Genomic DNA, 228,109 nt, shown 5'->3' with positions numbered 1-228,109 from the left:
GCTCGTCGTCGCGCATGGCCGACCGCCAGAACTCGACGAGGATCCGCCGGGTGCTCTCCGAGTTGTGCAAGCTGCGGTCCACCAGCCCGACCAGCCGTCGCCACGGATCGGTCTCGACGTCGGACACCGCCCGCAGGGCGGCCACCTCCCGGTCGGTGTAGACCTGCATCGCCTCGATGATCATGTCTTCCCGCGAGCCGAAGTAGGTCTGCAGCGTGCTGATGGCAACGCCCCCGGCTGCCGCGACGTCGGTGAAGCGGGTGTTCTCGTAGCCGCGCGAGGCGAGTACGTCGGCCACCGCGTCGAGGACCGCGGTCCGCCTCTCCCCACCCGCGCGTCTCCTGCGAGTCGTCGGCATGGTTATACGGTACGGCCATACCGGCGACGCAGCCATGCTGCACGGGCATGCGTGAGAGGGAACACCCGAACACGGGCCGGCTCGCGGCCGTCGAGCCGGAAAACAGCGGCCAGAAACAGATCTTGGACAGTTTCCGTTCTGTCCGAACGGAAACTGTCCAAGATCTGAACAGGCCAGGAGCGACGCAGCTACTCGCTGCTGGTGGCGGCCTTGCGCGGGGCGGCCTTCTTCGCCGGGGCCTTCTTCGCCGCGGTGGTGGCCTTCGCCGTGGTGGTCTTCTTCGCGGCAGTGGACTTGCTGGCAGCGGCCGTCTTCTTGGTGGCCGTGGCCTTCTTCGCGGGCGCCTTCTTCGCCGCCGCCTTCTTCCGCGGCGCCGGACCCTTCGCCCGCTTCTCGGCCAGCATCTCGGACGCCTCCTCGAGGCTCAACGCCTCCGGCGTCTGCCCGCGCCGCAGCGACGCGTTGACCTCCCCGTCGGTCACGTACGGGCCGAACCGGCCGTCCTTGATCACCAGCGGCTTCTCGGTCAGCGGGTCGACGCCCATCTCGCGCAGCGGCGGTGCCGCGGCGCGCCGGCCCCGGGTCTTCGGGGCGGCCAGCAGAGCCAGCGCCTCGTCCAGACCGACGGTGAACATCTGGTCCTCGGACTCCAGCGAGCGGAACTCCTCGCCCCGCTTCACGTATGGGCCATAGCGACCGTTGTTCGCGAAGACCTCGACGCCGTCCGGCGCGACACCGACCAGCCGGGGCAGGCTGAGCAGCTTGAGCGCCTCCTCCAGCGTCAGCCCGTCGGGGGTCTGCGTACGCAGCAGCGACGACTTCCGCTCCCCGCTGGACACGTACGGGCCGAACCGGCCGGACTTGAGCACGATCGGCTCGCCGGTGGCGGGGTCGTCGCCGAGCTTGCGCTCGCCGCTGCCGCCGAGGAACAGCTCGTGCACCTTCTCCGGGGTCAGCTCGTCCGGGGCCAGGCCCTCGGGGATCGGTGCCCGGTCACCCTGGGCACCGGCCTCCTCGCCCTCGGCAGGTGCCGCCGGGGCCTCGCCGGGCACCGCACGCTGGAGGTACGGCCCGTAGCGGCCGACCCGCACCACGACCTCGCGACCGTCGTCGTCGGTGAAGAGCGGGATGGAGTTGACGCTGCGGGCGTCGATGTCGCTGAGGTTCTCGGTGACCAGCTTCTTGAGCCCGCCGGAACGGGCGATGTCCTGGTCGCCGGCGCCGTTGGAGCTGCCGAAGTAGAACGCGGTGAGGAAGTCGACGGCGGCGTGGTCACCACCGGCGATCTCGTCCAGCTCGTTCTCCATGGTGGCGGTGAAGTCGTAGTCGATCAGGCGGGGGTAGTGCCGCTCCATCAGCCCGATCACCGCGAAGGCCAGGAAGGTCGGGATCATCGCCTGGCCACGCTTGGTGACGTACCCCCGGTCCTGGATCGTCTGCATGATCGACGCGTAGGTGGACGGGCGGCCGATGCCCAGCTCTTCCAGGGCCTTGACCAGCGACGCTTCGGTGTAGCGCGACGGCGGCTGGGTGTGGTGGCCCTGCGCGGCCAGCTCGTCGGCGGTCAGCGGCTGGTCCTTGGCCAGGGTGGGCAGCCGGCGCTCGGCGTCCTCGGCCTCGGCGTTCTCGTCGTCACTGGACTCGACGTACGCGCGCAGGAAGCCCGGGTCGGTGATGGTCTTGCCGGTCGCGCCGAAGTCGGCTTCCTCCTGCGCGGTGGAGACCGCCCGGATCCGCACCGACACGCTGGAGCCGACCGCGTCGGTCATCTGCGAGGCGATGGTGCGCCGCCAGATCAGCTCGTAGAGCTTGAACTCCTCGGCGGACAGCTCCTTGGCCACCTCGCCCGGGGTACGGAAGTTGTCCCCCGCCGGGCGGATCGCCTCGTGCGCCTCCTGCGCGTTCTTCACCTTGCCGGTGTAGCGGCGCGGCTCCGGCGGAACGCTGCGCTCGCCGTACAGCTCGACGATCTGTCGACGGGCCGCCGAGATGGCGGTCTCCGACAGGTTGACCGAGTCGGTACGCATATAGGTGATGTAGCCGTTCTCGTACAGGCGCTGCGCGGTGCGCATCGTCTGCTGCGAGGACAGGCGCAGCTTGCGGGCCGCCTCCTGCTGGAGGGTCGAGGTGATGAACGGCGCGTACGGACGACGACGGTAGGGCTTCTCCTCGACCCGGGTGACGGTGAACGGCCGCCCGTCGAGGCGGGCCGCGAGACCCCGGGCACCGCTCTCGTCGAGGTGCACGACCCCGGCGCCGGCCCGGACCCGACCGGTGGTCGGCTCGAAGTCCTTACCGGTGGCGATCCGGTCGCCGTTCAGGGCGATCAGGGTGGCGTTGAAGCTACGCGGACCCTCGCCGGCGTTGGCCACCGCCAGGGTGGCCAGGATGTCCCAGTATTCGGCGGTGCGGAAGGCCATCCGCTGGCGTTCCCGCTCGACCACGATGCGGGTGGCCACCGACTGCACCCGGCCCGCCGAGAGCCGCGGCATGACCTTCTTCCACAGCACCGGGGAGACCTCGTAGCCGTACAGACGGTCGAGGATCCGGCGCGCCTCCTGGGCGTCCACCAGATCGCGGTCGATCTCCCGGGGGTTGGCCACCGCCGCCTGGATCGCCGGCTTGGTGATCTCGTGGAAGACCATCCGCTTGACCGGCACCTTGGGCTTGAGCGTCTCCACCAGGTGCCAGGCGATCGCCTCGCCCTCGCGGTCCTCATCCGTGGCCAGGAGGATCTCGTCGACCTCCTTGGCCAGCTTCACCAGCTTGCTGATCTGCTGCTTGCGGTCGGCGGAGACGACGTAGAGCGCGTGGAAGCCGTTGTCGACGTCCACCCCGAGGCGGGCCCAGGGCTCCTTCTTGTATTTGGCCGGCACGTCGGCGGCGTTGCGCGGCAGGTCGCGGACGTGACCGAAGCTGGCCTCCACGACGTACCCCGGGCCGAGGTAGCCCGAGATCGTCTTGGCCTTCGCCGGTGACTCGACGATGACCAGACGGGTGGTTCCAGCGTTGCTCGGCACGTCTCTCCCCGACCTCACTCCTGCTCGTGGCCTGCCGGCGCCCGGACAGCGACCGCTTTCGACCCCGCCGTAGCACCGGCGGTCCGGATGTCCAACGTAACGCGTTGCCCGCGATTCGGGTTTCGCGGGCCGCAAACCGCTTCGACGCGGCGGTCGACACCGCCCCGCCGCGCTCGGCACTGCCGGACGGCGCCACCGTACACCGTGAGTAGGGCTCGAAGCGGGTCACTGTGACGATGGCGGACTCACGACCGAGGTCCGACCCGCCCGTTTTCTGCCTGGATCGACCCGCCGGCTGTCCGGCACCGGACAGCCGGACGCCGCCGCTGACCTGGGCGAAATGACCGCTTCACTGCCGAGTTGGCCAGGCGTCCGCCGGTGCCGCGGGCGGCGGTCCGCCGACCAGCTCGGCGAGTCGGGCCAACCGACGGCGTCCGGTGATCCGGTAGGCCGGGCCACCCTCCGCCGGGCCGAGCAGCGTCCCGGCCAGCCCGGCCGCCGCGAGCGCGACACCGATCGGCTCCCAACACTCCTGATCGTCGGGGCCCAGCCGCAACAGGTAGCAGTCGGGAGGCTCCGGCGTCCCGGCGGCGGCGAGCCACAGCCGCAACCGCCGGCCGGTCAGATGGAAGGCCGCCGGCGGGCGTTTCGTCGGACCGTGCAGCCAGGCGGCCGCGAGCGGCTTCAAGACCCGGGTGTACGACGTCCGCACGGCGTGTCGCTCGCCCTCGATCGGCTCCCAGCTGGCCGCCAGCCCGCGCGACGCCAGTTCGGCGACGAGCACGTGCACCCGCCACGCCGCGTCCACCCGCACCGAGAGCCGGGCGGTTCCGCCCATCCGGACCACCTCAGCCGGCCCGGCGAGCAACCCGGCGAGGTCGGCGACGGCCGGTTCGGCAGCGTCCGCGCCGAAGAAGACAAGTTGCCGGCCCGCGTCGTCACCCGGGGCCGGGCCGTTCAGTGGGGAGCCGTGTTGCGACGGGCCGTTCCTCGGCGCGCCGCCACGGCGTCGCCCGGGGGTGGGCGTGTCGGACTCGGGCGCGGGGAACAGCGCCGGAGGCGGCTGCGCCTTCCCGGTGTCACCGAGCCCGCTCAGCGACACTCCGGCACCTCGTCGAATGCCTGTTTCAACTCCTCGGAGTTGAGTTTGCTGGTGTCCAGCGCGCTGGCGTCGTACTCCTTGTTGAGCGTCTCCACCGCGGCCCGCACACCGTCGTAGAAGACGGTCGGCTCGCCGGTGCCCAGGCCGTCGATGGTGTCCCGGGCACGGCCGTACGCGTCCCGCATCTTCCCCAGCGAACTGCGGAAACCCACGGAGATGGCCTCGCCGTTGTCGGTGTCCGGGATGCCCGCCTTCTCCACCTTGCGGCGCGCGGCCTCGCTGGCCTGCTCCGCCCCGTCGAAGAGCCGCACCAGGTTCTCCTTGGCCTGCGCCGGCGTGGTCTGCGCGGTCATCTGCTCATCGGTGCTGCTGGTCAGCTTGTTGATCTCCAAGCGCCACGGGGTGAGCGCGCCGCAGACCGAGGCCGCCCAGGCCCGTGGGCTGGGGCCGCCACCGCAGCCGGCCAGGACGACGATCGTGGCCAGGACCACCGTGAGCTTTCCGGCGGCAGACGCCCGGCACGTACGCATGCGTTGCAGCGTACGGCCTTTGGCCAGGTGTGGCACCGGGCCGTTCCTGGGTCAGGCGTTCACCGTCTCCGGACGGTGATCGGTGCTGCCCGCGCCGGTGTTGCCATCGGCGTCCGAGTCGGACATCGCGATGCCCTTGCGCTTGCTGAACACCACCGACGCCACGATGATCAGCGTCGCTACCAGCGCGATGCTGACGCGCAGGCCGACATTGCGGTCGTCGCCGACGCTCCACGCCACCACGGCGGGTGCGATCAGCAGCGAGACCAGGTTCATCACCTTGATCAGCGGGTTGATCGCCGGGCCGGCGGTGTCCTTGAACGGGTCACCGACGGTGTCGCCGATGACCGTGGCGGCGTGCGCCTCGGAGCCCTTGCCGCCGTACGCGCCGTCCTCGACCAACTTCTTGGCGTTGTCCCAGGCCCCACCGGAGTTGGACAGGAACACCGCCATCAGGGTGCCGGCACCGATCGCACCGGCCAGGTACGCGGCGAGCGCGCCGGGCCCGAGGCCGAAACCGACAGCGATCGGCGCCAGGATGGCCAGCAGACCGGGGGTCATCAGCTCGCGCTGCGCGTCCCGGGTGCAGATGTCGACGACCTTGCCGTACTCCGGACGCTGGGTGCCGTCCATGATGCCGGGCAGCTCACGGAACTGCCGGCGGACCTCCATCACCACGGCACCGGCCGAGCGGGACACCGCGTTGATGGCCAGACCGGAGAAGAGGAAGACCACCGCCGCGCCGATGATCAGGCCGACCAGGTTGCGCGGGTTCGCCACGTTCAGCGAGTTGAGGATCTCCGTACCGACATCACCCACACCGGCGTCCGCGTACGCGCTGCGCAGCGTGTCGGTGTACGAGCCGAACAGCGCGGTCGCGGCGAGGACCGCCGTGGCGATGGCGATCCCCTTGGTGATCGCCTTGGTGGTGTTGCCCACCGCGTCCAGCTCGGTGAGCGTGCGCGCGCCGTGCTCGTCGATGTCGCCGGACATCTCGGCGACGCCCTGGGCGTTGTCGGAGATCGGTCCGAAGGTGTCCATCGCGACGATCACGCCGACGGTGGTGAGCAGGCCGGTGCCGGCCAGCGCCACGGCGAACAGCGACAGCGTGATGGAGCTGCCGCCGAGCAGGAACGCGCCGAACACACCGGCGCCGATCAGCACCGCCGAGTAGACAGCCGACTCCAGACCGACGCTGATGCCGGCCAGGATCACCGTCGCCGCACCGGTCTGCGAGCTCTTGCCGATGTCCTGCACCGGACGCTTGTTGGTCTCGGTGAAGTAGCCGGTCAGCGCCTGGATCGCGCCGGCCAGCACGATGCCGATCACGACAGCGCCGATGGCCACCAGCCGCGGGTTGCCCGGAGCGTCGGTGAGGCCACTGTCGAACTCGCCGAAGGTCGCCGGCAGGTACGCGTACGCGGCGATCGCCACCAGCACGGCGGAGAGCGCCGCCGACAGGTAGAAGGCCCGGTTGATGGCGGTCAGGCCGTTGCGGTCGGACGCGCGCAGCCGGGTGATGAAGACGCCGACGATCGCGATCAGCACGCCGATGGTGGAGATGATCAGCGGGAAGACGAGGCCTTCCTCACCGAACGCGGCGCGGCCGAGGATCAGCGCGGCGACCAGCGTCACCGCGTACGACTCGAACAGGTCGGCGGCCATGCCGGCGCAGTCACCGACGTTGTCGCCCACGTTGTCGGCGATGGTGGCCGCGTTGCGCGGGTCATCCTCGGGGATGCCCTGCTCGACCTTGCCGACCAGGTCGGCGCCGACGTCGGCGGCCTTGGTGAAGATGCCACCGCCGACCCGCATGAACATCGCGAGCAGCGCGGCACCGAAGCCGAAGCCCTCCAGCACGGTGGGCGCGTCACCCCGGTAGACGATGACGACCAGCGCCGCACCGAAGAGGCCGAGGCCGACGGTGAGGAAGCCGACGACGCCACCGGTGCGGAAGGCGATCTTCATGGCCGCCTCGCGGCCGCCTACTCGCTCTCTCGCGGCGGCGGCCACGCGCAGGTTGGCTCGGGTGGCCAGCCACATGCCCGCCCCGCCGATGAACGCGCTGAAGAGAGCGCCCACCACGAAGAAGAGGGAACGGCCGATCTTCACCGCCAGCTCGCTGCCATCGGTGTCGTGCACCGGGAGCAGGAAGAGCAGGACGACGGCGACGACAACGAAGATCGCCAGGGTGCGGAATTGACGGAGCAGGTAGGCCGAGGCGCCCTCCTGGACCGCCCCCGAGATCTCCTGCATTTTCTCGGTGCCCTTACCAGCGGCCAGCACCGTTTTCGTCAGGGCGGCAGCGAAACCGAGCGCCACCAGCGCGACGACCGCGGCGATGACGACGTAGGTGACATTGCTTCCGGTAAGGGAAAGCCCGCCGCCGTCGGCGGCCAAGGTCTCGGACATCTGTGTCCTCCTGTTACCGAACAATCGCGCCGGTGAGTGGAGACGCACTGACCGACGCCTGGATGCGGACTCGCAAGCGCGCGCCAACCCACCAGCGGACCAGCGATGACCACCCATACCCGCTGGCTGCGGGATGGGTCACTTGCTGACAACCCGGGTACTGTAGCCCTCCTCAGTGTTGGAGGTCACACCCAGGTGGCACCGTGTCGCGATGATCTTCGTCGCTGTGTTATGAAACGGAATCTGATATAGGGCCCGATCCATGCAAAGAAGGCCGCATCCCCAGTTGGGGACGCGACCTACGCAGCGGAACCGTTCAGCGGCCGACCGGCCACACCATCCGTACCTCGGTGCCGATGCCCTCGTCGACCGGGCGCACCTGCAGGTCCTCGACGAAACCGGCGAGCAGCGCGAAGCCCACACCGGTGGTCAGCGCCTCGTCGGTCAGCGACTCGTTGGCCAGTTCGTCCGGCGGCAGCGCGGTCAGACCGATGCCCGCCTCGATCGGCGCCCGGTCCACCACCCGCACCGCGTACGAGCCACCGTCGGACATCTCCACCAGCACCGGATCGGCCAGGCCGTACTGCCGGTGCAGGGCCACCGCGCGGGTGCACGCCTCACCGATGGCCAGGCGCACCTCGTCCAGCAGGTCCTCGCGGACCCCGGCCCGCCGGGCGACGGCGACGCCGACCAGACGGGCGGTGCGCACGTGCACCGGCGCGGGTGAGAACGAGAGCTTGACTGTCGCCATCACGCGTCGGCGCCCGCCGAGTCGGCGCTGACCGCCGCATCGACAGTCGGGTGCAACGGAAACACCTGGTCCAGTGCGGTGATCCGGAAGATCTTGAGCAGCGGCTCCTTGTCGCAGACCAGCGCGAACGAACCACCGGCGGAACGGAGCCGCTTGAGCGCGCCGACCAGCACACCCAGCCCGGTGGAGTCGAGGAAGTCCACCCGACCGAGGTCGACCACCACGTGACGCGCCCCACCGTCGATCAGCTCGAGGAGCCGTTCACGGAGCCGGGGTGCGGTGTAGACGTCCACCTCACCACCGACCTCGAGCACCGTGTGCTCACCCACGGTGCGGGTCGCCAGTGACAGCTCCATCGGTCCTCCTCGCCAGAGCCGTAAACTCTCGTGGGCATCTAACCACTACCGCCAGGGCGGCCTGCGGACGCCAGCGGAGGCTACCCCTTACCCCGGTGTCCGACTTTTCATCTCCGAACACCAGTGCGAGAGTGCAGGGCGTGACCTCCAACGACTTCAGCTCCGCGCGCGGCACGCCGCGCCACGACCTGGAGTCGTCGTCCGCGGCCACCGTATCCGCTGGTCCCGGGCCAGCGCCGGCCGACCTGCTGCGCCGGCTGCGCGCCCGGGGCGCCGCCGACCCGGTCACCCACGTCGAGCGGGTACCGGCCCGCGCCGGGGTGCCCGCGCCCTGGCCGTCGTGGGCACCGGCGCAACTGCGCACGGCGTTCACCGGGCGCGGCGTGGTCGCGCCCTGGCAGCACCAGGCCGAGGCGGCCACCCTGGCGTACGAGGGCCAGCACGTGGTCGTGGCCACCGGCACCGCGTCCGGCAAGTCCCTGGCGTACCAACTGCCGGCCCTGGCCACGCTGCTGGCCGACCCCCGGGCCACAGTGCTCTACCTGGCACCGACCAAGGCGCTCGCCGCGGACCAGTTGCGCGCCGTCGCCGCACTGGAACTGGAGGGGGTACGCCCCGCCTGCTACGACGGCGACACTCCGCGCACCGAGCGGGAGTGGATCCGCCGGCACTCCCGGTTCGTGCTGACCAACCCCGACATGCTGCACCACGGCATCCTGCCCGGGCACGCCCAGTGGTCCGGCTTCCTGCGCCGACTCGCGTACGTGGTGATCGACGAGTGCCACACCTACCGGGGCGTGTTCGGCTCGCACGTCGCGCACGTGCTGCGTCGGCTACGCCGGCAGTGCGCCCGGTTCGGGGCCACCCCGGTGTTCGTGCTCGCCTCGGCGACGTCCGGGGACCCGGCGACGGCGGCCGGGCGGTTGACCGGCCTGCCGGTGACGGCGGTCACCGAGGACGCCTCCCCCCGGGGCGGGGTGACCTTCGCGCTCTGGGAGCCGCCGCTGCTGCCACCCGACGCGGGCTCGTCCTCGCCGATGCCACCAGCCTCGTCGTCCCCGGTGCCGCCGCAGGCGACCGGCGACGACCCCTCCCGGTCGGTGCCGCCGCAGGGGAACGGTGACCACGACGACCTCAGGCAGGTCCGCCGGTCGGCGCTGCGCGAGACCGCGGACCTGCTCGCCGACACCGTCGCCGAAGGGGTACGTACCCTCGCGTTCGTCCGGTCCCGCAAGGGCGCCGAGGTGGTGGCCGCCAGCGCCCGTCGCGCGCTGGACGACGCGGTGCCAGGGCTCGGCGACCGGGTGGCCGCCTACCGGGGCGGCTACCTGCGGGAGGAGCGGCGCGAGCTGGAACGCGCGCTGCTGCACGGCGACCTGCTCGGCCTGGCCTCGACCAACGCGTTGGAGCTGGGCGTGGACCTGGTCGGGCTCGACGCGGTGCTGATCTGCGGCTACCCGGGCACTCGGGCGTCGCTGTGGCAGCAGGCGGGCCGGGCCGGGCGTTCCGGGCAGGAGGCCCTGGCGGTGCTGGTGGCGCGGGACGACCCGCTGGACACCTACCTGGTGCACCACCCGGAGGCGATCTTCGGGGCACCGGTGGAGGCGACGGTGCTCGACCCGGCCAACCCGTACGTGCTGGCCCCGCAGCTCGCCTGCGCGGCGGCGGAGGCACCGCTCACCCCGGCCGACCTGGCGCTCTTCGGCGACGGGGCGAAGGAGGCGATCGACGAGTTGGTCGCGGCGGGGGCACTGCGGCAACGGCCCACCGGTTGGTACTGGCGGCACCGGGAGCGGCCCGAGGTGGACCTGCGCGGCGAGGGCGGCGCCCCGGTCGCCGTGGTGGAGTCGTCGACCGGCCGGCTGCTCGGCACCGTCGACGGCGGCTCCTCGCACTTCCTGCTGCACCCCGGCGCGGTCTACCTGCACCAGGGCGTCTCGTACGTGGTCGACCAGCTCGACCTCGTCGACGGGTGCGCGCTGGTGCACGCCGAGGAGCCGGACTGGTCCACCCACGCCCGTGACGTCACCGACCTGTCGGTGGTGTCGGTGCGTTCCTACGTGGACGCCGGGCCGGTCGGCATGTTCCTCGGCGAGGTGGACGTGACCAGCCAGGTGGTGTCGTACCAGCGGCGGCGCATCGCCACCGGCGAGGTGATCGACACCCGGCCGCTCGACCTGCCGACCCGGGAGCTGCGCACCGTGGCGGTCTGGTTCACCCTGTCGCCGCAGTCGTTGACCCACGCCGGGGTCCAGCCGGCCGATGTGCCGGGTGCGTTGCACGCCGCCGAACACGCCGCGATCGGCCTGCTGCCGCTGATGGCCACCTGCGACCGCTGGGACATCGGCGGGCTCTCCACCGCACTGCACCCGGACACCGAAGCGCCGACCGTCTTCGTCTACGACGGGCACCCGGGTGGCGCCGGGTTCGCCGAGCGGGCGTACGGGACGGCGGCGGCGTGGCTGCGGGCCACCCGGGACGCGATCGCGGAGTGCGGCTGCGAGACCGGATGCCCATCCTGCGTGCAGTCACCGAAATGCGGCAATGGCAACAACCCCCTCTCCAAACCGGACGCGATCCGGGTGCTCGACGTGGTGCTGGCCAACCTGCCGCGCTGAGCAGCTTGCATGAACCGGCATGGCACGGGGCACAATGATGTGGGAGCGCTTCCATCGATGCCTTTGTTGCTGATCGCCCCCCGTGCCCGAGGAGAAGCTGTGGCCGACACCATCGCCGAGACCGTCGACCTGCTCTACACCATCGACCAGGACAATCTCACCCTCGACCAGCAGATCGCGCTGGGGTCGGCACTGGCCGCCCTGGCGCAGGCGGAACGGCTGGAACAGATCAACGAGCGGCTGCGCGGCATCCACCAGGTGCTCAACACCTGGGCGCTGCGGGCCGCGACCTCCGTCGACAGTCGCTGAGGTCTGCCGGGGTGATCCTGCAAGGGCACCAGTGATCACTCCGGGCTGGGTAGTCGTCCGACGGGCTCGACGACTACCCAGCAGCAACTGGTCATGGACCGCAGGGGGCGCGACGGTTGTCGGGCTGTGCGAGACTCCGGCGCACCAACCCCCAGAGGAGTTCAGATGCAGCTCGACAACTTGCAGGGCCAGCACCAGTTCCACATTCGCCAGCGCCTGCGCATGATGGTCAACCAGTACGAGGTCCGGGCGGTCTCCCCGGACGGCAGCGAGGGTGAGCTGTTGGCGTTCGCGCAGCAGAAGCGGCTCGCCTTCAAGGAGCAGGTGACCATCTACACGGATGACTCCAAGCAGCAGCCGCTGCTCGGCTTCAAGGCCCGCCAGCGCATCGACCTCGGTGCCACGTACGACGTCACCGACGCGGCCGGCAACCCGATCGGCCTGTTTCGCAAGGACTTCGCCCAGTCGCTGCTGCGCTCCACCTGGCACGTCGAGCAGGCCGGCCTGCCGCAGGTGACCGGCCAGGAGCGGAGCCTGCCGGTCGCGTTGCTGCGTCGATTCGTCGACTCGCTGTCCTGGCTGCCGTACCACTTCGACTTCACCGCAGGCGGCCAGCCGGTCTTCTCCGTGATCAAGAAGTGGGGCCTGCGCGACAAGTACGTCGTCGAGGTGCAGCACCCGCAGATCGACCGTCGCCTGGTCATCGCGATGGCCGTCGCCCTCGACGCGCTCCAGTCCCGCTGACGCACCCGGCCCGGACGAGGGCGGTGCGATGACCCTCAGCGGTCGCCGTCGCGGCCACCCAATCCTCGGCTGCCGGCCGGGAGCTGGACCTCGACCAGTCCCGGCCGGCAGGCCGCCGGACCGCACTCCCGGGATGGCAGGCCGTTCGACGGCACTCGCCCCAGACTTCGGGCCGCTCCACCCGCACTCGCCCCGGACAGCGGGCCGCTCGACCGCACTCGCGCCGGAGAGGGTGGGCCGCTGGTGATTGGGCCCTGACTGGTCCGGTCGCCCCCTTTGGAGCTGATGTCGTAACCGCATCGGCCTTGATGTCGTAACCGATTCAGCTCCAAAGCACCCGCCAATCCGACGCAGGCCCTTGGTTCCTTCGACCACGCGCCAGCCCGTACTTCCGCTTGACGCTGCTAAGCGGGCCAAGCCCCTCCCTCCAAAGACCGCGCCCTCGACAGACCGCGCCCTCCGCAGCCGCGCCCCGTGCTGGCCGCGCCCCGTGCTGGTCCCGCCCTCTGCTGGCCACGCCCCGTGCTGGTCCCCCTCTGCTGGCCACGCCCCGTGCTGGTCTGTGCTGGTCCCGCCCTGTGCTGGCCGCGGCGCGCGGTTAGTAGAGACGCCACCGTGAGGGTCAGCCCCGCACTGGCCCGGCACGGGCGCTCGCCGCTGCCACGCGGGTCAGGCCTGGTAGCGGCGTGAACGCCACCTCGACTGTCACCAGCACGTCCAGCCCATCGAGGTGACAGCTGACCAGCCGGCCGTCGTTGCGGCTGGCGAGATCGGACGCGGACGCGCAGGCCACCACGTCGCCGTCGAGCGCCCGGGCGGCACCGGCCAGCGCGCCGAGGTCGGCTGCCACCGCCGCCCGCTGGCTCGCCATGCCGGCGGCGACGATCGCTGCGCCGAACGTCCCGAACACCACGAAGACGAGCCCGATCGCCAGCAGCAGGATCGTCGCGCCACCTCGCGCCGGGTCCGGCCGACCAGCGACGAACCCCCGGGCGGCCGGGGCGTGACCGGAGGCGAGCGACGGACCGCGAGTTCGTCGCACTACCAACTCTCCTCGTCCGCACCCGGTTCGACGGCCGCGACGGCGGTGGCGACCACGGTGATGCGGGGTAGCCGCCCGCCCAACGTCCGGACGGGTGCCCGTACCGTCGCGTGCGCCCGGTCGCCTTCGACTGACACCGACACCGCCGCCCCCGGCGGCGCCGCACGGCCACCCTCCGCGTCGCCGTCCGCGCCCCGGGCGGCGGCGAGCGCCGCCTCCCGGGCCGCGTGCAGGCAGCCCGCCTGCGCGCTGACGGCGTTGACCGTGGTCAGACCGGCAAGCAGGAGCAGAAGCAGCGCCGGCAGGCCGGCCGCCAGTTCGGCGGTGAAGGACCCCCGGTCCCCACCAGCGGCCCCTACGAGGAGGCGACCTCTGCGCCCGTCGCCTGCCGCCAGCCCGGGAACGCTCGATCCTGAAGGATGGCCGGCCCGCCGGCGCCTGATCACTTCAGTGCCTGGTCGATGACAGCGGTCAGCGCCGACTGGACGTTGCCGGAGGTCAGCACCTTCAGCAGGATCCCGGCGAAGGCAACCGCGGCGAGGGTGCCCACGGCGTACTCGGCCGTGTTCATTCCGGCATCGCCGCGCAGGCGAGCGATGAGTTTGCGCATGACTGTTTTCCCTTCTCGATGGGTCAGAGCACGTCGCCGAGAACGGCGACGATCACCGGCACAAGTCCGGCGAGAATGAACGCCGGCAGGAAGCAGAGCCCCAGCGGCAGGACGATGAGCACGCCCGCCCGGCGGGCCGATGCCTCGGCGGCGGTGGCCCGGTCGGCGCGCAGGTCGTCGGCGAGCCGGGTCAGTGCGCCGGCCAGGGCGGCACCACTGTTGGCCGAGCGCAACGCCGCCGAGGTCAGCCGATCCGCGCCGGGCACTCCGTCCAGGGCGGACCACGCCTCCGCTGGACCACCGCCGAGCAGCAGCGTGCGGCCCACCCGGGCCAACCGGCCGGCGAGCGGCCCGTCCAACGCCTCGGCGACGGCCAGCACCGAGCGGTCCACCGGGGCGCCCGCCCGCATCGCTGCGGCCAGGAGGTCGGCGGCGAGTGGCAGGTCGGCGGCCTCCTGCTGCCGCCGTCTGCGCGCAGCGGGCGACTCGATCCGCCGCAGCAGGACATCGAGCAGGAACGCGGCCGGGACGGCACCGAGCAGCCCGAACCAGCCCCCGACGACGATGGCCACGGCGAGCCCACCGAGCGCCGCCACGAGCCGGATCGCGTCCGGCCGCCGTCGACGGGATGAGCTGGGCTGGCCCGTTCCGCTGGGCTGGCCCGCTGCATCAGGCTGGCCCGTTGGGCTGGGCTGGCTCGCTGCACTGGGCTGGACCGCTGAGACCTGCTGGCCCGTTGCTCTGCGTTGGTCCGCCGGGCCGGCCTGGCCAGCACGGCGCCGGGCCGTCATCCGGCCCGCCCCGGGGTCGCGCCCAGCCGTTCCGCCCAGAGGAGACCCACCGCCTGAAGGGCGACCGCGACAACGGCGCAGGCTCCACCGACTGTGCTGTGCAGGAGCACCGCCATGGGGTCGACACCAATGCCGTAGCCCAGGCCGATCCCGCCGACCGGCAGCGCCGCCAGTAGCCAGGCGGTGGCCCGCGCACCGGCCGCCTGGGCTGCCGCTGCGGCCAGGCCCCGATCGGTCGCCCGGGCGTCCGCCTCGATCCGTTCGACGAGCTCCGCCAGCGGCGCGCCGGTCCGGTCGGCCAACCGCACCGCCGCCGAGGTCAGCTGGCGGAGGCGGCCGGCGCCGTCACGCTCCACGGTCGCGACGGCGAGCGCACGTGCGACGGGCAGCCCGGCCCGCAGGTCCGCCGCGAGGCCGCAGAGCTGGTCCAGTTCACGTCGTCGGGTCCGCTCGGCGCTCCGGTTCAGTCGCCAACGCAGCACGGCGCGCACTGCCAGCGTGCCGTACCCGGCCAGCGCCACCGCCGCCACCGGACCCCCGATCAGGGCGCCCACAGCGCCGCCGAGGAGGCCGACCAGTGGCAGCACCCGGCTCGTCGATCGGGAGGAACGCGCCGACAGGGGCGTACCGGGCGTTCTGCCGGTCGGGCCGACGCGCAGGTCGTCGTGGCGATCGGCGATCGCCCATCCGCCGGCCACCGCCGCACCGGACACGTCGCCCCGACAACCCGCATCCAGGTCGCCGTGCCCGTCGGCGGTTGCCGGGCCGGGGACGCCGATCGGACCGTCCACGTCCCCGCCACCGACACCGATCGTGACCGTGGCCGCCGCAGGCAGTTGTTCCGCGTCGAGCATGGTGCTGGCCTGCTCCGGCCGGGCGGTGCCGATCGGACGTCGGGGATCTCGACGGGCCGGCGGACGCGTCGGGCCCTCCGGACGGGTGAAGCCGCCTTTCGCGCCCGGCCATCTCGGGCTGCGGGTGACGTCCCGGTCGGGCCAGCCGAGCGCCGTCCGCCTTCCGTTGGCACCGAAAGCGGTACCCGGCTCATCGGTGATCCGGACCGGATGACCCGAGGTCGGCGCAGCGCCGATGCCGTCGACCAGCAAGTCCGGAGTGCTACCGAGTTCCCTGATCCACTGCACCAGGGCGTCATCCGGATCGAGACCGCCGACCCTCCGCCCCGGCGTCAGCACCTGACGTCGACGGGCCCGCACGCTTCGTACGGGCCATGCCACCAGTGCGGCGGCGACCAGGAGCAGCGCCGCCACCAGCATCGTCCGGGCGGTCATGCCGGACCCGCCGATCCGGGCCACGGCTCGCTGAGGATGGGCGGCACCGCCACTCCACGCTCCCGCAGCAGCGCCCCGAGAGCACGGGCGGCGAGCCCGAGCCCGCCGCCGCGCACCCAGGCGGGCACCACTGTCACCATCCGTTCGGGCCCCTCGGGCAGCAGCAGGCAGACCGACTCCAGGACCCGGCCCTGATCGCCGCGTCGCACCTGGAACAGCACCTGCAACGCGGCTGCCACCTGGGCGTGCAGTGCGGCGCGGGGCAGCCCGCCCAACATGCCCAGGGCCTCCAACCGGGCCGGCACGTCGGACGGTGTGTTGGCGTGCAGCGTGCCGGCACCCCCGTCGTGGCCGGTGTTGAGCGCGGCCAGCAGGTCGACCACCTCACCGCCCCGGCACTCCCCGACCACCAGCCGGTCCGGGCGCATCCGCAACGCCTGCCGCACCAGGTCCGCGAGACTGACCACGCCCGTGCCCTCCACATTGGCCGTACGCGCCTGCAGTCCCACCACGTGCGGATGCCCCGGACGCAGCTCGGCGGCGTCCTCCACCAGCACGATCCGTTCGGTGGCCGGCACCATCCCGAGCAGCGTGTTGAGCAGCGTCGTCTTGCCCGACCCGGTGCCCCCGGTCACCAGGTACGCCAGCCGCGCCGCGACGACGGCGGCGAGCAGTGGTGCCAGCGGTCGCGGCACCGTCCCCTGGCGCACCAACTCGTCGAGGGTGAACGGCCGGTGCCGGAAGGTCCGCAGGGACAGGTACGGACCTTCGGTGGCCACCGGCGGCAGCACGGCGTGCAGTCGGGTGCCGTCGGGAAGGCGCGCGTCCGCGTACGGGGAGCCGTCGTCGAGTCGCCGCCCGGCGCTGGCGATCAGCCGCTGCGCCAACCGGCGGACGTCGTCCACCGAGCCCAAGGGAACGGCGACCTGATGCAGTCCTGACCCACGGTCCACCCAGACCCGAACGCCGTTGACGAGGACGTCGGTGACTTCCGGGTCGGCAAGCAACGGCGCCAGCGGCCCAGCGCCGACGAGGTCGTCGCGCACCCGGTCGGCGATGCGCAGCATGGCCGTGTCGCCGAGCACCGCGGCGGTTGGCTCGGCCCGTACCGCGGAGACGATCGCCGCCGCGGTGACCGGGGTGGTGGCGGCGGCGATCCTTTGCCGCACCCGGGCGGCGAGCGTGCCGTCCTCCGGCCGGCCGGTCATGCCGCACCAGTGGCCGGCACGCCGGTCAGGTCGGTGACGATCCGTTGGCAGAGTGCGGCCAGAGGGCCCTTTCCTCCGGCGGCCGGCGCCTCACCCCGCTCCAGCCCGCGGCAGAGCCCCGGCTCGGGGCGCAGCGTGCCGGCCAGCGGAAGGCCCAAGGCGCGTGCCACCTCCGCCGCCCGCAGCCGCCCCGGGGCGGGCCCACGCACCACCACCGAGAGCGCAGCGCAGTGCGGGGCGGCTGCGGCCACCACCCGAGTGGCCGCCGCGGTGGCGCGCAACTCGGCCGGCACGACGACGAACGCCTGATCGGCGGCCTGCAACGCCACCACTGCCGCGTCGTCGAGCTGTCGGGGCAGGTCGATCACCACGAAGTCACGCCCACGCCGGGCGGCGTCGACAGTCGCCGCCATCGCCGTCGCCGGCAACGCCAGCATCTCGCCGCGATCCCACGAGAGCACCACGAGATCACCCCGGCTGGGCAGGGCCCGCACCAACGCTGGCGCGTCCACCCGTCCGTCGGCGCTGGTCAACGACGGCCAGCGCAGGCCTTCCAACTGCTCCCAGCCGAGCACGAGGTCGAGACCACCACCGAGCGGATCGGCGTCGACGAGGAGAGTGCGCAGCCGGGCCCGGGCGGCGGTCACCGCGAGGCCACCGGCGAGCACGCTCGCGCCCGCACCGCCCCGACCACCGAGGACAGCGACGACCCGGGCGCCGACGCCGGCCGGACGGTCCGGATCATGTTCGGCGAACCGATCCACCAGCCACGGCTCCGCGGCCGGCAGCGTGGCGACGTGCTCGGCCCCGATCAGCTCCGCCACCTGCCAGCCGGGGTCGAGCTGACCGGCTCGGCCGACCAGCACCAGCCGGGGCCGCTGCGGCAACCGGGCCCGCAGACACGCCTGCGCCTGGTCGGCGCCGAGCAGCACCAGAGGTGCGGGAAGCCAACGGGTACGGGCAGCCGCCGCGTCACGGGCGAGCTCCACCTCCGTCCCGCCGACGGCGGCGAGCCGGAGCACATCATCGAGCAGATCGTCGTCGCCGGTGACGACCAGCGGAAGCCGGCGGATCGGCGGAACCGTGGTACGGGGTGGCATCGCGGCCTCCAGCGGTCGGGCTCTGGTATACCGCCGACCCTGCTCGGAATCCGCCCCGCGAGCCGCCCCGATGCCGTCGCCTGTGGACAACCTGGTGGCCTGTGGAAAACCGCCGCTGAGACAGTTGATCTGCTACGAGCGCGGGCAACGGCGCAGCTACCGCCGCTGCGGTGATGACAGCGGGGCCGCTCCCGAACGGAGCGGCCCCGCGAGTCGGTGGTCAGCCGGGCTGATTCGTCCAGGCGGCATCGAGGATCACCTGGTACGAGCTGATCCGCATGGGCGACAGCGTCAACAGCTCATGGGCGAGCAATTCGCCCGTCTTCGGATCGAAGATCAGAAGAGATTGCTGATCGTGTTCGCGGTCGTCGAAGGTGACGGCGACTCCTTCGCGGCCGGCACGGTCCGTGACCTGCCCCCGCCAGCGGAAGCCCGGCACGTCGGCGAGGACCCGCAGGACCGCCGCTCGGGTCGCACGCGGCACGACGTACCGCCCGTAGAGCTCGCTGACCCACTTGCTCGCCGACCCCGCGCCGTACTCGACCTTCAGCCGCTCCCGAAGTTCGGACGGGTCGGCCGACAGCGGCCTGAGCGCCTCGGGCGGCAGCGGCCTGACGCTCGGTGCGGGGGTGCCGGTGGCTGCTGGTCGCCCAATGCTCTCGCGCTGCCAGTAGTCCCGAGACTCCTGGTCGGGGTACTGCGGCTCCAGTTGGGTCCTGATTTGGTTACCGGTCCCGTCGACGGCCTGCCAGAGCTTCGTCTCGCTGGCGAAGGCCACGTGGTGGCGGCCGTCGGCCGAGGTCATCACCGGTTCGCCCCACACCTTCGTGTGGTGGTACATGTAGCGGCCGCTCTGGTGGTCGTAGGCCGCGTCTTTGATCTTGTCGGCCAGCATGCGCAGCTGCGGACCGGCGGCCGGCGGATCCGCGTCGAACTGGTACGCGACCGGCACGAGCACCAACCCCGCTGCCGCCGGTTCGCCCGGAGTGTCCGGTGCGCCCCCGCCGAGCGGCTGGAGCACCGCCACGGCACCGGCCGCGACAGCCAGCGTCCCGGCCGCCAGGACCAGCCGGCGGGTCGGGCGTACGCGACGGTGCCCGGCGGCCGTGTCGGTAGCGCCGGCGCGGTCGATCAGCTCGCGCGCCGAGACCAGTGGTGGCTCGACGGCGGCGGTTCGGGCCGGGTCGGCCGGGCCGAGAAGAGTACGGGTGCGCTCTGCTCCGAACATCACAGATCCTCTCGAATGGTCACCAACACCGGGCTACGCCGGGTTGGCGTGGGCCGGTCCGACATTGCTTCGGCAAGACGGCGACGGGCGCGGTGCAGGCGCACCGCGGCGGTCGTCCTGGTACAGCCGAGAACCTTGGCCGCCTCGGAGACCGTCAGCTCCTCCCAGCCGACCAGCCGGAGGATTTCCTGGTCGAGGTCGTTGAGGTGGGCCAGAGCAGTCCAGATGTCGGCGACCCCGACGCTCGTGTCGGCGCCCGACGATCCGGCCAGTCGCTCAAGGTCGACATCGGTGATCGAGAGGGGGTCCGGGGCGCCACGTCGTGACCGCCACTGGTTCGCCAATAGGCGCCGGGCCACCCCGTACAGCCAGGGCAGGCTATGCTCCGGCACCTCGGCGCGGCGACGCCAGGCGACGACGAAGACCTCCTGGGCAAGCTCCGTCGACGCATCCCGATCAGCGAGCCGGCGCAGGCCGTATCGGACGATGTGCTCGTACTCGGCGGCGTAGAGACTGGTGAACCAGCCCTCGTCCCGCTTCTTCGGTGGACCCACCCGAACCCCCATTGCCTCGGCGACTCTCACAGTGGTTTGTGTCGCCGAGGGCCTCGGGATTACCGCGCGGCCGAGGACGGGTGCCCGACCGGGAAGCGAACGCTGTGGTCAGTCGTCGATCGCCTGATAGACGGTGGTCCAGAAGTCGTGCCACATGGGCAGCCGCTGGTCGCCCGCGTGCGCCCGCTGCATGAACACCATCGCCGTCAGGTCTTCGGCGGGATCGTTGTACCAGACGGTGCCATAGAAGCCGGGCCATCCGTAGCTGCCGACCGAGGGCCCGAGGTGCGTACGGCGGGTGCGGACCGACATTCCGAGACCCCAGCTGATGGCGTCGAAGTATCCCGGCCAGAACCCGGAGTTGGCCTTCTGCTCCGAGGTCAAGTGGTCGCTGGTCATCAGCGTCACCGCCGGCCGGGACAGCATCCGCTCACCGCGATGGGTGCCGCCTGCGAGCAGAGCCGACGCGAAGGCGAGGTAGTCCTGAGCGGTGGACACGAGCCCGCCGCCCCCGGACTCGAACAATCGCGGTCGGCTGAACCGTCCGTCAGGAGCGTCCTCGACAACCGGTTCGCCGGTGGCGGCGTTATCGCGCTCGTACGCCGTCGCGAACCGGCCGATGCTGTCGCTACCCACGTGGAAGGCGGTGTCGGTCATGCCCAGTGGCTTGCAGACCCGCTCGCGGATGGCATCCCCGAGGGACATGCCGGTGGCCCGGGCGATGAGCACACCGGCCACGTTGGCGGCGGTGTCGTACATCCAACGCTCACCCGGCTGGTGGACGAGGGGAAGATCGCCGAGCTGGCGGATCCACTCGTCCGGCGACGGATAAACGAGGGCGTCCAGCGCGTCGGCGATGGGTACCGTTCCCGGCTCGGCGGGGACCATGCCCGTGCCGAGGGTGCCGTCCAGGACGTCCCGCAGCGTTATCGGCCGAGCCGCCGGGACGGTGTCGTCCAGTGGGCCGTGCGGATCGGCGAGCACTGTCATGTCCGCCAACTCCGGCAGGAGATCGTCGACCGGGTCATCGAGGCGGAGGGTGCAGTCCTCGACGAGGGTCATCGCACACACGGCGACGATGGGCTTCGTCATCGAGCCCAGGCGACAGATCGTGTCGGCCGCCATCGGCGTCTGCGACCCGGCCCCCTCGAAGGCGAGGCGACCCGTCGCCTCGATGTGCACCTCACCGTGCCGGGCGAGGACGACCACCGCGCCCGGGACGAAGCCGGACTCGACGTGGTGCTCCAGCAGCCCCCGAACCCGAGCCAGCCGTTTCGACGAGAAGCCACCAGCAGCCACCTGTTACCTCCTCAGCTCGTCCCGTTCGGCAAATTACCCGCCACGCGGCGATCGCACTGTCCGCGACGAGGTGGGCCATCGCCGAATCCGACCCGCCCAGGTTGACGGACCTCGTCGCCAAGGCCACCGACGGACGGACGCCTGGGTGGCCAGGTGTACGCCTAGAGCGGATCCAGGCGCAGCGCGCCGTTTGCGGAGTAGAAGTACCGGCGTACGTGCGTGGCCCAGTCTTCGATCGTGGGGTCCGCCCCCTGCGACAGCCACTCAGACAGATGCGCGTGCTCGTCGGTGTAGCCGTTGTCCAGGAGCCACTGGAGCGTTTCGCCGGTGCCCGCTCCGAAGATCGCCTGCGCATCGAAGCCGATGCCCAGGTCCATGTCACCGGTGCGGAACTTCGCCCCGTACAGGCGGGGCGAGTCCGCCGGATCGCCGATCAGGAACAGCAGGAACGCCGCCAGATAGATCTGCTCGTACTCGTCGTTCTCGCCCGGGTCCGGACCTTCACGCCACGCTCTTTCGAGGTCGAAGATCTCACGGAGCATCGCGTGCTGGGGGCCTGGATCGTCCACGTCAACCATCCGAAGCGCTTCCCGACGCGCGGCCGGACTGGAGAGGTCCAACGGCGTGGCCATGGGGGCAGGCTAGTCGGCGTGCGGCTCATCAGCATGAGCTGCGGTGGCACGCTCCCAGGAGAAAGGGACGACCCCCGTCGGGGGGAGACGGGGGTCGTCGGAGGTTCGGCTCCGGGGGGGTCGAGCCGAACCACTCAGCGGTCACGGGGGGTGCAACCGCTGAGGGTCTGCCTGTTTCGAGGATGTGAAAGCTCGTCGTACGACAAGTCTGCCTGAGCGGGCCCGTCACGTCGAGTGGTGCCGACTCCACTCAGTGCGAAAATCTCCTCGCGGAGTGTGAGCGTGATCACGCGGAGCGGAGATGGTGTTGCAAGCCCGCAGGTCTGAGGGGTGGCATGACCCCGGGCACCCGCCGACGATAGACCATCCGGCTAGACTTTCGCGCCGTGGGCCGAAGTGCCGCTTTCTTCGATCTGGACAAGACCGTCATCGCCAAGTCGAGCGCCCTGGCGTTCGGTCGGCCGTTCTACCGGGACGGGCTGATCACTCGGCGTGACGTGGTCAAGTCGGCGTACGCGCAGCTGATGTTCCGGCTGGGCGGCACCGACGAGCAGACCATGGCCCGAACACGGGACTACCTGGCTGCGCTCTGCAAGGGCTGGCAGGTGGAGCAGGTCCGTCAGATCGTCGCGGAGACGCTGCACGAGCTGATCAACCCTTACGTGTACGCCGAAGCCGCCGCTCTGATCGAGGAGCACCAGGCGGCTGGGCGGGACGTGGTGCTGGTGTCGGCGTCCGGCGAGGAGATGGTCCGGCCGATCGGCGAGCTGCTCGGGGTGACCGACGTGATCGCCACCCGGATGACGGTGCGCGACGGCCGGTACAGCGGCGAGGTCGAGTTCTACGCGGCGGGCCCGAGCAAGGTGGAGGCCGTCAGCGAGTTGGCCGCCGCCCGGGGTTACGACCTGGCTGATTCGTACGCCTATTCCGACTCGTACAGCGATCGTCCGCTCCTGGAGTGCGTCGGCCACCCGAGCGTGGTCAACCCGGACCGGCAGTTGCGCAAGCTGGCGTCGGAGAACGCGTGGCCGGTGCTGGAGTTCCGGCACCCGATCCCGCTGGGCCGGCGCTGGCGGGAACGGCCTGCGGTTCCGGTGGCCGCGGCGGCGCTGGGGGTCGGGGTGGGTGTGGCCATCGGCATCGCCTGGTACGGGCGGCACCGTCGCACCCGGGCCGCCACCACCGCCTGACCGTCCTCGCCCACCTGCCCGGGTCTTCGGGTCGCGGGACGGGCCGTTCTGGGGCGCCGGGACTGATCAGGTGGCGGCGAGGATCTCGTCTCCGATGGTGGTGAGCTGATCGGCGCCGACCTCGACGGCCGCCATGTAGTGGCGTAGCCAGGAGCGCAGCCCGTCGGGGGTGCCGGTGGCGAAGGCACCGGCCGCGCCGACGTACTCGGGTTCCCGCTCGCGGTGCCCGACGTCGACGGCGAGCAGGCCACGTGGGTCGAGGCCGGTGGCCAGCAGGACCAGCCGGGCGGCTCCGCGCGCCACCACGCCGGACGGCCCGGCGAACGGACGCAGGTTCAAAAGCTCCCCGTGTACGACAGCGGCGAGCACCAACGGGGAGACCTTCGTGCCACCGGCGATGAGGCCGGCGAGCCCGTCCAGCCGGGTGGCGACGACGGGGTCGGCCACCGGGCGGCCCAGCTCGGCTTCCGGCACCAGGTCCCGGGCGGCGAGCACGTGCAGCTTCGCGAGGGCCTGGCGGGGCGCCTTCGGCCACAGCTCGCTCAGGCCCGGCAACGCCCCGGCGACCCGCAGCGCACCCTGGAGCACCGGGTCGGTGACGGTACCGGCCCGGACCGCCTCGCGCTCGTGGTCAGCCCCTTCGAGAGCTGCGCTGGCCACCGCGGAGCGCAGGCTGACCTCGGCGGCGACCTGTCCGCCGTGCCGGCGCAGCGCCCGGTGCCCGAGCGCCTGGTCGAACCGTTGGCGGGCCTGCTCGACGGCGGCGGCGATGTCGGCGAGCGCGAGCAACGGGGCGAGCGGGTCGGTGGTCACCCCGCCACGCTAACGACCCGACCCGACCCGGCGGGCCGCACCCGCCCGCAACGCGACCCGGACCACCCGACCCGACCCGACCATCACGGCCCGGACCACCCGGCCCGGCGGCGCGACCCGGCCACTGTCCGGGCCTTGATCAACACGGGGTTGCTGAAATCGGGGGGGTCCCAGCGAGCCGGACACCCCGATTCCATGAAACCCGTGTTGATCAAGCGGCCCGGACGGCGTGACGGCCCGGACGCGGGTGGGACAGGGCCGTCGGGCGCGCGGCGGGGGCCACTCGGCGCGACGGAGTGGGCAGCCGTGGCCGGCCGAGGGCCCCGCGACTACCCTCGTGCCATCGAGACCCAGGTCACCCCGAGGATGAGGAGTCACGGCATGAGCGAGGCATTGGCCAATCTGCTGAACGAGACGCGCCAGTTCCCCCCGCCGGCCGAACTCGCCGCGCACGCCAACGTCACCATCGACGCGTATGCCGAGGCCGAGGCCGACCGGCTGGCCTTCTGGGCGAAGCAGGCCGACCGGCTGGCCTGGTCGAAGAAGTGGGATGAGGTGCTCGACTGGTCGAACCCGCCGTTCGCGAAGTGGTTCGTGGGTGGGCAGCTCAACGTCGCGTACAACTGCCTGGACCGGCACGTGGAGGCGGGCCTGGGCGACAAGGTGGCGATCCACTGGGAGGGCGAGCCGGGCGACACCCGCACCATCACGTACGCGGACCTGCACGCGCTGACCTGCCGGGCGGCGAACGCGCTCACCGACCTGGGGGTGACCGCCGGCGACCGGGTGGCGATCTACCTGCCGATGATCCCGGAGGCGGCGGTGGCCATGCTGGCCTGCGCCCGGATCGGCGCCGCACACAGCGTGGTCTTCGGTGGTTTCTCCGCCGACTCGTTGAGCAACCGGATCCAGGACGCCAGCGCCAAGGTGGTGATCACCGCGGACGGCGGTTACCGGCGGGGCAAGCCGTCGGCGCTGAAGCCCACTGTGGACGAGGCGGTGGCGAATTCCCCGTCGGTGGAGCACGTCCTCGTGGTTCGCCGCACCGGCGAGGACGTGGCGTGGTCGGAGAAGGACCACTGGTGGCACGAGACGGTGGAGACCGCGTCGGCCGAGCACACCGCGCAGCCGTTCGACGCCGAGCACCCCCTGTTCATCCTGTACACCAGCGGCACCACGGCCCGCCCGAAGGGCATCCTGCACACCACCGGCGGCTACCTCACCCAGGCGTCGTACACGACGCACGCGGTGTTCGACCTGAAGCCGGAGACCGACGTCTACTGGTGCACCGCCGACATCGGCTGGGTCACCGGGCACTCCTACATCGTGTACGGCCCGCTCTCCAACGGCGCCACCCAGGTGATGTACGAGGGCACCCCGGACACGCCGCACAAGGGCCGGTTCTGGGAGATCATCGACAGGTACGGGGTGACCACCCTGTACACCGCACCCACCCTGATCCGGACGATGATGAAGTGGGGCGACGACATCCCGGCCGGCTTCGACCTGTCCTCCCTGCGCCTGCTGGGCAGCGTCGGCGAGCCGATCAACCCGGAGGCGTGGATGTGGTACCGCCAGCACGTCGGCCGGGGCGAGCTGCCGGTCGTGGACACCTGGTGGCAGACCGAGACGGGTTCCATCATGATCTCGCCGTTGCCGGGGGTCACCGCGGCCAAGCCGGGTTCGGCGATGACGCCGCTGCCGGGCATCGTGGCCGACGTGGTGGACGACCAGGGTCAGTCGGTGCCGAACGGTGGTGGCGGCTACCTGGTGCTGCGTGAGCCGTGGCCGTCGATGCTGCGCACCATCTGGGGTGACGACGACCGGTTCATCGACACGTACTGGTCGCGTTTCCCGGGGATGTACTTCGCCGGCGACGGCGCGAAGAAGGACGACGACGGACACATCTGGCTGCTCGGCCGGGTGGACGACGTGATGTTGGTGTCCGGGCACAACATCTCGACGACCGAGGTGGAGTCGGCGTTGGTGTCGCACCCGTCGGTGGCCGAGGCTGCGGTCGTCGGCGCCACCGACCCGACCACCGGTCAGGCGATCGTCGCGTTCGCCATCCCGCGGGGCAGCACCGACATCAGTGGTGACGCGGGCGAGCAACTCATCGCCGAACTGCGCAACCACGTGTCGAAGACGCTCGGCCCGATCGCCAAGCCGCGCCAGATCATGCTGGTGCCTGAGCTGCCGAAGACCCGCTCCGGCAAGATCATGCGTCGGTTGCTGCGGGACGTGGCGGAGAACCGGTCGCTTGGCGACGTGACCACGTTGCAGGACTCCTCGGTGATGGACCTGATCTCCTCGGGAATGGGCGGCGCGAAGTCCGACGAGGACTGACGATAGTCGTACCCAAACGGTGGGTGGCGGTCCGGACGGGCCGTCACCCACCGTTGTCTGTTGTGGAGGCACGCCCGTCGCACATATGTGACACGGGAGTTAAACAGATAACGCATCGATCACGATCCCGCCGTACGGGTTGTTTGTCATTTAGTTTCACGCTCGTCGGACGGCCCGGTGAGCCTATGCCACCGGATCCGGCCGACGTCCTTTGCCCGAGAAACGGAGTGGCATGAACAGAAACTCCCGTCCGGGGTCGCGCCGACGACTACTCGTCGCGCTACCCGTCATCGCCCTCGCGGCCACGTCACTGACCGTGAGTGGCAGCGCGGCCGCCAAGCCTTCGTCCGACACCCCGCGGGCGGTGATCGGGGCGGACGAGTACTACATCAACTACGCCGAGCCCGAGGTGCAGCCGGACACCGCCGGCCGTGAGGTCAAGGGCAAGGGTGGCGTCTACACCCCTGCCGTGGAGTCCGCGCGCGAGTTCGACCAGAAGCACGCCCGGGGCAACCCGGTGGCCGCGCGGCAGCTGGCGAAGGACGAGGCCAAGTCGCTGAAGACGGGCCAGAACCCGCGCAAGTTCAAGAAGGCGCCGACCACCCAGACGGCGAAGTTGCTGACGCTGCTTGTCGAGTTCAACGACAAGGCCAACGACGACTTCACCGACGTGATGGTCCCCAAGACGGTGTTCGAGGACCGCACCTGCGTGCCCGGCACGGTCCAGAACGGCCCGAAGCACAACAAGATCCCGGACCCGGCGCGCCTGCCCCACGAGGACAACAACTCGATGTGGGTGCCGGACTTCTCGCCGCAGCACTACAACAAGATGCTGTACAGCAAGAAGGGCATCACCGAGCGGGTCCGCACGGACCTGAAGGGCCCGGACGGCAAGAAGGGCATCGACCTGTCCGGCCGCACCATGCACAACATGTACCTGGAGATGTCCAAGAACGCGTACACGGTGGACGGGCAGGCCAGCCCGTGGATCACCGTGCCGCACTCGGAGGGCTGGTACGCGGCCAACCGCTGCTTCCAGGACGAGACCGGCGCCTGGGTTCCCGGCCGTGAGCAGTCGATGAATGGCCACCCGGACAACCCGGCCGGTGCGGGCCGCCTGGCGACCGACGCGATCGACGCGCTCGTCGCGAAGGACCCGAACTTCCCCTGGGCCGACTACGACATCGAGGACCAGGCCGACCGCGACGGTGACGGCAACGTCTACGAGCCGGACGGCGTGATCGACCACCTCGTGCTGGTGCACGCCGGTCAGGGCAAGTCCCGTGGCGGCGGCGCCGAGGGCGTGTACGCCGTGTGGGCGCACTCCTCCACGATCGCCGGTGGCTACACCATCCCGGGCACCAACCTCAAGGCGTCGAACTACATCGTGCAGCCGGAGGACGCCGGTGTCGGCGTCTTCGCTCACGAGTTCGGCCACGACCTGGGCCTGCCGGACCTCTACGACACGTCCGGCAACGCCGACTCCGACGTGGACTTCTGGGACCTGATGGCCTCGGGCTCGCACTCGGGTGAGATCTTCCAGGCGCTGCCGACGCACATGGGCATCTGGGACAAGTGGGTGCTCGGTTGGGCCGACCCGCTGACCATCCGCCCCGGGTCGAACCCCCGTGAGGTGAAGCTCGGCCAGACGTCGCGTACCCCGATCGACTCCGAGGACGGCATCAAGGTCGACCTGCCGGACAAGGTGACGACGCTGGCGACCCCGCACAGCGGCACCAAGATGTGGCACAGCAACAACGACCAGGAGTGGGCCGACGTCAAGCTCAGCCGCTCGGTCGACGTGCCGGCGGCCGCCGACTCGAAGTTCTGGATGTGGAACAACTACATCATCGAGGAGGACTGGGACTACGGCTTCGTCGAGCTCTCCACCGACGGCGGCACGACCTGGACCGAGCAGAAGTTGTACGACGAGGGTGGCACTGTCGTCACCACGCCGGACGGCTACCCGGACCCGAACGGCCGGATGAACGACTTCGGCGGCAAGAAGTACGGCCTGACCGGCAGCACCGACGGCTGGCGGCACGACTACGTCGACCTGTCGGCGTACGCGGGGACGACCGTGCAGCTGCGGCTGCGCCTCGCCACCGACGAGGCGTTCGAGGAGCGCAACTGGTTCGTCGACGACTTCTCGGTCACCGGCGGCGGCGCCACCACCTGGAGTGACGACGTCGAGGGCGGCGACAACGGCTGGACCGCCACCGGCGGCACCTTCGTCGACACCACCGGCGCGGGCTGGAAGGTCTCCAGCGGCACCGAGGTCCACGCCCAGTACTACCTGGCGGAGTGGCGCAACTTCGACGGCTTCGACAAGGGCCTTCAGTACACCTACGACACCATCTACTCCCACGAGGCGTGGAAGGTCGACCGGATCAAGTACAACGCGCCGGGCATGCTGGTCTGGTACCGGGACACCGCGCTCGGCGACGTCAACCACGTCACCGGGCAGATGACCGCGCTGCCCAGCTACGGCGCGAAGGGCGGCCTGCTCATCGTCGACTCGCACTTCGACCCGTACCGGCGTACGGGTGAGGCGGCGGAGAAGGACCCGTCGGTGACGGACAACCTGCCCAGCCGTCCGCAGTCGTCCAACGCGGCCTTCTCGTTGCAGCGGACCTACCCGTTCACCGAGTGCCTGGAGGCGGCGGACGAGCCGTACAGCTCGTACTGCACGAAGTTCAAGGGCCAGGCGCCGGTCAAGGCGTTCACCGACGCCAAGGGCTGGTACCCGGGCATCGAGATGCGCGATGGCGCGGCGTACGCCCGGGACAACGACGCGTCGGTGGTCGTGCCGTCGCGTGACAACGCGCCGTACACCACCCGGGTCACCAACCCGGACGGCAGCCCGGCGCCGGAGTTCTACGGCGTGACCCTGGGCGGTGGCGCGATCGTGCTGGGCACCGGCAACCCCGGTGACCAGGGTGTGAACTACGGCGTCTCGCTCACCATCAAGAAGGCGGCTGCGGACAACTCGTCCGCCACGATCTACGTGACGCCGGCCAGGAAGTAACGGTTTCGCAGATCGACAACTGAAACGGTGGGGCCGGTGGCGGAGACGCTGCCGGCCCCACTGTCGTATGTGCGATCAATTTGATCGAGAGATGTCGTTGTATACGTTCACGTCCGGGTCTGCACTGCTCAGCACGGCTGATGAACCGGTGGGGTGTGACGGTGAAAAGCATTCCCAACAAAATCTTGCAACAAATCGACGCGTCCGTCTTCCCACCCGTCCCGCCAGTAACTATGTTCACCAATGGTCCCACTAGTGGGATCGATCTCCCACCGGCCCGTACCCCCGTTGGGCCGGTTCCCTCACACCGGAGGTACCACGTGCGCAAAGTCGCAGTGGGTCTGCTCGGGCTTTCACTGACGGCGACAGGCCTGGCGTTCGGCCCGTCCGCCTCGGCCGCCCCGCAGCCCAAACTGCCGGCAGCGGCACCGGCCGCTGCCGAACCACAGGCGCTGAAGGATGAGCTCCCCGACAAGCTCGAGGACAAGCGCCGCGAGCTGCGTGAGCAGGGCCTCGCCGACGTGCTGAGCGGGCGCAGCAAGCCGATCGAGCGCAACGGCAGCACTGTCGTCAAGGTCGGCCAGGTCGGCAAGACGGGCACCAACGCCAAGGCGCGCTCCGCCGCCGGCGGCGGCCAGGAGACCAGGGATCAGTACGTCGAGCTCAAGCGTGAGCGGACCGACAAGATCTTCGTGATCCTGGCCGAGTTCGGCGACGAGCGCCACCCGTCCTACCCGGACAAGGACATGAACCCGGACATCGCCGGACCGGCGACGTTCGACGGTCCGTTGCACAACAAGATCCCCGAGCCCAACCGGGCCGTGGACAACTCCACCATCTGGCAGCCGGATTTCAGCCCGGAGCACTTCCGCCAGCTCTACTTCGGCACCAACCCGGGCGACGAGTCACTCAAGCAGTACTACGAGGCTCAGTCCTCCGGTCGCTACACCGTCGAGGGTGAGGTGACCGACTGGGTCAAGGTCCGGTACAACGAGGCCCGTTACGGTCGTTCCGACGACCCGAAGGCCGACGACGACCCGACCGGCGACCCCGCCGTCTGCGGCGACAACGTCTGCTCGAACACCTGGAACCTGATCCGCGACGCCGCCAACCAGTGGGTCGCCGACCAGAAGGCCAAGGGCCGGACGGACGAGCAGATCGCCGCCGAGATGAAGTCCTTCGACCAGTGGGACCGTTTCGACTACGACGGTGACGGCGACTTCAACGAGTCGGACGGCTACATCGACCACTTCCAGATCGTCCACTCCGGCGGCGACCAGGCCGACGGTGACCCGCAGCAGGGTGAGGACGCGATCTGGAGCCACCGTTGGTCGGCGTTCAACAGCTCGCCCGTGGGCCCGCCGAACTTCCCGATCGGCGGCACCCAGATCGGCAACACCGGCGTCTGGATCCGCGACTACACGATCCAGCCGGAAAACGGTGGCCGCAGCGTCTTCTACCACGAGTACGGCCACGACCTGGGCCTGCCGGACGACTACGGCCCGGCCGACAACAGCAACGAGCACTGGACCCTGATGGCCCAGAGCCGGCTCGGCGCGAAGAACGACGCCGGCATCGGCGACCGTGGCGGCGACCTCGGCGCGTGGAACAAGTTCCAGCTCGGCTGGCTCGACTACGAGGTGGTCGTGGCGGGGCAGAAGCAGACGCTGAAGCTCGGCCCACAGGAGTACAACTCGAAGGAAGCACAGGCCGTCGTGGTCGTGCTGCCCCAGAGGGAATACACCTTCAACTACGGTCCGCCGTTCGAGGGCTCCAAGCAGTACTTCTCCGGTAACGAGGACAACCTCGACAGCAAGATGACGAGGACGTTCGACCTCACCGGCAAGTCCTCGGCGGCGCTGTCGCTCAAGGGCAAGTACAGCATCGAGGAGAACTACGACTACCTCTACTTCGAGGCGTCGACGGACGGCGGTCAGACCTGGACCGACCTGGACGGCACCGTCAACGGCGAGCCGATCGGCGTGGACGGCGCCGGCCGCCCGGCCCTCGACGGCACCAGCAACGGCGCCTGGGCGGACATCAACATCCCGCTGACCTCGCTCGCCGGGAAGGTGGCGCAGGTCCGCCTGCACTACGTCACCGACGGTGGTGTCTCCGAGGGCGGCTTCTTCGGTGACGCGATCACCGTGACCGCCGACGGCCAGACCGTGTTCAGCGACGGCGCCGAGACCGACGCCGGTTGGGCCCTGGAGAAGTTCGAGGTGGTCGGGGCGACCTACACCCGACTGTTCGACAACTTCTACATCGCCGGCAACCGGTCGTACGTCTCGTACGACAAGTACCTGAAGACCGGCCCGTACTTCTTCGGCTACGCGAACACCCGCCCGGACTGGGTGGACCACTACGCGTACCAGGAGGGCCTGCTCATCTCGTACTGGAACACCCGCTGGTCGGACAACAACACCGCCCCGGCCTCCCCGACCAACCCGGGTGGTCACCCCGGTGAGGGTCGCAACCTGTACATCGACGCGCACCCGCGCCCGATCTACAACCTGACCGGGGCACCGTGGCGGGCCCGCGTCCAGATCTACGACGCACCGTTCAGCCTGAACAAGGCCGACTCGTTCACCCTGCACCTCAACAGCCAGCCGCAGTACATCCGTGGCCAGGCCGCTGAGCCGCTGTTCGACGACACCAAGAAGTACTTCTACGAGGAGCTGCCGAACCACGGCGTCAAGCTCCCCGCGACCGGTGTCAAGATCAAGGTTCTGGAGCAGGACGGCACCTCGATGAAGATCCGGATCAGCTGACCACTGATCCCGCATCAACCAGCGACGCCCGGGCAGGTCAACTGCCCGGGCGTCGCCCGTTGTACGACACCCGGAGACAACGCGGACCGGCTTCCCCCACTGACGATCGAGCCCGCTCCCCTGGCCCCGGTCCGGGACAACCCGGGGCTTTCCCCTGTTCAACGCGACCACCGGGGCCGCCTGCGGCAACCGGGTCCTAGGCTGTCTGCCATGACCGACCAGCGCGACGGAGCCGTCGACGAGTCCTGTGTCCTCACCGAGGGGCCGTGGACGCACCGTTTCGTCGGCGCCAACGGCAGCCGTTTCCACGTGGTCGAGGCCGGCACCGGGCCGATGGTGCTCTTCCTGCACGGCTTCCCCGAGCACTGGTGGGCCTGGCACCAGATGCTGCCGGCGATCGCCGACGCCGGCTTCCGGGCGGTCGCCGTCGACCTGCGCGGCTACGGTGCCAGCGACAAGCCACCCCGGGGGTACGACGGCTACACCCTCGCCGCCGACATCGCCGGGCTGATCCGCGCGCTCGGCGAACGATCCGCGACCATCGTCGGCAGCGGACTCGGTGGCATGGTGGCCTGGACAGTGGCCTCGTTCCACCCGTCCCTGGTCCGCCGGCTCGTGGTGCTGGCGGCACCGCACCCGTTGCGGCTGCGCGCCGCCATCTTCGCCGACCCGCGCGGGCAGTTCACCGCCTCCACGCCGGCGTTGAAGTTCCAGCTACCCCGCTACGAGCACGTGCTGACCCGCGACGGCGCCGCGGCGGTTGGCGAGATCATGCGCCGATGGGGCGGCCCACAGTGGGTGGCCGGGCAAGACTTCGAGGCGTACGCCGAGCGGTGCCGGGAGGCGATGTGCATCCCGCAGGCCGCGTTCTGCGCGCTGGAGGGTTACCGCTGGGCGTTCCGCTCCCTGCTGCGGCTGCACGGCTACCGGTTCGTCCGGCTGATGCAGAAGCCGCTGTCCACCCCGACCCTGCAACTGCACGGCGCCCTGGACGCCGCCTCCCTGCCCCGGACCGCACTGGGCTCCGGCCGGTACGTCGTCGCCCCGTACGAGTGGCGACTGCTCGACGGGGTGGGGCACTTCCCGCACCTGGAGGCACCGGAGCTGGTGCTCGGTGAGATCCTGCGGTGGGCGAAGACCTGACGGTCAGACCCGCTGCTCCCGCAGGTCGGTGACCTCTGCGGCCGGCGCCCAACCCTGGTAGACGCCGAAGTCGAAGACCTCCAGCCGCATCGCCTCGGCCACCGGCCAGCGACCACCGGTGTACTCCACCCGCAGCCACGCGTCGTGCTCGCCGAGCACGATGAACGGCTGGCCCTGCCAGGTGCAGGTGGTCCGCACGTACGCCAGATCCTCGATCTCGCTCGCCGGCAGCACCCGGACGTAACGGCCCGCCCGGACCTCCTCGAAGCCCTCACCGGGCTCGGGCTGGTAGAGGCGGATGTCGTCGCCGTCCGGGCTGGCCTGGTATTCCCGGCCCTGCCACCGGGCCACGTAACCGTCGCGCATCACGCCTCCCCGACCCGTCGCCAGGTGACCGAGTCGGTGTCCAGCTCCGCGACCACCCGCTCGGTGCCGTCCGCGCCGATCCGCCAGAGTTGGGCGCCGTGCGGCAGGCGCGCGCTGTCCACTTTGAACTCCGCCACCACGTCGCTGCTCTCGCCCGGCGCGAAGCCGTTGCCCCGGAACGGCGGGCGTTCGATGACCCAGCCCTCCATGGCCCGCATCGCCGACTCGTTCTGACCGCCGTAGGGGATGCGGTAGAGACTCGGCCGGTGCGCCGGCCAGCGCAGCACGTAGATCTCGTCGGCGTCCGGGGCGAACGGCGAGCCGGGGTAGCTGAGGCCGAGCGCCTCGTGCAGCTGAGCCGGTGTGGTCAGGTGGGACAGTTCACCGGCCCGGTGCACGAACCCGGACACCCGGTCGTACCCACGGTCCAGGTAGTACGCGAGCTGGCTCGGTGCGATCGCCTTCTGCATGACCGTCGGGCGGGTCGGGTCGACAGCCGCTGGGGCGTAGCGGGGGCGGGCGGCCGGCTCGGCCGCGGCCGGCGCTTCCACCTGGTCGACTTCCAGGTCGTCGCCGAGCCCCACCTCGGCGGCCCAGTTGGCCAACGCGACGATCTGCTCGCCGGGCAACTTCGCACCGACCGGCGTGCCCGGGTTGACGGCGAAGGACCAGTCCTCGTCGGGCCAGCGCCGGATCAGTTGGGCGAACTTCACCCGGACCGTGTCGACGTCCTCGTCTACATGGTCGGCGAGGCGCTCCGGCGACGTGTAGACCACCACGTACGTCTCGCCGTCGAGTTGCCCGGTACGCCAGACGAAGCCGGTATCTCCCGGGCGGCTTCCCGGCGCCGAGTCCGGTGCCGCCGGAAGCAGCACCCGGGCCAGCAGCAGGGTGGACAGGAAGGTGTCGGTGCTGCCGGAGCTGGCGGCGCTGAGCAGGTCCTCCTCGACCGTGTTGGCCGGCTCGAACTCGACCGACGCCGGCTCGTCGGCCGGAGGGTGCGGACCGTCGCCGCCGAACGCACTCTCGCCGCCGGTCTGCTCCGAGCCGGTCAGGCCGGCCGCCGGAGCACCGCCGTCGGCAGGGTCGGCACTGGGCGGGGTGTCGACACGGCCGTCGGAACCCGGATCACCGCCGGCAGCGCCGGCCTCCGTCGGAGTCGCGGGGTGCGGGACGGGCGGGCTCGCAACCGTTTGACCGAGGTTGAACGACGCGGGCGCGGAGGGGCCGGGGGGCGACGGATCGAACAGGCCGGGACCGGGGGGCGACGAACTGAACGGTGGTGGGGCGGCCTCGGCGGAGCTGGGGCCGGGAGACGAGGAAACGAACAGGCCGGGACCGGGGGGCGGCGAACCGAACGGTGGCGGGGCGGCCTCTGCGGGGCTGGGCCGGTGGGCGGTCTCTGCCGGCGTGCCGTTCTCGACCGGGTCGGTGAGGTCGCGGGACTCGATGATGGTGCCCTCGATGACGATGGGCGTGAAGCCGCGGCGCGGCGCGGGTGGCCCGGAGACCGGTTCCGCGACCGACGCCGGCAGGTCCTCCGCCGGTCCGAACCGGCCCGGTCGGTCCTGCGGGATGGCCTGCGTCGCCTCCGCCGAGGGGTCCGGCCGCCCAGGCGCACCGGTCAGGGGAGGTTCACCGGTCACCCGGAACGCGCGGGTGGGCTCCTCGGCAAGCGGGTTGTGCCGACGCGGCGGCAGCGGCTGGGTGATCTCCTCACCGGATGCCGCTGCGTCCACCCTCCGGGACGTGCCGAGGCCACCCTCCGGCCGACGGATCGGCTGGGTGACTGCCGGGTCCGCTGCCACCTGGAAGGCCCGGGTCGCCGTCTCGTCGGCCGGCGCATCGGCTGGGCGACGGCGGGGAAAGGGCTGGCTGCCTCGCCCGAACCGGGTCGGCGGGACCGCCCGGTCACCCTGACGACCCCCGCTCGGGGCCGGATCGCGGGCGGGGCTGGGATCGAAGAAGGAGCGCCGGGGCGCCGCCTGGGGGCCGCTGTTGCCGTTACCCACTGCGGGGCCGTCGTCGCCCGGCCGGGTCGCCGCCGGCCAGCCCACACTCGGCCCCTCGGTGGTGGGGACGGCTGACGCCAACGGGGTGAACCGGGACGGCCGGCCGGTGCGGGGCAGGGCTCCGGTGCCGGGTGCGGGCCGGGGCGGCTCGCTCGGGTGCCGCTGGCCGGCGGCGGGCAGGTCCTCCTGGCCGGCGCGGCGCGGCGGCTCGGCGGGAACGGGTGGCCGGGGTGCCGGGCCGGGCACCGACGGCGTACCGACCCGGGGCAGTCCACCCCGGCTGGGCCTTCTGGGCGAGATCGGAGCACTCTCGGGCCCGGACGAGGCCGCCCCGGTCGCCGGGGACGGCCCGGCGGCGGGCGCGGCGTCGCGAGGTGGCATGCCGGGCCGGGTGCGGGCCAACGTCTCGGCCCGCTCCAGCCGAGCGCGGGCGCCCATGGTCCGGCCGGGCAGTCGCACGTCGCCCCGGGACAGCTGCGACACGAACCAGGCCGGCAGGTAACCCTCGACCGGCAGGCCCGGATTGACGGCGAGCCACCACTCGTGGTTGGGCCAATTGGCCGCGAGATCGGCGAAGGGGATGCGCCGGTTGCTGCCGGCGTTGTCGCCCAGGCAGGCCCGCAGTGCGGCGGCGGAGGTGAAGGCCAGGACGTGGGTCCGGCCGCCGGTGGTCCAGGTGCCCCATCCGGCGGGCGGCTGGCCGGGCCGCGTCGGCGCGGAGACCGGCAGCAGCACATCGGTGCGGGACAGGAGCCGGAAGTAGAGCTCCTGGTCGTTGGCGCGCAGCGCGTCGCGCATCGCCACCTCGGCCTCCGTGGCCGGCTCCCATGCGGTCACGGCCACCTCCCCTTCCGAGAACAGGCCACAGGTATCGCGTACAACCTACAAGGTGGCACCAAGATCACAATGGCTGGCCGGCGGCGGCCGGCCAGGGTGTCGGGGAGGCGATAACATCCCGTTCCGGAGCCGACACGATACGGAGGGCGTCGATGTCCCGGTCGATCACGCGCCCGGTCCTCGCAGGTCTGGCCGCCAGCCTGTTGACCGTACCGGCCCTTCCGACCGTCGTCGCCGCCGCCGGGTTCCAAGCGGTGCCGGCCTGCGCGACAGCACTCGCTCCCGTCCGGCCGGTCGCTGCCACGCCCTGGCCACAGCAACGGTACGACCCCGCCCGGCTCGCCCCGCTGGCCACCGGCGCCGGGGTGACCGTCGCGGTGGTCGACTCCGGGGTGGACCGGGTGCACCCGCAGTTGGCCGGGCGGGTGCTGGCCGGCGCCGACCTGCTCGACTCCGGCGGGGACGGCCGTCGGGACTGCGCCGGGCACGGCACCGGTGTGGCGAGCATCATCGCGGCGGCGCCCCGCCCCGACGTCGCCTTCCGCGGGCTGGCGCCGGGCGCCCGGATCCTGCCGGTGCGGGTGAGTGAGCAACAGGTGGTGCAGGGGCGGGAGTCGGGGCGTACGGTCAGCGCCGACGAGTTCGCCCGGGCCATCCGGTGGGCCGTCGACCACGACGCCGACGTGGTGAACCTGTCCGTGGTGCTGTACGCGGACGACCCGGAGGTCCGTGCGGCGGTCCGGTACGCGGTCGACCGGAACGTGGTGCTGGTGGCCGCCGCCGGGAACCTGCACGACAGCGGGGACCCCCGACCGTTCCCCGCCGGTTACGACGGGGTGCTCGGCGTGGGCGCGATCGGGGCGGACGGCGGGCGGGCGACCTTCTCGCAGACCGGCCCGTACGTCGACCTGGTGGCACCCGGCAGCGAGGTGCTGACCGCCGCCCCCGGCGCTGGCCACCAGCGGGTCGAAGGCACCAGTTACGCGGCGCCCTTCGTGGCCGCCACGGCAGCTCTGCTGCGGGAGTACCGGCCGGAGCTGACCGCCGCCCAGGTTGCGGAGCGGATCATCGCCACCGCCGATCCAGCTCCGGGCGCGGGCCACGGCGGCGGGTACGGCGCCGGGGTGTTGAACCCGTACCGGGCGGTCACCGAGACCAGCGGCGGCCGGCCGGCGGGTGCACTGCCGATCGCCGCGCTCGCCGACGATCGGGCCGACCCGGCGCAACTCGCCCGCCAGACCCGCCGGGCCGCCGCTCGGGACCGGGCCCTGTTGGTCGGCGCGGTGGTCGGCATGACGGCGGTCACCGTGGCGCTGCTGGCAGTGGTGGTGCCACGGGGCACCCGTCGGCGCTGGCGCCCGGCCGGCCCGGCCTGATCCCACGCATTCGCGGCCCGGACCTGGGACCGGCCGCGGGCGGGGCGCTGACCCGGACACGGTCAGCGCTCCCGGCCCACATCGCTCACTGGAACAGCCCGGTGTTCTTCTTCTCGGTGTCCAGGTAGTCGGTGGCGGAGTCGTTCACCGCCAGCCTGATGTCACGCAGCATCGCCTGAAGGTCCTGTGAGGCCGAGCGCCACCGCGCCTGGCGCTGCTCGTAGGCCTGCCGCGCCTCGCCCGTCCAGCTCGCCACCAGCGGGGCGGCGTCCCGTTCGAGTTGACCGAGTTGCGCGTCGAGGGTGTTCAACGCCTTCTGGATGTCAGCGCCGGCCTGCTGCAGCGCGGCGAAGTTGACGACCAGCACACCATGGTCCATCGGATTCCCTCCCCAGCGGGATCAGAGCGGCAGCTGGATGCCGCCGCGGTTGGTGCCGGCCACCCGGCTGGCCACCTCGTCGTCGGACACGTCGTACTGCCGGCCGGCGGTGCGGATCGCACCGGCGGTCTCCCGCAGGGCGCGGTGCAGCGCGGCCTGGTCCTGTGACCACTGCTGCTTGACCTGCTCGAACGACCGGCCGCCAGCGCCACGCCAGGCCTGCTGCAACACCTCCAGCTCGGCCAACAAGCCGGTCAGCATGGACTGCAACGACTGGTCCACCTGCTCGAACTTCGCGGCGGTCTGCTGCATGACTGCGGCTTCTGCCTTGGTTTGGGACATCCGGACGTCACCTCGTCTCTCGGATCGCACCTGGCCGTCGACGCGCCCACGGTGGGCGACGCGTCGTCGCTTGGCCCGGTCGTCGAGCACTGAGACACGGGTCAGCGAAGGACTTCGTGGCTGACGGTAGCGACCTCGTAGCGGTTCTGCTACCCCACGGGCTTCCCCTGTGGACAACCGAGGTAGCCATCGGTCGCTTACGATGTGCCGCAGCCACGTCGCGGCGCGTGACGGGCCGTCAGCGACGGCCGGCCGCCCGACCCGGTCCCCACTGGTCGAGGAGGCACGGTGCCGGCGATCACCACCGGAGGGCCGCACCCACCGACCCCTGTCGACTCCGGGGCAGCGGCCCGCGCACCGGCGACCGGGCCGGGCCGACCCACCGGCAATGGCCCGGGGACGGCCGATCAGCGCGCGCCCGGACGTGGGTCGATCGTGGGCCGCTGGGTGGCGGTCGGCCATCGCGCGGGCGGCCGAGCGCGAGCCGGCCAACTGGTCACCGCGCAGGTCGCGGCAGCGCTCGTCCTCGTCGCCCTGGGCCGGCCCGCACCGGTCGTCGCGGTGGCCGCCCTGGTGGCCGTGCTGCTGGTGGCGGCCGCCTGGGTGCCGCTTCGGGGGCGGTGGCTCTTCGAGTGGCTGGGCACCGCCGTCGGGCACCTCACCCGTCGCCGGGCGCTGACCGGGCCGGCCGGAGCGGCCGAACTGCTCGACCTGGTCGCCCCGGGCACCGTCGTCCGCTCGACCGAGCTGACCGGGGGGCCGGCGGCCGTCCTGGAGGACACCACGGGAATGGTCGCGCTCCTGGAGTTGGGAGACCCGGGCGACCTGCTGGGCGACGCGTCCCAGGCGATCCCCTCCCCAGCCGCGTTGCTCCCACCGGCCGGGCCGGACCTGCCCCCACTGCTGGTCCAACTGCTGCTCGCGGGCGTACCGGCACCGGTGCCGAGCGCCGGCGGCACGGTCGGCACCTCGTACCGGCAGCTCACCGACGGGCGGCTCGCCGGGCGCGAACGGGCGGTGGTGGCCGTCCGGGTGCTGCGCGTCGACGGTTGGTCCGAGGAGGACCTGCGCCGGGTGCTCGCCGGCACGGTCCGGCGGATCGTCCGGCGTCTCGGGCCGGTGGCCGCGCGACCGCTCGGGGTGCCCGCGGCGCTGCGCGTCCTGGGCGAGTTGGCCCACCAGGACGGCGCACCGGTCCGGGAGTCCTGGCCGGTGATCCGGTCGGGCACCCTGGTCCAGGCCACCTTCCTGCTGACCCAGTGGCCCGATCCGGGCGGTACGGGTGGACGCCGGCTGGTGCCCCGCCTGCTCGCGCTGCCGGCGACGGCCACGACGGTGTCCATGTGCTCGGGTCCGGCACCGACGATGACACCGTTCTCGCATCCACCGGCGACCACCGCAGTGCCGACCGAGCTGACGGTGCGTCTGGCGGCCGGGACGGCGGCCGAGTTGGCGGCGGCCACCGAGGCGCTGATCCGACTGGTGACCGACCTGGGCGGGAAGCTGCGGCGCCTCGACGGTGCCCACCTGAGCGGGCTGGCCGCCACGCTGCCGCTGGCGTTGCCGGCGTCCGGAACGCCACCTCGCCCACCGGGACCCGGGGCGCAGCCCGGCGCAGCGGTGACCGACTGGGAGCTCTCGGTGGGCGACGCAGGGCTGATGGTCGGCACCAACCGGCACGGCCGGGCCGTCACCGTACGACTGTTCCGGCCGGAGAGCACCCGGGTGCTGCTGGTCGGCGGGGTGCGCGCCGCCCAACTGGTGGGCCTGCGCGCGCTGGCGCTCGGCGCCCTGGTGGTGGTGCAGACCGTCCGGCCGCGCGCCTGGGAGCCGTTCGTCCGGGGGGTTGGTGCACCGGGCGGCACGATCCCGTTGCTGCCGCCGGGTCGGGCCGTCGCCGACGGGGTGGGTACGGCGCTGCGCCCGTTGCTGTTGATCGTCGACGCCGGGCCGGTGGCGGCCGAGGCCACGCCGGGCCCGCCGTGGCGGGCCACACTGGTGGTACGCGACGAGCTGACACCGGCGGATGTGGACACGCTGAGCCGGGCCGACCTGGCGTTGCTCCAGCCGTTGACCTCCGCCGAGGCCACCCTGGCCGGAGCCGCGCTGGGGCTGGGCGGCTCGGCCGAGTGGTTGACCCGGATCCGGGAGGACATGGTGGCGGTGGTCAACCGCCGGGCGCTGCGCTGGGCGCTGCTCTCCCCCACACCGATCGAGGCGCAGCTGATCGGGCCGCCGAGACGCGGCTGACCAGTCGGGCCGCCGAGGCGCGCTGATCACCAGGATGGCCAGCTGTCGGGTTACGCCGGTGCGTGGTCCGTGGCACGATCCCCGCCATGGGTTTTCTGAAAGGTCTGCTGATTCGGCTGGCCAGCACAGCTCTGGCTTTCTGGCTGGCCACGCTCCTCATTCCGGGCATCTCCCTGGATTCGAACTCGGCCACCGAGACGGTGACCACGCTGCTGCTGGTGGCGGTGATCTTCGGTGTGGTCAACGCGGTCCTCCAGCCGGTCATCAAGACCGTCGGCTGCGGCTTCTACCTGCTGACCCTGGGTCTCATCGCCCTGGTGGTGAACGGTCTGCTGTTCCTGCTCACCAGCTGGATCGCCGACCAGGCCGGACTGCCGTTCACAGTGGACGGCTTCTGGCCGGCGGCGGTGCTCGGCGCTCTCTTCGTGAGCATCGTGACCTGGATCCTCGGCGCCGTCCTCGACCGGGACTGACCGGGCGACCAGCCAGCACCGACCCGGCTTGCCGGGGCCCTCGACCTGGTCCGGGGCCCCGGCGGGCCGCTGACCAGAGTTCGGGAATTGGCCGGCCCGGGTGCCCATGTCGACGATTAGCGTCGCGGCATGTTCTCACTGACCTACACCGACGGCCACCTGCTCAGCACCGATCCGGCGCGGATCGACCTGGACCTGGTGCACCACTGGTTGTCCACCGACGCGTACTGGGCGCTCGGGCGGGACCGGGAGACCACCGAGCGGGCGTTCGCCGGCTCACTGCCGTTCGGTATCTACCGCCCGGAGGATGGCCGCCAGGTGGCGGTGGCCCGGGTCGTCACGGACCGTGCCACCTTCGCCTGGCTCTGCGACGTGTACGTCGACCGGGCCGCCCGGGGGCGGGGGCTGGGCGGGTGGCTGGCCGGCGGGGTCCGCGACCACCTGGCCGAGCTGGGCGTACGCCGGATCCTGCTCTGCACCAACGACGCGCACCAGGTGTACGCGGGGGTTGGCTTCACGCCGCTGGACAACCCGCAGCGGTGGATGCAGCTCGACCGGCGACCGCCGGTGACCCCGATCACCGGAAAGGAACAAAGCAGCACTACGCCCCTTACGGTGGAAGCGTGACACCACTCCGCCTGGGATACCTCTACGGCCTCGGCGCGTACCTGCTCTGGGGTTTCTTTCCGCTCTACCTGAAGCTGCTGCGACCCGCCGGCCCGCTGGAGATCCTGGCCCACCGGATCGTCTGGTCGGTGCTCTTCGTGGCCCTGCTGCTGGCGGCGCTGCGCAACGTCGGCTTCCTGCGGGCGCTGCTGCGCCGCCCCTGGGCGATGGCGGGAATCGTGGCCGCCGCCGCGCTGATCGCTGTCAACTGGGGCACCTACATCTACGGGGTGAATTCCGACCGGGTGGTGGAGACCGCGCTCGGTTACTTCATCAACCCGCTGGTCGTGGTGCTGCTCGGGGTGACGGTGCTGCGGGAGCGGCTACGCCCGGCGCAGTGGGTGGCGCTCGGGATCGGCGCGTCGGCGGTCGCGGTGCTCACCGTCGACTACGGCCGGCTGCCCTGGCTCGCGCTGACCCTGGCGTTCAGCTTCGCCGGCTACGGCCTGGTCAAGAAGCGGCTGGGGCTGCCGGCGGCCGAAGGGCTCTTCGTCGAGTCGGCGGTGCTGGCGTTGCCGGCGCTGGGCTACCTGGGGTGGCTGACGGCGAAGGCCGATCTGACCTTCGGGCACGTCTCCGCCGGGCACACCGCGCTGCTGGTGCTGGCCGGCGCGGCCACGGCGATTCCGTTGCTCATGTTCGCCGGGGCGGCCAACCGGCTGCCCCTGAGCGGCCTCGGCATGATCCAGTACCTGGCGCCGATCCTTCAGCTCGGCTGCGGCGTGCTGATCTTCCACGAGCCGATGCCGCCGGCCCGTCTGGCCGGCTTCGCACTGGTCTGGCTGGCCCTGATCGTCTTCACCGCCGACGCCGTCCGCACCTCCCGCAGGACCCGACTCCGCCGACCCGAACCCGCGACCGACCCGGGAGCCGTGGTACCCGCCCGCCCATAGGCCGCACCCGGCGCCCACGCGCCCCGCGCCCTCACGCCCCGCGCCCTCACGCCCGGCGCCCACGCGCCCCGCGCCCAAGATCCGCACAACTACAGGGATGCTGCTGCCTCGAACGCGCGGGAGACAGCAACATCCCTGAAACTGCGCGGATCTTGGCGGGGCGGGTGACGGGACGGGCCCAGGGCAGGGGTGGCGGGGCGGGGCGGGGCGGGTCAGGGGACGGCGTAGGTGAGTATCGGCGTGCCGTCGGCCCTCTGCAGCTCCACGCTCACCAGCTCGGCGTCGGTGAACCTGGTGGCACCCGTGAAGCTGAGATCGTCACCGGGGGCCGCCAGCCACGAGCCGATCTGCTCGGTGGCACCGTTCGGGCCGCGCGCTACGAGCCGGAACGGGTACGCCTTGCCGTAGCTCGTCCGCGCGTCGTACCCGCAGCGCATCGTCACCTCGGTACCCCACTTGGTGCCGGTGAGGCCGAGGTCGGCATGCACCGGCCCGGCGGCGGCCACCGGTCGCATGGCCACCATCGACACCTGCGGGGCCGGGGTGCCCTGCGCCCCGGGCGGCCCGGGAGGGCCGGCCGGTCGAGGCAGCGCCACCGCGGTGCCCACGCCGACCAGCAGCGCCAGCCCGGCGGCGGCCAGTGTGGTCAGCGCGTACCGTCGCCGGTCCGCGGAGCGTTCCCGACGGCGGCGCTGGCGGGCCTCGGCGAGCAGCGCGGGCACCCGGGGCGGTGCCGGCGGCGGCAGGATCTGCTCCAGCCCTGCCGGGTCGAGGCGTCCGAGCAACCCGGGCAGCACGGCGATCTCGGCGACCGCCTCCCGACACGAGGCGCAGCCGCCGAGGTGCCGCTCGTAGGCCGCCCGCTCGGCAGGGGCCAGGGCACCCAGCACGTACGCGCCGTCGTCGTACGCGAACTCGCACCGGGTCATCCCGTCACCCCCATCTCGGCAAGGACCAACCGTAGAGACCGCAGCGCGTAGTGGGTGCGGGATTTCACGGTCCCCGGCGGCACGCCCAGGCGGGACGCCGCCTCGGCCACCGACCGCCCCTGATAGAAGCACTCGACCAGCACTTCCCGGTGGGTCGGGCTGAGCCGGTTCAGCGCCTCGGCGACGGTCCACGCCTCCACCGCCCGTTCGGCCTCGTCGATCACCTCGGGCGGTTCCGGCAGGTCGTCGGTGAACACCTCGCCGACCCTGGTGGATCGCCGCCGCCAGGCGTCGATGGCCAGGTTACGGGCGGTGGTGAACAGCCAGGACCGTACCGATCCGCGTCTCGGGTCGAGTGACTCCGGATGTCGCCAGGCCCGCAGCAGCGTCTCCTGGACCAGGTCCTCGGCCCGCTGCCGGTCCCCGTTGACCAGCCGCAGGGCGTGGGCGTACAGCGCCTCCGCGTGCTCGTCGTGCAGCGCGCGCAGCAGTTGGGCGTCGTGGTCGCTGATGGCGGTCTCCTCGCTTCCGGCGCGCGTCCGGCGGTGGCGTCCGCCTGGGAATACGTGCGGTCACGCCGATCGGTTCAGCCCGAGGTCAGGCCGGTTGCGGGGTGGTTGCCGCCCTCCGAAGGTGTTCATGCCCGGTTCACACCGTGGCCGACGTGCGCTCACCACGTCCTCCTAGCGTCCGGCGGGTACGCCGCCTGTCGTGCCACCGACTCCTCTGGAGGCCTCCCCCATGAGCGACCGCCCCCGGCTGCTCCCCCTGTTGACCGGCACCCGCCATGGCACCCGTGACGCCATGACCTGTCTGTACCGGTGCGGAAACGCCTGCGACCACCCGGTACCGAACACCTCCGACAACGCGTACTTCGGCGACGTGGTGAACACCGAGATGTCCCGGCGTGGCGTGGTCCGGGCCGGCGCGGTGGGCGCGCTGGTGCTCGGTTTCGGTGGCGCGGCGGCCGGTGCGCTCGCCGGCGCTGCCCCGGCGGTGGCCGCACCGGCCACCACCCCGGACGTCCCGGAGGCCTTCGGTTTCGGCCGCCCGAGCACCGGAGTCGGCAGCGGAGCGCTGACCTTCAAGCCGATCCCACCGAACAAGTTGGACACCCTCGTCGTACCGAACGGCTACGACCACGCCGTGGTGATCAAGTGGGGTGACCCGGTGCTGCCGGGCGCACCGGAGTTCAACCTGCACCACCAGACCGCCGCCGCGCAGTCCAAGCAGTTCGGTTACAACAACGACTTCGTGGGTGTGCTGCCGCTGGACAAGCAGGGCCGGCGGGCGCTGCTCGTGGTCAACCACGAGTACACCAACGAGGACCTGATGTTCCCGGGCTTCCCCGGCCTGGACGGGCTCTCCGTGGAGCAGCTGCGCACCGCCATGGCCGCGCACGGCATGTCAGTGGTGGAACTCGAACGGGTCGCCGGAACCGGGCAGTGGCAGCCGGTCAGCAAGGGCCCCCGGCCGTACAACCGGCGGGTCACCGCGCTGAGCACCAAGTTCGACATCACCGGCCCGGCCGCCGGCTCGGCCTGGCTGAAGACCGCCGCCGACCCGAAGGGTCGTACCGTCGTCGGCACGTTGAACAACTGCGCCGGTGGGGTGACCCCGTGGGGCACCGTGCTTTCCGGCGAGGAGAACTTCAACCAGTACTTCGTGGGTGCCGACGCGGCCCCGGCCGAGTTGAAGCCGAAGCTGGACCGCTACGGCATCGGCACCGCCAGCCGCTACCCCAGCGGCAGCCGCAAGTGGGAGCGCGCGGACGAGCGCTTCGACCTGGCGAAGCACCCCAACGAGGCACACCGCTTCGGCTGGGTCGTCGAGATCGACCCGTTCGACCCGGAGAGCCGCCCGCGCAAGCACACCGCGCTGGGCCGCTTCAAGCACGAGGGCGCCAACGTGATCGTCGCGAAGGACGGCCACGTGGTCGCGTACATGGGCGACGACGAGCGGTTCGACTACCTCTACAAGTTCGTCTCGGACAAGAAGTTCATGAAGGGCAACTCCTGGGCTGCCCGCAAGCACAACCTGACCCTGCTGGAGTCCGGCACGCTCTATGTGGCGAAGCTCGACCAGAGCAGCGCCGCCGAGATCGACGGCTCGGGCAAGCTCCCCACCGACGGCGCCTTCAACGGCCGGGGTCGCTGGATCAAGTTGGTCAGCGGCAACCGGTCGTTCGTCGACGGGATGACCGCTGCGGACGTGCTCACCTTCACCCGGCTCGCCGGTGACAAGGTCGGCGCGACCAAGATGGACCGCCCCGAGGACGTCGAGCCGAGCCTGCTCACCGGCAAGGTGTACGTGGCGCTGACCAACAACACCAACCGCGGCGTCGGCAGCAACCCGAAGGCGGACGAGGCGAACCCGCGCACCGCCAACAAGCACGGGCAGATCCTGGAGCTGATCGAGGACCGCAACGACAACGCCGCGGAAACCTTCGCCTGGTCGCTGCCGATCGTCTGCGGCGACCCGACCGACCCGTCGACCTTCTTCGCCGGGTACGACAAGGCCCAGGTGTCCCCGATCTCCTGCCCGGACAACGTCGCCTTCGACGCCACCGGCAACCTCTGGATCTCCACCGACGGCAACGCGCTGGGCAGCAACGACGGCCTGTTCGCCACCGCCGTGGAGGGTCCGCAGCGGGGTCACCTCAAGCAGTTCCTGACCGTGCCGCTCGGCGCGGAGACCTGCGGCCCGTTCATCACCGGCGACAACCGTTCGCTCTTCGTCGCGGTGCAGCACCCGGGCGAGATCAGCGGAGCCTCGGTGGAGAACCCGGCCTCGAACTGGCCGGACGGTGACTACGCCAAGCCGGGCGTGGTGGTCACCTGGCGCCTCGACGGCGGCCCGGTGGGCAGCTGAGGTCGTAACCGCGGCCGAGAGGCCGGTGACGTTGTTCCCGGCGGTCCGGCGCTGGACCGCCCCGAGAGGCCCTCTCCCAACCGGGGAGAGGGCCTCTCGGCGGTCAGTTGTCGGAGGCGATGCCGTCGGCCACGCTGCGGGCCACGGTGAGCAGCTTGGCGCGTACCACCCGGGCGGAGGTCATCATCTCGCTGGCCGGCAACGCGCAGGCCAGCACGACGCGGCGCTCCATGTCCTTGTCCGGCGCGACGAGCACCGCGGCGCAGGCCACCCCCTGCCGGAACTGCCCCATCTCCAGCTGCATGCCGCGCCGGTCACCGGCGGCCAGGTCGGCCTCGAAACTCTCGGGGGTGGTCAGCGTGGCGGTGGTGAACGGACGCATGCCGTACTCACGCAGATAGCGGTAGCGCTGGTCGCTCGTGAGGGTGGCGAGCAACGACTTGCCGAGAGCTGTGGCGTGCGCCCCCTCGTCGAAGCCGGGGACGAGGTCCTCCAGGTGGGGTGAGCGGTGCCCCTCGGCGACCGCGGTCAGGGCCACCTGACCGCCGACGAACCGGCCGAGGTAGTGGCTGTAGCCGGTGTCCAGCGCGGCCCTCCGCAGCGTCTCACCGACCGCCGGGGGGCCCCGGAACGCGGTGACGAGCTCCCGGTACCGGTCGGCCACCTCCAACCCCACGATGTACGTGCCGTCCTCGCGGCGGATCACGTAGCCCTCGTAGGCAAGGGTGCGGACCAGGTGGTAGGTGGTGGCCACGGTCAGCTCACAGCGCCGGGCGATCTGCTTGACGGTCAGGCCCTTCGGGGCGCGACCGACCGACTCCAGCACCCGTAGCGCTCGGGACACGCTGCGAATCAGGTCCGAAGGTTCTGCCAAGGGGTCGCGCACAACCACCTCCGCCGCCGGGGACTTACACCATATGAAAAACAGGCCCGGTGCGAAATGCCTGTTCGGGTCGAGGATGCCAGATCACCATCCACAGCTAGTGCCCCGCCGGTCACCAGGAGTGCGCTGAGCGGGGCTCACGTAGGTTTGCCCAACGATGACCAACACCGCCAACACCCCCGATCCGGCGCTCGCCCGGCCCCATCCGGTCCGGGCCAGCGCCGGTGCAGTCGCCACCACCGTGGCCTGCGTACTCCCTGTCTTCCTGCTCGGCGGTCTCGCCGTGCAGATGGGCACCGACCTCGGCTTCTCGCCGGCAGGCCTGGGCCTGGCCGTCTCCGTCTACTTCGGGGTCAGCGCACTGGCCTCGGTGCCCTCCGGCCGCCTGGTCGAACGGTACGGACCGGCAGTGGTGGCCCGCAGCGGCATCCTGCTGGCCGCCGGGTCGATGCTGGCCATGGCCGCCTTCGCCCGGTCGTACCCGGTGCTGGTCGGCCTGCTGGCGCTCAGCGCCGCCGCCAACGCTCTCGGCCAACTGGCCAGCAACACCGCGCTCGCCCAGCACGTGCCGGCACGACGGCAGGGGCTGTCGTTCGGGGTCAAGCAGGCCGCCATCCCGGTCTCCACCCTGCTGGCCGGGGCGGCGGTACCCACCATCGCGCTCACCGCCGGCTGGCGCTGGGCGTTCGTGGCCGCCACCGTGGCCGCGCTGACGACGCTTGCCGCCGTACCCCGGCAGTTGCCCGGCCCGGCCCGGCGAGCCGGCACCCGGCGCGCTGGGCGGGCGACGGCGGCGCTGGTGGTGGTCGGCGCGGCGGCGACGCTGGCGTCGGGCGCGGCCAACGCGCTGGGCACCTTCCTCGTCGACTCCGCCGCCGCCCGGGGTCTGTCGCCGGGCCTCGCCGGCCTCACCCTGACCCTGGGCAGCGCGGTCTGCGTGGCGGCCCGGGTGGGCGCCGGCTGGTTGGCCGACCGCCGCGACACCGGCCACGTCGCCCTCATCGCCGCGATGCTGCTGGTCGGCGCGGTCGGGCTGGGCCTGCTCGCGGTGACCGGCTCGGTGCCGCTGGTCGTCGGTGTGGTGCTCGGCTTCGGCCTGGGCTGGGCCTGGCCCGGCCTGATGAACTTCGCGGTGGTCCGGCTGCACCCGCAGTCACCGGCCGCCGCCACCTCGATCACCCAGACCGGGGTGTACGCGGGCGGCTGTCTCGGCCCGTTGAGCCTCGGCCCCCTCGCCGCGCACCTCGGCTACCCGGCGATGTGGACCACCGCGGCCGTGGCGATGCTCCTCGCCGCCGCTCTCATGCTCGCCGGCAGCCGACTGTTGACCCGCGTCGCCGCCGCAGCGGGGCGGGAAGCGGATCAGCTGGTGCGGTCGGCGATGTAGTCGCAGAGCGACTCGAGCGCGCTGCGGGACGGGCCGTGCGGCAGCGGGGCAAGCTGCGCGCGGGCCTCCTCGGCGTAGCTGCGCACCGTCTCCCGGGCCCGCTTGAGCGCCGGGCTCTCCCGCAGCAGCCCCAACGCCTCGGCGTGCAACGCGTCGTCAGTCAACGGGCCGGTCGCCAGGATCTCCCGCAGCCGCACCGACGACGCGTCGGAGTCGTCCGCCTCACGGGCGTAGAGCACCGGCAGCGTCGGGACACCCTCGCGCAGGTCCGTGCCGGGGGTCTTGCCCGACTGCACCGACTCGGAGGCGATGTCCAGCAGGTCGTCGGAGAGCTGGAAGGCGACGCCGATCGTCTCGCCGTACCCGGCGAGGGCCTCCACGTGCTCAGGGGCGGCGCCACCGAACATGCCGCCGAACCGGGCCGACGTGGCGATCAGCGAGCCGGTCTTCTCCGCGATCACGTGCAGGTAGTGGCTCACCGGGTCGTCATCGGGGCGTGGCCCCACGGTCTCCGCGATCTGACCGTGCACCAGCCGGGCGAAGGTGCGCGCCTGCAACCGGACCGCCTCGGGGCCCAGATCGGCGGCGATGTCCGCCGCGCGGGCGAAGAGGTAGTCACCGACCAGGATGGCGACCGAGTTGGTCCACCGGGAGTTCGCGCTCGGCGCGCCCCGACGGACGGCGGCCTCGTCCATCACATCGTCGTGGTAGAGGGTGGCGAGGTGAGTGAGCTCCATCACCACGGCAGCCGGGACCACCTGCGCACCGGTCGGGTCACCGAACTGCGCGCCGAGCGCCACCAGCAACGGCCGGAAACGCTTCCCACCGGCCTCCACGAGGTGCCGGGCAGCCTCCGTGACGAACGGGTCGGCGCTGGACACGCTGGCCCGCAACTCGACCTCGACCGTGTCGAGCAGGCCCACCACGGACGCCTCGACACGGGGATCGGCGAGATTGAGACCAAGCGCGCCGAACTGACTCGTGCTCGCCCGACCCCGCCGACCGCCGGAGCCGGAGGCACCTGAACGCTCGCCCGCCGGATTCACCACGCCATCAACCATGCCACACCCGTACGACCTGCTCCGGGCCGGGGATACGCACCGGGGGCCGGCACGTGAACACGCGCCGACCCCCGGTGATCGATCCTTCGGCTATCGAACGAATTCGGCAGCTCCGGTCGCCAGATCGAGCAGCGGCGCCGGGGCGACACCCAACACCAGGGTCGCCAGCACACCGATCATCAACGCGGCGGCGGTGAGCCCCCCGGGCACGGTGACGGTCGGGGTGGACTCGCCCGGCTCGGAGAGCCACATCATCACCACGACCCGCAGGTACGGGAACGCGAGGACCATGCTGGTCAGCACACCGGCGATCACCAGCCAGGCCTGGCCACCCTCCAGCGCCGGCCCGAAGATGGCGAACTTGCTGGTGAAACCGCTGGTCAGCGGAATACCGGCGAAGGCCAGCAGGATGAACGTGAAGAGCGCGGCGAAGAACGGCGACCGCCGGCCCAGCCCGGCCCAGCGGGACAGGTGGGTGGCTTCGCCGTCGTCGTCGCGGACCAGCGTCACCACGGCGAACGCCGCCAACACCGAGAAGCCGTACGCGACCAGGTAGAACATCGTGCCGGCGAGCCCGTCACGGCTCGGCGCCAACACACCGACCAGCAGGTAACCGGCGTTGGCGATCGAGGAGTACGCGAGCAGCCGCTTGATGTCGGTCTGGGTGACCGCGAGCACCGCACCGACCAGCATGGTCAGCACCGCCACCGCGCCGAGGACCGGGGTGAAGTCCCAGTTGGCGTCGGCGAACGCGACCTGGAAGACGCGCAGCAGCGCACCGAACGCGGCGACCTTGGTGCAGGCCGCCATGAACCCGGTGACCGGGGTCGGAGCGCCCTGGTAGACGTCCGGGGTCCAGACGTGGAAGGGGGCCGCCGCCGCCTTGAAGAGCAGACCGATGGCGAGCAGCGCCATGCCGGCGAAGAGCAGCACCGGGCTGGCCGGCGACTCGCTCACCGCCGCGTGGATGGTCGCGAAGTCGACGCCGGCCGAGCGGCCCGGGATGCCGGCGGTGAAGCCGTAGATCAGCGCCACGCCGAACAGGAAGAACGCGGAGGCGTACGCGCCGAGCAGGAAGTACTTCATCGCCGCCTCCTGGCTCAGCAGGCGCCGGCGACGGGCCAGCGCGCAGAGCAGGTAGAGCGGCAGAGAGAAGACCTCCAGCGCGATGAACATGGTCAGCAGGTCGTTCGCCGCCACGAAGATCAGCATGCCGCCGATCGCGAACGTGGTGAGCGGGTAGACCTCGGTGAGACCGTTGCGCCCCTCGGCCTGCCGCCGGTCGTCGGCCGACTCGGCGGTCACCGCGGCCTGGGCGACGAACGCCCCGCCCCGCTCGACCGAGCGGTCACCGATCAGCAGCAGCGCCATCGCGGCCAGCACCAGGATCGCGCCCTGGAGGAAGAGCGTCGGCCCGTCGATGGCGAGGGCCTGGCCGACGGTGATGATCCGCTCGTCGGCGCTGAGGACCACCATGGTCAGTGCCGCGAGCACCGCGAGCAGCGCCAGCGTCAACTGGACCAGGTGCCGCCAGCGCCGTGGCACCAGGGCCTCGACCAGCACACCGAACAGCGCGGCGCCCAGCATGATCAGGATCGGAGCGATCGCCGCGTAGTCGATCGACGGCAGTTTCAACTCGGTCACGGTGCCGACCTTTCGTTCGCGACTGCGGTGCTCCGCTTCGCTGCACTCCTCGCGCTCACCGGCGCGCCTCCTGGACGGTGCCGCCCACGGACGGCGCCGGGTCGGTTCTGCCGATGTCGTCCATGGTCGCCTGGACGGCCGGGTTGATCACATCGGTGACCGGCTTGGGGAAGAAGCCGAGCAGCACGATCAGCGCGATCAGCGGGGCGACCACGACCTTCTCGCGCAGGTTGAGGTCCTTGCGCATCCCGTCGACCTCGGTCAGCGCCGGATTCAACGTGCCCTGGGTGGTGCGCTGCACCATCCACAGCACGTACGCGGCGGCCAGGATGATGCCGAGCGTCGCGATCACCGCAACCGGCTTGTTCACAGTGAACGTGCCGATCAGCACCAGGAACTCGGAGATGAACGGCGCGGTGCCGGGCAGCGCCAGCGAGGCGAGACCGGCGAAGAAGAGCACCCCGGCGAGCACCGGGACCAGCTTGCCCGCCCCACCGAAGTCGCTGATCAGCGCCGAACCACGACGGGCGATCAGCATGCCCACCACCAGGAAGAGCAGGCCGGTGGCCAACCCGTGGTTGAGCATGTAGAGCACCGCGCCGGTGCCGGCCTGCGTGGTGAAGGCGAAGATGCCCACCCCGATGAAGCCGAAGTGCGCGATCGAGGTGTACGACACCAGCCGCTTGAGGTCGTTCTGGCCGACCGCCAGCAGCGCGGCGTAGACGATGCCGATCACGCCCAGGGCCAGCGCCCACGGGGCGAACCACTTCGACGCCTCGGGGAAGAGCGGCAGGCAGTAGCGCAGGATGCCGAAGGTGCCGACCTTGTCCAGCACCCCGACGAGCAGCGCCGCCGCGCCCGCCGGGGCGGCCCCACCGGCGTCGGGGAGCCAGGTGTGGAACGGGAAGAACGGTGCCTTGATGGCGAACGCGAGGAAGAAGCCGAGGAACAGCCACCGCTCGGTGCCGGTGCTGATGTCGACCTGCGAGAGCGCCTGCCAGTCGAAGGTCTTCCCGCCGACCACCCAGAGGCCGATCACCGCGGCCAGCATGAACAGACCGCCGACCAGCGAGTAGAGGAAGAACTTCACCGCCGCGTACTGCCGCTGGTGGCCGCCGTAGCTGCCGATGAGGAAGTACATCGGCACCAGCATGACCTCGAAGAACACGTAGAACAGGAAGACGTCGGCGGCCGCGAAGACGCCGATCATCGTGCACTCGAGGACCAGCAGCAGCGCGAAGTAGACGGGCACCGACCGCTTCGACGACTCGGCGTCGTGCCAGGACGCCAGGATCACCAGCGGCACCAGCACCGCGATCAGCATCAGCATCACCAACGCGATGCCGTCGGCGGCGAAGGTGAAGCTGACCCCCCAGTTCGGAATCCACGAGTATGACTCGCGGAACTGGAACCGGTCACCGCCGGCGTTGAAGCTGACCCACATCACCACCGAGAGCACCAGCACGAGCAGCGACCAAGCGAACGCCACCTGCTTGGCCAGCTCCGGGCGGTGGCGCGGCAGGAAGGCCACCACCAGGGCGCCCACCAGCGGCGCCACGGTGAGCACCGAGAGGAACGGGAAGTTGGACATTATGCGGCCTTACCTCCGTCGTCACTGCGTGGTCCGCCGGCGGGGGCGGCCGGAAAGAGGTCGATCACGCCAACCACCCCGCCTGCACCGCCAGGAACGCCGCCATCACCAGCAGCGCACCGGCCAGGATCGAGGTGGCGTACGAGCGGACAAAGCCGGTCTGCATCCGGCGGAGGCGACCCGAGCCACCGCCGACCGCGGCGGCGAGCCCGTTGACGAGCCCGTCGACGCCCCGGTTGTCGAGGTACACCAGCGCCCGGGTGAGGAAGATGCCCGGCTTCTCGAAGACCGCCTCGTTAACGGCGTCGGTGTAGAGGTTGCGCCGGGCGGCGGTGACCAGCACCCCGGCCGGCTGCGGCGCGGTGGCCGTACCGGCCCGGAAGAGGAACCAGGCGAGCCCGGCGCCGAGCACGGTGACCAGCAGAGACAGCGTGGTGATCACGGCGTGCGAGAGGACCGCCTCGTGCTCGGCGTGCTCGCCGCCCAACCCGGCGGTCTGGGTCAGCCAGTCCGGAACGGACGTGGAGAGCAGGAAGCCGGCGCCGACCGAGCCGACCGCCAGCAGGATCAGCGGAATGGTCATCAGCTTCGGCGACTCGTGCGGGTGCTCGATGTCCTCGGTCCACCGCTGCGGGCCGTGGAAGGTGAGCACGAACAGCCGGGTCATGTAGAACGCGGTCAGCCCGGCGCCGAGCAGCGCCGCCCCACCGAAGAGCCAGGCGGTCCAGTCGTCCCGCTCGAAGGCGGCCACGATGATCGGCTCCTTGGAGAAGAAGCCGGAGAACGGGAACATGCCGATGATGGCCAGCCAACCCATCATGAAGGTCAGCCAGGTGATCTTCATGTGCTTCGACAGCCCACCGAAGCGGCGGATGTCGACCTGGTCCTTCATCCCGTGCATGACCGAGCCGGCACCCAGGAACATGTTGGCCTTGAAGAAGCCGTGCGCCAGCAGGTGCACGATGGCCAACGCGTACGCCGCGCCGCCGAGACCGACACCGAGGAACATGTAGCCGATCTGGCTCACCGTCGACCAGGCCAGCACCCGCTTGATGTCGTCCTTGGCCGCGCCGATGATGCAGCCGATCAGCAGGGTGAGCGCGCCGACGCTGACCACCACGAGTTGCAGCGTCGAGTTGGCGGAGAAGATCGGGTTGGACCGGGCGATCAGGTAGACACCAGCGGTGACCATGGTGGCGGCGTGGATGAGCGCCGACACCGGGGTCGGGCCCTCCATCGCGTCCGGCAACCACGCCTGGAGCGGGAACTGACCGGACTTACCGGCCGCGCCGAGCAGCAGCAACAGGCCGAGGACCAGCACGGTGGTGCCGGTCAGCGCGCCCACGCCGTTGAACACCTCGTCGTACTGCGTCGTGCCCAGGGTGGCGAACATGATGAAGATGCCGATGGCCAGGCCGGCGTCGCCGACCCGGTTCATCAGGAACGCCTTCTTGCCGGCGGTGGCCGCGCTCGGCCGCTCGGTCCAGAAGGAGATCAGCAGGTACGACGCCAGACCGACGCCCTCCCAGCCGAAGTAGAGCATCACGTAGTTGTTGCCGAGCACCAGCAGCAGCATCGCCGCGACGAACAGGTTGAAGTACGCGAAGAACCGACGACGGCCCGCGTCGTGCGACATGTACTCCACCGCGTACAGGTGGATCAGGAAACCCACCCCGGTGATCAGCAGTACGAAGACCGCGGCCAGCGGGTCGAACAGCAGGCCGAAGTCGACGCGCAGATCACCGACCGCGATGAAGTCCCAGAGGCTCAGCTCGACCGACTTGTTCTCCAGGCCACGCAGCTGAAAGAAGAAGCTCAGGCCGAGCACGAACGCGGCGCCGATGGCGGCGACGCCCAACCAGTGCCCCCAGCGGTCGGCCCGGCGGCCGAGCAGCAGCAGGATGGCCGCGCTGACCAGCGGGATCGCCACCAGCAGCCAGACGCCCCCGAGCAGCCCCGTGGCCTGGGCGTATTCCACAGTCTCTTCCACCGGTGGACCCCTCTAGTACTTCAGCAGGTTGGCGTCGTCGACGCTCGCCGAGCGTCGCGTCCGGAAGATGGACATGATGATCGCGAGCCCGACCACGACCTCGGCCGCCGCCACCACCATCACGAAGAACGCCATGATCTGACCGTTGAGGTCACCGTTGATCCGGCTGAAGGTGACCAGCGTCAGGTTGGCCGCGTTGAGCATCAGCTCCACGCACATGAACAGCACGAGCGCGTTGCGCCGGACGAGCACCCCGGCGGCACCGATGGTGAACAGCACCGCCGCGAGGACCAGGTAGTAGTCAGGCGTCATAGCTGGACTCGCTTTCGTTCGCGACTGCGGGGCTCCGCTTCGCTGCACTCCTCGCGCTCACCGTTGGTCCGTCCCCTTCAGCGTGGTCTCCTGCGCCGTCAGCTCCCGCACCGGCAGGATTTCCGGCGTGCTCCGCTCCGAGAGGCGGCCGTCCGGCAGCCGGGCCGGGGTGGCCACCGAGGACGAGGTCGCGAAGACGCCGGGGCCAGGCTTGGGGCCGGGGTAGTTGCCCGGCGCGAACCGGGCCCGCATCGTCGACACCTGGTCGACCTTGTCCTGCTTGCGGCGCTCGATGTGCGCGAGCACCATGGCGCCGACCGCCGCGGTGATCAGCAGCGCCGAGGTCAGCTCGAACGCAAAGACGTACTTGGTGAAGAGCAGTCGGGCGATGCCCTGCACGTTGCCCTCGGCGTTGGCCTGCTCCAGGCCGACCGCCGTGGTGCCCTCCAGCGCCCGGTAGAGGGCGCCGCCGACCAGACCGGCGAAGCCCAGCCCCAGCACGATCGCGGCGACCCGCTGGCCGCGCAACGTCTCGATCAGCGAGTCGGTGGAATCCCGGCCGACAAGCATCAGCACGAAGAGGAAGAGCATCATGATCGCGCCGGTGTAGACGATGATCTGCACCATGCCGATGAACGGCCCGGCCTGGAGCACGTAGAACACGCCCAGGCAGAGCATGGTGAGCACCAGCCAGAGCGCGGAGTGCACCGCGTTGCGGGCCGCCACCATCCCGATCGCGCCGATCAGTGCGAGCGGCGCGAGGATCCAGAAGGTGACCTCCTCGCCACCGGACACCGCACCCGCCGCGGCCAGCACCGTAGACGTGGTCATGCGTTCTCTCCCTTGCCGGCCGCGACCCGCTGGGCGGCCTGCTCGGCGCCCGGGAACGTCACGCCGGGATGCTCCTCGACCTGGTAGCGGCCGGGGCCCATCGGTGACGTCTCCGCACCGGCGGAGGTGCCCGGGTTGTCCAGCGCGCCGACGTAGTAGTCCTTCTCGCTGTCACCCAGCCGCATCGGGTGCGGCGGCTGCTCCATGCCATCCAGCAACGGCGCGAGCAACTGCTCCTTGGTGAAGATCAGGTCCTGCCGGTTGTCCCGGGCCAGCTCGTACTCGTTGCTCATGGTCAGCGACCGGGTCGGGCAGGCCTCGATGCACAACCCGCAGAAGATGCACCGGGCGTAGTTGATCTGGTAGATGCTGGCGTACCGCTCACCCGGCGAGAAGCGCTGCTCGTCGGTGTTGTCGCCACCCTCGACGTAGATCGCGTCCGCCGGGCAGGCCCAGGCGCACAGCTCACAGCCGATGCACTTCTCCAGGCCGTCCGGGTGCCGGTTGAGGATGTGCCGCCCGTGGTAGCGCGGCGCCGACACCGGCGGCTTGAACGGGTAGTCGGTGGTGACGACCTTCCTGAACATGTGCGAGAAGGTGACACCGAATCCCTTGAACGTTCCGGTGATCGCGCCCACGTCACACCTCCCTGGAGTCCGAGCCGGCAACGATGTTGGCCGGCTCCCGCTCGGCGACCACGCGCGTGATACGCGGGCTCGGTGGTACCTGAAGATCCATCGGTGGCAGCGGGAAGCTCCCGTGCGGCCGGTTGTCGACCTGTTCCTGCGTCGTCGGCTTCGGCTTCGGCCGCCGGCTGGGCCAGAAGATCGTGGCGATCAGCAGGATGCCGGCCGGAATGCCGACGGCGATCATCTTGCCGCGGGTGTCCCAGTCCTCGATGGAGCGCAGGCCCGACAGGACCAGGATCCAGACCAGGTTGATCGGCAGCAGCACCTTCCAGCCGAGCCGCATGAACTGGTCGTAGCGCAGCCGGGGCAGCGTGCCCCGCAGCCACACGAAGACGAAGACCAGCGCGATCACCTTGCCGAAGAACCAGAGCATCGGCCACCAATCGGAGTTGGCGCCCTCCCAGATGGTGATCGGCCAGGGCGCCCGCCAACCGCCCAGGAACAGCGTCGTGGTGACGGCTGACATGGTCACCATCGCGACGTACTCGCTGAGCATGAAGAGCGCGAACTTCAGCGAGCTGTACTCGGTCATGAAGCCGGCGACCAGCTCGGACTCGGCCTCGGGAAGGTCGAACGGTGCCCGGTTGGTCTCACCCACTGTGGCGATGAAGAAGATGATGAAGCTCGGCAGCAGCAGGATCGCGTACCAGCCCGGGGCCGGGACCGTCTGGCCGAAGATGGTCAGCTCGGTGCCGTCCCCCTGAGCGGCGACGATCCCGCTGGTGCTCATCGTGCCGGCGGTCATGAAGACCGCCACGATGCTCAGCCCCATGGCGACCTCGTAGGAGATCATCTGGGCGCTCGACCGGAGACCACCGAGCAGCGGGTACGTCGAGCCGGACGCCCAACCACCCAGGACGACGCCGTAGACGCCCATCGAGGAGCAGGCGAGCAGCAGCAGCACCGCCACCGGCACGTCGGTGACCTGCAACGGGGTGTGATGGCCGAAGATGCTCACCATCGGGCCGAACGGGATCACCGACAGGGCGGTGACCGCGCAGATCACCGAGATGGTCGGCGCGAAGAAGTAGACGACCTTGTCGGCCGCCTTCGGCAGGATGTCCTCCTTGAAGGCCATCTTCAGACCGTCGGCGAGGGTCTGCAGCAGGCCGAACGGGCCGACCTGGTTGGGGCCGGGCCGCACCTGCATGTAACCCACGACGCGCCGTTCGAACCAGACACCGAGCAGGGTGGCCAGCAGCCCGAAGGCGAACGCGAAGACAATCTTGCCGAGAACCAGCCACCACGGATCCCGACCGAAGTCGGCAAGCGTCGGGTCCTGGGCGAGGACTATCGAGTTCACTGGTTACCCCCAGAACTGAGGATGGTCTCGTCGGCTGCCACGCGCCCGGCCGGAATGGCCGTACCCGGTGCGGGGACGGAGATCCGGACGACCGCGCCGGACGTCGCCCCGAGGCTGCGCCGCACTGTCGATCCGGGTGAGTTGGTCGGCAGCCAGACCACGCCGTCCGGCATCTCGGTGAGTTCCGCCGGCAGGGTCAGCGCCCCCCGGTCGGTGCCGACCGTGACGGCGTCACCGTCGACCACACCGAGTGCCTCGGCGGTGCCCTTACCCAGCCGGACCACCGGCGGACGGGCGGTGCCGGCGAGGTTCTCGTCGCCCTCGGTCAGCGTGCCGAGGTCCACCAGTTGGTGCCAGGTGGCCAGCACGGCCTCCCCGGCGTTCGGCTGCGGCACCCGGCCCGGCGCGACCGACGGCGCGGCCGGCCGCGACATCCGCGTCGCCGGCAGCGTGCCCAACTCGCGGCGCACGCTCAGCACGTCGGCGGTGCCGAGGCGCACGTCGAGCAGTGCGGCCAGCGCGTCGAGCACCCGGCCGTCGGTCATCGCGGTGGTGTTCAGGACCGCCTCGAACGGGCGCAGCCGGCCCTCCCAGTCCAGGAAGCTGCCGGCCTTCTCGGCCACCGGGGCGACCGGCAGCACCACGTTCGCCCGCCGGGTCACCGCGCTGGCGCGCAGCTCAAGGCTGACCAGGAACGGCACCGCGTCCAGGGCGGACTCGGCCAGTCGCGGGTCGGCCAGGTCGGCCGGGTCGACACCGCCGACGACCAGCGCGCCGAGCTGCCCGTTGGCCGCCGCGCTCAGGATGGCGTCGGTGTCGCGGCCGGCCTGGCTCGGGATCACCCCGGCCGGGATGTCCCACGCCTCACCCAGCTCGGCCCGAGCGGCCGGTTCGGTCACCAGGCGTCCACCGGGCAGCAGGTTCGGCAGGCAGCCCGCGTCGACAGCGCCGCGGTCACCGGCGCGCCGCGGCACCCAGGCCAGCTTCGCGCCGGTACGCCGGGCCACGTCGGCCGCGGCGGAGAGCCCACCGGGAACGGTGGCCAACCGCTCGCCGACGATCAGGATCGCGCCCGGAGCGCTCAGCGCCTCGCTGACCGTGGCGTGCTCGGCGAGCACGCTGGCCTCCTCGCCCGGCACCACCCGGGCCAGCTTGGCACCGAGCTTCTCCAGGCCGCGGGTGGCGAAGGGCGCCAGCGCGTACACCGTCAGGGTCTTCTTCAGGTACGCCTTGCGCAGCCGCAGGAAGAGGATCGGGCACTCCTCCTCGGGCTCCAGGCCGACCAGCACCACCGCCGGCGCGTTCTCCACGTCGGTGTACGTGACGTCGGTGACCCCGGCGACCGAGCTGGCCAGGAAGTCGGCCTCCTCGCGGGAGACCGGTCGGGCCCGGAAGTCGATGTCGTTGGTGTTCAACGCGACCCGGGCGAACTTGGCGTACGCGTACGCGTCCTCGACGGTCAGCCGACCGCCGGTGAGCACCGCGGTGCCCTGCCCGCTCTCCCGAGCCGTGTGCAGCCCTTCGGCGGCGACGGTGAGCGCCTCACTCCAGGACGCCTCACGCAGCTCACCGGTCTGCTCGTCGCGGACCAGCGGCGTGGTCAGCCGGTCGGCGGCCCGGGTGTACTGGAAGCCCCACCGGCCCTTGTCGCAGTTCCACTCCTCGTTGACCTCCGGCTCGTCGCCGGCCAGCCGGCGCAGCACCTTGCCGCGCCGCCAGTCGGTACGCTGCCCGCAGCCGGCCGAGCAGTGCTCGCAGACGCTCGGGCTGGAAACCAGGTCGAACGGGCGGGCGCGGAACCGGTACTGGGCACCGGTCAGCGCGCCCACCGGGCAGATCTGCACGGTGTTGCCGGAGAAGTAGGAGTTGAACGGGACGTCCCCGCTGTCCTCCCCGGACTCCGCGCCGTACGCGTCGTCCCGGTAGATGTTGATTTCCTCGGCGGACGACCGGCCCATCAGGTCGATGAACTTGTCGCCGGCGATCTCCTCGGAGAACCGGGTGCACCGCTGGCAGAGCACACACCGCTCGCGGTCCAGCAGCACCTGGCTGCTGATCGCCATCGGCTTCTCGTACTCCCGCTTGTGCTCGTGGAAACGCGAGTCGGTGCGGCCGGTGGACATGGCCTGGTTCTGCAGCGGGCACTCACCACCCTTGTCGCACATCGGGCAGTCCAGCGGGTGGTTGAGCAGCAACAGCTCCATCACCCCCTCCTGCGCCTTCTTGGCCACCGGGGAGGTGATCTGGGTGCGGACCACCATGCCGTCGGCGACGGTCTGGGTGCAGGAGGCGACCGGCTTGCGCTGCCCCTCCACCTCCACCAGGCACTGCCGGCACGCGCCGGCCGGGGCCAGCAGCGGGTGGTCGCAGAACCGGGGGATCTCGGTGCCCATCTGCTCGGCGACCCGGATCAGCAGCGCCCCCTTGGGGGCGGTGACCTGGACGCCGTCGATGGTGAGGGTGACCGTGTCGGTCTGCTTGGCTACGTCCGTCATCAGTGCGCCCCTACCAGGGTCTTCTCCGACAGCATGGGAGCTTTACGTCCCTCGATGTAGTCGAGGTAGTCCTGCTTGAAGTACTTCAGCGAGGACGTCACCGGGCTGGTCGCGCCGTCACCAAGGCCGCAGAACGAGCGGCCGAGGATGTTGTCGCAGGTGTCCAGCAGGGTGTCCAGGTCTTCGTGGGTGCCCTGACCGGCGAGGATCCGCCGGTAGACCCGGACCATCCAGTAGTTGCCCTCGCGGCACGGGGTGCACTTGCCACACGACTCGTGGTGGTAGAACTCCAGCCACCGGTACGTCGCGTAGACCGGGCAGTCCTGGTCCGAGAAGATCTGCGTGGCGGTGGTGCCGAGGATCGAGCCGGCAGCCGCCACCCCCTCGAAGTCGAGTGGCACGTCCAGGTGCTCGGCGGCGAGCAGCGGGGTGGACGAGCCGCCCGGGGTCCAGAAGCGCAGGTTGTGGCCGGGCTGCATGCCACCGGCCAGCTCCAGCAGCTCGCGCAGCGTGATACCCATCGAGCACTCGTACTGGCCCGGGTTGGCGACCCGCCCGGAGAGCGAGTAGATCATCGGCCCGGAGGACTTCTCGGTGCCCATGCTCTTCCACCAGTCGGCCCCACCGAGCACGATCGGCGGCACGCTGGCGATGGTGCCGACGTTGTTCACCACCGTCGGGCTCGCGTACAGGCCGTGGGTGGCCGGGAACGGCGGGCGCAGCCGGGGCTGACCCCGGAACCCCTCCAGCGAGTCCAGCAGCGCCGTCTCCTCGCCGCAGATGTACGCGCCCGCGCCGGAGTGCACCACCAGCTCCAGGTCGTAGCCGCTGCGCAGGATGTTCCGGCCCAGGTAACCCTTGTCGTACGCCTCCTGGACCGCGTTGCGCAGCCGACGCGCGGCGTGCACCGCCTCGCCCCGGATGTAGATGTAGGCGCGGGCGGCCCGGATCGCGTACGACGCGATGATCACGCCCTCGACCAGCGCGTGCGGGTCGTGGGTCATCAGCGGCAGGTCCTTGCAGGTGCCCGGCTCGCCCTCGTCGGCGTTCACCACCAGGTAGTGCGGCTTACCGTCGCCCTGCGGAATGAAGCCCCACTTGAGGCCGGTAGGGAAGCCGGCGCCACCCCGGCCGCGCAGCCCGGAGTCCTTGATCAGCTGGATCAGGTCGTCCGGGTGGGCCTTGAGCGCCTTGCGCAGCGCGGCGTAGCCGTCCAACTGCTCGTACGTGCCGATGCGCCAGGCGTCCGGCGACAGCCAGCGCTTGGTCAGCACCGGCGTCAGCTTGGCCAGCGTCTCCGGGCGGGGAGTGGTCACTTCTGGGCCCCCGTTTCGCTCGCGTCAGCCGATCCGGCGCCGTCGGCGTCCGTGTCGGCCTTCGCTTCGGTGAGGTTGCGCTCCTGCGCCCCGGCCTCGTCGCCGGCGGGCTTGCCGTCGCCGGCAGGAGCGTTGGCCGCCACGCCGGCCGCCTCGGCCGAGCGCGCGTCGCCGGCCTGTGGCGCGGTGCCGCTGCTGTCTGCCGGGGCCTTCGTGCCGGGCGCGTCCGGCACCGCGGTGTCCGCGTCCGGCTGCCGGGTCTCGGCGGTACGCACCTGCGGCGACTTGTCGTCCGGTGCCTTCACGTCCCGGGTGGTGCTGCTGGCGGCGGCCGCCGGCTCGGCGACCCCGGTCGGGGCGGACGCCCCGTCGCCACCCTTGACCGGAGCGGCACTCGCCTCGACGGGCGCCGGCTTGGCGGCCTCCGCCTTCGCCTTCGCCTCGGCGGCGGCCTTGTCGGCCTCGGCCTTGCTGCGGATCGGGGTGTTCGGGTCGAAGCCCGGCACCGAGACGCCGTGCTGCTGGGCCAGCCGCAGCCCGCGCAGGGTCGGCTCGCCCGGCCCGCCGTCGGCGACGGCACCGTCGCGTTCGTCGGCGAAACCGGCGAGCTGAACCGCCATCTCCTTGAGGGTGCAGAGCCGGGCACCCCGGGTCGGCATCGGCCGGCCGCCGGCCCGCAGCTCGTCGACCACACCGACCGCGGTGGAGGGGTCCACGCCGTCGAAGAAGTCGTAGTTGACGGTCATCACCGGGCCGTAGTCGCACGCCGCCAGGCACTCGGCGTGCTCCAGCGTGATCGTGCCGTCCGCGGTGGTCTCGTCGTGTCCGACGCCCAGGTGCTCGGAGAGGGTGTCGTAGACCTCCTGGCCACCGAGCACGTTGCACATCGTGTTGGTGCAGACGCTGACCAGGAAGTCACCGGTCGGCTTGCGCTTGTACATCGTGTAGAAGGTCGCCACCGCGCCGACCTGGGCCTTGTTCAGCCCCAGCACCTCGGCGCAGAACGCCACCCCGGCCGGGGAGACGTACCCCTCCTCGGCCTGCACCAGGTGCAGCAGCGGCAGCAACGCCGAGCGGGACCGGTCCGCCGGGTAACGGGCGATGATCTCGCGCGCCCGCTCCCGAGTCGTGTCAGTGAAAGTCGTCATCGGTCACAACCACCCATCACGGGGTCCAACGAGGCTCCGCCGGCGATCACGTCGGCGATCAGACCGCCCTCGGCCATCGCCGGGAGGGCCTGCAGGTTGACGAAGCTCGGCTCCCGGTAGTGCACCCGGTAGGGCCGGGTGCCACCGTCGGAGACCGCGTGGACGCCCAGCTCGCCGCGGGGCGCCTCGATGGCGACGTACACCTGGCCGGGCGGGACCCGGAAGCCCTCGGTCACCAGCTTGAAGTGGTGGATCAGCGACTCCATCGACTGACCCATGATCTTCGCGACGTGCTCCAGCGAGTTGCCCATGCCGTCCACGCCGATGGCCAGCTGTGCCGGCCAGGCGATCTTGCGGTCGGCGACCATCACCGGTCCCGGGCGGAGCCGGTCCAGCGCCTGCTCGACAAGCTTCAGCGACTCCCGCATCTCGGCGAGCCGGACCTGGTAGCGACCCCAGACGTCACCGTCGGGGTGGGTCGGCACGTCGAACTCGTACGTCTCGTAGCCGCAGTACGGCATGGTCTTGCGGAGGTCCCAGGCGAGGCCGGCGGAGCGCAGCACCGGGCCGGTGATGCCGAGCGCCACGCAGCCGGTGACGTCCAGCACCGCGACGTTCTTCGTCCGCTCGGTCCAGATCGGCTGGCCGGAAAGGAGGTCCTCGTACTCCTTGAGCTTCTTCGGCATCATCTTGAGGAACTCGCGGATCTTGCGGATCGCGTCGTCCGGCACGTCCTGCGCCACACCGCCGGGCCGCACGTACGCGTGGTTCATCCGCAGACCGGTGATGGTCTCGAAGATGTCGAGGATGTACTCGCGCTCGCGGAAGCCGTACAGCATGATCGAGATCGCGCCCAGCTCCATGCCGGTGGTGGCCAGCCAGACCAGGTGCGACGAGATCCGGTTGAGCTCCATCATCAGCACACGGATGGTGGTGGCCCGCTCGGTGATGTCGTCGGTGATGCCGAGCAGCTTCTCGACGGCGAGGGCGTACGCCGTCTCGTTGAAGATCGGGGCGAGGTAGTCCATCCGGGTCACGAACGTCGATCCCTGGACCCAGTTGCGGTATTCGAGGTTCTTCTCGATGCCGGTGTGCAGGTAGCCGACGACCGAACGGGCCTCCCGGACCGTCTCGCCCTCCAGCTCCAGGATCAGCCGCAGCACCCCGTGCGTGGACGGGTGCTGCGGACCCATGTTGACCACGATGCGCTCGTCGTTGATCGGGTCGGTGCCCGAGACGATCGTGTCCCAGTCTCCACCGGTGACGGTGAAGACCCGACCCTCGTCGGTCTCGCGCTCGCTGGCGTAGTTCGACGTCGTCACTGGTACGACCTCCGCGTGTCCGGCGGCGCGATCTCGGCGCCCTTGTACTCGACGGGGATGCCGCCGAGCGGGTAGTCCTTGCGCTGCGGGTGCCCCTCCCAGTCGTCCGGCATGAGGATCCGGGTCAGGCTGGGGTGGCCGTCGAAGACGATGCCGAACATGTCGTACGCCTCCCGCTCCTGCCAGTCAGCGGTCGGGTAGACGGCGGTCACGCTGGGCAGGTGCGGGGCCTCGACGGAGACGGCGGCCTCCAGCCGGACCCGCCGCCGGTACGTCATCGAGGTGAGCAGGTAGACCACGTGCAGGCGACGCTCGTCGGCGCCCAGGTAGTCCACGCCGGACACCGAGGAACACAGCTCGAACCGCAGCGCCAGGTCGTCGCGCATCACCTGGCAGACCTCGGCGATCCGCTCCGGGCGTACGTGCAGGGTCAGCTCACCCCGGTCGACCACGACCTTCTCGATGGCGTCGTTGAAGGCCGGGTACGCCTCCTCCAGCGCGTCGCGGACCTCGTCGAAGTAGCCCCCGTAAGGCCGGGACGCCTCCTCGATGGGCTGGCGCTGGCGGACCAGGCCGCCGTAACCGGACACGTCGCCGGTGCCCTGGTTGCCGAACATCCCGCGACCGGCCGGGCTGGCCGGCGGGAACTCGGCGGGGGCACCACTGGTGGCACCGGCCGGCACCACCGGCAGCGGTACGCCGCCGTCGTTTGGCTTGTCCGTGGGTGACGTCATTTCGGGCCTGCCTGCGGGTGGAGGTGGTTCTGAGCATTCATCCAGTTCTCGATACGCAGCTGCTCCTCGCGGCCCTCGCGGACCGCCCGGGTCCACTCGGCGCGCCGGGCCTTGTCGTTGCGGTACGAGGACGGCATCGAGCCGTAGGGCACCACCGGAACGTCGCCGCGCTCCTGGCGGGCGGCGAGCATCTTGCGACCGTTCGGGCCCAGCGGCTCGTACATGATCTTTTCGCGGAGCTTGAGGATCGCGTCGATGAGCATCTCCGGCCGGGGCGGGCAGCCGGGGAGGTACATGTCGACCGGCACCACGTGGTCGACGCCCTGCACGATCGCGTAGTTGTTGAACATGCCGCCGCTGCTGGCGCAGACGCCCATCGAGAGCACCCAGCGCGGCTCGGCCATCTGGTCGTAGATCTGGCGCAGCACCGGGGCCATCTTCTGGCTCACCCGGCCTGCCACGATCATCAGGTCGGCCTGTCGGGGCGACGCCCGGAAGACCTCCATGCCCCAGCGGCCCATGTCGTAGTGCGGACCACCGGCGGCCATCATCTCGATGGCGCAGCAGGCCAGGCCGAAGGTGGCGCCCCACACGGACGACTTCCGAGACCAGTTGACCAGCTTCTCCACCGAGGTGAGCAGGACGCCGGCGGGAAGCTTCTCCTCGATGCCCATCTGACGTTCCTTCCTCAGTCCCAGTCCAGGCCGCCGCGCCGCCACACGTAGGCGTACGCAACGAAGACCGCGACGATGAACAGGACCATCTCCACGAAGCCGAAGATCGGCAGAGCGTCGAACGAGACCGCCCAGGGGTAGAGGAAGATGATCTCGATGTCGAAGACGATGAAGAGCATCGCCGTCAGGTAGAACTTGATCGGGAACCGCCCGCCGCCGACCGGCTGCGGGCTGGGCTCGATGCCGCACTCGTAAGCCTCGAGTTTGGCCTTGTTGTAGCGCCGGGGACCGGCGAAGCGGGCGGCGCCGACGGAAAACAGCGAGAACGCCGCGGCGAGGGCGAACAGCCCGATGATCGGTGCGTAAGGCGAGAGCGACATCGTTTTCTCCTGCTCGTCCTTCCCTGCCCTCGGTGCTTGACGAAAATCACACTATTCACGTCCCTCGCAGCGGCAGTCGGCGGGGGTCGATCTTTGTCGGCGTCGGGGCCGTGACCAGCGCCGATGCCGTCCTACGTATACGGTTCCCGCGGTCATCGATGACCACTGGGCCCGCAAGGCCACCCCTCGCGCTACACGGCGGGAGCAGCTTTCGTCATCGCGTTGATGACCCGGTCCATCGCGTCCCCGCCGCGCGGGTCGGTCAGGTTGGCCAACAACTTGAGCACGAAACGCATCAGCGTCGGATGCGGCATGCCGTGTTTGGTGGCGATCCGCATGATCTCGGGGCGGCCGATCAGTTTCACGAAGATGCCGCCCAACCGGTAGTAGCCGCCGAGTCGGGCCTTCAGCTCGTTCGGGTACGCCAGCAGCGCGCGCTCCCGCTCCGGGCCGGCCGGCCGGGCGAGGGCCTGGACCACGACCTCCGCGGCCAGTTCGCCGGACTCCATGGCGTACGCGATGCCCTCACCGTTGAACGGGTTGACCATGCCGCCCGAGTCGCCGACCAGCAGCACGCCCCGCGTGTAGTGCGGCACCCGGTTGAAGCCCATCGGCAGCGCCGCGCCGAGGATCGGGCCGTCGGCGTTGGCCTCGTCGGTCATCCCCCAGTCCTCCGGGGTGTTGGCGAGCCAGTCGGTGAGCAGCCGGCGGTAGTTGGTCTTGCCGAACGCCGAGGACGAGTTGAGCACGCCGAGGCCGACGTTGACCCGCCCGTCACCGAGGCCGAAGATCCAGCCGTACCCGGGCAGCAGGTTGTCGCCGCTGTCCTTGCTGCGCAGCTCGAGCCAGGACTCCAGGTAGTTGTCCTCGTGCTTGGCCGGGGAACGGTAGTAGCGGCGGACGGCCACACCGATCGGCCGGTCCTCCCGCTTGGCCAGCCCGAGCGCGAGCGGGAACCGGCCGGAGACACCGTCGGCCGCGACGACCAGCGGGGCGTGGAAGGTGGTGGGTTCCTTGCCCGGCCCGACCTCCGCCTCGACGCCGGTGACGCGACCATCGTCGTCGAGCACGGGGCCCAACACGTTGACGCTGGTCCGCAGCTTCGCGCCGGCCGCCACCGCCCGCTGGGCGAGCAGGTCGTCGAAGTCCAGTCGCGTGCGCACCAGACCGTAGTTGGGGAAGCTGGCCAGCTCCGGCCAGTCCAGTTCCAGGCGCACCCCGCCGCCGATGACCCGCAGGCCGCGGTTGTGCAGCCAGCCCGCCTCGGGCGAGGTGTCCACACCCATCCGGATGAGTTGGCGCACCGCACGCGGGGTCAACCCGTCGCCGCAGACCTTCTCCCGGGGGAACTCGGTCTTCTCCAACAACAGCACCCGTACGCCGTGCCGGGCCAGGTGGTACGCAGTCGCTGATCCACCGGGACCGGCGCCCACGACAATGACGTCGGCGTCGTGTTCCACCGCGGTCATTCGCGCCTCCTCCCGCATGCTCGTGAAATGCTTCACAAGCCAGACGGGACGAGTGTATGACCGGCGTCATACCTGCGCAGGATCAGGGGTACCTAACTCGCCGATGTGACACCCCATCACCGTCCACAGCGGTCAGGTGTCAGGCCGGGCTGGAGGCGTCCAGGCCCGCGTCGACCCGGATCGTCTCCGGCAGATGCTCGCGGAGCGCCCCGCCCGCCGCACGGTCCAGCGCGGCCAGCACCTCGGCGACCACCTGCCGGACCTCAACCGGGTCGGCCCCGGCCAGCTCGCGCAACTGGGCGATGAGTTCGGCCGCGTCGTCGTCGGTGGCGGCCACCGGGTCCGCCGGGTCTGCTCCGGTCATACGGTCGAGCGTACGGGGCAAAGTGGACTAAAGCCTGATATTGGCGGAACCTGAATAATGTCCGCGCCCGCCGAAGGGGTCCGCCGCTACTCGCGGATCCCCCGGTGCAGGGCCACCACGCCACCGGTCAGGTTGCGCCACGCCACCCGCCCCCACCCGGCCGCGGCCACCCGCCCGGCCAGCGCGGACTGCGCCGGCCAGGCCCGGACCGACTCGGCGAGATAGACGTACGCCTCGGGGTTGCTCGACACCGTACGGGCCACCGCCGGCAACGACCGCATCAGGTACGACAGGTAGACCGTCCGGAAGACCGGGTTGACCGGGGTGCTGAACTCGCAGACCACCAACCGGCCACCCGGCCGGGTCACCCGGGCCAGCTCACGCAGGGCCGCATCGGTGTCGTTGACGTTGCGCAGCGCGAAGGAGATCGTCACCGCGTCGAAGCTGGCATCGGCGAACGGCAGGCGCAGTGCGTCCCCCGCCAGCAGCGGCACCTCGGGCCGGGCCCGCTTGCCGGTGTGCAGCATGCCCAGCGACAGGTCCACCCCGACCGCGTACGCCCCGGACTGGGCCAGCTCACGCGTCGAGACGCCGGTGCCCGCGCCCACGTCCAGCACCCGCTCGCCCGGCCGCAACCCGAGCGCCGCCCGGGTGGCCCGACGCCAGGAGCGGTCCTGCCCCAGCGAGATCACGGTGTTGGTCAGGTCGTAACGCTCTGCCACGCCGTCGAACATCGCGGCGACCTCGTGCGGCTGCTTGTCCAGACTGGCGCGCTGGCCCTGCGGGGTACGGCTCACCCCTCCACTCTGCCAGCCGCCCGCCGACCGACACGCGCTGGGTGGCGTGGCGCGCCCCACTGATGCGCGAGGGCGGGGTGGTCGCCCACCCCGCCCTCGCGTCGTGCCTGCGCCCCTGACGCCACAGTCAGGACGCGTACCGCCGTCGCTGTCGCGCCTCGTCCGCGCGCCGTCGCCAGCGGCCCGGTGTCAGTCGGGTCTGGTGTCAGTCGGTCGACTTCTCGTCGGCCGGCGAGACCACCACCACCTTGCGGCGGCGGGTGAGCACCAGCAGCGCCCCACCCACGAGCAGGATGATCGCGCCGATGCCGCCGATCAGGCCGACCTGCACACCGGTCACCGGCAGGCCACCACCGCCCGAGCCGCCACCGGTGGAGCCGCCACCGGCACCCGGCGAGACGGTCGCGCCCGGCGTCGTCGTACCGCTCGGACCCGGCGTCGGGGTGACCGTCGGCGTGTCAGTCGGGGTCGGGGTCGTCGTCTCCGTCGGCGTCGGCGTCTCGGTCGGGGTGACCGACGGCGTCGGGGTCGGCGTCTCCGTCGGCGTCGGCGTCTCCGTCGGCGTCGGCGTCTCCGTCGGCGTCGGCGTCTCCGTCGGCGTCGGCGTCGGCGTCGGCGTCGGGGTCACCGTCGGGGTCGGCGTCTCCGTCGGCGTCGGGGTCTCCGTCGGCGTCGGCGTTTCCGTCGGGGTCGGGGTCTCCGTCGGCGTCGGCGTCTCCGTCGGCGTGACGGTCGGTGTCGGGGTCGGCGACCCGGTCGGGGTGACCGTCGGCGTCGGAGTGGGCGACTCCGTCGGGGTGACAGTGGGCGTGGGCGTCGGCGTCGGGTCCCCGGCCACGTCGACGAAGACGTCGAAGACCGCCTGGTTGTCGCCCTCGTCGACCTCGGCGAAGGTCTTCCGCTGTGCGGCGCTGGCCCGCCGCGGCTGCTCCTCTGGCCTCCCGGCGGCCACGTCCAGACCGTGCGCCACCAGCTCGCCGACCCGCAGCACCGGCTCGGTGACGTCCTTACCGACGGTCACCTTGATGTCCGCCGTGTAGTAGTCACCGGGCCGGATCACCGCGCCGTCGTCCTGACAGAGCGCCTGAGCGACACCGAACGTCTGCATGGTGCAGGTGTCCGGCAGCGTGTCGAAGGTGACGCCCGCCGGGAGGGTGAGCACGTAGGCGAGGCCGGTGGCCTTGCGGCTGCCGTCGTTGTAGACCGCCCAATCGACCGGAACCGTCTCGCCCGGCCGCACCGGACGAAGGTCGGGGTCGTCGCCGTTGACACCGTTCACCACGACGTTCGCGTTGACATCCTGCACCCAACTGGTCAGGTCGTACCCGGGCTCGGTGACGGTGATGTCGTGCCTGACCCTGTTGTCTTCCTTGTTCGGGTCGTCGGTGGCCGAGCGGATGTTGACCACCAGAGCGCCGGCGGCGCCCAGCCCGCCGATGGAGAAGACCGGGATGCCGAAGTCCTCGCTGGTGCCGGCGGCGAGGTCGCCGAGGCGGCAGGTGAACTTCTCGCCGTTCACCTTGCAGCCGTCGGGCACCACGACCCGGACCTTGCCGGTGTCGAGCTTGCTGGTGTCCACGGTGTAGCTGACACCCTTGGCGTCTTCCTTGCTCCGGGTGTTGTCGACGGTGAACTTGAACGGCTTGCTCTTGGCCTCCGTGACGCCCTTGGCCAGGTTGTAGCTGAGCGGCACCAGGGCCAGATCGGCCTCCTCGGCCGCCAGCACCGGTGCGGCCACGGCGGCGATGCCACCGGCCGCGATCAGCGCCACGACACTGGCGCGCACCAGCGTCGAGCGGTGGAACGCTGTCATCAGTCCCCCGGGGGTAGGGAAGAAAGAATGGTTGCGGAACGAGCGGACGCTATCGGAGGCCGATCTCCCACGCCAGCAGGCGGACCCGATTTCATCCGTCCGGCCCGAGCTGGGCAGACAGTACGGGCGGGATGGTCACCCATCCCGCCCGTACTGCCGTGCGTTATATGAACGACCCGCAGCGGGCCGATGGAGGACAGCCCCGTACGTCGACGGTGGTGCCAGATATGAGCCGGGACGCTAGCCGCCGACGATCATCTCCACCAGACCCGGACCGGACAGGCTGACGCTGCGGCGGCGGGGACCACCCGTACCGCCGGGGCGATCCGGCGGGAGCATGAGCGTCGATCAGCCGAACGGTCACCTGCCGACCGTCAGCTGACGTCCACCAGAGGTAGGGACCTCCCCGCGCCACCGCCGGGCAGCGCGATCGAGGAGAAGTGCGAGACCACCCGCTCGTCGGTCGGGTCGTCGGCCGGCGTGTGGTGCACAGCGAGCCGGTTGTAGAGGGTGTCGCGCTGTGCGGGGATCCGGTCCGCCGAGCGGATCATGCCGATCAGCTCGTGCAGGTTTGAGCGGTGCCGCGCACCGGCGGAGGAGATCACGTTCTCCTCCAGCATGATCGACCCGAGGTCGTCCACGCCCATGTGCAGGGAGAGCTGCCCGACGTCCTTGCCGGTGGTCAGCCAGGACGCCTGCAGGTGCGGGACGGTCTCGAAGAACAGTCGGGCCACCGCGACGAGGCGCAGGTATTCCACGGTGGTCGCCTGGGTGCGGCCCTTGAGGTGGTTGTTCTCCGGCTGGTACGTCCACGGGATGAAGGACCGGAAACCGCGGGTGCGGTCCTGCACGTCCCGGATCATGCGCAGGTGCTCGATCCGCTCGGCGTGCGTCTCGCCGGTGCCCATCATCATGGTGGCGGTCGACTCGATGCCCTGCCGGTGGGCCAGCTCCATGACCTCCAGCCAGCGCTCGCCCGACTCCTTGAGGGGGGCGATGGCCTTGCGGGGCCGCTCGGGCAGCATCTCCGCGCCAGCGCCGGCGATCGAGTCCAGACCGGCGGTCTTGATCCGGGCGATGGCCTCGTCCAGGCTCACCCCGGAGACCTTGGCCATGTGCAGGATCTCGCTGGGGCCGATCGAGTGGATGACCAGGTTCGGGTACGCCTGCTTGACCGAGGAGAACAACTCCTCGTAGTACTCCACGCCGTAGTCGGGGTGGTGCCCGCCCTGGAGCATCACCTGGGTCGCGCCCAGCTCGACCGCCTCGCCGCACCGGCGCAGGATCTCCTCGGTCGGGTGGGTCCACCCTTCCTGGTGCTTGGGCGCGCGGTAGAAGGCGCAGAACTTGCACGCCGTCACGCAGACGTTCGTGTAGTTGATGTTGCGATCGATCAGGTACGTGACGACGTTGTCCGGGTAGCGCCGCCGACGCACCGCGTCCGCCGCCTCGCCCAACGCGTGGAAGGGCGCCTCGGTGTAGAGCAGCAGGGCCTCCTCGGGCGTGATCCGCCCGCCGTCCGCGCCGCGCTGCAGGATGTCGTCGATCTCCCGGCTCACCGTCACACCCCGAGCCTACGTCGGCCCACCCGACCCGACCGCCGGACCCCGCCGGGTGCGGCACGTCCCACAGCCGTCATCAGCCTTCGCGTACCTCGACGTGGACGCCGTAGGTGCCGTGCAGCTCCGCCGCGCACTCCGGCCCCGCCCACGCCGGCACGTACGCCTCCCACCACTGCCGCTCGGAGCGCCCCGGCATCGGCTGCTCGGAGAGCACCGCGCGGAACCGCTCGTCCGCCGCCTCGACCCGCTCCCGGACCCATCCCATCTGCGGAAAGCCGGACAGCCGTTCGTCGGTCAGCACCCGCTCGATGCCGTCCCGGACGCTGAGGTCGAACCAGTACTCGTCGAGGTTGTCGTGATAGCCCTCCTCGCAGAGTTCGACGAACCGCTCCCATGCCTCCACGTAGCCGGTCGGACGCCGTCCCCCGGTGACCTCGGCGAACCGCTCGACGAACTCCCGGTCGTCCGGCGGCCTCATGCGTCGTAGTCGACAGTGAGCTTGTCGGTGGTTGGGCTCGACTGGCAGGTCAGCACGTAGCCGGCGGCCAGTTCGTCGGGCTCCAGCGCGTAGTTGCGGGCCATCGTGACCGCGCCGTCGACAACCTTCGCCTTGCAGGTGGAGCAGACGCCACCCTTGCACGCGTACGGCAGCTCGCCGCGCACCTTCAGCGCGGCGTCCAGCACCCGTTCCTCGCGACCCATCGTGAAGCTCGACGACCGGCCGTCCAGCACGATGGTCACCTCGGCCCCGGCGCCCGCCTGGTCGACGGGCCGGCGCACCGGCTCCGGCGGCGCGTCGACGTGGAACAGCTCGGTGTGCACCGCCGACTCGGGCAGCCCGCGTGCGGTCAGCACGTCCCGGACGTCGACCACCATGCCGTACGGGCCGCAGAGGAACCACTCCTCGATGAGGTCACCCGGCACGATGGTGTCCAGCAACCGGCCCAGCCGCTCGGCGTCGATGCGACCGGACAGCAGCGGCGACTCGCCCTGCTCCCGGGAGAGGACGTGCACCAGGTGCAGCCGGGTCGGGTGGCGATCCTTCAGGTCGGCCAGCTCCTCGGCGAACATCACGGTGTTCGCCGTGCGGTTGCCGTACACCAGTGTGAAGGTGCTGGCCGGCTCGACGGCCAGGGCGGTCGCGACCAGCGCGAGCACCGGGGTGATGCCGGAGCCGGCGACGACCGCGCCGTAGTGCCGGGCGCGGTCCGGTGCGAACGCCGTGGTGAAGGTGCCCAGCGGCGGCAGCACCTCGACGGTGTCGCCACCGCGCAGCGCTCCGCAGGCGAACGCCGAGAAGGCGCCGCCCGGGATCTCCCGCACCCCGATCCGCAATCGGCCGCGCCGGGCCAGGTCGTCGGGGGTGGAACAGATCGAGTACGACCGGCGCACGTCAGCGCCGTCCGGCGCGGCCTGGCCCGGAAGACGCACGGTGAGATGCTGGCCCGCGCGGAACGCGAATGTCTCCCGCAGTTCCTCGGGTACGGCGAAGGTCACCGCCACGGAGTCGTCGGTGAGCCGGTCGACGGCGGCGACGGACAACGGGTGGAAGACCGGCCGGCGGCGAACCGGGCGGGTGATGGTGACAGTCACAGCGCCTTCAGGTGGTCGAAGGGTTCGGAGCAGGAGCGGCACCGCCACAGTGCCTTGCACGCGGTGGAGCCGAACCTGCTGACCTGCTCGGTCTCCGGCGAGCCGCACCGCGGGCAGCGGACCGCGAGGGTCAGCGACACGACGCCGGCGGCGGGCACCGGGGCGGGCGGGGCGATCCCGGCGGCGGCGAGCTTGGCCCGCCCGCCCTCGGAGATCCAGTCGGTGCTCCACGGTGGGCTGTAGACGGTCCGGACCTCGGCGTCCGGGTGGCCGGCGACGGCGAGCGCGCGGCGGATGTCGGCCCGGATCACGTCCATCGCCGGGCAGCCGGTGTAGGTAGGGGTGATGGTGACGGTGACCCGGCCACTGGCCGGATCCTCCTCAACCGCGCGCAGGATGCCCAGCTCGTCGATGGTGATGACCCGGATCTCCGGGTCCACCACCGACGCGGCCGCGTCCCTCGCGGTCACCACTTCGCTCCCGGGTGGGCGCGGTGCAGCACCTGCATCTCGGCGAGCAGGTAGGCCAGGTGCTCGGTGTGCACACCGGCCCGCCCGCCGGCCGGGGCCCAGGCGCTGCCCGGCCGGGTGAGCGTCGCCTCGGCCAGCACCGGGCCGACGACCTCGTCGAACGCCGGCCGCAGGGTGGCCGGATCGACCGGCGCCGCCGGGTCCGCCGTGAACAGCTCATGGGTGTACGGCCACACGTGGTCGACGGCCGCCTGCATCCGACGGTGCGACTCCTCGGTGCCGTCACCGAGCCGCTTCACCCACAGCGCGCCGTGGTCCAGGTGGTACGCCGACTCCTTGCGCGCCTTCGCGCCGATCGCCGCCAACCGCTCGTCCGCACAGCCGGCCAGCGCCGTGTACAGCGGCAGTTGGTACGCCGCCAGGAAGAACAGCTTCGCCATCGTCACCGCGAAGTCGCCGTTGGGCAGCTCGACCAGGAGCACATTGCGGAACTGGCGGTCGTCGCGCAGGTACGCCAGCGCGTCCTCGTCGCGCCCGGCGCCCTCCAGCTCGCCCGCGTACGACAGCAGCAGGCGCGCCGCGCCGAGCTGGTCGAGGGCGATGTTGGCCAGCGCGATGTCCTCTTCCATCTCCGGGGCACGGGTGGTCCACTCGGCCAGCCGCTGGGCCGCGATCAACGCGTCGTCGGCGAGGGCGAGGGTGAAGTCGAAGGGCCCGTTCACGCCGTCACCTCACTGAGCTGACTGGTTCGCTCGCTCCGCGCAACCACCTCGCTTCGCTCGGCGGTGGCGCGAAGCGCCCCGCTGCTGAGCAGGCTGGTTCGCTCGCTCCGCTCGCTCACAGGTGGGCCACCCCGTCCGGCACCTCGTAGAAGGTGGGGTGGCGGTAGACCTTGTCGGCGGCCGGGTCGAAGAAGGCGTCCTTCTCGTCCGGGCTGGACGCGGTGATCGCGCCGGCCGGCACCACCCAGATCGACACGCCCTCCTGACGGCGGGTGTAGAGATCGCGGGCGTTGCGCAGGGCAAGCTCGGCGTCGGGGGCGTGCAGGCTGCCGACGTGGGTGTGCGACAGCCCGCGCCGGGCCCGCACGAAGACCTCCCACAGAGGCGAGTGTTCGGTGCTCACGCGGCGACCTTCTCCTTCTGTTGCGCCCGCTTGGCGGCGTACGCCGCGGCGGCCTCGCGTACCCAGCTGCCGTCGGCGTGCGCGGCACGGCGGTGGGCCATCCGCTCGCGGTTGCACGGCCCGTCGCCGGAGATCACCCGCATCAGCTCGTCATAGTCCGGCTGGGTGTAGTCGTACGCCTGCCGCTCGTCGTTCCAGCGCAGGTCGTCGTCGGGGATGCGGACCCCGAGGATCTCGGCCTGCTGGACGCACACGTCGACGAAGCGTTGACGCAGGTCGTCGTTCGAGAAGCGCTTGATCTTCCAGGCCATCGACTGGGTGGAGTGGGTGGAGTCGCCATCCGGCGGGCCGAACATGGCCAGCGACGGGTACCACCACCGGTCCACCGCGTCCTGGGCCATGGCGTGCTGCTCGGGGGTGCCGTGCGCCAGGGTGTGCAGGATCTCGTAACCCTGCCGCTGGTGGAACGACTCCTCCTTGCAGACCCGGATCATCGCGCGGGCGTACGGGCCGTAGGAGCAGCGGCACAGCGGCACCTGGTTGACGATCGCCGCACCGTCCACCAGCCACCCGATGGCACCGACGTCGGCCCAGCTGAGGGTGGGGTAGTTGAAGATCGAGCTGTACTTCTGGCGGCCGTCGAGCAGCAGCTGGACCAGCTCGTCGCGGCTGATGCCGAGGGTCTCGGCGGCGGCGTAGAGGTAGAGGCCGTGACCCGCCTCGTCCTGCACCTTGGCCAGCAGGATCGCCTTGCGCTTGAGCGATGGCGCCCGACTGATCCAGTTGCCCTCCGGCTGCATGCCGATGATCTCGGAATGGGCGTGCTGGGCGATCTGCCGGATCAGGGTCCGCCGGTACGCGTCGGGCATCCAGTCGCGGGGTTCGATCTTCTGCTCGGCGTCGACGACCTCGGCGAAGTACGCCGCCAGGTCCTCGTCCGGCGCGGGCCCGCCCCGCCGCCCGCGCGCCGCCGCAGCCCGCAGCTCCGCCTCGGCGGCCTCGACCTCGCCCAGCAGACCGCCGGGCGCCTCGTCCGGGCCGCTGTTCGGGGCGGAGAAGTCGTTGCCATACATGAGGCTAAGTGTTACAGCTTGCGCCTCGCTGCACCAGGGGGTGTAACAGGAATCCGCGCATCCCATCCGTAGTCGAATGACTGCTTTGTGCGACCTGGGCGGCATTGGATCGCCGTGACTTGGGCCACGAAACAAAGGTGAACCCCTGCAAAAACCTCATACCGGCCCCATATCCCGCCTTTATCGCAGGTTGCCTAGTGTCGAAACCTGGCGGCCGGCCGGTCCGGACGTAGACTTCTGCCGGACAACCGATCGGCTGCCGCGCATCGACATCTCCACCGAGGCCACCTCCCCCGGCCTCGGCGATCGCACCCGATTCGTCCCGACGACAAGCCGGTCCCCCCGGCCCTGACACCTGGAGTTCACCCACTCATGCGATCTCGCGTGATCCTGGTGCTCGCCATCACGGCAGTCGTGCTCGGCGGCGTCCTGCTGGTCCCCACCGCGTACGCCCGACTCGCCAGCGACGACAGCGGCGGAGGCGGCGGTGGCGGCACGTCGAGCGTCGCCGCGCCCGCACCCACGCCACCGCCGCCACCCACCCTGGCGGCCGGCCCGGTGTCGGTGAGCTTCAAGGGTGACTTCTTCTCGTGGGCCCTGATGGACCGCAAGACGGGCAAGATCTCCGGGTCGCCGAACATGGCCGCGACCAGCTCCACCGAATCGATGATCAAGGCGTGGATCGTCTCCGACTACCTGCGACAGCTCGGTGACAGGGAGCCGACCGCATCGTTGAAGGAGGCGGCTCGACTCGCCATCATCGACAGCAACGACGAGGCCGCCAACGCGGTCCACAAGGCTGCCGGCGGGTCCTACAAGGCCTCGTCGAGCAGCGTTCCGGACGCGGTGATCCAGCGGGCCATCAAGATCTGCGGGCTGACCGACACCAAGCGCGGCAACACCAAGCCGTACACCGGCTTCTGGAGCTACACCCGGATGTCCCCCCGCGACGCGGTCCGACTCGGCGACTGCATCGCCGACGGCAAGGCCGCCGGCCCCAAGTGGACGAAGTGGGTGCTGGACCAGATGAGCAAGGTCAGGGGCACCACAGCAGCCAAGGACCAGAAGCCCGAGTCCGGTGGCGGCCGCTGGGGGATCATCGACGGTCTGCCCAAGTCGATCACCTCGCAGGGCCCGGTCAGCATCAAGAACGGTTGGACCCCGATCTACGGCGACGGCAACTGGCACGTCAACTGCCTCGCCGTCACCAGCAAGTGGAGCCTCGCGGTGATGCTGCGCTACCCGATCAGGACCGGCCTGGACTACGGCGCGAAGGTCTGTGCCAGCGTGGCCACCCAACTGGTCACCCCGCAGCCGGGTGCCGCGCTCAAGGTGCCGCAGCAGCCGGTCGGGAAGCTCTGATGGCCGGCACCCGTCGGGGAGACCGGCGCGGCGACGGCGACGCCTCCCCGATGCGGCTGATCGCCATCGCGGTCATCCTCATCGGCCTGGTGCTGGTGTCACTGCGGCTGCTGCCCGGGTCGCCGTTCGAGTCGTCCGCCGCCGCCAAGTGGGGCGACGCCGGCACCAGCGACCGGCCCACCGGCTCCGGCACCGACCGCAGCGCCCGCCAGCCGTCCGCGCCGTCACCGAGCCCCAGCCCATCGTTGGAGCCGCTGCCCTTCGCGGCCAAGAATCTCGACCTCGACATCGAGGGCTGGTACGCCTGGAGCGTCCTGGACCGCCGAACCGGAAAGATCATCGGTTCGAAGAACATGGACGAGACCAGCACCACCGCCTCCATGATCAAGGCTTGGATCGTGGCGGACTACCTGCGCCGCGCGGCCGACGCCGGCCAGACCCCGAGCGACGCGAAGCTCGCCGACGCGACCCGGATCATCCGGGACAGCGACAACACCCGGGCCGAGCAGTTCTACAACCTGGTCGGCCGGGACGCCTCGATCAAGCGTCTGATCTCCATGTGCGACCTGACCGACAGCAGCGTCGCCCCCGACAAGGGCTGGAGCCGCACGGCGCTCTCGCCCCGGGACACCGCCCGGCTGGGCAACTGCATCGCCACCGGCACCGCCGCCGGGTCGAAGTGGACCAAGTGGCTGCTCAACGAGATGAAGCTGGTTCGCGGAGCCGGCGACTTCGGTATCCGCAAGGCCTTCCCGGCCGCCGAACAGAAGAAGATCGCCATCAAGAACGGGTGGATCGACCGGACCAGGGAGCAGGAGATGCACATCAACTGCCTGGCCATCGGCGACACCTGGACGATGGGCGTGATGGTCAAGTACCCGATCAACATGGGCTACGACTACGGCATGAAGAACTGCGAGAAGATCACCGAGGCGCTGCTCCGCACCGGCACCTGAGCCGTCCACGCTGACGCCGGCCCGGGCCGCTGCCGACCCGGGCCGCTGGTGCGCCGTCGGCAGCGGTCAGCCGGCGAAGAACTCCGGACCGCCGTCCGGCAGCGCCGGGGCCTCACCGATCGCGGCGGCCCGTCGGGCCCACTCGCGCAGCCCGGCGACCTGCCGATCGCCGAGGGAGAAGTCGAGGGTCCGGAAGTACGTGGCGAGCGTCTGCGCGTCGAACGTCTCCCAGCGCGCCGCCGCCTCGGCCACCTGGTCCAGCTCCGCCAGGCAGAGGTCCCGCGAGCGCAGGAAAGCCTCGTGCACCTCCTTCACCAGGCCCGGGTGGGCGGCGGCGAAGTCACGGCGGACCGCCCAGACGGCGAAGACCATCGGCAGCCCGGTCCAGTCCCGCCACGCCTGCCCGAGGTCGGTGACCGTGAGGCCCTTCTGCGGCGCCTCGTAGTACGCCCGCAGCGCCACGTCCCCGATCAGCACCGCGGCGTCGGCCTCCAGCAGCATCTGGGTCAGGTCCGGCGGGCACCGGAAGTACTCGGGTCGCACGTTGTACTGCTCGGCGAGCAGCAACTGAGCCAGCATGACGCCGGTCCGCGAGGTCGAGCCGAGCGCCACCCGGGCGCCGTCCAACTCGTCGAGGGGCCGGGTGGAGACCATGTTGACCGACAGCACCGGACCGTCGCTGCCGACCGCCAGGTCCGGGAGGAGCAGCAGCTCGTCGGCGTGCTTCAGGTACTCCAGCAGCGTGATCGGGCCGATGTCGAGGTCACCGGCGACAAGCGCCGCACTCAACCGGTCCGGCGAGTCCTTGTGCAGGTCCACGTCGAGCAGGGCACCGGAGCGCATCAGACCCCAGTAGATCGGCAGGCAGTTCAGGAACTGGATGTGCCCGACTCGCGGGCGTGCGATGCGCTCAGCCATGGCCCGACCGTAGCCCCGGCGGCGGGCGCCGGCTCGGCGGGCCGGCCCGAAGTGGCCAACCCCGCACTTGACCGGGGAGCTCCGCGGTCGGCTCGACCGTCTGCCGGCGCGTCGGCCGCTTGTCGACCGGCTACCCGGGCGTCGGCCAGCGACGACCGTCGTACCGCCCGGGCCACGACCGGCACGAAGCCCAGCACCACCAGCAACCCGACCACCCCGGCGCCGGCGATCAGCGGCCGGGGCGGAACGACTGCGAGCAACGCCCCGCCGATCAGGAAGCCCGCCATCGAGCCACCCTGCACCGCCGCGCCGTAGCTGGCGTACGCCCGGGCGCGCATCGCCTCCGGCACCCGCCGAGCGGTGAGCAGGTTGGCGAAGACGTTGTCGCCGCCGTTGGCCGCGCCTCCCACCAGCCAGAGCGGCACCAACACACCCGCCGCCGGCACCGTCGCCGCGAGCAACACCATCAGGCTGCACACGGCCAGAGTGGCCAGCACCCCGCGTACCAACGCGCCGTCGTCGTCGAGCCGCCTGGCAAGTCGTACGGCGAGCCAGGTCCCCGGCAGCATGCCGGCCATCCATGCGGCGCTGACCAGGCCGTACGTGGTCGGCGAGCCTTGCAACGTCTCCCGGATGAAGAAGACCTCGATCACGTTGATGCCGCCGATCGCCGCGATCACGACGGCGGTGCTCACCACCATGACGAGCATCAGCGGGTCGCGGCGCAGCCGCCAGTTGATCTCCGTACCCCCCGGGGTTGTCACGCCGCCCGAGGTGGCCTGGCTTCCCGAGGCGGCCTGGCTTCCCGAGGCGGCCTGGCTGCCCCCAGCGGCGGCCTCGCTGCTCGCGGCGGCGGTGTGGCTGGCGGCGGACCGCCGGCCGCCGCGTCGGGTCCGCAGCAGCAGGCCCGCGACCACCAGCGCGAGGTAGGTCGCGGCATCGAGAAGCAGCGGTACGCGGGTGCCGAACTGTCCCACCAGCAGGCCGGCCAGCACCGGGCCGCCGAGCGCACCGAGCGAGACGGCGGTCTGGCTGATCGCGCTGGCGCGCGGCAGGTCGGCTGGGCGGACCATCGCCGGCAGCAGCGCCGCCAGGCAGGGTTGCGTCACCGCGAGCCCACAGGCCAGCAGGGCGACGAGCCCGACCACCAGGACCGGCTGTTCGACGACGGCAAGGAGCGCGCAGATTGCGGCCTGCCCGAACCCGATGGTCACCAGCAGGGTACGGCTGTCCGTCCGATCGGCGAGTCGCCCCGCGAGCGGAGCGAGCACCACCAGCGGCAGGGTGGCGGCCAGCAGCAGCCCCGACACGGCCAGCCCACCGGCACCAGCACCCTGAAGTGCCAGCGCCAGCGCGGTCGCCGCGAGGAAGTCACCGCAGATCGTGGTGCCCCGAGCCGTGGCGGCGAGCCAGACGTCCGACCAGCGCGACTCGTCAGTTGTGAAGGACATACTTCGAAAATAATCCTTCACAACTGATCCATGCAACCCCGCCTATGCCAGCGGCACCGTCCGGTACTGCACAGCGACAGTGCGCGCCCCCGGCGGCGGCTCACCCTGTCGCCGCCGCGGGTGGTACGGCCGGAGCAGTGCCAGCACCGCCTCGTTCAACTCGGCCAACTCCTCGGCGGTTAGCAGCACCAGCGTGTCGGTGAACAGGGCCGTGTCGTACCACTCGGCCGGCTCGTCCCCGGCACGCCGCAACCAGTCCCGAGTCCGCTCCATGGCGCGGACCGCATGCGCCTCCACCAGCGCCTGCTCGGCGGCACGCGCCTCAGGCCCGGCATCACGACCTGCCTCGACCAGCACACTCACGCTCGGCACCCGCCACAACCGCTCACGCGCGTCGCCCCGGCTCGGCGCCTGCTCAACCAGGCCGAACTTCGCCAGCGCCCGCAGGTGGTAACTGGTGGCGCTCGGCGACAACCCGACGATCCCGGCACACTCGGTGGCAGTCCCACCACTCTCGCGACTGTTCAGGTACTCCATGATCGCAATCCGGGCCGGATGGGCCATCGCCCGCATCACCTGGGGGTCGCTGATCGTCATCCGGCGCGAATCGGAGCGGGCCTCGGTCATAGGCCCATGATCCCGGCAGCCACCCCAACCTGCCATCACCCCCGCGTCCCGCCCGGGCCACCGCGCGTCGGCCACACCGTTACCTCCGGCAGCGAGCAGGCGGATTCGACGGGCGGACGCGGCTCGACGAGGCGGCCTGGATGGCGAGCGCGGCCTGGCGTCTCAGCGACGCGGTCCAGCGGCGCGGCGAGTGCGGCATCGCGGCGCGGCATCGCGGCGCGGCATCGCGGCGCGGCATCGCGGCGCGCAAGCCAGCGGGGGAAATCGGGACACGACCAAGCGGGCATCTCCCGATGCTCGACGATGCCCAGATCCACCCATTGGTCAAGATGACTCCAGAAGTGTCGAACACCAGTTCCATTCTGGTTCCATGTTGGAGGTGTTGGCGCAGGTGAGCGGGGCAGTTGACGACTGCGCCGAAACCGCCCTCTGGGCGCTCTCCGATGACGAGTTGCTTGCCTCTCTCGATGCGACCCAGGTGTTGGGGCAGCGGTTGGCCGCCGTCCAGCTCGGTCTGGTCCGCGAGTTGGACGTTCGCGGGGTGGCGGTCGCTCAGGGCGCCTCGTCCACTGCCGTGTGGCTCCGGGAGCGGCTGCGGCTCTCGGGGCGCAGCGCCCGCCAACTGGTCCAGCTCGCCGCCACCATCGACGCCGCTCCGACAGCGGTGCGCGACGCCCTGCTCGGCGGTGCCACAACGGTTGAGCAGGGTCGGGTGGTGGCCGAGACGATCGCCGCCCTCCCGGTCGAAGCAGGCCCCGAGGCGGCGGACAAGGCCACCCAGCTACTGGTCGCCTGGGCCGACCGCTTCGATCCGACAAGCCTGAGCCGGCTCGGCGAGCGCGTCCTCGTGCACGTCGCCCCGGAGTTGGCCGACCAGGCTGAGTTGAAGGCTCTGGAGCGGGCCACCGAGCGGGCCGAGGCCCGCCGGCACGTCACGCTCTCCGAGCAACAGACCGGGCAGGTACGCCTCAGCGGCAACCTCGACACCCAAACCGCGAGCCTGCTCCGCGAGGCGATCGATCCGCTCTGCGCACCGGCCGGCGAGCAGGATGACCGCAGTCCTGGTCAGTGCCGCGCTGATGCTGGCTGGACCCACACTGCGTCCCCCGCGTCGCAACCTCTACCACCTGCGCTGCTGAGGCTGGCCGAGCAGGCCCCACGCCGCCCAAGACCACGACCAGCAACCGGCGGCCGGCGGCCGGCGGCCGGCGGCCGGCGGCCGGCGGCCACGACAATCCGCTAGTCCCCGCCGCCCAAGACCGCGTCTTCCGGTGATCGACTCGACTTCCTGCAAATCGGGGCGTCGCGCCGGCCTGGACACCGCGACTTTATGAAAACCGAGTCGATCACAGCGCCCACGGCTGTCCCCGTGTGAGAGAGCGAGGCGCGAGGCGTGCGGCGCGCACTCGTCACACGCCAGTGCGGCGACTTCCGGCGCGGCGACACGCCGTCTCAGACGGGTGGTCGGGTCGGTAATTCGCTGGCTGCGGCGGGCTGGGGGGCGTAGGGTTGCAGGCCGCTTGACGGCCGAGGTGAGCTGCACCGGAACGGACGTCTTCGCGCCGGGCGGCCGGCCATCCGCCCCCGGACACGCGAGCGCGCAGCAGATGTGAACGATGGGACGTCAGCATGCCCGCACTTGACCTCGGCACCCAGCTCGACACCGACACCGACACCGACCTCGACGCGGACCTTGCCGCCGAACGCGCACATCTCAGCACCTCGCGGGCGGCGTTGGCTCGGATGCGGGCGAGGGCAGAGTCTCTCTTCGCCACCGGTGACCAGGTGGCCGGCGACGCGTACGCGGCCGAGACCCTCGGCCGCACCCTGGCCCGCCGGGTCGCCGAGCTTGCCGACGACCCGACCACACCGCTCTTCTTCGGCCGCCTCGACTTCGCCGGCGCCCCGGACAACAGCACCGTCGACAACAGGGCAACGGACAACAGCACCACGGACAGCAGCACCGCCACGGGCAGCGCCACGGACAGCGGAATTACTGACAGCAGGACCGACGCCAGGGCCACAGCCGGCAGGCCCGCCAGCGAGCCGACCGCGCCTGACGCCAGCGGCGATCATCACGGGCGGCGGTATCACGTGGGACGGCGGCACGTCACCGACGAGCGCGGCGAGCCGTTGGTGCTGGACTGGCGGGCACCGGTCTCCCGCTCGTTCTACCGGGCCAGCGTGCGGGATCCGCAGGGGGTGGCGCTCCGGCGACGGTTCGGGTTCAGCAACGGCGTCCTGACCAGCTTCGAGGATGAGCGGCTGGATCGGGGCGAGGAGCTCGGTACGACCAGTCGGATCCTGACCGCCGAGATCGAGCGTCCGCGCGTCGGGCCGATGCGGGACATCGTGGCCACGATCCAGCCGGAGCAGGACGAGCTGGTGCGGGCCGACCTCGCCGACTCGATCTGTGTGCAGGGCGCGCCGGGCACCGGAAAGACGGCGGTGGGCCTGCACCGGGCCGCGTACCTGCTCTATCTGCACCGGGAGCGGTTGCGGCGGGCGGGTGTGTTGATCGTCGGGCCGAACCGGGCGTTCCTGTCGTACATCGCGGCGGTACTGCCGGCGCTCGGTGAGGTCGAGGTCGAGCAGGCCACGGTGGAGGAGTTGATCTCCCGGGTGCCGGTCCGGGCGGTCGAGGCGCCGGCGATTGCCGCGCTCAAACACGACGTACGGATGGCCGACGTGCTGCGGCGCGCGGTGCAGGCGCAGATCGGCACCCCGACCGAGTCGATCACCGTGTCGGACGGTTCGTTCCGCTGGCGGATCGGACTGGAGCCGCTGCACCGGATCGTCGAGGAGACCCGCCGGGAGGGGCTGCCGTACGGCACTGGTCGGGAACGCGTTCAGGCGCGGGTGGTGAGCCTGCTGCAACGGCAGGCCGAGGCGCGACGGGCGGAGTCGCCCAGCGATGCCTGGCTGCGCCGGATGAGCCGCTGCCGGCCGGTGCTCGACTTCCTGGACGCGGTCTGGCCGGCGCTCACCCCGGAAGGGCTGGTGCACGGCCTGTTCGCCGACCCGGCGCGGCTCGCCGCCGCGGCGGACGGGCTACTCAGCGACGCCGAGCAGGCGCAGCTCGTCTGGGCCAGGCCGGCCCGCACCCCGAAGGCGACCCGCTGGACCGCCGCCGACGCGGTGTTGATCGACGAGGCGACCGGGTTACTGGAACGGCTCCCCGGGTTCGGGCACGTGGTGGTGGACGAGGCGCAGGACCTCTCCCCGATGCAGTGCCGGGCCATCGCCCGGCGCAGCGAGCACGGCTCGGTCACGCTCCTGGGTGACCTCGCCCAGGGCACCGCGCCGTGGGCGGCGACGGACTGGCGGGAGTCCCTTGCCCATCTGGGCAAGCCGGACGCGGTGGTGGTGCCGTTGACAGTCGGTTTCCGGGTGCCCGCGGCGGTGGTCGCGTTCGCGAACCTGCTGCTCCCGGCGCTCGCTGTGGACGTACCGCCGGCCGAGTCGCTGCGCCGCGACGGCGGCCTGGACGTGCGTACGGTGACCGACCTGACGTCGGCGACGGTGGCCGAGGTGCGGGCGGCGCTCGCGCACGACGGCTCGGTCGGTGTGATCGCCGCGGACGACGCGGTCGACGGGCTGCGCGCGGCGCTGGCCGAGGCCGGGGTCGAAACCGCGACCGCCGACGACGTGGCGGCCGCGGAGCGCGTCACGGTGGTGCCGGCGACGCTGGTCAAGGGCCTTGAGTACGACCACGTGGTAGTGGTCGAGCCGGCGGCGATCGTCGCGGCCGAGCCACGCGGCCTGCACCGGTTGTACGTGGTGCTCACCCGGGCGGTGTCCCGGCTGGCGGTGCTGCACGTCGCGCCGCTGCCCGGCCCCCTCGTCGGCGGGTCAGCCGGCTGACAGGGCCGCCGCGATCTCCCGCAGCGGGCGGCCGGAGTCGGCCATCGGCACGTGGAACGACAGCCACGACCCGTCGGCGAAGTCGAGCCGCAGCCGCTTCCAGTTCAACCGGTACCTGCCGAACCGGGCGGTGACGGAGGTGCGCGGCACCGAGCCGAGCAGTTCGATGTCGGCCTGCGCCCGTTCGTCCGCCGACGAGCTGGAGAGCAGGCCGACGGGTGCTGTCGCACCGAGCAGCAGCCGCTGGTCGGTGACCCCCAGCACGAGGTAACGGATGCTGGCGCCCTTCGTCGCCACGGTCAGGGCGTGGTGCAGTGTGGATGCCCGGGAGTCGGGTGCGCCGCGACCGCCGACACCGAAGACGAGCCAGTCGACGGCGCTGTCCGCCCGGCCGAAGGTGATGTTCGGTGAGAGCACGGTGAGCAGGACGCCCAGCAGGCTCAGCCCACCCGTGGCGGGTGGCGCCGACGGCTGCGAGGGCGGGGCCGGGATCAGCCCTCCGCCGGCTCGGACCTTGGCCACCGCGTGCACCCGCTCGTCGGCCGGTAGCAGGCGGGTGAAGCCCTCGACGTACCGCGCCTGACTCTCGTCGACAGTCATCAGTGGTCGGCGGGCCGGTGCGGGCCGGCGGCCGGCCCTCCGATGACCTCGCCGACCAACCCCGGGACCGGGGTTGCCTGCTGCACGGCGGCGGTGCTGAACACGGACCCTCCCCTGTGGCCGGTGCGACGGATCAGCCGGTCGCCGCGACTCCCCACCATAGGCACTGCTCGCCGCGACCGAAGGCCCCACCTGTCGTGATGGGGACACCCGGGCTCGACTTTGTGCCGTAAAGTAGTTTGCGTGAACCCCGACGACGATTCACCGCCCACCGACGCAGCGGCCGCGCTCCGGCTGATCCAGGACCAACGGCGGGCGACGGCGCGCCGACTCGACCCCGACGCCCGCCTGCTCTACTGGCCGTGGGGTGTCGCCTGGCTGGTCGGGTTCGGGCTCTTCTTCCTCCGGTTCACCCCGGGCGAGCGGGCGCTGGTCCACCTGCCGAGCTGGCTGCCGCTGACCGTCCTCTTCGTGCTGCTCGCGGCCGCCGGATCGGTCCAGGCGGTGGCCAGCATGCGGGCCTACGGCCAGGTGAGCGGCGACTCCGCTCGACGTGGGCAGTGGTACGGCTACGCCTGGGCCCTCGGTTCGGTGAGCATCTACGCGGGGCTCGGCCGGGTCTCCGAGCACCTGCCGCACGACCTGGCGGCGCTGGTCTGGTCGGCGACCGCCGTCGGGTTGACCGGCGCGCTGCACATGGCCGGCGGGGCCGTCTGGCTGGACCGGGACCTGTTCCGGCTGGGCGTCTGGATCAGCGTGATCAACCTGATCGGGGCGATCGCCGGGCCGGGTTGGCACGCGCTGGTCGTGGCGGTGGCCGGCGGCGGCGGGATCCTGGTGGCCGGAGCGCTCGCCCACCAACGACAGCAGCGGCGACAGCAACCGTGACCGAACTGGACCCGGTCATCCACGCGCAGGCCCGGCTGCGGGTGGTGGCCAGTCTCTCCGCCCTCAACGTCGGCGACAAGATCGCGTTCCCCCGCCTGCAGGAGCTACTCGAGATGACCGCCGGCAACCTCTCGGTGCACCTGCGCAAGCTCGAGGACGCCGGCTACGTGGAGATCAGCAAGACCCACCGTGGACGCACCCCGGCGACCCTGGTCGGGCTCAGCCGGCGAGGCCGGCTGGCGTTCGAGGAGTACACCGAAGCGATCCGCGCCCTGCTCGACCCCACCCCGTCGAAGGAGCAGCCATGACCCTCGCCCGCGCCGACCAGGCCAGCCGCCGGTACGGCGACGTCCTCGCCCTCGATCGCGTCGACCTGGAAGTCCGGGCCGGTGAGCTGGTCGGCCTGCTCGGGCCGAACGGCGCCGGCAAGAGCACCCTGATGAACCTGCTGGTGGGCCTGCGCCGCCCCAGCTCGGGACGAGTCGAACTGAACGGCCGCGACCCCCGCGACCCGGCCAGCCGACGGCAGATCGGAGTCACCCCACAGGAGACCGGTCTGCCCGGCACGCTGCGCGTCGGCGAGGTCGTCGACTTCGTCTCCGCGCACTACCCCGACCCGGTGCCCCGTGGTGAACTGCTCGACCAGTTCGGTCTGGGCGACCTCGCCCGACGACAGACCGGCGGGCTCTCCGGCGGGCAGCGCCGTCGGTTGGCGGTGGCGTTGGCGTTCGTCGGCCGGCCCCGGTTGGTGCTGCTCGACGAGCCGACCACCGGCCTGGACGTGGCCGCCCGGCACACCCTGTGGGACGCGATCCGGGCCTTCCACGCCGACGGTGGCACGGTGCTGTTGAGCAGCCACTACCTGGAGGAGGTGGAGGCGCTCGCGCACCGGGTGGTGGTCATGGGGCAGGGCCGGGTGCTCGCCGACGACACGGTGGACGCGGTGCGCGGCATCGTGGGCGTACGCCGGGTCAGCCTGGTCGCCGACGACCTGCCCGACCTGCCCGGGGTGGTTCGCACCGAACGGGTCGACGGTCGACTGCACCTGCTCACCACCGACGCCGACGAGCTGGTCCGGGCGCTGGTCACGGCCCGGACCCCGTTCACCGACCTGGAGGTACGACCGACGTCACTGGAGGAGGCGTTCCTCGCCATCACCAGCGGGGACGCGCCCGCCGGCACCGGCCGACCCACCACCGCCGCTGCCGGCGGCCGACCCACCACCGTCTGAGGAGGCGACAGTGCAGCTCGCCCTGGTCCACGCCCGCTACCAGCTCCTGGAGATCATCCGGATCCCGGTGGCCGTCTTCGGCAGCGCCTTCTTCCCGGCCGCCGCCATGATCTTCTTCGTGGTGCCCTTCGCCGGGGACGATGCGGTCGGCGCCACCTACGCCACCGCGTCGATGGTCACCTTCTCGGTGATGAGCGCCAACATCTTCCAGTACGGCGTCGGCGTCGCCGAGGACCGCGACCAGCCCTGGAATCCGTACACCCGGACCCTGCCGACCGGGCCGGCGCCACGGTTCGCCGGCCGGGTGCTGGCCGGCCTGGCGCTCACCTACCTCTCGCTGATCCCGGTCGTGGTGATCGGCGCGACGCTGACCGCGGCCCAGCTCACCCCGGCGGGGTTCCTGCTTGCTCTCGGCACCGTGGCCGTGATCTCGGTGCCGTTCACGCTGATGGGGCTCGCCATCGGCTACTCGCTCCCCAGCAAGGCGGCGATCGTGGTGGCGCAGGTGGTTTTCCTGCCGCTGGCCTTCGGCGGCGGCCTGCTCTCCGCGCCGGGCGACGCGCCCGGGTTCATCGAGACGATCGCGCCCTACCTGCCCACCCGGGGCGCTGCCGAGTTGATGTGGGCGGCGGTCGGCGACTACAGCGTGGAACCACTGGCGCTGATCATGCTGGGGGTCTGGGTGGTGCTGCTCGCCTCGCTCGCCGGTTGGGCGTACCGGCGGGACGAGGGTCGCCGGTTCAGCTGACGATTCGTCCGTTTCCGCCCCGGGGCGCGGCGGGACGGTGCCAGGATTCCGGCAGGGGGCCGTTGTGGCCGCCCCGGCCGAGAGGGGTCTTGACGTGAGCACCGTCCCGCCGGGTACGCCCTGCTGGGCCGACCTGGCCACCCCGGACCTGACCGACGCCCGGCGGTTCTACCCGGAGCTGTTCGGTTGGACCGGCCAGGTCACCCCGGAGCCCGAGGCGGGCGGCTACACGGTCTTCCTGCTCAACGGCAAACCGGTGGCCGGCGCCGGCCCGCCCGCGATCCCGGACCAGGTTCCGATCTGGTCGACGTACCTCGCCACCGACGACGCGGAGCTGGTCGCCGGCCGGGTCGAACGGGCCGGCGGGCAGGTCGTCGTCCCACCGTTCGAGGTCTTCGACAGGGGCTGGATGGCGGTCTTCGCCGACCCGGCCGGTGCCACGTTCAGCGTCTGGCAGCCGCTGGCCATGGCCGGTGCCGAGGTGTTCAACGTGCCGGGCGCGATGAGCTGGAACGAGCTGGTCACCCCCGACCCCGAGGGCGCGAAGGTCTTCTACGAGCTGGTGTTCGGTTGGCAGCCGGACGACCAGGCGGTGGGCGACATGACGTACACCGGGTGGCGGCTCGGGACGCAGATCGTCGCCGGGATGATGCCGCCGCTGGCCGACGACTTCCCGGCCGACCTGCCCGCGTACTGGACGGTGTACTTCGCGGTGGCCGACGCGGACGCCGCCGCGGCCCGCGCCGCCGAACTGGGCGGAACGATCCTGGTCCCGCCCCGGGACATCCCGGCGGGTCGGTTCGCCGCTCTGCGCGACCCCCAGGGCGCCCTCTTCTCCGTCATCGACCTGGGCCCCTGACCCCGCGCCCGCTTGATCAGCGGCGGGTGGGGCGGACGGGCACCACCAGGGGGCCGTGCGCACCGGGCACCACCCGGACGCTGGCCCGGTAGTGGGCGGCGAGCAGTTCCTCGGTCAGCACCTCGGACGGGGTCCCGGCGGCCACCACCCGACCGCCGGCGAGCATCACCATCCGGTCGGCGTACTCACCGGCCAGGGAGAGGTCGTGCATCGTGGCCAGGACGGTCAGGCCATGCTCGCGGCGCAGCTGGTCGACGACTTCGAGCACGTCCTGCTGGTGCCCGATGTCGAGCGCGCTGGTCGGCTCGTCGAGCAGCAGCAGCGTCGCGCCCTGGGCGAGCGCCCGGGCGAGGAACACCCGCTGCCGTTCGCCGCCGGAGAGGGTGGCCAGTTCACGGTGGTGGAAGCCGGTGAGGTCCAACGTCCCCAGCACCTCGTGCACGGCGGCGACGTCGGCGGCGGACTCCCGGCCCAGGGTCGGGATGTACGGGGTGCGACCGAGCAGCACGTAGTCCAGCACCGACATGCCCGACGGCACCACCGGGGACTGGGCCACCGTGGCCACCACCCGGGCCCGGTCCCGACGACGCAGCGCGGCACTCGGCGTACCGAAGAGGGTGATCGCCTCCGGCGCGGAGAGCAGGCCGCCGACGGCGCGCAACAGTGTCGACTTGCCGGCGCCGTTCGGGCCGATCACGGTGACCCACTCGCCGGCGGCGACGGTCAGGTCGACGCCGGTCAGGATCGGCGTGCCACCGAGGTCGACGTGCAGCCCGCGCACCTCGACGGCGGGCGCACCGGCGGTGGCTTCGCGGCTCACGTGAGCACCCGCCGGGCGGTCCGCAGCACGAGGACGAAGAACGGGCCGCCCAGCAGGGCGGTCACCACACCGATCGGTACCTCGGACGGAGCGGCGGCGGTCCGGGCCACCACGTCGGTCAGGGCAAGGAACGCGCCGCCGAACAGCAGTGACATCGGCAGGATCACCCGGTAGCTGGACCCGGCGAGCAGTCGGACGGTGTGCGGCACGATGATGCCGACGAAGCCGATCAACCCGGTCGCGGAGACCGCCGCCGCGGTGCCCAGCGAGGCGGCGGCGATCAACAGGTAGCGGGTGCGCTGCGGGTGCAGCCCGAGGCTGCGCGCCTCGTCGTCGCCGACCGCGAGGACGTCCAGCTCGCGACGGTGCAGCAGCACCACCACCGTGGTCAGCGCGGCGTACGGCAGCACCAGCAGCACGTCGTGCCAGCCGGCGGTGGCCAGCCGGCCGAGCAGCCAGGAGTAGACCGGCTGGATGCTGTCCGCGTTTCGTTGCAGCAGGTACGTCTGCCCGGCGGAGAGGAACGCGGAGACCGCCACCCCGGCCAGGATCAGCATCGCCGGTGAGCCGCGTCGTCCGCCGGCCGCACCGAGCACGTAGGTCATCGTGACGGCGAGCAGGGAACCGGCGAACGCGGCCAACGGAATGGTCAGCGGCAGCCCGGAGAGCGTGCCCTGCCGGCCGCCGCCGCCGAGGGCGATCGCCGCGGTGACCGCGAGGCCCGCGCCGGCGGCCACCCCGAGCAGGTACGGGTCGGCCAGCGGGTTGCGGAACACGCCCTGGTAGCAACCACCGGCGAGGGCGAGCAGGCCGCCGACGAGCAGACCCAGCACCACCCGGGGCAGGCGCAGCTCGGTGACGATGGCGATCTCCCGCTCGGTCAGCCCGCTGTCGAGGTGCACCCCGGGAACGAGGTTGAGCAGCTCGGCGGCGACGCTGCCCGGGGGCAGGCTCACCGGGCCGAGCGACACCCCGGCGACGAGCGCGATGAGCACCGCGAACAACCCCGCGACCAGCCAACGCTTGCGCAGCCCCGCCGGCCGGGCGACGGGCGGCGGTCCGGTGGGCCGGGCCACGGGGAGCGGCCCGGCCGGCCGGGGCGTGGGCAGTGGCCCGGTCACCGACTGACGACTGTCACGCGGGCACCTTGGCGACGGCGTCGATGATGACCCGGAGCAGGTCCACGACCCGCGGGCCCCACCGGGAGGCGATGTCGTCGTCCAGGGCCACCACCTGGTTGTTCTTCACCGCGGTGAGGCCGGCCCAGCCGCTGCGCGCCTTGACCGTGTCGGCGTTCTGCTGGCAGCACTTGGCGTCGGCCAGGAAGACGAAGTCCGGGTCGGCCTTGACGACGAACTCCTGGGACAGCTGCGGGTAGCCGAAGTTCTTGCCGTCCGCGTCGGCCGGGTCGGCGATGTTGGTCAGGCCGGCCTGGCTGTAGAGCGAGCCGATGAAGGTCTTGCTGGTGGCGCTGTACAGCTCCGGGCCCAGCTCGTGGAAGTAGGTGAGCTTCTCGGCGCGCTGCGGCAGGCCGGTGACCAGCTTGGTGATGTCGTCCTTCATCCGGGTCACCACGTCGGTGGCCTGGTCGGCGTGCCCGGTCAGCGTGCCCAGCTCGGTGATCTGCCGGTACGAGTCGTCGAGCGTGGTCGCCGCCGGGGTCTGGTACACGGGGATCTTCAGCTTGCCGAGCTGGTCGACGATCTTGTTGCGGTCGTCGGAGAGCACCACCAGGTCGGGGTTCTTACCGGCGATCGCCTCGGCGTTCGGCTGGAACGCGGAGAGGTCGGTCTTGGGCGCGTCGGCCGGGTAGTTCGACTGGTCGTCGACGGCGGTCACCTGCGGGCCGGCACCGATCGCGAAGAGCATCTCGGTGGCGGTGGGCGACAGCACGACGATCTTCTCGGGCCGCTTGTCGAGGGTGAGCGCGCCGACCGTCACCGGGTAGGCGGCGGCCGCGGTGCCGGTGCTCGGTGTGTCGTCGGCCTTCTCGGCGCAGGCGCCGAGGGCGAGCGCGGCGACCGCGAGGGTCGCCGCGAAGAGCCGAGGGGTACGTCTGAACATGGGGGCCTCCTGTCGGTCGAGGAGTGTGGTGCTTCGCCGACAGGGACTTTCGTGCGCCCGCCCACGAGGCGCCCTTCCTCGAGAGCGCGTATCGCGACCGGTCCGCAGGCGACCTGGCTCGTCCCCACCGGCCGGTGGGGCATCACAGTTGCGGGACAGCGCCGGGTTTCGCACCGGCTTCGCTGCGGGCTGGTCGGTAAGACGGTAGCGCACCGCCGGGACGTGCCGGATCGATCAAGGATCGATCGGCGCGCGACGATCGGTTGGACCGGCGCGCAGTGAGGGATATGTCCCGGATCAGGGGGCTCGGGAGTGGGTGGTGGGGCCCCGCCGGGGGGCGGGACGGGGCCCCACCCGATCAGGAGGACGTGATGGTGACGTTGTCCACAGCCGCCTCGACCAGACTCGCTCCGGAGGCGTCAGCCGCTTCGACGAGGATGCGGACCGACTGGCCGGCGTACGGGGTGAGGTTGAGGTTCGCGACCGCCCAACTGCCGTTGCGGTTGCTGGCCGCGCCGGCCTGGGTGAGCAGCGCAGTGGTGCCGCCGTTGTGCACCACGCTCACCCGCAGGTAGTCCGCCGACGAGGCGTTCGAGCCGTGCGCCAGGTACCAGGCGAGCGAGAGGGTCAGCGTGCCGGACGACGGCAGGGCCACCGCCGGCGACCGGGCGCTGGTCACGCCGCCGTCGACGTCGTAGTCACCGGCCGCCGAGCCGGCCAGCCGACCGGTGACCAGGTCGTTGGAGCCGGCGTACGGGGTGAGCTGCTTGGCCCCGGAGGACGTGGTCGCCTGGGCGGCGCCCCGCTCGAACGCACCGAGGGTGGCGGTGTCGGTGCCGGACGGGTTGATGGTCCAGCCGGTGGCCGTCTCGAAGGTGTCCGACCAGACCGTGGTGCCGCCACCGCCACCGCAGTACTGCGCCTGCTTGCCGATGGCCCGGTACGGGCAGTCGGCGTACTCGCTGAGGATGAGCACCGCCTCCCGGTTGCGCGAGGTCTGTGCGGGGATCACCTCGTCGGGCGGGTAGAAGCCGCCGCCGCTGGCCGAGCCCGGGTACATCTCGAAGGTGTACGCCCAGATGTTGTGGGTGGCCCACATCCAGTCGATACTGTCGCCGTCGGTGATGTAGAGGTCGCTGGACTGTTCCGGGGTGTAGTTGTTGGTGGCCGCCATCTGCTGGCCGATGGTGGCGAAGGTGTTGTACTGGTCCGCGTTCATCCCGGTCGCGGTGTTCGCGGTGGTGTAGCCGTACGGCCAGAGCACCAGCTGCGAGTACGTGTGGAAGTCGATGTTGGCCTTGATCTGCTGCACGCCGCCGACCACCCGGCTGTTGACGAAGTTGCGCAGCGCCTGCGTCTCGGGTGCGGAGAACGCCGACGGTCCCCGGTAGGTCTCCGACGAGGTGGAGCCGGACGAGCCGCCGCAGCAACCCCAGTTGTAGCCCCAGTTGCGGTTCAGGTCGGTGCCGACGTTGGACGAGCCACTGTTGGGCTGGCGGTTCTTACGCCAGGACCGGTACGACCCGGTGGCGATGTCGTACTCGCTGCCGTCCGGGTTGACGGTGGGCACGATCCAGATCTCCCGGCCGTTGACGATGTTGGTGATCCGGGAGTCGCTGCCGTAGCTGTCGGTGAAGAGGTTGAGCAGGTAGATCGCCATCTCGACGGTCAGGTGCTCACGGGCGTGCTGCTGGGAGTTGAACAGGATCTCCGGCTCGTTCTCATCGGTGCCGACGTTGTCGGAGATCTTCACCGCCATCAGGTCGCGGCCCTCGTACGACGAACCGATGCTGATCTTGCGAGCGATCGCCGGATGGTCGGCGACCACCTGGTTCACGACGGCGGTCAGCTCCGCGTAGTCGTGGTAGTTGGAGTCGGCCGGCGGGAAGGCCAGGGTGCCGATCTCGCCGGCGCCGCGCTCCGCGTTGGGCGGCGGGGCGAGCGGTTCGAGTCGGAAGCCGAGCTTGCCGATCGCGGCGGCCTCGGCGGCGGTGGCCGAGATGTGCAGCACGCCGTGTTCGGAGTAGTCGATGGCGGCTCCGGTGCGGGCCACCGCGTTGCGGTCGGCGAGGGTTCGGGGCCCGAGGACCCGGTAGCTGGCGGCGACCGACTCTGCGGTGCGGTCCGGTGCCGGTCGGGCGGCGACCGGACCGGCGGCGACGGTGACGATGCCCAGTCCGGTGACGACAGCGAGCACCAGGACACGGCGGAAGGGGATGGGCGGGCGGAGGGCCATGGACTACCTCCTCGAAGGGCGGGAGATCCCGCTGGGTGAAGGACACTTCACCACCTGTCACATGGTCATATCAATATTGATCGCTGCCTTATGCATCCCAGGAGGATCATCACGGCGGCAATGATTTTCCACGTATCAACATCTGGCGAAACTTCCCTCCAAGCGGAAAACTGACCAGCGACGATGCCCCCTCGACACCGCGGAGCACCCATGGCCAGATCCCGCCTACGCGCGGCCGCCCTCGCCGGCGTCACCACGCTCACCCTGCTCACCACCACCGCGCCCGCGATGGCGGCACACCCGCCCGCCCTCGCCCACGACGAGCAGATCACCTACCAGGACTGGTCCGGGCCCGCCGACTGGCGCCGGGGCAGCCAGGCCGGCACCCGCGTCGTGCCCGGTGCCCGAGCGGGCGTCACCCTGGCCCGCCCCGCCGGCACCATCGAGTACGCGGACCCGCACACCGGCACCACCCGCACCTGGGAGTACGGCACCTGGACCTCACCGGTGACCCGGATCGGGTTCGACGCCACCGAACTGATCGCCTCCTGGAACGCGGAAACCCCGGCCGGCACCTGGATCCAGGTGGAGATGCAGGGCAGCTACACCAGCGGCGACCAGACCCCGTGGTACGTCCTGGGTCGCTGGGCGTCCGGCGACACCGACATCAAGCGGACCAGCGTCAACCGACAGGGCGACCCCTGGTCGACGATCTGGACCGACACGTTCAGCATCGACGACGCCGCGGCCGGGGTGCTGCTGCGGTCGTACCAGCTGCGGTTGACTCTTTACCGCGCGCCGGGGCAGAGCGCCGCGCCGGTGGTCCGGATGCTGGGCGCGATGAGCTCCACGGTGCCGGACCGGTTCACAGTGCCGCCGAGCGCCGGGCACATCGCCTGGGGCGTGGAGCTGCCGGTGCCGCGCTATTCGCAGAACGTGCACAGCGGGCACTACCCCGAGTACGACGGCGGCGGCGAGGCGTGGTGCTCGCCCACCTCGACCGAGATGGTGGTCGAGTACTGGGGCCGCGGGCCGTCGGCGGCCGACACCTCCTGGGTGGACCCGACCTACCCCGACCCGACGGTCAACCACGCCGCCCGGATGACCTACGACTACGCGTACGACGGCGCGGGCAACTGGCCCTTCAACACCGCGTACGCGGCCAGCTTCCCGGGGCTGGAGGGTCGGGTGACCCGGCTGCACTCGCTCGACGAGGTGGAGCGGTTCATCGCCGCCGGCATCCCCGTGGTGACCAGCCAGTCCTTCCTCGCCAGTGAGCTGGACGGCGCCAACTACGGCACCTCCGGGCACCTGTTCGTGGTGGTCGGCTTCACCGCCGACGGCGACGTCATCGTCAACGACCCCGCCTCGTCGAGCAACGAGGTGGTGCGCAACGTCTACAAGCGGGCGCAGTTCGAGCAGATCTGGCTGCGGACCAAGCGCACCAACGCCAGCGGCGGCGTCTCCGGCGGCTCCGGCGGCATCGCCTACCTGATCAAGCCCACCTCAAAGCCCTGGCCCAAGGTCCAAGGCTCCACCAACTGGTAACCCACGCACCCCACCCATCCGGCGCGGTTGATCATGAAGTTATTGCCCGACCACTCGGCGTGTCGTGGCAATAACTTCATGATCAACGCTGGGAGTCGGGGTCCTGGGTGGGGTTGGGGTTCGGGTCCTGGGGGTTTTCGCCGGCCAGCGCGGAGCGGAGGCGTTCCTTCTCCACCTTGCGGCGCTCGGCCGCTTCGGCGATCTCCCCGGCCATCTCGTCCCGCCAACCGCGCAGCAGGAAGAAGGAGAGCGCGGCGGAGAACACCAACGCCAGCATCAGCTTCAGGAACACGTTCATGTCGATCAGCCAGAGGCCCGCCAGCACGGCGACGAACAGCCCGATCCGGCCCAGCGTGTACTTGAGCGCGGCGCTCACCTGCACCACTCCGTTCTCTCCGTCGCCCGCCACTGCCGGCGGAAGGTTCGAGCCGCCCGGTGGGCGGTCGCTGTCAGCCGGTCCGACGGGCCAGCCAGCGGACGCCCGGAAACCAGACGATCGCGTACGCCACTGTGAACGCGGCCGCCCCCAACGCGCCGGAGAGCAGCGGCGGCAGTCCGGAGCCCAGACCGGCGACCAGGAGCCCGGCGAACACCCCGACGGCAGCGGCGACCACCGCCGCCGCCACCCGGGCAGCGCCGAACTCCCAGGCCCGGAAGTCGTCCCAGAACAACCAGGCCGGCAGGATCACCGCCAGCCAGCCGTTCGTGTGCCCGAACTCGCCACTGCCGAGCGACGCGAAGCCCCACTCGAACAGCACCAACGCGAGCACGCCGATGACCAGGCCGGCCAGGCACACCCCGAGCAGGTCGCCCAGGGTACGGATGCGGCCCTGGTCGTCCCGGCGGGGAAAGCCGCTCTGCTGCTCAGGTCCTCGTTGCTCGGTCATCGACTGCGAGGGTACGTGGCGACTCAGGCCCAGACCTGCTGCGGCTCGGCGCGCCGCTGCGCCAGCGACGGGGCCTTGTCGTACTCCCGGACCACGTTGTAGCGGGTGTCCCGCTCGACCGGCTGGAAGCCGGCGTCCCAGATCAGGTTCAGCAGGTCGTCGCGGTGCATGGTGTTCGGGGTGCCGTACGAGTCGGCATCGTGAGTGATCTTGTATTCGACGACGGAACCGTCCAGGTCGTCCACGCCGAAGTTCAACGAGAGCTGCGCCACCGACAGCCCGTGCATCACCCAGAAGTTCTTCAGGTGCGGCACGTTGTCGAACAGCAACCGGGAGACCGCGAACGTCTTCAGCGACTCGGCCGGCGAGGCCATCGTGGTGCGGGCCTGGATCCGGTTACGGATCTTGCCGTCCGCCGAGTCGACGAAGTCGTGCTGGTAGCGCAGCGGGATGAAGACCGCGAACCCGCCGGTCTCGTCCTGCAACTCGCGCAGCCGCAGCACGTGGTCGACGCGGTGCCGGGGCTCCTCGATGTGGCCGTACAGCATCGTCGCCGGGGTCTTCATGCCCTTGCTGTGCGCCAGGGCGTGGATCCGCGACCAGTCTTCCCAGTGGCAGGCGTGGTCGACGATGTGCTGCCGGACCTCCCAGTCGAAGATCTCCGCGCCACCACCGGTCAGCGACTCAAGGCCGGCGTCCATCAGCTCGTCGAGGATCTCGTCGGCGCTCAGGCCGCTGATCTTCTCGAACCACTGCACCTCGGTCGCCGTGAAGCACTTGAGCTTGACGGTCGGCAGCGCCGCCTTCAGCTCACGCAGCACCTTCGGGTAGTAACGCCAGGGCAGCGTGGGGTGCAGACCGTTGACGATGTGCAGCTCGGTGAGCTGCTCGTCCTCCATCTCCTTGGCCTTACGGACCGCCTCGTCGATGCGCATCGTGTACGCGTCCTTCTCGCCCGGCTTGCGCTGGAACGAGCAGTACGCACACGACGCCGAACAGACGTTGGTCAGGTTGAGGTGCCGGTTGACGTTGAACATCACCCGGTCGCCGTTCAGCTCGGTGCGCTTGTGGTGCGCCAGCCGCCCCAGCCAGGTCAGGTCGTCGCTCTCGTAGAGGGCGACCCCGTCCTCCCGGGTCAGCCGCTCACCGGCGTACACCTTCGCTTCGAGCTCACGCTTGAGTCCGGCGTCCATGGCACGTCCCTTCCACCTGCGGTCCGGATCGAGCGTACGTCGCGGCGCGGACGGGCCCGGCGGCACGGTCGCCGGCAGCGACCCACTTCACCAGACTCTCAGCCTCCCGTAACCCGGCAACGCATCGACATGAGTGGCGAGGTGCGGTAGTAACAAGGTGGGGCGGAACACACACACTGGTACCGTCCCGGCGGTCGCGCCCACCGAGCGCGGCGACGAGCGGTTGGACGGGGAGCGGCATGGTCTACAGCGGGCGCGGGCGACGGCAGCGACGACGGAGCCCGGTGATCTCGCCGGTCCTGCGTCCGAAGCTCTGGGCCGCCCTGCTCGGTGCGATCGCCGCAGCGGTGCTCGCCACCCCCGCGTACGCGGAGCCCGGCGTGCCGACCACCGTGCCGGACACCGGCTCCCGCCCGGCGGTCACCGGTTCGCTTCAGCTGCCCGGCGGCGCACCGGTCGCCGGCGTGCCCGTCCCACCGGTGGTCAACATCGGCAGCGGCCCGCTGGCCACCGCGATCGCCGCCGGCGAGGTTCAGGTCGGGACACTCGGCGAGGCGTTACTGGTCAGCCGACAGAAACGCGTCGACGCGCAGGCGCAGCTCGACGCGGCCGGCAAGGCGCTGGCGACCGCACAGGACGCCCTGCTACGGGCCCAGCAGACCGCTGACACCGCCGCCGCCGAGGCCATCAAGCAGGCCGCCGCGCTGCCGCCGGGCGACCTCGCCCAGGACATCCGTGGGCTGAGCCGCCTGCAGGCGATCACCCGTGGCGAGAAGGTCGACGGCGGCACCACCGGGGTGGCCGGGGAGCTGTCCCGGGCCCGCGCCGGTGAGCAGGCCGCGTACCAGAAGCACAGCGAGGCCAAGGATCTGCTCGCCGCCGCCGAGGTGGAGTTCACCACTGGCGAGACGGCGCTGCGCGCCGCCGAGGCGAGCCTGCTGAAGCTGCGCAAGGACAACGCCGCCGCACTGATCGAGATCGAACGTCAGCAGGAAGCCACCGAGCAGCAGATCGGCGCCGGCTACGTCTCCAATCAGAGCATCAGCGGCATGGCCGCGCACCCCCGGGCACTGGCTGCGGTCCGGTACGCGCTCGCCCAGCTCGGCGACCCGTACAAGTGGTCCGAGGAGGGGCCGGACCAGTTCGACTGCTCCGGCCTGATGTGGGCGGCGTACCGCTCCCCCGGCGCCGACTACTTCGACCTGCCCCGGGTCTCCCGCGACCAGTACGCGGCCACCCGGGGACGCACGGTTCCGCAGAGCGCGCTGCTCCCCGGCGACCTGCTCTTCTTCGCCTCGGGCAGCAGCTGGACGACGATCCACCACGTCGGCATGTACATCGGCAACGGCAAGATGGTGCAGGCGCCCACCACCGGCGACGTCGTCAAGATCTCGGTCGTCCGCTGGTCCCGGCTGTACGCCGCCACCCGGGTGATCGGCGCGGTGCCGGCACCGGTCGTGACCAACCCGACTCCGCCCGTGTCGACCCCGACGCCAAAGCCCACGCCGACGCCGACACCGACGAAGCCCACCAAGCCGACGCCCACCCCCACGCCCACGAAGACCACCACGCCGACGCCGACCCCGACGCCGACCTTGACGACCACCCCGACGCCCACACCGACCGGCAGCACCACGCCGAAGCCGTCGAACACCCCGAGCAACACTCCGTCGACCCTGCCCCCGGCACCGCCCAGCGCGCCGAACAGCGCGTCTCCGACGACCACGCCGACGACCACACCGAAGGCCAGCACAAGCGCGACCGGCACCCGCAGCGCGACGGCCACCCCCAGCGACGCGGGCTGATCCGCCACGAGCCGCTCCGGCTGTCCGCTCGGGGAGATCTGTGGCACCGTGACAACCAGGCACATCCGACCCGACGTCACGGGTCCGGGTGCGAGCATGGCGCGGAGGGCGGAAATGGCCGAGCAGAAAGATCCGGCGGAGACTGTCGACCCCGTGGTCGACCAGGCCGACCCACCAGGGCCGGGCACCGCCGACCCGGTGACCGCCGCCAGCCCGGCAGGCACCAGCCCGGCCGACAGCGACGCCAGCCTGACCGGCACCGGCTCCGCTGACGGCGACGCCAGCCCGCCCGACACCGTCGACCCGGTGACCGCTGCCAGCCCGGCCGACGGCGGCCCCGCCGACAGCGACGCCAGTTCAGCCGCCAGTGACGCCGAGGTTGCCGACCGCAGCACGGCACCGGTCGTCGCGGACGCCTCGACCGACGCCGATGACGATGCGCCTGCCGCCGAGGTGCCCGCCGGTGCCGCCCCCGTCGGAACGGACGCCGCCGCGGACAGCGGCGAAACCGACGCCGCCGCGGACAGCGGCGAAACCGACGCCGGGGAGCCGGCAGTGGTCGACGCGCCCCCGGGTCAGGCCACCGCGCCGGTACGCGCCCGCGCCAGCGTCGTGACCGCCACGGCGAGCCGGGCCGACCTCCCGGCCAGTGCTCCGGGCACGGCGACCACCTACCGGGCGACCGGTTCGGCCAGCCCGGCCGACGTGTCGTTGCCCGGTCAGCGGCACGGCTCCCCCGCGCCGGCCCGGGCCAGCGCCACGGTTCCGAGCGGCAGCCGGGGCACGGCCGGCACCCTGGGCAGTCCGGATCCTCGGGAGAGCACGCCCGGCGTCTACCGGTCCGCGCCGGTGGGCACCGAGCCGGAGCCGGCCCCGACGCCCTCGACTCCGGAGCCGGAGCCCGCCCCACCCGGCCCCGGGCCGACGCAGCCGCCGCCACCGGAACCGGAGCCCGCGCCGGCCCCGGGTCCGTATCCGCCCGGGCCGACGCCGACGCCGAACCCCCGACCCACGCCGCCGCCCGGTCCGGTTCCGCCCGTTCCGGGCCCGCCCGTCCCGCCGCCCTCGCCGGTGCCGCCCATTCCCGGCCCGCCGTCGCCGCCCGTCCCGAGCCCGCCGCTGCCGCCACCCGGTCCGCCGGTGCCGGCACCGCCAGCCCCGCCAGGTCCGATGCCGGCACCGCCGTTTCCGCCGCCACCGGCGATGACCGACACGCCCGGCGTACGGGCCACCGCATCGGTCTCCGCACCGCCGTCCGGGTGGTCACCCACCGGTGGGGCGACCCGCCCGACGTCCGCCGGCGGATGGACCCCGGCAGCCGCGTCCACACCGCCGGTGGTGCCCGCGCCGGCCGCGTCCACACCGCCGGTGGTGCCCGCACCGGCACTGCCGAGCTGGCCACCGTCGACCGCCGGGGCTCCGTCGTCGACCCGGAACAGCACCGGGAACTCCCGGATGGCCGCGCCGCCGAGCAGCCCTCCGGCTGGTTCCGCCGGACGGGTGACGGCCGGCGCCCGTGGTAGGCGGCACGACGGCGGCACCGACCTGGCCGGCACCGTCTACGGCAACGGCGAGGGGGCCGGATTCACCACGGTCGCCATACCCGCCAACGCGGTGGAGACCTCCGGCTCATTGACCGGGCACATCCTGGCCCAGGGCTGGTCCGACACGCCGACCGAACGGTCCAGCAACGCCCGGGTGATGATCGTCTTGGCTGCCGCTCTGGGGCTGCTGGTGGCGATCAGCGTCGCGGTCGTCCTGCTCGCCGGAGACGCCCTGGACGGGCTGGTGGGCAGCGTGCTCAACGGGTAAGCCAGCGAGCGCCAGCGATGGTGAGTCCGCCCACTACGGTCGGACAACCGGCTGGCGGCTTCGCCGGACCGCCGTACACTGGGTGAGATCACTGACCCGGCGCGCGTGGTGTGCGCCCCTGGGCGATCTTGCGGGCGATCCGGCGGCACAGCCGCGGCAGGCCATCGCGAAGATGCGCCCCGCTCGAAAGGTTTTTGTTGACCACCTCTGCTGACCCCAGCACCGTTACGTCCGTTTTCAACTCAGTCCCGGCGACCGACATCGCACGGGAGCAGCTCGACGTCGCTCCAGGCGAGGCCGCCACCCCACAGGCCGAGCCCGTGTCGACGGAGACCGCCGAGCCGATCAGCTTCGCTGCTCTCGGCCTGCCCGAGCCGGTGGTCCGCGCGCTGGCACAGCAGGGCATCACCAGCCCGTTCGAGATCCAGCGGGCCACCCTTCCGGACGCGCTCGCCGGCCGCGACGTGCTGGGTCGGGGGCAGACCGGTTCCGGTAAGACGCTCGCCTTCGGCCTGCCGGTTATCGCTCGGCTGGCCGACCGCAACCGGGCCCGGCCGATGCGTCCGCGCGCCCTGATCCTGGTGCCCACCCGCGAGCTGGCCATGCAGGTCAACGATGCTCTGGTGCCGCTGGGCAAGGCCGTCGGAATCTTCCTCAAGACCGCCGTCGGCGGCGTCCCGTACGACCGTCAGATCGACGCGCTGCGCCGCGGTGTGGAGATCATCGTGGCCACCCCGGGGCGGCTCGGCGATCTCATCGAGCGGGGCATCTGTCAGCTCGACGACGTCGAGATCACGGTGCTCGACGAGGCCGACCAGATGGCCGACATGGGCTTCCTGCCCGAGGTGACCGAACTGCTGGCGAAGACGCCGGCGAACGGTCAGCGGTTGCTCTTCTCGGCCACCCTGGACGGTGACGTCGACGCGTTGGTCAGGCGGTTCATGACCGACCCGGTCACCCACTCCACCGCGCCGTCCACCGCCTCGGTGTCCACCATGGACCATCACATGCTGTTGATCCCGCCGCACGAGAAGTTCCCGGTGGCGGCCTCGATCGCCGCCCGGGACGGCCGGACGATGGTCTTCGCCCGTACCCAGCTCGGGGTGGACCGGCTGGTCGAGCAGCTCGCGGCCGTCGGCGTACGCGCCGGTGGGCTGCACGGCGGCAAGACCCAGCGGATGCGCACCAAGACGCTGGCCGAGTTCCGTGAGGGCCGGATGAACGTGCTGGTCGCCACGGACGTGGCGGCCCGGGGCATCCACGTCGACGGAGTCACCCTGGTGCTGCACGTCGACCCGCCGAAGGACCCGAAGGACTACCTGCACCGTGCGGGTCGTACCGCCCGGGCCGGCGAGTCGGGCGCGGTCGCCACGTTGGTGCTGCCCAAGCAGCGCCGTACCACCCTGGCGATGATGGAGAAGGCCGGCGTCGCGCCGGCCGAGACCCGGGTCCGGGTCGGTGACGCGGCGTTGGCCGAGCTGGTCGGCGCCCGCGAGCCCAGTGGCGTCCCGGTCCGCGTCGAGGCGGAGCCCCGGGGCTACGGCGACCGCTCCGGCGGCCCGCGCCGGTTCGACGACCGGGCCGGCGGCCCGCGTCGGTTCGGTGACCGCTCGGGCGGCGAGCGTCGCTACGGCGACCGCCCGCAGGGCGACCGGCGCTACGGCGACCGGCCCACCGGCGAGCGCCGCTTCGGCGACCGGGGCCAGGGCGACCGCCCGCACGGCGACCGGAGCTACGGCGACCGGCCGCAGGGCGACCGGGGCTACGGCGACCGCCCGCAAGGCGACCGCCGCTACGGCGACCGGCCCACCGGCGAGCGCCGCTTCGGCGACCGGGGCCAGGGTGACCGCCCGCACGGCGACCGGAGCTACGGCGACCGGCCGCAGGGCGAGCGGCGTTACGTCGATCGGGACACCCGGGGGTACGGCGACCGGCCGCAGGGCGAGCGTCGGTTCGATGACCGGCCGCAGTTCGGTGACCGGGACGGTCGGGGCGATCGGCCCACCGGCGAGCGGCGCTTCGGCGACCGGCCGCAGGGCGAGCGGCGCTTCGGTGATCGGGACGCTCGGGGTGGTTTCCGCCCAGAGAGCCGGGTCCGCGACGACCGACCCCGCGACGACCGGCAGCGCGATGACCGGCCGCGCGATGACCGGCGCGGTTTCGGCGGGCGACCGCCAGCGCGTACCCACTGATTGATCCACCGAACGCCGTCGCGAAGCCCGGGCTTCGCGGCGGCGTTCGCGCATGCCCTGCCGATGCCGACTGGGTCGCGTAACGTCCGGCTCATGCCGACCATGCCGAAGTCAATCTTCTGGTCCCGGACGGACACCGCCGGCAGCGAGCAGGTCCTGCTCGACGACGGCCACGGGTTGGCGGCCCGGGGCACCCTGCTCGCCGTGGACCCGATCCCGTGGACCGCCCGCTACCAGCTGACCACCACGCCGGACTGGGCCACCGCCCGGGTCGAGGTCGAGGCCGAGGGGCTCGGCTGGCTGCGCCGGGTGACGCTGGAACGGGCCGTGGGCCGGTGGCGGGTCACCACCGCCGAGCAGGGCGACCTGGACGCGGCCCTCGTCGCGGCCGGTCATCCCCGGGCCGGGCTGGCGGGCACCGACGACCCGGACCGGCTGGCCGACGCGCTCGACGTCGACCTGAGCGGCTCGCCGCTGTTCAACGCCCTGCCGTTTCACCGGCTCAGGATGGCGACCGAGCCCGCCGACGTGGCACACCGGATCACCGTCGCCTGGGTGCTGCTGCCCGGCCTGGAGGTGGTGCCGGCCGAGCAGATCTACACCGGGCTCGGGCCGGGGCGGGTGCGCTTCGCCAGCGGCACCTTCACCGCCGACATCGATCTGGACGACAGCGGCTACGTGGTGCGCTATCCCGGGCTGGCCGAGCGGATCGATCCACGCTGACCGACACCGAGCCGGGCCAGGGCCCGCTCGGCGGTTCAGCCGTGCCAGGGCCCGCTTCGCGGTTCAGCCGGGCCAGACGCCGGTGGCCAGGAAGCGGTCGATCGTGGCCAGGTGCGGGGTCAGGTCGAGGCCCTGGGCGCTCACCCAGTCGTCGGCGTAGTACGTGTCGGCGTACCGGTCGCCCGGGTCGCAGATCAGGGTGACCACCGAACCGGTCCGACCCTCGGCGAGCATCGCGGCGATCAGGCCGAACGCGCCCCAGAGGTTGGTGCCGGTGGAGCCGCCCACCCGGCGGCCCAGCAACGCCGATCCGGCGCGCATGGCGGCCAGCGACGCCGCGTCCGGCACCTGGACCATCCGGTCCACCACCGAGGGCAGGAACGACGCCTCCACGGTGGGCCGGCCGATCCCCTCGATGCGGGAGCCCTTCCCGGTGCGTACCGACCAGTCGGCGGCCAGCCAGGCCGGGTAGAACGCTGAGTTCTCCGGGTCGACCACGCAGAGCTTGGTGGCGAGCCGGCGGTACCGGGCGTACCGGCCGATTGTCGCGCTGGTGCCCCCGGTGCCGGCACCCACCACCACCCAGGCGGGGATCGGGTGCCGCTCCAGCTCCAGCTGCGCGTAGATCGACTCGGCGATGTTGTTGTTGCCCCGCCAGTCGGTCGCCCGCTCGGCGTAGGTGAACTGGTCCATGAAGTGCCCGCCGGAGTCCTCGGCGAGCCACCGGGCCTCGACCACCACGCTCGCCGGGTCGTCCACCAGGTGGCACCGGCCGCCCTGGAACTCGATCTGCGCGATCTTCTCCGGTGAGGTGGAGGCCGGCATCACCGCGATGAACGGCAGGCCCAGCATCCGGGCGAAGTACGCCTCGGAGACCGCCGTGGAACCCGACGACGCTTCGACGATCGTGGTGCGCGGCCCGATCCAGCCGTTGCAGAGCCCGTACAGGAACAGCGAGCGGGCCAGCCGGTGTTTCAGGGAGCCGGTGGGGTGTGACGACTCGTCCTTGAGATAGAGGTCGATCCCCCATTCGCGGGGCAGCGGGAACGGCAGCAGGTGGGTGTCGGCCGAGCGGTTCGCGTCCGCCTCGACGGTGGCGATCGCCTCGGTCACCCAGGTCCGGCTGGATTCGTCGCACCTGTCGAGATGAGTCACGCTCGGAAACGTAGCAAGCTGACCAGGGGTGGTCAGCGCCGGTCCGGCGATGCTGACCGGCGGCGTTGACGGCGCTGACCTGCGCGGCCCGCGGCGCGGACCAGTGGGGTCAGTGTGACGGCCAACCGGGGCAGCGCGTCCAACAGGCGCACCTGCGCTCCCCGCCAGCGGGGCAGGCTGACCACCGGGCGTGGCCGGCGGGCCAGCCGGACCACCCGGGCCGCCACCCGCTGCGCGGTCAGCATCGACCCGGTGAACGAGGCCACCGCCCCCGGATCGTCCAGCCGGTCGTGCAGCATCGGTGTCCAGATGCCGTCCGGGCAGAGGCAGGAGACGTGCACCCGCCGGTAGCCGGCCATCCGCAGGTCGGACAGTGTGCCGAGGCTGAACGCCAGCAGTGCGTGCTTGCTGGCCGCGTACACCGTCTCGCCGGGCGCGGCGATCAGCCCGGCCAGCGAGACGACGTTGAGCACGTGCCCGTGGCCCTGCGCGCGCATCACGGTCAACGCGGCGAGTGTGCCGTTCATGGCGCCGTGGGCGTTCACGTCGAGCACCCGACGGCGGGTCGGAGCGTCGTGCTCCCACGACGCCCCGGTGACCAGGATTCCGGCGTTGTTCACCCAGAGGGCGAGGTCACCCCGGCTCGCCGCGGTCGCGGCGATGGCGCGGCAGGCGTCCTCGTCCCGGACGTCCAGGGCGGCCGACCAGCCGTCGAGCGGCGCCGCGGCGGCCCGGACCGCCGCCGGGTCGAGGTCGGTGAGCAGCACCGACCAGCCGTCGGCGTGCAGCGCGGTGGCGATGGCGCGGCCCAGGCCCCCGGCGGCGCCGGTCACCACCGCCACGGGACGCGCCGGAGGGGTCATCGGCGCACGCTACCGCCGGCCGACCGGGCGACACCAGGGGTACGGGATGGTCAGGTTGCGGCCGGGCCGACGGGCTGCGGGCGGTTCTCCCACTTGGTGGAGAGCGCGATGGCGGTACGGGTGGAGGCGACCCCCGGTGTCCGGTTCAACCGCACGATCAACTGCTCCAGTTCGGCGATCGTGCCGACCCGCGCCTTGAGCAGGAACGACTCCACGCCGGCCATGAAGTAGCAGGACTCGATCTCGGGCAGCACCCGCAGCGACTCGAGCATGTCGTCGGTGTCGGCGCCGGAGTCCTCGACGATGCCGATCAGCGCGGTGACACCCAGCCCGATCGACTCCGGGGCCACGTCCGCGCGGTAGCCCCGAACCACCCCGCTGCTCTCCAGCTTGCCGACCCGTTCGTGCACGGCCGGGGCGGAGAGGCCCACCTGTCGGGCCAGCTCGGCGTACGAGAGGCGCGCGTTGCCGCGCAGCAGGTCGACGAGGCTCAGGTCGATGGCATCCACAGAGAGTGACCCTAACCGTAGCCACGTAACGTGCGGCCTTCGGCACCCGTTGGACTGAGCGGTGAGTCACTGTTCAAAAACCGGCGGTCAGGGCAGAGGTAGCACCAGTAACATTACTAACTCCCCACTCAGTGCATTTTTCGCGTTTGGGCGGACAGGCCATGTCCCTGGTGCTGTAATTGCCATACGTCCCTCATGACGGCTCTGGGCTACGCACCAGCCGGGGGCAGTGTGTTCAGCCGGGGGCTTCGTCGACGCGAGGAGGGGGCTGTGGACACTGGAGATCGCCTGCTGACACCGGGTGAGGTCGCCGCGCTGTTTCGGGTAGACCCGAAAACTGTGACGAGATGGGCGGCGGCCGGCCGGATAGGAAGCATCCGGACTCCAGGCGGGCATCGCCGGTTTCGGGAATCCGAGGTGCGGGCCCTGCTTGAGGGGGAGGGCATGCTGGACGAGGTGGATGAGGTCGGAAAGCCACGCAATGTGGGGCCGGCCGCTTCCACGGGGCCGGGTCCGGCCAACGCCGGCATGTACTGAACTGGTGCGGACAACGCCACGCGGACCGGACGCCAGTCCGGTCCGCGTCCCACTTCGGCCGACCGCCGTGCGGCAGGACTGCTCGTCCTGAGCAGCACCGCTCGTCCTGAGCACCGTTCGGCACGAGCGGCGGCTCAGCTTCGCGCTGCGCCGAGCTGGCCGGGCTCAGCTTCGCGCTGCGCCCAGCTGGCCGGGCTCAGCTTCGCGCTGCGCCCAGCTGGCCGGACCACCGCCGGAACAGGGTGTGGGGGACGCCGAGCGCGTCCAGCACCTTGCCGGCCACGAAGTCGACCAGTTGCTGCGCGCTGGCCGCCGCGCCGGCACCGTAGAAGCCGGGGCTGGCCGGCAGCACCACCGCGCCCGCGTCGTGCAGCGCGATGAGGTGTTCCAGGTGACTGCGGGTCACCGGTGTCTCCCGGGGCACCAGCACCACGGGTCGGCGTTCCTTGAGGTTGACCTCGGCGGCGCGCTGCAACAGGTCCTTGGAGAGCCCAATCGCGACGCCCGCGCAGGCCGCCGTGCTGGCCGGGACGACGGCCATCCCGCGGGCCCGGTAGGAGCCGCTGCTCGGCCCGGCGGCCAGGTCACCGGCCGGCCAGTGCCGGACATCCGCGGAGGTCAGGTCCCGGCCGAGCCAGGCGGCGAGGTCCTCGGCCCAGTGCCCGTCACGGAACGGCCGGCCGGTCTCGTCGAGCACTGTGAGTCGTGCCGCTCGGGACACGATCAGGTCCACCGGCTCGCCCGCGTCGAGCAGCCCACCGATGACGGCCGCCGCGTACGGCGTACCGGAGGCACCGGAGACCCCGACCACCCATGGTTCCCGCATACCCCCAGCCTGCCTGGTCCGACTGATCCGTCGGTGGGCACCCCCGGGTTGTACGGTCCGACATGTCGGGCGGGGCACCTGCATATCCCGCCGACCTGACATGCTGCGGCTGGCGATTCGCACCGGAACCATCTCGCAGAGGAGGCATCGGTGACGACCGGCGAGATCCTCCGGGCGCTGCGTGCCGAATGTCCGATCCCATCCCAGTTGCCCGCACACGCCGACCGGGTGCACTGCTGGCTGCTCGATCTGCTGCCCGAGCTTGGCCTGCCACTGGACGACGCCGCGCTGCGCCGGCTGTCCCGGGGGGCCTTCGCCCGGTACGCGGGGCGGCTCTACCCCGGCGCGACCGAAGCCGACCTGCGGGTGCTGACCGCGCTGTTCACCTGGTTCTTCCTGGTCGACGACGCCTGCGACGGGCCGACCCGGTTGACTCCGGAGCAGATCCGGGCGTTGCGCAACGGCACCCTGGCACTGCTGCACGACGGCACCCGGCTGCGGCAGACCGGGCTGACCGGGCCGCTGCGGCGACTGCTGGTGCTGGCGTGGCGGGAGCCGCGCCGCCGGATGCCGGCCCGGTGGCGGCTGCGCTTCGCCGACGCGGTGGCCCGACACCTCGACGGCACCTGGCAGGAGGCGGTCAACAAGGAGACCGGCCGCCGCCCGAGCGTCGACGAGTACGTCGAACTGCGTCGGTCGACGTCGGCGGCGGAGGTGTCGTACCCGCTCGTGGAGTTCGTCAGCGGGCGACCGTTGCCCGATCCGGTCTACCACCACCCGCTGCTGCGTCAGATCGCCCGCACCGGCAACGACCTGCTCTCCTGGTACAACGACCTGGCCTCGCTGGACCGGGACCGGACGACCGCCGGCGGGCACAACCTGGTCCTCGCCCTGCAGGCCGAGCTTGGCCTGCCGGAGGCGGAGGCGGTCGAACGCGCGGCCGAGCACTGGCGGGAGGCGATGCGACGCTTCGTCGCGCTGCGCGCCACGGTGCCGTCGTTCGGTCCGGCGTTGGACAGGGCGGTCGCCGACCATCTCGACGGGGTCGCGTACGCCGTGCGCGGGACCATCGACTGGACCTTCGAGAGCGCCCGCTACCCCGTCAGCACCGCGCCACCAGCCCCAGGGCCGTAGGCCGGGCCGGATGACCCGGCCCGAGGGCCGCAGGCCGGGCCGGATGACCCGGCCTCACGGCCGTAGGCCGAGCCGGATCACCAGGTCGAGCAGGGCGAAGAGGAACAGCGCGATGCCGACGAACCCGTTGGCGGTGAAGAACGCCCGGTTGACCTTGCTGAGGTCGGTCGGGGTGACCACCAGGTGCTGGTAGCCGAACGCCACAGCGGTCAACGCCAACCCGATCCACCAGAGCCAGCCGAGACCGGTCAACGCGCCGAACCAGATGAACAGCGCGAACGTCACCACGTGCGCGACAGTGGAGGCGTGCAGCGCGAAACGCCGACCGTACCGGGCGGGCACGCTGTGCACGCCGATCTCCCGGTCGATTTCGGAGTCCTGGCAGGCGTAGATCAGGTCGAAGCCGCCGATCCACAGGCCCACGGCCGCGCCGAGCAGCCAGGCCGGCCCGGAGCCGTCCAGGGTGCCGGTGACCGCCAGCCAGGCGCCGACCGGGCCGACCGCCTGGGCGATCCCGAGGATGGCGTGCGGCCAGTTGGTGAACCGCTTGGCGTACGGGTAGACGACCAGCGGCACCACGGCGAGCGGCGCGAGCACCAGGCAGAGCGGGTTGAGCAGGGCGGCAGCGACGAGGAAGACCACCAGCGCGACGGCCGCGCCGGTCCAGGCCGTCCGCACGCTCACCGCTCCGGTGACCAGTTCCCGTCCGGCGGTACGCGGGTTCCGCGCGTCGATCTCGCGGTCCAGGATCCGGTTGGCGGCCATCGCGAACGTCCGCGCCCCGACCATCGCCACGGTGATCAGCAGCAGGTCGAGCCAGCGCACCCGCCCGCCGTCGATCTGCATGGCGGCCAGCGCGGAGAGGAACGCGAACGGCAGCGCGAACACGGAGTGCTCGACGGCGACGAGCTTCAGGAAGGACTTGGTCCGGCCCGGCTTCGCCGCCGGTGCGTCGAGGACGGCCATCAGATCCCGTACTCCTTCCAGCGCTTGTCGACCAGGGCCGTGACCTCGGGGGCCATGCTCATCTCCTCCGGCCAACCTCGGGTGTAGCCCTCGGTGGGCAGTTTGCGGGTCGCGTCGACGCCAGCCTTGCCGCCCCAGAACTGCTGGTACGACGAGTGGTCGAGGTGGTCCACCGGCCCCTCGGTGAGCAGCAGGTCGCGGGCGTAGTCGACGTTGCCGAAGGCCCGGAAGGCGACCTCGTTGTAGTCGTGCACGTCGCAGTCCTCGTCGACGATCACGATCAGCTTGGTCAACGACATCAGGTGCGCGCCCCAGATCGCGTTCATCACCTTCTGCGCGTGCTTCGGGTAGCGCTTGCGGATGGAGACGATCGCGCAGTTGTGGAAGACGCCGGCGGCCGGCAGGTCGTAGTCGACGATGTCCGGGATCATCAGCTTGAGCAGCGGCTGGAAGATCCGCTCGGTGGCCTTGCCGAGGCCGTGGTCCTCCTGCGGCGGCTTCGAGGTGACGATCGAGTGGTAGACCGGCTTACGCTGCATGGTCATCGCCTCGATGTGCAGCACGGGGAACGGCTCGACCGGGGTGTAGAAGCCGGTGTGGTCGCCGAACGGCCCCTCGGGCAGTCGCTCACCGGGCTCCAGGTAGCCCTCCAGCACGATCTGCGCGTGCGCGGGCACCTGCAACGGCACGGTGAGGCAGTCGACCATCTCCACCCGCTCGCCGCGCAGGAACCCGGCGAACAGGTACTCGTCGATGTCGCTGGGCAGGGGTGCGCTGGCCGCGTACGAGACGACCGGGTCGCAGCCGATCGCGACAGCGACCGGCAGGCGCTGGCCGAGCCGCTCGGCGACCGCGTGATGGGCGGTCGAGTCCTTGTGGATCTGCCAGTGCATGCCCAGGGTGTTGCGGCCGTGCTGCTGGAGCCGGTACAGGCCCAGGTTGCGCTTGCCGGTCTCCGGGTGCTTGGTGTGGGTCAGCCCGTAGTTGTGGAAGATCCCGCCGTCGCCGGGCCAGACCTGCAACCCGGGCAGCCGGTTCAGGTCGACGTCCTCACCCCGGTAGACGACCTCCTGGCAGGGCGCGGTCTTCACCTTGCGCGGTGGCAACGACTTGAGCTGCATGACCTTGCCCAGGCCCTCGCGGATGCCGGACCAGCCGACCGGCAACTCCGGCTTGATCATCGCGCCGATCCGGGCACCGATCTCATCCAGCGAGTCGACGCCGAGCGCCATCGCCATCCGCTTCTCGGTGCCGAACAGGTTGATCGCCACCGGCATCTCGCCCCGGGTCGGACGCTCGAAGAGCAGCGCCGGGCCGCCGGCCCGCACCGTGCGGGTGACCACCTCGCTGATCTCCAGGGTCGGATCGACCGGGACGTCGACCCGTCGCAACTCCCCCGCGCGCTCCAGCGCCGCGATGAAGTCCTTGAGGTCGGTGTACGGGAAGCCACGAGCCGCCATGTCGCCCAGTCTCCCGCACCGGCCCCCGCACGGCCCAAGCCGGGTGCTGTGACGCTCGCGATCACCGGCCACCAGCGAGCGGGCGACGGGCGACGGGCGGGCGGCGGGCCGCGGACGGGCGGCGGGTCTAGATCGACTCGGTTTGCAGGAAGTCGGGGTGTCCTGCGCCTAGGGATAGGTCGATTTCCTGAAAACCGAGTCGATCAACGGCAGGGAGCCGGACATTGCGGGCATGGCGGGTGGCTGAGCGGGTAGCCGGGCAGGCGGCGCGCGGGCGGACCGAACGGCGCGCGGGCGGAAGGACGTGCCGGCGGGCGGAAGGACGTGCCGGCGGGCCAACGACGTGCGGGCGGAGGAACGACGCGCGGGTGGAACGGCGGACGGAGGCGGCGAATGGACGGGGAGCGGGTCCCGGCGGGGTTCACCGAGCAGCGGGCTCGGGCCGGCCAGATCACCATGAACTACGTCCGTGGGGGTGCCGGCCCGCCACTGGTGCTGCTGCACGGGTATCCGCAGTGCTGGTACATGTGGCGGCACCTGCTGCCCGAGTTGGGGAGCTCCTTCGACGTGGTCGCGCCCGACCTGCGCGGCTTCGGGGGCAGCGACGCCCCGGACGGCGGATACGACAAGAAGACGGTCGCCGCCGACCTGCACGGACTACTCGATCAACTCGGCCTGGCCGGTGACCTCCGGCTGGTCGGGCACGACCTGGGGACCATGGTGGCGTACGCGTACGCCGCCGCCCATCCGCAGCGGGTGAGTCGGCTGGTGCTCAGCGAGGCGCCGATCCCCGACGAGAGCATCTACACGTTCCCCGCGCTCACCTCGGCTGGGCCCGGGGTGTGGAACTTCGGCTACTTCTCCCTGGACAACGGGCTTCCGGAGGCGCTGGTCAACGGGCGGGAGTCGCTCTGGGTGGACAAGTTCACCGATGCGCTGATGGTGCGCAAGGGCAGCATCGCCGAGCCCGACATCGAGGAGTTCGCCAGCCACCTGCGCGACCCCGCGCAGGTGCGGGCCAGCTTCGCCTACTTCCGGGCGTTCGAGCAGGACATCGCGGACAACGCGGCGTACCGGGGCACGAAGCTGACCATGCCGGTGCTGGCCGTCGGGGCGGCGGCAAGCCTCGGCGGGCAGGTCGCCGAGCAGGTTCGCCGGTACGCCGACACGGTTCGCGGCGAGGTGATCGAGGACTGCGGGCACTGGCTGTACGAGGAGCGCCCCGACGAGATGCTCGCCCTGCTGCGGGACTTCCTTCAGGCGGCCTGAGCAGGGGCCCGCAGGTGTCCTCGGTCAGGCAGCGGGCATCCAGGCCTGGGCGGCCAGTGGCGGGTCGAGCGGTGCGCGGGTGAGCCGGTTGGCGAAGGTGGAGATGGTGTACGCGCCGACGCCGAGCACCACGTCCAGCGCGTGCCGGGGCTGGTAGCCGGCGGCCAGGAAGTCGTCCAGCTCGTCGTCCGGCACTGCGCCCCGGTGGTCGAGCACGGCCAGCGTGAAGCGGCGCAGCGCCTCCAGCCGCGGGTCGGGCAGCGCCGAGCCGGACCGCAGTGCGGTGATCAGCTCGGTGGACGCTCCGAGCTGTGTGAGCGTGCCGGTGTGCAGGGCGACGCAGACGTGGCACTCGTTGGTGGTGGCGACGGCGAAGACGACCACCTCCCGCTCCAGCGGGGCGAGGTCGGTCTGCTCGAAGCCGGCACTGGCGGTGAGGAAGCCGGTGAGCAACTGCGGCGAATCGGCCATCAACGCCACCGGGGTGGGCAGCCAACCGAACCGGCCACGTACTCCCTCGATGGACCGACGGGCGGCGGCGGGTGCGGTCTCAGCGGTGTGGGCGGTAAAGACGGACATGGTTACCTGCTTTCCAGAACTCGGATCGGGGAACGTAAGATAGTCAACGTGGTTGACGAGATAGTAAACGTGGTTGTCGAACATGGCAACCGCTGACCCCCCGCGCCCCGGATTCGCGCTGCCGCTGCTGCTCCTCGCCGGCTTCCGGACGCTGATCGACGACCTGCACGCCGAACTGGCCCGGGAGGGGCATCCGGAGCTGCGACCGCTGCACGGATTCGTGCTCCAGGCCGTCGGCGCGGACGGCACCACCGCCACCGAGCTGGGCCAGCGGCTGGGCATCTCCAAGCAGGCCGCGGGCAAGACGGTCGACCGGCTGGTCGCCGTGGGATACCTGGAGCGGGTCGACGACCCCTCCGACGCCCGACGCCGGCTGGTGCGGGTGACAGCGCGCGGCGCCGACGGGCTACGCCGCTCGGCCGAGATCTTCGACCAGCTGCGCGCACAGTGGGCCGACACCCTCGGCCCGGAACGGGTCACCGCGATGGAGGACGACCTCACCACGTTGGCCGCGGCCAACTGGTTCCGGCTCGACGTACCCGGCTGGTTCGGCGGCTGATCGCGTACGACAGCGCGGGACGCCAGCGGGCACCGGGACGACCACGGCTCGACGCTGGCCACCGGCCCGACGACCACCCCGCGCAGGCATCAGACCGTGTCCTGTTTCGACGGAGATCACGACCCGCTCGGCCGATCAGAAACTGTCACAGGCGATCCCTAAGATCATGGATGCCGGTCGGGTCCGGGGTGGTGCAGACCTGACGTCTTCCGATCGGCTCACCCCTCAGCAAGGAGATCAATGAGATCTGTGCACGTTGCCCGTGGTCGGCTTCTGCGTGGCGTGACAGCGCTGCTCGTCGGCACCGCAGCAGTCGGTGTGGCAGCCAGCCCGGCCGCGGCCGAGGACGACCCCGGCTGGGTCAGCGGATGGCTTGATGACGTCACCGTCGGCGGCCCCGGCGCTCCCGGCCGCACGATGCCGCTGACCCTGACCAGCACCGGGGCCAGCCAGCCCCGGGTGACCATCGACCTGACCGGCCTGGCAGGCGTGGCCACCGCCACCTTCCCGGACTTCTGCGTCACCCAGGGCACCTCGGTGACCTGCCCGATGCCGCCGACCGCCGTCGACGAGTTCGGCACGCTCACCGGCACCGTGCCGGTGGTGTTCCGGCCCGTGCCCGGCGTCCTCGACGGCGCGAGCGGCACCCTCGACTACACGCCGCTCGGCGAGCAGACCGAGGCGTACACCCAGCAGGCGACCGTCACCGTGCGATCCGGGCCCAACCTGCTCGACATGGTCGACGAGACCGTGACCGGCGCGCAGGTGGGCGACACCCTTCCCGTCCCGGTGGCCGTGGTCAACGCCGGCGACCAGCCGTCCGTGGACCTGCGGCTCACCATGCGCTTCCCGGTGGGCCTGGTGCCGGCCAGCTACCGCAACTGCCGGTACGGCACCGATCGGGTGCTCGCCACCGTGGTCGTCTGCACCGTGCGGGGCACGTTCGCGCCCGGCCAGCGGCACGAGCTGCGGGATGGGTTCGCCACCACGGTCGGCCCAGCGACCCTCGGCAGTAAGCGGATCACCCAGGCCGCGCAGCCGCTGGCCAGCGCCGGCCCACTCCCCAGTGGGGTGAAGCTCAGGAGCCGCGACGCCGACCAGGCGCTCCGGCTACGGGCGGTGGGCGCACCGCTCGACGTGCTGCCGGCCGAGGCGACCCGGGCCGAAGGCCAGACCTACCTGCGGGGCGTGCACGGCGCCTTCGACATCGTCGCGAAGGGCGCGGCCGTCACCGGAGCCGTCGGTGACACCGTGCGGGTCACCGTGGGCCTGCGCAACAAGGGTCCGGGCGTGCCGGACGGCAGCCTCTCCGGCGAGGGCGTCGGGGCCTTCCTCTTCGTCCCGCCCGCCGGGGTCACCGTGCTGGCCGCCCCGTCCGATTGCTGGCTGAACGGCGACGAGGAGGAGCCCGAGACCGTCCCGGCCACCTGGTACTGCAACGGACCGGGGTCGGTCTTCCCGGCCGGCACGGCTCACAAGTTCGGGTTCGACCTGCGGATCGACAGCCTTGCCGGGGTCCCCGGCAAGGTCGAGCTGTTCCAGCGCTACCCCCGGGCGGACGACAACCCGGACAACGACGTCGCCCCGGTGACGGTGAGCTGAGCACGCGGGCCGGTCACGGATGATCCGTGACCGGCCCGCATCGCGTAGCCAGGTCAGTGCGGACCCGGCGGACGGTCAGTCGGTGCCAGGGGGTTGACGGTTGGCACCGCAAGATCCACTCGGGCTTCAGGACAGTGCGGTGTCCCAGGCGGCAGGACGCCCCGACTTCGTGAAAGCCGAGTGGATCAACGGCGATCGGCGTGTGCCGCCGCCATCTCACCGACCACTGCCGGGTCAAGCCCGGCGGACACATCTCACCGTGCCTGGCCGGACGGCCGGACGCGGGAGCAGAGTGGATCCATGTCGGATGCGTACGTCGTCGGCGACCCGGACGGGTTGTCGCCCCTACAGGTCGAGCTTCGCGACGCCATCGCCCGGGAGCTGCACGCCCAACTGGCGTTGCGCGGCGAGCGGATCGAGCTGGCCGACCTACCCGAGGTGTCCTACCAGGTGACGATCCAGGTCGAGCGGGCCATTCGGGCCCGGCTGCCCACCCGGTAGACGCGCGGCCCCGATAAGGTCCAGCGCCATCCCCGGGTGGACGACGATTCGAGCAGCGACATGGCCCCGGTGACCGTGAGCGGGGCCGGTGGAACGACGCGGGCCGGTCACTGATGCTCCGTGACCGGCCCGCACCGCGTTGCCGCTGTCAGTCAAGCCCGCCGTAGGAGTGCAGGCCGGTGAAGAAGATGTTCACGCCGAACAGGTTCATCAGCACGGTGAGGAAGCCGAGCACCGCGATCCAGGTGGCGACGTTGCGCTTGACGCTGGGCGTGGCGCGGGCGTGCAGGTAGCCGGCATACACCACCCAGGAGATGAACGCCCAGGTCTCCTTCGGGTCCCAACCCCACGGCCGGCCCCAGGCCGCCTCGGCCCAGATTGCCCCGGCGATCACCGCGAAGGTGAAGATCGGGAACGCGAAGGCGTGCAGCGTGAAGGTCAGCCGCTCCAGGCCGGCCGCGCCGGGCAACCGCTTGGCCAGGGTGTACGGGAAGCTCCGCTTGCCCTGCTCGTACCCGCTGCGCATCAGGAAACCGACCGCCGGCACCACACCGAACAGGAAGATGCCGGACGCGAAGACGATCGTCGAGACGTGGATGATGAACCAGTACGAGTTCAGCGCAGGCACCAGCGGCACGATCGGCACGTACAGCACCAGCTCGGCGGTGGCCACCAGCAGCACCATCACCAGGGTGAGGAAGAGCCCGAGCTTGCGCAGCGACGGTCGCTTCCAGAGCACCACCAGCCAGGCGGCGACCCCGATGAACGTCACGGTGAGCACGAACTCGTACATGTTGCCCCAGGGCATCCGGTCGGCGGCGAGCCCTCGGGTGACCAGCGCGGCCAGGTGCAGCGCGGCGGCGACAGCGGTGGCGCCCACCCCGACCAGGCCCGCGAGTCGGGCCTGCCGGGCGGAACGGTCGGCCGGGGGCGGCGACGGGACCGGCGCGGGCGGCGTCGGGACGACACCACCGCCGGCACCGACCAACTCGCGCACCGGAGCCGCCGTGGCGACCCGGGTACGGGCGTTGCCCAGCGCGTACTCGACGGCATGGCCGATCATCGCGACCAGGTAGGCCAGGATCGCGAAGGTCACCAGATTGTCGGAGAGTGCGGACATCACTCGGCTCCTTCTCGCACGCCGGCCCGTTCGGCCGCTGGGTCAGCATCACCCTTGACCGCAGCGATGAGCTGGGTGAACTCGTCGGCGAACCCCGGATAGTCGGTACGCGGCAACCCGCCGACCTCCACCAAGCTACTACCGCTCGTCGGAGATCCTTCCCCGGGGTCGGCCGGCACCACCCGGAAGAACACCCGGCGGCGCTTGCCGAACAGCGAACCCATCAACCCGACCAGCAGGACACCGCAGCTGACCAGCAGCATCGTCGAACCGGGGTCGTGCCGGATGGAGAGGGTGACGTACCGTTCAGTGCCCAGGAACTCGACGGTCGTGCCGTCGTCAAGCGTCCACTTCTCGCCCTTGCGGAGCAGTTTGGTGCCGACCTCCTTGACCTTCCCGGTCCGCACCTGCCGCTGGTCGAGTTCGTAGACCGAGCCGGGGATGCCGGCGTCCAGGCCGAGGTTGCCCCGGTAGGCGACCAGGTTCAGCGCCGGGTTGCGCTCGGTCGGGTACTGCGAGCGGACGAACGGCGCCTGCTCGGGTGCCGTGGGCAGGTAGATGCCGGTGAACGCCATCTGCTGGTCCGGTGCCCGCTGGCCGGTCGCCGGGTCGACGTTGGCGTCCGGGAACGCGGCCAACCCTTCGCTGGTGAGGCCCATGTCGCCGGTGGTCAGGAACGGCTCGTCACTGATCTGGCTGTTGCCGAACCGGTCGGTGTAGCGGATCACCGGGGCGTACCCGTGGCCGAGCAGGTAGACGTTCGCGTCGTTCAACCGCAGCGGCGAGTTCACCGAGAAGTCGGCGCTGCGGGTCGGCTCGTCCGGGCCGTCAACTGTCACCGTGGCGTTGAAGAACTCCGGCTGACCGCTGTCCAGGAAGCGGGCCTGGAAGTCGTCCAGCCGCAGACAGAAGCGGGGCAGGTCGGCGCTGTCCACCCGAGGGCCGAGCTTCGCCTCGGCGTACTGCTGGCGGGTGTTGCAGAACGCGTTGTCCGCGCCGGCCACCAGCAGCCGGTTGCCGCTCCAGCCGTACCAGGAGCCCAGCGCCACGCCGATCAGCACCGCGATCAGCGAGGTGTGGAACAGCAGGTTGCCGGTCTCCTTGAGGTAGCCCTTCTCGGCGGAGACCTCGTCGCCGCGCACCTCGACGCGCCAGCGGCGCTTGCGCAGCACCTCGGCGATCGCCGCCGTGCCACCGGGAGGGGCGGGCAGCACGGTGTGCTGCGGCAGCCGGGCCATCCGCTTCGGTGCGGCCGGCGGCCGGGACCGCAGAGCGCGGATGTGGTCCCGCAGGCGGGGCGTGATGCAGCCGATCAGGGAGGTGAACAGCAGCAGGTAGATCGCGGAGAACCAGACCGAGCCGAAGACCTCGAACGCGCCGATCCGGTTCAGCCGGGGAGCCCAGTCGGGGTGGTCGACGAAGTACTGGTTGACCTTCTCCGGGCTGATCCCGCGCTGCGGCAGCACCGAGCCGGGGATGGCGGCGATCGCGAGCAGGAAGAGCAGGATCAGCGCCGTACGCATGCTGGTCAGCTGCCGCCAAGAGTTGCGCAGCAGGGCCAGCAACCGGTTCGGCCGGCGGCGCGGCGCGGGCGCCACGGTCTCCGGTCGGTCGTCGACGACCGTCATCAGATGCTCACCTCGCCCACCCCGACGGTGGTCTGCAACCAGATCACGAAGCTCTGCCATCCGCCGGTGACCAGGGCCAGGCCGATCAGGATGAGCAGGGCGCCGCCGACCCGGGTGACCCAGCGGCTGTTGCGCCGGACGGCGCGGAAGACCCCGAGCAGACGTTCGAAGCCCAGCCCGAAGACGATGAACGGTATCCCCAACCCGAGGCAGTACGCCACGGCGAGCACCACCGCGCGGTCGCTCTGCCCGCTGGTGGCGGCCATGCCCATCACCGCGCCGAGGGTGGGGCCGGTGCAGGGCACCCAGCTCAGCGCGAAGACCGCACCGAAGACCGGTGCGCCGAGCAGGCCGGCCGACGGCAGCCGGGAGATCCGGAACTCGCGTTGCAGCGCCGGGATCATCCCGAGGTAGCCCAGGCCGAGCACGATGATCAGCGCGCCGACGACGATCTCCAGCTGCCGCTCGTACTCGAAGAAGACCCGGCCGATGCCGGCGAACAGGATCGCGGTGGCGACGAAGACGACGGTGAAGCCGGCGATGAACAGCAGCGTCCCGGCGAGCACCCGGCCCTTGACCGCGCCGACCCGCGCGACCCGCTCCTTGACGGCGACACCCCCGCCGGTCGGCGCCGGGTCCGCCGCCGGTCGGCGGCCCTCCAGGTCGGCACCGGCCAGGCCGGTCACGTACGACAGGTAGCCGGGGACGAGCGGAAGCACACACGGGGACAGAAAGCTGACCAGGCCGGCGAGCGCCGCCGCGGCCATGGCGAGCAGCAGCGGCCCATCCAGCGCGAGCTGCCGGAACGTGTCGCCCATCAGTTCGGCGCCGGCTTCTCGGCGGCGATCCGTTCGACGATCGGTTGCAGGCCCTCCTGCTTGACGGCGGCCCGGATCACCGCGGCGATCCGGCCGTCCCGGTCGAGCACCACCGTCGCCGGGACGGTGTTCGGCGGGATGTCCAGGTCGAGCGCCAATCGGCTGGACGGGTCGAAGAGGCTCGGGTAGGTGACCCGCCCCTTCTCGAACGCCTTGGCCTTGTCCCGCGAATCCTGGACGTTGACGCCGAGGAAGTCCACCCCGGAACCCTTGGTGGCCTGGTAGACGGCTTCCAGGTCGTCCGCCTCGGCGCGGCACGGCGCGCACCAGGAACCCCAGAAGTTGACCACCACCACCTGACCGCGAGCGTCGCTGACGTCATAGCTGCCGCCGAGAAGCAGCTCACCGGCGAGCTTCGGGGGCGCGGAGCGCTGGTCCGGTGCGCACTCGAAGATCCCGTCGGTGGTGGTCGTGCAGGTTTTCTCCTGCGCCTTCGACGACGTGCAGCCGACAAGCGCCACCGCGGCGACGCTGGCGAGCAGACCCGCGGTCCACCTCCGGGCGTTCATCAGGCCCCCTTGGCCGTCCGGGCGGTCGCGGAGAGAGCGATCAGGTGCGCGGCCGGCTCGCTGTAGCCGATGCCCACCACCTTCGCGCCGTCGAAGTGGAACGAGGTGAGACTCGCCAGCCCGCACTGCCGCTTACGCGGGTCGTGCCAGAGCCGCTTGCGCTCGACGTAACGGCGCAGCGTCCAGATCGGGAGCTGGTGCGACACCAGCACCGCCTCGCGGCCCTCGGCGGCGACCCGGGCGGCGTGCACGGCGGCGAACATCCGCTCGGCGATCACCCGGTACGCCTCACCCCAGGACGGGGTCACCGGGTCGCGCAGCACCCACCAGTTACGCGGGTCGCGGAACGACCCGTCACCCGGGGAGACCTTCTTGCCCTCGAACCAGTTGGCGCTCTCGATCAGCCGCTCGTCCACCCCGACCGGCAGCCCGAACTGGGCGGCGATCGGCTCGGCGGTCTGCTGGGCGCGTTCCAGCGGGCTGGCCACCACGTGCACGATCTCCCGCTCGGCCAGGCCCTGCGCAGCGGCCTTGGCCATCTGCACGCCCAGCTCGGACAGGCGGAAACCGGGCAGCCGGCCGTAGAGGATCTGGTCGGGGTTGTGCACCTCGCCGTGCCGGAGCACGTGAACCACCGTCTTACTCACCGTTGACTACCCCCCGTGACCGGCCGCTGCCGCCGCGTTCGCCGCCGCCGGTAGCGCGTCGGCGATGTGCTCCAGAGCGGCGTCGTCGATCGCCGCCGACACGAACCACGATTCGAACGCGCTGGGCGGCAGGTAGACCCCGGCGGCCAGCATCGCGTGGAAGAACGCCTTGAACGCCGGCACCTGCTGGGTGCGCGCGCTGTCGTAGTCGACCACGTCGGCGTCGGTGAAGAAGATCGAGAACATGCTGCCCGCGTACGACAAGCGGTGCGGGACCCCAGCGGCGGCCAACGCGTCGGACGCCAGCTTGCCCACGACGGTCGCCGTCTCGTCGAGGCGCTGGTACAGCGCGTCGTCGGCGAGCCGCAGGGTGGCCAGACCGGCGGCGCAGGCCAACGGGTTACCGGACAGGGTGCCGGCCTGGTAGACCGGGCCGGCCGGCGCGAGCCGCGCCATGATGTCCGCCCGCCCGCCGAAGGCCGCGGCCGGCAGGCCACCACCCATGACCTTGCCGTACGTCCACAGGTCGGCGTCGGACGCGTCGAGGCCGTGCCAGCCGGCGCGGGAGACCCGGAACCCGGTCATCACCTCGTCCACCACGAGCAGGGCGCCGTGGGCGTGCGCGATCCGGGCGAGCTGCTGGTTGAAGCCGTCGCGGGGGGCCACCACGCCCATGTTGCCGGCGGCGGCCTCGGTGATCACCGCGGCGATGTGCTGGCCCTCGGCGGCGAACGCCTCCTCGACGGCCCGGATGTCGTTGTACGGCAGAACGATCGTCTCGCTGGCCGCCGCGCCGGTCACGCCGGGCGAGTCGGGCAGGCCCAGCGTGGCCACGCCGGAGCCGGCGGCGGCGAGCAGGGCGTCGACGTGGCCGTGGTAGCAGCCCGCGAACTTGACGATCTTCGAGCGGCCGGTGAAGCCGCGCGCCAGCCGGATCGCCGACATGGTCGCCTCGGTGCCGGAGTTGACCAGGCGAACCTGCTCGACCGGGGTGCGGGCGACGATCTCGGCCGCCAACTCCACCTCACCGGGAGTGGGCGTGCCGAAGCTGGTGCCCCGGGCCGCGGCGGCCTGGACGGCTTCCACCACCTCCGGGTGGGCGTGCCCGAGGATCAGCGGACCCCACGAGCAGACCAGGTCGACGTAGCGGCGACCGTCGGCGTCGTACAGCCACGGGCCCTCACCACGGACCATGAAGCGCGGGGTGCCGCCAACCGCCTGGAAGGCACGCACAGGGGAGTTGACCCCGCCCGGCACAATGGCGCGGGCGCGGTCGAACAGGGCCTCGGAGGCCGGCGCGTCGGCCGGGTAGCGGCCTGGTCCGGCGGGAAAGATGTCGGTCACGATGCCGCCATTGTGACAGCGCCAGACGGCCCACCAGCAGCCACCCCGTGGTCGGGTTACCCGGCTCACCCGTGACCCGCGCCCGTCGGCAGCGCCGAGAACGGGACCCTCGTGGCCTCGACGACCATGCTCATGGCCTCGACAGGCCAGGTCGGTCGGATCGCGCTAGGCTGATCGGGTGGATCGTGCCGAACTGTCCATCACGCTACACCGGACGGGCGACGAAGCAGTGCTGCGCCTGGCCGGTGAGATCGACATGCTCACGGCGGCGCAGCTCTCCACCGTCGTCAACGAGGTGCTGGCCGACCCACCCCCGCGGATCGTGCTCGATCTCGGCGGTGTCACCTTCTGCGACTCGCAGGGCCTGGGCACCCTCGTCGTGCTCAGCCGCAAGGCCAGCCACGCGCAGAGCCTGCTGATGTTGACGCACGTGGGCGACTTCCTGATCCGCGTGCTGGACATCACCGGCCTGCGCAGCGCCCTGATGATCCGCAACGACCAGCCCACCGGCTGAGCCGCCGGCCGCCTCAGGCGGTGTTGCCCCAGCGGGCCTGTTCGAGCAGCCGTACCGCCCGGTCGCGGACCTCCGGGTCGTCCGAGCGGAGCAGGGCCGTGGCCTCGTCGACAGCGTCGGTGAGCCGCCGCCACTGCGTGTCGCGCTCCCGGACCAGGTCCGACTGGGTGGCCAGCTGCCGGGTCTTCACCCACAGCTCGACGAAGACCGAGACCTTGGCCCGCAGCACCCATGGGTCGAACGGCTTGGTGAGATAGTCCACCGCGCCCACCTGGTAACCCCGCAGAGCGAGCTGGGCGTCCCGGTCGGCGGCGGTGAGGAAGATGATCGGCACGTGTCGGGTCCGTTCGCGGCGCTTGATGTGGCTCGCCGTCTCGAAACCGTCCATGTCCGGCATCTGCGCGTCCAACAGGATGACCGCGAAGTCGTCCACCAACAGCTGCTTCAGCGCCGCCTCGCCGCTCTCCACTGCCACGGACTGGACCGGCAGCCCCTGGAGGATCGCCTCCAGGGCCGTCAGATTCTGCCGCCGGTCGTCCACGAGCAGCGCTTTGGCCATCTGGGTCACGAAGTCTCCTCGGTGCGGCTGCCGTTGATCCAGGACGACATCAACTCGATCAGGTCGTCCAGGTCGACCGGCTTGGTGATGTAGTCGCTGCCCCCGGCAGCGAGCGCCGACTCACGGTCGCCCGGCATCGCCTTCGCGGTCAGGAAGACCACCGGAAGGTCGGCGAACCGGTGGTTGCGGCGAATCTGACGGGTGGTCTCGTAGCCGTCCTGGTCCGGCATCATGGCGTCCATCAGCACGATGTCCACCTCCGGATGCTCGGCCAGCAGGCGGACACCGTCCGCCCCGTTGTCCGAGTACAGCACGGTCATCCCGTGCAGCTCCAACGCGCTGGTCAGGGCGAAGACGTTGCGGACGTCGTCGTCCACGATCAGCACGGTCGCGCCGTCCAGTTGGCGGGTGGCCGGCGCCTCGGGTCGCTCCGGCAGCAGCTCCAACGGCGGCATCAGCAACGACGACGGCAGGCCGGCCCGCTGCGGGGACGGGGTCTGCGGCGCGACCACGGCGTCCGGGGCCAGCACCTGCGGCACGAACAGGGTGAACGTCGACCCCTGACCGGGCGCGGACGAGACGGTGATGGTGCCGCCGATCAGTCGGGCCAGATCGCGGCTGATCGACAGACCCAGGCCGGTGCCGCCGTACCGGCGACTTGTCGTGCCGTCGGCCTGCTGGAACGCCTCGAAAATGATCGACAACTTGTCGTCGGAGATGCCGATCCCCGTGTCGATCACGGTGAACGCGATCACCTGCTGGGCGTTCGTCAGCGCCGGCACGTCGAAGACCGCGTTCTCCGCGGCCGGGGCGATCCGCAGCGTCACCGCACCGTTGTCGGTGAACTTCACCGCGTTGGAGAGCAGGTTGCGCAGGATCTGCTGCAACCGCTGCGGGTCGGTCACCAACGCCGGCGGCAGGTCCTTGCTCACCCGTACCTGGAAGTCCAGGTTCTTCTCCTCGGCCTGCGGCGCGAACGCCTGCTCGACGTAGCCGCGCAGCTCGGTGAAGCGGATCTCGGTCGGCTCGACGTCCATCCGACCCGCCTCGATCTTCGACAGGTCGAGGATGTCGTCGATCAGACGCAGCAGGTCCGAGCCGGACCCGTGGATGGTCCGGGCGAACTCGATCTGCTTCGGGCTGAGGTTCTGCTCCGAGTTCTCGGCCAGCAGACGGGCCAGCAGCAGCAACGAGTTCAGCGGGGTCCGCAGCTCGTGGCTCATGTTGGCCAGGAACTCCGACTTGTACGCCGACGCCCGGGTCAGCTGCTGCGCCTTCTCCTCCAGGCCCAGCCGGGCCAGCTCGATCTCCCGGTTCTTCGTCTCGATGTTGCCCTTCTGCTCGGACAGCAGCGTGGCCTTCTCCTCCAGCTCGGCGTTGGTGCGCTGCAACTCCGCCGACTGCTCCTGCATCTCGTGCGCCAGCCGCTGCGACTGGGCCAGCAGCTCCTCCGTACGCCGGTTGGCCTGGATGGTGTTGACAGCGATGCCGATGGTGAGCACCAGCCGCTCCAGGAACGACAGGTGCAGCTCGGAGAAGGCCGACACGCTGGCGAACTCGATCACCCCGAGCAGCTCGCCCTCGAAGAGGACGGGCAGCACCACCAGGTCGGACGGGGGTGTCTCGGCCAGACCGGAGCGCAGGGTGAGCCGGCTGTTCGGGGAGGCGCTGACCCGGATGGTGCGACGGGAGAGCGCCGTCTGACCGACCAGCCCCTCACCCGGCCCGAAGGTGACGTCGTGCCCGCGCGCCACGTACCCGTACGAGGAGGTCAACTTCAGCCGCATGCTGCCGTCGGCGTCGTCGGCCAGGAAGAAGGCACCGAGCTGGGCGTCGACCAGCGGGGTCACCTCCGTCATGATCATGCGGCAGACCTCGCCGAGGTCGCGCTGGCCCTGCAACAGTCCGCCGATCCGGGCGAGGTTGGAGTCCAGCCAGCCCTGCTCGGCGTTCTTCTTGGTCGTCTCCCGGAGGGTGACGATCATCTGGTTGATGTTGTCCTTCAGCTCGGCGACCTCGCCCTGCGCCTTGACCGCGATCCGCTGGGTCAGGTCGCCGCGGGTCACCGACGTGGACACCTGGGCGATGGCGCGCAACTGCGTGGTCAGCGTCGAGGCGAGCTGGTTGACGTTCTCGGTGAGGTCCCGCCAGGTGCCGGAGACGCCCTTCACCTGCGCCTGACCACCGAGCTTGCCCTCGATACCGACCTCGCGGGCCACCCGGGTCACCTCGTCGGCGAACGACGAGAGCTGGTCCACCATCGTGTTGACAGTGGACTTCAGCTCCAGGATCTCGCCCTGGGCGTCCACGGTGATCTTCTGCGACAGGTCACCCTTCGCCACCGCCGTGGTCACCGAGGCGATGTTGCGGACCTGGCTGGTCAGGTTCGACGCCATCGAGTTGACGTTGTCGGTCAGGTCCCGCCAGGTGCCGGAGACGCCCTTCACCTGCGCCTGACCACCGAGCTTGCCCTCGGTGCCCACCTCACGCGCGACCCGGGTCACCTCGTCGGCGAACGACGACAACTGGTCCACCATCGTGTTGACGGTCGACTTCAGCTCCAGGATCTCGCCCCGCGCGTCCACCGTGATCTTCTGCGACAGGTCACCCTTCGCCACCGCCGTGGAGACCTGCGCGATGTTACGGACCTGGGCGGTCAGGTTGGAGGCCATCGAGTTCACGTTGTCGGTCAGGTCCCGCCAGGTGCCCGCGACCCCGCGCACCTGCGCCTGACCACCGAGCTTGCCCTCGGTGCCCACCTCACGGGCCACCCGGGTCACCTCGTCGGCGAACGACGACAACTGGTCCACCATCGTGTTGACCGTCGACTTCAGCTCCAGGATCTCGCCCCGCGCGTCCACCGTGATCTTCTGCGACAGGTCACCCTTCGCCACCGCCGTGGTCACCGAGGCGATGTTGCGGACCTGGCTGGTCAGGTTCGACGCCATCGAGTTCACGTTGTCGGTCAGGTCCCGCCAGGTGCCGGAGACGCCCTTCACCTGCGCCTGACCACCCAGGTTGCCCTCGGTGCCCACCTCACGGGCCACCCGGGTCACCTCGTCGGCGAACGACGACAACTGGTCCACCATCGTGTTGACGGTGTTCTTCAGCTCCAGGATCTCGCCCTGGGCGTCCACGGTGATCTTCTGCGACAGGTCACCCTTCGCCACGGCCGTGGAGACCTGGGAGATGTTGCGGACCTGGCTGGTCAGGTTGCCGGCCAGCTGGTTGACGTTCTCGGTGAGGTCCCGCCAGGTGCCGGAGACGCCGCGTACCTGGGCCTGGCCGCCCAGCTTGCCCTCGATGCCCACCTCACGCGCGACCCGGGTCACCTCGTCGGCGAACGACGACAACTGGTCCACCATCGTGTTGACGGTGTCCTTCAACTCCAGGATCTCGCCCTGCGCCGCCACGGTGATCTTCTGCGACAGGTCGCCGCGCGCCACCGCCGTGGAGACCTGCGCGATGTTGCGCACCTGGGCGGTCAGGTTCGACGCCATCGAGTTGACGCTGTCGGTCAGGTCCTTCCAGGTGCCCGCCACGTTCGGCACCTCGGCCTGACCGCCGAGCTTGCCCTCGGTGCCCACCTCACGGGCCACCCGGGTCACCTGCTCGGCGAAGAGCCGCAGCGTGTCAGTGAGGTAGTTGATGGTGTGCGCCAACTCGGCGACCTCACCCTTGGCCGACACGGTGATCTTCTGGGAGAGGTCGCCCTTCGCCACCGCCGTCGACACCTGCGAGATCGACCGGACCTGGTAGGTCAGGTTCGACGCCATGGTGTTCACCGAGTCGGTGAGGTCCTTCCAGGTGCCGGCGACACCCCGCACGTCCGCCTGGCCGCCCAGCTTGCCCTCGGTGCCCACCTCACGGGCCACCCGGGTCACCTCGTCGGCGAACGACGACAACTGGTCCACCATCGTGTTGACGGTGCGCCCGATGCGCAGGTACTCACCGCGCAGCGGCCTACCGTCGATCTCCAACGCCATGTGCTGGGACAGGTCACCGTCGGCCACCGCCACGATCACCCGGGCGATCTCGGTGGTTGGTCGACCCAGATCGTCGATCAGCGAGTTGATCGCCCGCTGCCCCTCCGCCCAGGAGCCGTCCAACCCCTCGTCGTCGAGCCGCTCGGTGAGCCGGCCGTCGCGGCCGACGATCCGACTGATCCGCCGCAGGTCCAGGTACTGCCGTTCCTGAAGCGAGACCACCTCGTTGAAAGCGTCCGCCACCTCGCCCGCCTTGCCGGCGCGGCGGGGAAGCCGGACCTTCAGGTCGCCGCGACCGATCCGTCGCAGGGCCTCGGTCAACTCGCCGAGGAGCGCCTCGTGGTCGGGCGCGGACGGATCCGCGAACGACTGCTTCGCCGTGGTCATCATTCCTCGCTCAACTTGGGGGCGCCGGTCCGTGCGGACACGTCGGCACCCCATATTGTGCCCGCGCACGCCGTGGTGCCAGGGTGCGCGACCCGCCAGATCGCATCGATCGCCCCACCGACCCGCCCGATCGGCGCCGAGCCGGCACGGCGCGCCCCAAACCTCGCCCGGCACCCGCACCGGGCCTTTCGACGCGTCAGCGGCGTGCCCCGCCGCAGGTGGGACTGACCGACGCGACAGCCCCGATTGATGATCCGCTTGGCACCCGGCAGGGGGACGGTGGAGGATACGGGGGTGTCAGCCGAGGCGGGGCCCGCGACGGCCGGGGCCCGGGACGGGGCCGTCCGGCGTGTCCGGCTGCCCGCCGACCGCCGTACGCCGGCCGCGGCCCGCGCCGTGGTCCGCTCGGTGTTGACCGAGTCACACCTGGACGAGTTGGCCAACGAGGCGCTGCTGCTCACCACCGAGCTGACCACCAACGCCGTCGAACACGCCCGCACCGAATTGGACATCGAGGTCGTCGCCGACGAGGTCGGGCTGACCGTCACCGTCTCCGACTTCGCCCCCGGCTCCGGTGACGAGCTGACAGTCGGCGACCGCAACGACGCGACCGAGATCAACGAGGTCTCCGTGCGGGGCCGGGGTCTGCTGCTCGTCGACCACTTCGCCAGCCGCTGGGGCACCACGTACCTGCCCACCGGGAAGGGCGTCTGGTTCCGGCTGGACCGCCCCGGCGTCGATCCGTCCGCCGCGGGCACCGTCGGCGAGTCGACACCGGCCAGCTCCGGCCCCCCGACAGGCGCCGACCCGTCCGCGCCGAGCGCCAGCGCGATGAGCGAACTGATGCAGACCGCCCCCGACCTGTACGCGGACGACCCGCTGCCCGACTTCGCCACCAGCCTGTTGAGCCGGGTCGCGGAGATGGTGGGCGCGGCCGGCGGCACGATCCGGCTGGACCGGGGCGACGGGCAGGGCCGTCAGGTGCTGGCCCGCTTCGGTCGGCCGCCCCGCCCCGGCAGTGAGCTGCTCCGGGTGCCGCTGACGGTGCACCGCCCGTACGCCGGCGAGTTGGAGCTGGACGCCGCGCCGTCGGCGTACGCCCAACCGTTGGCGGTGCTCACCGCCGAGCGGCTGTCGCTGCACCTGGAGAACGACCGGCTGCGCCGGGCCGACATCCGCCGGCAGGTGTGGCTGACGTTCCTGGCCGAGGCGAGCGAACTGCTGGCCCAGTCGTTGGACGTCGACCTGACCATGGCGCTGGTGCCGCAGTTGGTGGTGCCGCGACTCGGTCAGTGGTGCGCGGTGCACACCACCGACGAGTGGGGCCGGCTGCGGTTGGCGGCGGCCAGCCACGCCGACGAGTCGATGCTGCCGCAGTTGCACAAGGTGCTGGCCGAGACCGGACCGGACTCAGTGCAGGCCCGCCTGCGCGAGGCGTCCCGCAGCGCGGCGCAGATCCCGCTGGGCGGGCCGATGGAGGGTTTCGCGGTCCCGCTGATCGCGCGCGGGCAACGGCTCGGCACCCTGGCGGTGGGGCGGCACCAGCGGCACCGGCACGACCCGGACGAGGTGGCCGTGTTGGAGGACGTGGCCCGGCGGGCCGCGCTGGCCATCGAGAACGCCCGGATCCACGCCGAGCGCCGACGCGTGGCGCAGACGCTGCAGCAGTCGCTGCTGCCCCCGGTGCTGCCGGTGGTGGACGGGATCGGGTTCGCCGCCGAGTACGTCCCGACCGGCGACGACGCCGAGGTGGGGGGCGACTTCTACGACGTGGTGCCGCTGCCGGACGGACGCTGGCTGGTGGTGATCGGTGACGTCTCGGGCAAGGGTGTCCAGGCCGCCGCGGTGACCGGGCTGGTCCGCGACGTGATCAGGGTGCTGGTCGGCGACGGCAAGCCGTTGCCGGAGGCGCTGGCCCGGCTCAACGAGACGCTTGTCGAGCGCGGTGGCGGCCGTTACTGCACGTTGGCGCTGGCGGCGGTCGGGCTGGGCCAGGGCGACCAGTTGGCGGTGTCGCTGCACCTCGCCGGGCACGACCGGCCGGTGCTGCTGGCCGGGACGGGCGGCGCTGAGTTCGTCGGCACCGGCGGCACCGCGCTCGGCCTGCTCGACACGATCACCTCGCCGACGGCGGAGATCACGCTCGCCCCGGGCGATTCACTGATCTTCTACACCGACGGGGTCACCGAGCGGCGGCACGGCCGGGAACTGTTCGGCACCGACCGGCTGCGGGACGCCGCCGCGCCGCTGGCCGGTTACTCGGCGGACGTGGTGGCCGCCCGGCTGCGCGCCGCAGCGATCAACTTCTCGGTCGAGCCGCCCCGGGACGACATCGCCGTCCTGGTGCTGCGCAACGACGCGACCTGACCGTCGCGCGTCTCCGGGTCTCGGGTCGCAGTTCCGGTTGGGGCACGTTGTCGGAACGCGGGCACCTCCCATCGAGCGGCCCAATTCTCGCGCGTCCTCGGTAGATTGACGGCCATGTCGAGTGCCGTGCAGGTCACGCCGTACTCCCGGCCGTTTGTCCGTGCCCTGGTCGTCGCGCAGCTCGCGACCATCGGTGCGTTCCTCGCCGTGCTTCTGCTGTACCTGGGCCGGATGGCCGCCGCCGGCGTCGGCCCGGCCGAGATGCTGACCGGCGCGTACGACCCGAAGGACGTGATTCCGTTCGGGATGGGTGGGCTGAACCCGTTCCTCTGGCTCTATGGCGTGGTCGGGATGCTCTATGTGGCGGGTGCGGTGCTCGGGCTGCCGTTGGCGATCGTCGCTGGAGCACTGGCCGCCCGGGAGCGCGCGACCCTGCCCCGGGCGACGAGGACGCTACTGCTGGCCGGCGCGGTTGGTGGCCTGCTGGTGCTGGTGGCCCGTTTCACTCCGCCGCTGCTGGACATGCACCGGTGGTGGCTGGACTGACCCCGGGCCGGGTCACCTGGAGCGGCCCGACTCACAGGCCCCCGGGGAGCCGGCCGGGCGCGAGCCGGTGCTCCGGATCCAGGTGGCGCTTCGCGGCGCGCAACTGGGCCAGGCCGGCCAGCTCACCCCAGAGGTCGACCGCCTGGCGGACCGCCGCCGGAGCGGAGATCACCACGCAGCGACCCTGCCGGGCCAGCAGCACCCCGCGGACGGCGGCCAGGATGGACGCCACCCGGTCGGGTGCCAGCGCCCCGGGCAGCGCCGCGTGCACCATGCCCAGCCCGGCGGACCCGCGCACCGGGACGGGCGTGCCGGCCGCGTCGCGGAGCGCGTACACGGCGGCGTGCAGATCGCCGATCGGCACCTCCAGGCGCAGCGCCGTGTCACCGGGCGCGAACGGATAGCGGCGCCACCACGTCGGCGCCGAGTGGGCGATGGTGGCCTCGCCGTGCAACAGGCCGACCAACCGCTCGGCCCGCTCGGTGACGTCGGCGGGGCCGCCCTCCAGCAGCACCACCAGGCTGCCGGCCCGTGACGGGGCACCAGCCCGGCCGGACATCGACGGGTGGCGCTCCCGGGCGGTGGCCGCCGGGTGACCGGGCGGGTACGGCGTACGCGGGCGGGGGGTGCCCCCGGGCAGATCCAGCTCGATGGCCGACGGCTCCAGTCGGGCGGCGAGGATCGTCCGGACCAGGTCGTGCACCTCCAACGGCGTCCACACCGGGCGGGACACCCAGAGCCTGGTGGCCGGCAGCGGTTGCACCCGCAGGCTCGCCGAGACCAGCACACCGAGCGCGCCCTGGGAGCCGCAGAGCAGTTGGGCCATGTCGAGGCCGGGCGCGCCGCCGCCGATGCTGATCAGCTCGCCGTCGGCGGCGAGATAGCGCACACCGAGCAGTTGGTCGCAAGGGCTGCCGTGGCGGTGCCGGAGCGGACCGGCCTCTCCGGCGGCGAGCACGCCACCCAGAGTCGCGCCGGGTGAGGGCGCGTCCATCGCGAGCCGCTGCCCGGTGCGCTCCAGGGTGGCCTGCACCGCCCGCAGTGGAGTGCCGGCCCCCACGTCGGTGACCAGCGACTCGACGGGCTCGTGACCGATGCCGGCGAGCCGGCCGGTGTCGAGCAGGATGTCGACCTGAACGGGAGTGGCACCCCAGTCGATCTTCGTGCCCGCGCCTCGGGGCACCACCGTCAGATCGTGCCGGGCGGCCAGCCGCAGCACCTCGGCGGCGGCGTGCGGGCCGCCGGGAACGGCCACCCAGCGCGCCGGTCGCCCCGCCACCTCGTCGGCGGGCCCGGCCAGCCGGGAGAAGGGCGGGCCGCAGATCGCCGCCAACCGCCGGGTGATCTCAAGGGCTCCGGACCGGCCGAGGGAACTCGCTGCTGCCGCCATGCCGGCTATCGTACATGTGTTCGAATGCAGTGGTAGCGGGTATCGGGATGCCGCTGGTCCGGCGGACTGCGGCTGCCGGCCGGTAACGTGGCCGCCGTGACCACCGAGACTGCCCCGCCCGCGGCGAAGCGGGTGCCCAGCGAGCGCACCCACCACGGCGACACCGTCATCGACGAGTACGCCTGGCTCGCCGCCAAGGACAACCCGGAGACGATCGCCTACCTGACCGCCGAGAACGAGTACACCGACGCGCGGACGGCACACCTGGCCGACCTGCGCGCCGACCTGTTCGAGGAGACTCGCCGACGCACCCAGGAGACCGACCTGTCCGTGCCGACCCGCAAGGGCGGGCACTGGTATTACACCCGGACGGTCGAGGGACAGCAGTACGGAGTGCAGTGCCGGCGGCCGGTCCGCGACGGCGAGACCAAACCGCCGGTCAGCGCAGACGGCGCCCCACTCGACGGCGAGGAGGTGCTGCTCGACGGCAACCTGCTGGCCGAGGGGCACGACTTCTTTTCGCTCGGCGCGTTCGACGTCAGCCCGGACGGCCGCTGGCTGGCCTACTCCACCGACTTCTCCGGCGACGAGCGGTTCACCCTGCGGGTGAAGGACCTCACCACCGGTGAGCTGCTGCCCGACGAGGTGCCGGACACGTTCTACGGCACCGCCTGGTCGACCGACGCCTCGGTGCTGTTCTACGTGACGGTGGACGACGCCTGGCGACCGAACCGGGTCTGGCGGCACACCATCGGCTCCCCCGCCGCCGACGACGTGGTGGTCCACCAGGAGGACGACGAGCGGTTCTGGGTGGGCGTGGAGCTCACCCGGTCGGAGAAGTTCATCCTCATCGACGTGCACAGCAAGATCACCAGCGAGGTGCTGGTGATCCCCGCCGGCAACGCGACCGGCGCGCCCGCCGTGATCGCGCCCCGCCGGCAGGGCGTCGAATACACGGTGGAGCACCACGGGCACCGCTTCCTGATCCTGCACAACGACAACGCGGAGGACTTCGCGCTGGCGTTCACGTCTGCGGACGTACCGGGCGACTGGGTGCCGCTGATCGAGCACACCCCCGGCACCCGGCTGGAGGCCGTGGACGCCTTCGCCAACCACCTGGTGGTGTCGCTGCGCACCGACGGGCTCACCGGGCTGCGGGTGCTGCCGGTGGGCAGCGACGACGCGTACGACATCGACTTCCCCGAGCCGCTGTACAGCGTCGGGTTGGACGCCAACCCCGAGTACCGCACCGGTCAGGTCCGGCTGCGCTACTCCTCACTGATCACCCCCGACTCCGTGTACGACTACGACCTGGTCACCCGGCAGATGGTGCTGCTCAAGCAGAAGCCGGTGCTGCCCGGGCCGGACGGCCGACCGTACGACCCGGCCGAGTACGAGCAGCACCGCGACTGGGCGCTCGCCGACGACGGCACCCGGGTGCCGATCTCGCTGGTCTGCCGGGTCGGCACCCCCCGGGACGGCTCGGCGCCCTGCGAGCTGTACGGCTACGGCTCGTACGAGGCCAGCATGGACCCGTGGTTCTCGGTGGCCCGGCTGTCCCTGTTGGACCGAGGCGTGGTCTTCGCGGTGGCGCACATCCGGGGCGGCGGTGAGCTGGGCCGACGGTGGTACGACCAGGGCAAGCTGTTGGCCAAGAAGAACACCTTCACCGACTTCGTGGCGTGCGCCCGGCACCTGGTCAAGGCCGGCTGGACGGCCAGCGACCGACTGGTCGCCCGGGGCGCGTCGGCCGGCGGCCTGCTGATGGGGGCGGTGGCCAACCTCGCGCCCGACGCGTTCACCGGGATCGTGGCGCAGGTGCCGTTCGTGGACGCACTCACCTCGATCCTCGACCCGTCGCTGCCGCTCACCGTCACCGAGTGGGAGGAGTGGGGCAACCCCCTCGACGACCCCGAGGTGTACGCGTACATGAAGTCCTACACGCCGTACGAGAACGTGGCCGCCGTGGACTATCCCGCGATCCTCGCGGTGACCAGCCTCAACGACACCCGGGTGCTCTACTCCGAGCCGGCGAAGTGGATCGCCCGGCTGCGGGCGGTCGCCCCGGACGGCGACTACCTGCTGAAGACCGAGATGGGTGCCGGGCACGGCGGCCCGAGCGGTCGCTACGACTCCTGGCGTGAGGAGGCGTTCATCAACGCCTGGATCCTGGACCGCCTCGGCCGCGCCTGACGACGGGGCGGCGGCGATGGCCGACGAGGACGAGCCGGGGTCGACGCCCCGGCGCGCCTCCGCGTGGATGATCCTCGCCGTGGTCGCCGCCGCCCTGCTCGTCTGCTGCTGCTCCGCCGCCGTGGGCCTGCTGATCTCCTGGTCGGCCGGGCTCTTCCACACCCCGACCTGACCGCCGGCACGGCTTCAGCCGCGGCCGGCACCGACCAGCGCCGCCGCCACCAGCGGTGTTACATCGACTCAGGCCGTCCGCAGCTCGTCCAACGCCGTGCTGGTGCGCAGGAAGAGCAGACCGACACCGACCGTCACCAGCACCGCGCCCAGCGCGCCGGCACCGAGCCAGGCCAGGTGCTCCAGGGGTACGGCGGGAACCCGCTCGATGTCGGGGGTCCCGATGACCGCGAGGTACCGTTCGCGGGTGGCCGGGTCGGCGCAGAGCTCCGCCGTGGCGGTGCAGACCTGCGTCGACGATTCGCCCCGCACCGCTTTCGGGAAGAGCCCCCGGCCGAGCAGCGTGCCCACGGTGAGCGCGAGCAGGATGGCCGGCACCGCCGGGGTCAGCGCCTGCCAGGCCACCGAACGGCTCAGCGCGCCGCGCGGCACCCCGGTGGCGACCAGAGCCGCGTACGCGCGTCGGCGGGCCACGATCCCCTCGACGAGCGCGACGATCAACCCGCCCGCCGCGATCAGGATGGCCACCGCGACGGCGGCGTCGACAAGGTCCATCGTGGACAGGTAGAACGGGTCGGCGCCGCCGTCCGCCCCGGCGAGCTGGCTCTGCTGCCGGTCGAGCTGGTCCTGGGTGACGAAGTAGGAGCGCAGCGCGGCCGCGCCGGCACCGAAGATCACCGCGGTCAGCAGCGCCGCGAACGTGCGGCTGCCCGCCCACGGGTCGGCCATCAACCGGCCCGCCGCGAGCAGGGCCGGTGCCGTGCGGGCATGCCGACGCAACAACCGCCCGCACTGGTACGAGATCCAGCCGGTGCCGATCACCACCCCGATCATCGCCGCGAACCCACCCACCGCGATCAGCAGCGGCACCAGCCAGGTCAGTACCCCCTCGTTGTCGTCGAACCGTTCCTCCACCGGCTGGACCGCCGCGAACGACACCACGCCGAGCCCGATCAGGAAACCGGCCCACGGCCGCGGGCCGCGCTCGCGCGCCGCCCTACGGCTCACCCCGAGCGGGCTGGTGGTCACCGTACGCAGCATCACCGTGGTGGCCAGCGCCGCGACGACCGGCAGACCGAGCACCACGCCGACCAGCGCGCCGGATGACGGCAACACGTCAGTGGGCAGGGCCAGTTGACCTCGCGCGTCCGGGCGGTGCAGAAGATCGCGGCCCACCAGGTAGACACCCAGCCCGACGAGCGTGCCGAGCAGAGCGGCCACGCCGGTCTCCAGCACCACCAACCGGGTGACCTGCCCGGGAGTGGCGCCGGCCAACCGGAGCGCGGCCAACCGGCGGTCCCGCGCCGGCGCGCCGAGCCGGGCGCACTGACCGGCCAGCGCCAGCACCGGGAGCATCAGCATCAGCAGCGCGAACGCCGTGCCGCCGCGCAACCCGGGCTCGACCAGCAGCGCGTTGTGGTACTGCTCCGACCACCTGTTCGGGTTCTCCTCCGTCGCGGTGGGCGTGGGGATGGCCAACACGGTGAGCGCCGCGAGCCCGGCCAGTGTCGCCAGCAGGGCACTGAGCGCCGTGAGCACCACCCGGGCGGTGTCGGTGCGGGTGCCGGCGAGCGCGAGCCGGACCAGCGTCGCCGGTCTCACCGCGCGCCGCCGGCCAGCGGCACGTCGAGCCCCAGGCCGGTGTGGTCCACCAGGCCGTCGCGCAGCACGATCTCCCGATCGGCGTACGCGGCGATCCGCGGCTCGTGGGTGACCAGCACGACGGAGGTGTGCTGCTCACGGGCGAGCCGGACCAGTTGGGTGAGGACCTGTTCACCGGTGAGCGTGTCCAGCGCTCCGGTCGGCTCGTCGGCGAAGAGCACCCGCGGCTCGGTCACCAACGCCCGCGCCGTGGCGCACCGCTGTTGCTGACCGCCGGACATCTCCCCCGGCCGGACGTCGGCCACCTCGGCCACCCCGAACCGTTCCAGCCAGGTGAGCGCCGCCGTCCGTGCCTCTCGCCGCCCCGTGCCGGCGAGAAGCAGCGGCAGGGAGACGTTCTCCACCGCGGTCAGTTCGGCCACCAGCTGGCCGAACTGGAACAGCACCCCGAACTCGGTACGCCGTAACCGGGACCGGGCCGCCTCCGACCAGGTGTCGATGCGGTGCCCGCGCCAGCTGACCTCACCGGCGTCCGGTCGGAGGATCCCCGCCAGGCAGTGCAGCAGGGTCGACTTGCCGCAGCCACTCGGCCCGGTTACGGCGACGATCTCGCCCTCGGCCACGTCGAGCGTCACGCCGCGCAGCGCGGGCGTCGGACCGTACGCCCGAACCACGCCGCGAGCCTGGAGTTGCGTCACGGATGCACCTCCCGGTGCCAGTCGGCGACCCGGCCCAGGGTGGCGTGCAACCACCCCAGATCCGCGTCGAGGTGGGCGATCGCGAAATCGGCCGCGATCACATCGCTGAGGGTGGCGGTCGGGTCGGTCTTGACCACTGTCAGTTCCCGCAGCCGTGCGGTGTGCGCGGCCCGCTGGGCGACCAGGTAGGACCTGGCCCGGTCGACGTCGGCGACCAGCAGCGCCACCACGACCTTGGCGAAGAGCGTGCTGGCCACGTACGGCATCGGCGGTTCGACTGTGGACAGCCACTGGTCCAGCGTGTCCCGCCCCTGGTCGGTCAACGCGTACGCGGTGCGATCCGGCCCGGCCACGCGGTCCTGCCCGGCGGCGGCCACCAGCCCGTCGCGTTCCAGCCGGCCGAGAGTGGCGTAGACCTGCCCGAAGGCCAGCGGCCGGGCGCGCGGCAGCCGCTCGTCGTGCGCACGCTTCAGCTCATACCCGTGCCGACTGCCCCCAGCGAGCAACCCGAGCAGGACATGTGGCGTCGACACCCCGCCCACTATTCACCCAGCGAATACCCAAGTCAACAACCCCACCCCCCCACCCCCACCCACCCCCTCTCCGGGTGGACCCAGCCCGTTGATCATGAAGTTATTGCCCGGACACGCCGAGGCGGACGGCAATAACTTCATGATCAACGCAGGGGAGCGGGGTGGGGTTAGGGGGTTTGGGGCCAGGTGGGAGTTCGGCCGGTCTGGGTCAGGAGGTGGGCCAGGTCGGAGGTGGGTGTCCCGGCGGGGGTGACGGGCAGGACCGGGTCGGCGAAGACCCCCATCTTGCGGGCGGTGGGGCCCAACTGCTCCACCAGCGCGTGCAGCTCGGCCACCACCTCCGGGGCCGGGTGGTACGGCTGGCCGGTGGCGACAGCGAGGTCCCAGCCGTGCACGGTCAGGTCCAGCAGCGCCATGCCGCCGACGACGGCCTGCGGCATGCCCATGCCCGGTGACACACCCTCCACTGTGGATGGCTCCGACCATGCGCCAATCAGTCGGCCGGTCTCGACCTCGAAGCGGTCCCGCCAGCCGTCGCCCAGGTGGTCGGGCTTCTCGACCCACTCCACCTGTCGCTTCTCGGCCAGGTCCTGAAAGTTGACCACCACCTGGAAGAGGTGGTTGAGCAGATCACGGACCAGATAGTCCTGGCAGGGCGTGGGCAGGTCGAGCTGATCGTCGGTGATGCCGCGTACCACGCCGATGGTTCCCGGCGCGGCAGCGGCCAGCAGATCGCTAGTCTGAGTGGACATAGGGCCAGCGTATGAGGGTGGTCTTGAACAAATGCGACAGCGACCGCGGGCCGACAGCCGGGGAATCCTCAACCCGGGACGGATGCTGCGCGAGGTGCGCTTCCGGCGGCACCTGCCGACGGAGTCGCTGCGCCAGTGGGTCGAGCACTACTGGTTGATCGACTGGTCGTTGAGCACACCGTTCGAGCAGCGGATCGTGCCACACCCGGCGGTGAACGTGGTGTTCCGCAGTGACGACGGCGACCACGACCACGACCACGGTGACCGCCACAGGCGCGGCGACGGACACCAGCCTGAGGCCGGCGAGGTGGCCGGAGTGGGCCGCGACCTGTTCCGGATCACGCTCAGCGGCAGCGGCCGGGTGTCCGGGGTGCAGTTCCGTCCCGGCGGGTTCCACCCGTTCTGGCGTCGCCCGATCAGTGAGCTGACCGGCCGTAGGGTGCCGCTGCCCGCCGGCCGGCTGACCCACCCGGATTTTTCGATGTTCACGCTCTCGGGGCCAGGCACCCGCACAGCCAACGACGATGAACGCTGCCGGGCACTGGACACCCTCCTCACCGACTGGCAGCCCGAGCCGGACCCGATGGCCGACGAGGCCGTCCGGCTGGCCGAGGCGATCCGCACCGACCGGACCGTGCTGCGCGTCGACGACCTCGCCGCCCGGCACGACGTTCCGGTCCGCCGGTTGCAACGGCTCTTCCTGGAGTACGTGGGGGTCGGGCCGAAGTGGGTGATCCGCCGCTACCGGCTCCAGGAGGCCGTCGAACGGGCCGCCAGCGCTCAGCTGAGCTGGGCCGACCTCGCCGCCGACCTCGGCTACAGCGACCAGGCCCACCTGGTCCGCGACTTCACCGCAGTGGCCGGGGTGTCCCCCGCCGCGTACGCCCGCTCGGTGCGCTGAGGAAACCGGACATCAGCGGCGACGCAGAACGACCACGGCGACGTCGTCCTGGATCTCCGGCGGGGCCAGTTCCACCAGCAGTCGAGCGCAGAACTGGTCCAGGTCACCGTCGACGGTCGCGGCGACCCCGGCCAGCGCGGCCAGCCCCTCGTCGATGGTGGCGTCCCGTCGTTCGATCAGCCCGTCGGTGTAGAACACCAGCGTGGCCCCGGCCGGCACCACGAACTCCAGGTCGGCCGGGCGGGGGGCGCGAACGCCGAGCAACGGCGCCGAATGCTGCACGAACTCGACCTTGCCGTCCATGACCAGCAGCGGCGGAAGGTGCCCGGCGCTGGCCAGCCGGACCCGCCCGGTCGGCGGGTGCAGCAGCAGTACGCAGAGCGTCGCCAGCTCGTTCGGCAGCAGTGTCCGCATCAGCTCGTTGACCCGGTGCAGGATCTCGCCGGGCTGGTGGCCCTCGACCGCGTACGCCCGCACCGCGTGCCGCAGCTCGGCCATGACCGTCGCCGCGTGCAGCGAGTGGCCGGCGACGTCCCCGATCGCCAGCAGCAGGTGCCCGTCGAGCATCACCAGCTCGTAGAAGTCGCCACCCACCTCGGTCTGCGCGCTGGCCGGCTCGTAGCGCACCGCGAGGTCCAACCCGGCCACGGTGGGCAGCCCACGCGGGAGCAGGCTGCGTTGGAGGGTGACGGCGATCCGGTGCTCCTCGTCGAACGAGCGCTGCGCCTCCACGGCCGCCGCCACCGCCTGAGCCAACTGCACCAGCACCGGGGTCCGCGCGGTCTGGGTGCCGGTCGGGACCACCACGTACAGCGGGGCCCGGTCCTCGCGGAGCTTGGCGGCGGCGACGGTCACCGTGTCGTCCGCCGGCCAGTCGACAAGCCCCCAGTTCTCGGGGGCCTCCACCCGGACCGTGGCGCCGGTCGGCACCCCGGTGTCGTCGACGACCCACGGCACCACGGCGGCCGCCGCGCCGGGCCCGGCGCAGACGCCCGCGATGCAGTCACCGTCGAAGGTCTCGGCGATCACCGCCGCCGGGCTCTTGAAGATCTGGGCGGCGCCCTCGGCGGCAGCCTCCAGCAGGCGCGCGAAGGTCGGCGCGGCGTGCACAGCGACGGTCGTGTCGGCCAACCCGAGCAACCGTTCGGCGAGCAGTTCGGCCCGCTGCCGGGCCTGGTAGTAGCGCAGCACCGCCCGGGTGGTGGCGATCAGCTCCTCCGGCTCGATCGGCTCGGTCAGGTACGCGTCCGCGCCCCGGGTCAGCCCCTGCGCGCGGTCGGCCACGTCCACGGCGTGCGCCGACACGTGGATCACGGGCATCGCCGGGTGCCGCGCCTTGATCTGTTCGCAGACCTCGTAGCCGCTCAGGTCGGGCAACCGGACGTCGAGAACCACCAGGTCGACCCGGTCCACCTCGACCCGAGCCAACGCCTCGGCGCCGTTCTCGGCCTCCAGCACCGTGAACCCGGCCCGGGTCAGCCAGCTGACCAGCAGGTAGCGCTTGGTACGACTGTCGTCGACCACCAGGACGGTTGTCGGCACGCCGTCCATGTCGTCACGCCCCGCCGGTGGGCAGGGAGACGGTGAACGTGCTGCCTTCACCCGGCGCGCTGGTCAGCTCCAGCGTCCCGCCCAGCAGCGTCACCAGCCGCCGGGCGTACGGCAGGCCGAGGCCGGTGCCGCCGACCCGGGTGGCTCCGGGCACCTGGTAGAACTCCTCGAAGATCCGGTCGTGCAGCTCGGGAGCGATGCCCGGCCCGGTGTCGGTGACCTCGAACTGCCAGCGGTCGCCGTGTTGGCTGGCCCGCAGCCGCACCTCGCCGCGCTCGGTGAACTTCAACCCGTTGTGCAGGAGGTTGCGCAGCACCTGGCCGAGCAGCACCTCGTCGGTGCGCAGCACTGCCGGCCCGCTCGGCTCCTCCACCACCAACTCCACCTCCGGACGGGTGGCCACGGCGCGCAGGGTGCCGCGCAGTTGACCGAAGACCGGGCGCAGGTCGACCTCGGTCACGTCCGGCTCGATCCGACCGGATTCCGCCTTGGCCAGGTCGAGGAGTTCGTTGACCAGGTTGAGCAGGTCCGCCGCCGACGAGCGGATCAGCTCGACCTGGCGGCCCTGCTCGTCGGTGAGCGGGTCGGAGGCGGAGTCGGTGAGCAGCCGCCCCAGGCCGATGATCGCGGTAACCGGCGCACGCAGTTCGTGGCTCACGTTGGCCAGGAACCGGCTCTTCGACTCACTCGCCGCGCGGAGCTGGGCCGACTTCTCGTCCAGCTCGGCGTAGAGGGCGACGACGCCGCGATTGGTCTCCTCCAGCTCCTCGGTGAGCTGGTTGTAGAGGGCCAGCACGCCACGGTTGGTCTCGGCCAGTTCCTCGTTCAGCACTGCCAACTCGTCGCGCTGACTGCGCACCTCGTCGAGTGCGGCGATGAGCTGACCATTCTGGGTGGTGAGCTCGTCCAGCGCGCTGGCCGGCGCGGTACGGCCGAGTTCGGCGCGGAACTCGGCGAGCCGCTCCGGGGTCGGCGTCGGCGCGCTGGCCGGGACTCGTCGGGACATCCTCACGACCGTAACCCCCTCGACGGTCGACACGCTCAGTGTGTCAACCAGTCGGGACACCGCACCGGACTGCGGTTGGTAGCGGCCGTCCGGCAACGGGGACACCGGGGCCAGGTCGGCGCGCAGGTGGAACCGGCCGTCGGCGCCCGCGTCGACGTGGAAGGAGACGTCCGCTCCCGCTGTCGTCCGCAGCAGGTCCCGGGCGACCTCGCTCAGCGCGGTGGCGACCCGGACCTGGTCCTGGTGTTCCAGGCCGACCACCATGGCCACCTCGCGGCCCCGCTGGCGGATCACGAAGATGTCCTGTTCGACCCGCAGCGCCATCTGGAGCAGCGGCGGCGCGGCCGACTCCCCGGTCATGCCCACGACCTCGCTACCAGTACGCAGGCGTCGTCGCGGCGCACCCCGGCGTCCCGTAGCAGGGTGGCCGCCATGACCAGCGGGGATCTCTCCGCCAGGCCCGGGTAGTCGGACATCCGCCACCGGTCGACCACCCCGTCGCTGTGCATCACCAGCCGGGCACCGGGGCCGAACGGGTAGTCGTACTCCCGGATGGCCGGTCGTTGATGGCCGGCGATGCCGGGCAGCGACACCAGCCCCCGGCGCTGGCCGCCACCCTCGACGATCACGCCGGCGATGTTGCCCAGGCCGGCGTAGTGCAGCACACCGGCTGTCGGCACCAGTTCCGCGACCGCGAGCGCCGCGCCGCGGGTGTGCGACATGCTCCGGTGCAGGTGACCGACCACCACCGCCGGCGGGCCGGCGGGGGCGTCGCGGAACGCGGCCAGCGCTGCCTCGGTGGCGGCACCGGCCAGCGGGCCGTGCCCCAGCCCGTCGCTGACCAGCACCTGGTGGCGCCCGTCGGCGACCCGGACGGCGTAGCCGTCACCGCTGACCGTCTCGCCGGTCAGCGGTCGGGTGAGCGCACCGGCCCAGGACTGTCGGGCCGCCTCGGCCGGCCAGACCTGCACGGCGAGGACGGTGCCCCGGCCGGACAGCGAGTATCCGTCGAACCAGCTGGCCTGCCGGACGATGGCGCCCAGACCGATGCCGAGCGTGCCGGTGGTGGAGTGCCCGTCCCGCGACGAGACGGTCAGGTCGGCCATGCCGGGCCCCGAGTCGATGGCCACCAACTCCACCCCGGCCTGCCCGGCGCGGCGCACCGGCCGCAGCAGCAGGACACCCTCGTCGGCGTGCTTGACCAGGTTGCTGGTCAGCTCGGCCGCAACGATGGCCAGGTCGGCGATACGCGCCGCACCCATCTCCACCTGCGCGCCGAGGCGCTCGGCGGCGCGTCGGACGGCGCTCGCCGCGCTACTGGCCTCCACCCGGAACCAGATGCCACTGTCGGTGACCGCGTCGGCGTTCACCTGGACCACTTGGTGACCGTGATCCGCGTGCCGGTTTCCGCCGACGTCTCGATCTGGAACTCGTCGACGAGGCGGCGCGAGCCACTGAGCCCGAGGCCGAGTCCGCCGCCGCTGGTGTAACCGTCGGTCATGGCCAGGTCGAGGTCGGCGATGCCCGGCCCGGAGTCGGCGAACACGATCTGCACACCCTTGCGTCGGCCGTTGTCCACGATCGTCACCTCGACCGAACCGCCGCCGCCGTACACCAGGGTGTTGCGGGCCAGCTCGCTCGCCGCGGTGACCAGCTTGGTCTGGTCGACGAGGGACAGCTTGCTGGCCACCGCCACGGCGCGGACCAGTTGCCGGACGCGCACCACGTCCTCATCGCTGCGAACCGACTGCGCCTGTGGTTGGCCCAGGTCGATGCCCGCGGTCACGGCGTGGCCGTCTCGGCGTCCGGTTCGTCGTCGAGCTGGTGGTCGAGCTCTTCGGCGTGGGCCGCCGCGATCAGCTCCATGCCGCGCTCGACGTTCAGGGCGGTACGGATGCCGTTCAGCGACAGCCCCAGTTCGACGAGGGTGATGGCGACGGCGGGGCGCATCCCGACCACCACCGTCTCCGCGTCGAGCACCTTGGAGATCGACGCGATGGTGGAGAGCATCCGCCCGACGAAGGAGTCGACGATGTCCAGCGCGGTGATGTCGATGATGACGCCGTGGCAGCCGGTGGCGACGATCCGCTCGGCGAGGTCCTCCTGAAGCTGGACCGCCGTCTGGTCGGACATGTCGAGCTGGATGGAGACCAGCAGGATGTCCCCGATCTTGAGGATCGGCACCCTTTCCATCAGGCGTCCCTGCGTGGCTGGCGGCGGGTGGTTTCCACCCCGTTGAGCCGCAGCACGTGGCGCAGCGCGTCGGCGAGGCTCGCCTTCGTGGCGATGTCCCCGAACTCGATGCCGAGCGCCACGATGGTCTGGGCGATCTGCGGGCGGATGCCGGAGATGATGCAGTCGGCGCCCATCAGCCGTGCGGCCACCACGGTCTTCAGGATGTGCTGGGCGACCTGGGTGTCCACCGCCGGCACGCCGGTGATGTCGATGATCGCGTACGGCGAGCTGGTGTCGACCAGGGTCTGCAGCAGCCGTTCCATGACGACCTGGGCGCGGGCCGAGTCCAGGGTGCCGACCAGCGGCACGGCGACGACGCCCTCCCAGAGCTTGACCACCGGCGTGGAGAGTTCGAGCAGCTGCTCGGCCTGGTCGGCGATCAGGCTCTCCCGGGTGCGGACGAAGCTCTCGAAGGTGAACAGACCCATCTCGTCGACAAGCTTCGCGAAGGCGACGTAGTCCGTGAGCGCGTTCGGGCCGCCGGCCTCCTGCACCAGCTCGGCCAGCACGTCCTTGAGCGCGAAGATGCTGATCGCGGTCTCGCTGGCGGAGAAACCCTGCCGGGCCCGACCCCGGGACAGCTCGGAGAGTGCGGCGCGCAGTTCGGCGGCACTGTCGGCGGACAGGTCGACGTTGCCCTGGTCGCCGCTGGCGACGATGGCACGGTGCAGGTCCTGCACCTGCCGGCGCAGCTCGGCCTGGCTCAGCCGGCCCCGCAGCGAACTGGTGACGATCTCGGTCCACCGAGTCGTGACCCGTTCGTCCTGCTCGCTCAGCAGGGCGGCGAGCCGACCGCTTTCTTCGGTGCTCAACGCCATTTCGAACCCCCTTGACCTGGACCGGGCGGACTCTATCACCGGGGCCCGACCAACTACTTGCCGCGTAGCAACGGAATGACGATGACCACCGGATCACGGCTCCCGTTCTACCTCCGACCATGGTCGTGGGATACCGTTCCCCCGATAACAGGAGGTCTGGCGAATGTCGTTGACGGTGCACACGGAACAACGCGGCGACGTGGTCGTCGTGGCGGTCGCTGGCGAGCTGGACATGGCCACCGCACCGCAGCTGCAGGACCAGATCACCGACCTGCTCGACAAGGGCCGCAACCGGTTGGTGTTCGACCTGGCGGACGTCTCGTTCTGCGACTCGACCGGTCTGTCGGTCTTCGTCCGCGCCAAGAACAGCTGCGACGAGGCTGGCGGCGTGGTGCGGCTGGCCGCCCCGCAGCGGGGTGTGCTGCGCATCCTCGAGGTGAGCGGCCTGGTCGAGGTGCTGCACACGTACCCGACGGTGGATGAGGCAGTCGCCGGCGACTCGACGCCGGCCTCTTCCTGACCGCTGCGGCTCGTCACTCGTCCTCGACGTAACGGGGACGAGCGATCGCCATGCCCGCTGCCGTCTGGACGGCGAGGGCGCCCAGCAGGAAACCGATCGGCGCGGTCCAACCACCGGTGGCCTCGTAGAGGATGCCGACCATCAGCGGGCCGAGGGCCGCGATCACGTAGCCGGTGCTCTGCGCGAACGCGGAGAGCGCGACGGTCCCCTCCGCGGTTCGGGCGCGCAGGCCGATGGCGGTGAGGATCATCGGGAACGCGCCCTGACCGATCGCCAGCAGGGCGACCCAGAGCAGCGCGGCTCCGTGCGGTGCGAGCGCCAACCCCAGGTAGGCCAGCGTCGACGCGGTGGTCAGCCCCAGCACCAGCGGACGCAGGCTGCCCAGCCGGCCGGCCAGGGTGGGCATCAGCAGCGCGATCGGCACGCCGAGCGCGGTCACCCCGGCGAGCAGCAGCCCGGCCGACTCCGGCTGGTAACCGGCGTCGCGGAACAGTTGGGCCAGCCAGCCCATGATCGCGTACCCGCTGAGCGACTGTGCCCCGAAGTAGACGGCCATCGCCCAACCGAGCCGGGTCCGCGCCGGCCGGACCCGGGTGGGTGTGGCGACGGCCGCCGTCGGGGTCGCCCTCCGCGCCGCGGCACGGGTCCGCAGCGCCAGCGGCACCCACGGGAGTACGGCCACCGCGGCCATCACGGCCCAGACGCCGAGCCCGGCCCGCCACGACCCGAAGGCGTGCGCGATCGGCACCGCGGAGGCGGCGGCCACCGTGGTGCCCACCGTCAACGCCATCGTGTACGCCCCGGTGACCAGGCCGGTGCGGTGCGGGAAGTGCTGCTTGACGAGCATCGGCAGCAGGATGTTGGCGACCGCGATGCCGGACAGCGCCAGTGCGCTGGTGAGCACGAAGACCAAGGCCGAGTCGGTGGCGACCCGGAGCACCTGGCCGACGGCGAGGGCGAGCATGGCGACCACCAGCACCCGGGCCGGCGCCACCCGGCGGACCAGCCACGGGGTGAGCGCGCCGAGGCCGGCGAACGCGATGGTGGGCAGGGTGGTGACCAGACCGGCGGTGGCGCCGGAGAGGCCCAGCCCGTCGCGGACCTCGTCGAGCAGCGCGCCGAGGCTCGTCACCACGGCCCGCAGGTTGAGCGCCACCAGCAGCATCCCGACCAGCACCAGCGCGCCACCGGTCGCCGGGTGCGTCCGCCGGCCGGCACCGGGGTCCCGCGTCGGGCGGGGGTCGGCGGTGGCGGGGGCGGGCAGCGCCGGAGCGGCGGTTGGTGGCGGGGTCATGACCGCTAACCTACAATCATGGGATGAATTTGGGACCGGTGATGTAACCAGTGCCACCGTCTGTGGAATTCCCCTCCGCGCCGCCGCGCGACCAGCCACCCGTCCCGCCGCGCGGCCATCGGGTCCGGCAGACCACCGAGCAACTGCGCGCCCGGATCCTCGGCGGCGAATGGCCCGTCGGCGCGCGCATCCCCACCGAGCCACAACTGGTCGCCGCGCTGGGCGTCGGGCGCAACACGGTCCGCGAGGCGGTCCGCGCCCTGGTGCACGCCGGGGTGCTCGAATGCCGGCAGGGCTCCGGCACCTACGTGGTGTCCACCGACGAACTGGCACCCGTGGTCGCCCGCCGGCTCGGCGACGACCGGATGACCGAGGTCGTCGAGGTACGCCGCGCCTTCGAGGTGGAGGCCGCCCGGCTCGCCGCGCTGAGGCGTACCCCCGAGGACCTGGCGGCGCTCGACGGGGCGCTCGCCCAGCGCGAGGCCGCCTGGCACGGCGGCCAGGTCGACGCGTTCGTCGAGGCCGACGCGGCGCTGCACACGGCGGTGGTCGCCGCCGCGCACAACGCCATGCTCGCCGAGCTGTACGCCTCGGTGGGCACCGCCCTGCGCAGCACCGTCGCCCAGGCCATGGGTGGGGCGCTCACCCCCGAGCGCTACGTCGACCACACCCGACTGGTCGAGGCGATCCGGGCCGGCGACCCCGGCCGGGCGGCGCTCGAAGCCGGCGCTTTTCTGGAACCCGCCGTACGGGCATAGGTTGTGCCCGACAGAAAAGCGGACACCTCGGGAGTACGGATGCTCAAGGGTTTCAAAGACTTCATCATGCGCGGCAACGTCGTCGACCTGGCGGTCGGTGTCGTCATCGGCGCCGCGTTCACGGGCGTGGTCACCCAGCTCACCAAGTCATTCCTCGAACCGCTGGTCCGGGTGCTGATCGTGCTGATCACCGGGAACAAGAACGGCCTCAGCGGATCGACCCCCAAGTTCCGGGAGATCCCATTCGACTGGGTGGCGTTCGTCAACGCGGCCATCACCTTCCTGCTGACCGCAGCAGCGCTCTACTTCCTGGTCGTCTACCCGATGAACCGGCTGGCCGAGCGGCGCAAGCGGGGCGAGGAGCCGCCGCCCTCGGCGCCGAGCGAGGAGGTCAAGCTGCTCACCGAGATCCGGGACGCCCTGGTCTCCGCCGGTCACACCACCCCCGGCCAGCAGCGCGGGGCGCTCGACGACGTGCTGGGCCGCCGTCCCGAGCCGCCGACGCAGCGCTGACGCCGAACGGATGCACATCGGCCCCTGTGGGATTCCCGCAGGGGCCGCACCTTCTCGTACGTGTGTTCGATAGAGTCCCGCCATGGAGCAGCGAAAGCACTGGTGGAACGGGAAGTGGGGGCGACTGGCCCGGCGGGACGTCTTCCTGCGGGTGGACGCCGACCGATGGCATGTCGAGCAGCGCGCCGGCGGCGCCGAGGGCATCTCCCGCTTCTACGAGTACGGCAGTGCGGACGAGGCCGAGGACACCGTACGGGCACTGCTCGACGGCCCGGACACCTGGCGCGAGCTGTCTCCCCGCCCGCCCGGCGGCTGGACCCTCCCGAACACCTGAATGGGCTGCGTGCCGCTGGCGTGGCCGCCCGTCGCCCGCCACCTTGCACGGGCCTGTGGAGGCGGTATTGCTTTCGACGGTGATGACTCTGAGGCATATTGATGCCTCAGAGTCATCACGCTCTTCGGGCCGATCGCCTCCCGGCGGCGTTTAGTGGCGTACCGCCCTGGGAACCGCAGCGGGATGGATCAGCAGGACGAGCAGCAGGCGACCATCTCGCGGATCACCACCGGGATGCCGGTGATCGACTCAGCTGGCACCGAGGTCGGGACCGTGGACCTTGTCCAGCGGGGTGACCCGAACGCGGTAACCGTCCAGACACCGACCGCCGACCCGGGCAGCAGCCTGGACGAGCTGATCGAGGCGACCGCGGTCGAGGAGCCGGACGTCCCAGCCGATCTGGCGGCGCGACTGCTGCACAGCGGCTACCTGAAGGTCTCGACCGAGCTGACCCGCACCGGCGCGGTCTACGTACCGGCCGACCGGATCGGATCGGTGGCCGACGGCCGGGTCCTGCTGGCCGTCGGGGTGGCCGACCTGCCGTCCGAGGAGTGACCCGACGGCCCCGGCCCGGCGGGGATGGCCCCGACTGGCGGGGCGGATGGGCGGCGGTGGAAGAGCAGCAGCATCAGGCAGCCCGCGACCAGGCCCCAGAACGCGCCGCCCACGCCGATCAGCGTCACCCCGGACGCGGTCACCACGAAGGTGACCACGGCGGCCTCGCGGGTCGCCGGGTCGGTCACCGCCGAGGCGAGCGCGGTGGCGAGGGCGCCCAGCAGCGCCAGCCCGGCGACCGCCTCGATGAGGATCGGTGGGGCGACAGCGACAAGCGTGGTGGCCACCCCCGCGCCCAGGCCCAGCACTGCCAGTCCGGCGCCGGCGGTGACCGAGGCGATCCACCGGCGCTCCGGGTCGGGGTGCGCGTCGGGGCCGGCGGCGAGCGCGGCGGTGATGGCCGCGAGGTTCACCGCGTGCCCGCCGGCCGGGGCGGCGAGCAGGCTGGCCAGGCCGGTGGTGCGTAGCGCGGCGCCGAACGGCGGCCGGTAGCCGTAGCCGACCAGCACCGCCATGCCGGGTACGTTCTGCGCGGCCATGGTGACCAGGAACAGCGGCAGGGCCACCCCGATCAGGGCGGAAGCGTTCCAGGCCGGTGCGGTCAGGGTGACCGACGGGATCAGGGCGGCACCGGTCAGGCCGGCCGGCGGTGCGGTGAGCGCGATCGCCGCCACCGCCACCACCAGCGCACCGGGCACCGCCCAGCGGCGGGCGAACCGGTGCAGCACCAGCCAGGCGACCACGACCGGCCCGGCCACCACCGGCAGCTCGACAAGCGCGCGGACCGGGGCTGTGCACAGCGGCAGCAGCACCCCGGCGAGCATCGCGCCGGCCACCGGCTTGGGGATGGCGGCCACCGCCCGACCGAGTGGCGGGAACAGTCCGGCGGCGACGATCAGCACCCCGGAGACGAGGAAGGCGCCCACCGCCACCCGCCACCCGCCCGGCGGCGCTCCGGTGGCGACCAGCAGCGCCGCCCCCGGAGTGGACCAGGCGGCGCTCATCGGTATCCGGTACCGCCAGCCCAGCCAGGCGGCGGCGAGGCCGCTCGCCACGCAGAGCGCGAGCAGGCCGGAGGCGGCCTGCGCGTCCGACGCGCCAGCCGCTCGGAGCCCGGCCAGCACGACGGTGAACGAGCTGGCGAAGCCCACCAGCGCGGTCACCACCCCGGCCAGCACCGGTTGTACGGGTCCCGCCACCCCACCCCTCCCGACTGTTCCGTTTACGGAACGGCAGCGTGTAGCACGATAGCCGGGTGCCACACCCACCACCAGCCCCGCGTCCGGGCCTCGACGTGGATCCCGCCGCCGTCGGACGTCGGGTCCGTGCCCTGCGCGAGGAGCGGGGGATCTCACTGTCCACACTCGCCCGGCTCGCCGGTGTCGGAAAGGCCACCCTCTCGGGCCTGGAGAACGGCACCCGCAACCCCACCCTGGAGACGCTCTGGGCGGTCACCGCGCAGCTCGGCGTACCGTTCACCGCCCTGCTGGCCGAACCAACAGCCGAGCCCACCGTGCACGGCTCCGCCGTCACCGCCACCCTGCTGGAGGTGTTCACCGACACCGACGCGACCTACGAGCTGTACCGGATGCGGGTCGCGCCCGGCGTCACCCAGCTCTCCCCCGCCCACGCGTCCGGGGTCACCGAGCACGTCACCGTCTTCGCCGGGGTGCTGCGCGCCGGGCCGGCCGACGCACCGCTGACCGCCCCGGCCGGTGGTCACCTCCGCTGGGTGTCCGACGTGCCGCACAGCTACGCGGCGGTGGGTGACGAGGAGGTCGCCGCCAGCCTGCTCCTGCGCTACCCACGCCGCTGAGAGCCGGCCGACCGGTCACGCACCGTCGGGGCCGTCCACGAAAATCGCAATCATTTCTCGACCGAGGTAGGAGGCGTAGAGACGAATGCGGGTTGTTCTTGGCAAGCTTGACCCCATGACGCTGATCCTCCGCTCGGTCATCCTCAACGACATCGGCTTGGTGCGCACCAACAACGAGGACTCCGCCCTCGCCGGTGACCGCCTGATCGCCGTCGCCGACGGCATGGGCGGGCTGCCTGCGGGCGAGGTGGCGAGCGAGATCGTGATCCGGATCCTGGACGAACTGGCTCCGCCGACCGACCCCGACGGCGCCGCCGACGCCCTGCGTGCCGTGGTCAGCACCGCCAACCAGCGCATCCACGCCGCGATCACCGTCGACCCGAGCCGGGACGGCATGGGGACGACGCTCACCGCGGCGCTGCTGGCCGGGGAGACGCTGGTGCTGGCCCAGGTGGGCGACTCCCGCTGTTACCTGCTGCGCGACGGGGAGCTGACCCAGCTCACCCGGGACGACACGTTCGTGCAGGCGCTGGTCGATCAGGGCACCCTCTCGCCCGAGCAGGCCCGCCACCACCCACAGCGGTCCCTGGTGACCCGGGCCGTGCAGGGCGCCGACACCCCGCCCGCTGTCGGCGTGCTCACCGTGGTCCCCGGCGACCGGCTGCTGCTGTGCAGCGACGGGCTCTCCGACTACGTCGAGGACGAGGCCATCGCGGCGGCCCTGGGCATGTACGCCGACCGTCAGCAGTGCGGTGAGCAGTTGGTGAAGCTGGCCCACCATGCCGGCGCACCGGACAACGTCACGGTCGTGGTCTCGGACGTCGTCACCCGCTGACCCGTACGGCTCGCTCCGGCGGCCGGCTCCGGCCGGCCGTCCGGGTGCCGTCCGCGGCAGTAGGTGGTTGTGCCATCTAGCTTGCGTCGCTACTGTCCATCGAGTGGATTCCGACCGGCGCGGGCAGTGGCTGCGGGGGGTGCTCGACATCTGCGTCCTGGCCCTGCTGTCCGAAGGCGAGTCCTACGGCTACCAGCTCGCCCAGGCGCTCGACACGGCGGGCGTCGGGCCGATCCAGGGGGGCACGCTCTATCCCGTGCTGCTGCGCCTGCAGAAGACCGGCCTGGTGACCGCGCAGTGGCGGGAGGGCAGCGCCGGGCCGGCCCGCAAGTACTACCGGCTCACCGACGACGGGTACGCGGCGCTCCGCGCCGGCGGCAGCGCCTGGCTCACCTTCGTCCGGCCGGTGAACGACATCGTCACGAAGGGGGTCACCCGGTGAACGCCGACGATTGGCTGCGTACGCTCACGGCCGAGCTGCACCAGCGGCGGGTCGCGGCGGACGCCGCACGCCACGTGGTCGCCGAGGCCGCCACACACCTGCGCGAGGGAGGCGGCGACCCCTGGGTCGTCTTCGGCCCGCCCCAGCAGTACGCGGGCGCCGTCGTGGAGAGCATCGGCACCGCGCCCGGACCCCGCCCCGGGCCGGTCCGGCTGCACGCCGCCGGCATCACCAAGAGGTACGGACGGCGCAGTGTGCTGCGCGACGCCACACTGACCGTCCGGGCCGGACAGATCGCCGCCGTGATCGGCGCGAACGGCTGCGGCAAGAGCACCTTCCTCCGGATCTGCGCCGGGCTGATGTCACCGGACGCCGGTGAGGTCACCGTCTCCGGTCGACTCGGCTACTGCCCGCAGTCCGGCGGCACCGCCGACTTCCTGCTCGCCGACGAACACTTCGTGCTCATCGGCGCCGGTCAGGGCGTGGCCCGTGGCCCGGCCCGCCGCGCCGGTCGGGCGGCTGCCCGTCAGCTCGGTTGGGAGGCGGGCGGGGACGTGCAGGCCCGCCACCTGTCCGGCGGCACCCGGCAGAAGCTCAACCTGACCATGTCCACGCTCAGCGCGCCCGACGTACTGCTGCTCGACGAGCCGTACCAGGGCTTCGACCAGGGCACGTACGTCAACTTCTGGGACCAGCTCAGCAGGTTGCGCGACACCGGCACCGCCATCGTCGTGGTGACCCACCTGCTCAACCAACTCGACCGGGTGGACATCGTGCTCGACCTGACCCCGGCACGGGAGACCGGGTGGCACGCGCCCGGCATTCAGGGAGGTCGCCAGTGAACCGGCTCGTCACCGTCGCCGAGATGACACTGCGGGAGCTGCTGCGGCGTCGGGGCGTACTCCTGCTGTTGTTGTTGATGCCGTTGACCTTCTACCTGATCCGGCGGGACGCCTACCTCGGGCAGTCGGTTCGCTCGCTGCTGCTCGGCGTGGGCTGGGCGGTGAGCACCGCCGCGCTGTTCGCCACCACCGCGGCCCGCGAGCTGGAGCCGAGGCTGCGGCTGGCCGGCTACCGTCCACACCACCTCTATCTCGGACGGATGCTCGGCCTGTGGACGGTGGGGCTGGTCGTCTCCGTACCGTTCTTCCTGCTGCCGATGATCGACGGCGCGGACCTGCGGTACGGCGGCCTGGCGGCGGCGATGCTCTGTTCCGTCGCGGTGGCCGCGCCGTTCGGGATGTTGATCGGTGCGCTGCTGCCCCGCGAGTTGGAGGGCACGCTGCTGCTGCTCACCGTGGTGACGGTGCAGATGCTGATCGACCCGGCCGGGTCCGGCGCCAAGTTGACGCCGTTCTGGTCGAGTCGGGAGATCGCCACCTGGACTGTCGACAACACCGACCAGGGCTACCTCTCCCGGGGGTTGCTGCACGGGCTCGTCGTCACCGCCCTGCTGGCCCTGGGCGTGGCCGCGGTGGCCAGCGTCCGCCTGCGCCGCCGCCGGCACCTACGGCACCTGCCGGTCGGCTGACCGCCGGCCGTCGCGCGGATCGGGCCAATCCGGTTGCTGCGAACCGCGCGGCGGGTTGAGATGGGCGAATGACCATCCGCCGGGTGACCGACGACGACCGTCTCACCACCAGCTTCCCGCTGGCCGCGTACGCCTTCGAGTCCTCGCCGCTGAGTGCCGCCCGGACGGCCGAGTTCCGTGACTACCTGCCCTACAACCAGGGCAACCGGACGCTCATCGCCGAGGAGGACGGCACCACGTTGGCCGCCGTCTCGGCCATTCCGATGCGGCAGAACCTGCGCGGGGTGGTGCTGCCGATGGCCGGGGTCGCCGGGGTGGCGACCCATCCGTTGGCCCGCCGGCAGGGCCACGTCCGGACGTTGCTGCACCAGCTCCTCGACGAGATGCGCGACGAGGGTCATCCGCTCAGCGCGCTCTATCCGTTCCGGCCCAGCTTCTACGCCCGGTTCGGCTACGTCGGGCTGCCCAAGCCACGCCGGGTCACCTTCGCCCCGGCCAACCTGGGCCCGCTGCTCCGGGTGGACCTGCCCGGCGAGGTGAGCTGGGAACGCATCGCCGCCGGCTATCCGGCGTGGCGGGCGTTCACCGAACGCAACCTCCGGGAACGGCACGGCTTCGCGATCTTCCCGGACTACCGGGCGGTCGGAATGCGCGACCGTGACGAGTACTGGCTGCTCACCACCCGGGTGGCCGGGGAGGTCACCGGCGCGGTGACGTACCGGATCGACGAGCACGGTGGCACGATGCACGGCAACGAACTGCTGGTCACCGATCCGCTCGCGCGGGCGCTGCTGCTGCAGTTCTTCGCCCGGCACGTCGACCAGATCGAACGGGTCAGCGTCCAGGTTCCGCCCGACGAGTTGCCCGAACTGTGGCTGACCGACCTGGACGTGCACGTCGAGGCCCGTACGGCCGTACCGGGCGCGTCCGCGCCGATGGCCCGGCTGCTGTCGCTTGACGCGTTGCGCGGGCTGCCCGCCGGCCCGGGCCGGGTCCGGGTCGAGCTGACCGGGGACCGCTGGCTGGCCGGTACCCACCTGCTCGACGGCACCACCGGCGCGTTGGAGCTGGTCGACGACAGCACCGGCCGCGCGCCGACCGCCACGCTCACCGCCGCCGGGCTCTCCGCCCTCGCGTACGGGGTGCTGGACCCGGCCGAGCTGCCGTTACGCGGTCTGGGTGAGGTGCCGGGGGATGCCGCGGTGGAGCTGCGCGGCCTGTTCCCCCGCCGGGTGCCGTACCTCTTCGCCGACTTCTGAGCCCTGCTCGGGATGGCGTCTTAGCAGTGCATTAAACCGGCTCGGCGGATTCGTCACGGCGCGGTCGCGGCTCCTAGCATCACCTGGTGCGCATGACGTCGCTTGCCGCTCTCCTCGTTCTCGGTGTCGCCACCGCGACCCTGCCCGGCTGTGCGCCCGACGACCCGGCCCCCGCCTTCGAGGCCGGCTCGGCCGTGTCGCCGACCGCGTCGCCGACCGGGGGTCAGAGCGCGGCGCCGCAGGCCCGGGACGGCCTCGGTGGCCCCGGGGCCAGCGCGAGCCCGAAGCCCGCCAACAAGGTGCTCACGGCCGGCAACCCGAACGGCAGGGCCACCGTGCCGGCCGAGGCCCGGGCGGTGGACACCTCGAAGCCGACCCGGACCATCGGCACCGGCACCGCGGCGAGCTGCACCTCGGCGGCGGTGGTGAAGGCGGTGGCGGCCGGCGGTGTCATCACGTTCAACTGTGGACCGGCCCCGGTGACCATCAAGATGACCGCCACCGCGAAGGTCCGCAACGCCAACGGGCCGAAGGTCGTGCTGGACGGCGGCGGCACTGTCACGTTGAGCGGCCAGGGGCAGCGCCGGATCCTCTACATGAACACCTGCGACCAGGCCCAGGGCTTCACCACCTCGCACTGCCAGAACCAGGACCACCCGCAGCTCACCGTGCAGAACCTCACCTTTGCCGACGGCAACTCCACGGGCGAGAGGGCCGAGGGCGGCGGCGGTGGGGCGATCTTCGTACGCGGTGGGCGGCTGAAGGTGGTCAACTCGCGCTTCGTCCGCAACCGCTGCGACCGTACCGGCCCGGATCTGGGTGGCGCGGCCGTGCGGGTGCTGAGCCAGTACGAGAACAAGCCGGTGTACGTGGTGGGCAGCACCTTCGACGGCGGTTCCTGCTCCAACGGAGGGGCGCTGAGCAGCATCGGCGTGTCGTGGGTGGTGCTGAACAGTCTGCTGAGGAACAACGAGGCGATCGGCAACGGCGCCAACCCGGCGAAGTCCGGGACGCCCGGCGGCGGCAGCGGCGGCGCGATCTACTGCGACGGCAACGAGTTCACCGTACGGATCGCCGGCACCATCATCGAGAACAACAAGGCCAACGAGGGCGGCGGCGCGGTCTTCTTCGTGAGCAACAACCGCACCGGCACGATGCGGATCGAAAACTCGACGTTGCGCCGCAACCCCAGCGCCACGTTCGAGACCCGCGGCTTCCCCGGCATCTTCTTCCTGGGCGCCCGCAACCCCACGGTGACAGCCTCCAAGCTCTCCTGACCCGAACCCGGCTTCCCCGCGCCTGCACCGGTGATCGAGAGGTTTTGGTCACCGGGGCGGCGTTTGTTGACTGAAACCTCCTGATCACCGAGCTGGGGTCAGTAGGGGTTTCCCTGGCCTGGGGGGCGGGCGTGCAGGAGGGCGGCGGGGCGGCCGGGCAGGTCCCGGGCGCCGGACATCGGTGGGCTCCCCGTGTGGTCGCCGTCGGCCATGCCGGCGAAGAGTTCCCTGAGCGCCGTCAGCGCACTGACCTTGGGCTGCCAACCCAGCTCGGTCTCCGCGCGCTCGCTGGACATCAGCGGGGCGTTCAGACCCAGCTCCACCCAGCCCGCGTCGACCGGTTGCAGCCGCGCCCGCCAGGTCAGCGCGGCCGCCGCCCGCAACACCGGCGCGGCGACCGGCACCGTCCAACCGTGGAAGTGCCGGGCCACCAGCTCCGGAGTGAGCACCGGGTCCGCGGCGACGTTGAAGGCGCCGCGCGCATCACCCAACACCGCCCGGGTGTACGCGTCGGCCACGTCGTCGGCGTGCACCGCCTGCATCCGCAACCGACGGTTCGTCGGCACCAGCGGGATCCGGCCGAAGCGCAACAGCCGCACCGGCGCCAGCGGGCCGAGGAAGTAACGCGTGATCTCCGCACCGGCCGCCCGCTGGAAGATCAACCCAGGTCGCAGGCGCACCACCCGCAGCGTCGGGTGATCGCGCTCGACCTCGTCCAGCAGCGCCTCCACCTCGGCCTTGTGCTCGCTGTACGACGAGCCGGGCACGCCGGTCGCCGGCCACCGCTCACTGATCGGGTGGTCCTTCGGGCCGGGCGCGTAGGTGCCGACCGACGAGGCGTACACCAGGGCCGGCACGCGCGCCCCGACCACCGCGTTGATCACCGCCCGGCTGCCCTCGACGTTGGTCCGGCGCAGCACCCGCTGGTCGTGGCTGGGCTGGATCTGCCAGGCCAGGTGCACCACCGCGTCCGCACCCGCGAACACCTCGGCGAGCTGCCCGGTCGCGCCCGGCGCGCCGATGTCGCAGGAGTGCCACTCCACCTGATCGTACGGCTCACCGGCGTCCGGGCCGGGCAACCGTCGTACGACCCCGGCCAGCTCCACGCCCCGCTCCCGGCGCAGCCGACGCAGCACCGCCGTACCGACGTTGCCACTGGCCCCCACCACCACGATCCGCATGCCCGACCCCGTACCCGCCCAGCCGCAGCTCAACCACCCACCCGCAGCGCCCCTCGCAGCGCACGGCCCTCGCCCCACGCTCTTGATCGACTCGGCTTCCTGAAAGTCGGGGCATCACTGCGCGCAGAACACCCCGACTTCCTGAAACCCGAGTCGATCAAGGGCGAGGCCAGCGTCGCAGCGCCGATCCGACGGCGTCAGGTCCCGGTCGTTGCCGTCGAACGGTGTCCGCAGGTCGGGCAGGCCTTGTCGAGCACCTGTCGACGTACGGTCTGGTGGCGTGCGGCCTGGCCGGCGATGGCCGCTACCAGCAACGCCGTACCGACAAGAAGGATCGTCCCGGTTGTGGTGGCGTAGGCCGCCGCCCCCGGTCCGCCTCCCCGGCTGCCCCAGATCCCTTGGCTGAGCTGGTCGGCGCCGAACAGGCCGGCCGGGGTGGCGAGCAGCAGGGCCGCCCAGAGGCCGGCATCGTCGGCTCGCAGGGCGCGACCGATCCCGACGAGCAGGACCAGCGCGAACATCAACCCCCCGGCCATCGCCAGCAACTCGGGCGTCGAGCCGTACGACGTGAACATGTTGCCGCCGTTCTCGGCGGCGCTGAATGCCACGGACGCGGCCGCCACAGCGCCAGCCGTGAGCGGCGGCAGGCTACGCGCGGCCCAGCCGGGACGGGCGGGTAGCGCGAGCGTGGCCAGGCCGAGCGCGACGGCGGGGATCAGCACGAACATCGGCGGTCGGGGTTGTCCGGCGAGGGCGGCCACGGGCGGCACGACGATGGTCAGCAGGAGACAGCAGGCTGCGGCGGTTCGGGTCCAGGCTCCGGGCAGCACCGTGGCGGTGAGGCCGACGAGCAGCCAGCCCAGCCAGATAACGGCGCCGAGGGTCTGGAACGGGCCGACCGGGTCCAGCCCGGCGAAGCGGGGATCTTCGAACTCGACCTGCAGGAGGAAGAACGCGGCGACCGCGGCGAGGGTGCTCAGCGCGGCGGTCGCGGCCAGCGGGAGGGCGTCCGCCAGCCCAAGTGCGCCGTACCCCCGTAGTCGCTCCCGAATTCCGGCGCCGAGCAGGTCGAGGGCGTCGTGTGGGGACGGCCAGCGCCGCCCCGGTTCGACGGTGTCGAGGTACGTCCCGACGATCTCGTCGCCCCGCTCGGCCTGGTAGTCGCCCGGGTAGGCCCACAGCAGTCGCCGGTAGCGCGACTCCAGCGGCGACCCGGCCTGTTCCGGGGCGGGGTTGGGCTGGTTCATGCCAGGCCTCCGGTCGGTCGAAGGATGGGGCGGGCGGCCGTTCCGGGGACGGTGAGAGGGCCGCGTGCGGTGCCGTCGGCGGCGCGGGTGCCCGCAGGTCGAACAGCCAACCGTTGGGTGGCGGCCTCGACGTTGCGGCGCAGTCGTTCGGTCTCGGCGGTGAGCACCGACCGGCCATCGTCGGTGAGCCGGTAGTAGCGGCGCAGCCGTCCCTCGACGACCTCCTCGCGGTCCCGCTCGACCAGCCCTTCGTCGGTGAGGCGGTCGAGTGCGCCGTAGAGGGTGCCGGGCCGCAGTGCCAACCGCCCACCGGAGAGGGCCGCGACGTCGCTGATGATGCCGTAACCGTGCATGGATTCCCGCGCGAGGGCGGTGAGGATCAGGAAGGTGGGTTCCCGCAGTGGAGTGGGTGTGGCCATGGCCTCAATATATCGGTGATGAAGCTATATCGGTGACAAACTCGTGCAGAAGTTCCTTCCCACGCCGACGGCGTCCCGGGCTTAGATCAACATCGCTGGACCAGAGCGGGGGCGGACATCAGCCGGGGCGAAGACGTTCGGGTAACCTGAGCGCGCGGGCCGCTAGCTCAATGGCAGAGCTGTGGACTTTTAATCCATAGGTTCAGGGTTCGAGTCCCTGGCGGCCCACTCTCTTGCAGCTCCGCGGCCCTTCGGGGGCCTCTCGCTTGTTGTGCGTGGCCCGTACCGCAAGCGAAGTACAGCAGCAGCCGGCGGCGCACGTGCGTGTCGCCATAGACCCACCTGAGGTACAGTTTTCTGTACTTGCGATGGAGGTGGTCATGCGTACCGTGAACTTCACCCAGCTGCGGCAGAACCTGGCCGCCGAACTCGACAGCGTCATCAACGACGCGGAGGAAGTGGTGGTGACCCGGTCCGGCCACGAGCCCGTGGTGATCGTGCCGCTTGCCGAGTACGAGTCGATGAAGGAGACCGAGTACCTTCTCCGCAACCCGAGCAACGCCGCCGCGCTGCGCAGGTCGATGGCGGAGCTTGAAAAGGGCGATGCGGCCGAGCGGGACCTGATCGACCCGGCCACCGTCCGGGACGTCGCGTGAGGCTGGTCTTCACCGCGACGGCGTGGAATCAGTACCTCAGCCACACGGACCGAAAGCTGGTCAAGCGCATCAACGATCTCATCGCTGACGTGATGCGCAACGAATACGAGGGCATCGGCAAGCCGGAGCCCCTTCGGGGAGACCTGTCCGGCTTCTGGTCCCGCCGGATCGATCGCGAACACCGGCTGGTGTATCGGATCACCAAGAACGACGTCGAGATCATCGCCTGCCGGTACCACTACGGCGACCGGTAGCGGACCGGACCGGGACAAGCTTGACGATCTCGCGCAGCCAGTATCCCGCGTACTCTCCCACCGTCGAGGAGCGGGTCGCCACAGGGCCAGAGTCGGTCCTCCGAAGCCACTTCACGTTGGTGCACTCGGGCCTCGCGGGTCGCCTCAGCCTGCGCGTCCAAGGCGCGCACGCTTGAGGCTTCTTGGCGGCGGATGGCAAATACCGCCACGGCAACGGCCGCGAAGCTGGAGGCCAATCCCCCTATCGCCTGCATCCACTCCAGCACGACATCTCCTCTGCAAGCCGGTGAGCTGGACAGGACGAACACCAGCGCACACGACTATGACAGGGGCCATCCACTACCTGCTGCCCACGAATGAGCGAGCCCGCCGGCCGACGGGCTCAGCCTGAAGGCAGAAGGCAGAAGGAGCGACCGCACGGGTTGAAGCTCAAGCTAGCGGCGTTGCCGTTGGGCCAGGTTGGCCGCGCGGGCGCGGCGGGAGCGGGACAGCACGTCCACACCGATGCCCGCGCCTTCGCTGGGCGACGTCTCCCAGCCGCGGAGCTTGTCGCCGATCACCTTTACCCGCTCGTCGAGAGGGCCGACCGCGATGTAGAACAGCGACTCGTCCACCTCACGGTCGTCGCCGCCCCACCGCACCAGGCCTTCGCAGTCGGCGAGGACGTCCCGCAACACCAACTCCTGCAAGGGGAAGAAGCCGCCCTTGGCACGGGCGCCGGGCCGGATCCGTACGGCAGTGCCGGAGGCCAGATTGGACTCGGGGCTGCGCTTGCGGACCTTCTCGGCCGGGGTCCAGCCGACCAGGTCATTCGGCCGGATCTCCTCGATCTCGTAGTGGAATCGGCGGATCGTGTGGAGCAGGATCGCCTCGACGTCCCCGATCCACACCGGCACGCTCAGCCCTGTGCCGGCCACCCGCCGGGTCCACACCTGCGAATCGGAATCCGCATTGGCCTGGATGGTCCATCCGTTCTGCGAGGTCGCCGGCCGCTTCGGCTTGCGGACCTCACGGGCCGACGCGGGGGCGGCGGGCAGAACGGAACTGGCGGCAGCGGCCGCGCCCGCGACGGCGGCGGTTCGGAGAACGGTTCGCCGAGTCAACCGGTGATTCATGATGTCGCCTTCCGGGTCATCGAAGCAGAATGAGGCAGAACGGCACCAGGGACGCGGCCACACAGGCGGGCCAGTAGCGGGATCCCGAGACGGCCACTCGGGGGCGGGCCCACACGTTGACCAGGCCCCAGATCGAGGCGAACCCGCCGAACGCCACGGCGGCCAGGAGCCACCAGATCAGCATCCCGTCGTTCTCGGTCGGTTCCGGCCGCGTCCATCCGAGGGCGGCCAGGGGCCCGTTGGACAGCGCGTACCAGATCAGGAAGAACGGCACGACGGCCAGGATCCCCAGGAGAAGGTTCACGCCGACCGCTACAAGGAGTCTTCGCATGTGCCTGATTCTTCGTCACCGATCTCCCGCTACGCGCCACGGGAGAGCCTGTTGTAATTCTCGAGGACGTTGTACAGGCCGGTCAGCTCGCGTCCGTACTGCTCGATCTTGTCTTTGTTGCTCTCGGTCTTGTCACCGTTGTAGCGCTCCAGGATGAGCTGGATGTCGGCCATACTCGTGGTGAGCGACGGGCGGGCGACCCCGACCTGGTGGGCGTTGTAGATCGTCAGGTAAGCCGCGGTCGCGATGTTGTAGTGCGGGTCCTGGAGGCGATCCCACACCGCGCGCCGATCGGTGCTCAGAGTCAGCGGCGTGCCGTTGATGATGCCCTGTTGGATGCAGTAGTTACGGGCCTCGATGGCCACCCAGGCGAAGATCTGCCCGTAGCCGGTGGAGGAGTCGTCCCGCAGCCCACTGCGCACGAGGTCGTCGGTCATCGGATCGGTCGGATTCAGCTTGCGCAGCTCCCACAGCACCGGTGCCTGGATGAGCGCCTTGCGCAGCTTCAAGGTCCGGGCCAGGTTCGTGAAGAGCCAGTCGCCCTCCATGACCCGCTCGAACGCATTGGTCGTGGAGATCACGTTCCAGGTGACCCAGTCGCCGTCGAGCGTCCAGCCCTCGCCACCGGTCTCCGGGACGCCGATCGACGTCAGGTAGGTCTGGACGTCCCTGAGCAGTGCCGTCTTGTATCGCCCCTTGTCGAGGTCCACATCGAGATCGTCGGTGTTGGGCCGCGGCGGGTCGAAGTCGCCCTGCGCGGTGTCGCGACCCGAGGCGATGTTGTTGTCGATCTCGATCCGGCCGCTGCCGGAGCCGATCGTCGTGGTGACGATCTGGTCGTACGCCCAGTTGGTCGGCAGCGGGTACCCGAGATTGCCCGAGAACCCGGACGACATGTCGGACACGAACGAGGTGACCGCGTAACCCGCGTCGGAGACCCGCTGACAGACGTTGCGGGGACCGTAGATGCCCACGTGATAGCCGGAGAGCTCGGTGACGGTGCCGTGTACGCCCCGGAAGTACGGCAGGATGTAGGTGGTGACCTCGGCATCCATTGCGTCGTAGTCGACCGCGAAATAGATGGTCGATCCCGCCTTGAAGCCGTGGATCCGGGCCCATTCGATGGCGTTGGAGGCGTCGACGCAGCCGCTGGCGTAACTGAAGTTGGTCGCGTCCCGGCCCCAGGTCTGGTAGATCGGGAAACACCGCAGCCCATACTCTTTGATCGTGGCGAGCTCGCCGGGCTGGATCGCCTTTTCCGGCAGGTCCGTCGAGGACGGGTTGTAGAGGTACCGGCCAATGTATTTGTACCCCGCCGCTTTCAGCGCCACTGCGCGATCCGGCGTGATCTTCGTGACGCCATCGCAGGCCTCGCCCTTACGGGTCTGGTCGCCGTGTGAGACCAGCAGCGACGCCCACGTCTGGAAGTCCCCAGTCCCGGTCACGGGCAGTTTCGCGAATGACTGGAACTCGCGCACGGCAGCCTGCACCTCGGAGGTGAAGGCGCCGAACGCTACGGACCTCTTGTTGAGCAGCATCGCCGCGGTGAAGATCTCGGCCCAGGTGCCGGCCGTGCCGACCGACACCGGATGGGATCTCAGACCGGCCTGCGTGCCCGGTCCGAACACACCGTTCGCCGTGCCGTCGGCCATGCCCAGCTCGTACTGGATCGCCAGCAACATCGACTTCGCGACATCACGGGAGTGGTGACCGTCGCACGGAATGACGAAGTAATCCTGGCGTTTGACGTACCGGCCGTTCAGCCACTGCTGGACGGAACGAATCTGGTTCGACCCGTTGTTGACGGTGACATAGGCGTCCATGTTGAGAAGCGCCTTGACCACCTTGGGCTCGAGGGATCCACCCGGGTAGGCATAGGCGAGTCCCATGTCCTGCTTCAGCCGGATGACCGACTCCTGGACCCGGGCGCTGTAGATGCCGTCGATGCCGCCGCCGTCATAGCCCTTGCAGTACAGGGCCGACTGGAGGATGCAACCGAAGATCCACGACGGAACGGTGGTCGCATTCAGGCTCGGATACTTGCTCTGCAGCGTCGCCAGCGTGGTGGGACCGAAGGTGTCCGACAAAGAGGTGATGCCGATCTCGTACTGCAGCGCCCGGGTCAGTGCGTACATCACGGGCCATCCGGTGCGGCCGTTCTCCTCCAGCTTGGAAATGCCGAGCGTCGCGCCGTTGCTGTACGTGCTGTTGATGAAGCGTTGTGCCCGAAGGACCATCTCGTCAACGTCTGCCATCTGCATCCTTCTTCGAGGGGTGGCGACAGCGTCGGCCCTGATGGAGCCCGGCTTGAATCGAGCAAGTTCGCTGCCGCGATTGGGACTCTACAAGGGACGGAGACTCCGCGTGGTCCCGCCAATCGAGCGCGGCCACGGGTGTGGGGTGGGTGGAAAGCCCTCGCTTCGCAGATGCCAACCCTCTGCAGGTCGACGTTTGCCCACGCCAAGTGGGCTGACACGGCGACGTACCGCGTCGACCCGCCCTCATCGGCGTCGAGTCTGGCACCTGGCGCTACGGGCCGACGTCGATATCCTCTTCAGGTGCCGGCCCGTGTGGAGATCGTTGACATGGGCTCGGCACTGCGAAGGGACTATCGACATGCCCCGTGTGGTACCGGCGGTCAACCGCGCACTCAACGTCCTCGAGCTGTTCCTGGACTGCCCGCAACTGTCGGCGCGCCAGGTGATGGAGCGGCTCGACCTGCCCCGCACCACCGTCCACGAGCTGCTCGTGACGCTTGAGGCTCGTTCGTACCTGATCTCCGTACCGGGTCAGCCGGTGCAGTATCGGCTCGGCATGCCGCTGTTTCAGCTCGGCGCGGCGTTCGCGGGTCGGCTTGATCTGGTCCGTGAGGCGCAGTGTGTGGTGCGGGACGTGGCCACCGCGTGCCACGAGGCGGTCCACGTGGCGGTGCTCGACGGCCCCGATGTCGTTTATCTCGTGAAGTTCGACAGCACGCACCCGGTCCGGATGGTCTCCGGGGTGGGGCGGCGGCTGCCGGCGCACTGTACGGCGGTCGGCAAGGTGCTGCTGTCGAGCCTCGATGAGGAGAGCCTGGACGCTGTCCTGACGAAGGGCGAGCTGCCGGGCATGACGCCGGACAGCATCACCGACCCGGACCGGCTCCGTGAGCATCTCGATCGGGTCCGCGCGGAGAGCGTCGCTGTGGACATCGGTGAGTCTGACAGCGCCATGCGCTGCGTCGCCGCGGCGATCCGGGACCATTCCGGTGCCACCATCGCCGCGATGAGCCTGTCCGCACCGATCATCCGCTGGACACCGCAGGCACACGTGGAGTGGACGGGGCTGATTCGTGAGGGCGCGGCCGCGCTGTCGGCGCGCATGGGCTACCGGGCCCAGGCGCGGTAGTCGGCCTCCCGTTTTCGGTTCGAAATCACATCGAAACATTGACAGCCATCTTGGCGCTGCTCTAGCGTCGCGACCACTCGATCCGGTATCTCGAACTCAGTTCGAAATCTCGAACGGTGGTGGTCGCGTGGCCCGACCGAACTGCAACGTCAGCGCAGCTTTCTCGGCCCGGTCGCCGATCGCCTCACCCTCGTCGCGCTACCCGACGAGCGGCGCGCGGAGTCTCTCGCGTGGCTCGCTCGGATGCCACGACGACGCATGCGTCAGCGGACTCCCGACGGGGAGCGGCGGCAGGGCAACACCCGCCGCCGCAACCCCACCAACTTCGACAACGGGTACGCGAGCGCACTGATCGATGCGGGCGACGCGTCCGTGGTCGCCGTCATAGGCACACCTGGAGCACAGGCACGCCTTCGGCGTGCGGTGGTGCGGGGAGACAGAGGAGGCGAATTCCATGAACGACAACCTGGCGTGGTCCCGGCGTGGCTTTCTGGGGATGGGGGTGGGGGTGCTCGGCGCGGCTGGTCTGGCCGCGTGTGGGGGCAGCTCCGAGTCGCCCAGCAGGGTGCAGCCGGACGTTCCGCAGGAACTGATCGACGCTGCGGCGTCGATGAAGGGTTCCTCGATGGGGATGCTGTCGCAGAAGCTGTACTCGACGGCGGCGAACGAAGCGCTCGACAGCTCGATCAAGAAGTTCGCCGACACCACCGGGACGAAGATCGAGAACAGCCTCGTCCAGGCCGACGCCGGTGACGTGGTCGCCAAGATCGACGCCGAGGTCAAGGGCGGGGTGGCGCGTGACCTGGCGTTCATGACCGACTCGCGGTTCGTCGCGCAGTTCCACGCGCTGGGCGACCTGGAGGACGTGACGGACGTCGTCACGGCGTTGACCGCCAAGTACGGCGAACCCTGCGCCGAGGCCAAGAACTTCTGCGTCTTCGACGGCAAGTGGTTCGCGATCCCGTACCACTTCATCGGGATCGGGTCGTTCCTGCGCAAGGACTGGATGCAGGACAAGGGCATCACCCCGAAGGACATCTACAGCTGGGAGGAGCTGCGGGATCTGTGCCTGGAGATCTCCGATCCGGCCAAACGCCGCTTTGGCTGGGGCATGACGGTCAACCGCTCCGGTGACGGCAACGGCATGATCGAGGCGCTGATCAACGCCTACGGCGGGTCGATCGCCACCAACGACGGCCGGAAGGTCACCTTCAACTCCCCCGAGACGGTGCAGGCGGTGACCTTCCTCGGCGACATCTACACCAACCCCAAGTACAAGCCGATGCTGCCGCCGGGGATCGCCAGCTGGACCGACACCAGCAACAACGAGAACTGGCTGGCCGGGATCCTCGGTTACACCCGCAACCAGTTCAGCGTCTACGCGGACTCCAGGACCAAGAAGAACCCGGTGCACGCGAACACCCACGTGTTCTCCGACTGCATCGGCCCGGCGACCGACAATCCGCTGCTGCTCGGCCAGTCGCAGGGCTTCGTCGTCTTCAAGGGTGCCAAGAACCCGGCGCTCGCCAAGCTCCTGGCGCAGTACCTGGTCAGCGCGCCCGCGCTGCTCGGGGTGGCGAAGGAAGCACCCGGCCTGGTGATGCCCGCCTGGGAGAAGGTCTGGGATGCCGACCCGTTCTTCACCAGCGGCGACCCGGCGTTCCCCATGCTGCGCAAGATCACTCAGTTGAAGCTGCCGCTGAACACGAAGAACGGCCTGGCCTTCCCGCAGAAGGCCAGCGCGGGCCAGCAGGCGGTGGGGTCGGCCTACGTCCTGACCGACATGATGCAGCAGGTCGTGCAGGGAACATCGCCGGCGCAGGCCGTGACGGCCGCCCACGCGAAGATGGTGCAGATCTTCAACCAGCAGGGGCTGCCGCAGTGAGCTCGGTCCGTCCTGCACGGGTCCCGACGGCGGCGAGGACATCACCGCCGTCGGGGCCCGGCTCCCTCACGGCCGTGCAGCGGCGACTGGGGCGCGACTGGCGACTCGCGGCCCTGTTCCTGGCACCGATGGCCGTGCTGGTCGGCGGGCTCGTTCTCGTGCCGATCGCCCGGTCGATCATCACCAGCACCACCGAACGGCACGGGCAGGACAGCGTCTTCGTCGGCCTGGACAACTACCTCGCGCTCGTCGGCGACGACCAGTTCCACACCGGCGTGGTGAACTCGTTCGTCTTCACCGCGTACGCCGAGGTTTTCAAGGTCGTGCTGGGACTGGCCGCGGCCCTGCTGCTGCACCATCGCCGCCGGGGCCGGGCCCTGCTGGCCGGCCTGCTCCTGGTGCCGTGGGTGGTGCCGACGGTGGTGACGGCGTTCAGCTGGCGCGCGCTGCTCGACCCGATCTTCGGCAGCGTCAACACGCTGCTCACCGCCACCGGAATCGGGCCGCTGCTGGCCAGCGCACACCTGGTCGACAGCTGGCCCGCGGGTTGGTTGTCCGACCCGGAGCTGGCCATGCCGTCGGTGATCCTGGTCAACGTCTGGAAGGGAGTGCCGTTCTTCACCGTGTGCTTCCTCGCGGGGTTGAAGGCCATCCCGGCGGACCTCTACGAGGCGGCGACCATCGATGGGGCCTCGGCGTGGCAGCGGTTCTCCCACGTGACACTGCCCGGGCTGCGACACGTGATCACCGTGACGGTGACCCTGTCGTCGATCTGGACGTTCAACAACTTCGACCTCATCTGGTTGCTGACCCAGGGTGGCCCGGGCGACGTGACAGCGCCGTACGTGCTCATCGCCTACTCCAAGGCGATCCTCCAGCTCCAGTACGGCGCTGGGGCGGCGGTCACCCTCGTCATGCTGCCGATCATCGGCGGTCTGGTGTTCGTCCTGGTCCGGTTGTTGCGTCAGGACACCAACATCAAGCTGCCCCGCCGACGCCGGTCGACGCTGTGGACCGGAACGCGGCGGTGGGCCGGGCCGGCGCGAAAGGCAGTGCCGTGGATCGTCACCGCGCTGGTCACCGGTCTGCTGCTCTGGGCGTCGCCGGAGATCTTCTGGAAGGCGGCGGTGGTCCTCGGGGTCATTCTGCTGGTCGCGGCGGCGGTCGGCCGGGTCGTCTCGACCCTCCAGTCGCGAGGCGGTCGCCGGTCGTCGTCAGTGGTGTCGGGCGTCGGGTCCTGGGCCGCGCTGGCCGGTCTGCTCTTCTTCGTGCTCGGCCCGCTGTACTGGATCGCCGTCACGGCCTTCAAGTCCGAGGGCCAGGTCGTCATGCGCACCGACGACCTGTGGCCGACGCCATGGACGCTGGAACAGTTCAGCGCCCTCTTCGCCAACCAGCCGTTCGGTCGCTGGTACCTCAACACCCTGCTGGTGTCGGCGGCATCCACCGCGGTGGCACTGGTCTGCGCCGCCCTGGCCGGTTACGCGCTGGCCCGGCTGCGGTTCCGCGGGGCGCAGAGCTTCACCGTCACGGTGCTGCTCACCTACGTGATGCCGGGCGCGCTGCTGTTCATCCCGCTGTACCAGATGCTCATCGGCGCTCGACTCACCGACTCGCTGTGGTCGCTGGTGGTGACGTACCCGACCTTCACCCTGCCGTTCGCCACCTGGCTGCTGGTGGGGTACTTCTCGTCGATTCCCATCGAGTTGGAGGAGGCCGCACTGGTCGACGGTTGCAGCCGCGTCCAGGCGTTCGGCCGGGTGGTGCTGCCGCTGGCCAAGCCAGGGCTGCTGGCGGTCGCGCTCTTCACCCTGACCAACGCCTGGAACGAGTTCCTCTTCGCCTTCGTGTTCATCACCAAGGACGAGTACAAGACGCTCCCGGTGGGCATGCAGTCGATGATCGCCGGAGACGTCGTGCCACAGGGACAACTCGCCGCGGCGTCACTGCTCGTCAGCATTCCCGTGGTGATCATGTACGCCCTCGGGCAGCGCTTCCTGACCGAAGGACTCACCGCGGGGGCGGTGAAGGGCTGATCCGGTCTGGCCGCTGCTGCCGGTCGGCGGCGGCAGCAGCGGCCAGGTCGTACTCCTACCCACGAACCTCAGCTACGGCCAGGGACCCGGAGGGTAGGACCGCATCCACCGCTCATGCGGGCTCGTCTGCGGCTTCGGTACGGGTGTAGGTCAGGAAGAGGGCGCCACTGTCCAGGACGGTGTGATCGGTCAGCCGCCAGGTGCGTGGGGCGAACACGGCGTCGCGGCCGAACAGGGGGATGCCGGCACCGATGGTCAGCGGGGCGAGTTTGACGATCAGTTGATCGATCTCGGGGTACAGGGCACCGGCCAGGGCACCGCCGCCGATCACCCAGATGTCCTTGCCGTCGTGCCGCTTGAGCTCTCGTACCGTGGCGATCGGCTCCTGGTCGACGACCTCGACGGCCGGATCCGGGCTGCTGCCCAGCGTGCGGGAGAACACCAGGTGGCGCAGGTGGGGGTACGCGTCGGTGACGCCGGCCTTCAGCCCCACCTCGTAGGAGTGGCGCCCCTCCAGCACGGTGTCGAACCGGCTGCCCTCGTCGACGATGCCGAACGCCTGCCGGGCCGGGCCGGGCAGGGTCTCCGGGTACTCGGCGACGAGGTGGCGCAGGTAGTCGTCCGGAACCGGCCAGAACCCGCCGGGGCCGGTGGGGTCGGCGCCGTCGGGGCCGGCGATGAAGCCGTCCAGGGTGGTGGCGATGTAATACACAAGCTTGCGCACTGACGACTCCTCGCGTGGGTGCCGGCTGCCGTTGTTCGCTCCGGCACCCACCAGCCTGCCCAGCGAGGTGGCGGTCTTCAAGGTCATTTTCGGTGCCGTGTCATCAGGAGGCGGTCGCCCCTGACCGGTCGCCCCCGCGCTGGGCCAACCGCTTCTCGAACCAGTGGTCGGCGTAGTGCTCGGTGTTGTACGCCTCGATCTCCCGGTAACCGGTCGCCCGGTACAGGGCGATCGCCTCGGTGAGGTTGCGGTTGGTGTCCAGCCGGACGGCGGTCGCGCCATGCTCGGCGGCGTACCGTTCCAGCTCGCCCAGCAGCCGCCGCCCGACGCCGAGGCCGCGTACGGTGTCCGCCACCCACACGCGTTTGATCTCGGCGGCCTCGCCCCGGTGGAGCTTCACCCCGCCGCAGCCGATCGGTTCGCCGTTGAGGGTGGCGAGCAGGAGCACACCGTTGGGCGGGGCGAGCGCATCGTCGTGGAGCGGCTTGCTCAGTGCGGGGTCGAACCCGTCGTCGAGCCGTCGGGCGATGTCCCGGACGTAGGCCCGTAGGCAGGCACGGGCCCGTGGGTCGCCCGGCGGGCACGGCTCGATGACGACCATCGACCCGATGAGCAGCCGTTCCACCTCGGCCATGGCGGTGACGAGTCGTTCCCGGCGGTGTTCGGTGAGCGGTTCGAGGATCGAGGCGGCGAGATCGTCCGAGCGCCGATCGAGGTCCGCCCACTGGGTCCGGCCGGCGTCGGTGAGCGTGGCGACGCGTACCCGGCCGTCGCCGCCGGTCCGGTCGACCGGTCCGACGGTGATGAGGCCGTCGTTCTCCAGGGTGCGCAGGAGCCGACTGAGGTGTCCGGAGTCCAGGCCGAGCCGGGTGCGTAGCGCGGCGACCTCGGCACCGGCGGGGCCGATCTCCCAGAGCAGCCGAGCCTGCCCCAGGGGACGGCCCTGGGCCATGTACTCGTCGTCGAGCGCACCCACCCGTTGGGTGACCGTCCGGTTGAACCGCCGTACGGCGGCGATGAGAGCCGAGTCCATACACCTGACTTTAGTCAGGCTTATTGCCTACGCACCAGGTCGGTGGCGGTAGGACCGGATGCCGGCGTGATCCAGGACGACCACCACCAGCACCACCGTGACGGCGACCGCGCTGACCGCCACCAGCGGCAGCCGCAGCACTGCCGCCGCACCGGCCAACACGAACAGGGCGGCGATCCGGGGCCAGGAGAGTCGCCGGTGGATCGCCGCCGAGAAGAGGATCCGCCCGACGAGGAACAGCGTCGGGCCGCTCAGAATGACCACGACAGCGGTCGTGTCACCGGTCCGCAGGGGGTGGACGATGCTCAGTTCGGCGCCGACGGCGGTAACCACCAGCCCGGCGATCATCACCAGGTGCAGGTAACCGGTGATCACGCCGAGCCGGGCCGGATCTGCGCGCTCGATGGCCGGGCCGAGGCGCTGGCCGGCAGGTGTGACGTAGAGCAGGCCGATCAGCACGGCGATGGTGAAGACCAGCAGAAACGCGACGGTCTGTGGAAAGTGCAGGTCGGTGCCGGCGTACGACAGGCCGGCGACCAGCACGAGTTCGCCGAGCGCAATGATCATGATCTGCTGGTACCGCTCGGCGAAGTGCTCACCGGCCAGGTGCAACTCCTCCCGCCTGGTCCGGCCCATCCCGGGTGTGGGCCAGCCGATCCGCGGACCGGTGAGGTCGAGGACGAGAGCGAGCAGCCACAGCGGCACCCGCCACTGCGGCAGCAACCCACCGGCGAGCCACGGTACGGCCGAAACGCTGAACCAGCACAGGATCCGCAGCGTCCGGATCTGCCGCGGATGACCGCGCAGCCCGACAGCGGTGACCACGCCCCGGGCAATGTGCACCGCGACGTACGCGCCGGCGAAGAGCAGCCCTCGGCCGTCAAACGCCTGCGGGATCGCCACCCCGGTCAGCAGGGTGCTCAACGCGGCGCCCACCAGCAGCCACCGCACCGCCGGGCTCTGCGGGTCGTACCAGTCGGCGAACCAGGTGGTGGGCACCCAGATCCACCAGACCCCGGTCAGCAGCACTGCGGTGTGCAGCGCGCCGACCACTGTGAGGTCGTGCAGCAGGTAGGCGGCCAACTGGCTGAGGACCAGCACGAACGCCAGATCGAAGAACAGCTCCAGGAACGAGGCGCTCAGCGGTGAGTCGCCGCCTCGCAGCAGCCGCTCGGGTCTGCTCGCCATCGGCGCTCCTCCCGCTGGCGCACGTCCCTGCGTCCGTCGTACCACCCGAGGCCGCCCATCGGAGCCGAAAGCGGTCAGCCGCGTAGCGACGACCCGCTGACCCCTCGTGTCGTTGATCCGGCTGCGCCCATGGTCACCGCTGACCACGGTGGGGGCACCGACTCAACGAGGAGGGAAGCCGATGACCGCTCAGCGCGAAACCGTGCAGGTCGACCACGACCTGTTCCGCGCCGTGTACGACTCACCCGCGTCACTGCCCGGCCGACACCGTTGGACCACCCCGGAGTCGGACGTCCGGCGGCTGGAGAAACTGCTCGGGATGCCGGCACGCAGCATCGGCGCCCCGCTCTGGGTCAGCGGCGACGAACCCGACTGCCCGAAGTGCCGCCGGCGGATCACCTGGTACGACATCGTCTCGTCGGCCCTCTCCGGCCTGCACGACAAGACCATGATCGCCACGGTCATCCTGGGCGATCGCAAGTACGTCAACACCGAGATCCCGGATGCCATCGCCGGGGTGCGCTGCTCCGACTGTCACACCGCGATCGACGGTCTGCGCAGCTTCAAGTGCCACAACTGGGCGTACGCCTTCGAGGCCCTGGAGGCCGTCCGCGAGCGGATGGCAGGTGGTCCCGCACCGATCTGAGCCGAACGACGGCTCAGTCGGCCGAGCGGCGGGTGGGGCGGCGGCCAGGCGGGGAGGGCGGTTCCGGGCCGGGGTCCGGCACCGGCGGCATCGGCCGGGTGACCGGCCCGGTGCCGGTGACCCGCAGCGACTCGCCGTGGTGCCACAGCTCGACCTCGGCATCGCCGGTGGCCTCGGGCAGCTCGTAGCGGGCCTCCGTCGGAGTCAACGTGACCCGCAGCCGGTGGCCGCGCCAGCGCAGGCTGAACGCCAGCCGGTCGATCCGCCGTGGCAGGCGGGGGTCGAAGGAGAGCACCTCGTGGTCGTCGCGCAGCCCAGCGAAGCCCTGCACCAGCGCCAGCCACGCGCCAGCCAGCGAGGCCAGGTGCAGCCCGTCGGCGGTCTTGTCCCCCAGGTCGGCCAGGTCCTGCAGCACCGACTCGGCGAACAGGTCGTACGCCAGGTCCAGGTGCCCGACCTCGGCGGCCAGCACCGCCTGCGGGGCGGCCGACAGTGACGAGTCGCGGACCGTGCGGGCCTGGTAGTAGGCCAGGTTGCGCGCCTTCTCGTCGGCGGTGAACTCACCGGGGCGAAGCTGCATGGCCAGCACCAGGTCGGCCTGCTTGACCACCTGCTTGCGGTACAGCTCCAGGTACGGGAAGTGCAGCAGCAGCGGGTAATCGTCGTCGCCGGTGTTCGCGAAGTCCCACTCGGGTTGCTCGGTGAAGCCGGCGGCCTGCTGGTGCACCCCGCGCTCGTTGTCGTACGGGATGGCCATCGCATCGGCGGCGGCCCGCCAGCCGGCCACCTCGTCGCGGTCCACGCCGAGCCGACCGGCCACCTCCGGATGCCGCTCGGCGGCGTCCGCTGCGCCACGCAGGTTGCGCTTCGCCATCAGGTTCGTGAAGACGTTGTCGTCGACAAGCGCGGCGTACTCGTCCGGGCCGGTCACACCGTGCAGGTGGAAACCGCCGTCGCTCGACCAGTGGCCGAAGCCGTGCCAGAGCCGGGCGGTCTCCACCAGCAGTTCCAGCCCTGCCTCGGCCAGGAACCGCTGGTCGTCGGTGGCCGCCACGTAGCGCAGCACCGCGTCGGCGACGTCGGCGTTGACGTGCAGCCCGGCGGTGCCCGCCGGCCAGTAGCCGGAGCATTCCCGGCCACCGATGGTGCGCCACGGGAAGGTCGCGCCGGTCAACCGCAGCTCGGCGGCCCGCTCCCGCGCCTCGGGGAGGTGGGCGTGCCGCCAGGTCAGCGCCGAGCGGGCCACCGCCGGGGCCAGGTAGGTGAGCACCGGCAGGACGTAACTCTCGGTGTCCCAGAGGACGTGACCGTCGTAGCCGTTGCCGGTCAACCCCTTGGCGGAGATGGTCCGGTCGCAGTCCGGGCGACCCGCCTGGATCAGGTGGAACATCGCGAACCGAACAGCCTGCTGAAGCTCCGGATCGCCGTCGAGCCGCACGTCGGCGACCTGCCAGGCCGCGTCCAAGGCGGCGCGCTGGTCGACGAGCAGGGCGTCGAAGCCGTCCGCACGGGCGGCGTCCACCTCGGCGGTGACCAGGGCGGCCAACTCGTCGGCGGGCGTCTCGTCGACCGCCGCCCACTCGTAGGCGGCGAACTTCGTCAGCCGCAACCGCTCCCCCGGGTGCAGGCGACCGGTGACGGTCAGCCGTACCCGGTCCGGGGTGCAGTCACCGGTGGTGGTCATCGTGTCCGGCCCGTCCAGCAGGTGACTGACGGCGACCCCGACGCGTTGACCGCTGCGCTCGGTGCGGTGCACCAGCACGCCGTCGAGGCCGGTCGCCCGGTACGTCTCGGCGGTCAGCGGGTCGGTGGGCACCGAGGCGGCCCGAGGGTCGTCCGAGCGCTCCGGCACCTTCTCGTTGGCCAGCAGGTCCGAGCAGACGCGCAGCTCGACGGCGGTGTCCAACGGCTCGACCTCGTACCGGACGGCGGCCACCGGGCGACGCGGCAGGGACACCAACCGGGTGCTGCGCAGGCGCACGCCCCGACCGGCGGGTGAGATCCACTCGGTCTCCCGAGCCAGCACGCCGGTACGCAGGTCGAGCACCCGTTCGTGGCGGCGCAGCGTCCCGGTCCGGAGATCGAGTGGCTCGTCGTCGACCCAGAGCCGGATCAGTGCGGCGTTCGGTGCGCTGATGACGGTGTCGCTGGCCGACGGGAACGCGTACCCCTCCTCGGGGTAGCTCAGTTCGCGCCGCTCGTGGAAGCCGTTGACGTAACTGCCCGGCATCCCGCAGGGAGCGCCCTCGTCGAGCACCCCGCGCCAGCCGATCCACCCGTTGCTCAACGCGAAGATCGACTCGGTCTCGCCGAGCCGGTCCTGGTCGGCCGCTGTGCGCCGGATCCGCCAGGTCTCGTCGTCCTCCGTGCCGGCGGTGGGCTGCGGTTGATCGGTGGTCGAACCGGTCTGCACGAAGTCTCCTGTCATGCCGATGTCCTGCACCAGCCAACCAGAGCCGGCTGGACGAATCCTGGACGAAGGTCGTCAAAGCCACTCGACCTTCGACAGCGGCGGTACCCTCTGCCGCGTTCCTAGGGTGTCCCCCAGGTGAACGAGGTATGAACGTGAAGTGAGGTGATGCATGGTCGACAACGGCAGCATTGACGTTCCGGAGATCAGCGCCGAGTGGTACCGCGACGTCGTCGACGCCGCCGCCGGCAGCCCAGAGCCGGTGCAGTGGTTCGTCGGACACGCCACCGAGGGGGTGATCCTGCTGCTCGGCGCGCTGCTGCTGATGGCCGCGCTGAGCCGCCGGGTCGGCGGCCCGCACGACCGGGCGCTCGCCCTGATCGCGCCGCTGCCGGCCGTCCTGGCGTACGTGGGCAGCGAATTCTTCAAGACCGTGGTGGACGAGGAGCGCCCCTGCCGGACCATCGGCCGGGAGATCATCGCGAGCGCCTGCCCACCACCGGGCGACTGGTCGTTCCCCAGCAACCACGCCACCATCGCCGGAGCGCTGGCGGTCACCACGGTGCTGCTCTCCCGCCGCCTCGGCCTGGTCGCGCTGCCCCTGGCCGCGCTCGCCGCCTTCTCCCGGGTCTTCGTGGGCGTGCACTACCCGCACGACGTGATCGCAGGGGTGTTGTTCGGCGCCCTGGTCGCCGTGGTGATCACCCCGTTGCTGGCCCGCCCGGTCGGCGAGGTGCTGCGCCGTCGGGCCGACCGTCAGGACAGCCCGATCCCCAAACTGGCCGGCCGCTCGCGACAGTGACCGGCGACCCGGCCGGTCGCCGCCCGCTGGGTCAGGCCGCCAGCAGGACGGCACCCATCGTGCCGAGCAGCAGGAACGGGCCGAACGGCAGGTGGCTGCTCCAGTTGGCTCGACGGGTGGCCAACAGGCCCAGACTCACCACTGCGGAGAGCCCGAAGGTGAGCAGCATCCCGAACAACAGCACCGGCCAGCCGTACCAGCCGAGCAGTGCCCCGACGCTGAGCGCCAGCTTGGCGTCGCCCAGCCCGAAGCCCCGGCGGCCGAGCAGCACGGCGGTGCTGGCGAAGAAGAGCGCCAGCCCGGTGCCGCCGGTGACGGCCCGAAGCCAGTGCCCCGGGTCGGCATCGAGCGCGGCCACACCGAGCAACAGCCAGGTGCCGGCCGCCGCGGGAAGGGTGAGCCGATCCGGCAGCCGGTGCACGGCCAGGTCGACGAGGATCGCCGGGATCGTCCAGCCGAGCCACCAGATCAACGCCGGCAGCGCCCCGTCCGACGGGCCGCCGAACGCCAGCAGCAGCACCGCCGCGAGCACAGCCACCTCGACGGTGCCCGGCGGTGGGCCGACCCGGGCGCGGCAGTGCCCACACCGGGCCGCCGGGCCCAGCGCCGGCCAGGGGCGGGTCACTCCGACCGGCGCGCCGCAGGCGTCGCAGCCGGTCCGGCTGGGCAGACCCGGGGGTACGGCGTAGCGCAGCGCGGCCAGTCGCATCAGCGGGCTGATCGCGAGGATCGCGAACACGGCCCGCCGCGACCCCGCCACGGCAAACACGGATGGTGACCGGGGGTTCGCTGTGGTGTGACGGATGGCGCGGAAAGCGACCTGCCCACCTGAGCCGGCGGGGGTGCTTTTCACCGCTTCGGGGTCGGGTGGGGCGGCCCCCTGATCGCCTGGCGACCCCGTTCGAATGCCGGGATGACGCCACGATGTCCCACTCTCGCGACCCGTCGCGAAACGTCGAGGGGCTCGTTCGACCCAGCGACGTCCCATCAATAACGACCTTTCGCACGGCCTTCGCTCCGGGCGCGGTGCGGACACCCGCCACCACCACCTGTCATCACACAGAGTGTTCACTTGAATTGCCTCTGTTGCATCGGCGAGCGTCAGCCTATGCTCGCCCCTTGGGTGTGACGCAAGCCTCACCTTTGCCATCGGACGACACAGGGACCTGAATTCGCGAAAGATCCGTAACGGTGAATGCCGAAGCGCAATGAACGGCTCCGGATGTGCTGATCCGGGCGCGCTTCCGCATGCCCGGCGGCGGTGAACAGTCACCGCCCCTGGCGACCACGAGGAGGCTCGACGGTGCGCGGACGGCAGCTCAGGCGAGCGGCAATCTGCCTGCTGGCGATCGTGGCGGCGATACCGGTCACCGCCTGCGCCAGCGGACGGGAATCGGTCGAACGGCCGACCGCGGTACGCGACGATGGGCACCGGACCAATCCCGACGTCGATCGGCACGCTGCCGAAAAGGCGGCGCTTGACGCGTACTCCGGTTATCTCACGGCCTCCCGCAAGGCGGGCCAACGCAGTGATCCGCGCGCGCCGGAACTGTCCCGGTTTCTCGCTGATCCACTTCTGACCCGGGTCCGGGTGTCCATTCGCGAGGCCAAGGAGCACGGCGCCATGCGTACCGGAACGGTGAAGTCCGACCCGACCGTGACCGCGGTCAGCCTGGACGCGAAGCCGGCCACCGTGGAGATCCAGGACTGCCTCGACACGACCGGCTACCGGCTGGTCTACGCCAAGGACAAACGTCCCGTCCCGGGTAGCGGCGGGGGCCGGCACCTCTCCACCGCCACCGCGACCCGGTACCCGGACGGTCGCTGGTTGATCAACTATGGCGCGACGCACCGGGACCAGCCGTGCTGACCCGGCCCGCGACAACCCGGCGGGCGCTCGCCGGGATCGGCCTCGCGCTCCTGCTGGTGCTCGGTGCCACACTGCCGGCCACCGCCGCCCGACGGGCCGACCCGGGGGCCGGTTGCCCGCCCGACCAACCCGACTGCAGCGTCTGGGACGACGAACCTGGCAACCCGGGCAACCCCGGCGGCGGTGGTGATGACGGCGGGGATGACGGGGGCGGCGGAGGCGGAGGAGTCTGCCAGTGGAACGGGCGGACCATCCCCTGCTACGACGAGGACCTGGGCTGGTTCAACAACGGCGACGGGTGCTACTACAAGCTGACCGAGGGGTCGACCGAGCCCTCCGAGGGTCACCAGTGGTACCTGCAAACCTGCAACGGCGGCGACCTGGGTGCCCAGGACGTGGTGGAGCTGGCCGATCCGCCGGCCGGCTTCGGCGCACCGCCGGACCCGGAGGAGCTGGCCCGCCGCGCCCTGGCGTCGATCAAGCTGCTCCCGGCGCCGCTCAGGGTCGCGCCCCGCAAGAGCATCGGCCCCGGACTCGTCGGCCTGCCCGTGTGGATGTGGGCGGCACCGAGTACCAGCTACTTCGGGCCGCTGACCGCGTCCGCGTCCGACCGGGGCGTGACCGTCTCCATCGAGGCGAAGGTCCGCGAGATCGTCTGGGACATGGGCAACGACGAGCAGGTCTCCTGCGACGGCCCCGGCACCCCGTACGACCCGAAGGGTGACCGGGCCGGCGGCACCTCCCCGGACTGCGGCTACGACAAGGGCTACCAGAAGGCCGACACCTACCGGGTCACCGCCACCACGTACTGGACGGTGACCTGGAGCGGCGGCGGCGAGAGCGGAGTGATCCCGGTGACCCGAAACAGCGGCACGGTGCCGATCCAGATCAACGAACTCCAGGTGGTGACCCGATGAGCCTCGCGACCCGCAACGGGACCGGATCCGTGGACGCGCCCGTCAACCCGCCCACGGTGGTCCGACAGCGGCGGGTCCGCCCCGGGCTGCTCGGTCTCGCCGTCCTCCTGATCGCCCTGGGCGGGTTGGGCGCGGCGTTCGCGGTCACGTCGGTACGGGCCACCGGCAGCTACCTGGCGGTGGCCCGTCCGGTGGAGGTGGGCCGCGAGATCAGCGCCGCGGACCTGGTCACCGTGCAGGTCGCCGGTGGTCAGGGGCTGCGCCCGGTGCCCGCCGGACGGCTCGACGAGGTGGTCGGCAAACGGGCCGCTGTCGCGCTGCTTCCGGGCACACTGCTCACCCTGGGACAGGTCACCGACGATCCGCTCCTCGGCCCCGGCCAGCAGCAGATCGCGCTCGGTCTGAAGACCGCCCAGGTGCCGGCCCGCGAACTGCACCCCGGCGACAAGGTCCTACTGGTCAGCACTCCGGACACCAGCACCAGCGGCGACCCGCCCACCGCCGCGGGCACCCGGTTCCCGGCCACCGTCATCGACATGGTCAGCCCGAGCAACGACGACAAGGTCCTGTACCTGGCGCTGCTCACCCGTGACGTGCCCGCCGTGGTGGCGCTCGCCGCACAGGAACGGCTCGCCGTCGTGCTGACCGAGGCGGCCTGAGCATGGCGATCATCGCGCTGGTGTCCGCGAAGGGTTCACCCGGCGTCACCACCTCGGCGCTGGCCTGCGCACTGAGCTGGCACCGACGGCTGGTGGTCGCCGAATGTGACCCGGCCGGTGGCTCGATCCTCGCCGGATACCTCGGCGGCCAACTGGACGGCCCACGCGGCATCGGCGAGCTGGCCGTCGGAGAGCTGCGCGACGGCAACCTGGAAACCGGGTTCTGGTCGCAGCTGGTCGACCTGGACGCGCCCCACCGGGAACGGCTGCTGCTGCCCGGTCTCGTCGACCCGGCCCAGAGCGGCAGCGTCACCCCGCTCTGGCAGCGCTTCGCCGACTACTTCGACGCCCTCGACCGCGGCACACCCGGCTACGACGTGCTTGTCGACTGTGGCCGGCTGCACGTGACCGGGCCACCGTGGCCGGTGTTGCGGGCCGCGTCGGTGGTGCTGTTGGTCACCCGGGCGCACCTGCCGGACCTCTCCGGCACCCGCGCTGTGGTCACCACCATCGAACGGGACTTCGCCGAGCACCGGGTGGCCCCGGGCACCCTGCGGCTGCTGCTGGTCGGCGACGGGCACGGACGGGCCGAGATCAGCCGGGCGCTGAAACTGCCGGTCATCGCACGGCTGCCGCACGATCCGCGTACCGCCCGGGTGCTCGCCCTGGGCGGAACCGTGCGGGCCGGTCGGCCGCTGATGCGCGCGGCGGCCGCGCTGGAGGTCCCGATCGGGGCACTCCTGGAGCGGCGACGGGCCCGCCTGGCGTGGCCCGTGCAGCAGGGGGTGCCGGATGCGGTTTGAGCCGGTCTCCACTGATCCGCGCCAGCAGCCACCCGGCGTGACCTCGACCGCGCCGCCACTGGCCGTGCCGAACGGCCGGCACCACCAGTCCGTGCCGCAGCCGATGCCCGCGGTCACCCCGCCGCCGGAGCCGCCGCCCCGACCACGAATGGACTTCCAGGTGGTCCGGGAGCTGCGCCGGGAACTCACCGAACGGCTCACCCTCTGGCAGCGCGGCCGGGAGTTCACCGTCGACGAGGAGGACACCGAACGGGCCCGCCTCGCCGTCACTGTCGTCGCCGCGTACGCGGACTCGGTGCGCCGGGCCGGTACGCCGATGGCCGCCAGCGAGGAACGTCTGCTGCTCGACCAGGTGACCGCCGAGTTGGTCGGACTCGGCCGGCTACAGACCCTGCTCGTCGACGACACCATCGAGGAGGTGCACATCCTCGGCTGCGACCAGGTGCGCATCACCCGGCACGGCGGTGGGGTGGACTGGGCCGAGCCGATCGCGGACAGCGACGCCGAACTGGTGGAGATCCTCCAGGCGGCGGCCCGCCGGGCGGGCGCGACCGAACGGTCCCTGTCCACAGTGAAGCCGACCCTCGACCTGCAACTGCCCGACGGCAGCCGGTTGGCAGCGGTGTTCCTGGTCAGCCACCGCCCGTACGCGGTGATCCGCAAGCACAACACCCTGGACGTGAGCCTCGACGACCTGGCGGGCGCCCGCAACGACCTGGACGAGATGATCGACCCACTGCTGCGCGACTTCCTCCGCGCGGCCATGCGCGCCGGTCTGAACATCATGGTCGCCGGGTTGGCCGGCGCCGGAAAGACCACTGTCATCCGGGCGCTCATGAACGAGATCCCGCAGGATGAGCCGTACGTGCTGCTGGAGGAGAGTCGGGAGCTGCTCCCGGCCCGCCGCCGGGAGCGGCACCGGGCAGTGATGAGCTTCGAGGCCCGGGAGGGCCACGGCGAACGCGGCTTCGATGGCCGCCCGGCCGGTGAGGTGACCATCGCCGACCTGATCCCGCTGTCGCTGCGGATGGGCGTCCTGCGGATCATCGTGGGTGAGGTGCGATCCCGGGAGATCGTGCCGATGCTCCAGGCCATGACCACCAGCCGGGGGTCGATGTGCACCATCCACGCCCGTACCGCGGCGGGTGTGGGTGAACGGATCGTCGAGCTGGCGTTGGCGCACGGCCGCGAGATGACCGTCGACCAGGCCCGTCGGATGGCCGGCAACGCGCTCGACCTGATCGTCTACGTCACCGTCGAGGACGAGACCGCGATCGGTGGGCGCAAACACCGGTTCGTCTCCCATGTGGAGGAGGTGATCGGGGCCGGCGAAGCCGGTCGGATCACCACCACCACGGTCTTCGGGCCCGGCCCGGACGGTCGTGCGGTCCCCCGGCACCTGCCGGAGCGGGTCCGTGACCAGTTGCTGCGGGTGGGTTACGACGCACGGCTGCTGACCCGGTGGGTCGAGGCCGGTGCCGGTGCGTGGCGGCGGCCCCGGCAGACCCGACTGGCCCGGCGGTGACCTGATGCTCGGCAGCCTGGAACTGATCGCGGTGATCTCCGGGGCAGCCTGTGTGGCCGGGCTGTTGCTGGCCGTGATCGCGCTGGTCGGCACCCGCCGGCCGCCCGGGCCGCCCCCGGGCAGCGGCCCGGGGCTGAGCCGACTGTGGCGGGGGCCGGGCAGCACTCCGGCCGAGCAGCGGGCCTACCAGGCGCTGCTGGTCGCCGCGGTGGCCGCCGGCGCGCTGGCGTTCCTGTTGACCGGCCTGCCGGTGGTGGGCCTGCTGGTGGCGGTGGCGGTGCCCGGCACCCCGTGGCTGTTCGGGGTGGGCAAGGCCGAACAGCGGGCGATCGCCCGGATCGAGGCGGTCGGCGAGTGGACCCGCCGACTGAAGGACGTCTCCGGCACCGGGCAGGGCCTCCAGCAGTCGATCATCGGCACGATCGGCAGCGTGCCACCCGGCATCGAGGACGAGGTACGGCTGCTCGCCGCCCGTCTCCAGGCCGGCTGGCTGGCCCGTTCCGCGCTGCTGGCGTTCGCCGACGAGATCGCCGACCCGGTCTGCGACCAGGTGGTGGCGGCGCTGATCCTGCACCTGTCGGACCGGGGTGAGCGGCTGGGTGACGTGCTCGGTTCGATCGCCGGCGCGGCGTCCGCCGAGGTGGCGACCCGTCGGGAGATCGAGGCCAAGCGCACGCAGCCCCGGTTCGCGGTCCGCTTCCTCACCGGGATGACCCTGGCGACCCTGGCGTACGGACTGATCAACATCGAGTACATCAAGCCGTACGGCACGCCGGTCGGTCAGCTGGTGATGGCCGCCCTCGGTGCCGCCTTCATCGGCCTGCTGGCCTGGGTGCGGTCGATGAGCCAGCCGCGACGTCCGGCCCGGTTCCTGCCGGCGCCCGACCCGACCGAGGTGATCGCGTGAACGAAAGGTCGCTCCCGTGATCGTGAACTGGCAGATGGCTCTCGCGGTCTGCGGTGGCGCCGGGATCGGTCTGGGTGTGTTCCTGGTGGTCCGGGAGCTGGTGCCGGCGACACCGGCGCTCGGGCCGGCGCTGCGCCGGCTACACCAGCCACCGGGCACCGGCCGGGTGGCCACGCCCGCGTCCCGGCGGCTCGACTCGCTGACCGGGTTGTCCCGCTGGTTGCGACCGCCGCAGCGGCAGTTGGCCCTGATCGGTCAGACGCCCGAGCAGTACGCGCTGTCGGTGCTGCTCTCCACGCTGATCGGGTTGGCCACGCCGACACTGCTCGGGGTGACGCTGTGGGCGCTCGGCGTCTCGTTCCCGCTGGTGGTGCCGGTGCTCGGCAGCCTGGGCCTGGCGCTGCTGGGCGGCCTGCTGGCGCACCGGGCCGTGCTGACCAAGGCGGATGCCGCCCGCGACGAGTTCCGCCAGGCCGTCTGCACCTATCTCGACCTGGTGGCGTTGCAACTCTCGGCGGCGCACGGGCCGGTGCAGTCGCTGGAGCGGGCGGCGGCGGTCTGTGACGGTTGGGTGTTCGACCGGCTTCAGGAGTCGCTGCGGATCGCCCAGATGCAGATGCACGCGCCCTGGGACGAACTCCGCGACCTCGCCGACAAGGTCGGCATTCCGGAGTTGGGTGACGTCGGCGCGATCATGCGCTCGTCCGGCAGCGAGGGCGCGCAGGTGCACGAGACGCTGCGCAGTCGGGCCGACTCGCTGCGCGACCAGATCCGCACCGACAACCTCACCCGCGCCGAGGGGGTGACCAGCAAGCTCGACATCCCGGGCGCGCTGCTCGTCTTCGTACTGCTCGGGTTCGTCCTCTATCCGTTCATCACCCGTGTCTGACCCACCCCCTTGAAGGAGAACGCGATGTCCATCCTCAGCTATCTGCACGTCGTGCTGACGACGCGTCTGGCGGAGCTGCGCCGTGACGGTGAGCGGGGCGACAGCCCGGTGCCCACCGCGGTGATCATCGCCGGCCTGGTCGCCGTCGCCATGGCTGTCACCGCGTTGGCCCTGACCAAGGCCAACGACTGGATGACCAAGATCCCGGGCTACTCGCCCCCGAAGTAGCCGGCGTGAGTCGAGCGACGTCCTCGAGGTGGAGCCGGGCGGTCACCGCCGCCCGGCGCCCTCTCGCGGCCGACGACCGTGAGCGGGGTGCCAACCCGGTGGAGCTTGCCGTGATGATGCCGCTGATCCTGGTGCTGCTCTTCGCCTCGATCCAGGTCGCGGCCGTCTTCCTTGCCCGCTCCACCGCGTTGAACGCTGCGCAGAGTGGCGTCAACGCGCAACGGACGTACGAGGCGCCCGACGGTGCCGGGGTGGAGAGCGCCTCCCGCTTCCTGCGAGCCGCCGGCGGCTGGCTGGTGGGCTGGGACAAGGCCGGTCCGACCTGCGTGACCACCCTGACCGAGGTGACCTGCACGGTGAGTGGCCGCTCGCTGTCAGTGGTGCCGGGCGTGGACTTCGCCATACAGCAGACCGCCCACGGGACGGTGGAGAGGGTGACCCCGCCATGACCCGGGCCGCCGAGCGGGGCTCGGTCTCCATCGAGGTGGCGGTGCTGGCGCCCGCGTTCATCGCGCTGATGGTGCTGGCCGGCGTGGTCGGGCGCAGCGCGGTGGCGGCGGAGGCGCTCGACGCGGCCGCACACGACGCCGCACGGGCGGCCTCGATCTCCCGCAATTCCGCCACCGCCAGGACGGAGGCGCTGGAGGCCGCCCGGAAACAGTTGGACTGGCACGGCCTGGCCTGCGCCAACGACCTGCAGCCGACGTTCACCGGCTCGATTGCCGGCAAGGACTCCGGGTTCGACGACGCCTTCAGCAGCTCGGTCGGTACGGACGCCACGGTGACGGTGACGATCAGCTGCCGGGTGTCCTTCCGGGACATCACCCTCGACATCCTGCCCGGGATGCCGAGTGAACGGCTGATCACCGGGCAGTTCACCTCCCCGCTCGACCGCTACCGGAGTCGGCGATGACGGCCACCACGTCGGCCGCCGGGTCCTCGCGGGCAGGTGAGCACGGCCGGGTGAGCATCTTCCTCGCGGTGACGATGATCGGCGTACTGGCCATCATCGGCCTCTCCTTCGACGGCGCCGGTCAGCTCCGCACCCTGCAACGGGCCCAGAACCTGGCCGCCGAGGCGGCTCGGGCCGGCGGTCAGGCCATCGACCGGGCCACCGCCATCGAGGGCGGCCCGAAACGGATCGACCAGCCGCAGGCACGCGTGGCGGTCGCCGACTACCTGGCTGCCGCGAAGGCCGCCGGCCACACCGTGAGCTTCCCCGAGGTCGACGGGGAGATCCTGATCCGGGTGACCGTCTCCATCACCTACCACCGCTCGATGCTCGGACCGTTCGTCAAGGACAAGACGGTCACCGTCACCGGCGAGGCGACCGCACGTGCCATCACCGCAGCACCGTAGGAAGGAAGGCAGCCATGCCCGTATCGGGTGGGTCCGTGGTACGGCGGACCGGACGGATCCTCACCGGCATCGGCGCACTGGCCGTGCTCCTGGTGCTGCTGGTCGGCGCGCCGATCGCGTTGCTTGCCTTCGCCGGTAACCCCCTGCCCGACCACCTGCCCACCATCGGGGAGGTGGGAACCGCGCTGACCAGCCGGGACGACGGCCAGCTCTTCCTGCGGGCGCTGGCCGTGGCGGGTTGGTTCGGCTGGGCCACGTTCGCCTTCTCCGTCCTCGTCGAGCTGGGCGCGCAGACAGTGCGCCGGCCGGCGCCGAAGCTGCCCGGCATGGGCCGCCAGCAGAAGGCCGCCGCCGCGCTGGTCGGCTCGGTGGCGCTGATCCTGGTCGCCAGCCCGGCCGCCGCAAGCGCCGCCGCGGTCTATGGGGCTCCGGCGTACGCGAATCCGGGCGCACCCGCCGTCACCACGCTGGCCGCGCCGACCCGCGCCGCGACGACACCGGACACGGCCGCGCCGGTGGCCCAGGGTGGGCTGCTCGGCCTGGCCGGGACAGGGCTCGCCGCACCCGGCGGCCCGGCGGCGACCGACGAGGCCGCGCCGGTGTACCGGGTGGCGCGGGGCGACTACCTCGGGGAGGTGGCCGAGCGGTACCTGGACGAGTTCGGCGACTACCGACAACTCGCCAAGCTGAACAAGCTCGACGACCCGGACCGGATCCGCCCCGGGCAACTACTCCGACTGCCCACCGAGGCCACCGACCAGGGGGCCCGGCGGCACGCCACCGGCCGGCTCGTCGACCGGCCCGCGGCGTCGAAGCCGCCCGCGCCCCGGCCGGCGCCCGAGCAGACCGCCCCGCCGCGGGTGGCCCCGGCACCACCCAGCGGTACGCAGTCGACGGGCCAGCCACCCGCGATGACGGTCGGTGCGGCCCGGGCCGGTGACGTCGATCGGGTGAACCGCCCGCTGGCGGTCTCCGCCGTACTGGCCGTGGCGAGCATCGTCGGCGCCCAGATCGGCGCGGTCCTGGGGCTGCGCCGGCGCCCGGCCACCGCAGCCGGCGCTCCCCGGCTGGCCGCACCCTCCCGCAGACCCCGAGGTGGCGCGGCCCGGAGCAGCAGCGGGGCGGGCCGAAGCATTGGCGGGGCGGGACGGGGCAGCGATGGGGCCGGGCTGAGCACTGGTGGGACGGGCCGGCTGACCAGTGGTGGGGCGGCCGGGAGCGGGGCCGCGTGGGCTGCCAGCCGGGCGGCGGCCATCGAGGGCCCCTCGACACCGACCGGTGCCACGGCACCGGTCGGGAACGACCTCGCACCTCCCGGCAGCGGCGTCACGCCTAACGGCGGCGGCACGGCACCCGCCGGTGGCGGAGTGGGTACCGACGGCCCTGGCGAGTGGAGTGGCGACGACGGCTGGGCCGGCGCCGGTGCCGAAGGCGGGCTGTTCAACGGTGAGCACGGCTTGGATTCCGTACCGGACGGACCGCCGGTCGGCCGCCACCGACGCAGCTGAGGCGATCGACCGGCGCGACGCTGTCGTCAGGGCAGGCCCCGTTCAGGTTCCGCGTCTGGTGCGGTGGTGTGCCGCCGGTCCGCGGGCGACGGCGGCCGGCCAGCACGCGGCGACGGTCTGGTCACCCGGCCGCAGTGGAATCGCCCGAAGGCAATTCCTCGGGAAGCGAGATGCCTGTGAGTCATCAAGATGACCCACAGACATCAGCGTCGAGCGTGTCATTGCCTCCGGGGTCGCCACGGAGTGTTACCGGATGCGCCGACGTGTCGCGGGCCGGCCCGCTCAATGGGGTCCGTGCACGAGCATCGCCGCCGACCAGAGCAGCGGTCGGCCCGGTGGTAGGGGCAGGCAGGTCAGGGCAGGCGGGTCTGGAGCACGCCGTTCTGGATCCGGGTGGGCAGGACCTGCTGGTCGTTGCCGGACGGCCCCTGCACTACCTCGCCGCCGTTGAGCCGGAACGCGCTGCCGTGCCACGGGCAGACGACACAGGCGTGACCGTCGATCTCCTGCACTTCGCCCTCGCCGAGCGGCCCACTCTGGTGCGGGCAGCGCTCCAACATCACCGTCACCTCGTCACCGTGCCGGTAGAGGATCACCGAGATGTTGTCGTCCACCTCCCGGGTGATCAGGGTGCGCTGCGGCAACGTCGCCATGTCGGCCAACGAGTGCCAACCGTCGGTCATCCGGTGCAGCTCGGAGATGCTCTGGTTGACCTGCGCCCCCTGTTTGTACGCGAGGTGCCCCCCGATGTACGCCCCCAGGCTCACGGTGGAAAGCCCGAGGAAGCCGAGCGCGCGGCCCATCCCGTGGCGACCGGACATCCGCGCGGCCAGCGAACCGGCGTAGATCGCCATGCCGACGGTGTTGGCGGCGGCGTGCACGAGACCGACCCGACGCTGGTCCCGGGCGAGCGCCGCCCAGTCGTTCAGACCGGCGACGGCCGCTGGCAGCGCGCTGACCGTGCCCAAACCGACCAGCACGGTGGCCGGCCGGCGCTGCCCGGGCATGAGGTCCAGCACCGCGGCGCTGATCCACGCACCGACCGGGACCTGCACCATCGCCGGGTGCAGCGGGTGCCCGAGGGTCACCCCGTGCAGCAGATCGCGCAGCCGGCGCGGACGCAGCGTCCCCAGGACGGCCTTCTGCAACCGGTCACCCGCGCCATCCAGCCGGGAGTCCTGCTCAACTTTCGTCAATAGCGCTCGCACGAGTACCGACTTCCCGGCGATCGTCGTCGCAAACCGGTCAGCGGCGACGAACCTGCCGCACCCTCACGCCGCCGATCATGGAGTCCTGCGCCGAGGATCCGGGACGCACGCCGTCCGGAAGTGCAAGATCGACGGGGATTGTGGGGGTGCGGCGGGCCGGGCATGCTGGCGGGATGGGTGTGCGGGTGGAGCGGAGCGGACCGGTCATGACCGTGGTGCTGGACCGGCCGACGACTCGGAACGCTGTCGACGGTCCCACCGCGCGGTCGCTGGCGGACGCGTTCCGGGCCTTCGAGGCCGACCCGGACTCGGCGGTGGCGGTGCTCTGGGGTGCCGGGGGCACGTTCTGCTCCGGTGCCGACCTCACCGCGATCGGCACGCCGAGCGGAAACCGGGTGGAGCCGGAGGGAGACGGCCCGATGGGTCCGACCCGGATGACGCTCAGCAAACCGGTGATCGCGGCGATCTCCGGGTACGCGGTGGCCGGCGGTCTGGAGTTGGCGCTCTGGTGTGACCTGCGGGTCGCCGAGTCGGACGCGACCCTCGGGGTGTTCTGCCGCCGCTGGGGGGTGCCGTTGATCGACGGCGGCACCGTCCGGCTGCCCCGGTTGATCGGTGAGAGCCGGGCGATGGACCTGATCCTCACCGGCCGCCCGGTGCCGGCCGATGAGGCGTACGCGATGGGGTTGGTCAACCGGGTGGTGCCGCCCGGCCAGGCGCGGGCGGCGGCCGAGGAGTTGGCGGCGTCGATCGCCCGGCACCCGCAGACCTGCCTGCGCAACGACCGGGCCGCGGTGCTGGCCGGTGCGGGGCGAGGAGAGCCGGAGGCGCTGGCGACCGAGTTGGCGTACGGAATGGACTCGCTGGCGGCGGACGCGCTGGCCGGCGCGGCCCGGTTCGCCGCCGGCGCAGGCCGGCACGGCACGACGCCGCCGGAAGAGGGGACCCTCCCGGCGGCGTCGACCACGCGCTAGCTCAGTTGCGGTTGATGGTGAAGGTTGTCGTGGTGTTGCGGATGTCCTGGTAGTTGTTGGTCAGCCGCAGGTTGGTGAAGGTGACCGAGCCGACTGCCGGACCCTGACCGGGTTCCGGCATCTCGTTGGCCCAGATCGCGAAGCCGGACTTCGCGTCGTACGCGTCACCGCTCTTGCGCACGCCGCTGATCGAGACGTTGGTGAAGACCGTGTCGGTGATCGGGTTCTCCGGCTGCGACCCGTTGTACTTGGTCTGGAACATGATCCCGGTGTACGTCGGGTCGACGATGTCCACGTCGGACACCCGGATGCCGCGGAACTCCTTCGAGGCGGAGAAGACCCAGATCGCGGGGAACGTCTGGGAGCCCCAGAAGTGCCCGCCGGCTCTGACGATCGAGATGTTCTGGAACTGGGTGGGCGGGCTGGACCCGAACCCGATGAACGGGTAGCCGAAGTCCAGCGAGCTGATGGTGATCCCGGAGTACGTCAACATGTCCGCGATGTAGAGGTTGCGGAAGATGTTGTTGTAGCCGCCGTAGACCGCCAACCCGGCCGCCCGCCAGGTCAGCGTGGCCGTCAGGTTCTCGAACACGTTGCCGTTGTTGCCGACCGAGGCACCCTGGTCGGTCGCCGAGAAGAGGGCGAACGCGTCGTCGCCGTTCGACCGGCCCTCGGAGTTGGTGACCAGGTTGTTGGTGCTGCCGTTGGTCAGGTTCACGGCGTCGGCGAAGGTGTTGCGGAAGCGACTGTTCCTGATGGTCAGCCCGCTGACGCTCACCCCCCAGTACGCGCAGACGGTGTGCTCGACCCAGACGCTGTCCAGCGTCATGTTGTCGACGTCCTTCAGCTCACCCCAGACCTTGCCCGGCCCGTCGATGCGGTTGGTGTAGTTGCCGAAGAAGGCCAGGTGCGAGAAGGACGACCCGCTGGCCGAGGACTCCACCCGGAAGCCCGCGTCGGTGTTCTGCTGGCCCGTCGGCGTCTGGAAGCGGGTGTACCACATGCCCGCGCCCGTCACGGTGATCGGCTTGCCGTACACCTGGAACTTCTGGGCGGTCTCGTAGGTGCCGGCCGGCAGGTAGACGCCGACCAGGTTGCCGGTGGTGTCCATCCGGACCGCGTCCAGCGCGTTCTGCACGTCCTGGTGGCTGAAGCCGGACGGCACCCGGTACCGCGAGGGGTCGGGGTTCGCTCGCGGCGCGACCAGTTCCAGGTTGACGAAGTCGATCGCGTACGTGGTGGTGTTGGCCGGGTCCTTCTGCAGACGGATCCTGCTGCCGGCCGGGATGGTCGAGTTCAGCATCACGTTCGCCTCGTCGTACAGGTGGCGAGGCGGGCCGGCACTCGGCGAGTCGCTCGGGCTGGCCTCCGCGCCGTACAGCCAGATGTGCTTGGAGGTCAGGTTGATCGGCTTGTGCAGGGTGCCGTTGACGTAGATGTTCAGCGTCGAGTCGATCCCCCCGCCGCCCGGTGCGTCGGGAATCGAGAAGCGGGTGACCAGGGTGTTGGTCGCCGCCCGGGTGGTCCACTCGACGTACGCGCCGGTGCTGTTCAGGGTGACCGCCCGACGCCCGGACGCCTCACCGCCCAGGTTGCCGATGTCCCGGTTCGGGCCGACCTGCCCGGCGCCGCCGCCGGTGGTGCCGTCCTCGGCCTCGTACATGTCGTAGCCGAGGTTCGCGCCGCGCCCCACGAAGAGCGGGCGGTCGGTGGTGTTGTTGGTCTGCTTGACCGGCAGTTCGTTGCCGTCCACGGCGAGCACCACCCGGACGGTGTACTTGCCGTTCGCGGCGGTCCAGGTGCCCAGGTTGACCGGTCCGACCGTCGCACCAGCGTTGATCACACCGGAGTACGAGCCGGTCAGGGTGCGGACCACGGTGCCGGAGTCGTTGAGCACGGTCAGGGTGATGCCGTGCGCGCCGGACGCGGACGCCTGGTTGCCGGCGTTGCGGATCGACACGGAGAAGGTGACGGTGCTGCCCGGCGGCGGGTTGCCCGGCGACCAGTCGACGGCGGACGCGACCAGGTCGGAGCTGGCGACCGCGCCGACCACCAGCGGGCTGGGGTTGGAGTAGCTGTTGTTGGTGTCGTCGGACTCGACGACGGTGTTCGACTCGTCGACCTTCGCGCTGAGCGGGTAGCTGCCCGAGTCGCGGGTGCCGATGCTGGCGCTGACAGTCGTCGACGCGCCGGCCGCGAGGCTGCCGACCGAGGCGGTGCCGACCCGGGTGGAGCCCAGGTAGAAGTTGACGTTCGTCGCGCCGGAAGCCGCCGAGCCGGCGTTGCGCACCGTCGCGGAGAGCGTGATGGTGCTCGTCTCCACCGGCGCGGACGGGCTGAACGACATGCCGGTCACTGTCAGGTCCGGGTTCGGCGCGGGGGTGCCGAAGACCTGGAACTCGGCCACCTGCCCGGCCGGAGCGCCGGTGTTCGAGGCGATCGAGAGCCGTACGTCGGCAGCCGCGCCGGAGACCGGGATGGTCACCGTGTTGCCGCTGCCGGGATTGAAGGTGTAGTTCGCCGCGCCGACGAGTGTGCTGAAGGACGACGAACCCTGGTCCCGGCCGAGCACCGTGATGTTCTGCGTACGGGTGCCCCAGGCCGAGTCCGGGTTGAGCTTCAGCACGATCTGGCTGAGGGTGGCATTCGCGCCGAGCTGCACGGTCAGCGTGCTCGGGTTGCCGTTGCCCTCCCAGTAGGTGGCCACGTTGTTGTCGTTGGCGTTGGTGGCCACGAACGTGTGCACGAAACCGGAGGCGGTGATCGGCTTACCGACCGCCAGGTTGCTGCCGGTCGGCGGGGTGCCGGTGCCGGTGCGGGTCACCGTGTTGCTGTTCGCCGACTGGTTGCCGGCCGCGTCCTTGGCCCGGACGTGGTACGAGACGGTGGCGGTGTCCGCCTGGCTGTCGGTGTACGTCAGCGTCGACCCGTTGACGCTGCCGCGCAGCGCGCCGTTGGCGTAGATGTCGTAGCCGGTCACTCCGACGTTGTCGGTCGACGCCGACCAGGTGAGCCGGATCTGCCCGCTGGCCGGCTGGGTGTACGCCAGGTTGCCCGGGACACTCGGCGCCTGGGTGTCGGTGCTGCCGGTGGCGCCGTACACCTCCACCTCGGAGAACTGCGCGGCAGGCCAGCCGGTGTTGGCGGTGACCTGCACGCGTACGTAGCGGGTGCTGGCGGCGGTGAAGCTGACCGTAGCGGTGTTGCCGCTGCTCGGATTGAACGTGTAGCCGGCGGACGCCTTCAGGGTGGTGAAGGACGAGCCGTTGGTGGAGCCGAGCACCGACAGGGTCTGGGTGCGGGTCTGCCAGTCCGACGAGGGCGGCAGCTTCAGCACCACCCGGTCGACGGTGACGGTGGCGCCCAGGTCCGCCTGGATCCACTGCGGGAACGCGTTGTTGGCGCTCTCCCAGTAGGTCGAGGCGTTGCCGTCGTTGGCGTTGACCGCCACGTAGTTCTGGTTGTAGCTGCTGGCGGTCATGGTCGCGGACAGGCCGGCGAGCATGGCCACTCGGGCGGCTGCGGCGGACGGGTCGGCCTTCGGTGCGGCGCCGGCCGTGGGGGTGACGACCGGCGCGGTGGCGAGAAGCATTCCGGCGAGCGCACCGGCGAGCAGTCGTCGACCGGTGCGGGTGGTGGCGGGGACGGGGTGGGGCGGGCCGCTCGGCGGCGTGCCTCGTGTGGTGGCAGTCCTGGACATGGGGTCGCTACACCTCTTTCGGGGGTGGGTGCGGTGCGTTGCCCGGCGGCGGGGGCAGGGGGTACGCCCGCCGCGTGGCACATTGCCCCTTCGTTGCTCCTTCCTCCCCAATGCGTGGGGGTGGCGGGTGGTGGTGCCGGCGGCCGGGACGGGACCGCCGGCACCACGACGGTCAGGTCCGGCCGGGTCCGTCCGGCGATCCGGCGGTACGCAGCCAGACCGCCGTGTCCGACGGCAGCAGCCCTTCGTCGAGTGGCCCGCTGGCCAGCAGCAACTCCGCTTCGGCGGGCAACGGCACGGCCGTGTCGGAGAGGTTGACCAGGCAGGTGAAGCCACCGCCACGGCTGAACGCGAGCACCCCGTCCGGGGCGGGCAGCCAGGTGAGCGTGCCGTCACCGAGCGCCGGATCGGCCCGCCGCGCCTGGATCGCCGCCCGGTACAGCTCGAGCATCGAGGCCGAGTCGCCGGTCTGCGCGCGGGCCGTGCGGTCCTTCCAGTCCGCCGGCTGCGGCAGCCACGGCGCAGCGGCGCCCTCGGGGCTGAACTCGAACGGCGGCTCGTCCCCGGCCCACGGCAGCGGTACGCGGCAGCCGTCCCGACCGGGGTCGATCCGGCCGGACCGTTCCCACATCGGGTCCTGCCGCAGCGCGTACGGAATGTCCTCGACCTCGTAGAGGCCCAACTCCTCGCCCTGGTAGACGTAGGCGGCACCGGGAAGCGACAGGGAGAGCAGCGCGGCGGCCCGCGCCCGGCGGGTGCCCAGCTCCAGGTCGGTGGGGATGCCCTCCCGTTTGGCGGCGAAGCTGAACCGGGTGTCCGCCCGGCCGTAGCGGGTGACGTGCCGGGTGACGTCGTGGTTCGAGAGCACCCAGGTGGCCGGGGCGTTGACCGGGGCGTGCGCGCTCAACGTCCCGTCGATGCTCTCCCGCAGCGCCGCGGCGTCCCAGGCGCAGCCGAGGAAGTCGAAGTTGAACGCGGCGTGCAGCTCGTCCGGGCGCAGGTAGTTGGCGAACCGCTGCCGGTCCGGCAGCCACACCTCACCGATCAGCGCCCGGTCGGGGTATTCGTCGGCGACCCGACGCCAGCCCCGGTAGATGTCGTGCACCCCGTCGAGGTCGTGGAACGGGTGCGGCTGGTCCGGTCGGACCTCGGGCAGCGTCCCGTCCTTGACCAGGAGCCCGGCCGAGTCGATCCGGATGCCGTCCACGCCCCTGTCGAACCAGAACCGCAGGATGTCCTCGAACTCCGCCCGTACCCGGGGGTGGTCCCAGTTGAAGTCCGGTTGCTGCGGGGCGAACAGGTGCAGGTACCAGTCGCCGGGGGTGCCGTCCGGGTTGGTGGTGCGGGTCCAGGTCGGTCCGCCGAACTCGCCGACCCAGTCGGTGGGTCGCTCGTCACCGTTGGGGCCCCGGCCGGGCCGGAACCAGAACAGCTCCCGTTCGGGTGCGTCCGGCCCGCCGGCGAGCGCGGCCTGGAACCAGGGGTGCGCGTCCGAGCAGTGGTTCGGCACCACGTCGACGATGGTCCGGATGCCCAGCGCGTGCGCCTCCGCGATCAGCGCCTCCGCCTCGGCCAGGGTGCCGAAGACCGGGTCGATGTCGCGGTAGTCGGAGACGTCGTAGCCGGCGTCGGCCATCGGGGACGGGTACCAGGGGCTGAACCAGATCGCGTCGACGCCGAGCGCGGACAGGTGGTTCAGCCGGGACCGGATGCCGGCGATGTCGCCGATGCCGTCGCCGTTGCCGTCGGCGAAGCTCCGGGGATACACCTGGTAGATCACCGCTCCCCGCCACCACGGACTTCTGTCAGCTGTGGACACGAGCACCTGCTTTCTGCGTCAGTACGTCGGCGGGTTCGCCGGACCTGGTCATGTGTCGGGCGAACGGTCGTCGTTCGCCGCGTGGAGGGATGCGATGTGGTCAGCCCTTGATGCTGCCCGTGGTCAGACCGGACATGATGTTCCGTTGGAAGATCAGGAAGATGATGACGGTGGGGATCGCGGCGATGACCGACGCGGCGATCACCACGTTCATCGGCGTGCCGCCGGCGAAGGCGTAGATGCCGACGCTGACCGTCCGGGTCTCGGGCGAGGGCATGACCAGCTTCGGCCAGAGGAAGTCCTTCCACACCGCCGTCACCGCGAAGATCGAGACGACGCCGAGGATGGGACGCGACAGCGGCAGGATGATCGACCACAGGGTGCGCAGCGACGTCGCCCCGTCCATCAGGGCGGCCGCCATCAACTCCTCCGGGATCGAGTCGAAGAACCGCTTCAACAGGAAGATGTTGAACGCGTTGGCGACCAGCGGCAGCCAGATGGCGAACGGTGAGTCGAGCAGGTTGAGGTGCACGATCGGCAGGTCGATCACCGTCACGTACTGCGGGACGATGAGGACCATCGCCGGGATCATCAGCGTCCCCAGCATCAGGGCGAGGATCACGTTGCCGAACATCGGCCGGAGCTTGGACAACGAGTACGCGGCGGCGGTGTCGAGGACGAGCTGGAACAGCACCGCGCCGATCGCGTAGTAGAAGGTGTTGAACAGCAGCTTGGCGAGGTCCAGGTTGTTCCACGCGTCGATGTAGTTCTGCGGCTGCGGGTCCTTCGGGAACAGCGAGGGTGGGGTCTGCGCGATCTCCTGGCCGGACTTGAGCGCGCCGGTGACCATCCAGTAGAGCGGCCCGAGGAAGACGAGCGTGAACCCGGCCACGACGACGACCAGCAGCGTCCAGTAGATGATCCGGCCACGCCCCCGGCTGATCTGGGTCTGGGAGATGAGGGTCCGGGTTGCGGAATCCTGTGCCATTCCTCGCCGTCCTAGTCCTGTTTCGCGGTCAGCCGCACGTACACGGCGGAGAAGCCGGCCAGTGCCACGAGCATGATCACGCCCAGGGCGGCGGCGCCGTTGAGGTCGTTCTGGAAGAACCCGTGCTGGTAGATGAGGTACGCCACCGAGGTCGCGGAGTCCTCCGCGCCCGCGCCGTTGGCGAGGATCAGCGGCTCGATGAAGAGCTGCATCGTGGCGACGATCTGCAACATCGCCATGAGAGCGAGGATCAACCGGGTCTGCGGAATGGTCACGTGGCGGATGCGCCGCCAGATTCCGGCACCGTCGAGTTCGGCGGCCTCGTAGAGCTCGCCGGGAATGTTCTGCAACGACGCCAGGTAGATGAGCACCGCGCCACCCATGTTCATCCAGGTCGACGCCACCACCATGGCCGGCATGGTCATCTCCGGCGACTGCATCCACTGCGAGGTGGGCAGGTGCAGTGCCTTCAGGATCGCGTTGAACAGCCCCGCCTCGCTGGGGTCGTACGCGTAGAACTTGAAGAGGAACAGCGCGGAGGCGGGCGGCAGCATCACCGGCAGGTACACCAGAATCCGCAGGTAGCCCTTGCCGTGGCGGAACTCGTTGAGCAGGATCGCCACGAAGAACGGCACCGCGTACCCGAGGACGAGCGCCAGCCCGGTGAAGTAGAACGTGTTCTTCCACGCGGGCCAGAAGCTCGGGTCGGCGATGATCCGGGTGTAGTTGTCCCAGCCCACCCAGGTGGTCTCGCCGCGCCGGGTGCGCTGGAAGCTCATCACGATGCCGCGGACCATCGGGTACCAGGAGAAGACGACGAAGCAGAGCACCGCCCCGATCAGGAACGCGTGACCGGTGAGGTTGTCCCGTACCTTGCGGCCGAGGCTGGTGCGCTGCGGCCGCGCCGAGTACGGCGACGGCGGGCGGCCCGGTTTCCTGGAGGTCTCCGGGACGGTGGTGATCGCCAAGGCAACTCCTGGGTGAGTCGGTGACGTCGAGGCGTGGTGCGGGTGGCGTGGGGGCCGGGTCGGCGTCCCGACCCCCACACGAGCGGTCAGCTCTCGGCGGCGAGGAGTTGGTTGACCTTCTCCTCGGCGGTCTTGAGCAGGGCGTCGATGTTCGAGTTCGGGTTGGTCAGCACACCCGACATCGCGGCGTCGAGCACCGCGTAGACGGCCTGGGCGTTGCGCGGCTCGCCCTTGATCGGGACCGGGGTCGCCTCGAAGAGCGCGAAGTTCGTCGTGTCGACGTTCGCGTTCGCCTTACGCAGCTCCAGCTCCTGCTTCTGCGCGTCGCTGCCATTGGCAAAGAGCAGCGGCTGGGGCAGACCCACCGGGTAGTTCTGCGGCTTGGCGCGGACGTAGTCGAACTGGCCCTTGCCCGGGGTGAGCTTCTGGTACGCGATCCACTTCAGACCGGCCTTGACCTGCTCGGGGGTGAGGTCCTTCTTGAAGAAGTAGCCCTCGCCACCACCGAGTGTCCCCTTCGCCGCGCCGTCCTGGCCGGGCAGCGGAGCCATCGCCCAGTCCTGGAACTTGCCCTGGAACTGGCTGACGATGGCCTGGGTGGCGTCCGGCGCGCCGATGAACATGCCGACCTTGCCCGCGCCGGCGTTCGTCAGCAGGTCGCCCCACTGGAGCAACTGCCGGGCGCCCATGCTGTTGTCGCCGTACCGCATGTCCTTGAGGTTCTGCAGGACCTGCTTGCCCATGGCGTTGTTGAAGTCGGCCTTCTTGCCGTCCGGGGTGAGCACCTGGCCGCCCTGCGAGTAGAGCAGGGAGGTGAAGTGCCAGCCGCCGGTGCTGCCGGCGCTGTACTCCGAGTAGCCGGCAATGCCGTTGCCGAGCGCGGAGATCTTCTTGGCGGCGGCCCGGACGTCGGCCCAGGTCTTCGGCGGGTTGTTGACGTCAAGCCCGGCCTGCTGGAACAGCACCTTGTTGTAGACCAGACCCATCGAGTAGTTCTTCACCGGAACGGCGTAGAGCTTGCCGCCGTCGGTGAAGACCTCCTTGAGCGCCGGGTCGACGCTGTCCCAGGTGGGGATGGTGTCCTTGTTGGCGTACTGACTGATGTCCATCGCCTGACCGGAGTCGAGCACCTGCTGGAGATCGGTCATGTACCCGTAGAAGACGTCGGTCACGGTGCCGCCGGCGAGGCGGGCGGTGAAGTCCGGCGGGTTGTTGCACTGCTCGCCGACGCTGACGCTCTTGATGGTGATGTCCGGGTTCTGCTTCTGGAACTCGGCGACGTCGTCGTTCCAGTTCTTCAACAGCTCTTTCTGGGCGCCGACGGGCTGGCAGTCCACCGTGATGGTGACCTTGCCGCCCGCGCTCGAGCCCTTGTCGTCGCTCTTCGTGGAGCACGCCGTGAGGCTGAGCCCCAGGCCGGCCACGAGCGCGACCGCCGCAGCCTTTCGGTATTGCGGTACGGACATCTGTCCATCCCTTCGGGAACGGGTGTCTCCAATGACCTTCGCTGATCTGCGGTGATACGACCTGACGCCCAGTAGCTGCGTCGGAGCCAGGTGTGAGTGGAGTCACTGTAGCGAGGGCGACTCATTTCGGCAAGGTATCGACCCTGTTCCGAAAGGACACGACGTGATGACGACAGATGTTGGCAAGGCGCTGAAAGCAGCCCGGTTTACGCGCTATTGATGCCTTATGGTCTTTCATTCGACGCTGTCGATGCTGACCGATCCGGGCAACGACGAAAACGGCCGCCGACCGCGAGAAGCGGTCGACGGCCGAAGCGTCGTACGGTGTGGACCCCGGCGGGCGGGGACGGGCGCGGTGGCGGTGCCGGCGGCGGTGGCGGTGGCGGTGGCGGTGGCGGTGGCGGTGGCTAACGGCCGGGGGCGGGTGCGGTGGAGCCCCGTACCACCAGCTCCGGCTCGAACAGCAGCTCGTCCTGCAACACGCCGGCACCCTCGATCTGGGTGACCAGCAGATCCACGGCGGCCTGCCCCATCGTCTCGATCGGCTGCCGCACCGTGGTCAACGGCGGATCGGTGCACGTCATGAACGCGGAGTCGTCGAAGCCCACCACCGACACGTCGGCCGGCACCGAACGGCCCAGCCGCCGAGCCGCGCGGATCGTGCCCAACGCCAGGACGTCGCTGGCGCAGATGATGCCGGTCACGCCCCGCTCGACCAACTTCGTCGCGGCGACCCGCGCCCCCTCCATCGAGAAGCTGGAGCGCTCGACGCACTCAGCGTCGCCCTCGTCCCAGCCCGCCGCCTGGATCATCGCGTCGAGCTTGCGCCGCGACGGCACATGCCCTTCCGGGCCGAGCACCATCCCGATCCGTTCGTGCCCGAGCGACCGCAGGTGTCCGTACGCCTGCTCCACCGCCACCGCGTCGTCGGTGGAGACCCGGGGGAACCCCAGTTCGTCGACACCTGCGTTGACCAACACGACCGGAAGCCCTCGGTCGGTCAGCCGGCGGTAGTGGTCGTGCCGGGCGTCGGCGAGCGCGTACGAGCCACCAGCGAAGATCACCCCGGAGACCTGGTGGTCGAGGAGCATCTCCACGTAGTCCATTTCGGAGACCCCGCCGATGGTGCGGGCACAGAGCGCCGGGGTGTAGCCGCGCTGGGCGAGCGTGCCGGTGACGACCTCTGCCAGCGCCGGGAAGATCGGGTTCTGCAACTCGGGCAGCACCAACCCGACCAGTCGGGCGCGCTCGCCCCGCAACTTGGTCGGCCGCTCGTAACCGAGCACGTCCAGCGCCGTCAGCACGGCCGTCCGGGTCGCCTCGGAGACGCCGTCCCGGCCGTTGAGCACCCGGCTGACGGTGGCCTCGCTGACGCCCGCCTTCTTGGCAACTTCTGTCAACCGCTTGGTCACGGGCGCAATCGTACGTCGCCCTGATGAAAGAAATGAACAGCAAAATGCGCTGCGCTTGCTGTCCGGCTGCCGCATTCCTCCCATCGGCCATCAAATAGGCGCGTCCACGGGCCACGGGTAGGCCTTCGCGATGGGCGCGGCCAGGTCGACCGCCCCGTCGCCTGCATCGCCCGCGCCGCCAAGATCCGCGCAACAACAGGGATATTGATGTCTCCCGCACGTCGGAGGCAGCAACATCCGGGAAGTTGCGCGGATCTTGGGCCGGGGCGCGGGGGGCGCGAGGGCGCGGGGGCGCGAGGGCGCCGGGGCGCGGGGGGCGCGAGGGCGCGGGGGCGCGAGGGGCGCGAGGGCGCGAGGGCGCGGAGGCGCGAGGGCGCGGAGGCGCGAGGGCGCGGAGGCGCGAGGGCGCGGAGGCGCGAGGGCGCGGAGGCGCGAGGGCGCGGAGGCGCGAGGGCGCGGAGGCGCGGGGGCGCGAGGGCGCGGGGGCGCGAGGGCGCGGGGGCGCGAGGGCGCGGGGGCGCGGGGGCGCGGGGGCGGTTGTCAGGACAGATCGCGCAGCGCGGACTCGATGGCCCGGTGGAAGGTCGGGTACGCGTAGATCATGTGCCGGAGCTGACTCAGCGGCACCGCCGCGTGCACCGCCACCACCAGTGCGGAGAGCACCTCGCCGCCGGCCGGCCCGACCGAGGTCGCGCCTATCAGCACGCCCTGGTCGGCGTCCGCGACGAGCTTGATGAAACCGTCGTCGCCGACCCGATGGATCCAGCCTCGGGTCGAGCTGCCGAGTTCGGTGAAGCCCACCTGCACGTTGATGCCACGGTCGCGGGCCTGCCGCTCGGTGAGCCCGACCGCGCCGACCTCGGGGTCGGTGAAGGTCACCCGGGGCAGCGCGCGGTAATCGGCTCGCGGCACGGTGCCGGCCGACCCGCTCGATCCGCTGGCGGCCAGCGAGCTGGACGCGCCCATCGCTCCACCGACCACGCTGGAGGTGCCGCTGGCGTCCGCCCCCGCCTTCGCCTGCCGGGCAACGGCCAGGATGTCGGCGATCACGATCCCCGCCTGGTACATGGCGATGTGGGTGAAGGCGCCCTCGCCGGTCAGGTCACCGACCGCCCAGACATGGTCGGTGACGTGCAGCCGGTCGTCGACGGGGAGGAAACGCTGGCCGGCGTCCAGGCCGATCGTGTCCAGACCCAACTCGGCCAGGTGCGCCTTGCGGCCGGTCACCACCAGCAGCCGTTCGGCGGTGAACTCCGTGCCGCCGCCACCGCACACTGTGAACGTGGTCCCGTCGTGCTCGACCCGTTCGGCGCGTACCCCGGTGTGGATCTCCACGCCGTCGGCGCGCAGCGCCCTGGCGGCGACCTCGGACGCCTCGGGCTCCTCGACGGCCAGCACCCGGTCCATCGCCTCGACCACTGTGACCCGGACCCCGAAGCGGGCGAAGACCTGCGCCAACTCCAGGCCGATCGCACCGCCGCCGAGCACCAGCAGCGACTCGGGCAGTTCCTCGACCTCGATCGCCTGGTGGTTGGTCCAGTACGGCGTGTCGGCCAGGCCGTCGATGGGCGGCACCGTTGGACGGGTACCGGTGCCCAGCACCACCCCGTACCGGGCCTCGAACACCTGGTCACCGACGCGGACCCGGCGCGGACCGTCGAGCCGCCCGCTGCCCCGCACGAGCCGGCCGCCCTTGCCGATGAACCGCTCGGCCGCGACCGTGTCGTCCCAGGTGTCGGTGGCTTCCTCGCGGATCCGCTTCGCCACCGGTGCCCAGTCCGGCTGGACCTGCGCCGTCCCGCCGAGCCCGTCGACCCGGCGGGCCTCGGCGAGTGCGTTGGCCGCCCTGATCATCATCTTGCTCGGAATGCAGCCCCAGTACGGGCACTCCCCGCCGACGAGATCCCGTTCGACGCCGACAACGCTCAGGCCGGCCTCGGCGAGCCGTTCGGCCACCTCCTCGCCGCCGACTCCGAGCCCGACCACGACCACATCCACCAGCTCCGGCTCCGCCACACCGAACAGCATCCCCCAGCGACACCACCCCGGCCACCGAGGTCGGCGGAAAAGCCGGCACGCGCACCGGCCCGGACGCCTACCGTGACCGGATGCACGCACGCTTCACTCCGGTCCGGGACCACTTCCACGACCTGCTCGCCTCCGGACGGGAGACCGGGGCCAGCTTGACCATCTGGTACGACGGGCAGCCGGTCGTGGACCTGGTCGGCGGCTCCCGCAGCGGCCACCGGCCGGGCGACGCGCCGTGGCTGCCGGACACGCTGGTCAACGTCTACTCGGTCGGCAAGCCGGTGGCCGCGCTCTGCCTGCTGCTGCTCGTCGACCGGGGAACTGTCGACCTCGACGCGCCGGTGGACCGGTACTGGCCGGAGTTCCGCACTCCCGCCACAGTGCGGCAGGTGTTGTCGCACACCGCCGGGCTGCCGGCCTTCCCGGTGCCCCGACCGGCCACCGCGATCGCCGACTGGGCGCTGCTCACCGGTGACCTGGCCGCCGCCGACCCCGAGTGGTCGCCGGGCTCGGTCGCCGGGGAACACGCCTGGACGTACGGGCATCTGGTGGGTGAGCTGGTCCGCCGGGTCGACGGGCGGTCGCTGGGTCGGTTCCTGGCCGAGGAGGTCGCGGACCCCTGGCAGCTCGACCTCGGCTTCGGGCTGACCGAGGCGGACCAGCAACGCTGCGCGGACCTGCGGTACGGCGACCCGCAGTGGCCCGGTCGGAAGCTCGGCGAACCGCTGTCACTGCGGGCGCGGGCGCTGGGCAACCCGGCCGGCGGGCTGGACCTCGCCGTGCTGAACAGCCCGCTGTGGCGGGGTGCCGAGATGCCCGCGGTCAATCTGCACGCCACCGCGCCCAGCCTGGCCCGGCTCTACGCCGGGCTGCTGGCCGGCGGCGTCCTGAACGGTGTCCGGCTGGTCAGCCCGGAGCTGATCGCGGAGACCACCCGGGTCCAGTACGACGGGCCGGACCTGGTGCTGGACCGCCCGGTCCAGTGGACGTTGGGCATGCAACGCGAACCGGACGGCAGCTGGGGCATGGGCGGCATCGGCGGCAGCAGCGCGTGGGCCGACCCCGAGCGCGGCTACACCTTCGCGTACGCCACCGCGCACCTCGCCGAGCACGACCGGGTGGACGAGCTGGTCGAGGCGTTGCACTCGGTGCTCTGATCAGCGCAGCCAGACGGGGTCGGTGCCGGGCACCGAGAGCGGCGGTGGGTAGTCGAGCGTGCGGCGCAGCCCGTCGGGCAGCCGCCACGGCTGGTGGATGGCCTTGCCCTGCACCCCCGCCAGCTCCGGCACCCACCGGCGCACGTAGTCGCCGGCCGGGTCGTACCGTTCGGCCTGCCGTACCGGGTTGAACCCCCGGTACGGCTTGGTGTCGTTGCCGGTGCCGGCGACCCACTGCCAGTTGCCGGAGTTGTTGGCCACGTCCCCGTCGAGCAGCCAACGGAAGAAGACCGCCACCCCGGACCGCCAGTCCTGCCCGAGGTGCTTGGTGAGGTAGCCGGCGGTGATCAGCCGGGCCCGGTTGTGCATCCAACCCTGCGTCCGCAGCTGCCGCATCCCGGCGTCGACGATCGGCATCCCGGTCCGGCCCTCGGTCCAGGCCGCCAACGCGTCGTCGTCGTAGCGCCACCGCTCGGTCGCGCCCCGCCGGTACGCCGTGGTCGAGATCTCCGGGAAAGCGGCGGTGACCTGGTAGTAGAAGTCCCGCCAGCAGAGCTGCCGGACGAACGGGCCGGACCGGTCCCCGGCACGGTTCGCCACCGCCAGCGGCGACACGCAACCGAAGCGCAGGTACGGGCTCAGCCGCGAGGTGTCGTCGCCGGCCATGTCGTCGTGCTGATCGCCGTACCGGGTCAGCTCGGGCAACCAGTCGGTGAGCCGTTGCCGGGCCACCCGCTCACCACCGACAGCCGCGTCCGGCGAGTCGCCGACGGGCAGCGCCGGCAGCTGGCCCACGCGGACCCGGTCGGGCAGCGCGATGCGCCGCGGTGCCGCCAGCTCCTCGCGCCACCGGTGGGCCGCCCAGGCCCGGTGGTACGGGCTGAACACCCGGTAGTGGTCACCGCCGCCGGGCCGCAACGCGCCCGGCTCGACCACTGTCAGCCCGGGAAAAAGTCGCAGGTGCAGCCGGTGCCGCTCGCACTCGGCGCGTAGTCGCCGTTCCCGCCGGCTGGCGTAGCGGCTGACGTCGGCCGAGAGCGCCACGGCGGAGGCGTCGACCTCGGCGGCCAGCCGGATCGTCTCGGTCACCGGGTCACCGTGCCGGACCACCAGGTCGCCACCGAGATCGCGGAGTTGGGCGCGCAGGTCGGCCAGGGCCTGGTGCAGGAAGCGGGTGCGGTTGGCGGACCGGTCGGCCAACACCGGGTCGAGCACGTACAGCGGCACCACCTGGTCGAAGGCCGCACACGTGCTGGCCAACGCCGGGTGGTCGTGCACCCGCAGGTCGCGGGTGAGGAGCACGATCGCCGTACTCGCGGTCACCGGCTCTCCGGGTGGATCGCCGGCCCGGGGATGACGACCGGGGTCCCGGTCGGGGTGAGCAGGGCCCGGGCGGCCACCGCCATCCGTCGCCGCTGTGGCACCAGGGCCCGCCGAACGAAGACGTCGTAATCCTGCGCGGCCACCTCGTCGAGGATGCCGCCGTAGAGCGCGTACGCGGTGCGCATGCAGGCCTGCGAGGCGGGCGCGAGCATGGTGATGCCCGGTGCGGCGGCGGCGTAGTGCGCCTGGGCGCGGGTCACCTCGTACTCGATCAGCTCGCGGATCCGGGGCGTACCGCGACCTCGGTCGCGGGCCGCTACCAACTCCTCGCGGGTGACCCCGAACTTCGCCAGGTCCTCGTCCGGCAGGTAGGTGCGGCCCCGGTCGAGGTCCTCGGCGACGTCCCGGATGAAGTTGGTGAGCTGGAAGGCGAAGCCGAGCTGTCGGGCCGGCTCCCGAGCCGCCGCCGGGTCGCAGCTGCCCAGGATCGGCAGCATCATGGTGCCGATGACCGCCGCCGAACCCTCCATGTAGTCGAGCAGGTGGTCGTAGGTCGGGTACGCGGTGACGGTGAGGTCCATCGCCATGCTCTTCAGAAACGACGCAAAGTCGTCCCGGTCGAGATCGAAGACGGCGATCGTGTGCAGCACGGCCGGCAACAGGGGGTCGTCGACCGACGCACCGTGCAGACCGGCCACGAACTGGCCGGCCCAGTTGTCCAGCAGGGCGGCCCGTTCGGCCGGCGGCAGGGCCTCGGTGCGGTCGACGATCTCGTCCGCGTACCGGGTGAACCCGTAGAGGGCGTGCACATGCCGTCGTTTCCAAGCGGGAAGCAGGCGGGTGGCGAGATAGTAGGTGCGGCCGTGGCGTTTGTGCAGCTCACGACACCGGTCATAGGCAGCGGTGAGATCGGTTTCCACCGGCCCTCCTCTAATTTATCGACGCACCAATCGACGCAACCCGTAGCCTAGGGTACGCTCGGCCACATGGCCAACGACGCAGTTGCGGGTGACGTGACCCGCGTGGCGCCGGCTGGGCCGGCGGACGGGGACGATCCGGTCCGCGCCGTTCTGGCCGCGTACACCCACGATCTGGTAACGGCGGTCGACGAGACCCTGGACACTTTCCTCACCGCCGAGGTTGACACCCTCCACGACATCGACCCGTCGATGGGAAGCTTCGCCGCCACCGCCCGGGAGGCCGTCCTGGCCGGCGGCAAACGGATCCGGTCCACGTTCGCCTACTGGGGTTGGCGCGGGGCGGTCGGCGGCACCGCGGCGCTGCCGCCGGTGCTGCCCGCGCTGGCCGCGCTGGAGCTGCTGCACACCTTCGCGCTGGTGCACGACGACGTGATGGACGCGTCCACCACCCGCCGTGGCCGGCCCACCGCGCACGTCGCACTCGCCGAACAGCACCTCGCCGCCGGCCACCGGGGTGACCCCGGCCGGTTCGGCGAGGCCGTCGCCGTGCTCGTCGGCGACCTCTGCATGGTCTGGGCCGACCAGTTGCTGTCCCACGCCTCGGTGCCGTCGACCCGACTCCTCGAGGTGCGCCGCTGCTACGACCAGATGCGGGTGGAGACGGTCGCCGGGCAGTATCTCGACGTGCTCGGCGAGAACGCCCCGGCCAGTTGGTCGGTCGACCGGGCGCTGCGGGTGGCCCGCTACAAGACCGCTAGCTACACCGTCCAGCGACCACTGCTCTTCGGGGCCACCCTGGCCGGGGTGCCCGCCGACGATCCGCTGGTCTCCACCTACACCCGCTACGGCCTGGCCGTCGGCGAGGCGTTCCAGCTCCGCGACGACCTGCTCGGCGTCTACGGCGACCCGGCGGCCACCGGCAAGCCGACCGGTGACGACCTCCGCACCGGCAAACCGACCGCGCTGCTCATGCTGGCCCGGGAGCTGGCCACCCCGGCCCAGCTCACCGCGTTGGAGCGGGCCGCCGACGGCCCGGTCGACAAGCTCGCCGGGCTGGTCGCCGAGACCGGCGCGGTGACCCGGGTGGAGCAGATGATCGCCGAGCGGGTGAGCGACGCGCTGGCCGCGCTCGACGCTGCACCCGTGGACCAGACGGCGCGCACCGCGCTGACCGGGCTGGCCACCGCCGCAACCAACCGGCGGGCCTGATGAGCGACTTGAGCGAGGAGGTGGTCACGTGCGGACGGTGAGCGGACGGACGGACCGGGTGGTGGTCGTCGGAGCCGGGCTGGGTGGGCTCGCCTGTGCCCTGCACCTGGCCGGCAGCGGTCGACAGGTGACAGTGCTGGAACGCGAGCCGGTGCCCGGCGGGCGGGCCGGCCGGCTGGGCGTGGACGGCTACGAGTTCGACACCGGCCCGACAGTGCTCACCATGCCCGACCTGATCGCCGAGGCGCTCGGCGCGGTCGGCGAGGAGCTGCGCGACTGGCTGGACCTGACCCCGATCGATCCCGCCTACCGGGCGTACTACCCGGACGGCTCGACCCTCGACGTACTCACCGACACCACCCGGATGGCGGCCGAGATCTCCCGGGTCTGCGGGCCTCGGGAGGCCGACGGCTACCTGCGGTTCGTCGAGTACGCGCGGGAGCTGTGGCGGCTGGAACGCACCGACTTCATCGAGCGCAACCTGGACGCGCCGACCGATCTGATCACCGGCAACCTGCTCAAGCTGCTCGGCGGCGGGGCCTTCCGACGCCTCCAAACGAAGATCAACCAGTTCTTCCGGGACCCGCGTACCCAGCGGATCTTCTCCTTTCAGGCGATGTACGCCGGCCTCGCGCCGCACGACGCGCTGGCCATCTACGCGGTCATCGCGTACCTCGACTCGGTGGCCGGGGTCTACTTCCCGCGCGGCGGCATCCACGCGGTCTCCCGGGCGATGGCCGGCGCGGCCGAGAAGCACGGCGTGCAGATCCGGTACGACACCACCGTGACCCGGGTGGAGACCGCCAACGGTCGGGCCACCGGCGTGCTCACCGCCGACGGCGAGCTGGTGCCGGCGGACGTGGTGGTGCTCAACCCCGACCTGCCGGTCGCCTACCGGGACCTGCTCCCCGCCGAGCCGCGCCGTCGGCTCACCTACTCGCCGTCCTGCGTCGTTCTGCACGTCGGCTCCCGACAGTCCTATGCGAAGATCGCCCATCACAACATCCACTTCGGACGCGCGTGGAAGGGCACCTTCGATGAGGTCATCCGGCGGGGCGAGTTGATGACCGATCCGTCACTGCTGGTGACCAACCCGAGCCGGACCGACCCCGCGGTGGCCCCTGCGGACCGGCACACCTACTACGTGCTCGCCCCGGTGCCCAACCTGCACCGGTCGCCGTTCGAGTGGCGCGGCGACCTGACCAAGCGCTACACCGAGCAGCTGATCGGCACCCTGGAGGAGCGCGGCTACGTCGGCTTCGGCGCCGGGGTCGAGGTGCTACGGGCGGTCACCCCCGCCGAGTGGGAGGAGCAGGGAATGGCAGCGGGCACCCCGTTCGCCGCCGCGCACACCCTCTTCCAGACCGGCCCGTTCCGCCCGTCCAACCTGCACCGCGACCTGTCGAACGTGGTGTTCGTCGGCTCCGGGACCCAGCCCGGCGTGGGCGTACCGATGGTGCTCATCTCCGGCAAGCTCGCCGCCGGCCGAATCACCGGGGAAGGCCGATGAGCAGCCGTGAAAAACATCTCGTCGAACTCGTCGACGACACCGGCAAGGCCCACGGCGAGACGACCGTCGCTGCCGCGCACCAACCCCCGGGGCAACTGCACCGGGCCTTCTCGGTGTTACTGATGGACCCGGACGGCCAGGTGCTGCTCCAGCGCCGGGCCGCCGCCAAGACCCGGTTCCCGCTGCGCTGGGCCAACTCCTGCTGCGGCCACCCGCAGCCCGGGGAGTCGCTCGCCGAGGCGGCCAACCGCCGGCTGAGTGAGGAGTTGGGCGCGGGCCCGGTCGAGCTGACCGAGGTCGGCATCTACGTCTACTACGCCGAGGACCCGGCCACCGGTCGGGTCGAGTTCGAGTACGACCACGTGCTGCGAGGCGAGTTCCTGCCCGGCGCTCCGCTGCTGCCCGACCCGGACGAGGTGGCCGAGCTGCGGTGGGCCGATCCCGCCGCGCTGGAGGCCGAGTTGACCAGTGACCCCCGGTCGTACGCGCCCTGGCTGGGCGGGGTGGTGAACCGGCTGCTCCGCCCCTCGGAGTCCCGGTCGGGCGCAACCGGTCCGGTCATGACCCCGCCCGGACCGTCGGCGGATGACACGGCGGAGCGGTCGGGTGGTCGATGAGGCGCTGAGCGCGGGCGCTGTCGCACGCCGGTTGGGGGTCGCGGTGACGACCCTGCGCACCTGGCACCAGCGCTACGGGCTCGGTCCCAGCGAACACATCCCCGGTCACCACCGCCGGTACACCCCTTCCGACCTGGTCCGCCTGGAGATCATGCGGCGACTCACCGCCGAGGGGGTGAGCCCCGCCGAGGCGGCCCGCTGGGCCCGCCAGGCTCCGGATCCGACGACCAACGGCACCGTCACCCGGATCCACCCGACCGGCCGTGACGGCGGCGGCACCATCCCGGTCGGCCGTGCCGGCCCGGCGGCCCGGGGACTGGCCCGGGCTGCCATGCGCCTGGACGCGGCGGCGATCAGCGAGACGATCGCGCACGCCTTGGCCGCCGACGGCGTCGTCGCCACCTGGGACGGCCTGCTGCGCCCGGTCCTCGCCGGCATCGGCGAACGGCACGCCGCCACCTCCGGTCTGATCGAGGTGGAACACCTCATGTCCCGCTGCGTCTCGGAAGCGCTCGCGGCGGCCAGCCGGGCCAAGGTCCCCACCGGGCCGGCCCGGATCCTGCTCTCCTGCGCCGACGAGGAACAGCACACCCTGCCGCTGGAGGCGCTGGCCGCGGCGCTCGCGGAGGCCGGTGTCAGCTACCGGATGCTCGGCGCCCGGGTGCCGGTGGCCGCGCTCGTCGAGGCGGTCAACCGGACCGGACCGGCCGCCGTGGTGCTCTGGTCACAAACTCGGGCCACCGCCGACCCGGCCCAACTCAGCGCGCTCCTGGCCGCACCCCGACGCCCGTTGCTGGTGCTCGCCGCCGGCCCCGGCTGGCGCGCCGACACCCTGCCCGCCGGGGTGGTGCGGCCGGTGGACCTGGCCGAGGCGGTCTCGCTCTCCGCTGCCGTGCGCGACGCCCTGCACCAGTCGAGGCGTGACTGATCGCACTGTCCCCGGCTGGCGGCGTCAACTACCGTCGGGCGGGTCCGCCTACCCCGACCCCTCCGGGAGCGAGCAGATGCAAGCCCGCGCCGTCCTGGCGTCCGTCCTCGCCATGGCGCTGTTCTTGTCCGGCTGTGCCCAGCCGCACCGCACCATCGCACCCGTCAGTGCCCCACCGCCGGAATCGACAGCGCCGCCCACCCCGAAACCGCACCCCAGCGTCACCAAGCCGGCCAAACCGCCACTGCGGCCACTGCCGGCCAAGCTCCCCGCCGGTCTGGGTCGCAACACCGGCGTACGCCCGGTGGCCCTGACGTTCGACGACGGGCCCAGCCCAGCCTGGACACCCAAGGTGCTCGACCAGCTGAAGGCCGCCAAGGTGACGGCGACCTTCTGCGTCGTCGGTCGGGAGGTGCAGCGCCACCCGGAGCTGGTCCGACGGATCGTCCGGGAGGGACACCAGCTCTGCAACCACAGTTGGCGACACGACCTCGATCTCGCCCGACGACCCGTCGCCGAGATTCGGGCCGACCTGGACCGCACCAACAAGGCCATCCAGAAGGCCTCTCCCGGCGCAAAGGTGCCGTTCTACCGGCAACCGGGCGGCCGGTGGACGTCGGAGGTGCTCGGGGTGGCCAAGAACCTCGGCATGCGCCCGCTGCACTGGTCGGTCGACCCGCAGGACTGGGACAAGCCCACCGCGGCCACCATCGGCAAACGGGTCCACGCCGCCACCCGCCCCGGGGCCATCGTGCTGCTGCATGACGGAGGCGGAAATCGGGCCGCGACCCTCGCCGCCTGCCCGAAGATGATCGCCGATCTGAAGCGGCGTTTCGGCATCACCCGACTCCGCTAGAACCGTCCTGACCTGTGGTTATGACCCGTCCCAAGCCCTTGGTGATACCGATTTTGTCGACCGGCCGGGCATCACGTATGCTTTCGAAGCCTCCGGCGGGGCCGGATGGGAGCAAGTCCGCTTGAAGTTGCGAGTGTGCAATGATGGCGGGGCCGCCCTCATCGTCTAGCGGCCCAGGACGCCGCCCTTTCAAGGCGGTAGCACGGGTTCGAATCCCGTTGGGGGCACGACCGGCGCAAGCCGGAGCAACACAAGCTAGGTCCTGTGGAGCAGTTGGAGTGCTCGCCGCCCTGTCAAGGCGGAGGTCGCGGGTTCAAGTCCCGTCAGGACCGCAGCGCTGACGCCGCGCCCCGCGCGGCGTTCTGCGTATCGGAGCAGGTCGCCTTGCCACCGGTTCGTCCGGTTGCCGGGTAACATGATCCGAGCGGCACGGCCAGGTAGCTCAGTTGGTACGAGCGTCCGACTGAAAATCGGAAGGTCGGCGGTTCGACCCCGCCCCTGGCCACATAGCCTTTCGCCGGGCTACAGAGGTCCCCACCAGCGGATTCGCAGGTGGGGATCTTGCTGTTTCCGGCGCTTGCGCCGGTCAACTGTTTCCGGCGCTTGCGCCGACGACCTCCGGCCGGCCCACGTGCGCCCAGCCACCGGCCCACGCGACCGGCCCGACCCGCCTGCGTGATCAGCAACACCCCGGTCCGCTTGATCGACTCGGCTTTCAGGAGATCGGGCTGTCCCCGCGCGCGCGACACCGCGATATCAAGGAAACCGAGTCGATCACCTACGCCTCGCGGCTACCTGGCGGTCCCGACGGGCGACGGGGGCGTCAGTCCCGGCGCGCGACCCAGGCGGCGTCCATCCCGGCGCGCGACCAGGCGGCATCAGTCCCGGCGCGCGACCAGGCGGCGCTAGTCGCGGCGGCCCTGCGGGCGGTGCTGCGCAACGCTGCCCTGGATCGCCTCCCACACGCTGCGTCCGGCCTGTCGCAACGTCTCACCCGCCTGCTCGGCGAGTTGGGCCGCACCCTGCGCCGCGCTCTGGGCCGCCGCCTGCGCCGCGCCCGGCAGACCACCGTCGCCATCCCCGGACGGGCTCGGACCGGCCCCGGCCGGCTGACCAGGCTTGCCGCGGTTATCTCCGGCCGCGGTCCCCGCCGGCCCCTCGGAGCGTTGCGGACCCTGGCCCGCCCCGGCCGGTCGCTGCCCCTGCGGATGCCCCTGATCAGCTGCCCCGGGTCCGCCAGCTCGCGGTCCGGGGCCGCCAGCATCCGGTGCCGACCCGGCCGGACCTGCCCCGAACCGACCGGCATCCGCCCGACCCGCATCCGCCCGACCCGCATCCGCCCGACCCGCATCCGCCCGACCCGCATCCGCCCGATCAGACGCAGGCCGACCCAACGCAGGCCGACCCAACGCAGGCCGACCCGACGCAGGCTGATCAGAACCCGGCCGACCAGGTCCAGGCTGACCAGGTCCAGGCTGACCAGACGCAGGCTGACCGAGACCCGGCCGATCGGAAGCCGGCCGATCGGAAGCCGGACGATCGGAAGCCGGACGATCACGGTCGACCGACGGCCCGGCTGCACCAACCTGCCGGCCCGGCTCGTCGCGTGCGCGGTCCGAGTACCGGCTCGACGCTTTGATCTCCGCCGCGCCCGAGGTCACCTGTTGGGTGCTGCGCCCCAGGTCGTCGACGGCGGTGCGCGCGAGCACCTCGATGATCTGTGGGTTGTTGTCGAGTGTGTCGAGCGCTCGCCCCAGGATCCTGGTCAGCTGCTCCAACCGGACCCGCAGCTGCGCCTCGGCGTTCACGCCGTTGACGTTCAACTCGCCGCCGTTGAGGTGCACCCGTACGCCGGCGTCGACCTGGAGCAGGTTGGCCACTCGCGCGCGCAGCGACAGGTCGGCCTCCAGGCCGTCGACCGCCAGTCGGATGGAGTCGACGGAGACCTTCGGTATGTCGAGCAGGACGTCCGGGCCGACGTCCCGGTCCGGCTCCCGCTGCTGCCCGCTCTCGCTCATGCTCTCCCGCCCCGCCTGCTTCCGGCCCGGTCGTCCGAGCCGTTGGGCGCGGTTACCCGCTTTCCGATCGGGCATCCCGTCCGTGACGACCCGGCGACCCTCTGTCTGGAACCGGGCACCGCGCGAAGCTGCACAGCCGGGCATCAGCCGGTATGGTCCGGGCCTATGGGACAGGAATTGACTGATCCGGCCGACATCCGGCAGGACGTCGGCCAGTTCTCTCTCCGGTGCAGCCTTGTCGTCCCAAGCTCCGCCGAGCACGCGTTCGCGGTCTTCACTGATGAGCTGACCGACTGGTGGGTCACCGAGTACACCTGGTCCGGCCCGCACGCGTTGGCCGAGCTGGGCATGGAGCCGCGGGCCGGGGGCATGCTCTACGAGTTGGGTCCGTACGGTTTCCGCGCCGACTGGGGTCGGGTGCTCACCTGGGATCCGCCTCGCCGGCTTGTCTTCGTCTGGCAGATCGGCCCGGATCGGGCACCGGTGCCGGACCCGGCCCGCGCGAGCGAGGTCGAGGTGCTGTTCCATTCCGAGGGGCCGGAACGCACCCGGGTCGAGCTGGAGCATCGGCACTTCGACCGGCACGGCGAGGCCGCCGAGGGCTACCGCAAGGCGCTCACCGCCGGCTGGCACGAGTTGCTCACCCGCTACGTCGCCGCGGTGTCGCGCCACCGCCCCACCACGCCGGCCTGACGGCGCACGAGGTCACCGGCCGAGTTGCCGATCGGCAACGGCGCCGCCGAGGTCCCGACCACCGAGGTTGGCGCGTTGTCCGGCTTCAGCCCCCGAGCCGAAGCCGGTGCCACCCAGCCGGCGCGGCGGTGCGGTGCGCAGCCGCGGGTACTCCTCGGTGAGCCGTCGCTGGACCCGGTCGGACCGGTCGGCCAGCACCAGCGCCATCGACGGCGTGCCCGAATCGCTGGCCGCCGCCGTTTCGGCCGCCCAGAGTCGGCCGCCCACCACCTCGGCGAAACCGGCCAGCCAGGAGCGCCGGAAGGCCGCCGGGTGGTCGTCGGCTGGCACCTCGGTGGCGGCCAGGCCGTGCGCCGCCTGCACGAGCAGTGAGGTGAAGAGCAGGTCGACCCGTTCCAGGTCGCTGGCGAAGCCGAAGAGGTGCATTGCGAACCCGTTGCCCTGCCGGCGGCGTACGCAGCGGCAGCGCAGGGGCTCGGCCACCGCGGCGAGCAGGCCGACCTTGTCGCGGGCGTACGGGGCGACGATGTCCAGCACCCGGTCGCCGACCGGGTCGGTGGTGGGGTCGCGGGCGGCGAGGAGGGCCCGGTCCACGCCGTACCGGGCGATCAGCTCGGTCGCCTTGGCGGTGAACGCGGCCGACTCGGCGGGTGTGCAGGCTGGGTCCTCGGCCTTGGCCAGCAACTTGCGCACCTTGCTGAGGATGGCCTCGGACATGCCTACAGAGCTATCACACGGGCCGGACCTCGTCGGGGCCGCGCCGGAATCGATCGATACGTATCATCGTCACGATCAGATGATCAGTCCTATACGGACGGTCAATCACCTGTTTCCGGAGGAACGAATGCCATCCCCGACCGCTCGCCTGCTCGCCGTCGCCACCGCCACCGCACTGCTCGCCGCCGGCACGCCCGCCCGGGCGGAACCGACAACACCGACCGCACCGGTCAACTCCGGGCCGAACGCGTTCGCCCCGCTCGCCACCTGTTACGGCGGGGCGGTCCGGTCGTACTTCGAGACGGGCCGTTACGGCGGCTCGGCCGGCCAGTACCGCACCACCACGCGCTGTCGCGACATCAACGTCCGCAACGCGAGCGTGTACGCCACCGAAGCGTGCGTGATCTTCGTCGACAAGACGAGCGCCTGCAACTACTGGACCTACCTGCCGGCCAACTCGGGCTGGACCACGGTGGCGACCAACGTCAAGGACGGCGTCAACTTCCGGGTCCGCTTCGAGAACCTGCGGTACGAGTACGAACCGCTGATCGCGTACCACGCCTTCTGACCGAGCCACGCGGCCGCGGCGTCCGCCCCCCGACGGACGCCGCGGCCCGCCGACAACGCCGCACCCACCGCGGCCCGTCGACGCGTCAGCCGGCGCGGCTGCGCAGGGTGGCGATCGTCGAGCCGGCAAGCGTCAGCAGGCAGTCCGGGAGCAGCCCATCCGCAGCCGCCGCGCCGAACAGGGCCTCGCCGGTGGGTTCGTCCTGATTCGCGTACGCACTGACGAAGCGGGCCACCCAGCGGGTGTCGTACCCGGCCTGGTCGATCCCCGGGAAGTCGAGCGCCGCCCCGCTCGCCGCTGGCGCGTCACCGAGCATGGTCGCCGCCAGGCACCAGGCGACCCCGTACGCGCCGCTCAGGCCGGCCCGGTCGACGACCGCGTCGAACGCTCCCACCACCGCGTCTCCATCGCCGGTCAGCGCCGAACGGAGCACGGCGGCCGCGTCATCGAACGTCTGCTGTGGTAGGTCGGTCACTCAGCGCACAGTAGGACGGGTGGTCAAGTCCCCCGACAACCGTCACTGTCCGTGTTCAATGCGAGCGACCTGCGCATTACGCCGCCTCCACGGTCCCGCCGCCGGCCTCGGCACGCTAATGTGCGCAGCGGACCTTCGCCGGAGGAAGGACGACCCATGTTCGTAACACGCCGCTCGCGGGTAGCCACACTGGCTGCCTGCGCGACGATCCTGCTCGCCACGAGCGCTTGCGGGGATGACAAGCCCGAGGAGGCAAGCGCCCAACAGGTGCGCCTCTACGGCACGGACGGCAACATGCTCAACTCCTATCCTGCCGAGTTGAAGGAACGGGCGAGCCTCGTCGACGGGATGAAGGGCACCACGCCGCTCACCCCGCTGCCGGACGACTTCAAGAGCCGGCTACGGGCCGTCGATCCGGCGCTGACGGACTACCTCTACTCCGCCGAGACGTACGACGCGGTGGTGATCGCCGTGCTCGCCGCCCAGTTGGCCGGCAGCACCAACCCGGCGGACATCGCCAAGCAGATCGTCGGTGTGACAAACGACGGGCAGCGCTGCGAGGACCCCGCCAGCTGCCTCGCGTTGGCCCGCAACGGGCAGGACATCGAGTACCGCAGCGTCTCGCTGACCCGGGCGGGCTTCACCGACAAGGGTGAGCCGGCCACCGCGAGCTACGCCACGCTGACCTTCGACGGGCAGCAGATCAACGACGGCAAGACCGAGTTCGTCGGTGCGGGCATCGAGTCGGCGGCGAGCACCAAGACGCCGCCGAAGCCGAAGAAGCAGCGCGCCGGTGGGGACCCCGACCAGGAGCCGCTGGTCCTGGGCGGTTTGCTGCCGAAGACCGGTGACCTCGCGATCGCCTATCCCCCGATGGCCGCCGGCGCCGCGCTGGCGATCAAGGAGATCAACGCCGCGGGTGGCGCCCTGGGCAAGCCGGTGACGTGGAAGGACGGCGACGACGGCACCAGCCCGACGGTGGCCAAGGCGACGGTGGCCAAGCACGTGACGGACGGCGTCAGCGTGATCATCGGCGCGGGTGGTTCCGGTATCTCCCGCGAGGTGCTGCCGGACGTGGTGCAGGCCGGGAAGATCCTCTTCTCCCCGTCCAACACCGACAGCGGCCTGACCGACGTGGAGGACAAGGGCCTCTACTTCCGCACCGCCCCGCCGGACAGCCTCCAGGGCCGGGCACTGGCCGACGTGATCCTCCGCGACGGATCCCAGAAGATCGTCATCGTCGCCCGCAAGGACTCCTACGGCGAGGGCCTCCAGGCCACCGTCCGCGACGAGCTGGCGAAGGCGGGCATCGCCGACGACCGGCTCAAGCTGCTGACGTACGAGCCGCCGGCCGACGCGAAGGCGGCGCCGGTCGACTTCAGCGGTGGCGCGAAGGAGATCAAGGAGTTCGGTGCGGACGCCGTACTGATCATCGGTTTCGGTGAGTCCGCCCAGGTGATCCGCGGCCTGGCCGACGCCGGGGTGCAGATCGGGCAGTAGCAGGACCTGAGGCCCACGACGGCCGCACCGGCTTCCCGCCGGTGCGGCCGTTTTCGGGTACGGGGGTCAGCGCGGCCGACGGCGCTGCAGGAACTCGGTCATCCGGCGGTGCTTTTCGTCGTCCTCGAAGAGCACCGCCTGGCTGACCAGGTCGAGGTGCGGGTGCGCGGCGGCCGGCGCGTCCACCGCCAGCTTGGTCAGCCGCAGCGCCAACGGTGAACCCAGGGCGATCTCGTCCAGCACCGCGTGCGCCACCGGCAGCAGCTCGTCGGGCTCGTCCACCACCCGGTTCACCAGGCCGATCCGCAGCGCCTCGGCGGCGTCCACCCGCCGGCCGGTGAAGAGCAGCTCCTTGGCCCGACCCTCGCCGATCAACGCGGGCAGCCGGTGGGTCGCGCCGGCGCCGGCCAGGATGCCCAACCGCACCTCCGGCTGGCCGAAGACCGCCCGCGCCGTGCACACCCGCAGATCACAGGAGTACGCCAGCTCCGCGCCACCGCCCAACGCCGGGCCGTCGACGGCCGCCACCGTCGGCATCGGCAGCGCCCGGATGCGGGCGAAGGCGGCCGAGTTGATCGCCGCGAGGGCGTCGGTGCGACCCCTCTCGCGGAGCTGGCCGATGTCGGCGCCACCGGCGAAGATGCCCGCCGTGCCACCGGTGAGCAGCAGCAGACGCGGACGGGCTTCCAACTCGGCGCAGACCTGGTGCAGCTCGGCGATCAGGTCGGCGTCGATGGCGTTGCGCTTCTCCGGCCGGTCCAGGGTGACCACCAGCCGGTCCGGCCGCTCCTCGATCCGCAGCCCGGTCATTGAGCTGGCCTTTCGTTCGCGACTGCGGGGCTCCGCTGCGCTGCACTCCTCGCGCTCACTGTTTGACTCCGCCTTCCCAGCGGTAGAAGCCGTGCCCTGACTTCTTACCCAGCCGCCCCGCTTCCACCATCTCCTCCAGCAGCGGCGGTGGCGCGAAGCGGTCCCCGTACGCGGCCTGGAGGGTGCGGGCGATGTCCAGCCGCACGTCCAGGCCGACCAGGTCGGTGAGCTCCAACGGCCCGATCGGATGCCGGTAGCCGAGCACCATGGCCTTGTCGATGTCCGCCGGGCTGGCCACCTCGTCGGCGACCATCCGGATCGCCTCCAGCCCGAGTGTGACCCCGAGCCGGGAGGTGGCGAAGCCGGGCAGGTCGCGTACGACGACGGGGTCCTTGCCCAGCCGGCCGGCGAGCGCGACGGCCGCGGCGGTGGTCTCCTCGGCGGTGGCCGGGCCGACCACGATCTCCAGCAGCGTCATCGCCCAGACCGGGTTGAAGAAGTGCAGGCCGAGGAAGCGCTCGGGCGCGTCCAGCCCGGCGGCCAGCGCACCGATGGCGATGCTGGAGGTGTTGCTCCCCAGCAGCTGCGGGCGCAGCGCGGCGGCGTCCCGCAGCACCGCCCGCTTCAGGTCGAGGCGCTCCGGCACCGCCTCCACGATCACCTGGGGGGCGGGTGCCACCTCGGCGAGGGTGGGGCGCAGCGTCACCCGCTGCCGGTTCGCGGCGGCCTCGTCGGCGCTCAGCTTCCCGCGCTGCACCGCCCGCTCCCACAGCTCGGCGAGCCGGTTCTGCGCGGCCGCACCCCGCTCGGGGTCCACCTCGACCACCTCGACGGCGTGTCCGGCGCCGGCCGCCACGTACGCGATGCCGAGCCCCATGGTGCCGGCCCCGACGACCACGAAACGATCGCTCATCACGCCTCCCTGTCCCGCCCGCCGACGCGCGGGGTCTCCGCCGCGTCGGCCCGGGTGTCCCGCCCGCTCCGCTCGCTCATGCTGCGACAGTAGACAGCGCGACGACCCGGCCCATGCGTGGGGGAGCGCCGGATCGGGTACTGACGGCCCGTCAACCGAGGGAAGGACCGCATCGAGATGAGCCAGGCACCGGAGAGCGTCACCGACACCGAGACCGTGGAGACCCGAGGCGACGAGCGGGTCGAGCTGTTGCGCGCCGACACCAACAACGACGGTCAGACCGACGTGTGGGTGGTGGACACCGACGGCGACGGCAAGGCCGACCTGTTCCAGTTCGACACCGACGGCGACGGCAAGGTCGACATCACCATGGTCGACATCGACGAGGACGGCACCCCGGACGAGGTGGTCGACGGCGACGGCGGTCTGCCGCCCGAGCAGCTCCCCCCGACCGTCCAGGTCTGAGACGTACGACGGCCCCCGCCTCCGCGCTGCGGAACGCGGGGGCCGTCGCTCAGCCGACGAGGCGCAGGGTGGCCAGGTAGTAGGGGGCGTCGCGGTCGTCCACATCGGTCAGCCGCCAGCCGGTGCCGTGCACCAGGGCGGCGAACTCGTCCGCCGAGCAGACCAGGTAGTCGAACCATTCGGTGCTCAACTCGCGGTAGCGCAGCCGCAGCCGCAGTTGGCCACCGAGCCGGCCGCGCCGACGGTTGCGCTCGTGGTAGCCGGTGTGCACCGGGTCGCGGGTGCCGTACGGGTCGGTGCCCTGCGCGATGATCTGCGCCCCGGGTCGGGCCAGCGCGGCGAGCGCGGCCAGGAACCCGGGGGCGCGCTCCCGCCCCTCGAACAGTCCGAGGTTGTTGCCGAGCAGCAGGAACGTGTCGTACCGGGCGCCGTCGGCGATGTGCGTCTCGACGGTGCCGTGCACCAGCCGCCGGACCCCGCGCCGTCGACACACCTCCAGCGCGCCGGCGGAGGTGTCCAGCCCGGTGACCGGTACGCCGCGCTCCTGGAGGTGCAGCGCGATGCGGCCGGCTCCGGTGCCGATGTCCAGCGTCTCGCCGTGCGCCCGGTCCACCGCGCGGTGGTCGTACGGCTGCCACTGCGCCGGCCCGTCCAGGTAGTGCGCGGCCGGGGCGCCGTTGATCAGCCCGTCGTCGCGTTCGATGATCTCGATGACCGGTCGCGGTAGCCGGCCACCGACCAGGGGTCGGGGGCCGACCCCGGTGGCCACGGCGAGCGTGTCCTGCAGCAGTTCGCCGATCACGTCACCGATTAGAGGCTCGACCGTCACGACGTTCACGCTATCTGGCCACTCAGTGGCCCGTGCCGGTCGTATCCTGGCGGCGTGACCATGCTGGACCGGCTGTCGGCCGAGAAGTACATCCTGCTCACGACCTTCCGTAAGGACGGTCGGGCGGTGCCGACCCCGGTCTGGGCGGTACGCGACGGTGACGCGTTGGCGGTCTGGACCCGGGCCGACTCGGGGAAGGTGAAGCGGATCCGCCGCAACGGCGACGTGACAGTGGCACCGTGCGACGTGCGCGGTCGGCCACACGGGGCGGAGGTGTCAGCTCACGCGACGATCTACGGGGGTGGTGACACCGGCCGGGTCCGCGACCTGCTCAAGCACAAGTACCGCCTGATCGGTCGGCTGAGCCTGTTGGGCAGCCGGTTGCGTCGCGGCGAGGGCGGCACGGTTGGCATCCGGGTGACGTTGGCCGAGCCGCAGCGCTGACCCGCTGCCAACGTCGTGCTCGGCGGGCATGGAAAGGGGCGGCGGATCGAGATCCACCGCCCCTTTCACCAAAAACTGTCGCCGGCTCAGTCGCCCTGCCGCTGCTGCGGGATCTGGCCCTGCAGCAGCGCCCTGACCTCCGACTCGCGGTACCGACGGTGGCCACCCAGGGTGCGGATGGCACTGAGCTTGCCAGCCTTGGCCCATCGGGTCACCGTCTTCGGGTCGACCCGGAACATCGACGCCACCTCGGCCGGTGTCAGTAGCGGCTCTGGTTCGTGCGTTCGCGATGCCATCGGTCACTCCTCCACATGTATAGACATCGGCCGGGGTCCCGCCGGCCGACGCGTCTCCCATGGTCCGGCTAGTCCCCGATGTCCGACATGGGCCGAACGGATGAAGGTCCCTAGACGGACGGATGAACCATGCCCGATTTTTACGACTTTTACACGGCAGAAAGTACCTTATTGGGACTCATGATCACGGTTCGTGATGCGTCAACTACGAGCGCAACTCACCTTGGGAGCGCTCCTAGAGCGATATGCCCTAGTTGCACCGCTCCAGCAGCTGCACCGCGCGCCACCGTGCCACCAACTTGTCGTACGCGGCGGACGCCTCCTCGGCCTCGCCGCGCGACAGCCCGGCGAGGCCGCCGGCGACCAACTCGGGCGAGTCGTCAGCGGCGAGGGTCTCGTCGGAGAGCAGGTCGACCAGACCCCCGTAGTCCAACTCGACCACGGACCGTGGATGGAACTCCTCCAGCCAGCGGGCCGCCTCCTCCACCGCCTCGGTGATCGGCGCCTCGCCCACCGACTTGCGCAGCACCGACAGCGCCCGGGACGAACGGCGTCGGGCCTTGGAGATCTCGGTGCGGTAGCGCAACGCCCGCCGGCCCGGCTGGGTGACCAGGTCCCGCTCCGTCGGATCGAAGAGCACGAACCACCGCAGTGGTACGCCCCAGGTGGCGATCTGCTCGTGCACCCGGGGCACCCCGTGCTCCAGCACCCGGGCGCCACTGCGCCAGTCGTCCACCACCGCCCTGGCCTGCCCGGCGAGCACCGGCGGTACGAAGGCGTCGGCGAGCACCGAGGGCACCCCGTCCCGGGCGCTGAGCGCGGCCTCAGCGACCCGGATGCGCAGGTTCCACGGGCAGACCAGCAGGCTGTCGTCCGTCTCCAGGACGTACGCCTCCTCCGGCAGGTCGGGCAGCCGGGTCCAGCCGGCGCCCAGCGCCTCGATCACCGCCGTCCGCTGCCGACCGGGCCCTTCGACCGGGCCGATCGCGCGCCCCTCCGAGACGTACCGGCGCCAGTAGCTCTGCCGGTCTCGATCGAAGGCGGCCAACGGTTCGTACACGCGCAGGTAAGAAGCGAAGAGCGACGGCACCGCGCGATCCTCCCACGAACCACGCCCGTACGCGGTCAGCGGCCGGAGCACGCGCGCCGCACGGTGGGACGGCACAGGCGTGTCGAGCGCCCGCACGGCGGCCGATACTAGGCTCGATCACACCGGCAGCATCCCCGCCGGGGTCCACCAGGTCCGCGCCCCACAAGGGCGCACACCACCGTAGGAGCCAACCATGGGCGTATTCGCCAGCACCGACGACCCGGGATCGACAGGTCACGAACAGGTCGTGTTCTGCCAGGACAAGCAGAGCGGCCTGAAGGCGATCATCGGGATCTACTCCACCGCGCTGGGCCCGGCGCTCGGCGGCACCCGCTTCTACCCGTACGCGAGCGAGGACGAGGCCCTCGCCGACGTGCTGGACCTGTCCCGCGGGATGGCGTACAAGAACGCGCTCGCCGGGCTGGACCTGGGCGGCGGCAAGGCGGTCATCTGGGGCGACCCGGAGCAGATCAAGAGCGAGGCGCTGCTGCGTGCGTACGGCCGCTTCGTGGAGTCGCTGGGCGGCCGCTACTACACCGCCTGCGACGTCGGCACCTACGTGGCGGACATGGACGTCGTGGCCCGGGAGACCCGGTACGTGACCGGGCGCAGCGTGGAGCACGGCGGGGCCGGTGACTCGTCGATCCTCACCGCCTGGGGTGTCTTCCAGGGGATGCGCGCCGCGGCCGAGCACGTGTGGGGCACCCCGAGCCTGCGCGGCCGGCGGGTCGGCGTGGCCGGCCTGGGCAAGGTCGGTAAGTACCTCACCGGGCACCTGCTGGAGGACGGCGCCGAGGTGGTCGCCACCGACGTCAACCCGAAGGCGCTGGCGTGGGTGCGCGCCAACCACCCGCAGGTCACCCTCGTCGACGACTCCAGCGCGCTGGTCGCCGCGGATCTCGACGTGTACGCACCGTGCGCGCTGGGCGGCGCCCTGAACGACGACACCGTGCCGGCGTTGCGCGCCAAGGTGGTGACCGGAGCGGCGAACAACCAGCTCGCCCACCCGGGCATCGAGAAGCTGCTGGCCGACCGGGGCATCCTCTACACGCCGGACTACGTGGTCAACGCGGGCGGCGTCATCCAGGTGGCCGACGAGATCGAGGGCTTCAACTTCGAGCGGGCGAAGCTGCGGGCGACCCGGATCTACGACACCACCCGCGAGATCCTGCACCTGGCCGACGCGGAGGGCGTGCCGCCGGCGGTGGCCGCCGACCGGCTGGCCGAGCGGCGGATGGCGGACGTCGGTCGGCTGCGCGCGATCCACCTGCGCTGAGCGTTCCCGGGGGCGGATCGACGAGATCCGCCTCCGGGCCCCCGGGTGCCGGCATGGCTGGGTAAGCTGAGTCCGGGTCAAGTTTGATGCGGTTTGTCCGGTGTCACGGGTGCTAACCGTTCCGCTCCTTACCCGGTACACTGGGTGACGGCCGGATCGACGCGACGCGCAGAGCCGGCTGACGGTAACCCGAGGTGCCGAACGTTGGCATCCCCATGTACCGTAAGAGCCACGAGAGATGCCTGACGTCATCGGGGCCCGCCTTCGGGCTGCCCCGCATTCTGTGCGAGGGGGTCGAGCCATGGGGCGCGGCCGTGCTAAGGCCAAGCAGACTAAGGTGGCGCGGGAGTTGAAGTACCACTCCCCGAACACCGACCTCACCGCCTTGCAGCGCGAACTGGCGGGTGCTGGTAAGTCTGAGCACCACTTCGACGACGACTCTAAAGAGTTCGTCGACGACGATGATGAGGATCACGCGGACGACGATCCGGATCCCTGGGTCCGTCCGACCCGCTGACCTCTCGACGCAGCTGAGCACGCGGTAACCCCCGCGTGCTCACGCACGTCCTGTGCAGGTGCAGTCGCCGACGATCAGGGGCCTGGCCCGACCGGAGCCATCCGGCCGCTCGACAGGCCCCTGACAACGGCTCCCCTCAGCGCGGGCGATTGTTCCAGTTGTAGAACGTCGGGATGTTCTCGAAGTGGTTCCATGCGCAGACCGCGCTGGAGCCGTCTCCGCCCGACACCTCCGCGCGCAGCCGCCGCGCGTCCTCGGCCTCCTGGAGCAGCGCGACGAGCGCAGGACCTGCGTCCCGTACCCGTTTGGTCACTCCGTCGTCCGCTTCGTGCTCAGGCCGCCGGTGCCTGGTGATCTCGGGCATGCTCCAACACTCCCTCCAATAGGCGGATCTTGCTGTTGCGGCAGTGCTCGGTCTCCGTACCGTCGAAACGCCCCAGCTCGAAGTAGCGGTTGGCGGCATGGCCGCCGCCGCAGAAACCGAAGTACGGGCAGGACGTCCGACACGCCTCCACCCCGGCCAGGAACTCGCCCACCCACGGCGTCGCCGCCGCGCCGCCGAGGATCTGCGCCAACGGGGTCGTCAGCACGTTGCCGCTGCTGAAGTCGCCGTAACGGGGATCGGTGAAGCCGGCCAGCTCAGGCGAGAGCACGATCACCGAGCCGTCGTGACCGATCGTCGGGATCGGGTCCAGTTGCCGCGGCAGCAGCCCGTCCGCCGAGTTGTCGAGCACCGCCGCGGCGTAGCGCAACGACCACTCGATCTCGCGGAGGTGGATCCGGGGCTCCCGGCGCCAGGCTCCGACCAGCTCCGCCCAGAACGCCGACACCGCCAACGGGTCGTGGCGGTTGTCGCGGGTGTTGACACCCTCGGTCTCCTCGATGTTGATGCCCAGTACGTCGCAGCCCAACTCGAGGAAGTAGTCGTACAGCTCGGTGGCGAGCCCCGGCTCCGGGCGGGACACCACCGCCAGCGCGGAGAAGGGCAGACCGCGCCGGCGCAGCGCCGCGACGCCGTGCAGGATCCTGTCGTACGCCGGCTGACCACCCCGGTTGACCCGGTCGCCGTTGCGCGCCCGGGGCCCGTCGACGCTCACGCTCACCCGCATCTCGTGCCGGACGAAGAAGTCGCACCAGTCGTCGTCGATGAGGGTGGCGTTGGTCTGCACATGGTGCTCGACCTCGGGCCCGAACGGCGCGATCAGATCGGCCAGGTGCTTCCGGCCGGCGGCCAGTGGCTCACCGCCATGCCACACCACCGAGAAACGACCGGTCGCCGCCCACGGGTTCACCGCTGCCGCGACCGCCTCGGCCACCGCCACCGGCATCCGGCGGTCGACGGCCCGAAACGGCAGGTAGCAGTACGCACAGTCGAGGTTGCAGAGGGTCGTGGGCTGCATCACGACGTACGACGGGACGGCGGCCAGACCGCGCATCCCGCTGAACGACTGTCCCCGAGCAGCCATCGCCCTCCTCCGCCTAGCCTGAGGGTGCCCTTCAGGCTAGGCGGCATTGGCCACTCGGGTGAAGCCCTGATCAGGTGCCCGTACGATCACCGGAGGGTGATCATCCTCGGGTGTGCTGACCCACCATCTGCACGTTGCCGGTGCCCTCGATGATCTCGCCGGCCTGCCACGCCTCGACCCCACGGCCGGTCAGGGTGGCCAGCGCGCGGTCGGCGTCCTCGGCCGACACGATCGCGAACATGCCGACGCCCATGTTGAAGGTCGACTCCATGTCCTGGTCGTCGATCCGGCCCTTCGTCTGGATCAGATCGAAGATCGGCTGCGGCTTCCAGGTGGACCTGTTGACCACCGCGTCGACGTTCTCGGGCAGCACTCGGACCAGGTTGCCGGGGATGCCGCCACCGGTGATGTGGGACAGCGCCCGCACCTCGGCCTCGGCGATCAGCTTGAGGCAGTCCTTGGCGTAGATCTTGGTCGGCGTGAGCAGCTCCTCACCGAGGGTCCGCTGCCGACCGAAGTCGTCGATCACGATGTCCAGACGCATCCGGGCCGCGCCGAGCAGCACGTGCCGAACCAGCGAGTATCCGTTGGAGTGCAGGCCGGAGGAGCGCATGGCGATCACCACGTCGCCCACCTCGACCCGCTCGGGGCTGAGGATGTCGGCTTCCTCGACCACGCCCACACCGGTCGCGGAGATGTCGTACTCGTCCGGGCGCAGGACGCCGGGGTGCTCGGCGGTCTCCCCGCCCAGCAGCGCGCAGCCGGCGTAACGGCAGCCGTCCGCGATGCCCGCGCCGATCTCGGCGACCTTGTCCGGAACGACCTCGCCGGTGGCGATGTAGTCGAGCAGGAACAGCGGCTCGGCGCCACAGGCCACCAGGTCGTCGACGACCATCGCGACCAGGTCGATGCCGACCGTGTCGTGAATGTCCATCTGCTGGGCGATCACCAGCTTGGTGCCCACCCCGTCGGTGGAGGACGCCAGGATCGGGCTCTTGTACTTCTTCGTGTCCAGCCGGAACAGGCCGGCGAAGCCACCGAGGTCACCGAGCACCTCGGGGCGCCGGGTCTGCCGGACCTTCGACTTGAGCAGCTCCACCGCGCGGTCGCCCGCGTCGATGGAGACGCCGGCGTCGGCGTACGAGACCGAGCGTTTGCGCGCTTGGCGGCCTGCGCCGCCCGTCCACGGCTGGCGGTCGCCGCCGGCGCCGGTCGGGCTGCTTCCTGCGCCGCTGCGCTCGGACACGTGCGTCACGGTTCTCCCCTTTGGTTCTCGGTGCCGCCGGCGGTAGCCGGGCCGCGCCGGTTGGTGCTACGGGCGGTTTGCGGTAACGCCACCCGGAGTGGCGACGGACGAGCCGTTGGTGGGCAGGGCCTCCGGCGTCGAGTTGGCGACGCGTCGACCCACCCCTTCGAGCACGTGCTTTCCGATCAGGTTGCCGGCCGGCAGCTCGATCGGGTACTCCCCATCGAAACACGCCCGACACAACCGGGTCTTCGGCTGCTCGGTCGCGGCGATCAGGCCAGGAAGGGAAACGAAGCCCAGCGTGTCGGCGCCGATGGAGCGCCGGATGCCGTCGTTGTCCAACCCGTTGGCCAGCAGCTCCGCCCGGGTGGCGAAGTCGATGCCGTAAAAGCACGGCCAGCTCACCGGTGGGGAGGAGATCCGGACGTGCACCTCCAGCGCCCCCGCCTCACGCAGCATCCGCACGATGGCGCGCTGGGTGTTGCCGCGCACGATCGAGTCGTCCACGACCACCAGGCGCTTGCCGCGGACGTTCTCCCGCAACGGGTTGAGCTTGAGCCGGATGCCGAGCTGACGCAGGGTCTGCGACGGCTGGATGAAGGTCCGACCCACGTACGGGTTCTTCATCAGGCCGGCGCCGTAGGTGATGCCGGAGGCCTCCGCGTACCCGATCGCGGCGGGAGTGCCCGACTCGGGCACCGGGATGACCAGGTCGGCCTCGACCGGGTGCTCCTTGGCGAGCTGCCGGCCGATCTGCACCCGCGCCGCGTGGATGTTGCGCCCGGCGATCGTGGCGTCCGGGCGGGCGATGTAGACGTACTCGAAGAGACAGCCCTTCGGCTCCGGCGCGGCGAACCGTGTCGAGCGCAGGCCGTTCTCGTCGATCGCGATCAACTCACCCGGCTCAACCTCGCGCACCACGCTGGCACCGACGATGTCCAGCGCCGCCGTCTCGCTGGCGACCACCCAGCCGCGCTCCAGGCGGCCGAGCACCAGCGGGCGGACACCGTGGGCGTCGCGGGCCGCGTAGAGGGTCGACTCGTCCATGAAGACGAAGCTGAACGCGCCGCGCAGCTGCGGCAGCACCTCCATGGCCGCCGCCTCGACCGACAGGTCCGGTCGGCTGGCGAGCAGCATCGTCACGAGGGAGGTGTCGTTCGTCGAACCGTCCGCGACGAGGCCGCGCTCGGCGACCTCCTTCTCCAGCTCGGCGGTGTTGACCAGGTTGCCGTTGTGGGCCAGCGCGATGGTCGTCCCGGAGGTGGTCGACCGGATCGTCGGCTGGGCGTTCTCCCAGTTCGACGCGCCGGTGGTGGAGTATCGCGCGTGCCCGATCGCCAGGTGACCCCGCAGGCTCGCCAGGGTGGGCTCGTCGAAGACCTGCGCCACCAGGCCGAGGTCCTTGTAGACCACCACGCCGGAACCGTCGCTCACCGCGATGCCCGCCGCCTCCTGGCCGCGGTGCTGCAGGGCGTACAGGCCGAAGTAGGTCAGATTGGCGACCTCTTCGCCGGGGGCCCAGACGCCGAAGACGCCGCAGGCATCCTGGGGGCCAGGTCGTTGGGGGTCAAGGTCGTGGCTCAGCCGGCCGTCGCCTCGGGGCACCTACCGCTCCCTCATGCTGGGTCTGGACCGGGCCGGGCGGGGATCACGGGCGGATCCACACTCCTCTGCCGGGACCACTGTCGTCGTCTGACAGTGTACGCGAATCGCCGTCAGTACAGATAGTCACGATTTCCCTGCTGAGCGTCACGCTGAGTGGGACATCCGGACGACTAGAGGGGCAGATACGCCGACAGGTCCGCGCGGTTGCCGCTCATCTGCACGCGACCGTCGGTGACCGCCTCCGCCCAGCCCACCCTGCCGGTCGCCAGCTCCAACCAGGTGTTCGGGGCCATCTCGACCACGTTTGGTGGGTTTCCTCTGGTGTGTCGAGGCCCCGGTACGCACTGGATCGCCCCGTATGGTGGTACGCGCACCTCCACCGATCGGCCGGGGGCGCGCTCCGCGAGGACGGCCAACAACGACCGGACCGCCTCGCGGAACACCGGCCGTTCGGGTGTACGCCCCTCGTCGAGCGCCGACAACGCGGCCGTAACGGCAGCGGACTTACTGTGCGGAGAGGACACGACGGGACGATACGACCCGCGGGCCAGAGACGCGACGCTGGCCCTGGGTCGCGCTCATGCAGTCGGACAAGGCATAGTTGCCGACGGCGTATTCGTACCGTGATGATCCCCGGCCCGGCGCCCCGCCGGTCAGAGGGAAGTCAGCCCGGAAGGCGGTGGACGTGTCAACACACCGACGTGCCTGGAAGCAGCGGGCCGGTGTGGTCGTAGCGCTGGTTGCCGGCGCTCTGCTCGCCGTCCCCGCCACACCGGCCATGGCCGCGCCCAACGTTACAGATGTTTCGGCTTCGCCGAGCAGTGTCGAGGCCGGCAAGACCACGAAGATCAGCTACCGGCTCTCCTTCGAGGGTGACGCGGGGCCTGCCGACATCAGTTTCAGCTCAAGCAACTCGAAGCTGACCTGTGTCGACGGATGTTCTCGCGGCCGGGTGACATCGAGTGGCACCTTCGACGCCACCTTCAAGGCCGCCGATGACGTCGCCAACGGCAGCGCCACGATCACCGTCAAGGCCACGGACTCCACCGGGGTCGTGAAGCAGAGCGAAGAGGCGTCGACCACCGTCACGCTGGTCGCCAAGGCGGTGCCACCGCCGCAGAACCAGACCGTGCGGTCGATCTCCGGCAAGGTGATCTCGCAGGCTGACAGCAAGGCGGTCGCGAACGCGGTGGTCATGCTGCGCGACAGCACCGGCCGGCAGCTCGACACCACCAGCAACGG

At 71.2% G+C, this 228,109-nt stretch carries 209 protein-coding genes, 4 tRNA genes, 3 pseudogenes and 1 riboswitch (2 of these 217 running past the window's edge); of the genes and pseudogenes, 91 read left to right on the top strand and 125 right to left on the bottom strand.

Translation table 11 applies throughout. The features are described 5' to 3' along the window. The 7 genes from QSK15_RS02705 to QSK15_RS02675 all read right to left on the bottom strand — a co-directional run. On the bottom strand, positions 1-358 hold the 5' portion of the coding sequence (locus tag QSK15_RS02705; protein ID WP_285792729.1) for a TetR/AcrR family transcriptional regulator. Its footprint begins 272 nt before the window's first position; only the first 358 of its 630 coding nucleotides appear in the window; its start codon is at positions 356-358; the stop codon falls past the left edge of the window. Positions 359-546: 188 nt separating this feature from the next. Then, entirely contained in the window at positions 547-3,378 is a 2,832-nt protein-coding gene (topA, locus tag QSK15_RS02700) for a type I DNA topoisomerase (RefSeq protein ID WP_285792728.1), read from the bottom strand. Positions 3,379-3,727: 349 nt separating this feature from the next. Next, positions 3,728-4,480, bottom strand: coding sequence for a hypothetical protein (locus tag QSK15_RS02695; RefSeq protein WP_377631444.1), 753 nt, complete (start codon positions 4,478-4,480; stop codon positions 3,728-3,730). Then, on the bottom strand, positions 4,471-5,010 hold the full coding sequence (locus tag QSK15_RS02690; RefSeq protein ID WP_285792727.1) for a nucleoside/nucleotide kinase family protein: 540 nt from the start codon (positions 5,008-5,010) through the stop codon (positions 4,471-4,473). The genes QSK15_RS02695 and QSK15_RS02690 overlap by 10 nt, the downstream gene beginning before the upstream one ends. A gap of 51 nt (positions 5,011-5,061) precedes the next feature. After that, positions 5,062-7,422: a sodium-translocating pyrophosphatase gene (locus tag QSK15_RS02685; protein WP_285792726.1), complete on the bottom strand. Its 2,361-nt coding sequence runs from the start codon at positions 7,420-7,422 to the stop codon at positions 5,062-5,064. 316 nt (positions 7,423-7,738) lie between these two features. Continuing rightward, complete coding sequence (locus QSK15_RS02680; protein WP_030334228.1) at positions 7,739-8,176, bottom strand: ATP-binding protein; 438 nt, start codon at positions 8,174-8,176, stop codon at positions 7,739-7,741. After that, positions 8,173-8,529 carry an STAS domain-containing protein gene (locus tag QSK15_RS02675; RefSeq protein WP_285792725.1) on the bottom strand — a complete coding sequence of 119 codons (357 nt, stop codon included), beginning with the start codon at positions 8,527-8,529 and terminating at the stop codon, positions 8,173-8,175. Before QSK15_RS02675 ends, QSK15_RS02680 begins: the two co-directional genes overlap by 4 nt. 131 nt (positions 8,530-8,660) lie before the next feature. On the opposite strand from QSK15_RS02675, the gene QSK15_RS02670 reads away from it, so the two are divergent. The 3 genes from QSK15_RS02670 to QSK15_RS02660 all read left to right on the top strand — a co-directional run bounded on the left by QSK15_RS02670 (position 8,661) and on the right by QSK15_RS02660 (position 12,200). Beyond that, positions 8,661-11,147, top strand: a complete 2,487-nt coding sequence (locus tag QSK15_RS02670; protein ID WP_377619714.1) for a DEAD/DEAH box helicase — start codon at positions 8,661-8,663, stop codon at positions 11,145-11,147. Positions 11,148-11,246: 99 nt separating this feature from the next. Next, positions 11,247-11,456, top strand: a complete 210-nt coding sequence (locus tag QSK15_RS02665) for a hypothetical protein (RefSeq protein WP_030334221.1) — start codon at positions 11,247-11,249, stop codon at positions 11,454-11,456. A 165-nt stretch (positions 11,457-11,621) separates the two neighbouring features. Further along, a complete protein-coding gene (locus tag QSK15_RS02660) occupies positions 11,622-12,200 on the top strand; it encodes an LURP-one-related family protein (RefSeq protein ID WP_279514805.1) in 579 nt (192 codons plus the stop codon). A 622-nt stretch (positions 12,201-12,822) separates the two neighbouring features. On the opposite strand, the gene QSK15_RS02655 is transcribed toward QSK15_RS02660, so the two are convergent. The 11 genes from QSK15_RS02655 to QSK15_RS02605 form a co-directional block, all read right to left on the bottom strand. Continuing rightward, complete coding sequence (locus QSK15_RS02655) at positions 12,823-13,242, bottom strand: Rv3654c family TadE-like protein (protein WP_285792723.1); 420 nt, start codon at positions 13,240-13,242, stop codon at positions 12,823-12,825. Continuing rightward, positions 13,242-13,637: a TadE family type IV pilus minor pilin gene (locus QSK15_RS02650; protein WP_285794310.1), complete on the bottom strand. Its 396-nt coding sequence runs from the start codon at positions 13,635-13,637 to the stop codon at positions 13,242-13,244. Before QSK15_RS02650 ends, QSK15_RS02655 begins: the two co-directional genes overlap by 1 nt. Positions 13,638-13,684: 47 nt before the next feature. Then, positions 13,685-13,852, bottom strand: coding sequence for a DUF4244 domain-containing protein (locus tag QSK15_RS02645; protein WP_285792722.1), 168 nt, complete (start codon positions 13,850-13,852; stop codon positions 13,685-13,687). A gap of 23 nt (positions 13,853-13,875) precedes the next feature. Further along, the gene (locus tag QSK15_RS02640) at positions 13,876-14,643 is read right to left on the bottom strand and encodes a type II secretion system F family protein (protein ID WP_502889459.1); all 768 of its coding nucleotides are present in this window, start codon (positions 14,641-14,643) and stop codon (positions 13,876-13,878) included. Then, the gene (locus tag QSK15_RS02635; protein ID WP_285792721.1) at positions 14,640-15,932 is read right to left on the bottom strand and encodes a type II secretion system F family protein; all 1,293 of its coding nucleotides are present in this window, start codon (positions 15,930-15,932) and stop codon (positions 14,640-14,642) included. The genes QSK15_RS02640 and QSK15_RS02635 overlap by 4 nt, the downstream gene beginning before the upstream one ends. Then, positions 15,929-17,140: a TadA family conjugal transfer-associated ATPase gene (locus QSK15_RS02630; protein ID WP_285792720.1), complete on the bottom strand. Its 1,212-nt coding sequence runs from the start codon at positions 17,138-17,140 to the stop codon at positions 15,929-15,931. The genes QSK15_RS02635 and QSK15_RS02630 overlap by 4 nt, the downstream gene beginning before the upstream one ends. Next, on the bottom strand, positions 17,137-18,240 hold the full coding sequence (ssd, locus tag QSK15_RS02625) for a septum site-determining protein Ssd (protein WP_285792719.1): 1,104 nt from the start codon (positions 18,238-18,240) through the stop codon (positions 17,137-17,139). The genes QSK15_RS02630 and ssd overlap by 4 nt, the downstream gene beginning before the upstream one ends. Before the next feature lie 220 nt (positions 18,241-18,460). Beyond that, positions 18,461-19,468: a CU044_5270 family protein gene (locus QSK15_RS02620; protein ID WP_285792718.1), complete on the bottom strand. Its 1,008-nt coding sequence runs from the start codon at positions 19,466-19,468 to the stop codon at positions 18,461-18,463. Further along, positions 19,468-20,022, bottom strand: coding sequence for an RNA polymerase sigma factor (locus QSK15_RS02615; protein ID WP_285792717.1), 555 nt, complete (start codon positions 20,020-20,022; stop codon positions 19,468-19,470). Before QSK15_RS02615 ends, QSK15_RS02620 begins: the two co-directional genes overlap by 1 nt. 108 nt (positions 20,023-20,130) lie before the next feature. After that, complete coding sequence (locus tag QSK15_RS02610; RefSeq protein WP_285792716.1) at positions 20,131-21,321, bottom strand: serine hydrolase domain-containing protein; 1,191 nt, start codon at positions 21,319-21,321, stop codon at positions 20,131-20,133. 161 nt (positions 21,322-21,482) lie between these two features. Then, a complete protein-coding gene (locus QSK15_RS02605; RefSeq protein WP_285792715.1) occupies positions 21,483-21,953 on the bottom strand; it encodes a hypothetical protein in 471 nt (156 codons plus the stop codon). 386 nt (positions 21,954-22,339) lie between these two features. On the opposite strand from QSK15_RS02605, the gene QSK15_RS02600 reads away from it, so the two are divergent. Next, on the top strand, positions 22,340-23,143 hold the full coding sequence (locus QSK15_RS02600; protein WP_285792714.1) for an HAD family hydrolase: 804 nt from the start codon (positions 22,340-22,342) through the stop codon (positions 23,141-23,143). A gap of 66 nt (positions 23,144-23,209) precedes the next feature. Here QSK15_RS02600 and QSK15_RS02595 read toward each other — a convergent pair whose 3' ends face one another. Next, positions 23,210-23,956: a Fic family protein gene (locus QSK15_RS02595; protein ID WP_285792713.1), complete on the bottom strand. Its 747-nt coding sequence runs from the start codon at positions 23,954-23,956 to the stop codon at positions 23,210-23,212. Between the two features lie 381 nt (positions 23,957-24,337). On the opposite strand from QSK15_RS02595, the gene acs reads away from it, so the two are divergent. The 4 genes from acs to QSK15_RS02575 all read left to right on the top strand — a co-directional run bounded on the left by acs (position 24,338) and on the right by QSK15_RS02575 (position 33,244). Beyond that, positions 24,338-26,302, top strand: coding sequence for an acetate--CoA ligase (gene acs / locus QSK15_RS02590; RefSeq protein ID WP_285792712.1), 1,965 nt, complete (start codon positions 24,338-24,340; stop codon positions 26,300-26,302). 232 nt (positions 26,303-26,534) lie between these two features. Next, entirely contained in the window at positions 26,535-29,330 is a 2,796-nt protein-coding gene (locus QSK15_RS02585) for an immune inhibitor A domain-containing protein (protein ID WP_285792711.1), read from the top strand. 335 nt (positions 29,331-29,665) lie between these two features. Then, positions 29,666-32,101, top strand: coding sequence for an immune inhibitor A domain-containing protein (locus tag QSK15_RS02580; RefSeq protein ID WP_285794308.1), 2,436 nt, complete (start codon positions 29,666-29,668; stop codon positions 32,099-32,101). 210 nt (positions 32,102-32,311) lie between these two features. Then, the gene (locus tag QSK15_RS02575) at positions 32,312-33,244 is read left to right on the top strand and encodes an alpha/beta fold hydrolase (protein WP_285792710.1); all 933 of its coding nucleotides are present in this window, start codon (positions 32,312-32,314) and stop codon (positions 33,242-33,244) included. Between the two features lie 3 nt (positions 33,245-33,247). Here QSK15_RS02575 and QSK15_RS02570 read toward each other — a convergent pair whose 3' ends face one another. Next, positions 33,248-33,613 carry a UCP033725 family protein gene (locus QSK15_RS02570; protein ID WP_030486287.1) on the bottom strand — a complete coding sequence of 122 codons (366 nt, stop codon included), beginning with the start codon at positions 33,611-33,613 and terminating at the stop codon, positions 33,248-33,250. Then, positions 33,610-36,459 carry an SseB family protein gene (locus QSK15_RS02565; RefSeq protein ID WP_285792709.1) on the bottom strand — a complete coding sequence of 950 codons (2,850 nt, stop codon included), beginning with the start codon at positions 36,457-36,459 and terminating at the stop codon, positions 33,610-33,612. Before QSK15_RS02565 ends, QSK15_RS02570 begins: the two co-directional genes overlap by 4 nt. Before the next feature lie 152 nt (positions 36,460-36,611). Here QSK15_RS02565 and mycP point away from each other — a divergent pair, with 152 nt between their 5' ends. Further along, the gene (gene mycP / locus QSK15_RS02560) at positions 36,612-37,835 is read left to right on the top strand and encodes a type VII secretion-associated serine protease mycosin (protein ID WP_285792708.1); all 1,224 of its coding nucleotides are present in this window, start codon (positions 36,612-36,614) and stop codon (positions 37,833-37,835) included. An 85-nt stretch (positions 37,836-37,920) separates the two neighbouring features. Here the strand turns inward: mycP and QSK15_RS02555 are convergent, their stop codons facing one another. Together QSK15_RS02555 and QSK15_RS02550 are read right to left on the bottom strand one after the other, a co-directional pair. Continuing rightward, positions 37,921-38,214 (bottom strand): WXG100 family type VII secretion target, encoded by a 294-nt coding sequence (locus QSK15_RS02555; RefSeq protein ID WP_030334171.1) that lies wholly within the window; start codon positions 38,212-38,214, stop codon positions 37,921-37,923. A gap of 21 nt (positions 38,215-38,235) precedes the next feature. Continuing rightward, positions 38,236-38,556: a WXG100 family type VII secretion target gene (locus QSK15_RS02550; RefSeq protein WP_030334170.1), complete on the bottom strand. Its 321-nt coding sequence runs from the start codon at positions 38,554-38,556 to the stop codon at positions 38,236-38,238. Between the two features lie 288 nt (positions 38,557-38,844). On the opposite strand from QSK15_RS02550, the gene eccE reads away from it, so the two are divergent. The 4 genes from eccE (at position 38,845) to rarD (ending at position 42,838) form a co-directional block, all read left to right on the top strand. Continuing rightward, on the top strand, positions 38,845-40,806 hold the full coding sequence (gene eccE, locus QSK15_RS02545; protein ID WP_502889458.1) for a type VII secretion protein EccE: 1,962 nt from the start codon (positions 38,845-38,847) through the stop codon (positions 40,804-40,806). A gap of 86 nt (positions 40,807-40,892) precedes the next feature. Further along, positions 40,893-41,279 carry a phage holin family protein gene (locus QSK15_RS02540; protein WP_285792707.1) on the top strand — a complete coding sequence of 129 codons (387 nt, stop codon included), beginning with the start codon at positions 40,893-40,895 and terminating at the stop codon, positions 41,277-41,279. A 129-nt stretch (positions 41,280-41,408) separates the two neighbouring features. Further along, a complete protein-coding gene (locus QSK15_RS02535; protein WP_285792706.1) occupies positions 41,409-41,906 on the top strand; it encodes a GNAT family N-acetyltransferase in 498 nt (165 codons plus the stop codon). Continuing rightward, entirely contained in the window at positions 41,903-42,838 is a 936-nt protein-coding gene (rarD, locus tag QSK15_RS02530) for an EamA family transporter RarD (RefSeq protein WP_285792705.1), read from the top strand. Before QSK15_RS02535 ends, rarD begins: the two co-directional genes overlap by 4 nt. Positions 42,839-43,050: 212 nt before the next feature. Here rarD and QSK15_RS02525 read toward each other — a convergent pair whose 3' ends face one another. Both QSK15_RS02525 and QSK15_RS02520 read right to left on the bottom strand, forming a co-directional pair. Then, positions 43,051-43,767: an anti-sigma factor family protein gene (locus QSK15_RS02525; protein ID WP_285792704.1), complete on the bottom strand. Its 717-nt coding sequence runs from the start codon at positions 43,765-43,767 to the stop codon at positions 43,051-43,053. After that, entirely contained in the window at positions 43,764-44,258 is a 495-nt protein-coding gene (locus tag QSK15_RS02520; protein ID WP_030334158.1) for a sigma-70 family RNA polymerase sigma factor, read from the bottom strand. Before QSK15_RS02520 ends, QSK15_RS02525 begins: the two co-directional genes overlap by 4 nt. 250 nt (positions 44,259-44,508) lie before the next feature. On the opposite strand from QSK15_RS02520, the gene QSK15_RS02515 reads away from it, so the two are divergent. Next, a complete protein-coding gene (locus tag QSK15_RS02515; RefSeq protein WP_285792703.1) occupies positions 44,509-46,638 on the top strand; it encodes a PhoX family protein in 2,130 nt (709 codons plus the stop codon). A gap of 103 nt (positions 46,639-46,741) precedes the next feature. On the opposite strand, the gene QSK15_RS02510 is transcribed toward QSK15_RS02515, so the two are convergent. After that, complete coding sequence (locus QSK15_RS02510) at positions 46,742-47,524, bottom strand: IclR family transcriptional regulator (protein ID WP_285792702.1); 783 nt, start codon at positions 47,522-47,524, stop codon at positions 46,742-46,744. A 154-nt stretch (positions 47,525-47,678) separates the two neighbouring features. Here QSK15_RS02510 and QSK15_RS02505 point away from each other — a divergent pair, with 154 nt between their 5' ends. Then, positions 47,679-48,908: an MFS transporter gene (locus QSK15_RS02505; protein WP_285792701.1), complete on the top strand. Its 1,230-nt coding sequence runs from the start codon at positions 47,679-47,681 to the stop codon at positions 48,906-48,908. Here QSK15_RS02505 and QSK15_RS02500 read toward each other — a convergent pair. From QSK15_RS02500 to paaA, 26 genes and pseudogenes are all read right to left on the bottom strand, one after another. After that, the gene (locus QSK15_RS02500; protein ID WP_030334147.1) at positions 48,884-49,969 is read right to left on the bottom strand and encodes a polyprenyl synthetase family protein; all 1,086 of its coding nucleotides are present in this window, start codon (positions 49,967-49,969) and stop codon (positions 48,884-48,886) included. The genes QSK15_RS02505 and QSK15_RS02500 overlap by 25 nt on opposite strands. A gap of 90 nt (positions 49,970-50,059) precedes the next feature. Further along, complete coding sequence (gene nuoN / locus QSK15_RS02495; protein ID WP_285792700.1) at positions 50,060-51,613, bottom strand: NADH-quinone oxidoreductase subunit NuoN; 1,554 nt, start codon at positions 51,611-51,613, stop codon at positions 50,060-50,062. Positions 51,614-51,668: 55 nt separating this feature from the next. After that, positions 51,669-53,204, bottom strand: coding sequence for an NADH-quinone oxidoreductase subunit M (locus QSK15_RS02490; protein WP_285792699.1), 1,536 nt, complete (start codon positions 53,202-53,204; stop codon positions 51,669-51,671). A 64-nt stretch (positions 53,205-53,268) separates the two neighbouring features. Next, entirely contained in the window at positions 53,269-55,194 is a 1,926-nt protein-coding gene (gene nuoL / locus QSK15_RS02485) for an NADH-quinone oxidoreductase subunit L (RefSeq protein WP_030334141.1), read from the bottom strand. A 12-nt stretch (positions 55,195-55,206) separates the two neighbouring features. Further along, positions 55,207-55,506, bottom strand: a complete 300-nt coding sequence (gene nuoK / locus QSK15_RS02480) for an NADH-quinone oxidoreductase subunit NuoK (RefSeq protein ID WP_030334139.1) — start codon at positions 55,504-55,506, stop codon at positions 55,207-55,209. Positions 55,507-55,563: 57 nt separating this feature from the next. Further along, positions 55,564-56,337: an NADH-quinone oxidoreductase subunit J gene (locus tag QSK15_RS02475; protein ID WP_285792698.1), complete on the bottom strand. Its 774-nt coding sequence runs from the start codon at positions 56,335-56,337 to the stop codon at positions 55,564-55,566. Further along, positions 56,334-56,975: an NADH-quinone oxidoreductase subunit NuoI gene (gene nuoI, locus QSK15_RS02470; RefSeq protein ID WP_285792697.1), complete on the bottom strand. Its 642-nt coding sequence runs from the start codon at positions 56,973-56,975 to the stop codon at positions 56,334-56,336. Before nuoI ends, QSK15_RS02475 begins: the two co-directional genes overlap by 4 nt. Before the next feature lies 1 nt (position 56,976). Next, positions 56,977-58,329 (bottom strand): NADH-quinone oxidoreductase subunit NuoH, encoded by a 1,353-nt coding sequence (nuoH, locus tag QSK15_RS02465; RefSeq protein ID WP_285792696.1) that lies wholly within the window; start codon positions 58,327-58,329, stop codon positions 56,977-56,979. After that, entirely contained in the window at positions 58,326-60,824 is a 2,499-nt protein-coding gene (locus tag QSK15_RS02460) for an NADH-quinone oxidoreductase subunit G (RefSeq protein ID WP_285792695.1), read from the bottom strand. Before QSK15_RS02460 ends, nuoH begins: the two co-directional genes overlap by 4 nt. Next, on the bottom strand, positions 60,824-62,140 hold the full coding sequence (gene nuoF, locus QSK15_RS02455; RefSeq protein WP_285792694.1) for an NADH-quinone oxidoreductase subunit NuoF: 1,317 nt from the start codon (positions 62,138-62,140) through the stop codon (positions 60,824-60,826). The genes QSK15_RS02460 and nuoF overlap by 1 nt, the downstream gene beginning before the upstream one ends. Then, positions 62,137-63,288 carry an NADH-quinone oxidoreductase subunit NuoE gene (nuoE, locus tag QSK15_RS02450; RefSeq protein ID WP_285792693.1) on the bottom strand — a complete coding sequence of 384 codons (1,152 nt, stop codon included), beginning with the start codon at positions 63,286-63,288 and terminating at the stop codon, positions 62,137-62,139. Before nuoE ends, nuoF begins: the two co-directional genes overlap by 4 nt. Next, positions 63,285-64,610 carry an NADH-quinone oxidoreductase subunit D gene (locus QSK15_RS02445; protein WP_285792692.1) on the bottom strand — a complete coding sequence of 442 codons (1,326 nt, stop codon included), beginning with the start codon at positions 64,608-64,610 and terminating at the stop codon, positions 63,285-63,287. The genes nuoE and QSK15_RS02445 overlap by 4 nt, the downstream gene beginning before the upstream one ends. Then, the gene (locus QSK15_RS02440; RefSeq protein WP_285792691.1) at positions 64,607-65,344 is read right to left on the bottom strand and encodes an NADH-quinone oxidoreductase subunit C; all 738 of its coding nucleotides are present in this window, start codon (positions 65,342-65,344) and stop codon (positions 64,607-64,609) included. Before QSK15_RS02440 ends, QSK15_RS02445 begins: the two co-directional genes overlap by 4 nt. Beyond that, entirely contained in the window at positions 65,341-66,018 is a 678-nt protein-coding gene (locus QSK15_RS02435; RefSeq protein WP_030334123.1) for a NuoB/complex I 20 kDa subunit family protein, read from the bottom strand. The genes QSK15_RS02440 and QSK15_RS02435 overlap by 4 nt, the downstream gene beginning before the upstream one ends. Before the next feature lie 14 nt (positions 66,019-66,032). Continuing rightward, positions 66,033-66,398, bottom strand: coding sequence for an NADH-quinone oxidoreductase subunit A (locus QSK15_RS02430; RefSeq protein WP_007454588.1), 366 nt, complete (start codon positions 66,396-66,398; stop codon positions 66,033-66,035). Between the two features lie 191 nt (positions 66,399-66,589). Next, entirely contained in the window at positions 66,590-67,867 is a 1,278-nt protein-coding gene (locus QSK15_RS02425) for a geranylgeranyl reductase family protein (RefSeq protein ID WP_285792690.1), read from the bottom strand. A gap of 139 nt (positions 67,868-68,006) precedes the next feature. After that, complete coding sequence (locus QSK15_RS02420; protein WP_030334118.1) at positions 68,007-68,231, bottom strand: hypothetical protein; 225 nt, start codon at positions 68,229-68,231, stop codon at positions 68,007-68,009. Positions 68,232-68,317: 86 nt separating this feature from the next. Continuing rightward, on the bottom strand, positions 68,318-69,028 hold the full coding sequence (locus QSK15_RS02415; RefSeq protein WP_196920656.1) for a demethylmenaquinone methyltransferase: 711 nt from the start codon (positions 69,026-69,028) through the stop codon (positions 68,318-68,320). A gap of 748 nt (positions 69,029-69,776) precedes the next feature. After that, a pseudogene (locus QSK15_RS02410) lies at positions 69,777-70,841 on the bottom strand (cell wall anchor protein); the annotation flags it as partial. A 374-nt stretch (positions 70,842-71,215) separates the two neighbouring features. Continuing rightward, the gene (gene mqnC, locus QSK15_RS02405) at positions 71,216-72,406 is read right to left on the bottom strand and encodes a cyclic dehypoxanthinyl futalosine synthase (protein ID WP_285792688.1); all 1,191 of its coding nucleotides are present in this window, start codon (positions 72,404-72,406) and stop codon (positions 71,216-71,218) included. A gap of 73 nt (positions 72,407-72,479) precedes the next feature. Continuing rightward, positions 72,480-72,881, bottom strand: a complete 402-nt coding sequence (locus tag QSK15_RS02400; RefSeq protein ID WP_285792687.1) for a hypothetical protein — start codon at positions 72,879-72,881, stop codon at positions 72,480-72,482. Beyond that, positions 72,878-73,996 carry a 1,2-phenylacetyl-CoA epoxidase subunit PaaE gene (paaE, locus tag QSK15_RS02395; RefSeq protein ID WP_285792686.1) on the bottom strand — a complete coding sequence of 373 codons (1,119 nt, stop codon included), beginning with the start codon at positions 73,994-73,996 and terminating at the stop codon, positions 72,878-72,880. Before paaE ends, QSK15_RS02400 begins: the two co-directional genes overlap by 4 nt. Further along, positions 73,993-74,469: a 1,2-phenylacetyl-CoA epoxidase subunit PaaD gene (paaD, locus tag QSK15_RS02390; protein ID WP_285792685.1), complete on the bottom strand. Its 477-nt coding sequence runs from the start codon at positions 74,467-74,469 to the stop codon at positions 73,993-73,995. The genes paaE and paaD overlap by 4 nt, the downstream gene beginning before the upstream one ends. Beyond that, complete coding sequence (gene paaC / locus QSK15_RS02385) at positions 74,463-75,188, bottom strand: 1,2-phenylacetyl-CoA epoxidase subunit PaaC (RefSeq protein WP_285792684.1); 726 nt, start codon at positions 75,186-75,188, stop codon at positions 74,463-74,465. The genes paaD and paaC overlap by 7 nt, the downstream gene beginning before the upstream one ends. A gap of 115 nt (positions 75,189-75,303) precedes the next feature. Then, positions 75,304-75,591: a 1,2-phenylacetyl-CoA epoxidase subunit PaaB gene (gene paaB, locus QSK15_RS02380; RefSeq protein ID WP_139585175.1), complete on the bottom strand. Its 288-nt coding sequence runs from the start codon at positions 75,589-75,591 to the stop codon at positions 75,304-75,306. Continuing rightward, complete coding sequence (gene paaA, locus QSK15_RS02375) at positions 75,588-76,664, bottom strand: 1,2-phenylacetyl-CoA epoxidase subunit PaaA (protein ID WP_285792683.1); 1,077 nt, start codon at positions 76,662-76,664, stop codon at positions 75,588-75,590. Before paaA ends, paaB begins: the two co-directional genes overlap by 4 nt. 372 nt (positions 76,665-77,036) lie before the next feature. Between paaA and QSK15_RS02370 the strand changes: the two genes are divergently transcribed. Both QSK15_RS02370 and QSK15_RS02365 read left to right on the top strand, forming a co-directional pair. Then, positions 77,037-78,026: a serine hydrolase gene (locus QSK15_RS02370; protein WP_285792682.1), complete on the top strand. Its 990-nt coding sequence runs from the start codon at positions 77,037-77,039 to the stop codon at positions 78,024-78,026. Between the two features lie 50 nt (positions 78,027-78,076). After that, complete coding sequence (locus QSK15_RS02365; RefSeq protein WP_377620205.1) at positions 78,077-78,982, top strand: serine hydrolase; 906 nt, start codon at positions 78,077-78,079, stop codon at positions 78,980-78,982. 66 nt (positions 78,983-79,048) lie between these two features. Here the strand turns inward: QSK15_RS02365 and QSK15_RS02360 are convergent, their stop codons facing one another. Genes QSK15_RS02360 through QSK15_RS02350 form a run of 3 tightly spaced genes read right to left on the bottom strand, consistent with a single transcriptional unit; the run spans position 79,049 to position 81,978 of the window. Next, a complete protein-coding gene (locus tag QSK15_RS02360) occupies positions 79,049-79,900 on the bottom strand; it encodes a menaquinone biosynthetic enzyme MqnA/MqnD family protein (protein WP_285792680.1) in 852 nt (283 codons plus the stop codon). Then, positions 79,852-81,351 carry an MFS transporter gene (locus QSK15_RS02355; protein ID WP_285792679.1) on the bottom strand — a complete coding sequence of 500 codons (1,500 nt, stop codon included), beginning with the start codon at positions 81,349-81,351 and terminating at the stop codon, positions 79,852-79,854. The genes QSK15_RS02360 and QSK15_RS02355 overlap by 49 nt, the downstream gene beginning before the upstream one ends. A 42-nt stretch (positions 81,352-81,393) precedes the next feature. Then, positions 81,394-81,978 (bottom strand): winged helix-turn-helix domain-containing protein, encoded by a 585-nt coding sequence (locus tag QSK15_RS02350; protein WP_285792678.1) that lies wholly within the window; start codon positions 81,976-81,978, stop codon positions 81,394-81,396. Positions 81,979-82,348: 370 nt separating this feature from the next. Between QSK15_RS02350 and QSK15_RS02345 the strand changes: the two genes are divergently transcribed. Then, entirely contained in the window at positions 82,349-83,221 is an 873-nt protein-coding gene (locus QSK15_RS02345) for a DUF222 domain-containing protein (RefSeq protein ID WP_285792677.1), read from the top strand. Positions 83,222-83,607: 386 nt separating this feature from the next. Then, on the top strand, positions 83,608-85,842 hold the full coding sequence (locus QSK15_RS02340; protein ID WP_285792676.1) for a HelD family protein: 2,235 nt from the start codon (positions 83,608-83,610) through the stop codon (positions 85,840-85,842). Here QSK15_RS02340 and QSK15_RS02335 read toward each other — a convergent pair. Then, positions 85,831-86,442: a hypothetical protein gene (locus QSK15_RS02335; protein WP_285792675.1), complete on the bottom strand. Its 612-nt coding sequence runs from the start codon at positions 86,440-86,442 to the stop codon at positions 85,831-85,833. The genes QSK15_RS02340 and QSK15_RS02335 overlap by 12 nt on opposite strands. A gap of 243 nt (positions 86,443-86,685) precedes the next feature. On the opposite strand from QSK15_RS02335, the gene QSK15_RS02330 reads away from it, so the two are divergent. From QSK15_RS02330 to QSK15_RS02310, 5 genes are all read left to right on the top strand, one after another. Next, positions 86,686-87,330 (top strand): transporter, encoded by a 645-nt coding sequence (locus tag QSK15_RS02330; protein ID WP_285792674.1) that lies wholly within the window; start codon positions 86,686-86,688, stop codon positions 87,328-87,330. Continuing rightward, positions 87,327-87,638: a transcriptional regulator gene (locus QSK15_RS02325; protein WP_285792673.1), complete on the top strand. Its 312-nt coding sequence runs from the start codon at positions 87,327-87,329 to the stop codon at positions 87,636-87,638. Before QSK15_RS02330 ends, QSK15_RS02325 begins: the two co-directional genes overlap by 4 nt. Next, a complete protein-coding gene (locus QSK15_RS02320; RefSeq protein WP_285792672.1) occupies positions 87,635-88,561 on the top strand; it encodes an ABC transporter ATP-binding protein in 927 nt (308 codons plus the stop codon). The genes QSK15_RS02325 and QSK15_RS02320 overlap by 4 nt, the downstream gene beginning before the upstream one ends. Before the next feature lie 10 nt (positions 88,562-88,571). Beyond that, a complete protein-coding gene (locus QSK15_RS02315) occupies positions 88,572-89,309 on the top strand; it encodes an ABC transporter permease (protein WP_285792671.1) in 738 nt (245 codons plus the stop codon). 94 nt (positions 89,310-89,403) lie between these two features. Further along, entirely contained in the window at positions 89,404-90,168 is a 765-nt protein-coding gene (locus QSK15_RS02310; protein WP_285792670.1) for a VOC family protein, read from the top strand. 16 nt (positions 90,169-90,184) lie between these two features. On the opposite strand, the gene QSK15_RS02305 is transcribed toward QSK15_RS02310, so the two are convergent. From QSK15_RS02305 to QSK15_RS02290, 4 genes are all read right to left on the bottom strand, one after another. Next, on the bottom strand, positions 90,185-90,988 hold the full coding sequence (locus QSK15_RS02305; protein ID WP_285792669.1) for an ABC transporter ATP-binding protein: 804 nt from the start codon (positions 90,986-90,988) through the stop codon (positions 90,185-90,187). Next, positions 90,985-92,064: a FecCD family ABC transporter permease gene (locus tag QSK15_RS02300; protein WP_285794306.1), complete on the bottom strand. Its 1,080-nt coding sequence runs from the start codon at positions 92,062-92,064 to the stop codon at positions 90,985-90,987. Before QSK15_RS02300 ends, QSK15_RS02305 begins: the two co-directional genes overlap by 4 nt. 58 nt (positions 92,065-92,122) lie before the next feature. Then, positions 92,123-93,052 (bottom strand): ABC transporter substrate-binding protein, encoded by a 930-nt coding sequence (locus QSK15_RS02295; RefSeq protein ID WP_285792668.1) that lies wholly within the window; start codon positions 93,050-93,052, stop codon positions 92,123-92,125. A gap of 112 nt (positions 93,053-93,164) precedes the next feature. Then, a riboswitch (cobalamin riboswitch) is annotated at positions 93,165-93,230 on the bottom strand. Positions 93,231-93,410: 180 nt separating this feature from the next. Then, on the bottom strand, positions 93,411-95,288 hold the full coding sequence (locus tag QSK15_RS02290; protein ID WP_285792667.1) for a M14 family metallopeptidase: 1,878 nt from the start codon (positions 95,286-95,288) through the stop codon (positions 93,411-93,413). Positions 95,289-95,498: 210 nt separating this feature from the next. On the opposite strand from QSK15_RS02290, the gene QSK15_RS02285 reads away from it, so the two are divergent. Further along, positions 95,499-96,836 (top strand): C39 family peptidase, encoded by a 1,338-nt coding sequence (locus QSK15_RS02285; protein ID WP_285792666.1) that lies wholly within the window; start codon positions 95,499-95,501, stop codon positions 96,834-96,836. A gap of 82 nt (positions 96,837-96,918) precedes the next feature. Here the strand turns inward: QSK15_RS02285 and QSK15_RS02280 are convergent, their stop codons facing one another. The 3 genes from QSK15_RS02280 to mqnE form a co-directional block, all read right to left on the bottom strand. After that, positions 96,919-97,212 (bottom strand): DUF4229 domain-containing protein, encoded by a 294-nt coding sequence (locus QSK15_RS02280; protein ID WP_285794305.1) that lies wholly within the window; start codon positions 97,210-97,212, stop codon positions 96,919-96,921. A 73-nt stretch (positions 97,213-97,285) separates the two neighbouring features. Beyond that, positions 97,286-97,723 (bottom strand): hypothetical protein, encoded by a 438-nt coding sequence (locus QSK15_RS02275; RefSeq protein ID WP_285792665.1) that lies wholly within the window; start codon positions 97,721-97,723, stop codon positions 97,286-97,288. Between the two features lie 23 nt (positions 97,724-97,746). After that, on the bottom strand, positions 97,747-98,916 hold the full coding sequence (mqnE, locus tag QSK15_RS02270) for an aminofutalosine synthase MqnE (RefSeq protein ID WP_285792664.1): 1,170 nt from the start codon (positions 98,914-98,916) through the stop codon (positions 97,747-97,749). A 239-nt stretch (positions 98,917-99,155) separates the two neighbouring features. Between mqnE and QSK15_RS02265 the strand changes: the two genes are divergently transcribed. From QSK15_RS02265 to QSK15_RS02250, 4 genes are all read left to right on the top strand, one after another. Further along, positions 99,156-100,721 (top strand): C40 family peptidase, encoded by a 1,566-nt coding sequence (locus QSK15_RS02265; protein ID WP_285792663.1) that lies wholly within the window; start codon positions 99,156-99,158, stop codon positions 100,719-100,721. A gap of 114 nt (positions 100,722-100,835) precedes the next feature. Continuing rightward, positions 100,836-102,533, top strand: coding sequence for a hypothetical protein (locus QSK15_RS02260; RefSeq protein ID WP_285792662.1), 1,698 nt, complete (start codon positions 100,836-100,838; stop codon positions 102,531-102,533). A gap of 320 nt (positions 102,534-102,853) precedes the next feature. Then, positions 102,854-104,725, top strand: coding sequence for a DEAD/DEAH box helicase (locus QSK15_RS02255; protein WP_285792661.1), 1,872 nt, complete (start codon positions 102,854-102,856; stop codon positions 104,723-104,725). A gap of 102 nt (positions 104,726-104,827) precedes the next feature. Then, on the top strand, positions 104,828-105,448 hold the full coding sequence (locus QSK15_RS02250) for a putative glycolipid-binding domain-containing protein (RefSeq protein ID WP_285794304.1): 621 nt from the start codon (positions 104,828-104,830) through the stop codon (positions 105,446-105,448). A 63-nt stretch (positions 105,449-105,511) separates the two neighbouring features. Here QSK15_RS02250 and cds1 read toward each other — a convergent pair whose 3' ends face one another. The 3 genes from cds1 to QSK15_RS02235 are packed head-to-tail and all read right to left on the bottom strand — an operon-like array spanning position 105,512 to position 107,975. Next, positions 105,512-106,603 carry an L-cysteine desulfhydrase Cds1 gene (cds1, locus tag QSK15_RS02245; RefSeq protein WP_030334047.1) on the bottom strand — a complete coding sequence of 364 codons (1,092 nt, stop codon included), beginning with the start codon at positions 106,601-106,603 and terminating at the stop codon, positions 105,512-105,514. 32 nt (positions 106,604-106,635) lie between these two features. Then, the gene (locus tag QSK15_RS02240) at positions 106,636-107,466 is read right to left on the bottom strand and encodes an SDR family NAD(P)-dependent oxidoreductase (RefSeq protein ID WP_285792660.1); all 831 of its coding nucleotides are present in this window, start codon (positions 107,464-107,466) and stop codon (positions 106,636-106,638) included. 50 nt (positions 107,467-107,516) lie between these two features. Continuing rightward, positions 107,517-107,975, bottom strand: a complete 459-nt coding sequence (locus tag QSK15_RS02235) for an Lrp/AsnC family transcriptional regulator (protein WP_279514712.1) — start codon at positions 107,973-107,975, stop codon at positions 107,517-107,519. Between the two features lie 270 nt (positions 107,976-108,245). Here QSK15_RS02235 and QSK15_RS02230 point away from each other — a divergent pair, with 270 nt between their 5' ends. Beyond that, complete coding sequence (locus tag QSK15_RS02230) at positions 108,246-108,512, top strand: BldC family transcriptional regulator (RefSeq protein WP_007454516.1); 267 nt, start codon at positions 108,246-108,248, stop codon at positions 108,510-108,512. A 196-nt stretch (positions 108,513-108,708) separates the two neighbouring features. On the opposite strand, the gene QSK15_RS02225 is transcribed toward QSK15_RS02230, so the two are convergent. Then, positions 108,709-109,338 carry a UbiX family flavin prenyltransferase gene (locus QSK15_RS02225; RefSeq protein WP_285792659.1) on the bottom strand — a complete coding sequence of 210 codons (630 nt, stop codon included), beginning with the start codon at positions 109,336-109,338 and terminating at the stop codon, positions 108,709-108,711. A gap of 150 nt (positions 109,339-109,488) precedes the next feature. Between QSK15_RS02225 and QSK15_RS02220 the strand changes: the two genes are divergently transcribed. Next, on the top strand, positions 109,489-110,472 hold the full coding sequence (locus QSK15_RS02220) for a terpene synthase family protein (RefSeq protein ID WP_285792658.1): 984 nt from the start codon (positions 109,489-109,491) through the stop codon (positions 110,470-110,472). A gap of 54 nt (positions 110,473-110,526) precedes the next feature. Here the strand turns inward: QSK15_RS02220 and mqnP are convergent, their stop codons facing one another. Both mqnP and QSK15_RS02210 read right to left on the bottom strand, forming a co-directional pair. Next, entirely contained in the window at positions 110,527-111,438 is a 912-nt protein-coding gene (mqnP, locus tag QSK15_RS02215; RefSeq protein WP_285792657.1) for a menaquinone biosynthesis prenyltransferase MqnP, read from the bottom strand. Further along, the gene (locus tag QSK15_RS02210; RefSeq protein WP_285792656.1) at positions 111,438-112,898 is read right to left on the bottom strand and encodes a menaquinone biosynthesis decarboxylase; all 1,461 of its coding nucleotides are present in this window, start codon (positions 112,896-112,898) and stop codon (positions 111,438-111,440) included. The genes mqnP and QSK15_RS02210 overlap by 1 nt, the downstream gene beginning before the upstream one ends. Positions 112,899-113,291: 393 nt before the next feature. Between QSK15_RS02210 and QSK15_RS02205 the strand changes: the two genes are divergently transcribed. Next, on the top strand, positions 113,292-114,167 hold the full coding sequence (locus QSK15_RS02205) for an alpha/beta fold hydrolase (protein ID WP_285792655.1): 876 nt from the start codon (positions 113,292-113,294) through the stop codon (positions 114,165-114,167). Between the two features lie 24 nt (positions 114,168-114,191). Here the strand turns inward: QSK15_RS02205 and QSK15_RS02200 are convergent, their stop codons facing one another. Further along, on the bottom strand, positions 114,192-114,746 hold the full coding sequence (locus QSK15_RS02200) for a carboxymuconolactone decarboxylase family protein (protein ID WP_285792654.1): 555 nt from the start codon (positions 114,744-114,746) through the stop codon (positions 114,192-114,194). Positions 114,747-114,828: 82 nt separating this feature from the next. Between QSK15_RS02200 and QSK15_RS02195 the strand changes: the two genes are divergently transcribed. From QSK15_RS02195 to QSK15_RS02185, 3 genes are all read left to right on the top strand, one after another. Then, on the top strand, positions 114,829-115,305 hold the full coding sequence (locus tag QSK15_RS02195) for a MarR family winged helix-turn-helix transcriptional regulator (RefSeq protein ID WP_285792653.1): 477 nt from the start codon (positions 114,829-114,831) through the stop codon (positions 115,303-115,305). A gap of 240 nt (positions 115,306-115,545) precedes the next feature. Next, a complete protein-coding gene (locus QSK15_RS02190; protein WP_285792652.1) occupies positions 115,546-116,907 on the top strand; it encodes a COG1361 family protein in 1,362 nt (453 codons plus the stop codon). Positions 116,908-117,207: 300 nt separating this feature from the next. Then, positions 117,208-117,408 (top strand): hypothetical protein, encoded by a 201-nt coding sequence (locus QSK15_RS02185; protein ID WP_285792651.1) that lies wholly within the window; start codon positions 117,208-117,210, stop codon positions 117,406-117,408. A 148-nt stretch (positions 117,409-117,556) separates the two neighbouring features. Here the strand turns inward: QSK15_RS02185 and ccsB are convergent, their stop codons facing one another. Genes ccsB through hemL form a run of 6 tightly spaced genes read right to left on the bottom strand, consistent with a single transcriptional unit; the run spans position 117,557 to position 123,534 of the window. Beyond that, entirely contained in the window at positions 117,557-118,528 is a 972-nt protein-coding gene (ccsB, locus tag QSK15_RS02180) for a c-type cytochrome biogenesis protein CcsB (RefSeq protein WP_285792650.1), read from the bottom strand. After that, positions 118,528-120,156: a cytochrome c biogenesis protein ResB gene (gene resB / locus QSK15_RS02175; RefSeq protein ID WP_030334018.1), complete on the bottom strand. Its 1,629-nt coding sequence runs from the start codon at positions 120,154-120,156 to the stop codon at positions 118,528-118,530. Before resB ends, ccsB begins: the two co-directional genes overlap by 1 nt. Then, positions 120,156-120,974: a cytochrome c biogenesis CcdA family protein gene (locus tag QSK15_RS02170; protein WP_285792649.1), complete on the bottom strand. Its 819-nt coding sequence runs from the start codon at positions 120,972-120,974 to the stop codon at positions 120,156-120,158. Before QSK15_RS02170 ends, resB begins: the two co-directional genes overlap by 1 nt. Beyond that, a complete protein-coding gene (locus tag QSK15_RS02165; protein WP_030334016.1) occupies positions 120,974-121,543 on the bottom strand; it encodes a TlpA family protein disulfide reductase in 570 nt (189 codons plus the stop codon). The genes QSK15_RS02170 and QSK15_RS02165 overlap by 1 nt, the downstream gene beginning before the upstream one ends. Next, entirely contained in the window at positions 121,543-122,190 is a 648-nt protein-coding gene (locus QSK15_RS02160; protein ID WP_030334015.1) for a histidine phosphatase family protein, read from the bottom strand. The genes QSK15_RS02165 and QSK15_RS02160 overlap by 1 nt, the downstream gene beginning before the upstream one ends. A 6-nt stretch (positions 122,191-122,196) precedes the next feature. Beyond that, entirely contained in the window at positions 122,197-123,534 is a 1,338-nt protein-coding gene (gene hemL, locus QSK15_RS02155; RefSeq protein ID WP_285792648.1) for a glutamate-1-semialdehyde 2,1-aminomutase, read from the bottom strand. 178 nt (positions 123,535-123,712) lie between these two features. Between hemL and QSK15_RS02150 the strand changes: the two genes are divergently transcribed. After that, complete coding sequence (locus tag QSK15_RS02150; protein WP_007454492.1) at positions 123,713-124,048, top strand: STAS domain-containing protein; 336 nt, start codon at positions 123,713-123,715, stop codon at positions 124,046-124,048. Positions 124,049-124,061: 13 nt separating this feature from the next. On the opposite strand, the gene QSK15_RS02145 is transcribed toward QSK15_RS02150, so the two are convergent. Both QSK15_RS02145 and QSK15_RS02140 read right to left on the bottom strand, forming a co-directional pair. Further along, complete coding sequence (locus tag QSK15_RS02145; protein ID WP_030334012.1) at positions 124,062-124,616, bottom strand: response regulator; 555 nt, start codon at positions 124,614-124,616, stop codon at positions 124,062-124,064. Next, positions 124,613-128,980 (bottom strand): HAMP domain-containing protein, encoded by a 4,368-nt coding sequence (locus tag QSK15_RS02140; protein WP_285792647.1) that lies wholly within the window; start codon positions 128,978-128,980, stop codon positions 124,613-124,615. Before QSK15_RS02140 ends, QSK15_RS02145 begins: the two co-directional genes overlap by 4 nt. A 294-nt stretch (positions 128,981-129,274) precedes the next feature. On the opposite strand from QSK15_RS02140, the gene QSK15_RS02135 reads away from it, so the two are divergent. Together QSK15_RS02135 and QSK15_RS02130 are read left to right on the top strand one after the other, a co-directional pair. Next, positions 129,275-131,347: a SpoIIE family protein phosphatase gene (locus QSK15_RS02135; RefSeq protein WP_285792646.1), complete on the top strand. Its 2,073-nt coding sequence runs from the start codon at positions 129,275-129,277 to the stop codon at positions 131,345-131,347. 114 nt (positions 131,348-131,461) lie between these two features. After that, a complete protein-coding gene (locus QSK15_RS02130) occupies positions 131,462-131,893 on the top strand; it encodes a hypothetical protein (protein ID WP_285792645.1) in 432 nt (143 codons plus the stop codon). Positions 131,894-131,924: 31 nt separating this feature from the next. On the opposite strand, the gene QSK15_RS02125 is transcribed toward QSK15_RS02130, so the two are convergent. After that, a complete protein-coding gene (locus QSK15_RS02125) occupies positions 131,925-133,283 on the bottom strand; it encodes an FAD-binding oxidoreductase (protein WP_285792644.1) in 1,359 nt (452 codons plus the stop codon). A 96-nt stretch (positions 133,284-133,379) separates the two neighbouring features. Here QSK15_RS02125 and QSK15_RS02120 point away from each other — a divergent pair, with 96 nt between their 5' ends. Then, a complete protein-coding gene (locus tag QSK15_RS02120; RefSeq protein ID WP_285792643.1) occupies positions 133,380-135,476 on the top strand; it encodes a S9 family peptidase in 2,097 nt (698 codons plus the stop codon). 16 nt (positions 135,477-135,492) lie between these two features. Next, complete coding sequence (locus QSK15_RS02115; RefSeq protein WP_285792642.1) at positions 135,493-135,648, top strand: hypothetical protein; 156 nt, start codon at positions 135,493-135,495, stop codon at positions 135,646-135,648. A gap of 68 nt (positions 135,649-135,716) precedes the next feature. Here the strand turns inward: QSK15_RS02115 and QSK15_RS02110 are convergent, their stop codons facing one another. The 4 genes from QSK15_RS02110 to QSK15_RS02095 all read right to left on the bottom strand — a co-directional run bounded on the left by QSK15_RS02110 (position 135,717) and on the right by QSK15_RS02095 (position 139,232). Beyond that, positions 135,717-137,249 carry an FtsX-like permease family protein gene (locus QSK15_RS02110; protein WP_285792641.1) on the bottom strand — a complete coding sequence of 511 codons (1,533 nt, stop codon included), beginning with the start codon at positions 137,247-137,249 and terminating at the stop codon, positions 135,717-135,719. Continuing rightward, positions 137,246-137,947, bottom strand: coding sequence for an ABC transporter ATP-binding protein (locus QSK15_RS02105; RefSeq protein WP_285792640.1), 702 nt, complete (start codon positions 137,945-137,947; stop codon positions 137,246-137,248). Before QSK15_RS02105 ends, QSK15_RS02110 begins: the two co-directional genes overlap by 4 nt. Further along, a complete protein-coding gene (locus QSK15_RS02100) occupies positions 137,944-138,480 on the bottom strand; it encodes a PadR family transcriptional regulator (protein ID WP_030333995.1) in 537 nt (178 codons plus the stop codon). Before QSK15_RS02100 ends, QSK15_RS02105 begins: the two co-directional genes overlap by 4 nt. A gap of 167 nt (positions 138,481-138,647) precedes the next feature. After that, the gene (locus QSK15_RS02095) at positions 138,648-139,232 is read right to left on the bottom strand and encodes a TIGR03086 family metal-binding protein (RefSeq protein WP_285792639.1); all 585 of its coding nucleotides are present in this window, start codon (positions 139,230-139,232) and stop codon (positions 138,648-138,650) included. A 31-nt stretch (positions 139,233-139,263) separates the two neighbouring features. Between QSK15_RS02095 and QSK15_RS02090 the strand changes: the two genes are divergently transcribed. Next, entirely contained in the window at positions 139,264-140,133 is an 870-nt protein-coding gene (locus tag QSK15_RS02090; protein ID WP_285792638.1) for a helix-turn-helix domain-containing protein, read from the top strand. Positions 140,134-140,145: 12 nt separating this feature from the next. On the opposite strand, the gene QSK15_RS02085 is transcribed toward QSK15_RS02090, so the two are convergent. From QSK15_RS02085 to QSK15_RS02060, 6 genes are read right to left on the bottom strand one after another with little or no spacing between them, the layout of a single operon-like run. Beyond that, positions 140,146-141,684: a SpoIIE family protein phosphatase gene (locus QSK15_RS02085; RefSeq protein ID WP_285792637.1), complete on the bottom strand. Its 1,539-nt coding sequence runs from the start codon at positions 141,682-141,684 to the stop codon at positions 140,146-140,148. Between the two features lie 4 nt (positions 141,685-141,688). After that, positions 141,689-143,050, bottom strand: a complete 1,362-nt coding sequence (locus QSK15_RS02080) for a sensor histidine kinase (protein WP_285792636.1) — start codon at positions 143,048-143,050, stop codon at positions 141,689-141,691. Next, positions 143,047-144,060: a SpoIIE family protein phosphatase gene (locus QSK15_RS02075; protein WP_285794303.1), complete on the bottom strand. Its 1,014-nt coding sequence runs from the start codon at positions 144,058-144,060 to the stop codon at positions 143,047-143,049. Before QSK15_RS02075 ends, QSK15_RS02080 begins: the two co-directional genes overlap by 4 nt. Continuing rightward, positions 144,057-144,476, bottom strand: a complete 420-nt coding sequence (locus QSK15_RS02070; RefSeq protein WP_285792635.1) for an anti-sigma regulatory factor — start codon at positions 144,474-144,476, stop codon at positions 144,057-144,059. Before QSK15_RS02070 ends, QSK15_RS02075 begins: the two co-directional genes overlap by 4 nt. Further along, positions 144,473-144,883 carry an STAS domain-containing protein gene (locus tag QSK15_RS02065; protein WP_279514668.1) on the bottom strand — a complete coding sequence of 137 codons (411 nt, stop codon included), beginning with the start codon at positions 144,881-144,883 and terminating at the stop codon, positions 144,473-144,475. The genes QSK15_RS02070 and QSK15_RS02065 overlap by 4 nt, the downstream gene beginning before the upstream one ends. After that, positions 144,883-145,743: an STAS domain-containing protein gene (locus QSK15_RS02060; protein ID WP_285792634.1), complete on the bottom strand. Its 861-nt coding sequence runs from the start codon at positions 145,741-145,743 to the stop codon at positions 144,883-144,885. Before QSK15_RS02060 ends, QSK15_RS02065 begins: the two co-directional genes overlap by 1 nt. Before the next feature lie 163 nt (positions 145,744-145,906). On the opposite strand from QSK15_RS02060, the gene QSK15_RS02055 reads away from it, so the two are divergent. Beyond that, the gene (locus QSK15_RS02055) at positions 145,907-146,263 is read left to right on the top strand and encodes an STAS domain-containing protein (RefSeq protein ID WP_285792633.1); all 357 of its coding nucleotides are present in this window, start codon (positions 145,907-145,909) and stop codon (positions 146,261-146,263) included. A gap of 13 nt (positions 146,264-146,276) precedes the next feature. On the opposite strand, the gene QSK15_RS02050 is transcribed toward QSK15_RS02055, so the two are convergent. Continuing rightward, positions 146,277-147,557 carry an MFS transporter gene (locus tag QSK15_RS02050; protein ID WP_285792632.1) on the bottom strand — a complete coding sequence of 427 codons (1,281 nt, stop codon included), beginning with the start codon at positions 147,555-147,557 and terminating at the stop codon, positions 146,277-146,279. Positions 147,558-147,607: 50 nt separating this feature from the next. On the opposite strand from QSK15_RS02050, the gene QSK15_RS02045 reads away from it, so the two are divergent. The 4 genes from QSK15_RS02045 (at position 147,608) to QSK15_RS02030 (ending at position 149,717) form a co-directional block, all read left to right on the top strand. Then, the gene (locus tag QSK15_RS02045) at positions 147,608-148,315 is read left to right on the top strand and encodes a FadR/GntR family transcriptional regulator (protein ID WP_377620163.1); all 708 of its coding nucleotides are present in this window, start codon (positions 147,608-147,610) and stop codon (positions 148,313-148,315) included. A gap of 39 nt (positions 148,316-148,354) precedes the next feature. Then, positions 148,355-148,828, top strand: a complete 474-nt coding sequence (mscL, locus tag QSK15_RS02040) for a large conductance mechanosensitive channel protein MscL (RefSeq protein ID WP_285792630.1) — start codon at positions 148,355-148,357, stop codon at positions 148,826-148,828. An 82-nt stretch (positions 148,829-148,910) separates the two neighbouring features. After that, positions 148,911-149,162, top strand: coding sequence for a hypothetical protein (locus QSK15_RS02035; RefSeq protein WP_030332357.1), 252 nt, complete (start codon positions 148,911-148,913; stop codon positions 149,160-149,162). A 183-nt stretch (positions 149,163-149,345) separates the two neighbouring features. Then, on the top strand, positions 149,346-149,717 hold the full coding sequence (locus tag QSK15_RS02030) for a hypothetical protein (protein ID WP_285792629.1): 372 nt from the start codon (positions 149,346-149,348) through the stop codon (positions 149,715-149,717). On the opposite strand, the gene QSK15_RS02025 is transcribed toward QSK15_RS02030, so the two are convergent. Then, the gene (locus QSK15_RS02025) at positions 149,630-150,916 is read right to left on the bottom strand and encodes a benzoate/H(+) symporter BenE family transporter (RefSeq protein WP_285792628.1); all 1,287 of its coding nucleotides are present in this window, start codon (positions 150,914-150,916) and stop codon (positions 149,630-149,632) included. The two genes, QSK15_RS02030 and QSK15_RS02025, sit on opposite strands and share 88 nt — an antisense overlap. A 56-nt stretch (positions 150,917-150,972) precedes the next feature. On the opposite strand from QSK15_RS02025, the gene QSK15_RS02020 reads away from it, so the two are divergent. From QSK15_RS02020 to QSK15_RS01990, 7 genes are all read left to right on the top strand, one after another. After that, a complete protein-coding gene (locus QSK15_RS02020) occupies positions 150,973-151,533 on the top strand; it encodes a helix-turn-helix domain-containing protein (RefSeq protein WP_285792627.1) in 561 nt (186 codons plus the stop codon). A 115-nt stretch (positions 151,534-151,648) separates the two neighbouring features. After that, a complete protein-coding gene (locus tag QSK15_RS02015; RefSeq protein WP_030332349.1) occupies positions 151,649-152,368 on the top strand; it encodes a PP2C family protein-serine/threonine phosphatase in 720 nt (239 codons plus the stop codon). Positions 152,369-152,471: 103 nt separating this feature from the next. Further along, positions 152,472-152,810, top strand: a complete 339-nt coding sequence (locus QSK15_RS02010; RefSeq protein ID WP_285792626.1) for a PadR family transcriptional regulator — start codon at positions 152,472-152,474, stop codon at positions 152,808-152,810. Then, on the top strand, positions 152,807-153,652 hold the full coding sequence (locus tag QSK15_RS02005; RefSeq protein ID WP_285792625.1) for an ABC transporter ATP-binding protein: 846 nt from the start codon (positions 152,807-152,809) through the stop codon (positions 153,650-153,652). The genes QSK15_RS02010 and QSK15_RS02005 overlap by 4 nt, the downstream gene beginning before the upstream one ends. Beyond that, a complete protein-coding gene (locus QSK15_RS02000) occupies positions 153,649-154,341 on the top strand; it encodes a hypothetical protein (protein WP_285792624.1) in 693 nt (230 codons plus the stop codon). The genes QSK15_RS02005 and QSK15_RS02000 overlap by 4 nt, the downstream gene beginning before the upstream one ends. Positions 154,342-154,424: 83 nt before the next feature. Then, on the top strand, positions 154,425-155,600 hold the full coding sequence (locus QSK15_RS01995; protein WP_285792623.1) for a GNAT family N-acetyltransferase: 1,176 nt from the start codon (positions 154,425-154,427) through the stop codon (positions 155,598-155,600). Positions 155,601-155,692: 92 nt separating this feature from the next. After that, positions 155,693-156,877, top strand: coding sequence for a hypothetical protein (locus QSK15_RS01990; RefSeq protein ID WP_285794302.1), 1,185 nt, complete (start codon positions 155,693-155,695; stop codon positions 156,875-156,877). A gap of 98 nt (positions 156,878-156,975) precedes the next feature. Here the strand turns inward: QSK15_RS01990 and QSK15_RS01985 are convergent, their stop codons facing one another. The 3 genes from QSK15_RS01985 to QSK15_RS01975 all read right to left on the bottom strand — a co-directional run bounded on the left by QSK15_RS01985 (position 156,976) and on the right by QSK15_RS01975 (position 159,724). Further along, positions 156,976-158,058, bottom strand: a complete 1,083-nt coding sequence (locus QSK15_RS01985; protein WP_285792622.1) for an NAD-dependent epimerase/dehydratase family protein — start codon at positions 158,056-158,058, stop codon at positions 156,976-156,978. 197 nt (positions 158,059-158,255) lie between these two features. Further along, positions 158,256-159,305 (bottom strand): GlsB/YeaQ/YmgE family stress response membrane protein, encoded by a 1,050-nt coding sequence (locus tag QSK15_RS01980; RefSeq protein WP_285792621.1) that lies wholly within the window; start codon positions 159,303-159,305, stop codon positions 158,256-158,258. Beyond that, complete coding sequence (locus QSK15_RS01975) at positions 159,302-159,724, bottom strand: PadR family transcriptional regulator (protein WP_285792620.1); 423 nt, start codon at positions 159,722-159,724, stop codon at positions 159,302-159,304. The genes QSK15_RS01980 and QSK15_RS01975 overlap by 4 nt, the downstream gene beginning before the upstream one ends. A 156-nt stretch (positions 159,725-159,880) precedes the next feature. On the opposite strand from QSK15_RS01975, the gene QSK15_RS01970 reads away from it, so the two are divergent. From QSK15_RS01970 to QSK15_RS01960, 3 genes are all read left to right on the top strand, one after another. Continuing rightward, positions 159,881-159,952: transfer RNA gene (locus QSK15_RS01970), tRNA-Lys, on the top strand. 152 nt (positions 159,953-160,104) lie between these two features. Then, the gene (locus tag QSK15_RS01965) at positions 160,105-160,380 is read left to right on the top strand and encodes a type II toxin-antitoxin system Phd/YefM family antitoxin (protein ID WP_285792619.1); all 276 of its coding nucleotides are present in this window, start codon (positions 160,105-160,107) and stop codon (positions 160,378-160,380) included. Next, positions 160,377-160,634, top strand: coding sequence for a Txe/YoeB family addiction module toxin (locus tag QSK15_RS01960; protein WP_285792618.1), 258 nt, complete (start codon positions 160,377-160,379; stop codon positions 160,632-160,634). Before QSK15_RS01965 ends, QSK15_RS01960 begins: the two co-directional genes overlap by 4 nt. A 434-nt stretch (positions 160,635-161,068) precedes the next feature. Here the strand turns inward: QSK15_RS01960 and QSK15_RS01955 are convergent, their stop codons facing one another. The 3 genes from QSK15_RS01955 to QSK15_RS01945 are packed head-to-tail and all read right to left on the bottom strand — an operon-like array spanning position 161,069 to position 164,335. After that, positions 161,069-161,749, bottom strand: coding sequence for a hypothetical protein (locus tag QSK15_RS01955; protein ID WP_285792617.1), 681 nt, complete (start codon positions 161,747-161,749; stop codon positions 161,069-161,071). A gap of 16 nt (positions 161,750-161,765) precedes the next feature. After that, a complete protein-coding gene (locus QSK15_RS01950; RefSeq protein ID WP_285792616.1) occupies positions 161,766-162,080 on the bottom strand; it encodes a hypothetical protein in 315 nt (104 codons plus the stop codon). Between the two features lie 29 nt (positions 162,081-162,109). After that, the gene (locus tag QSK15_RS01945) at positions 162,110-164,335 is read right to left on the bottom strand and encodes a glycoside hydrolase domain-containing protein (protein WP_285792615.1); all 2,226 of its coding nucleotides are present in this window, start codon (positions 164,333-164,335) and stop codon (positions 162,110-162,112) included. Positions 164,336-164,696: 361 nt separating this feature from the next. Between QSK15_RS01945 and QSK15_RS01940 the strand changes: the two genes are divergently transcribed. The 3 genes from QSK15_RS01940 (at position 164,697) to QSK15_RS01930 (ending at position 169,388) form a co-directional block, all read left to right on the top strand. Beyond that, positions 164,697-165,467, top strand: a complete 771-nt coding sequence (locus tag QSK15_RS01940; RefSeq protein ID WP_285792614.1) for an IclR family transcriptional regulator — start codon at positions 164,697-164,699, stop codon at positions 165,465-165,467. A gap of 454 nt (positions 165,468-165,921) precedes the next feature. Continuing rightward, positions 165,922-167,352 (top strand): extracellular solute-binding protein, encoded by a 1,431-nt coding sequence (locus QSK15_RS01935; protein ID WP_285792613.1) that lies wholly within the window; start codon positions 165,922-165,924, stop codon positions 167,350-167,352. A 74-nt stretch (positions 167,353-167,426) separates the two neighbouring features. Further along, positions 167,427-169,388: an ABC transporter permease gene (locus QSK15_RS01930; protein ID WP_285792612.1), complete on the top strand. Its 1,962-nt coding sequence runs from the start codon at positions 167,427-167,429 to the stop codon at positions 169,386-169,388. A 112-nt stretch (positions 169,389-169,500) separates the two neighbouring features. Here QSK15_RS01930 and QSK15_RS01925 read toward each other — a convergent pair whose 3' ends face one another. The 3 genes from QSK15_RS01925 to QSK15_RS01915 form a co-directional block, all read right to left on the bottom strand. Further along, positions 169,501-170,112: a dihydrofolate reductase family protein gene (locus tag QSK15_RS01925; RefSeq protein ID WP_285792611.1), complete on the bottom strand. Its 612-nt coding sequence runs from the start codon at positions 170,110-170,112 to the stop codon at positions 169,501-169,503. Positions 170,113-170,215: 103 nt separating this feature from the next. Further along, positions 170,216-171,145 carry a helix-turn-helix domain-containing GNAT family N-acetyltransferase gene (locus QSK15_RS01920; RefSeq protein ID WP_285792610.1) on the bottom strand — a complete coding sequence of 310 codons (930 nt, stop codon included), beginning with the start codon at positions 171,143-171,145 and terminating at the stop codon, positions 170,216-170,218. A 27-nt stretch (positions 171,146-171,172) separates the two neighbouring features. Next, on the bottom strand, positions 171,173-172,333 hold the full coding sequence (locus QSK15_RS01915) for a low temperature requirement protein A (RefSeq protein WP_285792609.1): 1,161 nt from the start codon (positions 172,331-172,333) through the stop codon (positions 171,173-171,175). Positions 172,334-172,514: 181 nt separating this feature from the next. Here QSK15_RS01915 and QSK15_RS01910 point away from each other — a divergent pair, with 181 nt between their 5' ends. Next, the gene (locus tag QSK15_RS01910; protein ID WP_285792608.1) at positions 172,515-172,979 is read left to right on the top strand and encodes a DUF8243 domain-containing protein; all 465 of its coding nucleotides are present in this window, start codon (positions 172,515-172,517) and stop codon (positions 172,977-172,979) included. 13 nt (positions 172,980-172,992) lie between these two features. Here the strand turns inward: QSK15_RS01910 and QSK15_RS01905 are convergent, their stop codons facing one another. After that, a complete protein-coding gene (locus tag QSK15_RS01905) occupies positions 172,993-175,407 on the bottom strand; it encodes a glycoside hydrolase family 65 protein (protein ID WP_285792607.1) in 2,415 nt (804 codons plus the stop codon). Positions 175,408-175,561: 154 nt separating this feature from the next. Here QSK15_RS01905 and QSK15_RS01900 point away from each other — a divergent pair, with 154 nt between their 5' ends. Beyond that, positions 175,562-176,191, top strand: coding sequence for a phosphatase PAP2 family protein (locus QSK15_RS01900; protein ID WP_285792606.1), 630 nt, complete (start codon positions 175,562-175,564; stop codon positions 176,189-176,191). Positions 176,192-176,222: 31 nt separating this feature from the next. Here the strand turns inward: QSK15_RS01900 and QSK15_RS01895 are convergent, their stop codons facing one another. After that, positions 176,223-176,900, bottom strand: coding sequence for a prepilin peptidase (locus QSK15_RS01895; RefSeq protein ID WP_285794301.1), 678 nt, complete (start codon positions 176,898-176,900; stop codon positions 176,223-176,225). A 594-nt stretch (positions 176,901-177,494) separates the two neighbouring features. On the opposite strand from QSK15_RS01895, the gene QSK15_RS01890 reads away from it, so the two are divergent. The 12 genes and pseudogenes from QSK15_RS01890 to QSK15_RS01835 all read left to right on the top strand — a co-directional run. Further along, on the top strand, positions 177,495-178,061 hold the full coding sequence (locus QSK15_RS01890) for a hypothetical protein (RefSeq protein ID WP_285792605.1): 567 nt from the start codon (positions 177,495-177,497) through the stop codon (positions 178,059-178,061). Continuing rightward, positions 178,055-178,978 carry a hypothetical protein gene (locus QSK15_RS01885; protein ID WP_285792604.1) on the top strand — a complete coding sequence of 308 codons (924 nt, stop codon included), beginning with the start codon at positions 178,055-178,057 and terminating at the stop codon, positions 178,976-178,978. Before QSK15_RS01890 ends, QSK15_RS01885 begins: the two co-directional genes overlap by 7 nt. Next, the gene (locus QSK15_RS01880) at positions 178,975-179,637 is read left to right on the top strand and encodes an SAF domain-containing protein (protein WP_285792603.1); all 663 of its coding nucleotides are present in this window, start codon (positions 178,975-178,977) and stop codon (positions 179,635-179,637) included. Before QSK15_RS01885 ends, QSK15_RS01880 begins: the two co-directional genes overlap by 4 nt. A 2-nt stretch (positions 179,638-179,639) precedes the next feature. Further along, positions 179,640-180,440: a CpaE/TadZ family protein gene (locus QSK15_RS01875; protein WP_285792602.1), complete on the top strand. Its 801-nt coding sequence runs from the start codon at positions 179,640-179,642 to the stop codon at positions 180,438-180,440. Next, on the top strand, positions 180,430-181,965 hold the full coding sequence (locus QSK15_RS01870; protein WP_285792601.1) for a TadA family conjugal transfer-associated ATPase: 1,536 nt from the start codon (positions 180,430-180,432) through the stop codon (positions 181,963-181,965). Before QSK15_RS01875 ends, QSK15_RS01870 begins: the two co-directional genes overlap by 11 nt. Then, a pseudogene (locus QSK15_RS01865) lies at positions 181,926-182,872 on the top strand (type II secretion system F family protein). Before QSK15_RS01870 ends, QSK15_RS01865 begins: the two are co-directional and overlap by 40 nt. A 34-nt stretch (positions 182,873-182,906) precedes the next feature. After that, positions 182,907-183,761, top strand: a complete 855-nt coding sequence (locus tag QSK15_RS01860; protein WP_247675710.1) for a type II secretion system F family protein — start codon at positions 182,907-182,909, stop codon at positions 183,759-183,761. 24 nt (positions 183,762-183,785) lie between these two features. Continuing rightward, complete coding sequence (locus QSK15_RS01855) at positions 183,786-183,989, top strand: hypothetical protein (RefSeq protein ID WP_030332273.1); 204 nt, start codon at positions 183,786-183,788, stop codon at positions 183,987-183,989. Positions 183,990-183,994: 5 nt separating this feature from the next. Beyond that, entirely contained in the window at positions 183,995-184,438 is a 444-nt protein-coding gene (locus tag QSK15_RS01850; RefSeq protein WP_352232157.1) for a TadE family protein, read from the top strand. Beyond that, positions 184,435-184,902, top strand: coding sequence for a TadE/TadG family type IV pilus assembly protein (locus QSK15_RS01845; RefSeq protein WP_285792599.1), 468 nt, complete (start codon positions 184,435-184,437; stop codon positions 184,900-184,902). Before QSK15_RS01850 ends, QSK15_RS01845 begins: the two co-directional genes overlap by 4 nt. Further along, positions 184,899-185,348, top strand: a complete 450-nt coding sequence (locus QSK15_RS01840) for a pilus assembly protein TadG-related protein (RefSeq protein ID WP_285792598.1) — start codon at positions 184,899-184,901, stop codon at positions 185,346-185,348. Before QSK15_RS01845 ends, QSK15_RS01840 begins: the two co-directional genes overlap by 4 nt. A 14-nt stretch (positions 185,349-185,362) precedes the next feature. Continuing rightward, a pseudogene (locus QSK15_RS01835) lies at positions 185,363-186,430 on the top strand (LysM peptidoglycan-binding domain-containing protein); the annotation flags it as partial. 779 nt (positions 186,431-187,209) lie between these two features. On the opposite strand, the gene QSK15_RS01830 reads toward QSK15_RS01835, so the two are convergent. Beyond that, complete coding sequence (locus QSK15_RS01830; protein WP_285792597.1) at positions 187,210-188,064, bottom strand: Rieske (2Fe-2S) protein; 855 nt, start codon at positions 188,062-188,064, stop codon at positions 187,210-187,212. Between the two features lie 173 nt (positions 188,065-188,237). On the opposite strand from QSK15_RS01830, the gene QSK15_RS01825 reads away from it, so the two are divergent. Continuing rightward, positions 188,238-189,038 carry a crotonase/enoyl-CoA hydratase family protein gene (locus QSK15_RS01825; RefSeq protein ID WP_285792596.1) on the top strand — a complete coding sequence of 267 codons (801 nt, stop codon included), beginning with the start codon at positions 188,238-188,240 and terminating at the stop codon, positions 189,036-189,038. 1 nt (position 189,039) lies between these two features. Here QSK15_RS01825 and QSK15_RS01820 read toward each other — a convergent pair whose 3' ends face one another. The 7 genes from QSK15_RS01820 to QSK15_RS01790 form a co-directional block, all read right to left on the bottom strand. Continuing rightward, positions 189,040-192,738: a discoidin domain-containing protein gene (locus QSK15_RS01820; protein WP_285792595.1), complete on the bottom strand. Its 3,699-nt coding sequence runs from the start codon at positions 192,736-192,738 to the stop codon at positions 189,040-189,042. A 172-nt stretch (positions 192,739-192,910) separates the two neighbouring features. Further along, positions 192,911-194,557 carry a glycoside hydrolase family 13 protein gene (locus QSK15_RS01815; RefSeq protein ID WP_285792594.1) on the bottom strand — a complete coding sequence of 549 codons (1,647 nt, stop codon included), beginning with the start codon at positions 194,555-194,557 and terminating at the stop codon, positions 192,911-192,913. Positions 194,558-194,657: 100 nt separating this feature from the next. Next, complete coding sequence (locus tag QSK15_RS01810) at positions 194,658-195,545, bottom strand: carbohydrate ABC transporter permease (protein WP_285792593.1); 888 nt, start codon at positions 195,543-195,545, stop codon at positions 194,658-194,660. Between the two features lie 11 nt (positions 195,546-195,556). Continuing rightward, positions 195,557-196,513, bottom strand: a complete 957-nt coding sequence (locus tag QSK15_RS01805; RefSeq protein ID WP_285792592.1) for a carbohydrate ABC transporter permease — start codon at positions 196,511-196,513, stop codon at positions 195,557-195,559. An 86-nt stretch (positions 196,514-196,599) separates the two neighbouring features. After that, positions 196,600-197,979: an ABC transporter substrate-binding protein gene (locus QSK15_RS01800; RefSeq protein ID WP_285792591.1), complete on the bottom strand. Its 1,380-nt coding sequence runs from the start codon at positions 197,977-197,979 to the stop codon at positions 196,600-196,602. 407 nt (positions 197,980-198,386) lie between these two features. Further along, positions 198,387-199,391, bottom strand: a complete 1,005-nt coding sequence (locus QSK15_RS01795; RefSeq protein ID WP_238657870.1) for a LacI family DNA-binding transcriptional regulator — start codon at positions 199,389-199,391, stop codon at positions 198,387-198,389. A 540-nt stretch (positions 199,392-199,931) separates the two neighbouring features. Further along, entirely contained in the window at positions 199,932-201,419 is a 1,488-nt protein-coding gene (locus QSK15_RS01790) for a dihydrolipoyl dehydrogenase family protein (protein WP_285792590.1), read from the bottom strand. Between the two features lie 80 nt (positions 201,420-201,499). Between QSK15_RS01790 and QSK15_RS01785 the strand changes: the two genes are divergently transcribed. Further along, positions 201,500-202,576: a serine hydrolase domain-containing protein gene (locus QSK15_RS01785; RefSeq protein ID WP_285792589.1), complete on the top strand. Its 1,077-nt coding sequence runs from the start codon at positions 201,500-201,502 to the stop codon at positions 202,574-202,576. Here QSK15_RS01785 and QSK15_RS01780 read toward each other — a convergent pair whose 3' ends face one another. Both QSK15_RS01780 and QSK15_RS01775 read right to left on the bottom strand, forming a co-directional pair. After that, positions 202,577-203,899: a cryptochrome/photolyase family protein gene (locus tag QSK15_RS01780; protein ID WP_285792588.1), complete on the bottom strand. Its 1,323-nt coding sequence runs from the start codon at positions 203,897-203,899 to the stop codon at positions 202,577-202,579. Then, positions 203,896-204,819, bottom strand: a complete 924-nt coding sequence (locus QSK15_RS01775) for a phytoene/squalene synthase family protein (protein WP_285792587.1) — start codon at positions 204,817-204,819, stop codon at positions 203,896-203,898. Before QSK15_RS01775 ends, QSK15_RS01780 begins: the two co-directional genes overlap by 4 nt. Before the next feature lie 66 nt (positions 204,820-204,885). On the opposite strand from QSK15_RS01775, the gene QSK15_RS01770 reads away from it, so the two are divergent. From QSK15_RS01770 to QSK15_RS01735, 8 genes are all read left to right on the top strand, one after another. After that, a complete protein-coding gene (locus tag QSK15_RS01770) occupies positions 204,886-206,028 on the top strand; it encodes a polyprenyl synthetase family protein (RefSeq protein WP_285792586.1) in 1,143 nt (380 codons plus the stop codon). 28 nt (positions 206,029-206,056) lie between these two features. Next, a complete protein-coding gene (gene crtI, locus QSK15_RS01765; protein ID WP_030332239.1) occupies positions 206,057-207,538 on the top strand; it encodes a phytoene desaturase family protein in 1,482 nt (493 codons plus the stop codon). Further along, a complete protein-coding gene (gene idi, locus QSK15_RS01760) occupies positions 207,535-208,155 on the top strand; it encodes an isopentenyl-diphosphate Delta-isomerase (protein ID WP_285792585.1) in 621 nt (206 codons plus the stop codon). The genes crtI and idi overlap by 4 nt, the downstream gene beginning before the upstream one ends. Next, a complete protein-coding gene (locus QSK15_RS01755) occupies positions 208,145-209,083 on the top strand; it encodes a MerR family transcriptional regulator (protein ID WP_285794298.1) in 939 nt (312 codons plus the stop codon). The genes idi and QSK15_RS01755 overlap by 11 nt, the downstream gene beginning before the upstream one ends. A 76-nt stretch (positions 209,084-209,159) precedes the next feature. Next, positions 209,160-209,939, top strand: coding sequence for a polysaccharide deacetylase family protein (locus QSK15_RS01750; RefSeq protein ID WP_285792584.1), 780 nt, complete (start codon positions 209,160-209,162; stop codon positions 209,937-209,939). 154 nt (positions 209,940-210,093) lie between these two features. Next, a tRNA-Glu gene (locus QSK15_RS01745) sits at positions 210,094-210,166 on the top strand. 31 nt (positions 210,167-210,197) lie between these two features. Beyond that, positions 210,198-210,271 (top strand) — tRNA-Asp (locus QSK15_RS01740). A 99-nt stretch (positions 210,272-210,370) separates the two neighbouring features. Beyond that, a tRNA-Phe gene (locus tag QSK15_RS01735) sits at positions 210,371-210,444 on the top strand. Positions 210,445-210,844: 400 nt separating this feature from the next. On the opposite strand, the gene QSK15_RS01730 is transcribed toward QSK15_RS01735, so the two are convergent. Then, a complete protein-coding gene (locus QSK15_RS01730; RefSeq protein ID WP_285792583.1) occupies positions 210,845-211,957 on the bottom strand; it encodes a hypothetical protein in 1,113 nt (370 codons plus the stop codon). 165 nt (positions 211,958-212,122) lie between these two features. Here QSK15_RS01730 and QSK15_RS01725 point away from each other — a divergent pair, with 165 nt between their 5' ends. Beyond that, positions 212,123-212,650 carry an SRPBCC family protein gene (locus QSK15_RS01725; protein WP_285792582.1) on the top strand — a complete coding sequence of 176 codons (528 nt, stop codon included), beginning with the start codon at positions 212,123-212,125 and terminating at the stop codon, positions 212,648-212,650. Between the two features lie 12 nt (positions 212,651-212,662). Here the strand turns inward: QSK15_RS01725 and QSK15_RS01720 are convergent, their stop codons facing one another. After that, on the bottom strand, positions 212,663-213,367 hold the full coding sequence (locus QSK15_RS01720; protein WP_285792581.1) for a DUF2786 domain-containing protein: 705 nt from the start codon (positions 213,365-213,367) through the stop codon (positions 212,663-212,665). 127 nt (positions 213,368-213,494) lie between these two features. Here QSK15_RS01720 and QSK15_RS01715 point away from each other — a divergent pair, with 127 nt between their 5' ends. After that, the gene (locus tag QSK15_RS01715) at positions 213,495-213,935 is read left to right on the top strand and encodes a hypothetical protein (RefSeq protein WP_285792580.1); all 441 of its coding nucleotides are present in this window, start codon (positions 213,495-213,497) and stop codon (positions 213,933-213,935) included. 85 nt (positions 213,936-214,020) lie between these two features. On the opposite strand, the gene QSK15_RS01710 is transcribed toward QSK15_RS01715, so the two are convergent. After that, positions 214,021-214,410, bottom strand: coding sequence for a hypothetical protein (locus tag QSK15_RS01710; RefSeq protein ID WP_030332223.1), 390 nt, complete (start codon positions 214,408-214,410; stop codon positions 214,021-214,023). Between the two features lie 156 nt (positions 214,411-214,566). On the opposite strand from QSK15_RS01710, the gene QSK15_RS01705 reads away from it, so the two are divergent. Then, positions 214,567-215,910: an ABC transporter substrate-binding protein gene (locus tag QSK15_RS01705; protein ID WP_285792579.1), complete on the top strand. Its 1,344-nt coding sequence runs from the start codon at positions 214,567-214,569 to the stop codon at positions 215,908-215,910. A 66-nt stretch (positions 215,911-215,976) separates the two neighbouring features. Here QSK15_RS01705 and QSK15_RS01700 read toward each other — a convergent pair whose 3' ends face one another. Further along, positions 215,977-216,720: an enoyl-CoA hydratase/isomerase family protein gene (locus tag QSK15_RS01700; protein ID WP_285792578.1), complete on the bottom strand. Its 744-nt coding sequence runs from the start codon at positions 216,718-216,720 to the stop codon at positions 215,977-215,979. A gap of 55 nt (positions 216,721-216,775) precedes the next feature. After that, on the bottom strand, positions 216,776-217,633 hold the full coding sequence (locus QSK15_RS01695) for a 3-hydroxyacyl-CoA dehydrogenase family protein (protein WP_285792577.1): 858 nt from the start codon (positions 217,631-217,633) through the stop codon (positions 216,776-216,778). Between the two features lie 177 nt (positions 217,634-217,810). On the opposite strand from QSK15_RS01695, the gene QSK15_RS01690 reads away from it, so the two are divergent. After that, positions 217,811-218,098 carry a hypothetical protein gene (locus tag QSK15_RS01690; protein WP_203146519.1) on the top strand — a complete coding sequence of 96 codons (288 nt, stop codon included), beginning with the start codon at positions 217,811-217,813 and terminating at the stop codon, positions 218,096-218,098. 49 nt (positions 218,099-218,147) lie between these two features. On the opposite strand, the gene QSK15_RS01685 is transcribed toward QSK15_RS01690, so the two are convergent. Next, positions 218,148-218,927, bottom strand: a complete 780-nt coding sequence (locus QSK15_RS01685; protein WP_285792576.1) for a class I SAM-dependent methyltransferase — start codon at positions 218,925-218,927, stop codon at positions 218,148-218,150. Positions 218,928-218,981: 54 nt separating this feature from the next. Between QSK15_RS01685 and QSK15_RS01680 the strand changes: the two genes are divergently transcribed. Further along, positions 218,982-219,371: a PPOX class F420-dependent oxidoreductase gene (locus tag QSK15_RS01680; protein ID WP_285792575.1), complete on the top strand. Its 390-nt coding sequence runs from the start codon at positions 218,982-218,984 to the stop codon at positions 219,369-219,371. Positions 219,372-219,457: 86 nt separating this feature from the next. On the opposite strand, the gene QSK15_RS01675 is transcribed toward QSK15_RS01680, so the two are convergent. Further along, entirely contained in the window at positions 219,458-219,667 is a 210-nt protein-coding gene (locus QSK15_RS01675; protein WP_007073996.1) for a BldC family transcriptional regulator, read from the bottom strand. 250 nt (positions 219,668-219,917) lie between these two features. After that, positions 219,918-220,757, bottom strand: coding sequence for a DUF8083 family protein (locus QSK15_RS01670; protein WP_285794297.1), 840 nt, complete (start codon positions 220,755-220,757; stop codon positions 219,918-219,920). 193 nt (positions 220,758-220,950) lie between these two features. On the opposite strand from QSK15_RS01670, the gene QSK15_RS01665 reads away from it, so the two are divergent. Next, positions 220,951-222,033, top strand: a complete 1,083-nt coding sequence (locus QSK15_RS01665) for a Leu/Phe/Val dehydrogenase (protein ID WP_285792574.1) — start codon at positions 220,951-220,953, stop codon at positions 222,031-222,033. A gap of 301 nt (positions 222,034-222,334) precedes the next feature. Next, complete coding sequence (locus QSK15_RS01660) at positions 222,335-222,550, top strand: DUF3073 domain-containing protein (RefSeq protein WP_030332207.1); 216 nt, start codon at positions 222,335-222,337, stop codon at positions 222,548-222,550. 136 nt (positions 222,551-222,686) lie between these two features. Here QSK15_RS01660 and amcA read toward each other — a convergent pair whose 3' ends face one another. The 5 genes from amcA to QSK15_RS01635 form a co-directional block, all read right to left on the bottom strand. Beyond that, positions 222,687-222,914, bottom strand: coding sequence for a multiple cyclophane-containing RiPP AmcA (gene amcA, locus QSK15_RS01655; protein ID WP_030332206.1), 228 nt, complete (start codon positions 222,912-222,914; stop codon positions 222,687-222,689). Continuing rightward, the gene (amcB, locus tag QSK15_RS01650; RefSeq protein ID WP_285794296.1) at positions 222,883-223,986 is read right to left on the bottom strand and encodes a cyclophane-forming radical SAM peptide maturase AmcB; all 1,104 of its coding nucleotides are present in this window, start codon (positions 223,984-223,986) and stop codon (positions 222,883-222,885) included. The genes amcA and amcB overlap by 32 nt, the downstream gene beginning before the upstream one ends. Positions 223,987-224,116: 130 nt before the next feature. Beyond that, on the bottom strand, positions 224,117-225,271 hold the full coding sequence (purM, locus tag QSK15_RS01645) for a phosphoribosylformylglycinamidine cyclo-ligase (protein ID WP_030332204.1): 1,155 nt from the start codon (positions 225,269-225,271) through the stop codon (positions 224,117-224,119). A 57-nt stretch (positions 225,272-225,328) separates the two neighbouring features. Next, positions 225,329-226,867, bottom strand: coding sequence for an amidophosphoribosyltransferase (purF, locus tag QSK15_RS01640; protein WP_210858206.1), 1,539 nt, complete (start codon positions 226,865-226,867; stop codon positions 225,329-225,331). A gap of 170 nt (positions 226,868-227,037) precedes the next feature. Beyond that, a complete protein-coding gene (locus QSK15_RS01635; RefSeq protein WP_030332202.1) occupies positions 227,038-227,391 on the bottom strand; it encodes a sterol carrier family protein in 354 nt (117 codons plus the stop codon). A gap of 161 nt (positions 227,392-227,552) precedes the next feature. Here QSK15_RS01635 and QSK15_RS01630 point away from each other — a divergent pair, with 161 nt between their 5' ends. Next, positions 227,553-228,109, top strand: the 5' portion of a protein-coding gene (locus tag QSK15_RS01630; protein ID WP_285792573.1) for a hypothetical protein. 1,492 nt of this gene lie beyond the right edge of the window; the window shows 557 of its 2,049 coding nt (coding positions 1-557); its start codon is at positions 227,553-227,555; the stop codon falls past the right edge of the window.

It is taken from the genome of Micromonospora sp. NBRC 107095 (assembly GCF_030269705.1).
GTDB lineage: Bacteria > Actinomycetota > Actinomycetes > Mycobacteriales > Micromonosporaceae > Micromonospora > Micromonospora parva.
The sequence above is the reverse complement of the archived record's forward strand: the minus strand, read 5'-3'. Positions and strand labels throughout refer to the sequence as shown.

Excerpts from the sequence above, each read along its gene's own strand:
- QSK15_RS02690 (WP_285792727.1), bottom strand. The coding sequence starts at position 5,010 with ATGCGTACGTGCCGGGCGTCTGCCGCCGGAAAGCTCACGGTGGTCCTG.
- QSK15_RS02685 (WP_285792726.1), bottom strand. The coding sequence starts at position 7,422 with ATGTCCGAGACCTTGGCCGCCGACGGCGGCGGGCTTTCCCTTACCGGA.
- QSK15_RS02675 (WP_285792725.1), bottom strand. The coding sequence starts at position 8,529 with ATGGAGCTGTCACTGGCGACCCGCACCGTGGGTGAGCACACGGTGCTC.
- QSK15_RS02660 (WP_279514805.1), top strand. The coding sequence starts at position 11,622 with ATGCAGCTCGACAACTTGCAGGGCCAGCACCAGTTCCACATTCGCCAG.
- QSK15_RS02645 (WP_285792722.1), bottom strand. The coding sequence starts at position 13,852 with ATGCGCAAACTCATCGCTCGCCTGCGCGGCGATGCCGGAATGAACACG.
- QSK15_RS02640 (WP_502889459.1), bottom strand. The coding sequence starts at position 14,643 with ATGACGGCCCGGCGCCGTGCTGGCCAGGCCGGCCCGGCGGACCAACGC.
- QSK15_RS02635 (WP_285792721.1), bottom strand. The coding sequence starts at position 15,932 with ATGACCGCCCGGACGATGCTGGTGGCGGCGCTGCTCCTGGTCGCCGCC.
- QSK15_RS02630 (WP_285792720.1), bottom strand. The coding sequence starts at position 17,140 with ATGACCGGCCGGCCGGAGGACGGCACGCTCGCCGCCCGGGTGCGGCAA.
- ssd (WP_285792719.1), bottom strand. The coding sequence starts at position 18,240 with ATGCCACCCCGTACCACGGTTCCGCCGATCCGCCGGCTTCCGCTGGTC.
- QSK15_RS02620 (WP_285792718.1), bottom strand. The coding sequence starts at position 19,468 with ATGTTCGGAGCAGAGCGCACCCGTACTCTTCTCGGCCCGGCCGACCCG.
- QSK15_RS02605 (WP_285792715.1), bottom strand. The coding sequence starts at position 21,953 with ATGGCCACGCCGTTGGACCTCTCCAGTCCGGCCGCGCGTCGGGAAGCG.
- acs (WP_285792712.1), top strand. The coding sequence starts at position 24,338 with ATGAGCGAGGCATTGGCCAATCTGCTGAACGAGACGCGCCAGTTCCCC.
- QSK15_RS02585 (WP_285792711.1), top strand. The coding sequence starts at position 26,535 with ATGAACAGAAACTCCCGTCCGGGGTCGCGCCGACGACTACTCGTCGCG.
- QSK15_RS02575 (WP_285792710.1), top strand. The coding sequence starts at position 32,312 with ATGACCGACCAGCGCGACGGAGCCGTCGACGAGTCCTGTGTCCTCACC.
- mycP (WP_285792708.1), top strand. The coding sequence starts at position 36,612 with ATGTCCCGGTCGATCACGCGCCCGGTCCTCGCAGGTCTGGCCGCCAGC.
- QSK15_RS02555 (WP_030334171.1), bottom strand. The coding sequence starts at position 38,214 with ATGGACCATGGTGTGCTGGTCGTCAACTTCGCCGCGCTGCAGCAGGCC.
- QSK15_RS02550 (WP_030334170.1), bottom strand. The coding sequence starts at position 38,556 with ATGTCCCAAACCAAGGCAGAAGCCGCAGTCATGCAGCAGACCGCCGCG.
- QSK15_RS02540 (WP_285792707.1), top strand. The coding sequence starts at position 40,893 with ATGGGTTTTCTGAAAGGTCTGCTGATTCGGCTGGCCAGCACAGCTCTG.
- QSK15_RS02535 (WP_285792706.1), top strand. The coding sequence starts at position 41,409 with ATGTTCTCACTGACCTACACCGACGGCCACCTGCTCAGCACCGATCCG.
- QSK15_RS02525 (WP_285792704.1), bottom strand. The coding sequence starts at position 43,767 with ATGACCCGGTGCGAGTTCGCGTACGACGACGGCGCGTACGTGCTGGGT.
- QSK15_RS02515 (WP_285792703.1), top strand. The coding sequence starts at position 44,509 with ATGAGCGACCGCCCCCGGCTGCTCCCCCTGTTGACCGGCACCCGCCAT.
- QSK15_RS02505 (WP_285792701.1), top strand. The coding sequence starts at position 47,679 with ATGACCAACACCGCCAACACCCCCGATCCGGCGCTCGCCCGGCCCCAT.
- QSK15_RS02500 (WP_030334147.1), bottom strand. The coding sequence starts at position 49,969 with ATGGTTGATGGCGTGGTGAATCCGGCGGGCGAGCGTTCAGGTGCCTCC.
- QSK15_RS02490 (WP_285792699.1), bottom strand. The coding sequence starts at position 53,204 with ATGTCCAACTTCCCGTTCCTCTCGGTGCTCACCGTGGCGCCGCTGGTG.
- nuoK (WP_030334139.1), bottom strand. The coding sequence starts at position 55,506 with ATGACGCCTGACTACTACCTGGTCCTCGCGGCGGTGCTGTTCACCATC.
- QSK15_RS02475 (WP_285792698.1), bottom strand. The coding sequence starts at position 56,337 with ATGACCACGTCTACGGTGCTGGCCGCGGCGGGTGCGGTGTCCGGTGGC.
- QSK15_RS02460 (WP_285792695.1), bottom strand. The coding sequence starts at position 60,824 with ATGACGGACGTAGCCAAGCAGACCGACACGGTCACCCTCACCATCGAC.
- nuoE (WP_285792693.1), bottom strand. The coding sequence starts at position 63,288 with ATGACGACTTTCACTGACACGACTCGGGAGCGGGCGCGCGAGATCATC.
- QSK15_RS02440 (WP_285792691.1), bottom strand. The coding sequence starts at position 65,344 with ATGACGTCACCCACGGACAAGCCAAACGACGGCGGCGTACCGCTGCCG.
- QSK15_RS02435 (WP_030334123.1), bottom strand. The coding sequence starts at position 66,018 with ATGGGCATCGAGGAGAAGCTTCCCGCCGGCGTCCTGCTCACCTCGGTG.
- QSK15_RS02430 (WP_007454588.1), bottom strand. The coding sequence starts at position 66,398 with ATGTCGCTCTCGCCTTACGCACCGATCATCGGGCTGTTCGCCCTCGCC.
- QSK15_RS02425 (WP_285792690.1), bottom strand. The coding sequence starts at position 67,867 with ATGACCGCGGTGGAACACGACGCCGACGTCATTGTCGTGGGCGCCGGT.
- QSK15_RS02420 (WP_030334118.1), bottom strand. The coding sequence starts at position 68,231 with ATGACCGGAGCAGACCCGGCGGACCCGGTGGCCGCCACCGACGACGAC.
- QSK15_RS02400 (WP_285792687.1), bottom strand. The coding sequence starts at position 72,881 with ATGAGGCCGCCGGACGACCGGGAGTTCGTCGAGCGGTTCGCCGAGGTC.
- paaA (WP_285792683.1), bottom strand. The coding sequence starts at position 76,664 with ATGTATGGCAACGACTTCTCCGCCCCGAACAGCGGCCCGGACGAGGCG.
- QSK15_RS02370 (WP_285792682.1), top strand. The coding sequence starts at position 77,037 with ATGCGATCTCGCGTGATCCTGGTGCTCGCCATCACGGCAGTCGTGCTC.
- QSK15_RS02365 (WP_377620205.1), top strand. The coding sequence starts at position 78,077 with ATGCGGCTGATCGCCATCGCGGTCATCCTCATCGGCCTGGTGCTGGTG.
- QSK15_RS02360 (WP_285792680.1), bottom strand. The coding sequence starts at position 79,900 with ATGGCTGAGCGCATCGCACGCCCGCGAGTCGGGCACATCCAGTTCCTG.
- QSK15_RS02355 (WP_285792679.1), bottom strand. The coding sequence starts at position 81,351 with ATGTCCTTCACAACTGACGAGTCGCGCTGGTCGGACGTCTGGCTCGCC.
- QSK15_RS02350 (WP_285792678.1), bottom strand. The coding sequence starts at position 81,978 with ATGACCGAGGCCCGCTCCGATTCGCGCCGGATGACGATCAGCGACCCC.
- QSK15_RS02345 (WP_285792677.1), top strand. The coding sequence starts at position 82,349 with ATGTTGGAGGTGTTGGCGCAGGTGAGCGGGGCAGTTGACGACTGCGCC.
- QSK15_RS02340 (WP_285792676.1), top strand. The coding sequence starts at position 83,608 with ATGCCCGCACTTGACCTCGGCACCCAGCTCGACACCGACACCGACACC.
- QSK15_RS02335 (WP_285792675.1), bottom strand. The coding sequence starts at position 86,442 with ATGACTGTCGACGAGAGTCAGGCGCGGTACGTCGAGGGCTTCACCCGC.
- QSK15_RS02320 (WP_285792672.1), top strand. The coding sequence starts at position 87,635 with ATGACCCTCGCCCGCGCCGACCAGGCCAGCCGCCGGTACGGCGACGTC.
- QSK15_RS02295 (WP_285792668.1), bottom strand. The coding sequence starts at position 93,052 with ATGTTCAGACGTACCCCTCGGCTCTTCGCGGCGACCCTCGCGGTCGCC.
- QSK15_RS02290 (WP_285792667.1), bottom strand. The coding sequence starts at position 95,288 with ATGGCCCTCCGCCCGCCCATCCCCTTCCGCCGTGTCCTGGTGCTCGCT.
- QSK15_RS02285 (WP_285792666.1), top strand. The coding sequence starts at position 95,499 with ATGGCCAGATCCCGCCTACGCGCGGCCGCCCTCGCCGGCGTCACCACG.
- QSK15_RS02275 (WP_285792665.1), bottom strand. The coding sequence starts at position 97,723 with ATGACCGAGCAACGAGGACCTGAGCAGCAGAGCGGCTTTCCCCGCCGG.
- mqnE (WP_285792664.1), bottom strand. The coding sequence starts at position 98,916 with ATGGACGCCGGACTCAAGCGTGAGCTCGAAGCGAAGGTGTACGCCGGT.
- QSK15_RS02265 (WP_285792663.1), top strand. The coding sequence starts at position 99,156 with ATGGTCTACAGCGGGCGCGGGCGACGGCAGCGACGACGGAGCCCGGTG.
- QSK15_RS02260 (WP_285792662.1), top strand. The coding sequence starts at position 100,836 with ATGGCCGAGCAGAAAGATCCGGCGGAGACTGTCGACCCCGTGGTCGAC.
- QSK15_RS02250 (WP_285794304.1), top strand. The coding sequence starts at position 104,828 with ATGCCGAAGTCAATCTTCTGGTCCCGGACGGACACCGCCGGCAGCGAG.
- QSK15_RS02240 (WP_285792660.1), bottom strand. The coding sequence starts at position 107,466 with ATGACCCCTCCGGCGCGTCCCGTGGCGGTGGTGACCGGCGCCGCCGGG.
- QSK15_RS02225 (WP_285792659.1), bottom strand. The coding sequence starts at position 109,338 with ATGCGGGAACCATGGGTGGTCGGGGTCTCCGGTGCCTCCGGTACGCCG.
- mqnP (WP_285792657.1), bottom strand. The coding sequence starts at position 111,438 with ATGGCCGTCCTCGACGCACCGGCGGCGAAGCCGGGCCGGACCAAGTCC.
- QSK15_RS02210 (WP_285792656.1), bottom strand. The coding sequence starts at position 112,898 with ATGGCGGCTCGTGGCTTCCCGTACACCGACCTCAAGGACTTCATCGCG.
- QSK15_RS02205 (WP_285792655.1), top strand. The coding sequence starts at position 113,292 with ATGGACGGGGAGCGGGTCCCGGCGGGGTTCACCGAGCAGCGGGCTCGG.
- QSK15_RS02200 (WP_285792654.1), bottom strand. The coding sequence starts at position 114,746 with ATGTCCGTCTTTACCGCCCACACCGCTGAGACCGCACCCGCCGCCGCC.
- QSK15_RS02195 (WP_285792653.1), top strand. The coding sequence starts at position 114,829 with ATGGCAACCGCTGACCCCCCGCGCCCCGGATTCGCGCTGCCGCTGCTG.
- QSK15_RS02190 (WP_285792652.1), top strand. The coding sequence starts at position 115,546 with ATGAGATCTGTGCACGTTGCCCGTGGTCGGCTTCTGCGTGGCGTGACA.
- QSK15_RS02185 (WP_285792651.1), top strand. The coding sequence starts at position 117,208 with ATGTCGGATGCGTACGTCGTCGGCGACCCGGACGGGTTGTCGCCCCTA.
- ccsB (WP_285792650.1), bottom strand. The coding sequence starts at position 118,528 with ATGTCCGCACTCTCCGACAATCTGGTGACCTTCGCGATCCTGGCCTAC.
- resB (WP_030334018.1), bottom strand. The coding sequence starts at position 120,156 with ATGACGGTCGTCGACGACCGACCGGAGACCGTGGCGCCCGCGCCGCGC.
- QSK15_RS02170 (WP_285792649.1), bottom strand. The coding sequence starts at position 120,974 with ATGGGCGACACGTTCCGGCAGCTCGCGCTGGATGGGCCGCTGCTGCTC.
- QSK15_RS02165 (WP_030334016.1), bottom strand. The coding sequence starts at position 121,543 with ATGAACGCCCGGAGGTGGACCGCGGGTCTGCTCGCCAGCGTCGCCGCG.
- QSK15_RS02140 (WP_285792647.1), bottom strand. The coding sequence starts at position 128,980 with ATGACCACGGCGAAGCAGTCGTTCGCGGATCCGTCCGCGCCCGACCAC.
- QSK15_RS02130 (WP_285792645.1), top strand. The coding sequence starts at position 131,462 with ATGTCGAGTGCCGTGCAGGTCACGCCGTACTCCCGGCCGTTTGTCCGT.
- QSK15_RS02125 (WP_285792644.1), bottom strand. The coding sequence starts at position 133,283 with ATGGCGGCAGCAGCGAGTTCCCTCGGCCGGTCCGGAGCCCTTGAGATC.
- QSK15_RS02115 (WP_285792642.1), top strand. The coding sequence starts at position 135,493 with ATGGCCGACGAGGACGAGCCGGGGTCGACGCCCCGGCGCGCCTCCGCG.
- QSK15_RS02095 (WP_285792639.1), bottom strand. The coding sequence starts at position 139,232 with ATGTCCACTCAGACTAGCGATCTGCTGGCCGCTGCCGCGCCGGGAACC.
- QSK15_RS02090 (WP_285792638.1), top strand. The coding sequence starts at position 139,264 with ATGCGACAGCGACCGCGGGCCGACAGCCGGGGAATCCTCAACCCGGGA.
- QSK15_RS02085 (WP_285792637.1), bottom strand. The coding sequence starts at position 141,684 with ATGGACGGCGTGCCGACAACCGTCCTGGTGGTCGACGACAGTCGTACC.
- QSK15_RS02080 (WP_285792636.1), bottom strand. The coding sequence starts at position 143,050 with ATGACCGGGGAGTCGGCCGCGCCGCCGCTGCTCCAGATGGCGCTGCGG.
- QSK15_RS02065 (WP_279514668.1), bottom strand. The coding sequence starts at position 144,883 with ATGGAAAGGGTGCCGATCCTCAAGATCGGGGACATCCTGCTGGTCTCC.
- QSK15_RS02060 (WP_285792634.1), bottom strand. The coding sequence starts at position 145,743 with ATGGCGTTGAGCACCGAAGAAAGCGGTCGGCTCGCCGCCCTGCTGAGC.
- QSK15_RS02055 (WP_285792633.1), top strand. The coding sequence starts at position 145,907 with ATGTCGTTGACGGTGCACACGGAACAACGCGGCGACGTGGTCGTCGTG.
- QSK15_RS02050 (WP_285792632.1), bottom strand. The coding sequence starts at position 147,557 with ATGACCCCGCCACCAACCGCCGCTCCGGCGCTGCCCGCCCCCGCCACC.
- mscL (WP_285792630.1), top strand. The coding sequence starts at position 148,355 with ATGCTCAAGGGTTTCAAAGACTTCATCATGCGCGGCAACGTCGTCGAC.
- QSK15_RS02035 (WP_030332357.1), top strand. The coding sequence starts at position 148,911 with ATGGAGCAGCGAAAGCACTGGTGGAACGGGAAGTGGGGGCGACTGGCC.
- QSK15_RS02030 (WP_285792629.1), top strand. The coding sequence starts at position 149,346 with ATGGATCAGCAGGACGAGCAGCAGGCGACCATCTCGCGGATCACCACC.
- QSK15_RS02015 (WP_030332349.1), top strand. The coding sequence starts at position 151,649 with ATGACGCTGATCCTCCGCTCGGTCATCCTCAACGACATCGGCTTGGTG.
- QSK15_RS01990 (WP_285794302.1), top strand. The coding sequence starts at position 155,693 with ATGACGTCGCTTGCCGCTCTCCTCGTTCTCGGTGTCGCCACCGCGACC.
- QSK15_RS01985 (WP_285792622.1), bottom strand. The coding sequence starts at position 158,058 with ATGCGGATCGTGGTGGTGGGGGCCAGTGGCAACGTCGGTACGGCGGTG.
- QSK15_RS01980 (WP_285792621.1), bottom strand. The coding sequence starts at position 159,305 with ATGAACCAGCCCAACCCCGCCCCGGAACAGGCCGGGTCGCCGCTGGAG.
- QSK15_RS01975 (WP_285792620.1), bottom strand. The coding sequence starts at position 159,724 with ATGGCCACACCCACTCCACTGCGGGAACCCACCTTCCTGATCCTCACC.
- QSK15_RS01965 (WP_285792619.1), top strand. The coding sequence starts at position 160,105 with ATGCGTACCGTGAACTTCACCCAGCTGCGGCAGAACCTGGCCGCCGAA.
- QSK15_RS01955 (WP_285792617.1), bottom strand. The coding sequence starts at position 161,749 with ATGAATCACCGGTTGACTCGGCGAACCGTTCTCCGAACCGCCGCCGTC.
- QSK15_RS01950 (WP_285792616.1), bottom strand. The coding sequence starts at position 162,080 with ATGCGAAGACTCCTTGTAGCGGTCGGCGTGAACCTTCTCCTGGGGATC.
- QSK15_RS01945 (WP_285792615.1), bottom strand. The coding sequence starts at position 164,335 with ATGGCAGACGTTGACGAGATGGTCCTTCGGGCACAACGCTTCATCAAC.
- QSK15_RS01940 (WP_285792614.1), top strand. The coding sequence starts at position 164,697 with ATGCCCCGTGTGGTACCGGCGGTCAACCGCGCACTCAACGTCCTCGAG.
- QSK15_RS01935 (WP_285792613.1), top strand. The coding sequence starts at position 165,922 with ATGAACGACAACCTGGCGTGGTCCCGGCGTGGCTTTCTGGGGATGGGG.
- QSK15_RS01920 (WP_285792610.1), bottom strand. The coding sequence starts at position 171,145 with ATGGACTCGGCTCTCATCGCCGCCGTACGGCGGTTCAACCGGACGGTC.
- QSK15_RS01915 (WP_285792609.1), bottom strand. The coding sequence starts at position 172,333 with ATGGCGAGCAGACCCGAGCGGCTGCTGCGAGGCGGCGACTCACCGCTG.
- QSK15_RS01910 (WP_285792608.1), top strand. The coding sequence starts at position 172,515 with ATGACCGCTCAGCGCGAAACCGTGCAGGTCGACCACGACCTGTTCCGC.
- QSK15_RS01905 (WP_285792607.1), bottom strand. The coding sequence starts at position 175,407 with ATGACAGGAGACTTCGTGCAGACCGGTTCGACCACCGATCAACCGCAG.
- QSK15_RS01900 (WP_285792606.1), top strand. The coding sequence starts at position 175,562 with ATGGTCGACAACGGCAGCATTGACGTTCCGGAGATCAGCGCCGAGTGG.
- QSK15_RS01895 (WP_285794301.1), bottom strand. The coding sequence starts at position 176,900 with ATGCGACTGGCCGCGCTGCGCTACGCCGTACCCCCGGGTCTGCCCAGC.
- QSK15_RS01880 (WP_285792603.1), top strand. The coding sequence starts at position 178,975 with ATGAGCCTCGCGACCCGCAACGGGACCGGATCCGTGGACGCGCCCGTC.
- QSK15_RS01875 (WP_285792602.1), top strand. The coding sequence starts at position 179,640 with ATGGCGATCATCGCGCTGGTGTCCGCGAAGGGTTCACCCGGCGTCACC.
- QSK15_RS01870 (WP_285792601.1), top strand. The coding sequence starts at position 180,430 with ATGCGGTTTGAGCCGGTCTCCACTGATCCGCGCCAGCAGCCACCCGGC.
- QSK15_RS01860 (WP_247675710.1), top strand. The coding sequence starts at position 182,907 with ATGGCTCTCGCGGTCTGCGGTGGCGCCGGGATCGGTCTGGGTGTGTTC.
- QSK15_RS01855 (WP_030332273.1), top strand. The coding sequence starts at position 183,786 with ATGTCCATCCTCAGCTATCTGCACGTCGTGCTGACGACGCGTCTGGCG.
- QSK15_RS01845 (WP_285792599.1), top strand. The coding sequence starts at position 184,435 with ATGACCCGGGCCGCCGAGCGGGGCTCGGTCTCCATCGAGGTGGCGGTG.
- QSK15_RS01840 (WP_285792598.1), top strand. The coding sequence starts at position 184,899 with ATGACGGCCACCACGTCGGCCGCCGGGTCCTCGCGGGCAGGTGAGCAC.
- QSK15_RS01825 (WP_285792596.1), top strand. The coding sequence starts at position 188,238 with ATGGGTGTGCGGGTGGAGCGGAGCGGACCGGTCATGACCGTGGTGCTG.
- QSK15_RS01820 (WP_285792595.1), bottom strand. The coding sequence starts at position 192,738 with ATGTCCAGGACTGCCACCACACGAGGCACGCCGCCGAGCGGCCCGCCC.
- QSK15_RS01810 (WP_285792593.1), bottom strand. The coding sequence starts at position 195,545 with ATGGCACAGGATTCCGCAACCCGGACCCTCATCTCCCAGACCCAGATC.
- QSK15_RS01800 (WP_285792591.1), bottom strand. The coding sequence starts at position 197,979 with ATGTCCGTACCGCAATACCGAAAGGCTGCGGCGGTCGCGCTCGTGGCC.
- QSK15_RS01790 (WP_285792590.1), bottom strand. The coding sequence starts at position 201,419 with ATGCTGTTCGGTGTGGCGGAGCCGGAGCTGGTGGATGTGGTCGTGGTC.
- QSK15_RS01785 (WP_285792589.1), top strand. The coding sequence starts at position 201,500 with ATGCACGCACGCTTCACTCCGGTCCGGGACCACTTCCACGACCTGCTC.
- QSK15_RS01770 (WP_285792586.1), top strand. The coding sequence starts at position 204,886 with ATGGCCAACGACGCAGTTGCGGGTGACGTGACCCGCGTGGCGCCGGCT.
- idi (WP_285792585.1), top strand. The coding sequence starts at position 207,535 with ATGAGCAGCCGTGAAAAACATCTCGTCGAACTCGTCGACGACACCGGC.
- QSK15_RS01750 (WP_285792584.1), top strand. The coding sequence starts at position 209,160 with ATGCAAGCCCGCGCCGTCCTGGCGTCCGTCCTCGCCATGGCGCTGTTC.
- QSK15_RS01730 (WP_285792583.1), bottom strand. The coding sequence starts at position 211,957 with ATGAGCGAGAGCGGGCAGCAGCGGGAGCCGGACCGGGACGTCGGCCCG.
- QSK15_RS01725 (WP_285792582.1), top strand. The coding sequence starts at position 212,123 with ATGGGACAGGAATTGACTGATCCGGCCGACATCCGGCAGGACGTCGGC.
- QSK15_RS01720 (WP_285792581.1), bottom strand. The coding sequence starts at position 213,367 with ATGTCCGAGGCCATCCTCAGCAAGGTGCGCAAGTTGCTGGCCAAGGCC.
- QSK15_RS01715 (WP_285792580.1), top strand. The coding sequence starts at position 213,495 with ATGCCATCCCCGACCGCTCGCCTGCTCGCCGTCGCCACCGCCACCGCA.
- QSK15_RS01705 (WP_285792579.1), top strand. The coding sequence starts at position 214,567 with ATGTTCGTAACACGCCGCTCGCGGGTAGCCACACTGGCTGCCTGCGCG.
- QSK15_RS01700 (WP_285792578.1), bottom strand. The coding sequence starts at position 216,720 with ATGACCGGGCTGCGGATCGAGGAGCGGCCGGACCGGCTGGTGGTCACC.
- QSK15_RS01695 (WP_285792577.1), bottom strand. The coding sequence starts at position 217,633 with ATGAGCGATCGTTTCGTGGTCGTCGGGGCCGGCACCATGGGGCTCGGC.
- QSK15_RS01690 (WP_203146519.1), top strand. The coding sequence starts at position 217,811 with ATGAGCCAGGCACCGGAGAGCGTCACCGACACCGAGACCGTGGAGACC.
- QSK15_RS01675 (WP_007073996.1), bottom strand. The coding sequence starts at position 219,667 with ATGGCATCGCGAACGCACGAACCAGAGCCGCTACTGACACCGGCCGAG.
- QSK15_RS01665 (WP_285792574.1), top strand. The coding sequence starts at position 220,951 with ATGGGCGTATTCGCCAGCACCGACGACCCGGGATCGACAGGTCACGAA.
- QSK15_RS01660 (WP_030332207.1), top strand. The coding sequence starts at position 222,335 with ATGGGGCGCGGCCGTGCTAAGGCCAAGCAGACTAAGGTGGCGCGGGAG.
- amcA (WP_030332206.1), bottom strand. The coding sequence starts at position 222,914 with ATGCCCGAGATCACCAGGCACCGGCGGCCTGAGCACGAAGCGGACGAC.
- amcB (WP_285794296.1), bottom strand. The coding sequence starts at position 223,986 with ATGCGCGGTCTGGCCGCCGTCCCGTCGTACGTCGTGATGCAGCCCACG.